207 protein-coding genes, 2 tRNA genes and 4 pseudogenes (2 of these 213 only partly in view) are annotated in these 229,815 nt (G+C 71.1%); 114 read left to right on the top strand and 99 right to left on the bottom strand.

Annotated elements, in window-relative coordinates; all coding sequences use genetic code 11:
• Positions 1-1,530, bottom strand: the 5' portion of a protein-coding gene (locus tag A4E84_RS17440) for an SPFH domain-containing protein (protein ID WP_062927473.1). Its footprint begins 186 nt before the window's first position; only the first 1,530 of its 1,716 coding nucleotides appear in the window; the start codon lies at positions 1,528-1,530; the stop codon falls past the left edge of the window.
• A gap of 234 nt (positions 1,531-1,764) precedes the next feature.
• Positions 1,765-2,934 (bottom strand): thiolase C-terminal domain-containing protein, encoded by a 1,170-nt coding sequence (locus A4E84_RS17435; RefSeq protein WP_062927472.1) that lies wholly within the window; start codon positions 2,932-2,934, stop codon positions 1,765-1,767.
• 116 nt (positions 2,935-3,050) lie between these two features.
• Here A4E84_RS17435 and A4E84_RS17430 point away from each other — a divergent pair, with 116 nt between their 5' ends.
• Both A4E84_RS17430 and A4E84_RS17425 read left to right on the top strand, forming a co-directional pair.
• A complete protein-coding gene (locus A4E84_RS17430; RefSeq protein WP_062927471.1) occupies positions 3,051-4,244 on the top strand; it encodes an acyl-CoA dehydrogenase family protein in 1,194 nt (397 codons plus the stop codon).
• A complete protein-coding gene (locus tag A4E84_RS17425) occupies positions 4,241-4,744 on the top strand; it encodes a nitroreductase family deazaflavin-dependent oxidoreductase (protein ID WP_062927470.1) in 504 nt (167 codons plus the stop codon). The genes A4E84_RS17430 and A4E84_RS17425 overlap by 4 nt, the downstream gene beginning before the upstream one ends.
• Before the next feature lie 51 nt (positions 4,745-4,795).
• Here A4E84_RS17425 and A4E84_RS17420 read toward each other — a convergent pair whose 3' ends face one another.
• The gene (locus tag A4E84_RS17420; protein ID WP_062927469.1) at positions 4,796-5,431 is read right to left on the bottom strand and encodes a TetR family transcriptional regulator; all 636 of its coding nucleotides are present in this window, start codon (positions 5,429-5,431) and stop codon (positions 4,796-4,798) included.
• Between the two features lie 133 nt (positions 5,432-5,564).
• Here A4E84_RS17420 and kbpA point away from each other — a divergent pair, with 133 nt between their 5' ends.
• Positions 5,565-6,287, top strand: coding sequence for an AfsK-binding protein KbpA (kbpA, locus tag A4E84_RS17415; RefSeq protein WP_079129002.1), 723 nt, complete (start codon positions 5,565-5,567; stop codon positions 6,285-6,287).
• 193 nt (positions 6,288-6,480) lie between these two features.
• Positions 6,481-8,892: a protein serine/threonine kinase AfsK gene (gene afsK / locus A4E84_RS17410; RefSeq protein ID WP_062927467.1), complete on the top strand. Its 2,412-nt coding sequence runs from the start codon at positions 6,481-6,483 to the stop codon at positions 8,890-8,892.
• A 154-nt stretch (positions 8,893-9,046) separates the two neighbouring features.
• Here the strand turns inward: afsK and A4E84_RS17405 are convergent, their stop codons facing one another.
• The 4 genes from A4E84_RS17405 to A4E84_RS17390 are packed head-to-tail and all read right to left on the bottom strand — an operon-like array spanning position 9,047 to position 12,404.
• On the bottom strand, positions 9,047-9,997 hold the full coding sequence (locus A4E84_RS17405; protein WP_062927466.1) for an alpha/beta fold hydrolase: 951 nt from the start codon (positions 9,995-9,997) through the stop codon (positions 9,047-9,049).
• 49 nt (positions 9,998-10,046) lie between these two features.
• Complete coding sequence (locus tag A4E84_RS17400; RefSeq protein WP_062927465.1) at positions 10,047-10,823, bottom strand: enoyl-CoA hydratase/isomerase family protein; 777 nt, start codon at positions 10,821-10,823, stop codon at positions 10,047-10,049.
• Positions 10,820-11,233, bottom strand: coding sequence for a Zn-ribbon domain-containing OB-fold protein (locus A4E84_RS17395; protein ID WP_062927464.1), 414 nt, complete (start codon positions 11,231-11,233; stop codon positions 10,820-10,822). The genes A4E84_RS17400 and A4E84_RS17395 overlap by 4 nt, the downstream gene beginning before the upstream one ends.
• Before the next feature lie 10 nt (positions 11,234-11,243).
• On the bottom strand, positions 11,244-12,404 hold the full coding sequence (locus tag A4E84_RS17390) for a lipid-transfer protein (protein ID WP_062927463.1): 1,161 nt from the start codon (positions 12,402-12,404) through the stop codon (positions 11,244-11,246).
• A 98-nt stretch (positions 12,405-12,502) separates the two neighbouring features.
• On the opposite strand from A4E84_RS17390, the gene A4E84_RS17385 reads away from it, so the two are divergent.
• Positions 12,503-14,110: a FadD3 family acyl-CoA ligase gene (locus A4E84_RS17385; RefSeq protein WP_062927462.1), complete on the top strand. Its 1,608-nt coding sequence runs from the start codon at positions 12,503-12,505 to the stop codon at positions 14,108-14,110.
• On the opposite strand, the gene A4E84_RS17380 is transcribed toward A4E84_RS17385, so the two are convergent.
• Entirely contained in the window at positions 14,100-15,026 is a 927-nt protein-coding gene (locus A4E84_RS17380; RefSeq protein ID WP_062927461.1) for an SMP-30/gluconolactonase/LRE family protein, read from the bottom strand. The two genes, A4E84_RS17385 and A4E84_RS17380, sit on opposite strands and share 11 nt — an antisense overlap.
• Positions 15,027-15,143: 117 nt before the next feature.
• Between A4E84_RS17380 and A4E84_RS17375 the strand changes: the two genes are divergently transcribed.
• On the top strand, positions 15,144-15,425 hold the full coding sequence (locus A4E84_RS17375; protein WP_062927460.1) for a hypothetical protein: 282 nt from the start codon (positions 15,144-15,146) through the stop codon (positions 15,423-15,425).
• A complete protein-coding gene (locus A4E84_RS17370; protein WP_062927459.1) occupies positions 15,425-15,820 on the top strand; it encodes a type II toxin-antitoxin system VapC family toxin in 396 nt (131 codons plus the stop codon). Before A4E84_RS17375 ends, A4E84_RS17370 begins: the two co-directional genes overlap by 1 nt.
• An 84-nt stretch (positions 15,821-15,904) precedes the next feature.
• On the opposite strand, the gene A4E84_RS42930 is transcribed toward A4E84_RS17370, so the two are convergent.
• Together A4E84_RS42930 and afsR are read right to left on the bottom strand one after the other, a co-directional pair.
• A complete protein-coding gene (locus tag A4E84_RS42930; protein WP_159029587.1) occupies positions 15,905-16,081 on the bottom strand; it encodes a hypothetical protein in 177 nt (58 codons plus the stop codon).
• A gap of 218 nt (positions 16,082-16,299) precedes the next feature.
• Positions 16,300-19,356, bottom strand: coding sequence for an SARP-family global regulator AfsR (gene afsR, locus A4E84_RS17365; RefSeq protein WP_062927458.1), 3,057 nt, complete (start codon positions 19,354-19,356; stop codon positions 16,300-16,302).
• A gap of 227 nt (positions 19,357-19,583) precedes the next feature.
• On the opposite strand from afsR, the gene A4E84_RS17360 reads away from it, so the two are divergent.
• The 6 genes from A4E84_RS17360 to A4E84_RS17335 all read left to right on the top strand — a co-directional run bounded on the left by A4E84_RS17360 (position 19,584) and on the right by A4E84_RS17335 (position 27,053).
• On the top strand, positions 19,584-20,831 hold the full coding sequence (locus A4E84_RS17360; RefSeq protein WP_062927457.1) for an amidohydrolase family protein: 1,248 nt from the start codon (positions 19,584-19,586) through the stop codon (positions 20,829-20,831).
• Between the two features lie 14 nt (positions 20,832-20,845).
• Positions 20,846-21,748, top strand: coding sequence for a TIGR03619 family F420-dependent LLM class oxidoreductase (locus A4E84_RS17355; RefSeq protein WP_062931492.1), 903 nt, complete (start codon positions 20,846-20,848; stop codon positions 21,746-21,748).
• A 9-nt stretch (positions 21,749-21,757) separates the two neighbouring features.
• The gene (locus tag A4E84_RS17350; RefSeq protein ID WP_062927456.1) at positions 21,758-22,528 is read left to right on the top strand and encodes an SDR family NAD(P)-dependent oxidoreductase; all 771 of its coding nucleotides are present in this window, start codon (positions 21,758-21,760) and stop codon (positions 22,526-22,528) included.
• A gap of 111 nt (positions 22,529-22,639) precedes the next feature.
• On the top strand, positions 22,640-23,758 hold the full coding sequence (locus A4E84_RS17345; RefSeq protein ID WP_062927455.1) for an LLM class flavin-dependent oxidoreductase: 1,119 nt from the start codon (positions 22,640-22,642) through the stop codon (positions 23,756-23,758).
• 116 nt (positions 23,759-23,874) lie between these two features.
• On the top strand, positions 23,875-25,605 hold the full coding sequence (locus A4E84_RS17340; protein ID WP_062931491.1) for an N-acyl-D-amino-acid deacylase family protein: 1,731 nt from the start codon (positions 23,875-23,877) through the stop codon (positions 25,603-25,605).
• Entirely contained in the window at positions 25,602-27,053 is a 1,452-nt protein-coding gene (locus A4E84_RS17335) for an aldehyde dehydrogenase family protein (protein WP_062927454.1), read from the top strand. The genes A4E84_RS17340 and A4E84_RS17335 overlap by 4 nt, the downstream gene beginning before the upstream one ends.
• 6 nt (positions 27,054-27,059) lie before the next feature.
• Here the strand turns inward: A4E84_RS17335 and A4E84_RS17330 are convergent, their stop codons facing one another.
• Both A4E84_RS17330 and A4E84_RS17325 read right to left on the bottom strand, forming a co-directional pair.
• Positions 27,060-27,452 carry a nitroreductase/quinone reductase family protein gene (locus tag A4E84_RS17330; protein WP_062927453.1) on the bottom strand — a complete coding sequence of 131 codons (393 nt, stop codon included), beginning with the start codon at positions 27,450-27,452 and terminating at the stop codon, positions 27,060-27,062.
• Between the two features lie 549 nt (positions 27,453-28,001).
• A complete protein-coding gene (locus tag A4E84_RS17325) occupies positions 28,002-29,510 on the bottom strand; it encodes a CehA/McbA family metallohydrolase (protein ID WP_062927452.1) in 1,509 nt (502 codons plus the stop codon).
• Positions 29,511-29,685: 175 nt separating this feature from the next.
• On the opposite strand from A4E84_RS17325, the gene A4E84_RS17320 reads away from it, so the two are divergent.
• Together A4E84_RS17320 and A4E84_RS17315 are read left to right on the top strand one after the other, a co-directional pair.
• On the top strand, positions 29,686-30,534 hold the full coding sequence (locus A4E84_RS17320; protein WP_062927451.1) for an LLM class F420-dependent oxidoreductase: 849 nt from the start codon (positions 29,686-29,688) through the stop codon (positions 30,532-30,534).
• 235 nt (positions 30,535-30,769) lie between these two features.
• Positions 30,770-33,355: a bifunctional FO biosynthesis protein CofGH gene (locus tag A4E84_RS17315; RefSeq protein WP_062927450.1), complete on the top strand. Its 2,586-nt coding sequence runs from the start codon at positions 30,770-30,772 to the stop codon at positions 33,353-33,355.
• Positions 33,356-33,358: 3 nt separating this feature from the next.
• On the opposite strand, the gene A4E84_RS17310 is transcribed toward A4E84_RS17315, so the two are convergent.
• Together A4E84_RS17310 and A4E84_RS17305 are read right to left on the bottom strand one after the other, a co-directional pair.
• The gene (locus A4E84_RS17310; RefSeq protein WP_062927449.1) at positions 33,359-34,768 is read right to left on the bottom strand and encodes a hypothetical protein; all 1,410 of its coding nucleotides are present in this window, start codon (positions 34,766-34,768) and stop codon (positions 33,359-33,361) included.
• Positions 34,769-34,786: 18 nt separating this feature from the next.
• The gene (locus A4E84_RS17305; RefSeq protein WP_062927448.1) at positions 34,787-35,257 is read right to left on the bottom strand and encodes a GtrA family protein; all 471 of its coding nucleotides are present in this window, start codon (positions 35,255-35,257) and stop codon (positions 34,787-34,789) included.
• A gap of 163 nt (positions 35,258-35,420) precedes the next feature.
• On the opposite strand from A4E84_RS17305, the gene A4E84_RS17300 reads away from it, so the two are divergent.
• Complete coding sequence (locus A4E84_RS17300) at positions 35,421-36,422, top strand: glycosyltransferase family 2 protein (protein WP_062927447.1); 1,002 nt, start codon at positions 35,421-35,423, stop codon at positions 36,420-36,422.
• Positions 36,423-36,501: 79 nt separating this feature from the next.
• Complete coding sequence (locus A4E84_RS17295) at positions 36,502-37,062, top strand: hypothetical protein (protein ID WP_062927446.1); 561 nt, start codon at positions 36,502-36,504, stop codon at positions 37,060-37,062.
• A 24-nt stretch (positions 37,063-37,086) separates the two neighbouring features.
• Here the strand turns inward: A4E84_RS17295 and A4E84_RS17290 are convergent, their stop codons facing one another.
• Complete coding sequence (locus A4E84_RS17290; protein WP_062931490.1) at positions 37,087-37,596, bottom strand: DUF2165 domain-containing protein; 510 nt, start codon at positions 37,594-37,596, stop codon at positions 37,087-37,089.
• An 81-nt stretch (positions 37,597-37,677) separates the two neighbouring features.
• Here A4E84_RS17290 and A4E84_RS17285 point away from each other — a divergent pair, with 81 nt between their 5' ends.
• Positions 37,678-40,179 carry an ATP-binding protein gene (locus A4E84_RS17285; protein WP_079129001.1) on the top strand — a complete coding sequence of 834 codons (2,502 nt, stop codon included), beginning with the start codon at positions 37,678-37,680 and terminating at the stop codon, positions 40,177-40,179.
• A 285-nt stretch (positions 40,180-40,464) separates the two neighbouring features.
• On the top strand, positions 40,465-40,599 hold the full coding sequence (locus A4E84_RS45235) for a hypothetical protein (protein WP_257784340.1): 135 nt from the start codon (positions 40,465-40,467) through the stop codon (positions 40,597-40,599).
• A gap of 3 nt (positions 40,600-40,602) precedes the next feature.
• Here A4E84_RS45235 and A4E84_RS45485 read toward each other — a convergent pair whose 3' ends face one another.
• Together A4E84_RS45485 and A4E84_RS42245 are read right to left on the bottom strand one after the other, a co-directional pair.
• Entirely contained in the window at positions 40,603-40,698 is a 96-nt protein-coding gene (locus A4E84_RS45485) for a DUF397 domain-containing protein (RefSeq protein WP_335340853.1), read from the bottom strand.
• Between the two features lie 59 nt (positions 40,699-40,757).
• A pseudogene (locus A4E84_RS42245) lies at positions 40,758-40,859 on the bottom strand (transcriptional regulator); the annotation flags it as partial.
• 12 nt (positions 40,860-40,871) lie between these two features.
• Between A4E84_RS42245 and A4E84_RS17280 the strand changes: the two are divergent.
• From A4E84_RS17280 to A4E84_RS17270, 3 genes are all read left to right on the top strand, one after another.
• On the top strand, positions 40,872-41,138 hold the full coding sequence (locus tag A4E84_RS17280; protein ID WP_062927445.1) for an ATP-binding protein: 267 nt from the start codon (positions 40,872-40,874) through the stop codon (positions 41,136-41,138).
• Between the two features lie 115 nt (positions 41,139-41,253).
• Positions 41,254-41,847: a hypothetical protein gene (locus A4E84_RS17275; RefSeq protein WP_062927444.1), complete on the top strand. Its 594-nt coding sequence runs from the start codon at positions 41,254-41,256 to the stop codon at positions 41,845-41,847.
• Between the two features lie 118 nt (positions 41,848-41,965).
• Complete coding sequence (locus A4E84_RS17270; protein WP_062931489.1) at positions 41,966-43,081, top strand: ADP-ribosylglycohydrolase family protein; 1,116 nt, start codon at positions 41,966-41,968, stop codon at positions 43,079-43,081.
• A 44-nt stretch (positions 43,082-43,125) separates the two neighbouring features.
• Here A4E84_RS17270 and A4E84_RS17265 read toward each other — a convergent pair whose 3' ends face one another.
• Positions 43,126-44,697 (bottom strand): sodium:solute symporter family protein, encoded by a 1,572-nt coding sequence (locus A4E84_RS17265; protein WP_062927443.1) that lies wholly within the window; start codon positions 44,695-44,697, stop codon positions 43,126-43,128.
• A 185-nt stretch (positions 44,698-44,882) separates the two neighbouring features.
• Positions 44,883-45,668, bottom strand: a complete 786-nt coding sequence (locus A4E84_RS17260; protein WP_062927442.1) for an SDR family oxidoreductase — start codon at positions 45,666-45,668, stop codon at positions 44,883-44,885.
• Between the two features lie 85 nt (positions 45,669-45,753).
• Between A4E84_RS17260 and A4E84_RS17255 the strand changes: the two genes are divergently transcribed.
• Positions 45,754-46,593 (top strand): hypothetical protein, encoded by an 840-nt coding sequence (locus A4E84_RS17255; protein ID WP_062931488.1) that lies wholly within the window; start codon positions 45,754-45,756, stop codon positions 46,591-46,593.
• Positions 46,594-46,596: 3 nt separating this feature from the next.
• Here the strand turns inward: A4E84_RS17255 and A4E84_RS17250 are convergent, their stop codons facing one another.
• Both A4E84_RS17250 and A4E84_RS17245 read right to left on the bottom strand, forming a co-directional pair.
• Entirely contained in the window at positions 46,597-48,462 is a 1,866-nt protein-coding gene (locus tag A4E84_RS17250; RefSeq protein WP_062927441.1) for a DUF2062 domain-containing protein, read from the bottom strand.
• Positions 48,463-48,594: 132 nt separating this feature from the next.
• The gene (locus tag A4E84_RS17245) at positions 48,595-51,168 is read right to left on the bottom strand and encodes a D-alanyl-D-alanine carboxypeptidase (RefSeq protein WP_062927440.1); all 2,574 of its coding nucleotides are present in this window, start codon (positions 51,166-51,168) and stop codon (positions 48,595-48,597) included.
• Positions 51,169-51,403: 235 nt separating this feature from the next.
• Between A4E84_RS17245 and A4E84_RS17240 the strand changes: the two genes are divergently transcribed.
• The 3 genes from A4E84_RS17240 (at position 51,404) to A4E84_RS17230 (ending at position 53,670) form a co-directional block, all read left to right on the top strand.
• Positions 51,404-52,159, top strand: coding sequence for a GOLPH3/VPS74 family protein (locus A4E84_RS17240; RefSeq protein WP_062927439.1), 756 nt, complete (start codon positions 51,404-51,406; stop codon positions 52,157-52,159).
• Between the two features lie 265 nt (positions 52,160-52,424).
• Positions 52,425-53,282 carry a helix-turn-helix domain-containing protein gene (locus A4E84_RS17235; protein ID WP_062927438.1) on the top strand — a complete coding sequence of 286 codons (858 nt, stop codon included), beginning with the start codon at positions 52,425-52,427 and terminating at the stop codon, positions 53,280-53,282.
• Positions 53,283-53,478: 196 nt separating this feature from the next.
• Positions 53,479-53,670, top strand: coding sequence for a DUF397 domain-containing protein (locus A4E84_RS17230; RefSeq protein ID WP_033312893.1), 192 nt, complete (start codon positions 53,479-53,481; stop codon positions 53,668-53,670).
• Positions 53,671-53,787: 117 nt separating this feature from the next.
• On the opposite strand, the gene A4E84_RS17225 is transcribed toward A4E84_RS17230, so the two are convergent.
• The 3 genes from A4E84_RS17225 to A4E84_RS17215 all read right to left on the bottom strand — a co-directional run bounded on the left by A4E84_RS17225 (position 53,788) and on the right by A4E84_RS17215 (position 56,232).
• Positions 53,788-54,651, bottom strand: a complete 864-nt coding sequence (locus tag A4E84_RS17225; RefSeq protein WP_107308338.1) for a MerR family transcriptional regulator — start codon at positions 54,649-54,651, stop codon at positions 53,788-53,790.
• 85 nt (positions 54,652-54,736) lie between these two features.
• A complete protein-coding gene (locus A4E84_RS17220; protein WP_062927437.1) occupies positions 54,737-55,240 on the bottom strand; it encodes a glutathione peroxidase in 504 nt (167 codons plus the stop codon).
• Positions 55,237-56,232: an ArsR/SmtB family transcription factor gene (locus A4E84_RS17215; protein WP_062927436.1), complete on the bottom strand. Its 996-nt coding sequence runs from the start codon at positions 56,230-56,232 to the stop codon at positions 55,237-55,239. The genes A4E84_RS17220 and A4E84_RS17215 overlap by 4 nt, the downstream gene beginning before the upstream one ends.
• Before the next feature lie 79 nt (positions 56,233-56,311).
• Between A4E84_RS17215 and A4E84_RS17210 the strand changes: the two genes are divergently transcribed.
• Positions 56,312-57,490 (top strand): MFS transporter, encoded by a 1,179-nt coding sequence (locus tag A4E84_RS17210; RefSeq protein ID WP_062927435.1) that lies wholly within the window; start codon positions 56,312-56,314, stop codon positions 57,488-57,490.
• Positions 57,491-57,497: 7 nt separating this feature from the next.
• On the opposite strand, the gene A4E84_RS17205 is transcribed toward A4E84_RS17210, so the two are convergent.
• The 6 genes and pseudogenes from A4E84_RS17205 to A4E84_RS17185 all read right to left on the bottom strand — a co-directional run bounded on the left by A4E84_RS17205 (position 57,498) and on the right by A4E84_RS17185 (position 61,783).
• The gene (locus tag A4E84_RS17205) at positions 57,498-57,983 is read right to left on the bottom strand and encodes a MarR family winged helix-turn-helix transcriptional regulator (protein ID WP_079129000.1); all 486 of its coding nucleotides are present in this window, start codon (positions 57,981-57,983) and stop codon (positions 57,498-57,500) included.
• 45 nt (positions 57,984-58,028) lie between these two features.
• Complete coding sequence (locus A4E84_RS17200) at positions 58,029-58,712, bottom strand: hypothetical protein (protein WP_062927433.1); 684 nt, start codon at positions 58,710-58,712, stop codon at positions 58,029-58,031.
• 123 nt (positions 58,713-58,835) lie between these two features.
• Positions 58,836-59,639, bottom strand: a complete 804-nt coding sequence (locus A4E84_RS17195) for an SAM-dependent methyltransferase (RefSeq protein ID WP_062927432.1) — start codon at positions 59,637-59,639, stop codon at positions 58,836-58,838.
• Positions 59,640-59,767: 128 nt separating this feature from the next.
• Positions 59,768-60,121 carry a hypothetical protein gene (locus A4E84_RS17190; protein ID WP_159029586.1) on the bottom strand — a complete coding sequence of 118 codons (354 nt, stop codon included), beginning with the start codon at positions 60,119-60,121 and terminating at the stop codon, positions 59,768-59,770.
• 188 nt (positions 60,122-60,309) lie between these two features.
• Positions 60,310-60,423, bottom strand: a pseudogene (locus A4E84_RS42240) (glycoside hydrolase family 11 protein); the annotation flags it as partial.
• 31 nt (positions 60,424-60,454) lie between these two features.
• Positions 60,455-61,783 carry an FAD-dependent monooxygenase gene (locus tag A4E84_RS17185; protein ID WP_237304941.1) on the bottom strand — a complete coding sequence of 443 codons (1,329 nt, stop codon included), beginning with the start codon at positions 61,781-61,783 and terminating at the stop codon, positions 60,455-60,457.
• A 216-nt stretch (positions 61,784-61,999) separates the two neighbouring features.
• On the opposite strand from A4E84_RS17185, the gene A4E84_RS17180 reads away from it, so the two are divergent.
• Together A4E84_RS17180 and A4E84_RS17175 are read left to right on the top strand one after the other, a co-directional pair.
• The gene (locus A4E84_RS17180; RefSeq protein ID WP_062927430.1) at positions 62,000-62,998 is read left to right on the top strand and encodes an ABC transporter ATP-binding protein; all 999 of its coding nucleotides are present in this window, start codon (positions 62,000-62,002) and stop codon (positions 62,996-62,998) included.
• Positions 62,995-63,828, top strand: a complete 834-nt coding sequence (locus tag A4E84_RS17175) for an ABC transporter permease (RefSeq protein WP_062927429.1) — start codon at positions 62,995-62,997, stop codon at positions 63,826-63,828. The genes A4E84_RS17180 and A4E84_RS17175 overlap by 4 nt, the downstream gene beginning before the upstream one ends.
• 298 nt (positions 63,829-64,126) lie before the next feature.
• Here the strand turns inward: A4E84_RS17175 and A4E84_RS17170 are convergent, their stop codons facing one another.
• Genes A4E84_RS17170 through A4E84_RS17145 form a run of 6 tightly spaced genes read right to left on the bottom strand, consistent with a single transcriptional unit; the run spans position 64,127 to position 74,256 of the window.
• Positions 64,127-65,047 carry a thiopeptide-type bacteriocin biosynthesis protein gene (locus A4E84_RS17170; RefSeq protein ID WP_062927428.1) on the bottom strand — a complete coding sequence of 307 codons (921 nt, stop codon included), beginning with the start codon at positions 65,045-65,047 and terminating at the stop codon, positions 64,127-64,129.
• Positions 65,048-65,087: 40 nt separating this feature from the next.
• Positions 65,088-66,632: a nitroreductase family protein gene (locus A4E84_RS45230; RefSeq protein ID WP_062927427.1), complete on the bottom strand. Its 1,545-nt coding sequence runs from the start codon at positions 66,630-66,632 to the stop codon at positions 65,088-65,090.
• Positions 66,629-68,533 carry a TOMM precursor leader peptide-binding protein gene (locus A4E84_RS17160; protein ID WP_062927426.1) on the bottom strand — a complete coding sequence of 635 codons (1,905 nt, stop codon included), beginning with the start codon at positions 68,531-68,533 and terminating at the stop codon, positions 66,629-66,631. The genes A4E84_RS45230 and A4E84_RS17160 overlap by 4 nt, the downstream gene beginning before the upstream one ends.
• Complete coding sequence (locus tag A4E84_RS17155) at positions 68,520-70,574, bottom strand: hypothetical protein (RefSeq protein ID WP_062927425.1); 2,055 nt, start codon at positions 70,572-70,574, stop codon at positions 68,520-68,522. Before A4E84_RS17155 ends, A4E84_RS17160 begins: the two co-directional genes overlap by 14 nt.
• Entirely contained in the window at positions 70,571-73,183 is a 2,613-nt protein-coding gene (locus A4E84_RS17150) for a lantibiotic dehydratase (protein ID WP_062927424.1), read from the bottom strand. Before A4E84_RS17150 ends, A4E84_RS17155 begins: the two co-directional genes overlap by 4 nt.
• Complete coding sequence (locus A4E84_RS17145; protein WP_174569434.1) at positions 73,180-74,256, bottom strand: hypothetical protein; 1,077 nt, start codon at positions 74,254-74,256, stop codon at positions 73,180-73,182. The genes A4E84_RS17150 and A4E84_RS17145 overlap by 4 nt, the downstream gene beginning before the upstream one ends.
• 306 nt (positions 74,257-74,562) lie before the next feature.
• Here A4E84_RS17145 and A4E84_RS17140 point away from each other — a divergent pair, with 306 nt between their 5' ends.
• Positions 74,563-75,159, top strand: a complete 597-nt coding sequence (locus A4E84_RS17140; RefSeq protein ID WP_237304940.1) for a DUF7010 family protein — start codon at positions 74,563-74,565, stop codon at positions 75,157-75,159.
• Between the two features lie 102 nt (positions 75,160-75,261).
• Here the strand turns inward: A4E84_RS17140 and A4E84_RS40815 are convergent, their stop codons facing one another.
• From A4E84_RS40815 to A4E84_RS17135, 3 genes are all read right to left on the bottom strand, one after another.
• Positions 75,262-75,435 carry a thiazolylpeptide-type bacteriocin gene (locus A4E84_RS40815; protein WP_079128999.1) on the bottom strand — a complete coding sequence of 58 codons (174 nt, stop codon included), beginning with the start codon at positions 75,433-75,435 and terminating at the stop codon, positions 75,262-75,264.
• 34 nt (positions 75,436-75,469) lie between these two features.
• Complete coding sequence (locus tag A4E84_RS40810) at positions 75,470-75,643, bottom strand: thiazolylpeptide-type bacteriocin (protein ID WP_078615318.1); 174 nt, start codon at positions 75,641-75,643, stop codon at positions 75,470-75,472.
• A 165-nt stretch (positions 75,644-75,808) separates the two neighbouring features.
• On the bottom strand, positions 75,809-77,386 hold the full coding sequence (locus A4E84_RS17135; protein WP_062927422.1) for a SagB/ThcOx family dehydrogenase: 1,578 nt from the start codon (positions 77,384-77,386) through the stop codon (positions 75,809-75,811).
• Between the two features lie 241 nt (positions 77,387-77,627).
• On the opposite strand from A4E84_RS17135, the gene A4E84_RS17130 reads away from it, so the two are divergent.
• From A4E84_RS17130 to A4E84_RS17115, 4 genes are read left to right on the top strand one after another with little or no spacing between them, the layout of a single operon-like run.
• A complete protein-coding gene (locus A4E84_RS17130) occupies positions 77,628-79,115 on the top strand; it encodes a multicopper oxidase family protein (RefSeq protein WP_062927421.1) in 1,488 nt (495 codons plus the stop codon).
• A 37-nt stretch (positions 79,116-79,152) separates the two neighbouring features.
• Positions 79,153-81,480: an AMP-binding protein gene (locus A4E84_RS45330; RefSeq protein ID WP_063827501.1), complete on the top strand. Its 2,328-nt coding sequence runs from the start codon at positions 79,153-79,155 to the stop codon at positions 81,478-81,480.
• Positions 81,477-82,457, top strand: a complete 981-nt coding sequence (locus A4E84_RS17120; protein ID WP_062927420.1) for a 2-amino-3,7-dideoxy-D-threo-hept-6-ulosonate synthase — start codon at positions 81,477-81,479, stop codon at positions 82,455-82,457. The genes A4E84_RS45330 and A4E84_RS17120 overlap by 4 nt, the downstream gene beginning before the upstream one ends.
• Positions 82,429-83,544, top strand: a complete 1,116-nt coding sequence (locus A4E84_RS17115) for a 3-dehydroquinate synthase II (protein WP_031104993.1) — start codon at positions 82,429-82,431, stop codon at positions 83,542-83,544. The genes A4E84_RS17120 and A4E84_RS17115 overlap by 29 nt, the downstream gene beginning before the upstream one ends.
• 239 nt (positions 83,545-83,783) lie before the next feature.
• On the opposite strand, the gene A4E84_RS17110 is transcribed toward A4E84_RS17115, so the two are convergent.
• The gene (locus A4E84_RS17110) at positions 83,784-84,389 is read right to left on the bottom strand and encodes a response regulator transcription factor (protein WP_062927419.1); all 606 of its coding nucleotides are present in this window, start codon (positions 84,387-84,389) and stop codon (positions 83,784-83,786) included.
• Positions 84,390-84,451: 62 nt separating this feature from the next.
• Positions 84,452-84,970, bottom strand: coding sequence for a hypothetical protein (locus A4E84_RS17105; RefSeq protein WP_237304939.1), 519 nt, complete (start codon positions 84,968-84,970; stop codon positions 84,452-84,454).
• Positions 84,971-85,130: 160 nt separating this feature from the next.
• Here A4E84_RS17105 and A4E84_RS17100 point away from each other — a divergent pair, with 160 nt between their 5' ends.
• The gene (locus A4E84_RS17100) at positions 85,131-86,114 is read left to right on the top strand and encodes a helix-turn-helix domain-containing protein (protein ID WP_062927417.1); all 984 of its coding nucleotides are present in this window, start codon (positions 85,131-85,133) and stop codon (positions 86,112-86,114) included.
• A 19-nt stretch (positions 86,115-86,133) separates the two neighbouring features.
• On the opposite strand, the gene A4E84_RS17095 is transcribed toward A4E84_RS17100, so the two are convergent.
• From A4E84_RS17095 to A4E84_RS17085, 3 genes are all read right to left on the bottom strand, one after another.
• Positions 86,134-86,466, bottom strand: a complete 333-nt coding sequence (locus tag A4E84_RS17095) for a hypothetical protein (protein WP_062927416.1) — start codon at positions 86,464-86,466, stop codon at positions 86,134-86,136.
• Positions 86,467-86,865: 399 nt separating this feature from the next.
• Complete coding sequence (locus tag A4E84_RS17090) at positions 86,866-87,339, bottom strand: hypothetical protein (RefSeq protein ID WP_062927415.1); 474 nt, start codon at positions 87,337-87,339, stop codon at positions 86,866-86,868.
• A gap of 91 nt (positions 87,340-87,430) precedes the next feature.
• Positions 87,431-87,979: a GNAT family N-acetyltransferase gene (locus A4E84_RS17085; RefSeq protein WP_062927414.1), complete on the bottom strand. Its 549-nt coding sequence runs from the start codon at positions 87,977-87,979 to the stop codon at positions 87,431-87,433.
• Positions 87,980-88,251: 272 nt separating this feature from the next.
• Between A4E84_RS17085 and A4E84_RS17080 the strand changes: the two genes are divergently transcribed.
• The 12 genes from A4E84_RS17080 (at position 88,252) to A4E84_RS17030 (ending at position 102,978) form a co-directional block, all read left to right on the top strand.
• On the top strand, positions 88,252-91,767 hold the full coding sequence (locus A4E84_RS17080; protein ID WP_062927413.1) for a CHAT domain-containing protein: 3,516 nt from the start codon (positions 88,252-88,254) through the stop codon (positions 91,765-91,767).
• Entirely contained in the window at positions 91,764-92,432 is a 669-nt protein-coding gene (locus A4E84_RS17075) for a hypothetical protein (RefSeq protein ID WP_062927412.1), read from the top strand. Before A4E84_RS17080 ends, A4E84_RS17075 begins: the two co-directional genes overlap by 4 nt.
• 108 nt (positions 92,433-92,540) lie before the next feature.
• Positions 92,541-92,948: a hypothetical protein gene (locus A4E84_RS17070; RefSeq protein WP_062927411.1), complete on the top strand. Its 408-nt coding sequence runs from the start codon at positions 92,541-92,543 to the stop codon at positions 92,946-92,948.
• A 1,291-nt stretch (positions 92,949-94,239) separates the two neighbouring features.
• Positions 94,240-95,241 (top strand): ABC transporter substrate-binding protein, encoded by a 1,002-nt coding sequence (locus A4E84_RS17065; RefSeq protein WP_062927410.1) that lies wholly within the window; start codon positions 94,240-94,242, stop codon positions 95,239-95,241.
• A gap of 95 nt (positions 95,242-95,336) precedes the next feature.
• Positions 95,337-96,875 (top strand): sugar ABC transporter ATP-binding protein, encoded by a 1,539-nt coding sequence (locus A4E84_RS17060; RefSeq protein ID WP_062927409.1) that lies wholly within the window; start codon positions 95,337-95,339, stop codon positions 96,873-96,875.
• Positions 96,872-97,966: an ABC transporter permease gene (locus tag A4E84_RS17055; RefSeq protein ID WP_062927408.1), complete on the top strand. Its 1,095-nt coding sequence runs from the start codon at positions 96,872-96,874 to the stop codon at positions 97,964-97,966. The genes A4E84_RS17060 and A4E84_RS17055 overlap by 4 nt, the downstream gene beginning before the upstream one ends.
• A complete protein-coding gene (gene yjfF / locus A4E84_RS17050) occupies positions 97,963-98,988 on the top strand; it encodes a galactofuranose ABC transporter, permease protein YjfF (protein WP_062927407.1) in 1,026 nt (341 codons plus the stop codon). The genes A4E84_RS17055 and yjfF overlap by 4 nt, the downstream gene beginning before the upstream one ends.
• 106 nt (positions 98,989-99,094) lie before the next feature.
• Positions 99,095-100,525 carry a glycoside hydrolase family 43 protein gene (locus A4E84_RS17045; RefSeq protein WP_062931484.1) on the top strand — a complete coding sequence of 477 codons (1,431 nt, stop codon included), beginning with the start codon at positions 99,095-99,097 and terminating at the stop codon, positions 100,523-100,525.
• Positions 100,526-100,862: 337 nt separating this feature from the next.
• Complete coding sequence (locus tag A4E84_RS17040; protein WP_062927406.1) at positions 100,863-101,696, top strand: YhjD/YihY/BrkB family envelope integrity protein; 834 nt, start codon at positions 100,863-100,865, stop codon at positions 101,694-101,696.
• A 307-nt stretch (positions 101,697-102,003) separates the two neighbouring features.
• Entirely contained in the window at positions 102,004-102,282 is a 279-nt protein-coding gene (locus A4E84_RS17035; RefSeq protein WP_062927405.1) for a hypothetical protein, read from the top strand.
• Between the two features lie 83 nt (positions 102,283-102,365).
• Positions 102,366-102,578, top strand: a complete 213-nt coding sequence (locus A4E84_RS44555; RefSeq protein WP_237304938.1) for a hypothetical protein — start codon at positions 102,366-102,368, stop codon at positions 102,576-102,578.
• 40 nt (positions 102,579-102,618) lie between these two features.
• Positions 102,619-102,978, top strand: coding sequence for an ANTAR domain-containing protein (locus A4E84_RS17030; RefSeq protein WP_062927404.1), 360 nt, complete (start codon positions 102,619-102,621; stop codon positions 102,976-102,978).
• A 301-nt stretch (positions 102,979-103,279) separates the two neighbouring features.
• Here the strand turns inward: A4E84_RS17030 and A4E84_RS17025 are convergent, their stop codons facing one another.
• The 6 genes from A4E84_RS17025 to A4E84_RS44540 form a co-directional block, all read right to left on the bottom strand.
• A complete protein-coding gene (locus A4E84_RS17025) occupies positions 103,280-103,996 on the bottom strand; it encodes a GAF and ANTAR domain-containing protein (RefSeq protein WP_062927403.1) in 717 nt (238 codons plus the stop codon).
• A gap of 79 nt (positions 103,997-104,075) precedes the next feature.
• A complete protein-coding gene (locus tag A4E84_RS17020; protein WP_237304937.1) occupies positions 104,076-104,720 on the bottom strand; it encodes an ANTAR domain-containing protein in 645 nt (214 codons plus the stop codon).
• A gap of 91 nt (positions 104,721-104,811) precedes the next feature.
• Entirely contained in the window at positions 104,812-105,423 is a 612-nt protein-coding gene (locus tag A4E84_RS17015; protein ID WP_062927402.1) for a hypothetical protein, read from the bottom strand.
• Between the two features lie 56 nt (positions 105,424-105,479).
• On the bottom strand, positions 105,480-105,905 hold the full coding sequence (locus A4E84_RS17010; protein WP_062927401.1) for an STAS domain-containing protein: 426 nt from the start codon (positions 105,903-105,905) through the stop codon (positions 105,480-105,482).
• A 623-nt stretch (positions 105,906-106,528) separates the two neighbouring features.
• Entirely contained in the window at positions 106,529-106,666 is a 138-nt protein-coding gene (locus A4E84_RS44545) for a hypothetical protein (RefSeq protein ID WP_237304935.1), read from the bottom strand.
• Complete coding sequence (locus tag A4E84_RS44540) at positions 106,663-107,598, bottom strand: RHS repeat domain-containing protein (RefSeq protein ID WP_062927400.1); 936 nt, start codon at positions 107,596-107,598, stop codon at positions 106,663-106,665. Before A4E84_RS44540 ends, A4E84_RS44545 begins: the two co-directional genes overlap by 4 nt.
• 170 nt (positions 107,599-107,768) lie before the next feature.
• Between A4E84_RS44540 and A4E84_RS17000 the strand changes: the two are divergent.
• Positions 107,769-107,990: pseudogene (locus tag A4E84_RS17000) on the top strand (response regulator transcription factor); the annotation flags it as partial.
• A gap of 99 nt (positions 107,991-108,089) precedes the next feature.
• Here A4E84_RS17000 and A4E84_RS16995 read toward each other — a convergent pair.
• Together A4E84_RS16995 and A4E84_RS16990 are read right to left on the bottom strand one after the other, a co-directional pair.
• A complete protein-coding gene (locus A4E84_RS16995) occupies positions 108,090-109,538 on the bottom strand; it encodes a family 43 glycosylhydrolase (RefSeq protein WP_107308337.1) in 1,449 nt (482 codons plus the stop codon).
• 22 nt (positions 109,539-109,560) lie between these two features.
• A complete protein-coding gene (locus tag A4E84_RS16990) occupies positions 109,561-111,102 on the bottom strand; it encodes a family 43 glycosylhydrolase (protein ID WP_062927399.1) in 1,542 nt (513 codons plus the stop codon).
• Positions 111,103-111,988: 886 nt separating this feature from the next.
• Here A4E84_RS16990 and A4E84_RS16985 point away from each other — a divergent pair.
• Positions 111,989-112,462, top strand: a pseudogene (locus A4E84_RS16985) (tyrosine-type recombinase/integrase); the annotation flags it as partial.
• A gap of 1,085 nt (positions 112,463-113,547) precedes the next feature.
• Here A4E84_RS16985 and A4E84_RS44535 read toward each other — a convergent pair.
• Positions 113,548-113,850 carry a hypothetical protein gene (locus A4E84_RS44535; RefSeq protein WP_237304934.1) on the bottom strand — a complete coding sequence of 101 codons (303 nt, stop codon included), beginning with the start codon at positions 113,848-113,850 and terminating at the stop codon, positions 113,548-113,550.
• On the opposite strand from A4E84_RS44535, the gene A4E84_RS16980 reads away from it, so the two are divergent.
• Both A4E84_RS16980 and A4E84_RS42925 read left to right on the top strand, forming a co-directional pair.
• Positions 113,842-114,849, top strand: coding sequence for an SNIPE associated domain-containing protein (locus A4E84_RS16980; RefSeq protein WP_237304933.1), 1,008 nt, complete (start codon positions 113,842-113,844; stop codon positions 114,847-114,849). The genes A4E84_RS44535 and A4E84_RS16980 overlap by 9 nt on opposite strands.
• Positions 114,850-117,411: 2,562 nt before the next feature.
• Positions 117,412-118,770, top strand: a complete 1,359-nt coding sequence (locus A4E84_RS42925) for a hypothetical protein (protein WP_159029585.1) — start codon at positions 117,412-117,414, stop codon at positions 118,768-118,770.
• A 152-nt stretch (positions 118,771-118,922) separates the two neighbouring features.
• Here the strand turns inward: A4E84_RS42925 and A4E84_RS45770 are convergent, their stop codons facing one another.
• The 5 genes from A4E84_RS45770 to A4E84_RS44530 form a co-directional block, all read right to left on the bottom strand.
• Positions 118,923-119,867: an AbiTii domain-containing protein gene (locus tag A4E84_RS45770; protein WP_159029584.1), complete on the bottom strand. Its 945-nt coding sequence runs from the start codon at positions 119,865-119,867 to the stop codon at positions 118,923-118,925.
• A gap of 471 nt (positions 119,868-120,338) precedes the next feature.
• Positions 120,339-120,719: a hypothetical protein gene (locus A4E84_RS16970; RefSeq protein ID WP_062931481.1), complete on the bottom strand. Its 381-nt coding sequence runs from the start codon at positions 120,717-120,719 to the stop codon at positions 120,339-120,341.
• Positions 120,719-121,144 (bottom strand): ATP-binding protein, encoded by a 426-nt coding sequence (locus A4E84_RS16965; protein WP_062927396.1) that lies wholly within the window; start codon positions 121,142-121,144, stop codon positions 120,719-120,721. The genes A4E84_RS16970 and A4E84_RS16965 overlap by 1 nt, the downstream gene beginning before the upstream one ends.
• 46 nt (positions 121,145-121,190) lie before the next feature.
• The gene (locus A4E84_RS16960) at positions 121,191-121,598 is read right to left on the bottom strand and encodes an NUDIX hydrolase (RefSeq protein ID WP_062931480.1); all 408 of its coding nucleotides are present in this window, start codon (positions 121,596-121,598) and stop codon (positions 121,191-121,193) included.
• A 20-nt stretch (positions 121,599-121,618) separates the two neighbouring features.
• Positions 121,619-121,861: a hypothetical protein gene (locus A4E84_RS44530; protein WP_237305171.1), complete on the bottom strand. Its 243-nt coding sequence runs from the start codon at positions 121,859-121,861 to the stop codon at positions 121,619-121,621.
• Between A4E84_RS44530 and A4E84_RS16955 the strand changes: the two genes are divergently transcribed.
• From A4E84_RS16955 to A4E84_RS16905, 11 genes are all read left to right on the top strand, one after another.
• The gene (locus A4E84_RS16955; protein ID WP_233580483.1) at positions 121,775-122,494 is read left to right on the top strand and encodes a GntR family transcriptional regulator; all 720 of its coding nucleotides are present in this window, start codon (positions 121,775-121,777) and stop codon (positions 122,492-122,494) included. The genes A4E84_RS44530 and A4E84_RS16955 overlap by 87 nt on opposite strands.
• A 165-nt stretch (positions 122,495-122,659) precedes the next feature.
• A complete protein-coding gene (locus A4E84_RS16950; protein WP_030851889.1) occupies positions 122,660-123,016 on the top strand; it encodes an SCO3933 family regulatory protein in 357 nt (118 codons plus the stop codon).
• Positions 123,016-124,392 (top strand): FtsK/SpoIIIE domain-containing protein, encoded by a 1,377-nt coding sequence (locus tag A4E84_RS16945; protein ID WP_062927395.1) that lies wholly within the window; start codon positions 123,016-123,018, stop codon positions 124,390-124,392. Before A4E84_RS16950 ends, A4E84_RS16945 begins: the two co-directional genes overlap by 1 nt.
• Positions 124,393-124,475: 83 nt before the next feature.
• Complete coding sequence (locus A4E84_RS16940) at positions 124,476-125,138, top strand: DUF2637 domain-containing protein (RefSeq protein WP_062927394.1); 663 nt, start codon at positions 124,476-124,478, stop codon at positions 125,136-125,138.
• Positions 125,139-125,154: 16 nt separating this feature from the next.
• Positions 125,155-125,340, top strand: coding sequence for a hypothetical protein (locus A4E84_RS16935; RefSeq protein ID WP_062927393.1), 186 nt, complete (start codon positions 125,155-125,157; stop codon positions 125,338-125,340).
• Positions 125,341-125,342: 2 nt separating this feature from the next.
• On the top strand, positions 125,343-125,534 hold the full coding sequence (locus A4E84_RS16930; RefSeq protein WP_062927392.1) for a mobile element transfer protein: 192 nt from the start codon (positions 125,343-125,345) through the stop codon (positions 125,532-125,534).
• 15 nt (positions 125,535-125,549) lie between these two features.
• Positions 125,550-125,744 (top strand): hypothetical protein, encoded by a 195-nt coding sequence (locus tag A4E84_RS16925; protein WP_062927391.1) that lies wholly within the window; start codon positions 125,550-125,552, stop codon positions 125,742-125,744.
• 25 nt (positions 125,745-125,769) lie between these two features.
• Positions 125,770-126,015, top strand: coding sequence for a hypothetical protein (locus A4E84_RS16920; protein ID WP_062927390.1), 246 nt, complete (start codon positions 125,770-125,772; stop codon positions 126,013-126,015).
• 140 nt (positions 126,016-126,155) lie between these two features.
• Entirely contained in the window at positions 126,156-127,457 is a 1,302-nt protein-coding gene (locus A4E84_RS16915) for a replication initiator (protein WP_079128996.1), read from the top strand.
• On the top strand, positions 127,450-127,632 hold the full coding sequence (locus A4E84_RS16910) for a helix-turn-helix domain-containing protein (protein WP_062927388.1): 183 nt from the start codon (positions 127,450-127,452) through the stop codon (positions 127,630-127,632). Before A4E84_RS16915 ends, A4E84_RS16910 begins: the two co-directional genes overlap by 8 nt.
• Positions 127,632-128,783 carry a tyrosine-type recombinase/integrase gene (locus A4E84_RS16905; protein WP_062927387.1) on the top strand — a complete coding sequence of 384 codons (1,152 nt, stop codon included), beginning with the start codon at positions 127,632-127,634 and terminating at the stop codon, positions 128,781-128,783. The genes A4E84_RS16910 and A4E84_RS16905 overlap by 1 nt, the downstream gene beginning before the upstream one ends.
• Before the next feature lie 68 nt (positions 128,784-128,851).
• Here the strand turns inward: A4E84_RS16905 and A4E84_RS16900 are convergent.
• The 3 genes from A4E84_RS16900 to A4E84_RS16890 all read right to left on the bottom strand — a co-directional run bounded on the left by A4E84_RS16900 (position 128,852) and on the right by A4E84_RS16890 (position 133,923).
• A tRNA-Arg gene (locus A4E84_RS16900) sits at positions 128,852-128,927 on the bottom strand.
• 419 nt (positions 128,928-129,346) lie between these two features.
• Complete coding sequence (locus tag A4E84_RS16895) at positions 129,347-130,003, bottom strand: hypothetical protein (RefSeq protein ID WP_062927386.1); 657 nt, start codon at positions 130,001-130,003, stop codon at positions 129,347-129,349.
• Between the two features lie 179 nt (positions 130,004-130,182).
• Positions 130,183-133,923, bottom strand: coding sequence for an nSTAND1 domain-containing NTPase (locus A4E84_RS16890; protein WP_062927385.1), 3,741 nt, complete (start codon positions 133,921-133,923; stop codon positions 130,183-130,185).
• 245 nt (positions 133,924-134,168) lie between these two features.
• Here A4E84_RS16890 and A4E84_RS16885 point away from each other — a divergent pair, with 245 nt between their 5' ends.
• Positions 134,169-135,098, top strand: a complete 930-nt coding sequence (locus A4E84_RS16885; protein ID WP_062927384.1) for a ribosome-inactivating family protein — start codon at positions 134,169-134,171, stop codon at positions 135,096-135,098.
• Between the two features lie 467 nt (positions 135,099-135,565).
• Here A4E84_RS16885 and A4E84_RS16880 read toward each other — a convergent pair whose 3' ends face one another.
• Together A4E84_RS16880 and A4E84_RS16875 are read right to left on the bottom strand one after the other, a co-directional pair.
• Entirely contained in the window at positions 135,566-137,266 is a 1,701-nt protein-coding gene (locus tag A4E84_RS16880; protein ID WP_237304932.1) for an IclR family transcriptional regulator domain-containing protein, read from the bottom strand.
• Positions 137,267-137,529: 263 nt separating this feature from the next.
• A complete protein-coding gene (locus tag A4E84_RS16875; protein WP_062927383.1) occupies positions 137,530-138,885 on the bottom strand; it encodes a M6 family metalloprotease domain-containing protein in 1,356 nt (451 codons plus the stop codon).
• Between the two features lie 272 nt (positions 138,886-139,157).
• Here A4E84_RS16875 and A4E84_RS16870 point away from each other — a divergent pair, with 272 nt between their 5' ends.
• On the top strand, positions 139,158-139,802 hold the full coding sequence (locus tag A4E84_RS16870) for a TetR/AcrR family transcriptional regulator (protein WP_062931478.1): 645 nt from the start codon (positions 139,158-139,160) through the stop codon (positions 139,800-139,802).
• A gap of 336 nt (positions 139,803-140,138) precedes the next feature.
• Entirely contained in the window at positions 140,139-141,680 is a 1,542-nt protein-coding gene (locus tag A4E84_RS16865) for an MFS transporter (protein ID WP_062927382.1), read from the top strand.
• Positions 141,681-141,773: 93 nt separating this feature from the next.
• Here A4E84_RS16865 and A4E84_RS16860 read toward each other — a convergent pair whose 3' ends face one another.
• Positions 141,774-142,316, bottom strand: coding sequence for a MarR family winged helix-turn-helix transcriptional regulator (locus A4E84_RS16860; protein WP_062927381.1), 543 nt, complete (start codon positions 142,314-142,316; stop codon positions 141,774-141,776).
• Between the two features lie 113 nt (positions 142,317-142,429).
• Here A4E84_RS16860 and A4E84_RS16855 point away from each other — a divergent pair, with 113 nt between their 5' ends.
• Positions 142,430-143,191: a dioxygenase family protein gene (locus tag A4E84_RS16855; protein WP_062931477.1), complete on the top strand. Its 762-nt coding sequence runs from the start codon at positions 142,430-142,432 to the stop codon at positions 143,189-143,191.
• Between the two features lie 10 nt (positions 143,192-143,201).
• Here the strand turns inward: A4E84_RS16855 and A4E84_RS16850 are convergent, their stop codons facing one another.
• Positions 143,202-143,723 (bottom strand): GNAT family N-acetyltransferase, encoded by a 522-nt coding sequence (locus A4E84_RS16850; RefSeq protein ID WP_062927380.1) that lies wholly within the window; start codon positions 143,721-143,723, stop codon positions 143,202-143,204.
• Positions 143,724-143,917: 194 nt separating this feature from the next.
• On the opposite strand from A4E84_RS16850, the gene A4E84_RS16845 reads away from it, so the two are divergent.
• Complete coding sequence (locus tag A4E84_RS16845; RefSeq protein ID WP_062927379.1) at positions 143,918-144,916, top strand: sigma-70 family RNA polymerase sigma factor; 999 nt, start codon at positions 143,918-143,920, stop codon at positions 144,914-144,916.
• Between the two features lie 547 nt (positions 144,917-145,463).
• Positions 145,464-146,177, top strand: a complete 714-nt coding sequence (locus A4E84_RS16840) for a TetR/AcrR family transcriptional regulator (RefSeq protein ID WP_237304930.1) — start codon at positions 145,464-145,466, stop codon at positions 146,175-146,177.
• Positions 146,178-146,359: 182 nt separating this feature from the next.
• Here the strand turns inward: A4E84_RS16840 and A4E84_RS16835 are convergent, their stop codons facing one another.
• The gene (locus tag A4E84_RS16835; RefSeq protein ID WP_062927377.1) at positions 146,360-147,343 is read right to left on the bottom strand and encodes a helix-turn-helix transcriptional regulator; all 984 of its coding nucleotides are present in this window, start codon (positions 147,341-147,343) and stop codon (positions 146,360-146,362) included.
• 62 nt (positions 147,344-147,405) lie between these two features.
• Here A4E84_RS16835 and A4E84_RS16830 point away from each other — a divergent pair, with 62 nt between their 5' ends.
• The 5 genes from A4E84_RS16830 to A4E84_RS42915 all read left to right on the top strand — a co-directional run bounded on the left by A4E84_RS16830 (position 147,406) and on the right by A4E84_RS42915 (position 153,300).
• Positions 147,406-148,914, top strand: a complete 1,509-nt coding sequence (locus A4E84_RS16830; protein WP_062927376.1) for an MFS transporter — start codon at positions 147,406-147,408, stop codon at positions 148,912-148,914.
• Positions 148,915-149,073: 159 nt separating this feature from the next.
• Complete coding sequence (locus tag A4E84_RS16825; RefSeq protein ID WP_062927375.1) at positions 149,074-149,835, top strand: DeoR/GlpR family DNA-binding transcription regulator; 762 nt, start codon at positions 149,074-149,076, stop codon at positions 149,833-149,835.
• A complete protein-coding gene (gene pfkB, locus A4E84_RS16820; protein ID WP_062927374.1) occupies positions 149,832-150,779 on the top strand; it encodes a 1-phosphofructokinase in 948 nt (315 codons plus the stop codon). The genes A4E84_RS16825 and pfkB overlap by 4 nt, the downstream gene beginning before the upstream one ends.
• A 154-nt stretch (positions 150,780-150,933) precedes the next feature.
• Complete coding sequence (locus tag A4E84_RS16815; RefSeq protein WP_062927373.1) at positions 150,934-153,024, top strand: PTS fructose transporter subunit IIABC; 2,091 nt, start codon at positions 150,934-150,936, stop codon at positions 153,022-153,024.
• Positions 153,025-153,141: 117 nt separating this feature from the next.
• Positions 153,142-153,300: a hypothetical protein gene (locus A4E84_RS42915; protein ID WP_159029583.1), complete on the top strand. Its 159-nt coding sequence runs from the start codon at positions 153,142-153,144 to the stop codon at positions 153,298-153,300.
• Between the two features lie 16 nt (positions 153,301-153,316).
• On the opposite strand, the gene A4E84_RS16810 is transcribed toward A4E84_RS42915, so the two are convergent.
• The 4 genes from A4E84_RS16810 to A4E84_RS16795 all read right to left on the bottom strand — a co-directional run bounded on the left by A4E84_RS16810 (position 153,317) and on the right by A4E84_RS16795 (position 158,142).
• On the bottom strand, positions 153,317-154,063 hold the full coding sequence (locus A4E84_RS16810; RefSeq protein ID WP_062927372.1) for a DUF6227 family protein: 747 nt from the start codon (positions 154,061-154,063) through the stop codon (positions 153,317-153,319).
• Positions 154,064-154,242: 179 nt separating this feature from the next.
• On the bottom strand, positions 154,243-155,460 hold the full coding sequence (locus A4E84_RS16805; RefSeq protein ID WP_174569433.1) for a L,D-transpeptidase: 1,218 nt from the start codon (positions 155,458-155,460) through the stop codon (positions 154,243-154,245).
• Positions 155,461-155,625: 165 nt separating this feature from the next.
• Complete coding sequence (locus A4E84_RS16800; protein ID WP_062927370.1) at positions 155,626-156,654, bottom strand: P1 family peptidase; 1,029 nt, start codon at positions 156,652-156,654, stop codon at positions 155,626-155,628.
• Between the two features lie 255 nt (positions 156,655-156,909).
• The gene (locus A4E84_RS16795) at positions 156,910-158,142 is read right to left on the bottom strand and encodes a low temperature requirement protein A (protein WP_062927369.1); all 1,233 of its coding nucleotides are present in this window, start codon (positions 158,140-158,142) and stop codon (positions 156,910-156,912) included.
• A 56-nt stretch (positions 158,143-158,198) separates the two neighbouring features.
• On the opposite strand from A4E84_RS16795, the gene A4E84_RS16790 reads away from it, so the two are divergent.
• Positions 158,199-158,378, top strand: a complete 180-nt coding sequence (locus tag A4E84_RS16790; RefSeq protein WP_062927368.1) for a hypothetical protein — start codon at positions 158,199-158,201, stop codon at positions 158,376-158,378.
• Between the two features lie 10 nt (positions 158,379-158,388).
• On the opposite strand, the gene mscL is transcribed toward A4E84_RS16790, so the two are convergent.
• The 6 genes from mscL to A4E84_RS16765 all read right to left on the bottom strand — a co-directional run bounded on the left by mscL (position 158,389) and on the right by A4E84_RS16765 (position 164,315).
• Positions 158,389-158,847, bottom strand: a complete 459-nt coding sequence (mscL, locus tag A4E84_RS16785) for a large conductance mechanosensitive channel protein MscL (protein ID WP_079128994.1) — start codon at positions 158,845-158,847, stop codon at positions 158,389-158,391.
• 135 nt (positions 158,848-158,982) lie between these two features.
• A complete protein-coding gene (locus tag A4E84_RS16780) occupies positions 158,983-159,498 on the bottom strand; it encodes a hypothetical protein (RefSeq protein WP_062931475.1) in 516 nt (171 codons plus the stop codon).
• Between the two features lie 400 nt (positions 159,499-159,898).
• Positions 159,899-160,759, bottom strand: a complete 861-nt coding sequence (locus tag A4E84_RS16775) for an S-methyl-5'-thioadenosine phosphorylase (RefSeq protein ID WP_062927367.1) — start codon at positions 160,757-160,759, stop codon at positions 159,899-159,901.
• A gap of 78 nt (positions 160,760-160,837) precedes the next feature.
• The gene (locus A4E84_RS40780) at positions 160,838-161,158 is read right to left on the bottom strand and encodes an FmdB family zinc ribbon protein (protein ID WP_079128993.1); all 321 of its coding nucleotides are present in this window, start codon (positions 161,156-161,158) and stop codon (positions 160,838-160,840) included.
• A 67-nt stretch (positions 161,159-161,225) separates the two neighbouring features.
• A complete protein-coding gene (locus A4E84_RS16770; RefSeq protein ID WP_062927366.1) occupies positions 161,226-162,518 on the bottom strand; it encodes an MFS transporter in 1,293 nt (430 codons plus the stop codon).
• Between the two features lie 267 nt (positions 162,519-162,785).
• Positions 162,786-164,315: a potassium/proton antiporter gene (locus A4E84_RS16765; RefSeq protein ID WP_062927365.1), complete on the bottom strand. Its 1,530-nt coding sequence runs from the start codon at positions 164,313-164,315 to the stop codon at positions 162,786-162,788.
• A gap of 238 nt (positions 164,316-164,553) precedes the next feature.
• On the opposite strand from A4E84_RS16765, the gene A4E84_RS16760 reads away from it, so the two are divergent.
• Positions 164,554-167,397 carry a penicillin acylase family protein gene (locus tag A4E84_RS16760; RefSeq protein ID WP_062927364.1) on the top strand — a complete coding sequence of 948 codons (2,844 nt, stop codon included), beginning with the start codon at positions 164,554-164,556 and terminating at the stop codon, positions 167,395-167,397.
• Positions 167,398-167,446: 49 nt separating this feature from the next.
• Here the strand turns inward: A4E84_RS16760 and A4E84_RS16755 are convergent, their stop codons facing one another.
• Entirely contained in the window at positions 167,447-167,995 is a 549-nt protein-coding gene (locus A4E84_RS16755) for a 5-formyltetrahydrofolate cyclo-ligase (RefSeq protein ID WP_062927363.1), read from the bottom strand.
• 168 nt (positions 167,996-168,163) lie between these two features.
• Here A4E84_RS16755 and galU point away from each other — a divergent pair, with 168 nt between their 5' ends.
• The 8 genes from galU to A4E84_RS16715 all read left to right on the top strand — a co-directional run bounded on the left by galU (position 168,164) and on the right by A4E84_RS16715 (position 174,314).
• Positions 168,164-169,066, top strand: a complete 903-nt coding sequence (galU, locus tag A4E84_RS16750; protein WP_062927362.1) for a UTP--glucose-1-phosphate uridylyltransferase GalU — start codon at positions 168,164-168,166, stop codon at positions 169,064-169,066.
• Between the two features lie 4 nt (positions 169,067-169,070).
• Positions 169,071-170,411 carry a molybdotransferase-like divisome protein Glp gene (glp, locus tag A4E84_RS16745; protein WP_062927361.1) on the top strand — a complete coding sequence of 447 codons (1,341 nt, stop codon included), beginning with the start codon at positions 169,071-169,073 and terminating at the stop codon, positions 170,409-170,411.
• Between the two features lie 82 nt (positions 170,412-170,493).
• Entirely contained in the window at positions 170,494-171,003 is a 510-nt protein-coding gene (gene moaC / locus A4E84_RS16740) for a cyclic pyranopterin monophosphate synthase MoaC (protein WP_062927360.1), read from the top strand.
• Complete coding sequence (locus tag A4E84_RS16735; protein ID WP_062927359.1) at positions 171,000-171,536, top strand: MogA/MoaB family molybdenum cofactor biosynthesis protein; 537 nt, start codon at positions 171,000-171,002, stop codon at positions 171,534-171,536. Before moaC ends, A4E84_RS16735 begins: the two co-directional genes overlap by 4 nt.
• Positions 171,537-171,553: 17 nt before the next feature.
• A complete protein-coding gene (locus tag A4E84_RS16730; protein ID WP_062927358.1) occupies positions 171,554-172,180 on the top strand; it encodes a GNAT family N-acetyltransferase in 627 nt (208 codons plus the stop codon).
• A gap of 172 nt (positions 172,181-172,352) precedes the next feature.
• Positions 172,353-173,567: a divisome protein SepX/GlpR gene (gene sepX, locus A4E84_RS16725; protein WP_062927357.1), complete on the top strand. Its 1,215-nt coding sequence runs from the start codon at positions 172,353-172,355 to the stop codon at positions 173,565-173,567.
• A gap of 82 nt (positions 173,568-173,649) precedes the next feature.
• Positions 173,650-173,723: transfer RNA gene (locus A4E84_RS16720), tRNA-Ala, on the top strand.
• Positions 173,724-173,876: 153 nt separating this feature from the next.
• Positions 173,877-174,314, top strand: coding sequence for a hypothetical protein (locus A4E84_RS16715; protein ID WP_062927356.1), 438 nt, complete (start codon positions 173,877-173,879; stop codon positions 174,312-174,314).
• A gap of 19 nt (positions 174,315-174,333) precedes the next feature.
• On the opposite strand, the gene A4E84_RS16710 is transcribed toward A4E84_RS16715, so the two are convergent.
• Positions 174,334-174,810, bottom strand: coding sequence for a GNAT family N-acetyltransferase (locus A4E84_RS16710; RefSeq protein WP_062927355.1), 477 nt, complete (start codon positions 174,808-174,810; stop codon positions 174,334-174,336).
• A gap of 127 nt (positions 174,811-174,937) precedes the next feature.
• On the opposite strand from A4E84_RS16710, the gene A4E84_RS16705 reads away from it, so the two are divergent.
• On the top strand, positions 174,938-175,741 hold the full coding sequence (locus A4E84_RS16705; RefSeq protein WP_079128990.1) for an exodeoxyribonuclease III: 804 nt from the start codon (positions 174,938-174,940) through the stop codon (positions 175,739-175,741).
• A 240-nt stretch (positions 175,742-175,981) separates the two neighbouring features.
• Here A4E84_RS16705 and A4E84_RS16700 read toward each other — a convergent pair whose 3' ends face one another.
• On the bottom strand, positions 175,982-176,626 hold the full coding sequence (locus A4E84_RS16700; RefSeq protein WP_062927353.1) for a MerR family transcriptional regulator: 645 nt from the start codon (positions 176,624-176,626) through the stop codon (positions 175,982-175,984).
• Positions 176,627-176,757: 131 nt separating this feature from the next.
• Here A4E84_RS16700 and A4E84_RS16695 point away from each other — a divergent pair, with 131 nt between their 5' ends.
• The 4 genes from A4E84_RS16695 to A4E84_RS16680 all read left to right on the top strand — a co-directional run bounded on the left by A4E84_RS16695 (position 176,758) and on the right by A4E84_RS16680 (position 180,377).
• A complete protein-coding gene (locus A4E84_RS16695; RefSeq protein WP_062927352.1) occupies positions 176,758-178,281 on the top strand; it encodes a flavin-containing monooxygenase in 1,524 nt (507 codons plus the stop codon).
• Entirely contained in the window at positions 178,278-179,201 is a 924-nt protein-coding gene (locus tag A4E84_RS16690; protein WP_062927351.1) for an alpha/beta fold hydrolase, read from the top strand. The genes A4E84_RS16695 and A4E84_RS16690 overlap by 4 nt, the downstream gene beginning before the upstream one ends.
• Positions 179,198-180,082 (top strand): SDR family oxidoreductase, encoded by an 885-nt coding sequence (locus A4E84_RS16685; RefSeq protein WP_062927350.1) that lies wholly within the window; start codon positions 179,198-179,200, stop codon positions 180,080-180,082. Before A4E84_RS16690 ends, A4E84_RS16685 begins: the two co-directional genes overlap by 4 nt.
• 76 nt (positions 180,083-180,158) lie before the next feature.
• Entirely contained in the window at positions 180,159-180,377 is a 219-nt protein-coding gene (locus tag A4E84_RS16680; RefSeq protein ID WP_031138724.1) for a hypothetical protein, read from the top strand.
• A gap of 69 nt (positions 180,378-180,446) precedes the next feature.
• Here the strand turns inward: A4E84_RS16680 and A4E84_RS16675 are convergent, their stop codons facing one another.
• Positions 180,447-183,677 carry a S41 family peptidase gene (locus A4E84_RS16675; protein ID WP_062927349.1) on the bottom strand — a complete coding sequence of 1,077 codons (3,231 nt, stop codon included), beginning with the start codon at positions 183,675-183,677 and terminating at the stop codon, positions 180,447-180,449.
• A 155-nt stretch (positions 183,678-183,832) separates the two neighbouring features.
• On the opposite strand from A4E84_RS16675, the gene A4E84_RS16670 reads away from it, so the two are divergent.
• Together A4E84_RS16670 and A4E84_RS16665 are read left to right on the top strand one after the other, a co-directional pair.
• Entirely contained in the window at positions 183,833-184,432 is a 600-nt protein-coding gene (locus A4E84_RS16670; protein ID WP_062927348.1) for a TetR/AcrR family transcriptional regulator, read from the top strand.
• Positions 184,433-184,529: 97 nt separating this feature from the next.
• Entirely contained in the window at positions 184,530-186,731 is a 2,202-nt protein-coding gene (locus tag A4E84_RS16665; RefSeq protein WP_062927347.1) for an MMPL family transporter, read from the top strand.
• Between the two features lie 60 nt (positions 186,732-186,791).
• On the opposite strand, the gene A4E84_RS16660 is transcribed toward A4E84_RS16665, so the two are convergent.
• Positions 186,792-187,193, bottom strand: a complete 402-nt coding sequence (locus A4E84_RS16660) for an ATP-binding protein (RefSeq protein ID WP_062927346.1) — start codon at positions 187,191-187,193, stop codon at positions 186,792-186,794.
• A gap of 137 nt (positions 187,194-187,330) precedes the next feature.
• Between A4E84_RS16660 and A4E84_RS16655 the strand changes: the two genes are divergently transcribed.
• The gene (locus A4E84_RS16655) at positions 187,331-188,176 is read left to right on the top strand and encodes a helix-turn-helix domain-containing protein (protein ID WP_062927345.1); all 846 of its coding nucleotides are present in this window, start codon (positions 187,331-187,333) and stop codon (positions 188,174-188,176) included.
• The gene (locus A4E84_RS16650; RefSeq protein ID WP_062927344.1) at positions 188,173-188,358 is read left to right on the top strand and encodes a DUF397 domain-containing protein; all 186 of its coding nucleotides are present in this window, start codon (positions 188,173-188,175) and stop codon (positions 188,356-188,358) included. Before A4E84_RS16655 ends, A4E84_RS16650 begins: the two co-directional genes overlap by 4 nt.
• 22 nt (positions 188,359-188,380) lie before the next feature.
• Here the strand turns inward: A4E84_RS16650 and A4E84_RS16645 are convergent, their stop codons facing one another.
• Positions 188,381-189,523 carry a glutathione-independent formaldehyde dehydrogenase gene (locus A4E84_RS16645; RefSeq protein WP_062927343.1) on the bottom strand — a complete coding sequence of 381 codons (1,143 nt, stop codon included), beginning with the start codon at positions 189,521-189,523 and terminating at the stop codon, positions 188,381-188,383.
• A 90-nt stretch (positions 189,524-189,613) separates the two neighbouring features.
• Here A4E84_RS16645 and A4E84_RS16640 point away from each other — a divergent pair, with 90 nt between their 5' ends.
• The 4 genes from A4E84_RS16640 (at position 189,614) to A4E84_RS16625 (ending at position 191,549) form a co-directional block, all read left to right on the top strand.
• The gene (locus tag A4E84_RS16640; protein WP_062927342.1) at positions 189,614-189,799 is read left to right on the top strand and encodes a hypothetical protein; all 186 of its coding nucleotides are present in this window, start codon (positions 189,614-189,616) and stop codon (positions 189,797-189,799) included.
• 44 nt (positions 189,800-189,843) lie between these two features.
• Positions 189,844-190,359: a YbaK/EbsC family protein gene (locus A4E84_RS16635; RefSeq protein WP_062931474.1), complete on the top strand. Its 516-nt coding sequence runs from the start codon at positions 189,844-189,846 to the stop codon at positions 190,357-190,359.
• Positions 190,356-191,201: a DMT family transporter gene (locus A4E84_RS16630; protein WP_062927341.1), complete on the top strand. Its 846-nt coding sequence runs from the start codon at positions 190,356-190,358 to the stop codon at positions 191,199-191,201. Before A4E84_RS16635 ends, A4E84_RS16630 begins: the two co-directional genes overlap by 4 nt.
• Before the next feature lie 72 nt (positions 191,202-191,273).
• The gene (locus tag A4E84_RS16625) at positions 191,274-191,549 is read left to right on the top strand and encodes a DUF1876 domain-containing protein (RefSeq protein ID WP_033312149.1); all 276 of its coding nucleotides are present in this window, start codon (positions 191,274-191,276) and stop codon (positions 191,547-191,549) included.
• A 23-nt stretch (positions 191,550-191,572) separates the two neighbouring features.
• Here A4E84_RS16625 and A4E84_RS16620 read toward each other — a convergent pair whose 3' ends face one another.
• The 6 genes from A4E84_RS16620 to A4E84_RS16595 form a co-directional block, all read right to left on the bottom strand.
• Entirely contained in the window at positions 191,573-192,736 is a 1,164-nt protein-coding gene (locus A4E84_RS16620) for a serine hydrolase domain-containing protein (protein WP_062927340.1), read from the bottom strand.
• A gap of 43 nt (positions 192,737-192,779) precedes the next feature.
• Entirely contained in the window at positions 192,780-193,226 is a 447-nt protein-coding gene (locus A4E84_RS16615; RefSeq protein WP_062927339.1) for an organic hydroperoxide resistance protein, read from the bottom strand.
• A 101-nt stretch (positions 193,227-193,327) separates the two neighbouring features.
• Positions 193,328-193,789, bottom strand: coding sequence for a MarR family winged helix-turn-helix transcriptional regulator (locus A4E84_RS16610; protein ID WP_062927338.1), 462 nt, complete (start codon positions 193,787-193,789; stop codon positions 193,328-193,330).
• A gap of 10 nt (positions 193,790-193,799) precedes the next feature.
• Positions 193,800-194,567, bottom strand: a complete 768-nt coding sequence (locus tag A4E84_RS16605; RefSeq protein ID WP_062927337.1) for an energy-coupling factor ABC transporter ATP-binding protein — start codon at positions 194,565-194,567, stop codon at positions 193,800-193,802.
• Entirely contained in the window at positions 194,555-195,316 is a 762-nt protein-coding gene (cbiQ, locus tag A4E84_RS16600) for a cobalt ECF transporter T component CbiQ (protein ID WP_062927336.1), read from the bottom strand. The genes A4E84_RS16605 and cbiQ overlap by 13 nt, the downstream gene beginning before the upstream one ends.
• A 1-nt stretch (position 195,317) precedes the next feature.
• The gene (locus A4E84_RS16595) at positions 195,318-196,412 is read right to left on the bottom strand and encodes an energy-coupling factor ABC transporter permease (RefSeq protein WP_062927335.1); all 1,095 of its coding nucleotides are present in this window, start codon (positions 196,410-196,412) and stop codon (positions 195,318-195,320) included.
• Positions 196,413-196,580: 168 nt separating this feature from the next.
• Here A4E84_RS16595 and A4E84_RS16590 point away from each other — a divergent pair, with 168 nt between their 5' ends.
• Positions 196,581-196,946 carry an SsgA family sporulation/cell division regulator gene (locus tag A4E84_RS16590; RefSeq protein WP_062927334.1) on the top strand — a complete coding sequence of 122 codons (366 nt, stop codon included), beginning with the start codon at positions 196,581-196,583 and terminating at the stop codon, positions 196,944-196,946.
• 123 nt (positions 196,947-197,069) lie between these two features.
• Here A4E84_RS16590 and A4E84_RS16585 read toward each other — a convergent pair whose 3' ends face one another.
• From A4E84_RS16585 to A4E84_RS16575, 3 genes are all read right to left on the bottom strand, one after another.
• Entirely contained in the window at positions 197,070-198,737 is a 1,668-nt protein-coding gene (locus A4E84_RS16585) for a penicillin-binding transpeptidase domain-containing protein (protein ID WP_062927333.1), read from the bottom strand.
• 103 nt (positions 198,738-198,840) lie between these two features.
• Entirely contained in the window at positions 198,841-200,475 is a 1,635-nt protein-coding gene (locus tag A4E84_RS16580; protein ID WP_062927332.1) for a penicillin-binding transpeptidase domain-containing protein, read from the bottom strand.
• A gap of 130 nt (positions 200,476-200,605) precedes the next feature.
• Complete coding sequence (locus A4E84_RS16575) at positions 200,606-202,354, bottom strand: dolichyl-phosphate-mannose--protein mannosyltransferase (RefSeq protein WP_062927331.1); 1,749 nt, start codon at positions 202,352-202,354, stop codon at positions 200,606-200,608.
• Positions 202,355-202,465: 111 nt separating this feature from the next.
• Here A4E84_RS16575 and rsmI point away from each other — a divergent pair, with 111 nt between their 5' ends.
• The 11 genes from rsmI to A4E84_RS16520 all read left to right on the top strand — a co-directional run bounded on the left by rsmI (position 202,466) and on the right by A4E84_RS16520 (position 216,444).
• Positions 202,466-203,314, top strand: coding sequence for a 16S rRNA (cytidine(1402)-2'-O)-methyltransferase (rsmI, locus tag A4E84_RS16570; RefSeq protein WP_062927330.1), 849 nt, complete (start codon positions 202,466-202,468; stop codon positions 203,312-203,314).
• 311 nt (positions 203,315-203,625) lie between these two features.
• Positions 203,626-204,042 (top strand): hypothetical protein, encoded by a 417-nt coding sequence (locus A4E84_RS16565; protein ID WP_062927329.1) that lies wholly within the window; start codon positions 203,626-203,628, stop codon positions 204,040-204,042.
• 79 nt (positions 204,043-204,121) lie between these two features.
• Complete coding sequence (locus A4E84_RS16560) at positions 204,122-205,012, top strand: TatD family hydrolase (protein WP_062927328.1); 891 nt, start codon at positions 204,122-204,124, stop codon at positions 205,010-205,012.
• 119 nt (positions 205,013-205,131) lie between these two features.
• Positions 205,132-206,580 carry a resuscitation-promoting factor gene (locus A4E84_RS16555; protein WP_062927327.1) on the top strand — a complete coding sequence of 483 codons (1,449 nt, stop codon included), beginning with the start codon at positions 205,132-205,134 and terminating at the stop codon, positions 206,578-206,580.
• Between the two features lie 43 nt (positions 206,581-206,623).
• Positions 206,624-207,514 (top strand): 16S rRNA (adenine(1518)-N(6)/adenine(1519)-N(6))-dimethyltransferase RsmA, encoded by an 891-nt coding sequence (rsmA, locus tag A4E84_RS16550; protein ID WP_062927326.1) that lies wholly within the window; start codon positions 206,624-206,626, stop codon positions 207,512-207,514.
• On the top strand, positions 207,511-208,410 hold the full coding sequence (locus A4E84_RS16545) for a 4-(cytidine 5'-diphospho)-2-C-methyl-D-erythritol kinase (protein WP_062927325.1): 900 nt from the start codon (positions 207,511-207,513) through the stop codon (positions 208,408-208,410). Before rsmA ends, A4E84_RS16545 begins: the two co-directional genes overlap by 4 nt.
• Before the next feature lie 64 nt (positions 208,411-208,474).
• Positions 208,475-209,689: a hypothetical protein gene (locus A4E84_RS16540; protein ID WP_062927324.1), complete on the top strand. Its 1,215-nt coding sequence runs from the start codon at positions 208,475-208,477 to the stop codon at positions 209,687-209,689.
• Between the two features lie 70 nt (positions 209,690-209,759).
• Entirely contained in the window at positions 209,760-211,571 is a 1,812-nt protein-coding gene (locus tag A4E84_RS16535) for an ABC-F family ATP-binding cassette domain-containing protein (RefSeq protein WP_062927323.1), read from the top strand.
• A 191-nt stretch (positions 211,572-211,762) separates the two neighbouring features.
• On the top strand, positions 211,763-213,535 hold the full coding sequence (locus tag A4E84_RS16530; RefSeq protein WP_062927322.1) for an outer membrane protein assembly factor BamB family protein: 1,773 nt from the start codon (positions 211,763-211,765) through the stop codon (positions 213,533-213,535).
• A gap of 70 nt (positions 213,536-213,605) precedes the next feature.
• Positions 213,606-215,537, top strand: a complete 1,932-nt coding sequence (locus A4E84_RS16525; RefSeq protein ID WP_062927321.1) for an outer membrane protein assembly factor BamB family protein — start codon at positions 213,606-213,608, stop codon at positions 215,535-215,537.
• A gap of 226 nt (positions 215,538-215,763) precedes the next feature.
• Entirely contained in the window at positions 215,764-216,444 is a 681-nt protein-coding gene (locus A4E84_RS16520; protein WP_079128989.1) for a helix-turn-helix transcriptional regulator, read from the top strand.
• 335 nt (positions 216,445-216,779) lie between these two features.
• Here A4E84_RS16520 and A4E84_RS16515 read toward each other — a convergent pair whose 3' ends face one another.
• The gene (locus tag A4E84_RS16515) at positions 216,780-217,097 is read right to left on the bottom strand and encodes a hypothetical protein (RefSeq protein ID WP_062927319.1); all 318 of its coding nucleotides are present in this window, start codon (positions 217,095-217,097) and stop codon (positions 216,780-216,782) included.
• 18 nt (positions 217,098-217,115) lie between these two features.
• Positions 217,116-218,795, bottom strand: coding sequence for a sodium:solute symporter family protein (locus A4E84_RS16510; RefSeq protein WP_062927318.1), 1,680 nt, complete (start codon positions 218,793-218,795; stop codon positions 217,116-217,118).
• Positions 218,796-218,959: 164 nt separating this feature from the next.
• On the opposite strand from A4E84_RS16510, the gene galT reads away from it, so the two are divergent.
• The 3 genes from galT to galK are packed head-to-tail and all read left to right on the top strand — an operon-like array spanning position 218,960 to position 222,170.
• Positions 218,960-220,021 (top strand): galactose-1-phosphate uridylyltransferase, encoded by a 1,062-nt coding sequence (gene galT, locus A4E84_RS16505; RefSeq protein WP_062927317.1) that lies wholly within the window; start codon positions 218,960-218,962, stop codon positions 220,019-220,021.
• Positions 220,018-220,980 carry a UDP-glucose 4-epimerase GalE gene (galE, locus tag A4E84_RS16500; protein ID WP_062927316.1) on the top strand — a complete coding sequence of 321 codons (963 nt, stop codon included), beginning with the start codon at positions 220,018-220,020 and terminating at the stop codon, positions 220,978-220,980. Before galT ends, galE begins: the two co-directional genes overlap by 4 nt.
• Before the next feature lie 26 nt (positions 220,981-221,006).
• A complete protein-coding gene (galK, locus tag A4E84_RS16495; protein ID WP_062927315.1) occupies positions 221,007-222,170 on the top strand; it encodes a galactokinase in 1,164 nt (387 codons plus the stop codon).
• A gap of 74 nt (positions 222,171-222,244) precedes the next feature.
• Here the strand turns inward: galK and A4E84_RS16490 are convergent, their stop codons facing one another.
• The 3 genes from A4E84_RS16490 to A4E84_RS16480 form a co-directional block, all read right to left on the bottom strand.
• Positions 222,245-223,270 carry a hypothetical protein gene (locus tag A4E84_RS16490; RefSeq protein WP_062927314.1) on the bottom strand — a complete coding sequence of 342 codons (1,026 nt, stop codon included), beginning with the start codon at positions 223,268-223,270 and terminating at the stop codon, positions 222,245-222,247.
• A complete protein-coding gene (locus tag A4E84_RS16485) occupies positions 223,258-223,917 on the bottom strand; it encodes a hypothetical protein (protein WP_062927313.1) in 660 nt (219 codons plus the stop codon). Before A4E84_RS16485 ends, A4E84_RS16490 begins: the two co-directional genes overlap by 13 nt.
• A 96-nt stretch (positions 223,918-224,013) precedes the next feature.
• On the bottom strand, positions 224,014-224,472 hold the full coding sequence (locus A4E84_RS16480) for a GNAT family N-acetyltransferase (RefSeq protein ID WP_174569432.1): 459 nt from the start codon (positions 224,470-224,472) through the stop codon (positions 224,014-224,016).
• 306 nt (positions 224,473-224,778) lie between these two features.
• Between A4E84_RS16480 and A4E84_RS16475 the strand changes: the two genes are divergently transcribed.
• Positions 224,779-225,546 (top strand): LuxR C-terminal-related transcriptional regulator, encoded by a 768-nt coding sequence (locus tag A4E84_RS16475; protein ID WP_033312082.1) that lies wholly within the window; start codon positions 224,779-224,781, stop codon positions 225,544-225,546.
• On the opposite strand, the gene tamR is transcribed toward A4E84_RS16475, so the two are convergent.
• A complete protein-coding gene (gene tamR / locus A4E84_RS16470) occupies positions 225,505-226,002 on the bottom strand; it encodes a MarR family transcriptional regulator TamR (RefSeq protein ID WP_031104594.1) in 498 nt (165 codons plus the stop codon). The two genes, A4E84_RS16475 and tamR, sit on opposite strands and share 42 nt — an antisense overlap.
• Positions 226,003-226,128: 126 nt before the next feature.
• Between tamR and A4E84_RS16465 the strand changes: the two genes are divergently transcribed.
• On the top strand, positions 226,129-226,959 hold the full coding sequence (locus A4E84_RS16465; protein ID WP_062927312.1) for a trans-aconitate 2-methyltransferase: 831 nt from the start codon (positions 226,129-226,131) through the stop codon (positions 226,957-226,959).
• A 47-nt stretch (positions 226,960-227,006) separates the two neighbouring features.
• On the opposite strand, the gene A4E84_RS16460 is transcribed toward A4E84_RS16465, so the two are convergent.
• Together A4E84_RS16460 and A4E84_RS16455 are read right to left on the bottom strand one after the other, a co-directional pair.
• Positions 227,007-227,684 carry a TetR/AcrR family transcriptional regulator gene (locus A4E84_RS16460; RefSeq protein ID WP_062927311.1) on the bottom strand — a complete coding sequence of 226 codons (678 nt, stop codon included), beginning with the start codon at positions 227,682-227,684 and terminating at the stop codon, positions 227,007-227,009.
• Positions 227,681-228,694: an acyl-CoA desaturase gene (locus A4E84_RS16455; protein ID WP_062927310.1), complete on the bottom strand. Its 1,014-nt coding sequence runs from the start codon at positions 228,692-228,694 to the stop codon at positions 227,681-227,683. The genes A4E84_RS16460 and A4E84_RS16455 overlap by 4 nt, the downstream gene beginning before the upstream one ends.
• 294 nt (positions 228,695-228,988) lie before the next feature.
• Here A4E84_RS16455 and ppc point away from each other — a divergent pair, with 294 nt between their 5' ends.
• On the top strand, positions 228,989-229,815 hold the 5' end (the start) of the coding sequence (gene ppc / locus A4E84_RS16450; protein WP_062927309.1) for a phosphoenolpyruvate carboxylase. The gene runs 1,906 nt beyond the window's last position; only the first 827 of its 2,733 coding nucleotides appear in the window; the start codon lies at positions 228,989-228,991; its stop codon lies off the right edge, out of view.

Below are 229,815 nucleotides of genomic sequence, written 5' to 3'. Positions count from 1 at the left end.
ACGGGCCCGGACGGCCGCCATGTCCTCGTCCGTGAACAGTTCCGCGCCGCGCTCGCCGACCAGTTCCCGGGCCAGTTCGAGGAAGTCGATCCCGGCGCCGCCGACGCCGTCCGCGCCGCCCCCGCCGATGCGCACCAGGCGCGGCAGGTGGTCGGCGACCTGCTCCAAGGTGTCCAGTACCTGCTGCTGGTAGCGGTACTCGAGGATCTCGGGCGCCTCGGCCGCGGTGACCGCGCGGATGTCGAGGGCCTGCGCCTCCAGCAGCGCCGCGTTGGCCTTCGCCTCCGACTCGGCCTGCACGTAACGCTGGCGGGCCGTCGCCTCGGCGCGGTTGGTCTCCCGCTCCACGGCGGTGTCCATCTGGGCCTGGTACTGGGCGATGTCGGCCTGGATCGCCGAGAGGGTCTCGTGACTGGAGGCGAGCTCCCTGGTCAGGTCGCCCTCGTCCTGCTGCTTGCGGAGCTGGAGGGCGTACTCGTGGGTGTACGCCTCCTTGGCCACGCGGACCATCTCGGGTGCGGCCAGGTCCATCCGGTAGCGCCGGTCGGACGGCTCGGCGTGCGTGATGTTGGCGTTGGTCAGCTCCACCGCGGGCCGGAACTGCTGGTTGAGCTGCTCCAGCAGGCGGCCGGTGTCCTCGCCGACCATGTCGTAGATACCGGCGGCCTCCTGCTCGTAGATCAGGCTGCGGATGGTCTCGCTGACGGCGTTGCTCAGCTTCTCCTCGAAGCCGCGCACCGCGCCCAGCGTGTAGACGAACTCCACCGGGTCACTGATCCGGAACTGGATGAACAGGTCGATGGACGCCTTGACGCCGCCCTTGGTGGGGGCCTCGCGCACGGGCGCGTTGAACGGGTACTCGCGGGTGGTGTTGACGATGTACGACACCCGCTTCCAGGGGCTCAGCAGGGTGACGCGGCCGGGGCCGACGACCTTCTCCAGCTTGCCGAACCGGGTGATCAGCGCCTGGCTGCCCTCCGGCACCATCACCAGGCCCTGCCGCCACCACACGAAGAACACGGCGAGCAGCGCGATGATCCAGTAGTGCAGCCCGAACAGCGGGTTGGTGAGCGGTCCGTCGCCCACCGCCGACACGACCGTGGTGCCCACGGCGCCCAGCACCAGCAGCGACAGCACCGGGAGCATGGACAGGAAGGAGCGGCCCTTGGGCATCACCATCGGGCAGATGGCGTGCACCGGTTCGCCCTGCTCGTGCATTTGCTCACTGCGGCCGAGGGCTTCCCCGGCCTCGTCCAGCGGCACCGTCTTCTGCCGCATGACGGTGGCGATGGACCCGCCCTGTTCCCGGGCCGCCGGGAAGTCGGCCGGGTCCATGCCCTCGCTCTCGGTCTCGTACTGCTCGTCGTCGCCGTCCTGGGAGCCCGCGTAACGCGTGTTCCTTTCCTGGCCGCCGGTGCTGCCGAATCCGGTGCGGCGGCGCAATTCCTCCTGCGCCGCGGCTCGCGGATCGGTGCCGGATGCGACGGCCTCGGCGACGTTCCGTAGGCTCTGCGCCCGCGTTCGTGCCACGGCTCCCCCTTCGGTTGTGGTGCTTGTCGTGCTGCTCGGGTGTCCCGTGTGTCCTGTGTGCTTCAGGTCATCCCACACGACGGTTTCCGGCAAGGGTAGGGGGTGCACCCTGCAGGGTTACCGCTTGGTAATTGCCGGGATGCACCCCTTACGCCTGGGGAAAGCGATGTCTTTCAGGCCGGGACCGGCAGGCGCGCCGAGCGGCCGCACGCAAGGGCCCCTCCCCGAGTCCCCTCACCCCGCCCCCAGCACCACCGTCCCCGACGAGCAGAACCAGCCCCCCGTCCCCGACGCCACCGCCAGTCGCGGCGGCGAGCCGTCGCTGCGCCGTACCTGGCGCTCCCCGCAGTCTCCGCGCACCTGCCGCACCGCCTCCACCAGCAGGAACAGCCCCCGCATCCCGGGATGCTGCGCCGACAGCCCGCCCCCGTCCGTGTTGACCGGCAGCTCACCGCCTTCGACCCGCAACCGCCCCTTCTCCACGAACGCCCCGCCCTCGCCCTTCGCGCAGAAGCCGAGGTCCTCCAGCGTCACCAGCGTCATGTAGGTGAACGCGTCGTAGATCTCGGCCACGTCGATCTCCGACGGCCGCACCCCCGCCCGTTCGAATGCCAGCCGCCCGCTCACCGCCGCGGGCGACACCGTGAAGTCCGGCCACTCGGACATCGCCGCGTGCGAGACGCACTCCCCGGACCCCAGGACCCACACCGGTGGCGTACGGCAGTCCCCTACGTACTCCTCCGCCACCAGCAGCACCGCCGCCCCGCCGTCGGACCGCACGCAGCAGTGCAGCTTGGTGAAGGGGTCCGCGATCATGGGCCCGGCCAGGACGTCGTCGACCGTGACCGGGGTGCGGAACATCGCCTCCGGGTTGAGGGCCGCGTTGGCCCGGGCCTGCACCGCCACCTCCGCCAGCTGCTCGATCGTCGTGCCGTACTCGATCATGTGGCGGCGCGCCGCCATGGCGTACTTGGCGATCAGGGTGTGACCGTAGGGGACTTCGAACTGCAGGGGGCCCCGCGTGCCGAACGACAGGGTCCCGGTGCGGCGGCCCGCGCGGACGTCGGCGCGGGCCGTCGAGCCGTAGACGAGCAGCACCGCGCGGGCGTGCCCGGCCGCGATCGCGTCCGCCGCGTGGGCCGCCATGACCTCCCAGGTGGAGCCGCCCACGGAGGTGGAGTCGACCCAGGTGGGGCGCAGGCCCAGGTACGCGGCGACCTCGACGGGCGCCAGGGTGCCGAGGCCCGCCGAGGCGAAGCCGTCGACGAGCGTACGGTCCAGGCCCGCGTCCGCCAGGGCGCGGCGGGCCGCCTGGGCGTGCAGGGCGTACGGCGTCGCGTCGTCCACGCGGCCGCAGTCCGAGAGGGCCGCGCCGACGACGGCCACTTTCCTCCGGGCCACCATGCATCTGACGGTACATCAGATTCGGGTGGGCCCGGCAGGGCTCTGGGCTTCCCTGTTCCGCCGCCCTAATATGACGGACCGTCAGATGCGAAGAGAGGTGCGGAGAGAGGTGCCCCATGGACGCCCGCTTCACCGACGAACAGGACGAGATCCGCCGCACCCTGCGAGGCCTGCTCGACAAGCGGTGCGGTCCACAAGAGCTGCGGGCCGCCGTCGACACCCCGGCCGGACACGACCGGGCCCTGTGGACCGCCCTCGCCGGGCACCTGGGGCTGCCCGGACTGGCGCTCCCCGAGACCTGCGGCGGAGTCGGCGGCACGGTGACCGAACTGGCCCTGGCCTGCGAGGAGACGGGCCGGGCCCTCGCCCCGACCCCCCTGCTGGCCACCGCCGTCCTCACCGCCCCGCTGCTGCTCGCCCTCGGCACCGGAGCCCAGCGCACCGGGCTCCTGCCGCGTATCGCCTCCGGCGGACTCACCGCCACCCTCGCCGTACCGGGGCCCGCACTCGCCACCGCCCTCGCGCTCACCGGCCACGACCGGCGCGGGCAGTGGGCCGGCGGGGGACGGGCCGGGGGCGTACAGGCCCGGCGGACCGGGGCCGGCTGGCAGGTGTACGGGCAGGTCGACCAGGTGCTCGACGGGCACAGTGCCGAGCTGCTCGTGGTCGCCGCGCACACCGGCGGTTTCGCCCGATCGCGCGTGCTGCTCTTCCTCGTGCGCGGGGACGCCGCCGGCCTCACCCGCGTACGGCAGACCGCCCTGGACGCCACCCGCCCGCAGGGGCGGATCCAACTGCGCGACACACCGGCGGAGTTGCTGGGTGACGAAGCCGCCGACGCCCTCCCCGCCCTGGCCCGGCTCGGTGACACCGCCGCCGCCTGCCTCGCCGCCGAGGCCGTGGGGGCCGCCGGCCGGGTGCTGGAGCGGACCGTCGAGTACGTGGGGCAGCGCGAGCAGTTCGGCAGGCCGGTCGGCTCCTTCCAGGCGGTCAAACACCGGCTGGCCGACGCCTACGTCCAGGTCCAGGCGGCCCGGTCGGCGGCGTACTACGCGGCCTGGGCCGCCGCGGCCCCGGCCCCCGGGGCACAGACGGCCGGCCCTCTCGCCCTCGCCCAGGCGCTCGAAGCACTGCGCCGCGCCGCCGCCGAGGGGATCCAGCTGCACGGCGGCATCGGATTCACCTGGGAGCACGAGGCTCACCTGTACTTCAAGCGTGCCGCGGGCGACGAGCTGCTGTTCGGGCCGGTGCACCGGCTGCGGGCACACGCGGCCGACGCGGCACACGTATTCGAGGAGGCCGGCACATGAGGGGTGCGCGTGTGGTGCAGAAGGTGTCGTCGACCAGAGGCTTCGCGCGGGTGGCGCCGCACGTGGTGCCCGCCCTCGACCGGGCCGTCCACCGGCTCACCCGGGGAAAGGTGCTGCTCAGCGCGCACCTGCTCCCCGGTGTGGTGCTGACCTCCACCGGGGCGCGGAGCGGACTGCCCCGTCGTACGCCCCTGGCCTGCATGCCTCAGGACGGCGGGCGCTGCTGGATCCTCGTCGGGTCCAACTTCGGACGGCCGGGGCATCCCGCCTGGAGCCACAACCTGCTCGCGCACCCCGACGCGGAGATCAGCTGGAAGGGCCGGGACGTCGCGGTCACGGCCCGGCTGCTGGCGGGGGAGGAGCGGGCGGCGGCATGGCGGGCGCTGCTGGCGTTCTGGCCGCCGTACGCGGCGTACCAGGCGCGGGTGGAACGGGAGATCCGGGTGTTCCGGCTCGTGCCCAGGCAGAAAAGCGCGACAGGCGGCGGTCCACCTGCGTGAACCACCGCCTGCCAGACAGGACTCGGATGCGTGAGAGGCCGATGCGCCGCGCTATTTCGCCGGCTTCCGGCCGGTGACGCCCAAGTGCACCAACAGGGCGAGGTTCGGTTTCAGTTCGGCCTGCTTCACGCCCCAGGAGGAGAAGCCCTTCTGGTGGGAGGCGACGGCCGCGAGCATCGCGACGAGCGAACCGGCGACGGCCGCCGGGTTCACGTCCTTGTCGACCCTGCCCTTGGCCTGGAGCTCGGCGACGGCGTCCGCGAGGGAGTTGTTCACCGAGTTGAGGATCTTCATGCGGAGTTTGTAGAAACGCTTGTCGCCCTCGGCGGCGCCGAGATCGACGACCCGGAGGATCGCGTCGTTCTTGCGCCAGAACTCCAGGAAGCCGTCGACGAGTTCCTGCGCCGTCTGCCAGCCGGCCTTGCCGGCCCAGGAGCGGCCCTCCAGGAGCTCCGTCAACGCGGCGCCCTCGGTGGCCATTTGCTCGGCGATCTCCAGGACGGCGCCTTCGACGTCCGGGAAGTACTGGTAGAAGGTCGCGGGCGAAGTGCCCGCCTTCCGGGCGACATCGATGACTTTGACGTCCCGGTACGGGGAGGAGCTGAGCATCTCGCTGAGGCAGTCGAGCAGCTTCTGCCGGGTCGCCTGCCCACGCCTGCCGGCCACGCGGCCGTCGACGGTACGCACTTGTCCTGTCATGCCGTCAGCTTACCGAGGCGTGATCGGGGCGCGATTCGGCCGACTGCAAATGGGGTGCGCGGGAGTACGAAGACTGTGTGCCTGGTCTGCGGGTTGCGGCGGTCGCGGTTACGTTGGCGGCATGGCCGAAAACAGGGCATCGGTGTACGGAGAGGGCGTCCCCTGCTGGGTGGACGCGCAGCTTGCCGACGTCGAGGCGGGCAAGCGGTTCTACGGTGAACTTTTCGGGTGGACCTTCGAGGACTGGTTCGGCTCCTTCGCGCAGGCGCTGAAGGACGGCGAACCCGTGGCCGCGCTGGTCCGCAAGGTGGACGGCCGGCTGCCCACCGTCTGGACGGTGTACTTCGCGACCCCGGACGCACCGGCCCTGGCCCGGCGCGTCCGGGACGCGGGCGGGCAGATCGTCTCGGCGCCGGTGCCCGCCGGGGAGCTGGGCGTCACGGCGCTCGTCACCGACCCCGAGGGCGCCGTCTTCGCCCTGTGGCAGCCGGAGGAGCACCCCGGCTTCGGAAGGCGGCACGAGCCGGGCACCTTCGCCTGGGCCGAGCTGTACGCCCGCGACACCGAGGCCGCCAACACCTTCTACGGCGATCTCTTCCGGGAGGCCCTGTTCGGGCCGGACGCCGAGCCCGATTTCGGCCGCGCCCCCGTCTCCGACGTGTTCCCCGCGCAGATGCCGCCCCACTTCCTCGTGCACTTCGCCGTCGAGGACGTACCGGCCGCGCTGGAGGACGTGCGGCGGCTCGGCGGCCGGGTCCAGGCCCCGCCGTTCGAGACCTCGTACGGCGAGGTCGCCGTCGTCACGGACGATCAGGGGGCGTCCTTCGCGCTGCTGCGCCGCTGAGCAGGCATTGTTTGGTCATCGTTTGATCGCTTATCCTCCGAGACATCTCAATTGTCACCGGGTTCGCAACCAGGGCTCCGGCCAGGAAGAATCAGGGTGCGTGCCGCCATGGCGGTGCGGTGGTGAGACGCTGCACGGGGTCGCGTGGAACATGTGGCTTTGGCGCGGCTCGTACGGGGAGGTGGCAGGCAGAGTGGTGGATCAGCTGACGCAGCACGATCCGCGGCGGATCGGGCCGTTCGAGGTGCTGGGACGGCTGGGTGCCGGCGGCATGGGGCTGGTCTATCTCGCGCGTTCGGCGTCCGGCCGGCGCGTGGCGATCAAGACCGTCCGGACGGAGCTGGCCGAGGACCAGCTGTTCCGGGTCCGCTTCACGCGTGAGGTGGAGGCGGCCCGCGCCGTCTCCGGCTTCTACACGGCCGCGGTCGTGGACGCCGACCCGCGCGCCGCCGTGCCGTGGCTGGCCACCGCGTACGTCCCCGCGCCCTCCCTCGAGGAGATAGTGAACGACTGCGGCCCGATGCCGGCCCAGGCGGTGCGCTGGCTGGCGGCGGGCGTGGCCGAGGCGCTCCAGTCCATCCACGGCGCGGGCCTGGTGCACCGGGACCTCAAGCCGTCGAACGTCCTCGTCGTGGAGGACGGACCCCGGGTGATCGACTTCGGCATCGCGTCGGGCGTCTCGAACACGCGTTTGACGATGACGAACGTGGCCGTCGGCACGCCCGCCTACATGTCCCCCGAACAGGCCAAGGACTCCCGCAGCGTCACCGGCGCCAGCGACGTCTTCTCCCTGGGCTCCATGCTGGTCTTCGCCGCCACGGGCCACCCGCCCTTCCACGGCGCCAACCCGGTCGAGACGGTCTTCATGCTCCTCCGGGAGGGCCCGGACCTCGAAGGACTCCCGGACGAGCTGCGGCCGCTCATCGAGTCCTGTATGCAGATGGACCCCACGGCCCGCCCCAACCCGGCCGACCTCCAGGCCCAGCTGGCCCCCCACCTCTTCGGCTCCGGCTCCGACGACAGCGGCACGGCCTCCGCGTGGCTGCCCGAGCGGGCCGTGGGCCTGATCGAGTCCCGCCGCAACGGCCGACCGTCCGGCAAGCCCGCCCCCGGCGCCGGCCGCAGCGGCGGCGGACGCCCCGCGCCGGGCCCGGCGCCCATCCCGCCGCCGCCCGCGCACGACCCGGTCGTCCCGTCGCCCGCTCCCTCCCCCAAGCTCTCGGCTCCGCCCGAGCGGGGAGGTGCCCCCATCGGCCCCGACACCGGCCCCGTCCGCCTCGCCGGCGCCAAGGTGCCCATCGGCCCGGGCCCGCGCGTCGCGGACGTACGCGCCGCCGCCGTGCAGGCGCCGGCACCGGAGGCCGCCCTCGCCGCCTCCTGGTCCAAGCCGCGCCCCGGCGTCAACGGCACGGACCCCGCCGTGGGCCCCGCCGTCGCCGCACCCCCGGCCCCGGCCGCGCCGCCGGAGCAGGCCGGCGGCTGGCGGCCCTGGCGCTTCCGCATGTCCAACGACGTCTGGGGCACGCCCTCGGTCGCCGGCGACCTGGTCTACGTCACCTCCTTCGAGGTGCACGCGCTGGACGTCGCCACCGGCCGCCGCCGCTTCAAGACCCGGGACGTCGCCTGGTCCATGGCGGTCGCGGACGGCCGTATCCACGCCTCCGACGGGCCCACGCTGTTCGCCCTGGACGCCCGTGAGGGCGCCGACCTCTGGCGCCTCCAGACGGACGCCTGGGTGTACTCGCTCAAGGCCGGCCGCGGCACCGTCGTCACCGGCACCCGCGGCGGCGGCGTCCAGGGCTGGGAGGCCTCCAGCGGCCAGAAGCTGTGGGAGGTCACCGGCTGCCAGTCGGACTTCGAGTCCCCCGAGGCAGGACCCGCCCTGCACGACGGCACGGTCTACGTGTGGCAGGACGCCCGGCTGCGCGCCCTGGACGCCCGCACCGGCGACGAGCGCTGGTCGTACCCGATCGGCGACGCGGCCTCGTGCGGCGGCGTCCCCATCCGGCTCACCCCGGCCACCGACGGCTACGTCTACGTCTGCGCCGGTACCCGCGTCCTCGCCCTCGACGTGGCCGCCGGGCACGTGAAGTGGCACTTCGAGGCCCCGGCCGTGTTCCTCTGCCCGCCCACCTTCGTCCCCGGCCCGGCCGTCACCGGCGGCGGCATCTACCTCGCCGACTACCTCGGTACGGTCTACGCCCTCGACGCCACCGACGGCCGCGACCGCTGGCGCATCGCCACCGAGGCCCGCTCCTGTGTCGATCCCGTCCTGGTCGCCGCCGGCCATGTCCACGTGGGCAGCGGCAAGGGCCTCTACACCCTCGACGCGGTCACCGGCACGCCCAAGTGGCGCTTCCAGGCGGGCGGCGACATCGTCGGCGCCCCCTCGGTGGCCGAGGGCCGTATCCACTTCGGCTCCACCGACCACCTGCTCTACACCCTGAAGGCCGACGACGGCCGGCTGCGCTGGAAACTCGCCACCGGCGGCGAGATCACCGGCTCCCCGGTCGTCCGGGACGGAGTGGTGTACGCGTGCAGCAAGGACCGCTGCGTGTACGCACTGGACGCGGAGAAGGGCACGGGCACGGCGCGCACCGCCTGACCCGCCCGGGACGGCCGTCGTCCCGGCGTACGGAAGGGGTGCTCCGGACGGCGGCCGTCGCTCGCCGGGGAGCGGCCCGTGCACCGCTCCCACCCACGACGCTACGCCGGGTACGGGCCGGTCGCCACGCAGCCGGACGACGGCAACCGGGTTGTCAGTCCCGCAGCTCCGTCAGGAAGTCGATCAGCGCCTCGTTCACCTCGGCGGGCCGCTCCTGCTGCGTCCAGTGGCCGCAGCCCGGCAGCACGAGCGGCTTGCGGCGCAGGTCCGGCATCAAGTCCGGCAGCCGCTCGATCAGTTCGGGTGTCCCCGGGAAGGCCGGGACCACGTCGCGGTCGCCGTACACGTACAGGGCGGGCGAAGTGACGACCGCGCCCTGCCAGGGGGCGGTCAGCTCCCAGTTGCGGTCCAGGTTGCGGTACCAGTTGAGCGCGCCGGTGAAGCCCGGCTCGAAGCTCTCGGTGAGCACGTCGAGGTCCTCCTCGGTGAGCCACTCGGGCAGCACCTCGGGGTCCGGCGCGTCCGTGAGCCAGCCGCGCTCCGGGTCGACCAGGGCCTGCTCGGGACGCCCGGCGTCCGGCGCGTCACCGGAGGCGGAGTACAGCAGCTTGCGCAGGGTCGTGCGGGTGTCGGCGGCGAACTCGGCGTCCGCGGCCCCCGGCCGGTTGAAGTGGTTCCAGTAGAAGCGCCCCTCGAACCGCTCCTGCATGGTCTGAAGCGGAGGCCGGCTCCCCCGGAACGGCGGCGGCACGCTCAGCCCCGCCACCCCGCGCACCACGTCCGGCCGCAGCAGCGCGGTGTGCCAGGCCACCGGCGCGCCCCAGTCGTGCCCGACGACGAACGCCCGCTCCTCGCCCAGCGCGTGGACCAGCCCGACCACGTCCCCCACCAGGTGGAGGATGCTGTACGCGGCCACGTCCTCGGGGCGGTCACTGCCGCCGTACCCCCGCTGGTCGGGCGCGACCACCCGGAAACCGGCCTCGGCCAGCGGCCCGAACTGGTGCCGCCAGGAGTGCCAGGACTCCGGGAACCCGTGCAGCAGCACCACGAGCGGGCCCTCACCCTGCTCCGCGATGTGCAGCTGTATGCCATTGACGTCGATCATCCGATGCTCAACCACGCCCCCGAGCATACGGGTGTAGGGGTAAACGACTTCACTCACGCAACCGGTACTCCCTCGACCTCCCGGCGAACAACCGGGCCTGCCGCTCGCCCGCCGCGTTCCCGAGTGCGATGAGATGCGGTGCCTGTGCGAATCCCTGGGCCCGCCCCGCCTCACTCGCGGCCCACAGCGCCCGCACGGTCCCCTGCACGGCCTCGGTCGGATACCCGGCGAGGACGGTGGCGCACGCGGTCGCCGCCCCCAATGCCTCGCCCTCCGGCACGAGTTCCGACACCAGCCCGATCTCGTACGCCCGCCGGGCCGAGATCCGCTCCGCCGCCCCCATCAGCGCCATCCGCGCGACCTCCCCGTAGGGCATGCGCTGCGCCATGAGGACGGACTCGTAGGCGCTGACCATGCCGTAGGTGGTGTGCGGGTCGAAGAAGCAGGCGGTGGTGTCCGCAACGACGAACTCCGCCTCGCCGAGCAGGTAGAAGGCGCCTCCGCAGGCCATGCCGTGCACGGCGGCGACGACCGGTTTCCACAGGTCGTTCGCCTTCGGCCCGATCCCGAGCAGAGGATCGTCCTGCGCGTAGGGCGAGTTCGGCTGCGGCACGACGGCGTCCCGGTCGATGCCGGTGCAGAACGCGCGCTCACCGGCCCCGGTGAGGACGATCGCCCGCACGGCGTCGTCGAACCGCAACTCGTGCCATGCGGAGGCCAGTTCGTCGGCCATGGCGAGGTCGACGGCATTGAGCCGCCCGGGCCGGTCCAGTGTCACGACGGCGACCCCGCTGTCCCGGTCGGCCCGTACGAGCACACCGCTCATGACCGCTCCGGGACCCACTGGGGAAGGCCGTCGTGGAAGACGGCCCGTACCCGGGCGCCGATGCGCAGGTTCTCCGGAGGGAAGGCGCCCAGGGGCTGCCCGGCCCCGGCGACCAGATTGCCCACCAGCCTGATGCGGGGCGCCTCGTCCAGCTCGACGACGACCACGTTGTACGGCGCGTGCGCGGCGTAGTCGGGCAGCAGCGGCGGATGGGCGACGACGTACGACCAGACCCGGCCCCGGCCGGAGACCGGACGCCACTCGCTCGCGAAGGACTGGCAGTGCGGGCAGCAGGGCCGGGGCGGGAAGCGGAGTTCTCCGCAGTCGCCGCAGGCCTGGACGCGGAGTTCGCCCTGGGCGGCGTACTCCCAGAAGGGGGCGCCGTCGGCGTCGGGGACGGGACGCAGCATGGGGTGCTCCTCAACTCCTCAGCAGCAGGGCGGAGGTCGGGACCCCTTCGCCCGCCGTGACCAGACAGGCGGAGGCGTCCGGCACCTGGGCGGTACTGGTGCCGCGCAGCTGTCTGACCCCTTCGTTGATGAGGTTGAAGCCGTGGACGTAGGCCTCGGACAGGCCGCCCCCGCCGGTGTTCAGCGGCAGCAGCCCGCCGGTCTCCAGCGCCCCGCCCTCGGTGAACGCCCCGCCCTCACCACGCCCGCAGAAGCCGTAGCCCTCCAGGGAGAGCAGGACCAGGGGCGTGAAGGCGTCGTAGATCTGGGCGACGTCGACGTCCTCGGGGGTCAGGTCGGAGTGTTTCCACAGGTGCCGGGCGGCACTCCAGGCGGGGCCGGTGAGGGGGTCGTCGTTCCAGTAGTTGACCATGCCGTGGTGCTGGGCGGGGAGGGACTGGGCGGCGGAATGGACGTAGACGGGCCTGCGCCGGCAGTCGCGGGCGCGCTCGGCGGAGACCACGACACAGGCCAGGGCCCCGTCGGTCTCCAGGCAGTTGTCGAAGAGGCAGAGCGGCTCGCTGATCCAGCGGGAGGTCATGTACATCTCGCGGGTGAGGGGCCGTTCGTACATGATCGCGGCGGGGTTCTGGTTGGCCCGGTTGCGGCAGGCCAGGGCGACGTTGAACAGGTGGTCGCGGGTGGCGCCGTACTCGTGCAGGTAGCGGCGGGTGAGCATCGCGATCTCGTCGGCGGGCCTCAGCAGCCCGTACGGCCGGGTCCACTGGGCCGGGGTCGGGAGCTGGACGGTCGTGTCGGTCCAGGGGCGTGGGCCGCTGCCCCGCTTGCGGGACCGCCAGGCCACCCCGACACCGGCCTGCCCGGCGACGATGGCGGCGGCGAGATGGGCGACGGTGGCGCACGAACCTCCGCCCCCGAAGCCGACCTTGCTGAAGAAGGTGATATCGCCGAAGCCGCAGGCCTTCGCCAGCTCCACCTCGTCGGTCTCCTCCATGGTGTAGGAGGCGAGGGCGTCGACCTCGCCGGGCGCGATCCCCGCGTCGTCGAGCGCGGCCAGTACGGCACGGCAGGCGAGGGTGCGTTCGTCCTCCGGGAGCCGTTTGGCGAAGGGCGTCTGGCCTATGCCGACGACAGCGGTCGCGTCCTTGAGGCCTCCCGATCCTGCTGCCATGCTGCGCGCACCTCCGGGCCCGAACCATCGCTGACAGGTCGTCAGATTACAGATAATCTGACGGGTAGTCAGCTCCTACGTCGTTCGGGAGGCGTGCTGTGCGAGCGGATACGGCATGGGGAAGCGTTCCGGGCCTGGTCGAGGCGGCGGCCGAGCGGTACGCGGACGTCGAGGCGGTCGTCGACGGCCGGACCCGCGTCACCTACGCGGAACTGGGCGCACGGGTCGAGCGCGCGGCAGCGGCCTGCATGGCGACCGGCGTCGAACCGGGCGACCGGGTCGGCATCTGGGCCCCGAACTCGCTCGACTGGATCGTCGCGGCCCTGGGCGCCGTCTCGGCGGGCGCGGTGCTCGTGCCGCTGAACACCCGGTTCAAGGGCGCCGAGGCGGCGGACGTGCTGCGCCGCAGCGGCACCCGGCTGCTGTTCGTGACCGGCACGTTCCTCGGCACCTCGTACGTGGCGTCCCTGCGCCGGGCGGCGGGGGACGGCCCGGGCACCGGCCCCCTGCCCGGCCTGCCCGAGCTGCGGCACGCGGTCGTCCTCTCGGACGACACCCCGGCCGGCTTCCTGACCTGGAAGGACTTCCTGGCGAGCGGGGAGGGGACGGGGTCGGCGGAGGTCCGCGGAAGGTCCGCGGCCGTACCGGGGACCCGGCCCTCGGACATCATCTTCACCTCGGGCACGACGGGCCGCCCCAAGGGCGCCGTCATCACCCACGCCCAGACGCTGCGGGCGTACGACATCTGGAGCGACCTGGCGGGCCTCACCCGGGGCGACCGCTACCTGATCGTCAACCCCTTCTTCCACACCTTCGGCTACAAGGCCGGGGTGATCGCCTGCCTCATGCGGGGCGCGACGATGATCCCCCAGCCCGTGTTCAACGTGACCACGGTCCTCGCCAACATCGCCGCCGAGCGGATCTCCGTGCTCCCCGGCCCCCCGACCCTCCTCCAGTCCCTCCTGGACCACCCCGCACGGGACGCCCACGACCTGACGGCCCTGCGCCTGGTCGTGACGGGAGCGGCGGTCGTGCCGCTGCGCCTGGTCGAGCGGCTGCGCGGCGAACTCGGCATCGGCACGGTCCTCACCGCCTACGGCCTCTCCGAAGCGAGCGGTGTCGTCACGATGTGCCGGCGCGGCGACGACCCGACGGTCATCGCGTCCACGTCGGGCCGGGCCATCCCCGGCACGCAGGTGCGGGTCGTGGACCCCGAAGGCCGGCCTCTGGCACCCGGCCTGCCGGGCGAGGTCCTGGTGCGCGGCTTCCACGTCATGAGCGGCTACTACGAGGACGAGCGGGCCACCGCCGAGGTGCTGTCCGAGGACGGCTGGCTGCGCACCGGCGACGTCGGCGTCCTGGACGCCGCGGGCAACCTGCGCATCACGGACCGCCTCAAGGACATGTTCATCGTCGGCGGCTTCAACGCCTACCCCGCCGAGATAGAGCAGCTCCTGGGCCTCCACCCGGACGTGGCGGACGTCGCGGTGATCGGCGTACCGGACGCCCGGCTCGGGGAGGTCGGCAGGGCCTACGTCGTACGGCGCCCGGGCGCCCTGCTGACCGCCGGCGACCTGATCGCCTGGTCCCGCAGGGAGATGGCCAACTACAAGGTCCCGAGAACGGTGGAGTTCGTCGAGCGGCTGCCGCGCAACGCGAGCGGGAAGGTCGTGAAGGGCGCGCTGCGGGACACGGTCACCGGCTGAGCGGCAGGGCCGGGGTGCCGGTGACCGACATCATCAAGGAGTACAGGGTGGTGTCGGCCGCGATGAACAGGCGGTTGCGCCGCGCGCCGCCGAAGCGGACGTTGGCGACGGTGCCGGGCACCAGGATGCGGCCGATCAGCGTGCCGTCGGGGTCGTAGCAGTGCACGCCGCCGGCCATCGCGGCGGCCCAGAGCCGCCCCTGGTCGTCGAACCGGATGTTGTCGAAGTTGCCGTTCCCGCACGCGGCGAAGACATCGCCGCCGGAGAGGGTCGTCCCGTCCTCGCGGACGTCGAAGACGCGGATGTGATTGGCGACGCTGTCCGATACGTACAGCTGCCGCTCGTCCGGCGAGAAGACCAGCCCGTTGGGCCCCTGGAACCCGTCGGCGACCAGCCGCACCTCGCCGGTCGCGGGGTCGACGCGGTAGACGTTCCGGGCGCCGATCTCGCTCTCGGCGCGGTGCCCCTCGTAGTCGGTGGCGATCCCGAACTCGGGGTCGGAGAACCACACCGACCCGTCCGACTTCACGACGGCGTCGTTCGGACTGTTGAGCCGCTTGCCCCGGAACCGCTCGGCGATCACGGTGACCGAGCCGTCGTGCTCGGTCCTGGTCACCCGCCGGTTGCCCTGCTCGCAGGTGATGAGACGGCCCTGGCCGTCCAGGGTGCTGCCGTTCGGGTACCCGGCGGGGGAGCGGAACACCCCGACGGCCCCGGTGGTCTCGTCCCACCGCAGCAGCCGGTCGTTCGGGATGTCGCTCCACACGAGGTACCGCCCGGCGGGCACGTACACGGGCCCCTCGGCCCACCGGCACCCTTCGTAAAGGGCCTCCAGCCGCGAATCCCCCGCCTGACACCGGCCCGTCCGGAACCGCTCGTCGAGGGTCTCGTAGAGGTGGGGCTGCTCGCCGGGCATGGGGGCCGCCTTCATGAGTGGGCCGACGGGTGATCTGCGCGGACCCACTATCGCGCGCGGCGGCCGACGGCGCACCACGCCGGGCCGATCACACCCGGGGTCGGTATGGTAAGTGGTATGGCAACGAAGAAGTACACCGTGACGCTGCCGGAGGAGCTCGCCGAGGAGATCCGGCACGAGGTCGGGCCCGGCGGCTTCAGCGCCTATGTCACACGGGCCATAGAGCGCCAGCGCGAGCAGGACCGGCTGGGAGAACTGGTGACCTGGCTGGAAGATGAGCACGGCCCTGTCACCGAGGATGAGCTCGCCTCGGCGGAGGCCGAGCGCAGGGAGTTCGAGCGCCACTTCACCGAGCAGGGCCCGGGGGCGGCCGGCGAGCGGCACCGGAGGGCGAGCTAGTGGGGCCGACCTGCTACGTGCTGGACTGCGAGGCGTTCTCCCGGACCGTCCTGGGCGACCGGGTGATGCTCGCCCGGCTCAAGGACGCGCACCGTTCCGGCATCCGCGTCGTGACCAGCTCGATGACGCTGATCGAGGCGTACCACGGCCGCGTGAAACGGGCGGCTTGGGCATGGGCGATGTCCCGTGTCGTCGTGGAACCCGTGTCCCGGGAGGTCGCCGAGGCGGCTGTCGCCCTGCTTCAGGACACGGGTCCGCACGGCCACAAGTACGCGATCGACGCGGCCTTGGCCGTGATCGCGAGCCGGCAACGCGGAGGCGTGGTGCTCTTCACGTCCGACGAGGACGACATGGGGAAGCTGTGCGGGCCGGGGGTGCGGGTCGTTCCGCTGTAGCGCGGCGGCACCTGCCGCGGACACACCTCGGCCGCGACGGCTCCCCCTCCGCGCCGCCGCGGCCGAACCCCGTGTAACGGTGGCTTACTTCGTCGGCTTGAAAGGCTCCGACGTGGCGTGCAGGTCCTTCGTCTCCAGCGGCTCGCCGGTGGCGTGCAGGTCCTGCTTCTTGACGGCGCCCTCGTCCGTGGCGTGCAGGTCCTCGGTCTTCAGCGGCTCGTCGGTGGCGTGCAGGTCCTGCGGCTTGAGCTCGTCGCCCATGATCGTCAACTCCCCTTGGCATGGAACAGGCAGTGAGGCCGGCGGGCCCGCCCGGCCACTCCCCCGAGGACGGCCGGGCAGGCCCACCCGGGCCCGCTCCCCGATGGAACACCGGAGCGAGGCCCGTGCAGTGACCCGTCTGCCCCCCGACGCGACGGATCGACTACGTCCATGATGACGTGGGGGGATAAACGATTGATGAACGCCCCGGCCGCTGTTCAGGCCGCCCGCACCGGGGACAGCAGCGCACGCACCTCGGCCGCCTCCGGTGAGCCGAGCTCCTCGTAGATCCCGGCCGCTTCCTGCCAGCAGACCTGGGCCCGGCCCGTCTGGCCGATGCCGCTCAGCGCACGCCCGAGCACCGTGAGGACGTTGCCCCGCCGCCACTCCCCGCCGATTCCGCGCAGCACCGTGAGGGCCATCTCGGCGTTGGCGGCGGCCCGTGCCGCGCGCCGGGCGGCGAGGTCCACCTCGGCCAGCCGGAATAGGCTCATGCCCTCCCACAGGCGCTGCCTGCTGTCGCGGAACACCTCCACCGCCTCCTGGAGCCGGTCGGCCGCCTTGCCCAGCTCCCCGCTCTGGGTAAGGGCGAGCCCGAGGGCGTAGCGGGCGTTCGCCCCGCGCATCGAGTTGCCCATGCCGTCGTAGATGTCGATGCCCTCCTGGGCCAGCCTGACCGCACTCTGGGTCCGCCCGGTCGCCAGATGGATCCGGGAGAGGTTGCAGAGCGCGGCGGCCTCGCCGGGGCGGTCGCCCAGGGCCCGGAAGTGCTCGATGGCCCGGGACAGGTGCTCCTCGCCGTCCGTGTGGCGGTTCTGGTACAGCGCGATGATGCCGCGCGCGTTGCTCGCCCAGCAGACGGGGAGCAGGTCGTCGGACTCCTGCGCGAGCAGGATGGCCCGTTCCGCCTCCTCCTCGGCCCGTTCGAACCGGCCGCTCACGTGGTGGACGTTGACGAGTGTCATCAGCGCCCGTGCCTCCGCCCGGCCGAGCCCGTGCGAGCGGGCCGCGCCGACGAGCGCCTGGGCCGTCGCCTCGTACTCCTTGGAGTTGGCCCCCGACTCGGAGAGGTCGTGCGCGGCCCACAGCATGTCGATCGCCCGGGGGAGGGTCTCCGGCCGCCCCGCGGACTGCCGTACGCACGCGAGGAGGCAGATGGCCTCCGCGTACAGCCAGTCCTGCGCCGCGTGCCGGTCGTCGAACCGCAGCCCCGGGTACGACGTGGGTTCCAGGTGATCCACCAGCCGGTCCCCGGGGCGCTCGATCGCGTACACGCCCGCCGCGGACGCCAGGTAGAAGTCCAGCAGCCGGGACAGCGCCGCCCCCCGTTCGCTCGGGGGCAGTTCGTCCCTTTCGGCGCAGGCACGCGCGTAGAGCCGCACCAGATCGTGGAAGCGGTAGCGGCCGGGGGCCGCCGATTCGAGGAGGGAGGTGTCGACGAGTGACTCCAGCAGGTCCTCCGTGTCCTCGGCCGGAAGATCCAGGACCGCCGCCGCGGCGGCGAGGGAGATGTCGGGGCCGTCCGCGAGGCCCAGCAGGCGGAACGCGCGGGCCTGGGCGGGTTCGAGCTGGCCGTAGCCGAGTTCGAAGGTGGCCTTGACGGCCAGGTCGCCGGCCTGGAGTTCGTCCAGGCGGCGGCGCTCGTCGGCGAGCTTCGCCGCGAGGACCGAAACCGTCCAGGTGCGGCGGGCCGCCAGGCGCGACGCGGCGATCCGGATGGCCAGCGGGAGGAAGCCGCAGGCCGCCACCACGTCCAGGGCGGCCTTCCGCTCGGACGCCACCCGCTCCTCGCCCACGATCTTCGTGAACAGCGCCAGCGCCTCGTCCGGGGACATCACGTCCAGGTCGATCAGGTGGGCGCCCGCGAGGTCCATCATCCGCGTGCGGGAGGTGACCAGCGCGGCGCAGCCGTCCGTGCCGGGCAGCAGGGGGCGGACCTGGGCGGCGTCCCGGGCGTTGTCCAGCAGGACCAGCACCCGCCGCCCGGCCAGGACCGAGCGGTAGAGGGCCGCGCGCTCCTCCAGGGAGTCGGGGAGCGCCGAGTCGGCCGTGCCGAGGGCGCGCAGGAAGGAGCCCAGGACCGTCTCCGGCTCCGCCGCCCGGGCGCCCGCGCCTTGCAGGTCGACGTACAGCTGGCCGTCCGGGAACGCCGCGCGCGCCTGGTGGGCCACGTGCACCGCGAGGGTGGTCTTGCCGACGCCACCGATCCCGGCCAGGGCCGAGACCGCCATGACCCGGCCCTCGGCGGAGGCGAGGATGTCGCCGAGCTCGCGGACGAAGGCAGCGCGGCCGGTGAAGTCCGGGACCGACGCGGGCAGTTGTGCCGGGCGGACCGGGGCGGCGGCCGGCTCGGGCGCCGGGGAGGAGGGCTCCGCGAGCCCCGGGTCCGCCTGGAGGATGCGCTGCTGCAGCTCGCTCAGGCCGGGGCGGGGGTCCACGCCGAGTTCGTCGGCGAGCAGGCGGCGGGTGTCGGCGTAGACGGCAAGTGCCTCCGCCTGGCGGCCGCTGCGGTAGAGCGCCAGCATCAGGAGCTCGCGCAGCCGCTCCCGGAGCGGATGGGCCGCGGTGAGGGCCGTGAGCTCCGAGACGGCCTCGGCGTGGCAGCCCTGCTCCAGGTCCATGTCCAGGCGGGATTCGAGGAGTTGCAGCCGCCACTCCTCCAGACGCACCCGCTGGGCCTCCGCGTAGGGGCCGGGCACTCCCGCCAGGGTCTCCCCGTCCCACAGGGCGAGGGCGCGGCGCAGGGTGTCGCGGGCGTGGCAGAGGTCGCCGGCGGAGCGGGCCTTCTCCGCCTCGGTCGCCAGGTCCTGGGCGACGGCGAGGTCCAGGGCGCCCTCGGCGAGGTCGCGGACCGCGTAGCCGCCGGACTCGCTGACCAGGACGGCGGAAGCGGTGGCCGCGGCGCCGCCCGACCGGCGTGCCTCGCCGCCCGGGTCGAGCACCTTGCGCAGGCGGGAGGCGTACGTCCGTACCGCCGCCAGCGCCTGCGAGGGCGATTCATCGCCCCACAGGGCGTCGATCAGCTCCGCCGCCGTGGCCGTCCGCCCCTCGCGCAGCAGCAGAGCGGCGAGCAGGGCGCGTTGCTGGGGGGATCCGGTGGCGACCTGCTCGTCACCGCGCCAGGCGCGCACGGGGCCGAGCACGCTGAAGCGCAGGCTCGCGGGCTCGGTCGGCCTCTCCGGCTCAGCCGTCGTAGCCGACCCCGGCGATGACGGCGCGGAGTCGAATCGCCGCTGCTCCGGTACGCGCGGTACACCGTTCGGTACACCGTCCATGCAGTCCCCCTAGACATCCTGAGCAACCACGCCAGTTTGCCTTGTTGACGACGGATACGTCAGCCGTGGGAGACACCGATCACAGGGCGGCACACGGGAACCCACAAGGTCTGCACACTCTCTCCGCACCACACTCGGCCGGACCGAGTGGATCACGCCAGTACGTCCGGAAGCAGCCCTTGCCCACATAGCTGACGCTCCGTCAGATCAGCGCTACCGTGAGCGCCATGGACACCCACGACAGCACGTTTCCGCTGATCATCTCCGTGGACGACCACACCGTGGAGCCCGCGGGCGTCTGGCAGGACCGGCTTCCGGGGAAGTATCGGGAGGTCGGACCGCGCATCGTCCGGGCCCCCGTGAAGGAGATGACGTTCCTCGGAGGCCGCTTCAAGCCGGTCATGGGGCAGCCCGGCGACGACGGGCCCGTCGGGGACTGGTGGGTCTACGAGGATCTGCGGCGGCCCCTGACCCGGCTCGACACCGCCGTCGGGTACGGCAGGGACGAAATCCGGCTGGAGGTCATCACCTACGAGCAGATGCGGCCCGGGTCCTACGACGTCACCGAGCGGCTGGCCGACATGGACGTCAACCACGTCCAGTCCGCCCTCTGCTTCCCGACGTTCCCGCGCTTCTGCGGCCAGACCTTCACCGAGGCCGAGGACCACGAGCTGGGCCTGCTCTGCGTGCGCGCCTACAACGACTGGATGGTGGAGGAGTGGTGCGGCCCGGACGCGCGCGGGCGGCTCATCCCCCTGCCCATCGTCCCGCTGTGGGACGCCGGGCTGGCCGCGGAGGAGGTCCGGCGCAACGCCGCCCGCGGGGTCCGGGCCGTCGCCTTCTCCGAGATACCGCCGTTCCTCGGGCTGCCCTCGATCCACACCGACGGCTGGGACCCGTTCCTCCAGGCCTGCGACGAGACCGGCACCGTCATCGCCATGCACATCGGCTCCAGCAGCCGCATGCCCTCCACCTCCGCGGACGCCCCGCCCGCCGTCGGCTCCACCATCACGTACGCCAACTGCTGCTTCTCCATGGTCGACTGGCTGATGAGCGGCAAGTTCGAGCAGTTCCCGAACCTCAAGGTCATGTACGCCGAGGGGCAGATCGGCTGGATCCCCTACATCCTGGAGCGGGCCGACGTGGTGTGGGAGGAGAACCGCGGCTGGGGCGGAGTCGCCGACAAGGTGCACCGGCCACCGTCCGAACTGTTCGCCGAGCACGTCTACGGCTGCTTCTTCGACGATGCCTTCGGTCTGCGCAACCTCGACTCCATCGGCGTCGGCAACGTCCTCTACGAGACCGACTACCCGCACTCCGACTCCACCTGGCCCAAGTCCCGCGAGGTCGGCGAGGCGCAGATGGGGCATCTGGAGCCCCACGTGGTCGAGCGGATCGTGCGCGGCAACGCCATCGAGCTGCTCGGGCTGGCGGAGGACGGCCTGTGGCCGGGCGGCTTCGGTGGTACGCGGTGAGCCTGCGGTACGGGATGCAGCTCCCCGCCCAGTCGCAGAGCACCCTCTACGCCGAGGGGTGGGAGGCGGAGGCCGGGCCGGACGACCTGCTGGAGATCGCCCGCGCCGCCGACCGGGCCGGATTCGACTACCTGGCCGGTTGTGATCACGTCGGCATCCCGCGCCGGCTGGCCGCCGCGATGAGCACCGTCTGGTACGACCCCGTCGCCACCCTCGCCTTCCTCGCCGCCGCCACCGAACGCGTCCGGCTGCTCAGCCACGTCGCGATCGTCGGGCTGCGGCACCCCCTGCTCACCGCCAAGCAGTACGCCACCCTCGACCACCTGTCGAGCGGTCGCCTGATCCTCGGGGTCGGCGCCGGGCACGTCCAGGAGGAGTTCGAGGCCCTGGGCGTCGACTTCCGCGGGCGCGGGGCCGTGCTGGACGAGTGTCTCGACGCCCTGCGCGCCGCCCTGGGGCCCGACGAGTTCCCCGAGCACCACGGCAAGCTGTACGACTTCGAGGGGCTCGGGCAGCGGCCCCGGCCGGCGCAGGAACGGGTCCCCGTCTGGGTGGGTGGCAGTTCGCCCGCCGCCGTACGCCGGGCCGCGCTCAAGGGCGACGGGTGGCTGCCGCAGGGGGACCCGAGGGACCGGTTGCCCGGGCAGATCGCCCGGATCAGGGAACTGCGCGAGAAGGCCGGTGCGCGGGGCCCGTTCACCGTGGGTGCCATCGCCGAGCCGCTGTACGTCGGCACGCCCCGGTGGGAGGTGGGGCGCCGCACCCTCACCGGCGGGCCGCGGGAGCTCGCCGACTCGCTGCGGGCGTACCGGGCGATGGGCGTGCACCAGATCCAGGTGCGGTTCCGCAGCCGGAGCCGCAGCGAACTCACCGACCAGATCTCGGCGTTCGGCGCCGACGTCGCCCCCGAGCTGTGAGGAGACCCCATGGGCAAGCTCGACGGACGGGTCGTCATCGTCACCGGCGCCGCACGCGGCCAGGGCGAGCAGGAGGCCCGGCTGTTCGCGGCCGAGGGGGCCCGGGTGGTCCTCACGGACGTGCTCGACGACCAGGGCGAGGCCGTCGCGAAGGAGATCGGCGCGCGGTACGTCCATCTGGACGTGGGACGGGAGGACGACTGGCAGGCCGCCGTCACCGCCACCAGGGACACGTACGGCCACGTCGACGGGCTCGTCAACAACGCCGGCATCCTGCGCTTCAACTCCCTCCTCGACACACCGCTCGACGAGTTCATGCAGGTCGTGCAGGTCAACCAGGTGGGCTGCTTCCTCGGCATGAAGACGGTCGCCCCTCAGATGGCCGACGGGGGCACGATCGTCAACACCGCCTCCTACACGGGCCTGACCGGGATGGCCGCGGTGGGCGCCTACGCGGCGACCAAGCACGCCGTGGTCGGCCTGACCCGGGTCGCCGCCCTGGAACTGGCCGGGCGCGGGATACGCGTCAACGCCGTCTGCCCGGGGGCCGTCGACACGGCGATGTCCAACCCGGCCCGGCTCGACCCGGACGCCGACCCGGAGGGGACGGCGCAGGGCCTCGACCACCTGTACCGCAGGCTCGTGCCGCTGGGCAGGGTCGGGCGGCCCGAGGAGGTGGCCCGGCTCGCGCTGTTCCTGACCTCGGAGGACTCGTCGTACATCACGGGCCAGCCGTTCGTGATCGACGGCGGGTGGCTGGCCGGCGTCAGCGTCATCTGACCGCGACAGCTGACGGAGCATCAGCTATTGACGGCCCCCGGAGGCCGGTGGAACAGTCGGAGCCATAAATCTGACGGTCCGTCAGAACTGACCGTGGGGCGGTGAACCTCCTTGGAATTCGGCATCTTCGTTCAGGGATACGTCGGCAAACGGGCCGAGACCGACCCGCTCGCCGAGCACAAGGCGCTGATGGAGGAGACCGAGTACGTCATCCAGGCCGACAAGTCCGGCTTCAAGTACGCCTGGGCCTCCGAGCACCACTTCCTGGACGAGTACTCGCACCTGTCCGCCAACGACGTCTTCCTCGGGTACCTGGCGCACGCGACCGAGCGGATCCACCTCGGCTCGGGGATCTTCAACCCGCTCGCCCCGGTCAACCACCCGGTGAAGGTCGCCGAGAAGGTCGCCATGCTCGACCATCTCAGCGGCAACCGCTTCGAGTTCGGCAGCGGGCGGGGCGCCGGGTCCCACGAGATCCTCGGATTCATGCCGGGGGTCACCGACATGAACCACACCAAGGAACTCTGGGAAGAGACCATCGCCGAGTTCCCGAAGATGTGGCTCCAGGACGAGTACCAGGGCTTCCAGGGCAAACACTGGTCGCTGCCGCCGAGGAAGGTCCTGCCGAAACCGTACGGCGGCTCGCACCCGGCCATGTGGTACGCGGCCGGATCACCGCCGTCGTACGCCATGGCCGCGAAGAAGGGGCTCGGCGTGCTCGGCTTCAGCGTGCAGAAGGTCTCCGACATGGAGTGGGTGCTGGAGCAGTACAAGACGGCGATCGTGGACGCGGAACCGGTCGGCGCGTTCGTCAACGACAACGTGATGGTGACGACCACGGCGATCTGCGCGCCGACCCATGCGGAAGCCGTGCGGATCGCGGCGAGCGGTGGGCTGCACTATCTGCCGTCGCTGGTGTTCCGGTACCACGACACGTTCCCCCGGCCCGAGGGCTTCCCGGTGTGGCCGGAGACGCTGCCGGAGTACACCGAGGAGTTCGTGGAGGTCCTCATCGAGGAGGAGCTGCTGATCTGCGGGGATCCGGACGAAGTGCTGCGGCAGTGCAAGCGGTGGGAGCAGGCCGGGGCGGACCAGCTGAGTTTCGGGTTGCCGGTGGGGGTGCCGAAGGAGGAGACGCTGCAGACGATCCGGCTGGTCGGGGAGTACGTGATTCCCAGGATCGATACGGATCCCGTGCATCGGACTTCGCGGTTCCGGCAGGGGGGTTGAGCGTCGTTGGCGGGTGCGGCGGGCGTCGTGGCTTGCCGCGCCCACGCGGCGGAGCCGCAGATCGACACAGCTCCGCGCCCCTCATAGGGCAACGGACTCCAGGGAGTTGAGTGGTCATGCTCGATCACGTGATCAAGGGCGCGTCCGTCGTGGACGGGACGGGCGCCCCGGCATACCCCGCCGACGTCGGCATCCGCGGCGGTCGGATCGCCGTCATCGGGAGCGTCACCGAGGAAGCCCGCACCGCCGAGGACGCCCACGGCCTCGTCCTCACCCCCGGCTTCGTCGACCCCCACACCCACTACGACGCCCAGCTCTTCTGGGATCCGTACGCCACGCCCTCGCTCAACCACGGGGTCACCACCGTCGCGGGCGGGAACTGCGGGTTCACGCTCGCGCCGCTGCATCCGGATCGGCCCGAGGACGCCGACTACACGCGGCGGATGATGTCCAGGGTCGAGGGCATGGCGCTGGTGGCGCTGGAGGAGGGGGCGCCCTGGAACTGGCACACCTTCGGGGAGTACCTGGACGCCCTGGAGGGGCGGATCGCCGTCAACGCCGGGTTCATGGTGGGGCACTGCGCGCTGCGGCGGTACGTGATGGGGCCGCAGGCCGTGGGCGGGCAGCCGAGTCAGGAGCAGCTCGCCGCGATGGTGCGGCTGCTGCGGGAGGCCATGGACGCCGGGGCCTGGGGGCTGTCCACGACCCAGTCGAGCAGCCACTCCGACGGCGACGGGCAGCCCGTCGCCTCACGGCACGCCCAGCCGGCCGAGCTGCTGGCGCTGTCGCGGGCGGTCGGGGAGTGCGAGGGCACGCAGATCGAGGCGATCGTCGCGGGCTGTCTGGACCAGTTCAGCGACGCGGAGATCGACCTGTTCGTGGAGATGAGCGCGGTGGCGGGGCGGCCGCTGAACTGGAACGTGCTGACCATCGACGCGGCCGTCCCCGAGCGCGTGCCCAGGCAGCTGCTCGCGAGCGAGCAGGCGCGGAAGGCCGGCGGCAGGGTCGTGGCGCTCACCATGCCGATCCTCACCCCCATGAACATGTCGCTGGGGACGTTCTGCGCGCTGAACCTCATCCCCGGCTGGGGGCCCGTCCTCGGGCTGCCCGTGCCCGAGCGGATCGAGAAGCTGCGTGACCCGGACGTGCGGGCCGAGCTGCTGCGGCGGGCCCGGTCCAAGGAGGCGGGCGTCTTCCGGCGGCTGTCGAACTTCGGGCGGTACGTCATCGGCGACACCTACAGCGAGGCGAACGCCGGGCTCACCGGGCGCGTGGTGAACGACATCGCCGAGGAGCGCGGGCAGGAGCCCTTCGCGTGCCTGGTGGAGATCTGCGCCAACGACGATCTGCGCACGGTGCTGTGGCCGATGCCGACCGACAACGACCCGGCGTCCTGGGCACTGCGGGCTCAGACCTGGCAGCACGAGGACGTGCTGCTCGGCGGGTCCGACGCGGGCGCCCATCTGGACCGGATGTGCGGGGCGCCGTACACCACCCGGTTCCTCGGGGACTGCCTGCGGGGCCGGAAGCTGGTCGGTCTGGAGCAGGCCGTGAAGATGCTGACCGACGACCCGGCCCGGCTCTTCGGGCTGCGCGAGCGGGGGCAGGTGCGGGAGGGCTGGCACGCCGACCTGGTCCTGCTCGACCCTGAGCGGATCGACGCGGGCCCGGCCACCCTGGTGCACGACCTGCCGGGCGACAGCCCGCGCCTGGACTCCCGGGCGCTGGGCGTGCGGGCCGTGTGGGTCAACGGCGTCGAGGCGATCCGGGACGACGTGGTGACCGGGGCCGTACCGGGCCGGGTGCTCCGCTCCGGACGGGACACGGAGACGGTGAGCACGCGGTGACGGCACGGCAGCCGCTGTTCGTCGGCGGCTCCTGGGTGGAGCCGGACGGCGGGCACTACGAGGTGATCGACCCGGCGAGCGAGGAGAGCGTCGGCTGGGCGCCGGAGGCCTCGCGGGACCAGGTGCTCGCGGCCTGTGCGGCGGCCCGCGAGGCCTTCGGGCCGTGGTCGCGCACCGCACCCGAGGAGCGGGCCGCGGTCCTCGGGCGGGCGGCGAGGATCATCGCCGACCGGCTGAAGGAGTACGCGTCACTGGCCCGGGCGGAGACCGGAGCGACCCTCGGCACGGCACGCGGCATGCAGGTCGGCGTCGCCGCCGCCCGCTTCCGGCGCTACGCGTGCGTTGAGCCCGCCGAGTGGCCGATCCCGCCCCAGATCAACGAGGCCGGGCCGATGGGGAAGGCCGGTGTCATGGGCGCTGTGGCCGTCCGGCAGCCCGTCGGCGTCGTCACCTGCGTCACCTCGTACAACAACCCCTGGGCCAACCCGGCCGGGAAGGTCGCGCCCGCCCTGGCCATGGGCAACACGGTGGTGGTGAAACCGGCCCCGCAGGATCCGCTGTCGGTCTACCGGATGGCGCAGGCGCTGGAGGAGGCGGGTGTCCCGCCGGGCGTGGTGAACGTCGTGTCCGGCCGGTCGACCGGGGTCGGTGAGGCGGCCGTGGCGTCGCCGGACGTCGACATGGTCAGCTTCACCGGCTCCACGGCGGTCGGCCGGCGCATCGCCGAGGTGTGCGGGCGCGACATGAAACGGCAGTTGATGGAGCTGGGCGGGAAGGGCGCCGCGGTCGTCTTCGACGACGCCGACCTCCGCTCGGCCGTCGCCGGGATCGGCACCACCTTCTCCTTCTACAGCGGCCAGATCTGCACGGCACCGACACGCGTCCTGGCGCAACGCGGCATCCACGACCGGCTGGTGGAACAACTGACCGCCTACGCCGACCGGTTGAAGGTCGGGGACCCGCGCGAGCCGGACACCGTGGTCGGTCCGGTGATCTCGGCGGCCCACCGGGACCGGGTGGAGTCGTACGTCGGACTGGGCCGGAAGGAAGGCGCGGTGGTGGTGGCGGGCGGCCAACGCCCGGACCTGCCCCGTGGCTTCTACGTCGCGCCGACCCTCCTTGCGGACTGCACCAACGACATGCGCGTGGTCCGCGAGGAGATCTTCGGGCCGGTGGTGGCCGTCGTCCCCTTCGACGACGAGGAGGAGGGCATCGCGCTCGCCAACGACACCGACTACGGCCTCATCGACTACGTCTGGTCGGGCGACGTGGCCCGGGCCTTCCGGGTGGCCCGGCGGCTGCGGGCCGGCGGAGTGGGCGTGAACACCGTCGGCCGCAATATGGAAGCGCCCTTCGGCGGCTTCAAGAAGAGCGGCGTCGGCCGGGACGTCGGCTCGTACGCGCTGCACGCCTACAGCGAGGTGCAGGCGATCGTCTGGCCGGGCTGACGCCTCTCAGGCGTCCAGGTCCACCCGCACCGTCAGCAGGTTCGTCCCGAGCGCCCGCACCCCCAGGCTGTTGACCCGGGGCAGCCCCCGCAGTCGCGCCACCGGATCGTCCTGCGGCATCAGATGGGCGGTCCCCTCGTACCAGCGCCCGCGGATCCTTACCCGCACCCGCGGATCCGCCGTGATGTTGCGCACGTACTGTGACCGTGCGCCGAACTCCGACACCAGCCAGAAGGAGTCGCCGACACGGCGCCCGCCCACCGGCGTCCGACGGGGCAGTCCGGAGACGCGGCCAGTCGTCTCCAGGACCGTCTGGAGGGGAAGGCGGCGCAGGAGCGGGTTGAGGCGGCGCTGGACGGCGGTGGTCGCGCGGAACCTCAGGTCGGTGCGGCGGGACATCGGCTGCGGGTCTCCTTCGCGCGAAGTTCTCACGGCAATGGCTGCTGCCTCAATGATCCCCTGACACGGCGGGACGGGAACGGGTGCTGTGCATGCGGATCGTGACCTGGAACCTTTGACATCCTCCCCTTTCTGAAAGCGGGGGATTCCAGCCCAGTCGGGTTGAGGTTCACGGGCGCTCGAACGGCTGGTGGCCGCTGTCGCCCCTCCGGCACCGGCTGAGCACCGGGGGCGGGGGATCCCGCCCTGTCCTGCCGCGACGTTGGTTGCTGCGTTGTTGTCCGCGTTGCAGGTGAAGCCGCAGGATACGCACTCGAAGTCAGCGCCCTCGTGCCGGTACTTCCTGCGCCAGGCCGGCTCACCGAACCCGGACGTGAACCTGGCGTTCTCGGCCTTGGCGAAGTCCTTCAGTGCCTGCTGCTGCACGTCCGCGTTCCCCGAGCCCAGCCACTCGTTTGCCTGCCGGCCTCGGTCAGCTGACGGCACTGCTCCGCGAAACCGGGCGCACTCCTACGCCGTGATCCACACAAGGGGGTCCGACACTCGATCTCACTGACGTCCGAGAAAGATCGGGTTGGTGAACGCCGCCAGCGGGCCGGGGAGCGGTCCCGCCGCCGCCTCGTGCCGCAGTTCGGCCCGTACGTACGCCGCGTACGACGGCGTCGTGCGCCACTCGACCACGCCCGAGCCGGCCACCGGCAGCGGGGCGCCGGTGTGGACGACGCCCTGGTCGGTGACGAGGCGGACCGTGCAGCGCGGGGCGCCGGTGACCTCCAGGCGGACGGTGACCGGGGTGTCGCGGCCGACCGTGAGCCGCTCGCCGATGCCCGCGTGCTCGCCGCGTCCGCCGGACGCCCGCAACGACAAAGCGACTCGCGCGGACTCGGCGACGTAGGAGCGCCCCGCCCGGATGCCCTCCTGGATGGCCTCTCGGGTCAGGTCGTCGGCGAGGACGACCGTCTGGGGGCTGCCCACCGCGTCCGGGGAGCGGTGCGCGTCACTGCTGCCCATGGCCGGGATCCAGTCCCGCCCGTCCCGTACGGACGCCACCAGCATGCTGTCCCAGTCGGCCAGTGCCACCTCGTCGTCGGGTGTGCAGGGGCCGTTCCACACCTCCACCGCGTCCGCCTCGCCGAAGCCGAACTTCCAGTTGCAGCCGATGCAGGTGGCGTGCGGGTGGGCCGGTACGACCAGGCCGCCGGCGCGGCGGATCTGCCGGGCGAACCGGCCGAAACGGTTGTCACGGGCCCGGTAGCGCCAGTCGACGAAGGTGCCCGGGTCGGTGCCGAGCGCGACCACGTGCCCGTTGCGGGTGGTGACCTCCTCGCCCAGCATGACGAGCAGGTCGTCCCCGGCCACGTCCGCCCAGTGCGCGTGCGCCGCGTGCGTGTTGTGCTCGGAGGAGTTGATGAAGTCCAGGCCCGCCGCCCGGGCCAGTTCCCCGATCTCGGCGGGGGTGCGGCGGCCGTCGGAGTGCCAGGAGTGCAGATGGCAGTCGCCCCGGTACCAGGCCCGCCCCCGCCCCCTGGCCCGCTCCGGCGGGTACACCGGCTGCACGGCCTCGCCCGCCGCCCCGTACGTCAGCGTGATCGTGATCTCGTACGACAGGCCCTGCGGGGCGACCGTGTACGGGCCGAGCGCGATGTGCCAGGTGCCCTCGCGCACCGGGCCGGGAAGGTAGCCGGGCGTCGCGTCGTCCGCGCGGAGGAAGAACTCCGTACGCGCCCCGCCCGACCAGCCGCGGAAGCCCCGGCCGCCCAGTTCGGTGCCGCGGTCGTCGAAGACGCCGATGTCGAGGGCGTTGCCCAGGGTGCCGGCCGGGACGGACGGCCGGTCGTAGGTGTAGGCGACCTTCAGCTCCCGGACACCGGCCGGGACCTCGACGGGCACGTACACGAAGTCCGGGGAGCCGGGCGGCAGCGTGCCGCGCACGGTCCTGCTCTCCCGGTCCCCGTCGTCCGCTGCAGCGAAGCTCACGCTTCCCAAAGTAAGCGCGGCTGCCGCTCCCGTCACGAACAGGGCGCGCCGGCCGGGCCCGCCGTGGTTGTCCTCGCACATGCTGCTGCTCCCCAGGTGTCGTCGGTGACGTGGCGTGGGTGGTGCGGGGGTGGTGCGTGCAACCCTTGTATGGAGTCGTGAATGTGCGCGCAAGGGAGGGGAACCGGACGACGAACAGTGGATAGTCCGACCGGTCGGTATGGACAGTCGGGCCGCCCTCGGGTAGAGAGAGGTCATGCGCATCGCCGTGACGATCTTCCTCACCGACGAGACGATCACTCCGACCCGGCTCGCCCGGGAGCTGGAGGACCGCGGATTCGCCGGGTTGTACCTGCCCGAGCACACCCACATCCCCGTGGAGCGGACCACGCCGTACCCGGCGGGCGGTGAGCTGCCGCCCGAGTACGGCCGCACCCTCGACCCGTTCGTGGCCCTCGGCCAGGCCGCCGCCGTCACCGAGCGGCTCGGGCTCGGCACGGGCATCACGCTCGTCGCCCAGCACGACCCGATCGACCTGGCCAAGCAGGTCGCGACCCTCGACCATCTCTCCGGTGGCCGGTTCACGCTCGGGCTCGGCTTCGGCTGGAACGTCGAGGAGGCCGCCGACCACGGCGTGCGGTGGAGCAGCCGGCGCGAGCTGGTCCGGGACCGGATGGCGCTGATGCGCGCCCTGTGGTCGGCGGAACCGGTCGCCTACGAGGGGGAGTTCGGCGGCGTCCGGGCCAGTCACGCGTACCCGAAGCCCGTGCAGAAGCCGCGCGGACCGGTCGTGGGCCCGCGCACGCTCGTCGGCGGGGCCGCCGGGCCCAAGCTGTTCTCCCACATCAGCGAGTACGCCGACGGCTGGCTGCCGATCGGCGGCCGTGGCCTCGGCGAGGCGCTGCCGGTCCTGCGCGCCGCCTGGGCCGACGCCGGCCGTGACCCCGAGGCCCTCCAGGTCGTCCCCTACGCCGTCCACCCGACCCCGGGCAAGCTCGCCCACTACGCCGACCTCGGCATCGAGGAGGTCGTGGCGCAGCTGCCTCCGGCGGGGGAGGCGGAGGTGCTGAAGACGCTGGACCAGTACGGGGTGTTGTTGGCGTAGTCGGCGGCTCGTCCGCCGGGCGGGGTGTGCGGACGGGTGCGGATTCGTCGTGGTCGATCGCGCAGTTCCCCGCGCCCCTGAAGCCGGGCTGCGCCCCGCGCCCTCAGGGGCGCGGGGAACTGCGCGAGAAACCACGTACTACCCGCACCCGCCGACGAACCCGCACGTCCGAGCTGAACGCTCGGAGACGCAGGCGCCGCTGCTCGGCTGATCAGCGCACTCGTATGCTCGAAGGATGACGACTTCCGCGACCTCCGGAACCGGACCAACCGAGAACTCCATGCGTCGCGCCCTGAAACGGGCCAGGGACGGCGTCTCGCTCGACGTCGCCGAGGCGGCGGTGCTGCTCCAGGCCCGGGGTGAGCAGCTGGAGGATCTGTCGGCCTCGGCCGCCCGGGTGCGGGACGCGGGCCTGGCGGCGGCCGGGCGGCCGGGCGTCATCACGTACTCCAAGTCCGTCTTCATCCCGCTGACCCGGCTGTGCCGCGACAAGTGCCACTACTGCACGTTCGTCACCGTCCCCGGCAAGCTGCGCCGGGACGGGCACGGGATGTTCATGTCGCCGGACGAAGTGCTGGACATCGCCCGCAAGGGCGCCGCCCTCGGCTGCAAGGAAGCCCTCATCACCCTCGGCGACAAGCCGGAGGAGCGCTGGCCGGAGGCGCGCGAGTGGCTCGACGCGCACGGCTACGACGACACCCTCGCCTACGTCCGTGCCATCTCCGTCCGCATCCTGGAGGAGACGGGCCTGCTCCCGCACCTCAACCCGGGCGTCATGAGCTGGACGGACTTCCAGCGCCTCAAGCCCGTCGCGCCCAGCATGGGCATGATGCTGGAGACCACCGCGACCCGCCTCTGGTCGGAGCCGGGCGGCCCCCACCACGGCTCTCCCGACAAGGAGCCCGCCGTCCGGCTGCGGGTCCTGGAGGACGCCGGGCGTTCGTCCGTGCCCTTCACCTCCGGGGTCCTGATAGGCATCGGCGAGACCTACGAGGAGCGCGCCGAGTCGCTGTTCGCGCTGCGGAAGGTGTCGCGGGCCTACCACGGCATCCAAGAGCTGATCATCCAGAACTTCCGGGCCAAGCCGGACACCGCGATGCGCGGCATGCCCGACGCCGAACTGGACGAACTGGTCGCCACGGTCGCCGTGGCCCGGCTCCTCATGGGCCCGAGCGGCAACATCCAGGCCCCGCCCAACCTCGTCGACGACGAGTACGAGCGGCTGATCGGCGCCGGCATCGACGACTGGGGCGGGGTCTCCCCGCTCACCATCGACCACGTCAACCCCGAGCGCCCCTGGCCGCAGATCGAGCAACTCGCCGAGAAGTCCCGGGCCGCCGGGTTCGAGCTGCGCGAACGCCTCTGCGTCTACCCGGAGTTCGTGCGCCGCGGCGAGCCGTGGCTGGATCCGCGGCTGCGCCCGCACGTGGCCGCCCTGGCCGACCCGGAGACCGGCCTGGCGCGCCCCGAGGCCCTCCCGCAGGGCCTGCCCTGGCAGGAGCCGGAGGAGGTCTTCGTCGCGTCGGGCCGTACCGACCTGCACACCTCCATCGACACGGACGGCCGCAGCTCCGACCGCCGGGACGACTTCGACGAGGTGTACGGCGACTGGGGCGCCCTGCGCGAGGCCGCCGCCCCGGGCATGGCACCCGAGCGCATCGACACCGACGTACGGCAGGCCCTGCGCACGGCGGCCGACGACCCGACGAGGCTCACCGACGACGAGGCGCTGGCCCTGCTGCACGCGGACGGCCCGGCGCTGGACGCGCTCGCCCGGGTCGCCGACGACGTACGGAAGTCGGCCGTCGGCGACGACGTCACCTACATCGTCACGCGGAACATCAACTTCACCAACGTCTGCTACACCGGCTGCCGCTTCTGCGCCTTCGCCCAGCGCCGCACGGACGCCGACGCCTACACCCTCTCCCTGGACCAGGTCGCCGACCGGGCCCAGCAGGCCTGGGAGGTGGGCGCGGTGGAGGTGTGCATGCAGGGCGGCATCCACCCGGACCTGCCGGGCACGGCGTACTTCGACATCGCGCGGGCCGTGAAGGAACGCGTCCCGGGCATGCATGTGCACGCCTTCTCGCCGATGGAGGTCGTCAACGGCGCGACCCGCACCGGCATGTCGATCCGCGAGTGGCTGACCGCCGCCAGGGAGGCCGGCCTGGACACCATCCCCGGGACGGCCGCCGAGATCCTCGACGACGAGGTCCGCTGGATCCTCACCAAGGGCAAGCTGCCCGCGGCCGACTGGATCGACGTCGTGACGACGGCCCACGAGCTGGGCATCCGGTCCTCCTCGACGATGATGTACGGCCATGTCGACCAGCCCCGGCACTGGCTCGGGCACCTGCGCACCCTCGCGGGCATCCAGCAGCGCACGGGCGGCTTCACCGAGTTCGTGACGCTGCCGTTCGTGCACACCAACGCGCCGGTCTACCTGGCGGGGATCGCCCGCCCGGGCCCGACCATGCGCGACAACCGGGCGGTCACGGCCATGGCCCGGCTGCTGCTGCACCCGTACATCCCCAACATCCAGACCAGCTGGGTGAAGCTGGGCACGGAGGGCGCGGCCGAGATGCTCCGCTCCGGCGCGAACGACCTCGGCGGGACGCTGATGGAGGAGACCATCTCCCGCATGGCGGGCTCGTCGTACGGGTCGTACAAGTCGGTGAAGGACCTCATCGCGGTGGCGGACGCCGCGGGCCGTCCGGCCAGGGCCCGCACCACCCTGTACGGGGAGGTCTCCGAGGAGCGGCAGCGGGCGGCGGCCGCGTCGGACGGGCATCTGCCGGAGCTGCTGCCGGTGTTGGACTGACGGTCACTGCCCCCCGGCGTCCGCCGGCTGATGCACCGGCAGGGTGCGGCCGGCCGTGGCGCCGGGGGCCGCAGGAGGCGGTGCGGTCCTGCCGCGGCCCGGCCAGAGCAGCAGCAGGCCGAGGGTGCAGGCGAGCGCGGGCCAGTAGACGTAGCGGAAGTCCGTCGCGGGCATGATCGGCAGATAGCCGAGGATGTAGGCCGCCGAGCTGATGCCCAGCGCCCGGACCGGCATCGCGAAGACGCCCTTGCCGGGCCGGATGGCGAGCACGAGGGCGACCGTGAGCCAGAACCAGCCGCGGAACAGCCAGGGCACGTCCTCGATCATGCCCTTGACGTATGTGCCGAGCGCGTCCTCCAGCCGGGGGTGCGCCACCTCGACGCCCAGGTCGTTGCGGGTGATCCCCGCCTTGTACGCGTAGTCGGTCTCGAACAGCAGGGTCGTGAAGAGCAGCAGGCGGTACTGGAGATAGCCCGGCACATGCCCGCCCATCTCGCGCAGCCACAGCGATGTGATCGCGCCGGAGTCGCCGCGCAGCCCGTCGGCCGGGCGCTGGTAGCAGGCCCAGTAGGCGTCCGAGAGGGCGCCGACCCGCTCGCACTCCCGTGCCGAGGCCACGAGCCGGTCCCGCAGGGCGGGCGGCACATCGGCCGACCGCAGCTCCTGAACGCTCAGCACGTGCACGAGGTCGTCGAGCATGATCTGGGCGCCCTGTTTGGTCTGGAGCGGCGCGGCGAACAGGGAGATGGCGGCGGCGGGCACGGCGAGCCCGGCCACGAGGGCCGCCGTGCACGTCACCCACGTGCGGCGTCCGGGCCTGCCCCACAGGGCGAGGACCAGCATGACGAAGACGGGGATCGCGGCCACGACGGCGTTCTTGCGCACCAGGATCGCGTAGGCGAGGAACAGCACGCCCAGCCAGAGCAGGCCCCAGCGCAGGGCCGGGCGAGGCGCGCTGTCCCGCAGCCGCAGCCCGGTGAAGGCGACCGCGCAGGCGGCGAGCAGCGCGAACGCCGCGTGCACGTCCTTCCACACCACCCCGGCGAAGTTCAGCACGAAGGGCGCGAGGCCCACGCCGAGCACGGCGAGTGACCCGCCCCGGCTCCGGGTCAGCTCCCACACGCACCGGGCCAGCACCCACAGCGCCCCCCAGAGGACGGCCGACTGGAGGACGAGCATCGACGCGATCGACCCGGTCATGGCGATGAGTGCCCGCCACACCAGGCTCAGCACCGGCGGATGCCAGTCGGTCAGGGGGGCCTTGCCCTGGGCCTGCCGGAGCTGGTCGAGGCTGTCGGGACTGAGGAACCCGGGGGAGAAGACGAGGACCGTGGCCAGGCAGCAGAGCGCGGCGATGGCGGCCAGACCCCAGACCCAGCGCTGCGTACGCGCCACCAGTGGCTTTTGTCCCATATGCCGGATGTTAGCGGCTCAGGATGCGACGAAGACGTAGCGCCGGTAGGCGTAGAAGCGGAACAGGGTCGCGAGGATCCAGCCGAAGATGCGGGCGGTGTTGTCGCTGAGCGCCGAGTCCAGTCCGAGCAGGTGCCGGGAGGCGAAGACCGTGCCCGCGGTGATGGCGAGCCCGACCCCGTTCGCCACGAGGAACAGCGCGAGTTCGTGGGTCACCTTGTCGCGGTGCCGGCCGCGGTAGGTCCAGTAGCGGTTTCCGACCCAGCTGAAAAGCGCGGCGGCGGCCGTCGCGATGACGGACGCCTGTACGGGAGCCGTCCGCATCACCCCGCCCGCCGCGCCGCCGGGCAGACCGAAGACGAGCAGGTTGTAGCCACCGTTGTCGACGACGAAGGCCAGGGCCCCGACGACACCGAACTTGGCGGCCTCGCGCCAGATGCCCTTGATGGCGTCACGCGCACGCAGCGTCACAGAGTCGAGGACCGGCACACGGCGAGCCTAACGACCCGGCGTGACCCATCCGGTCAGGCGCGCTCATATCGCATTATGTCCAACTGTATGAGGTGCTGATGTGTGAGGTGCTGACTGTACGAGGTGCTGACGGTTGAGGTGTCGGCCGTGTGAGGAACCGGTCGGGTGAGCCGAGTGAGGAGTGGTCGTGGAACCGACGATCGCGTGTGTCGTGCCGTGCCACAACGAGGAGGCGGCCGTCGGCAAGGTGGTGCGCGACCTGCGCGCGGCCCTCCCCGAGGCCGTCGTCTACGTGTACGACAACGCCTCCACCGACCGCACCGTCGAGGTCGCCCGGGAGGCCGGGGCGATCGTCCGGCAAGAGACCCGCAAGGGCAAGGGCAACGTCATCCGCCGCGCCTTCGCCGACGTCGACGCCGACGCGCTGCTCATCATCGACGGCGACGACACCTACGACGCCTCCCGCGCCCGCGACCTGGTGGACCTGCTCTTCGAGGGACCGTACGACCAGGTCGTCGGCGCCCGCCGGGTGACGGTCGACGGGGCCTACCGGGCCGGGCACGCCGTCGGGAACAAAGTGCTCACCGGGGCGGTGCGGTCCCTGTTCGGCAACGACGTGACCGACATGCTCAGCGGCTACCGGGTCTTCTCGCGGCGCTTCGTGAAGTCCTTCCCGGCGCTCGCCCGCGAGTTCGAGACCGAGACCGAGATGACCATCCACGCGCTGCACCTGCGGCTGCCCACCGCGGAGGTCCTGACGGACTACCGGGTCCGGCCCGCCGGCGGCGAGAGCAAGCTGCGCACCTACCGGGACGGCTGGCGCATCCTGCGGGTCATCCTCGACCTGGCGCGGCGCGAACGCCCCTCGCTGGTCCACACCGTGATCGCGGGCGTCCTCGCCCTGGTCTCCCTCGTCCTCGGCATCCCCGTCATCGCCGACTTCGTCGAGACGGGCACCGTGCCGCGGGTCCCCACGGCGATCCTCGCCGCCGCGATCATGACCATCGCCGCGCTCGTGCTGCTCGTGGGCTACATCCTCGAATCGCTCATGCACATGCGCCAGGAGCAGACCCGCCTGGTGCACCTCTCCTACCCGGCCCCGGTGCGCACCCCGCGCTACGCCGCCCGCGGCGCCGGCACGGGCCCGGTCCCGGTCCGCAAGACCGCCCGGCACACCCCCTGAGGGAGCCGAGGGGCTGCGCGTGCGCAGTACGATGATCGGAACCCCGTTTCGGTGCGGGGTCCCGTGACTGAGGAGATGCGTGCCGGTGCCTGCCCGACTTCCTTCGTGGGCCTGGGTGACCGGGCTGACCGTGGGAGCGATAGCCGCGGTGACGGTCCTGGGCGTACAGGCGGACCGGGGCTCCCACCCCACCGCGACGTCGGCCAAGCCGAGCGGCACGGCCTCGGCGCAGCCCACCCCCACGGCGTCGGCCCCGGCGCGGGTGCCCGACGGCTCCGGCACCGGCCGGCGCGTCGTCTACTCCCTCGGCGAGAAGCGGGTGTGGCTGGTCGACGCGAGCGAGGCGACCCGCCGCACGTTCACCGTCTGGCCGGGCTCGGTCAGCCCCGACCCGGGCACCTACACCGTGTCGTCGCGCAACGCGGCCACGACCGGCTCGGACGGCGTCCAGATCGAGCACATCATGTACTTCGCCGCGAAGGACGGGGTGTCCGTCGCCTTCTCCAACGCGGTCGACGGGGCCTCGCCGCCGCCCGCCGCCTCCGGCACCAAGACGGGCGGAGTCAGGATGCGGAAGGCGGACGGCACGGCACTGTGGGCGTTCGGCACGGTCGGCACGACCGTGACCGTGGTCAAGTAGCGGCAGCGCTCAGGAGGGCAGCGCTCAGGAGGCGGGCGTCTGAGCCCGCGGGGCCGGCAGCTGGTTGACGATCAGCACGACCCCGCTGAACAGGAAGACGCGCGTCGCGGCGTCCAGCCCGTTCCAGTCCTCCGACTGCCACATCGAGAACCACTCGCCGCCGATGCCGATGAACCCGGCCCCGAACAGCAGCATCACCATCAGCAGCCCGTACGTGGACATCCGCCGGGCGCGCGGGTCTTCGCGTCTGGCCCACAGCCAGCTCCCGTATATGAGGACCAGCGCGGCGACGGTCTCCCAGACGATGATCGCGACGTAGGCGGCGTCCTGCAGCCCCCGGCTCGTGACGGCCCGCCACATCAGGTCCTCGTCCTTGAACGTGGTGTCCATGGCCAGCACGTGCCGGACGAACTGCTGGTTGGTCCCGAAGTCGGTGATGTTCCCGAACGCGACGAGCGCCATGTAGAGGGCGACGGAGGCGGTGAGCAGGGTGGCGGCGAGCGACAGTGTGCCGCGTGGTGTGGAGGTGGCCATGCCGATCATTCTCCCCAGCGGCCGGGGCGGACGCGACAGAATGAGCCCGAAGCCGACCGCGTGAGACGAGGGGACGTACGGATGGCCCAGGCGCGACCGTCGATGCAGGAGCTGATCCGGCAGCGCACCCGGGCCGGATTCGTCGGCCGGGGCGCCGAACGGGCCCTGTTCCGGCTGAACTTCGACACCGCCCCGCACGACGAACGCCACCGCTTCCGCTTCCACGTGCAGGGCAACGCCGGCGTCGGAAAGACGTTCCTGCTGCGGGAGTTCGAGCAGATCGCCCGTGAACAGGGCGCGTTGACGGCGTACGTCGACGACAGCACGGGCAGCGTGCCGGAAACGATGGCGGAGATCAGTCGTCAGTTCGCCTCCCAGGGAGCGCGGTTGAAGGAGCTCGACCGGCTGCTCGCCGCCCACCGCGAACGCCGGCAGGAGGCGGAGCTGGCTGCGCTGACGGCGCTGGACACGGAGTCGGAGGCCACCGGACCGTCGGCCGGCGGGCGGGTGGCGGCACGGGCCGGGATGGTGGCCGCCGGGATGGTGCCGGTGGTCGGCCCGCTGGCGGGGATGCTGGACGAGGACCAACTCGCGCGCTCGGCGGACCGACTGCGCGCCGGACTGGCCGCTCGCTTCCGCAGCCACGAGGACCTGCAACTGGTCCTCGCCCCCGAACGGGTGCTCACACCGGTGCTCCTGCGCGAGCTGATGGAAGCCCCGGCCCCGTGGATCGCCCTTTTCCTGGACACGTACGAGCGGACGGGCGCGTACCTGGACGCCTGGCTGCACGAGACGATGACGACCGACCGCCACGGCGCCATGCCCGCCACGACGGTGGTGGTCACGGCGGGCCAGACATCTCTGGAGCGGTCCCGCTGGGGCGGCTTGGCGGACTTCGTGGCCGTCATGCCCCTGGCCCCCTTCACGGAGCCGGAGGCACGCGGCTTGCTGGCCGCCAAGGGCGTGACCGCCGAACCGGTCGTGTCCGAGGTCCTGCGCCTGAGCGGTGGCCTCCCCGTCTTGGTCTCCACCCTCGCCGAGTCCCGCCCCACCGACCCCGGCGACGTGGGCGACCCGAGCGCGACGGCGGTGGAGCGATTCCTGAAGTGGGAGCGCGACCCGGTGCGCCGAGCCGCCGCGCTCTCCTGTGCCCTCCCGAGGTGGCTGGACGGGGACGTGTTCCGGGCGGTGGCCAACTGCCCGGACGAGGACGCTGACACGGTCTACGACTGGCTGCGGTCGCTGCCGTTCGTAGCCGACCGGGACGGCGAACGGTGGCGCTACCACGATGTCGTACGGGCGCCGATGCTGCGGGCGGAGCGGCGCCGCTCCCCGCGCGGATGGGCGGCGCGGCACCGGGGACTGGCGCAGGTGTTCGGGGGCTGGCGGGAGGAGGCCGAACAGGCCGCTGCCGATCCCTGGGCGGACGGGACCTGGCGGGACCTGCGCCTGGCCGAGACGTACCACCTGCTCTGCACGGGCGACAGGGAGGCGGTCCCGGCCGCACTGCGGGACTGCGTACGGGCATGCGCCGTCGACGAGGTGACGGCCCGGCAGTGGGCACAGGCCCTGACGGACGCCGGCCGCGACGCGGAGGCCGAGGGGGCGGCCGACTGGGGCAGCGACCTCACCGCGGCCCTCGCCGACGGCGGCGTCACGACGGCCCTGGCACTGCTCCTGCGACGTGCGGGCTTCGACCCCAGGACCCGTGCCCTGGCGCATACGGCCCGAGGCAGCGCCCTGCGGCACGGCGGCGCGCACGAGGAGGCGCTCGCCGAGTACGACAGGGCGCTGGCGCTGGACCCCGGTCTCGCCCACGCGTATCGCAGCCGCGCCATGACCAAGGGCGAACTGGGGGACTACGAGGGTGCGTTGACGGACCTCGACGAGGCGTTGTCACTGCACCCCGAGGACGCGCGGGGCCGCGCGATCCGCGGCGACTACCTGCGCATCGAGGACCGCTACGACGAGGCTCTGCGGGACCTCGACGAAGCGATCCGGCTCGACCCCGGGACGCACATCGCGTGGGCGTCACGCGGAGCGATCCGTTTCAACAGAGGCGATCCCGAGGCGGCGCTGGCCGACCTGACCCAGGCCCTGGAACTCGAACCGGACTATCCGTGGGCGCTCACCCGCAGGGCCCGGGTGTGGCGGGTACTGGGCCAGCCCGATCGCCAGTTGGCCGACCTCGACCACGCGGTTTCACTGAACCCGGACTGGCCCTGGAGCCGCTGCGAACGGGGCGACGCTCTCCGGACCGCGGGCCGGGACGAGGAGGCGGTGGCCGACCTGGACATCGCGATCGCTCTGGACCCCGCATACGTGTCCGCGTACGCGAGCCGGGGGGAGTCCCTGGCTCGACTGGGCCGCCACGCGGAGGCCCTGGCGGACCTGAGCCGGGCGGTGGGAATGCGTCCGGGATACGTCTGGGCACTGTGCCGCCGGGCTGTGCTGCACGCCGTGACGGGGCGATGGGAAGAGGCCCGTGCGGATGTGGAGCGTGTCAGGGAACTGAATTCCGAGATGCTGGGACGGCTTCCTGATACCGACCGCGCGGTACTGGCTCCGCTTCTCGCCGGGTGAACGGCAGGCGAATTACCTGTGTGCGAACGTAATCGGGCCGTTTCGCAATGCCGACCCGCCGGGTAATATCCGAAGCAAGAGGTCTGTGGTTCGGTCGAGTTGTCTTCTGGGAGGTGTGCGATGGTGCGGCGGACGATCCCTGATGAATCCCGTCACCAGTCGGCACATGCGCTCCCGGGCCACAGCGGTTCCCGGTTCCAGCGCGTCTTGTTCGCCTGACCGGTCCCTCCATTTCCCCCTGGTAGTACCCACCCGCCAACATCCCTGTGTACAAAGGAGGAGTCCGTGTTCGACGAGCGCAAAGAAGCGGAAATGAGGCTGTATTCGGAGAAGCTCGCGCGGGAACTCGCCCTGAAGAAGGAGCGCGAGGAGACCGACGAGCCGACCGATACCCCTGAAACGCCCCTTGTTCAGAACTGAGGGTCAACGCCCCGCCGCGAACTCCACGAACTCGGACCAGGCGTCGCAAGTGAACGCCAACCGGGCGTCGTTCCTGTTCTTGGAGTCGCGGAGGAGGATGGCGGGCTGAGCCGTGGATATGGCGACCTCTACGCAATCGGGTCCGTCGTTTCCGCTGTCGCCGACCCGAACTCCGCCTGCTTCAGCCCAGCTGTCTCGCGCCGCATCTTGATCTGCCGGCCGACCGTCCTGAGCACGGCCGCCGCTTCCTCGTCCTCCACGCCTTCCCCTCCTTGCGTACGACCCGTACGGCCCCGCCCTGCGCCCGGACCGTCACGCTCCGTACCGGGGTCACCGGCGCCCGGGGCGACCGGATCCCACGGCTCCCGGAGCCGGTGGCGGACGACGCCGAGGGAGGCAGGGGCCTGCGCATCGTCGACGCGTACGCGGACTACTGGGGCCTGACGCGGGCACCGGCCGGTGCGAAAACGCTGTGGGCAGAACTCGGCGGTCGCGACCCGGGAGCGGCGGGGGAGGGGCGGGATCGCGGCCTGTCGTGATCCGGGCGGACCTCGGCGTCGAAGAGCCCGGGGCGCCATCGCCGTCATCACACCCTTACATGTCCACGAGGTCGCCTCGGGCCGGAACGGCCCCGCCCTCGACGCAGGAGGCGAGATGTTGGTGCAGACCCAGCTCAAGGCACTGCTGCAGGACGGTGCGCGGGGTGCCGAGCGGCATGACGCCCGCCATCTGCAGCGCTCGTGGCGCAAGTTCGCCGCCTTCGCCTACGTCGTCGAGCAGTACGGCTACCGCTACGACGGGCTGTCGCCCCTGTCGCCCCAGGGCAGTCCGAACCCGTACTTCGCCTTCCGGCGCATGCCGGACGCCGCGGAACGGGCGGCCCGCACCGCCGCCCGGTATCCGGACGCCCTGGACGGCGGACCGCTGCCCGGCATGCGTCCCGGCGGGCATCGCCTGCGTCCGCTGCCCGAGGCGCGGCGCGACGTCGATCTGCTGCACGCCCGGATCATGGTCGACTACAGCTGCACCCACCGGCGGCGGGGACTGATCGCCCTCCTGCTCATCCCCCTGGTGCTGCTGATCCCGCTCTCGCAGACCGGCTTCTCCGGGCCGGCGCTTCTGGTCTGTGCCGCCGTCTGGCTGTTCTTCGCCGGTCTGTGGGCGCTCGGTCTGCTCATCGCCCGGCGCCGCCACCGGAAGTACGGCGAGATGCTGCGAGCCGCGGGGATCACCTGGCCGCGGACCTGAGGCCACCGACCGGGATCTCCTGGCCACACCCCGCACCGTTCCGCCCCCTGAACCCGCCGTTCCCGTTCGATTACAGTGCTGAGCTGTCGTACGTGTGGACGGTCCCTGGGAGGTCAAGGTGGGTGCGACTGCCGGCGCCGTCTGGGGCCGTACAGAGCAGCAGGACTTCCGCAGCCGGGTGCGCGGGACCCTGCTCGGCGTCGCCGTGGGGGACGCGCTGGGGACACCGGTCGACCGGCTGACCATCGACGGGATACGGGAGGCGCACGGGGCGGAGGGCCTGGTGGACCTGGCCCCCGCCTTCGGCAGACGCGGCGCCGTCACGCACCTCACCCAGCTCACCCTGTTCTCCGTCGACGGGCTGATCCGGGCCCAGGTCAGACGGGACACGGGTGCCTGGCATCCGCCGACCGATCTGCACCGGGCGTATCTGCGCTGGGCCGCCACCCAGCGTGACTGGGGCCCCGACGAACGCCGCAAGGAGGACGGGTGGCTGGCGCGGGAGGAGTGGCTGTACGCGCGGCGGGACCCGAGCCGCGCGCTGCTGCTGGGGCTCGGCGACGAGACCATGGGGACGCCGGAGGCGCCAAAGAACCCCGGTGAGGCCGGGCCCGAGGCCGCCGCCCGGTCGGCCCCCTTCGGGCTGCTGGTGGGCTGGGAGCCGCAGCTGGTCGCCCAGCTCGCCGTCGAGTGCGCGGCGCAGACCCACGGCCATCCCACGGCGGCCCTGGCGGCGGGCGCGTACGCCGTGATCGTGCATGCGCTGGCGCTGGGCGAGAGCCTCGACGCGGCCGTGCAGCGGACCTTCGGGCTGCTGGCCGCCCGGCCGGGGCACCAGCCGGTGTCGGACGCGTTGCAGCATGCGCTGGGTGCCGTGCGGCAGGGCATGCCCGGCCCGGAGCGGGTGGCCGAGCTGTGCGGGACCGGTACGGCGGAGAGCCTGGTCGGCGCCTCCGTGTACTGCGCGCTCGTCGCCGCCGACGTCCGGCACGGGCTGTGTCTCGCCGTGAACCACGACGGCCCGTCCGCCGCCACCGGCGCGCTGACCGGCGGCCTGCTCGGCGCCCTGCACGGGGAAACAGCCCTCCCCCCGGCCTGGCTGGCCGAGCTGGAGGGCCGACCCACCGTCCTGGAGCTCGCCGACGACTTCGCCATGGAGATGACCCAGGGGCCCGCCCTGCACGGGCCCGGCGGGTCGTCACCGGGGTGGCTCGCCCGCTATCCGAGAGCGTGACCCGCCCCCACACGGCCCGAGCCGGCGGCAGCGTCATCGGCGGGTCACTCCCTGCTGGTCGTCCGGACCACCTCGTCCGCCGGGCCGGCCGGCACCGGGATCGTGGCCGCCGTCGTGCCGTCCCCGTCCGTGTTGATGCGCTCGATGATCGCCAGCCGTTCCGGGGTGTCCTCCGGCCGGATGTAGCCGACCAGGACGTAGAGGATCAGTGAGACGGCCAGCGGGATCGACACCTGGTACTGGAGCGGCACGCCGCCCTCGACGTTCCAGTTGATCGGGTAGTTCACCAGCCAGAACGCGAGCAGGCCCATCGACCAGCTGACGAGGGCCGCCGTCGGGCCGGAGCGGCGGAACGCGCGCAGCAGGCCGAGCATCATCGGGATCGCCATCGGGCCCATCAGACCGGCCACCCATTTGATGACGACCGTGATGATGTCCTTGAAGGCGGGGGAGTTGACCTGCGTCGCCGCCGCCATGGACAGACCGAGGAAGACGACCGTCGCGATGCGGGCGACCCGCAGGCCCTGGCTCTGGTTCCAGGACCGGGCCCTCGCCCAGATCACCGGCGCGCAGTCCCGGGTGAACACCGCCGCGATGGCGTTGGCGTCGGAGGAGCACATGGCCATCGTGTGCGAGAAGAAGCCGACGATGACCAGGCCCAGCAGGCCGTGCGGCAGGAGCTGTTCGGTCATCAGGGCGTAGGAGTCCGAGCCGTCCGGCTTCTGCGACTCGACCAGCAGCGGCGACATCCACATGGGGAAGAACAGCACCAGCGGCCAGACCAGCCAGAGGATCGCCGAGAGGCGGGCCGACCGCTCGGCCTCCTTGGCGTTCGGCGTGGCCATGTAGCGCTGGGCCTGGTTGAGCATGCCGCCGTTGTACTCGAAGAGCTTGATGAAGAGGAACGCGAGCAGGAACACCGTGCCGTACGGCCCGACCAGCGGTTTCTCGTGGCCCTGCAGCTCGGGCGAGTTCCAGACGCCGAAGAAGCCGCCGTGGTCGTCGAGGCGTACGAAGACCGCCACGAACATCGCGATGCCGGCCAGCAACTGGATGATGAACTGCCCGAGTTCGGTCAGCGCGTCCGCCCAGAGGCCGCCGATCGTGCAGTAGATGGCCGTGATGCTGCCGGTGATGAGGATGCCCTGGTTGAGGCTGATCCCCGTGAAGACGGACAGCAGCGTGGCGATCGCCGCCCACTTCGCGCCCACGTCCACGATCTTCAGCAGCATCCCCGACCAGGCCAGCGCCTGCTGCGTCTTGAGGTCGTAGCGGTTCTTCAGGTACTCCAGCGGGGAGGCCACATGGAGCCGGGAACGCAGCCGGTTGATGCGCGGGGCGAACAGCTTCGACCCGATGGCGATGCCCAGGGCGATGGGGAAGGACCAGGTGACGAAGGACGTGACGCCGTAGGTGTAGGCGATGCCCGCGTACCCGGTGAACATCACCGCGCTGTAGCCCGACATGTGGTGCGAGATGCCGGAGAGCCACCACGGCATCTTGCCGCCGGCGGTGAAGAAGTCGCTGACGTTGTCGACGCGTTTGTGCGACCAGACGCCGATCGCGACCATCACGGCGAAGTAGCCGATGAGCACGGCCCAGTCGAGACCGTTCATGAATCCCCTTCCACGGTGCTGCCGCCAGGGTCAGGCATGTGAACTCTGGGTTCGGTGACGTGCGCACGGCAAGCAAGGGGAAGGTCAAGACACCGTAAAATAGTTCGGTGAGGTGACCTCAGTTTACGTACATGAACGGGATGGTGTGGTCGGAGGGGTGGCCGAAAACCGCCCCCGGATGCGCCTCAGCGCATCAGTTCGCCCGCGTTCACCAACAGCGACTGCCCCGTGATCGCCCGCGCCCGGTCGGACGCGAGGAACACCGCCGCGTCCGCCACGTCCCCGTCCGTCGCCAGCTCCGGCAGCGCCGTCCGGTCCGTCAGCCTGCCCAGCACCGCCGCCTCCGACACACCCTCCGACCGGGCCGCGAACCGCACGTACGCCTGCACCGGCGGCCCCCACATCCAGCCGGGCAGCACGGTGTTGACCCGGATCCGATGGGGCCCGAGCTCGCGCGCGAGCGAGTACATCGCACTCGTCAGCGCCCCCTTCGACGCCGCGTACGCCGCCTGCCGCACCTGCGACGGAGCCGCCACCGCCGACTGCGTCCCGACGAACACCACGGAACCGCCGCCCTGTTTGAGCGACGGCAGACAGGCCCGCGTCATCCGCAGAGTGCCCAGCAGGTTCACCTCCAGCACCGACCGCCAGGACTCGAAGTCGGCGTCCTCCAGCCCGCCGAAGTAGCTGTCCAGCGCGGCCACGTGCACGACCGCGTCGATCCCGCCGAACCGCTCCCGCGCCAGCTCCGCCAGTGCCTCGCACCGCGCCTCGTCGGAGATGTCCGTGGCCCGGTACGCGGTGCACGCCCCGGCGGGGTCGATGTCGGCGGCCGTCTTCGCCAGGCTCGCCTCCGTACGGGCCCCCAGCACGGCACGCCCGCCGTCCCGTACGACGGCCCCCGCGACCTGCCGCCCGAGCCCGGCCCCGACCCCCGACACGACGACCGTCTTCCCCGCGAGCAGTGACATGGCAGGACCTCCCCGGACCCGGACCCTGGCGTTCTATCTGACGGAGCGTCAGAGTATGAACCGGCCTCCGACGAAGGGGAAGGGCATGAGCGAGGACACCCGCAGCGAGCTGTACGCCGAACTGGCCGCCGTCGGCCCCTACGGCACCCACCCCGGGCACGCCCTCATCACCATGGTCGAACCGCATCCCGGCCACGAGTACGCGTACAACCGCTGGTACGAGGACGACCACTACTACGCCGGCGCGATGGCCATGCCCTGGATGCAGGCGGGCCGCCGCTGGGTGGCCACCCGCGACCTCCAGCTCCTGCGCTACCCCGAGAAGTCGGCGATCGCCCAGCCCGTCACCGCCGGCTGCTACCTCTCCACGTACTGGATCACCCACGGCCGCTACGACGACCACATGCGCTGGACCGTCGCCGTCAACAAGCGCCTCAACCGGGACGCCCGCGTCTACCACGACCGCACGCACGTCCTCACGGCGTTCCAGAACCACGAGACGACGGTGTACCGCGACGGGGCGGCCGGCCCCCGGGACGTCCACGCCCTCGACCACCCCTACGCGGGCCTGGTCCTCCAGGTCGTCGAGGCGGACACCCCCGAGCAGCGCGCCCCGCTCCTGGAGTGGCTGCGCACGCGCCACCTCCCCAAGCGCCTGGCGGGCTCCCCGGCCGCCCTGGTGACGGTGTTCAGCCCGACGCCCCTCCCGGGCGACCGCATGACCTACGTGAAACAGGTCGAGGGCGTCGACACCCGCCTGACGCTCCTGTGGTTCCTCCAGACCGACCCGGGGGAGTGCTGGAACCCGTGCTTCACCGGCCTCGACGCGGCGGTGACGGAATCGGGTCTGGGCAGGGTGGAACTGGTGGCCCCGTTCATCCCGACGGTGCCGGGCACGGACCGGTACGTGGACCGGCTGCGCTGAGGCTCAGCGCAGCTCCTCCGGGCACGGCGTCCCCCGGGGGAGCTGGTACGGCGCCGCCAGACGGTACGTGCCGGCCTTCGGGGCCAGCAGCTCCGTCCACTTGTCGCCCTGCGCGTCCTCCTCCGTCTCCGTCAGGCAGCCGTTGACGTTCACGTACGTCTTCGGCTCGCCCTCGGGACGGTTGCTGGACTCCTCCGTCTCCTGCGGCGGCTTCAGGCTCTTGCCCTCCGCGTCGACGATGCTCAGCCACGGCGAGTACGGGATGCGCACCAGGATCCGGCCCGCCTTCTTCACCTGGAGGACCATCTCGCCCTGCTCGGCCCGGTCGACCACGGCGTTCGGCTCGGCCAGCGGGGTCGGGTCGCTCACCTTGAACAGCTGCCAGGTGGCGTCACCCCAGATCTGCGTCAGATACGGCAGCCCGCGCCGCACCAGGGCCCGCTCCCGCTGCCCCCCGTCGCCGTCCGGCTCGCCCTTCGGCAGCACGACGTAGTGCACCGCCCAGCGCTTCAGCCACTCGTGGTAGTTCGCCGAGTTGAGGGTGTCGTCGTAGAAGAGGGGGTTGCGCTCCATGTCGGCCTGGCGGTTCCAGCCGCGGGCCAGATTGACGTACGGGGCGAGCGCGGAGGCCTCACGGTGGGAGCGGGCCGGGACGACTTCCACCCGGCCCTTCTCCGCGCCGACCTCCTGCAGCTCGTTGACGAGCGGCGCCAGCTCACGCGACCAGGACGCCGCCGGGGCCGTGTGCACGACGTCGTCGACCGTCTTGAAGCCGATCCACACGCCGAACCCGCACAGCGCCACGACGGCCGCGTACCACTTGCGGCTGCGCGGCACCGTGAACGGCAGTGCGGCGACCAGCGCGACCCCGGCGAACAACATCGCCAGCCGGGTGATGTTCGAACCGATCTGGGAGCTGATCAGCCACACCAGCACGACCCCCAGGCCGTACACCGCGGCCGTGAGCCGGACCGTCTTCCACTCCTGCGGGACCAGCACGTAGGCGAGGACCGAGAACGCGAGCGGCAGCAGCACCGAGCCGATCATCATCGGCTGCGTGCCCGAGAACGGGAACAGCCACGCCGACACCGCCACCACCGCGCTCGGCGCCAGGCCCAGCGCCCACGCGCCCGGCCGCCGCTTCTGCAGGAACAGCGCCACCGCCACCAGGCCCACGAACAGGCCCGCGACCGGCGACGACATGGTGGCCAGCGCGGCCAGCGGCGCCGCGCTCAGCGCCTTCGCCCAGCGCTTGTAGCGCCACCGGTACGGCCAGCAGAACACGACGGCCACAGCGCCGAGCGCGAACATCATGCCCAGCCCGAACGTCACCCGCCCGGACACCGCGTTGCAGAACAGCCCGAACACGCCGGCCAGCGACGCCCACAGCGGGTTGAGGACGGAGCGGCTGCGCAGGAGGAGCAGCGTCAGCAGACCGGCCGAGACCGTGCCCGCGATCATCATCGTCGTCCGCACGCCGAGCACCGACATCAGATACGGCGACACCATGCTGTACGACACGGGGTGCATCCCGCCGTACCAGGCGAGGTTGTACGCCGAGTCCGGGTGCCGGCCGACGAACTCGGCCCACGCGTCCTGCGCGGCCAGATCGCCACCACTGTTCGCGAACGTGAAGAACCAGAGGATGTGCAGCGCCGCGGCCAGGCCCGTGACGGACAGGACCGGGTGCCGCAGCATGCGCTCACGCAGCGCCAGTACGGGGGCGGGCCACTCGAACCGCGAGCCGCCGTCCTCAGGCGCGCCGCTCCCGGGCGTGCTGTCTTCCGGTGCTTCGGGCAGGCGTATTCGCGGACCTGATACCGAGCCCGGTCCGGTGTCGTCTGCGCGTGTCGGCTCCGCAGTGGCCACTCGAAGGCACTCCCCGTGTCCCGTCTTCTGTTCTCGGCCTGTCCCGGTTCGGGACGCTAGCACGCACCCCGCCGGGCGGCGCCCGTACGGGCCGTTACCGGCGGAGTGCGGTGGTGCGGGTCGCGTCCCGGGTCAGCCGAGGCGCGTGAGCTTGGCCGCGAAGCCCGGCTCCACCAGGTCCTTCTGGAGGGCCACCGGGACCTTCACGGCGCTGGTGGTGCCGTCACCGACGGTGAGCGTGCCCACCTTCGCACCGGCTTTCGCCGTGTGCGGCAGGTCGTCCGCGGCGAACGTCAGCTTGACGGACAGGCCCGCCCAGCCGACGGCCGTGACGTCCTTGGTGACGGCGACCGGCGTACGGCCGCCGAGACCGTCGTCGGCGTACCCGACGACGTCGCCCTTCTTCAGGATCGTCGCCGACTCCAATGCGCCCTGCGCCGCCCGGATCAGCTTGTCGCCCTCGTGCAGCGCGGCGCCCAGGATCGTGTTGTCCGGGCCGCCCGCGGGCTGGCGCACGACCGCGCCGATGATCCGGCGGGTCTCGCCGTTCACGTCCTTCTTGGCCGCGAAGACGAGGTTGCCGAGCGCCGAGGTGGTGGTGCCGGTCTTGATGCCGGTGACGTCGTTGTAACCGACCAGGCGGTTCCAGTTGTCGTGCTTCTTCTGCTTGTAGTCGACGTACGACATCATCGCCGCGACCTCGCGGAACACCGGCTGCTGCATGGCGGCCTTGGCGAGCTTCACCTGGTCCACGGCCGTGGAGACGGTCGTGTTGTTCAGGCCCGACGGGTCGGTGTACGTCGTGTTCTTCATACCGAGGTCCACCGCGGCCTGGTTCATCTTCCGAACGAACGCCTTCTCGGACCCCGCGTCCCAGCGGGCGAGCAGTCGCGCCACGTTGTTCGCGGACGCGATCAGGATGCTCTCCAGGGCCTCCCGCTCGGTGATCCGGTCGTCCTTGGTGACGTCGACGGTGGACTCCTGGCCGGCGTCGGACTGGTCCTGGGCGGCCTGGTCGATGAGGATCTTCGGGCCGTCCGCGCCGCTCTTGAGCGGGTGATCGCGCAGGATGACGTAGGCGGTCATGACCTTGGCGACGCTCGCGATCGGGACGGGCTTCTGCTCGCCGGAGGACCCGAACGTGCCGATGCCCTGGACGTCCAGCGCGGCCTGGCCCTTGGTGGGCCAGGGGATGTCGACCTTGCCGCCCTCGAAGGTGTAGCTGTCCTCGGCGGTGAGCTCCAGAGTGGGCGAGGGGAGCGGGCGCACGCTCTGCACGACCGCGAAGACGACCACCAGCAGCAGCACCAGCGGGGTCCAGATCTTCACCCGCCGGGCCGCCGTCCGCAGCGGGGTCTCCGGGGGCGGCGGGGTGTTCGTCAGCTCGGCCAGCAGATCCAGCGGCGGCCTGGGCGGAAGCGGCTGCTGCGTGGTCCGCTCGGGGCCGACGGTGGGGACGGGCGCGGTGGCGTCGGCCGGGGCGACTGCCGGGGCCGATGCGGGGGCCGATGCCGGGGCGGCCGGCTTCCTGGCCGACGGGTCGTCCAGCGGCTTGAGCGCGACGAACTTGCTGGTCCGCTCGGCGTCCTTCTCCGGGACGTCCTTCTTCGGGACGTCCGTCTTCGGGAGGTCCGTCTTCGGGAGGTCCCTGGCCGCGCCCCCGAGCTTCAGCATGGTGGTGGGCTGATCGACCGGAGGCCGTACGACCTTGAAAACGGCGGTGGGCTGGTCGACGGGGGGTGCGGCGGGTGAGCCGTCGGTGTCGTCGTCCGACTCGCCGGTGACGTGGTCGGCTTTGCCGGGCTTGTTCTCGGCGGCGTCGTCCGTGGAGTCGGAGCCGGTGGCGTCGGAGCCGGTGGCGTCGTCCTCGGTGTCGGTGGCCTTCGAGCCCTTGACGTCGTTGTCGGCAGCGGGCTCCGAGGGCTCGGAGTCCTCGGCGTCGGTCCGCTCGTCCGCCTCGACCTCGGCCTCAGTCTTCGCCTCGGCCGTGTCCTCGGCGTCGGCTTCGACGCCGGCGGAACGGTCCGCCTCGGGCTCGTCGGCGTCATCGTGAGCCGCCCCAGAGCCCTCGGATGCCGTCTCTGCGGCTTCCTGGGCGCCCTCGGCGTCCGTGCCGGCCTCCGCGGGCTCGTTCGCGCGTTCGGGCTCAGCCTCGTCCGTGCCGGCCTCCGCGGGCCCGTCCGCGCGGTCGTCCTCGGCGTCGGCGTCCGCGTCGGCCTTCCCGCCCTTCTCCGCGCCCTCGGCGGCAGCAGGCTCACCCTCGTCCGCAGACGCGACCCACGCGGCGACGGCATCCCGCAGCCGCCCGTCCGTGCCCTCGGACCCTTCGGACCCCTTGGATCCCTTGGATCCCTCGGAGGAGCCGGAAGTGTCCTGCCCCGCGTCAGCCGCCGCGTCCTCGGCGTCCGAGTCGCTCTCGGCTGCCTCGGGGCCCGAGTCGCCGTCGATCCGCTCGGCATCGTCCTCGGTGTCCGAGCCACCCGCGGCGCGCCCCGTGCTCTCCGGCTCCTCCGCCGTCCGCGTGGACAGCACGCGGGTCGCCGTATCGGCACCGCCTCGCGCGGCGGACCTCTCCGGGTCCCGGGCCACCGCGAGCCGCGGGTCGGCGACTTCACTCCTGGCCTCCGGAACCGGACTCGCGCTCCCCGACGTCTCTCGTGCCGACGACTCGCGCTGCTTCGACCTGTCGGGGGACTCGCCCGCCACCGATGCCTCCTCCTCGCGCCGCATGCCCCGCGTGCGCGTACCGAACCGTGAACCGCCGCCCGTGACACCGCTCCGGCGCTGTCCGAACCATGTACCAGTGTCCTGTGTGCGGGCCAAACCCATCCGGTAGACGAGAACGACATACCTACTGGTTCCACTACGAACCGGTCACGCACCCTCGACAGACCAATGTGAGAGGGGTCACCCTGTCTTTCATCCACGCGGGGAGGCATGGATGGGCAGGAGCCGCAGAACACTTCCGGAGGAGCTTCTGCTGCTGGCGTTGGACCCGACCACGGGTACCACCGCACAGCCGCAGTCGCTCGACCTCGGTCTGGCCGGAGCACAGCTAGTGGAGCTGGCGCTGGCCGGACGGATAGCCCCAGACGGGGATCGTATCGCCGTGGTGGCACCACGGCCGACTGGAGATCCAACGTTGGACTGCGCGTTGGAGTTGCTGCGAAGGCGTGGCGCTCCCGTGCGGGCAGTGAACTGGATTGGCGGGCCGCGACTGGGGCTGCGCCAGACTTACCTCTCGCATCTGGAGCGGTGCGGCATGGTGCATGCCGTGGCCGGTCAGATGTGCGGAGTGCTGCCGACGACTCGCTACCAGGCGACGGACACCGAGATCAGCCGGGAGATCAGGGCCCGGCTGGACTCCGCGATCCGCACCGGCGTACCGCCGGACCCGCGGACCGCGGCACTCGCGGCCCTCGCTCACGCGGTCGGTCTCGGCAAGCACCTGTACCCGGGCAACGAGGGACGCTCCTCTCGCTCCCGGCTCAGGGACCTGATCAGGCACGACCCCATGGGCGGTCTCGTCGCGCACGCGGTGATGGACGTCCAGAACGGCGTCGCGGCCCAGCCGCGCCGCAGCCCGGCACCGTCCGGCCGTCAGACGGCCGGTACGGCCAGGCCCGCACCGGAACCCGCCCGCGGCGTTCCGATGCAACCGCGCCACGGAAGCATGGCCCGCGCCGTGGCCCACTGAGCCGCGCCGCACCGGCACGACCCGGTACCAGTACGACCTACGACCGGCACACGCACCACGGGACTCACGACCCGGTCACGGGAGCCGCTGTCCGAGCGGGGCGAAGAGAGCGCACACTCTCTCCGCCCCGCTCGGCGTGCCGTGTCCGAACTGGCGTGTACCCGTCGCATATCCACCGTTTCCCAGCGGTAGTAAGCACCTTGGTGGCAGTCTGCTCAACAGCAGATACGCAAAGTAGAGGCACGCAGCCGGAGGTGCACGTCCCGTGGCGTCCAATGTCAATCCCACCGTCAGGCGGCGCCGGCTGGGCCAGGAGCTCCGCAGGCTCCGTGAGCTCAAGGGCATGACGGCCGAAGAGGTGGCCGAGCGGCTGCTGGTGTCGCAGTCGAAGATCAGCCGCCTGGAGAACGGGCGGCGCAGCATCAGCCAGCGTGACGTGCGCGACCTGTGCGGGGTCTACGAGGTCGAGGACCAGCGGATCGTCGACTCGCTGATGCAGATGGCCAAGGACTCCCGGCAGCAGGGCTGGTGGCACGCCTTCGGGGACATCCCCTACAGCGTCTACATCGGCCTGGAGACGGACGCCGAGTCGCTCCGGGTCTACGAACCCCAGATCATCACCGGCCTGTTGCAGACCCGTGCGTACGCCGAGGCCATCATCCGGGGCGGTTCGCCCGAGGCCTCGGAGGCGGACAACGACAAGCGCGTCGAGGTCCGGCTGCGCCGGCAGGGCCGGATCACCGCCGAAACGGAACCGCTGCGGCTGTGGGTGGTGCTGGACGAGGCGTCCCTGCACCGGATCGTCGGCAGCCGGCCGGTGATGCGCGAGCAGCTGGAGCACCTCGTCGAGATGTCGCAGCTGCCCCACATCACCGTGCAGGTCCTGCCGTTCGAGGTCGGCGCGCACGCCGGCATCAACGGCCAGTACTCGATCCTGGAGTTCGCCGACGCGGCCGACTCCAGCGTCGTCTACATCGAGGGCGTCACCAGCGACCTGTACCTGGAGAAGCCGCTCGACGTGCAGAAGTACACGGTGATGTACGAGCACCTGCGGGCCCAGTCGCTGAACGTGGACCAGTCGCGGCAGCTCATCGAGCGCGTGGCGAAGGAGTACGCGCGCTGAGCCACCGCCGGAGGATGACCTTCCGTCGGGCGAAGCGCGGGATACTACCCCCTGACACGCCCGACTGGAAGTCTCCCCTGGAATATGCCATCCGGTCGAGTGAATGACTGCTCCGAACGATGAAGGTGGCGAGTAGCGTCGATCACGCCAACCACCAGCACGGGTTGGCGTAAACGCAACTGGCAACGGAGCGAACATGGCAATTCGTCTGGGCGCCACGGAAACGTGGACGACGTCCTCCTACACCAACAACAACGGCGCGTGCGTGATGGTCAGGTCGACCGTCGACGAGGCCCTGGAGCTCGGGGACACCAAGATCCCCGAGGGCCCCAAGCTGGCGTTTCCCGCCGCCGCGTGGAACGCCTTCGTGGACTCGGTCAAGGCCTGACCCAGCGCTCGACCGCACCACACGCACCACCGACAGAGCCCTCTCGACCAGCATCGCCGTCCTAGCCGAGAGGGCTCCCTGGTGCCCGCGGGACCTGAGCAGGGCCCGAGGGGGGGATCAGCTCACCGGGAACGCCACGTCACACACCGGGTCCTGAGGTCCCGCCGCCGCCCAGTCCGCGAAGTAGAGCTCCCGGCAGGGGCCGGTCGCCGTCAGCCCCCGCGCCGCCATCCACTCCTCCACCGCCTCGAAAGCAGCCAGGATCTGCGGGTGCGCCACCTGCGCCTTGGTGATCCTGGTGTACGCCAGCCGCCGGGCCGGTTCCACCCTGACCGCCGTCTCCCCCGCCCGGCCCCGCCGCTCGGCCCAGGCCCGGGCCGCCGCCTCGTCGGCCACCGGCACGCACGCCTCCGCGGGGCCGTCGCTCTCCATCGACACCTCCGCGTGATAGGCGACGTACGGCACCCCGGCCACGCCTCCGCACTCCCGGGCCGCCTCCTCCAGCCGGCCCAGCGCCGCCCCGATCCACGCCGGCAGCTCGTCCGCGAGCGTGTGCCGCTTCTCGGAGATCACCACCTGCGGGGGTGCCTCCACCGTCTCGACCGTGAACTTCCCGTACATCTCGGAGCTCCTCCCCGACAGCCGTCCACGGAGGTACTCGGCGAGCGTCCGCTGCCCCGCCACCCGCGCCTCGACATCCGCCCAGTACGCGCCGAGCAGCTCGGCCGCCCCGGCCCCGTCGCCCGCCTCGACCACCTCGGCGATCCGGGCGAGCGGCATGTCCAGCTGCCGCAGCATGGCCACCAGCCGGGCCCGTTCGACCTGCCCGGCCCGGTAGTAGCGGTAACCGGTGGCCTCGTCGACATGCGCCGGGGCCAGCAGGCCCAGCCGGTCGTACAACCGCAGGGCCTTCGCCGACAGGCGGGCGCGCGCGGCGAACGCCCCGATGGTGAGCAAGTCCTGGTTCGGTCCGTCCACCACGGCATCCTCCGTCGTCGGGCGGCTCTTCCGCCCGACGACGAGGACACTCGGGCCTGCCCCAGGGGCAAGGTCAAGCAGCGGGACGTCAGGCCAGCTCGGCCTCGATCGCCGTCACGATCTCCGCCGAGTCCGGCTCGGTCTGCGGCGAGAAGCGGGCCACGACCCGGCCGTCGCGGCCGATGAGGAACTTCTCGAAGTTCCAGCGGATGTCCCCGCTGTGCCCCTCGGCGTCCGCGAAGCCGGTCAGGCGGTCGTACAGCGGATGCCGGTCGTCGCCGTTCACGTCGACCTTCTCGGTCATCGGGAACGTCACGCCGTACGTCGCCGAGCAGAACTCGGCGATCTCGTCGGCGCTGCCGGGCTCCTGCCCGAGGAACTGGTTGCAGGGCACGCCGAGGACGGAGAAGCCGCGCGCGGCGTACTGCTCGTGGAGCTTCTCGAGGCCCGTGTACTGCGGGGTCAGGCCGCACTTGGAGGCGACGTTCACCACGAGCACCGCCTTGCCCGCGTACTGGGACAGGTCGGCCGGACCGCCCTGCAGCGCACCGATCTCGACGTCGAGGGGAGAGGAACCGTTGGTAGTCGTCATGCCTCAGACCCTAGCTCCGGTGAGTTCCGGGCCTCGGTGGCCTCCACCAAAACCTGCCCCGCCGCCGTCCGCGAGTACAGCACCGACCTGCCCGCCCGCCGCCGCTCCACCAGACCGGCGTCCAGCAGCACTCGCAGGTGCCGCCCGACCGAGCCGAGCCCCTGCCCGGTCACGGCGACCAGCTGGCTGGTGCTCAGCGGCGAGCCGAGCCGGACCAGCACACCGGCGCGAGCCGTACCGAGCAGCGCGCCGAGGCTCGCGGGCGCGGGCCTGCCGCCCGAGTCGGCGAGTGCCCCGGCGCACGGGTAGACCAGCGCGTACCGGTCCGTGCCCCCCCAGGCCACCCAGCCGATGCGCTGCGTGGTGATCGGCACGAGCACCAGCTCGGCGCCGGACAGCTCGCGCGGCGGGTATTCGTGCGCGTTCACCTGGAGCCGGTTCTCCCCGAGCCACTGCGTCCCCGGCCGCAGTGTGTCCAGCGCGCTCGCCCAGCCGCCCCGGCTGACCCGCGCGGTGCGTGCGACCACATCGGCTTCGAGGATGTGCCGGCGCTGGGACCAGTACGGCCGCACCGCCGTGGTCCAGACGTACGTCAGCAGGTCCGCGGCGCGCTCCGGGAGGTCGTCCCGGTGCAGCACCGCGGGGACCGGGCCGCGCAGCGAGACGGTGAGGTCGGCGCGGGCCGCTTCCGGGTCGGCCGCCCGCACCCGCGCGACCTCCTGCTCGAAGGGCTCTCCGTCACGCGGGGCGGGGGAGAGGAAGTCCGCCGTCCACTCCCGCCCGATCCCGGCGCGGATCAGCTGCGCGGTCACCGGGTCCCGGGCCAGCCGCCGCCGGTAGGCCGGCAAATGGGCGTCGAGCCACCGCCGCTCGCCGGGGTGCGCCGCGTCGGCCGCGTGCAGCAGCCGCAGGCTCGCGAAGGCCTCGGCGAACGGCGAGATCACGAACCGGCTCCCGGCCAGGGTGTCGGCGCTGATCTGCCACCAGCCCATGGCCCACCCCCTCTTCGCGAGGTTTCGCGTCCGCGCGAAACAATAACCACGCGATCAGAGGGCGTCGAAGACTCCGCCCATGCGCAGCTACCGCGAACTGTTCCGCACGCCCGAGTTCACCCCGTTCTTCCTGGCCGCGTCGGCGCAGACCGTCGCCCAGACCATGGGCGGGCTGGCCCTGGGCACCCTGGTCTACCGGGCGACCGGCTCACCGCTGCTGTCCGCGGTGAGCATGTTCGGCTCCTCGCTGGTGCAGGTGCTGGGCGCGACCCTCCTGCTCTCCGCCGCCGACCGGCTGCCCCCGCGCGCGGCCCTGACGGCCCTGCCGCTGCTCTTCGCCGCGGCCACCGCCGCCCTGGCCCTGCCCGCAATGCCCGTTTGGGGGCTCTTCGTGGTCGTCCTCGCCAAGGGGCTGGTGGAGTCGGTGGGCGGGGGAGTGCGCTGGGGCCTGCTCAACGAGATCCTCTCCAAGGACGGCTATCTGCTCGGCCGCTCGGTGTTCAACATGATGAGCGGCGTCATGCAGATCGCCGGTTACGCGGCCGGCGGCGCCCTCGTGGCCCTGCTGTCCCCGCGGTTGTCGCTGCTGGCCGCCGCCGGGCTGTACGGCGCGGCGGCCGTCGTCGTCCGCCTCGGCCTGACCCGCCGCCCGCCCCGTACGACGGGCCGCCCCTCGGTGGCGGCGACTTGGCGCGCCAACGCGCTGCTCTGGTCCTCCCCGCCCCGCCGCCAGGTCTATCTGGCCCTGTGGATCCCCAACGGCCTGGTCGTCGGCTGCGAATCCCTCTACGTCTCCTACGCCCCCGACTCCGCCGGCACCCTCTTCGCCTGCGCCGCGCTGGGCATGCTCGCCGGGGACGTGCTGGTGGGCCGCGTGCTCCCATCCGGCCTGCGCTCCCGCCTGGGATTCCCGCTCCTGCTGCTCCTGGCGGCCCCGTACGTGGTGTTCCTGCTGCGTCCGGCGCTGCCGCTCGCGGCGGCCGCGGTCGCGCTGGCCTCCGTGGGGTTCGGCGCGAGCCTCGTGCAGCAGGAGCGACTGGTGGCCCTCACCCCCGACGGGCTCACGGGGCATGCCCTGGGTCTGCACTCGGCGGGGATGCTCACGATGCAGGGGGTGGCGGCGGCGCTCGCGGGGTCGGTCGCCCAACTGACGTCCCCCGCCGTGGCGATGGGGGCGATGGCCGTGGCGTCCGCGGGGGTGACGCTGCTGCTGATGGGCGCGGCGAAGCGGGAGGAGCCGAGGGCGGTGAGCCGCTGACGGGCTCTCAGGAGGGTGAGCCGCCGGAAGCGGAGACGGTCGCGGTCTCCACGAACACCTCGGGAACCTCGTTGTCCACGACGACCCTCGACAGCAGACGGGCCAGCCGGTCCCGCTCGGTGCCGCTCAGCCCGGACGGCAGCGCCTCCATACGACGGCAGGTCTCGGCGTAGAACTTCCCGGCCAGCGCGGCTCCTTGGTCCGTCAGTCCCACCCGCACGGCCCGTCCGTCGCGCGGGTCGGCCTCCCGGCGTACCAGCCCTCGCCGCACCGTCCGGTCCACCAGCCCGGTCAGTCCCGACTTCGCCAGCCCCAGCGTCTCGCCGAGTTCGCTCATGCCGTACGGCCGGGACATCAGCACACACAGCAACTGCCCCTGCTGCGGCGTCAGTCCGTACGCCCGGCTGGCCTCCGCGTACACACCGTCGACCAGGAACGCCGCACGCACCAGCGCGGCGACGACCCCCACCTGTCCGGCTGCCCCGTTCCCCATCGGGTCAGGGTACCGACCGGTCTGTCGACGTGCGGGGCGTGTGTGTCACTCCTCGTCCGGGGCCTCGCCCTCGATGAGGCGTTCGGCGATGTCGTCGGCCCACTCCTGGGCCCAGCGGCGCAGCCCGGCGACGGCCGGGGCGTCGAGGCCGGCCACGGTGAACGCCCTGTCGTCGAGCCAGTCCGTGCCGGTCAGCCGGGCGTGGAGGTCGGTGAGGTCGAAGGTGTCGGGGGCGTGGCGGCGGCCGAGTTCTTCGAGCTCGGGGTGGCTCCAGCGGGCCGAGGCGGCGTGTACGTCGACCAGGTCGCGCGCGAGTCCGCGGTCGGCCAGGTCCCGCACCCGGGTGCCGACGAGGTCGTGGAGGGAGAGCGCCGGGCCGAGTTCCGTCTCCACGGGCGGCCGCCACAGCACCTCCTTGTGCAGGGCGACCTCGCACTCCACGCCGCTCGCCGCGTCGGTGACGAGGAACTGGGCGGACAGCGGCCCGGTCTCCAGGGTCTGCACGAGCCAGCCCCGCCCGACCAGCCCGGTCCGCACGGTGTCCGCGACGACCTCCATCGCGGCCGGGTGCTCCGTGGCGGCGTCCACGGCCGGCCCGGCCCGCTCCAGGAGCCCGTGCGCCAGGACCGCGTATCCGCCGGCGAGGACGAGGGAGTAGGCCTCTCCCACCGCCAGCAGATCACCGAGGAGCCGGCCGGCGGGCTCGGGGACGGAGGGAGGGGCGGGCATGTCCTGATTATCGCGTGGGGGCGGGCGGGGGCTGCGGCGACCGGACCGGACGGGTGACGCGCTCAGGGACGCGGGGAACTGCGCGACCAGCCCCACGACGCCGCACCGGACCTGGTGAACGCCCTACGGCTTGCGCCCTACCCCGCAGTACGCGTCCACGGCGCCGTCACCGAAACCGGCGTCACCAAAAGCCCTTGGCCGCCACTCGGGCACCCTCACCACACCGGGCTCCACCAGCTCCAGCCCGTCGAAGAACCCGGCGATCTCGGCGACCGGACGGACGTGGTACGGCACCGCACCACTCGCGTTGTACGCCTCCGACGCGGCGATCATGCCCTCGCTGGTCGCGGTGCTGTCGCTGATCACCAGGTGGCTTCCGGCCGGCAGCCCGGCCATGAGCCGCCGTACCAGCTCGCGGGCCCGCTCGTAGTCGGCGACGTGGCCCAGGGTGTTGAGGATCATCAGGCCGACCGGCCGGGAGAGGTCGAGCGTGCCGGCGGCGGCCTTCAGGACGGCCTCCGGGTCGTACAGGTCGGCGTCCAGGTAGGCGGTCCTGCCCTCGGGGGTGCTGGTGAGGAGGGCGTTGGCGTGGGCCAGCACGATGGGGTCGTTGTCGACGTAGACGATCCGGGAGTCCGGAGCGACGCGCTGGGCCACTTCGTGCGTGTTGTCGGCGGTGGGCAGCCCGGTACCCACGTCCAGGAACTGCCGTACGCCCTGCTCACCGGCCAGGTACTCGACGGCCCGCCCCAGGAAGCGGCGGCTCGTGACCGCCACGTCGACGAGCCCCGGGAAGATCGACTTGATCTGGTCGCCGATCTCGCGGTCGACCTCGTAGTTGTCCTTGCCGCCGACGAAGTAGTTCCAGAAGCGGGCCGAGTGCGGCTTGGAGGTGTCGATGCGATCACGCAGGCTGTCGTCGGACACGGTGGGGCCTCCTGGAGGGCGGGGAAGGGGGACCGGCCCCCAACCTAGGCGAACTTCCCGATGCGATACGGGCGTTGCCCCGCCTGCCGGACGCCTGCCGTGCGGTTTCGGCCACGACCGGCCCGCTGCTACACCCCGCGGGAGGCGATACCGCCCAGGTCACCGCCGCCCTCGTGCCCGTGGCGCTGGGTGACCAGCCAGAACGCCCAGGCCAGGGCCCACAGCAGCAGCCCGGCGGCGACCGGGGTACCGAAGATGATCAGCAGTCCGGCTCCGATGTTGGCCCCGATGCCCCCCGCGGTCAGGATCCGCCACCCCACCCCGACCATGAGACCGAGCACCACCAGCGGCCCGAGCACCCCCCACCACCGCCGGTCCATCGCCCCGCGCAGCGTGCCCCGCACGAGCACCGCCGCACCGGCCACCGCCAGCACCAGCGCGAGCCCCCGGCGACGGCGGCCACGCCGTCCCCGATGTCCCACGGCTGAAACGCGTAGTCGAGCTCACCGGCCGGCAGCCCGTCGTGGTTCTGCTGCCCCATCAGCCCCCAGGCGGCCACAGGCACACCACCGACGAGCGCGGCCCCGGCCGCCACCATTCCCCGATCAGTCATACGACCAGGATCGGGGGATGGCACCGGGCCCGTCATGAGCACGCGTACTCAGGTATGCGGCATTCCGGCCCGGGCCCACGCCTCGAAGTGGTTCCCGGCCGCGATGGTGGCGCCCGTCCGCTTCGACTGCCGCACGCTCCCGCCCTGGTCGAAGGTGCGTATGCCCTCGACGCAGCCGTAATGGGGGAGCACGGTCACCGGGTCAAGCCGGAACCACGCTGCGGCCCGTCTCGTGCGCGTAGAGCGCCGCACGGTCCCGCAGGGCCGCGTGCACCGCCATCTGCGCGTCCCTGCGACGCTGGGCGGGGCCGTCCGGGAGGTGCAGGATGCCCGCGTTGCCACGGGAGCCGCGCTGGACCTCCGCCGTGCGCGGGATGCGCAGCGACTCGTAGCGGGCCAGGCGGTCCGCGATCGCCCCGGCCGGTGCGTCGGCGAGGCAGGCCGCCAGGTCCATCGCGTCCTCGATCGCCTGGTTGGCGCCCTGCGCCATGAACGGGAGCATGGGGTGGGCCGCGTCGCCCAGTAGCGTGATGCGGTCGGTGGACCAGGTGCGCAGCGGCGGCCGGTCGTGCAGCGCCCACTGGTGGGTCGTCTCCACGGCCGCGACGATGTCCGCGACCAGGCCCGTCCAGGAGCCGAAGACCGCCCGCAGCTCGTCGGGGTCACCGGGCCGGGACCAGGACTCGCGGGGCGGCGCGTCGGACGGCAGCGGCACGGTCGCGGCGTAACTGAGGTACGTGCCGGACGCGACCGGGTAGGCGACGAAGTGCCCGCCCGGCCCGAGCCACAGCCGCACCAGGCGCTCGCGGGCCTCGGCCGGAAGCGCGTCCACCGGAACCAGACCCCGGTAGATACCCAGGCCCGAGTAGACCGGCTCGTCGCGGCGCAGCGTCTCACGGACCGTGGAGTGGATGCCGTCCGCGCCGACCACCACGTCCGCCTCGCGCACCGAACCGTCGTCGAATGTGAGCCGTACGCCCGTCCCGTCCGGCCGTTCGCCCGCCGCGCTCAGCCGCTGGCCGAGGCCCAGCCGGTCCCGGTCGACCAGGGAGAGCAGCGCGTCGTGCAGATGCGCCCGGTGGATCGTCAGGTACGGAGCGGCGAACATGCGCTCGCAGTCGGCGCCGAGCGGCGTGCGCGCGATGGGCCGCCCGTTCCAGCCGCGTACCTCCATCGCCTCGATCCGCACCCCGTGCTCCCGCAGCGCCGGACCGAGGCCGAGGCGCAGCAGCGGCCGGATCGCGTTGGGGGAGAGCTGGACGCCGGCGCCCACCTCCGCCAGTTCGCGGGTCTGTTCGTGGATCACGTACGGCGTGCCGTTCGCGCCCAGCGCGCCGGCCAGGGTCAGTCCGCCGATGCCCGCGCCGACGACGGCGACCGTCGGCCGCTCCCCGCCGGACGGCTCCGCGGAGTTCCCGGGCAGCCGCCGCCCTCCTGTGTCTTCGCCCAACAGCACCTCGGGGACCGCCTTCCGGGTCTTGGCGTCACGTCCGTCACCGCCGTGGCGCGGGCGACGTGGACGCACTGTCATCGGTCGTGTCCCCGAGCATGTGGCGCCCGCCCCCGGGCGGCAACGTCATGCCCCCGCCGTGCTGACAACTGTCGCCGCTTGCGTGACGGACGTCATCGAAACCCCCGCCACGCCTGCTGCCGCACCCCCGACCGGCCCTAACTTCCGGAAGGAGAACACCCGTTACTACACCTGGAGGCACGCGGTGACACGCGAACGAGAAGTGGAGCGACCGCGGTGACCGCGGTGGCCGTCGACGGCCTGCTCAAGAGGTACGGGGACCACGAGGCCGTGCGCGGCGTCGGCTTCGCCGTGGAGGAGGGCGAGATCTTCGCCCTCCTCGGACCGAACGGCGCCGGAAAGACCACCACCATGGAGATCCTGGAGGGCTTCCGCCACCGCGACGGCGGCGACGTCCGGGTCCTCGGCCGCGACCCCGGCGACAAGGCCGACGGGCGGTGGCTGCGCGGGCAGATCGGGCTCGTGCTCCAGGACATCGCCGTCGAGCCGTACCTGTCGGTGCGCGAGACCATCGCCCGCAACGCCGGCTACTACCCGGCCCCGCGCGGCGTCGACGAGGTCATCGACCTCGTGGGGCTCGAAGAGAAGCGGGACGCCAAGGTCAAGGACCTCTCCGGCGGCCAGAAGCGGCGGCTCGACCTCGCCCTCGGCGTCATCGGCGACCCGAAGCTGCTGTTCCTCGACGAGCCGACCACCGGCTTCGACCCGGGCGCCCGCCGCGGAGCCTGGGAGGTCGTACGGAGCCTGCGCGACGCCGGCACCACCATCCTGCTGACCACCCACTACATGGACGAGGCGCAGGCCCTGGCCGACTCCGTCGCCGTCATCGCCGGCGGGCGGATCGTCGCCGCGGGCACGCCCGACACCATCGGCGGACGCGACAGCGCCCTCGCCCGCATCCGGTTCGCCCTGCCGGCCGGTGCCGCCATCGACGACGTGCCGATCCCGGTCAGCGACGCCGAGGACGGCCTCGTCACCGCCGAGGCCGAGGAGCCGACCGCCGCCCTGCACCGGCTCACCTCCTGGGCCCTGGACCGGGGCACGCCCCTGGAGCGGCTGACCGTCGAGCAGCCCACCCTGGAGGACGTCTACCTGGGGCTGACCAGTACGTACGCGGAGCAGGACGCCTCGTCCCCGTCCACCGGGCGGGGCAGCACACCGGCCCTGGCGGCGTCCGCCCGCCGAGGGCGCCGACCCGGACGGAGCCGACGATGACCAGCACCCTGCCCCCCACGACCACCGCCACCGCACGAAGGGCCGAACGCGCCGGACGTGAACGGCCCGACGAACGGGGCTCCCTCGCCCTGCTCGCCCACCAGATCCGCTACGAGCAGCTGTCGTTCTGGCGCAACCCGCAGTCGATGGTGTTCACCTTCGTCCTGCCCATCGTGATCATCTCGGTCTTCGGGGCCGTCTTCGCCGGCAGCGAGAGCCAGGACTTCTTCTTCGGCCTGAGCGGACTGCAGTACTACACGCCGGCCATCGCGGCCGTATCCGTCCTGGGCGCCTGCTACGGCCAGTTGGCGATCGTCCTCGCCATGCGCCGCCAGACCGGCGTCCTCAAGCGGCTGCACGCCACCCCGCTGCCCGCCTGGGTGTACTTCGCGGGGCTGCTCGTGCACTGCGTCGTCGTCAGTGTCGTGGACGTGGCCCTGGTCATCGGCATCGGACGGCTGTACGGGGTGCCGTGGCCCGCCGACTGGGCGGCCCTCGCGCTCACCCTGGTGCTCGGCGCGGCCAGCTTCTGCGCCCTCGGCGTGGGCGTGGCCTCGCTGATCCGCAACTCCGAGGCGGCACCCGCGGTCGTGCAGTTCATCCAGTTCCCGCTGGTGTTCATCTCCGGCAGCTACTTCCCCATCCACTCCGACGTCATGAACAACATCGCCGGGCTGCTCCCGGTGAAGCCGTTCAACGACGCCATGCTCGCGCCGTTCGCGCACCAGGGCGGCTTCCAGTGGAAGGAACTGGCCGTGTTGGCGGCCTGGGGTGTCGTCGGCGCCCTGATCGCCGTGCGCAGCTTCCGCTGGGATCCGCGCCCCGAGTAGAGCCGGGCGCGTTCCGACCCCATCGAGGGGGCCTCCCAGGAGGCCCCCTCGGCGCTTGTCGCCCCGGGGAGCGGCGGCCCCCCGGGGGAGCGGCGGCCCGCGGGGGACGGCGGTGCACCGGGTACGGCTGTGCGGGTGCGGGTGCGGGTGCGGGTGCGGGTGCGGGTGCGGGTGCGGGCGCGGGCGCGGGTCGCCGTCGTGCGGGAGGGACGAGCCGTGCGTCGCACACAGCGACGAGGCCCGGCCGGTGAGGGGAATCCGGCCGGGCCTCTGCGCGGGCGCCCACGGGCGCGGGGGATCACCCCGTGGGCGCCAGGCCCGGTGCCGCCGCCGGCACGGGGAAGACGTGGGACAGCCAGGCGTAGGTACGCAGTTCCTCCAGCAGGCTCAGACCGAGGCGGTTGTGGAGCATGTGCGCGTGCGAGAAGAGGATCATGCCGGGGTGGACCGGCGAGTGCCGCCGGATCTCGGCGGCGTGGGCGGTCAGGGCCTCGTGCCAGCCGGTGAACGGGCCGTGTGCGTCCGGGGCGACACCGGCCGTGGCCGGGTCCTGGACGACCGTGGTGATCCGGTCCAGCAGCTCGGCGGAGTGACCCGCGTCGCGCGCCCAGGCCCGCCAGGCGTCCCGGCCGCGCGCGAAGTAGTGGGCGCGTTCGTCCGGGCCGCCGAGGGCGACCGCGGCGGACAGCGTGCCGCGCAGGGCGAGCCGGGCGCGGCGGGCCTCGGAGGTGACGAGCGGGGCGAGACGCAGGACCAGTTCGCTGGAGAGGTGGAAGAGGGACTCGGCCGCCGGCATCAGGGCGCTGCCGCCGTACCGCTCGTACTCCGGGTCGTAGCCGGCGCGGTGCACGCCGGGCGGCAGCAGCGCCCGGACGGTGGTGTTGGCGCCGGTCTCCCCGGCGGCGGCCAGCCGGGACGCGCCCTGCTGGTAGGCCTCCTCCGCCACCGGTTCCTCGCCGGGCGCGAGCCGGCCCGCCTCGGCGAGCCGGTCGCGCAGGGCCCGCTCCACATGCGCGTGCGCGTCCGCGGACAGGTCCGCGACGCGCAGGCGCAGGTGAGGGCCCGACTGCCAGTAGCGGATGAAGAACCAGGGCGTCGCGGGCGGGAGTTCGGCGACGGTGGGGCCGATGACGTCCGTGAGGACGCGGTCGTGGGCGCCGCGGGCGGTGGTGCCGAGGTGCAGGTGCCAGGCGCTCCAGTCGTGCGGTGTGGTGGGCATGCGTGTTCCTTGTCCGGTCGGTGGGCTGTGTTCCAGGGCCTTATGTACGCAGGTCCAGCACGGCACCCCCGGTCTCGCGCGGTACCCCGGCCACCGCCGACAGGACGATCGTCTCGTCCTCGCCCAGACCGAGGACCTCCTTGGTCTGGATCTCCTTGAACGCCCGTACCGGCCGCGCGAAGAGGCCCTCCGCGGCGGCGGCGAGACACAGGCCGTGGACCGCCCAGCCGCAGGCATGCTGGGCGGCGCTCCAGCCGGCGGGGCCGAAGCGGGCGAACAGTTCGCGGGGCCGGACCGAGAAGAAGACGGTGAGGGGGGCGTTGGCGATGCCGCAGCCGTTGACCGGCGTCAGGCCGTAGCCGTAGTTGGCCTCCAGACCGGCGGGGGCGGTGGGGTCCCGCCGGAGCAGGTCTGCGGTGCCGTCGTGGATGCGGTGTATCCCGGGGGTGTGGCCGTCGATGTGCTGGACGACGGCGGTGACGGTGACCGCGTCGAAGGCTTCCGCCAGGAGCGGGTGCGGTGGGGGGACTCCCAGCCAGGCCAGGGCCGTGGTCAGGGTCCGGGCGGGGAGGGGGGTGAGGCACTTGGCCGAGTCCATGCCGTGCAGGGCTCTGGGCATGCGGCCGGAGTGGCGGTGCCAGAGGAGGTCCGACCAGGTGGGGGCGTGGGGGGAGTCGGGCAGGGTGGGGGGCACGGCTGTGGTGACGGGCGCGGGCTGTGTGTGGCTGGTCGCGCGGTTCCCCGCGCCCCCGGGTCCGTGCGGCTGAGCCCGGTTGGCACGGACCACGTCGGTGAGGGAAGGGTCGCCCCCGGGGACCGGAGGCTCCTTGAAGCCGGTCACTTCGCGACCTGCGCCCTGCGGCTCGTCCAGCTCGACCAGCCACGGCAGCGACCACTCCCAGGTGTGCTCCACACCGAGCTCGCGCAGCAGCTCCGGGCCGTCCGCGGTGGGCGGCGTCAGCGTCGCCGGCAGCCCGAAGAGCTCCAGGCCCAGGCTCAGCGCGCGCAGCACCAGGCCCGTCTCGATCGCCACCAGCGAGCCCCGGAACCACTGGTACGCCCGGGGGATCGCGGTGTAGCGGCCGGTCAGGGCGATGCGCCCGGGGGTGCCCGTGCCCGGGCCCGTGAGGGTGTGGCGGGTCGGCTCCAGCAGGCGCCAGTCACGGCCGTCCCCGACGAAGGCGTGCACGGGGAACAGGCAGCGCGGTGAGGCGTAGGAACGGTGTTCGTTGTACGGGTTCTCCGGTTCGCGGCGCAGGGGCGCGAACGTGGCGGTCAGGGCGTGGGCCAGGGCCTCCGGCGACGCCGGGCCGGGGGCCGGGAGCCACGGGTACGGCAGGGCCGCCAGGCGGTCGGTGGTGCCCGGCGGCAGCGGGGTCGCGGGCCCCGGCGGGCGCGGTGGCGGGGGCGGGACGTGGGCATCGGGCGGCGGTGTGGCGGTCCAGGTCCACGGCGGTGGTTCCGGGGCGTCGTCGCCGGCGCCGTAGGCGTACCAGAGGGGCTCGCGGGCGATGCTGCTGTCGCCCTCGGGGCCCGGCAGGTCGACCGGGGCGCGCCGCGTCCAGGGCTCGGCGGGGGCCGTCACGGGAACGGGTGCGGGTCGTAGGGGATCGCCCGGTGCTCCTGGCCCGTGCCGCGCAGGGCGGCGCGCAGCCGGGGCAGTCCGTCCAGACGCTGCTGGGCGTGCCCGAAGCACATCGGCACGATGCCGGGCACGACGGCACGGGCCACCGCGATACCGGCGTCGGCGTGCTCCCGGCTGGTCTGGTCGACGACGACGATCCGGTCCAGGCCGGCGTCGGCGAAGAGGGAGGCCACGTACCGGAGGGTGCCCCGGACGTCACCGCCGGACGCGCGCTCCAGCCGTCCCGGCCAGTCCGGGAACGCCTCCTCCAGGGTGACGGCCGGGCCGCCCAGTCCGGCCAGGGCGCGGTGCCGGGTCTCGGGGATGGAGGAGAACCGCACGTGGTCCTCCAGCTCCTCCACCAGCCACGGATCCTCGACCATCCGCTCGACCTGCTCGCGCGTCCAGTCCACCGGGTTGGTGACCAGCTGTGCGACCTCGCGCAGCGCCCCGCGGATCGCGGACTCGGGTTCGGCGCCCGAACCGGCGGAGGAGAAGGTCGCCGGGAAGGGGTCCTTCTCGTTCACGGCGATCACCCACACCACCGGCAGGCCGATGTCCCGGGTGGCGACCAGGAGATGGACGTCGTAGCCGCGTGCCCGGATCAGCTCGACCATGGCCCGGCTGGTGGGGTCGGTGAGGGTGCCGACCGGGATGTGGGGGAGCGGCTCCGCCCGGTACCAGGACGTCAGGAAGGCGTCCCGCTCGGCCAGTTCGAAGAGGGAGTGCAGGGCGGCCTCTTCGTGGTTGGCGCCGACCGCGCAGCCGCTGGAGCAGTCGAAGAAGTAGTGCCGGCGGTTGGCGGCGCCGGCCACGCGCGCCGCCCGCCGGTCCCGGCGAAAGGCGTACTCGTACTGGTAGAAGGCATGGTCGGCCGGCACCAGCAGGGGGGTGCCGTCGGCCAGATCGTGCCCCCAGGCCCAGTCCATCGGGGTGTCGGCGGTGAACGGCGTCGCCCTGCTGGTCGGGTGGGCGAGCTGCTCGGCGGTGTAGCGGCCGAGACTGCCCGGGTCGACGGCCTGTCCGGCGACCTCGCGGTACGAGCGGCCGGTCAGCAGGGGGATGTCGTAGGGGTAGCCGCCGAGCCGCTCGTACGCCTCCAGGACGGCGACCGGTTCGGTCTCCGCGAACGTACGGGCCCTGCCGTGGCCCATCGCCGGGGCGTCCGCGACGACGGCCATGCTCATCGCGAACGGGGCGTGCGACTCGCGCAGGATCGCGCGGACCGGCCCGAAACGGTCGTCGACGAGCCGGTCCCGCAGGAAGCCGGGCTCGACGAGACGGCTCGCGGCGGTGCGGGTGGCGTCCCCGGGCACGGCGGGCCGGGAGGGGAGCGGGCGGGGCGCGGGGGCCTCGGTGGTCGTCAGGTCCTCGCGGGAGGGGCCGCAGGCCGGGCAGTGGAAGCTGCGGGCGATCCGGTGCCGCCGGGTGCCGCGGACCGTCACCGAGTAGGCCTCGCCCGGCGCGAGGGGGTGAGCGGCCAGGTGGTCCAGGCCGGTGCGCAGGAGTTCGGGCAGGAGCGGTGCGGGGCCCGCCGGGACGCGCATGGCCTGGGTGAGGTCGCCCACGAGCGGGTGGTCGAGGACGGTGCGTTCGCGCACCTCGGCGCAGGCGGCACAGCCGACGGCGGTGTCCGGCACCCACAGGGGGCCCACCATCACCTCGTCGTCGTACACCCGCACGGACAGGTGGGGGCCGCCGGCCCGCGTGACGCGGTCGCGTTCCCAGGTCAGGTCCCAGCCGAGGTTGACGGAGACGGTGGCCCCGGTGGCCCGGGCCAGGGGCGCGAGGGCGGGGAGCCAGTCGTCGTACGCCGTCGGGGGCAGGGCCGGGCCGGCGGTGATCGCATCAGTGGTCTGCATCGCCGGACTCCTCGGCGGTCGTCGGGACGGCGCGGACGGTCACCGGGCCGTGCCAGAAGGGGAGTTCGCCGAGCACCGGATCGGTGCGGCGCGGGTGGCCCGCGTGGACGGCGATCGCCGAGAGCTGCTCGCGCAGCGCCGCCCGGGCGGTGTCGTCCGCCGTCAGCAGGGCGTCGGTGGAGAGCCGGTCGGCCGTGCCGCCGCTCTGTGCGACGGCCAGTGCGGTGCACAGCGCGGCGTACGTCGCGTCGGCGGCGGTCGGGCCCCAGCCGCGGCCGAGCGGCCGCCCGGCGGCGGTGACCTCGGCCAGCGGCCAGCCGACACCGGCGTACCGCGTGACGGCGAGGACGGGTTCGGCCTCGCCGAGCAGCGCACGCACCTCGGCGAGGATGCGGCGGCCTTCCGCGTGCAGCGGGGTGTCCGCGTCGCGGCCGTCCCCGTCCTGGCGGGCGAGGTGGCGCAGGGCGCCGTCCAGCAGCCAGTGCTCGCGGGTGAGACCCGCCGCCGGGATGCCGGAGGCGCGGGTGCCGCGGTCGCGCAGGGCGGCCAGGGCGGCGGCGACGACCGCCGTCTCCTGGTGGGCGGCCCAGGCGGTGACCGTGCCCGTACGGTCCGCCCGGTGCTCGGCCGCGCGCAGGGCCAGGGGCATCTGCGGCAGGTCCTCGCCCTGCGGGGAGGCGAAGAGACCGGTCCAGCGGGCGGTGAGGACCCCGGCGGCGCCGAGCGCGTCCTCGGGGGCGGGGAAGGGCTCGGCGGGGGCGTCGCCGAGCCGGACGGCGACCGCTTCGCTCACGGGGGCGCCCGTGACGGTGACGCGGTCGGCCGTCAGATCCGGTCCGTGCACGACGTGGGCCTCACCGGGCTCCGCGACACCCGTGAGGGTGTCGGTCAGGAGCTGCGCGGCGAGCGCTCCCGCGAGGGAGTGGGCGATCGGCCCGGTCGCGGGCTCGACGCCCTCGGCGTCCGCCCAGGCCCTGACCCGGTCCCGGAAGACCTCCCAGACGCCGGGTGCGACACCGACGGGACCGACCAGCACCGGCCCGGGCCCGAGCAGCACGGGCACGTGCAGCGTGCCGTCCCCCTCGGTCCACGTCCGGTCACCGTCGAGAAACTCGACGACGACCCCGGGCACGCCCTCGCCCATCACAGACGCCGCCACCGCCGGGTCGCCGACGGGGGTTCGCGTGCCGGGTTGGTGCGCCGCCGGGTCGCCGGCGGGGGTTCGTGTGCCGGTGTGGTGCGTCGCCGGGTCGCCGGCGGGGGTTGGGGGGTGGTGCACCGCCGGGTCGCCGACGGGGGTTGGTGTGCCGGGTGCATCCACCGTCGGGTCGCCGACGGGGGTTCGCGTGCCGGGTTGGTTCACCGCCGGGTCGCCGGCGGGAGTCGGAGGGTGGTGCGCCGCCGGGGCGCCGGCGGGGAACAGGGGGCCGGAGTCGCCTGCCGGTCCCGGCCTGCCGGACAGCAGGGCGGGGTCCGCGTACATCGCGGGGTCGCAGACCGGGACCAGGGACGTCGGCGTGAGCGGAACGGCCGTCGCCGTCACGTCGGTCACGCCCGCCCGGCGCAGTCCGCGCAGGGCCGGGGCCGTCGCCGTCGCCGGGCCGTGCAGCCGCACCCGGGCCCGGCGCAGGCGGGCGAACGCCGCGTACGGGTCGTCGAGGCGGGCGGTGAGGCGCGCCAGGGTGCCGGCGTGCCGGGCGGCCAGCTCGGCCGGCGGCTCCGGCTCGGTGAGCGCGGCGGGGTCGAGCAGCAGGCCGTTCTCGCGGAGCTTGCCGAGGAGATGCCGTACGGCGGGCCGGGCCCGCTCGGTGCCGAACTCGGCGACCAGGGCGTCCTCCGTCGTCCCCGCCCGCAGCAGCGGCACACAGCCGTCCGCCACCGCGTACAGCAGCTCCGAGCCGCGCAGCACGAACTGCCCGCGGGTGCCGCTGAAGTAGACGCCCCCCGGCACGGGCGCGTAGTGCAGCCCGGGCCGGGCCATGAGCGGCACGGCATCCGAAGCCGTCCGCGCCGGGGTCCTCTCGACATCGGTGACGGTCATGACCGGACTCCTTCCACTGCCCCGCCGTCGGCCGGGTGGTACTCGAAGTGGCCTCCGGCCGTGCGGCCCACTTCGAGCACCCACTCCGTGGCGTGGGTGCCGTCCGTGACGCCGGGCAGGGCCTCCTCCAGATAGCTCGTGCCGGCCCCGCGGCGCTCCAGCATCCGCGGCAGGACCCGCACCGCCAGGGCGCTGGACAGGTCGACGTACTGCGGCTTCTGCGCCAGCCGCTTGGACTGGACGTCGGGGGCGCCCACCGAGAGCGGGCCCTCGTCCTCCGGCGCCGACTTGATGACGACCTCCTCGGGGACGCCGTGGCGGGAGCGCCAGGCGGTCAGGGCGAGGAGCCGTTCGTGTTCGTCGGGCCCGGCGGCCACGGCCGTGTCCAGTTCGGCACCGCCGTACCAGCGACGGCGTCCGATGAGGACGTCGCCGACGGCCATGCGCGGAGCCACGCGGGTGTGCTTGCCGTCCCACGGGGTCGTCGCGTGCCAGGAGTTGGGCAGGCTGTTGAAGAGCCGGCCGCTGATCACCAGGCCGGAGGCGACCGACAGCGGCGGCGGGAACAGGCCCGGGTGGCCGGTGCCCAGCGGCAGCACCCGCAGCGGGGCGCCGTCGGCGTCCTCGACCCGCAGCGTGTCGGTCTCCGGGTCGTGCGCCAGGCGCAGCGTGAACCAGTCCTCGGCCGTGAGGCCGCCCGGCAGCACCGGGGTGTGCGCGTTGACGTTGAGGCGGTGCAGGCCCAGGTCCTCGGTGATGCGGGTGCCGTCATGGCCGTAGAAGCGCCGCAGGTGCTCGGCCAGGCGGGGCAGGGCGCGGCCGCCCTGGCGGCGGTCGGCCTCCAGGAAGCGTGCGTACAGCATGCCGTGGCCCGGCAGCCCGTCGTTGAGGACGAGCTGGTCGCCGGCCTGCTGGAGCAGCACGCCGTAGATCAGCGGGTCGCTGCGGAAGCGGTCGGGCAGGGCCCGGGTCAGCTCGGCGACGTCCGCCGCGGTGAGCCGCAGGGTGTCCTCACCGGCCTGGGCGGTCTTGGTGAGGAGGGCGTGCACCTCCTCGGACAGCTCGCGGCGCAGCAGGTACATGCGCTCCAGGCAGCCGTCGGCCGGTCCGATCCCGGACAGCGCGGCGGCCTGCCCCGTGCCCCCGGGCCCGTACACGGCGGCCATCGCGGCGGCCCGCCGGGAGACCTCCCCGACGATGAACGCGGCGTGCTCGGCGAGCGGCACGTTCGCCCCGGCCCCGAAGCGCTCCGTGAACGCGGCGGTCATCAGGACCCGCACGTCGTGCAGCCAGTCGAAGACGGTCAGGAGCTCCACCGCCGGGCCGAGGCCGGCCAGCGGGGCGTGCCAGTCGGAGGCCGCCACCTTCAGCGGCGGCATGACGTAGTCCTCCTCGACCGTGATGTGCGCCGGGCGGCCCGCCGCCTGGCTGAACCGGCCGAGGTCCCCGCGCAGCCCGGCCAGCAGCGCGCCCCGCCCGGCGGCCGGGGCCTCGGTCACCCGTGGCAGTCCGGCGCGCACCCGGTTCGCCAACTCCCGTACTCCGGGCGGCTGTTCGACGTCGGGAAGGGTCAGCAGGTCGTCGTAGTCGCCTGCGGCGGTCTCCTCCTCGGGCCGGGTGAACGTGCACAGCACGCCCTGGTGCAGGGCCTGCCGTACGCGCCCCTCGGCCTCCTCGGCTGAGCAGCCGGCCCGGGCGGCGACGTGCTCGACGACGGCCGGGAACCTGCGCGGCCCCATCGACAGCGCGTCGAGCAGATGGGCCACGGGCCCGTCGAGCGGGACCGCGAGGCGGTGCATGCCCTGCTCGGAGAACTTCAGGAAGAACAGCTTGCCCGACTCCGGGTCGGGGGCCGAGGTGGGCGGCATCCCCACCCAGAGCCCGCTCGGGTCGGTGTCGTCGGCGGGCAGGCCGCCGAGGACGTAGTGGAGCATGACCCGGTCCAGGCCCGGCACCGCGTGCGCGCCGGTGAAGGGCACCTCGCCGGGGCGGACGGCGTCCGGGTCGCCGGCCGGGGCCGGTTCGGCGATGCCCACCGCGGTGAACCGGGAGAGTGGGCTGGTGCGCACCATCGCCCGGGTCACGTACTGGATCAGGCCGCGCTCGGACTTGCGGGTCCGGGCGGACACCTTGCCCGGGCCCTCGACCGCGGCCCGGTAGCGCTCGGCCTCCTGGTGCACCTCGGGGGCGATGAGCGCCAGGGAGCGCAGCAGGTCCCCGTCGCCCAGCAGGGCGGCCAGTACGGCGCGTTCGCGGTCGGCCGCGGCCGGGTAGCCCTGCGTGACCGCGGTGCGCAGGCGCTCCCGCCCGGTCCAGGCGGCCAGCCAGCGGGCGACCGACGGGGTCGCTTCGAGGCTCTCGGGCGTCTTCTTGGCGGCGCGGCCGTTGTGGACGGCGCGGCGCAGCGCGATCAGCTCGCGCCGCTCGGCGTCCGAGCCGGCCGCGCCGATCCGCTCGTAGAGCTCCTGCGAGCACACCTCGGCGACCTCGGCCAACTCGGCCTCGGCCCGGGCGAGTTCTGCGAGCAGGCGGCGCTGCTCCGGGTCGGCGAGGCGGGTCCTGCGCAGCGGGTTGACGCGCAGGAACCACTGGGGTTCGGGGCTGGTCATCGCGGGGCTCCCGTCGGTCGCGTGGCGGTGAGGCGCTCCCGCCAGCTGCTGCCGAGCACGTCGTCGACGGTCTCGGCGAGCGCGAAGCACATGTAGTAGCGCTGCATCGGGGAGACCGTGAGCAGGGGCAGCTGCTGGTAGAAGAGGTTCGTCAGCAGGCGGTAGGCGGCGAAGAACGGGGACGGGGTGCTGATCGCCCCCGAGCCGTGCACGGTCCGGTGGAAGTCGGTGTCCGGCTGCTCGCCGCGCGGCACCACCGCCTCCGCCCCGGGCGGGCCCATCCGGCTGCGGTCGACGCCGTCGGTGACGGAGTCGAGCAGGTCCGGCGTGAGGGCGCCCGTGGCGACGGCGTGGTCCAGGACCCCGGCGCCGTAGGCGAACGCGGTGCGCCACTGGGCGGCCGCAGGGGACACCGCACCGCTCAGGCGCTGTTCGACGACCTCGCGGATGCGGGGCGCCTCCTTGGCGAGCCGCTCCCGGAAGACCGGTCGCATGTCCTTGCGGGGAGCCGCCCAGGCGAGGAACGCCTCCACGTGCGAGCGGGGCGAGAACACCCCGTAGGCGGGCCCCAGAGCATGGGTGTCGACGAGGGCGGCGAACGCCTCCGCGAGGCGGACCGTGCCGCTGCCCGGCTCCTCGGCCAGGCCCTCGATCATCGTCAGCACCGGTGCCGCCAGGGCGCCGTGCACGACCGTGCGCAGGGCGTCGAGGCGCGGCTCCCGGGAGCGCAGCGCCGGATCGCCGGGGCCGACGCGCAGAACCGCGCCGTGCTCCCGCAGCGGCAGGTACGGCGGCTCCACCGCCTCCAGCCGGCCGAACTCGCGGGCCTGGTCGAGGTACACCTCCTCGGTCAGCGCCCGGGCCGGGTCGAGGGGGCCGGCGTCCCAGCCGGCCTCGATCGCCGCCCAGTCGACGGCGCCGCCGGGCGGCAGCGCGCCGGCCGGGGCGAGCACGTCGACGTGCGGCCCGTGCAGCCAGCCGCGGCGCACCTGCACGCCGGGCACGCCCCGCTCGCCCAGTCCGCGGGCGACCGGGACGACGTGGCGGGCCAGCCAGGCCGGTGTCACCGGCATCCGAGTATGGAGTCGCACCCCCGTCAGGCCGGCGGAATCCGGCCTCACGGCAATGCGCTCCGGAGCGTGAACCCCCATGTCCTTTCACCTTCCGAGAAGAGCCGCAATGAATTCGAGAACGTGAAACCCATGATTGGCGGCGGGAATTCGAGCCGGAAGGGAAAACGGTCCGGCGCTTACATACGTCATCGTTTCCGTGACGCCCGTCCGAGGGTGCGAGGTCGGAATGTTGCATTCCGCTTCGAGGCGCCGATGGGCTGACCGAAAACCGTCAAGAAGGCCGACCGGCCGGTGTATTCTCCGCGAGTGACATCTACGTCCCCCACGACACCCCCCACCCCGTCCGCCACGGACGCCGAGTGCCTCGCGCTCACCCGCAACCTGCGCCGCCGAGGCGTGCTGGTGCTCTCCCTGTTCGCCCTGATGTGGGCCCTGGCGGCGGCCTCCGGGACCGGCTCGGCGACGGACGCCGTGCCGCTCGGTATCGAGGCGGCGGCGCTGCTGCTCACGGCGTCGGCGATCTACCTGGGGTACCGCAGGGGCGCCGCGCCCTCGCCGCGGATGGTGAACCTGCCGGCCAACTGGGCGCGCGGCGTGGGCATCGTCAACACCGTCGAGCTGGCGGCCATCTTCGCCGTCATCGCCGCGTCCAACGCCGCCGGCCGGCCCGAGGCCATCCCCGCGGGCATCGCCCTCGTCGTGGGCCTGCACTTCTTCCCGCTCGCCCGCCTGTACGACCAGTGGCAGTACCGGTGGACGGCGTCGCTGCTGACCGCCGTCGCGGTCGCCGGGTTCGTGCTCGTCGCGGCCGGCCTCGCGAGCGAGACCGTGCGGATCGTGGTGGGCCTGGGCAGCGCGCTGGTGTTGTGGGCCTCGTCGTACCACCTGGCCCTGCGCGGCTGACGCGCGCCCAGCGCTGAACGCAAGGATGTGCCCGGCCGGCCGGGGCCGGACAGGCGCATCCTTGACGCGTTCACGCTGTGGTGCTGGTGCCGTGACGCCGGTTCAGCAGGCCGAGCAGGTGCTGGACGAAGAGGACGAGGTGCCGATCGAGCCGCTGGAGGCGCCCATCTCCGGCAGGGCGACGCCGTCGGTGACCTCGAGGGTCTCCAGCTCGTCCGCGTCGAAGCCCTCGAACGCCTTGTCCGCGTCCTGGTTCCTGATGTCCTTGGCGGTCATGTCGAAATCCTTCCGAAGATCCGGGATGAGTGGTTCAGCAGGCCGAGCAGGTGCTGGAGGACGAGGAGGAGGTGCCGATCGAGCCGCTGGAGGCGCCCATCTCCGGCAGGGCGACGCCGTCGGTGACCTCGAGGGTCTCCAGCTCGTCCGCGTCGAAGCCCTCGAACGCCTTGTCCGCGTCCTGGTTCTTGATGTCCTTGGCGGTCATGTCGCATTCCTTTCGTCGAGGCCGGGGATATCCGTCACCGGAAAATCCGGCCGTGCATTCCTGGTCGCCTTCCGGGATTTCTTTCCTTTCCCGTCCGGCTCTGACATCCATATTGCTCGGGCCGTCATCCCGGCGCCAGGGTTCGCCGCCGCCGGCTGACATTTATCACGGTGCGAGTGACTTTTCGCCGCCGCCCGGCTCTCCGGGGCCGTCGAGTGGAATTGCCCAGTCGGGGCTGTTCACCATGTGCCATTCCTCGCCCGGGTCGGCGGGCGGCTCGGTGCCGCCGGCCGGCGTACCCAGCAGGAAGTCGCCCACGGAGGACTCCCGCAGGTAGTCCAGGCCCAGCACCCTCGCCGACAGATCGGCGTCGCCGTTGCCCAGTCCGCAGGGCGCCAGGCCCATCGCCGTGGCCACCAGGTACATGGTCTGGTAGAGCACCCCGGTGTGCCGCAGCGTCGTCGCGTAGGCCATCGCCCGGTACTTCCAGGCCATGCGCTGGAACCGCGAGGTCACGGTGAAGAGCACGTCGGGGTGGACGTCGAAGCCCACCGAGCGGGACGCGACGCCCAGCAGGGCCCGCCGGGCCGCCTCCTCGGAGCTGACCAGGACCAGGCGGTGCGCGTAGGAGTCGTAGTGGTAGATGCCCGGCTCCAGCCCGTCGCAGCGCACCACCGTGGCGTACAGCTCCAGTTCGTACAGGGAGCCGCCGCTCGGGTACGGCCGCGAGACGACCTCGTCCTCGCCGGGGGAGTCCGGGCCCGGGGTGCGGTGCACGCGCACGCGCTGCACCCGGTACAGGAACTCGCCCAGCTCGCGTGCCGTCAACGCCCGCTCCCCGAAGGCGCGGTGGGAGCGGCGGGACTCGATCGCGGCGGTCAGTGACGGGTCGGCGGCGTCGAGATCGGCGCGCCGCGGGCGGTACAGCTCGGTCACCGGGCCGGGCGGCGCGGGCTTCACGGCGGGCTCCGGGTCGATCTCGCCCCGGTACGGATAGACGGCGCCGAAGACACCGTCGTAACGCCCCGAGCGGATGCGCGAGTGGAACAGCAGGTCGTGGAAGTCCCACTGGCGCAGCACCGGTTCGGTGTCGGAGGCGAACGTGCCGTCCGGGCCCGCGAGCTCGGCGAAACCGAGACCGACGAGGTGGGACAGCACGTCCAGGGTCTCCGCCTCGCTCAGCCCGGTGACCTCCCCGGCGCTGCCCGCCCGGCCGGGCTGCCCCAGGGCGGCGGCGAGTTCACGCGCGGCCCGGTCGGCCAGCACCGCGCGGAACTTCACCAGCGGTGACTCCAGGACGAGCACGCCGTCACGCGTCCGGCAGAACGCGAACCGGGAGAGCCGGACGCGGTCGCCGGCCGCCACGTCCGCGACCCGGTGCACGGCGTCCCGCGCGGTCGGCTCCAGCCGGACCAACTCCCGCCGCAGCGGCGGCTCGTCGTGCGTCAGCACGCTGTACGCCAGCAGCTGCGCGGCCCGCTCCAGCAGGGCGTCGGCGCGCTTCCGCCCGGCGGCGTCGAGGCCCTCGTACAACTCCTCGCGCGGCAGCGGGCCTTCGGCCAGCCGGAGCAGGACCCCGCGCAGCGGGCCGCGCACCGGGCGCAGGGCGAGAGAGGTGACGGGACCTCGCAGCAGCGCCGTGTCCGTGCCGTCGTCGAACGTCACCCGCACGTCGCCGCGCAGCGCCCGGGCGGCGGACTCGGGGGGTTTCTCGGTGATCGCTTTCGTGCCTGCGGGATTCATCGGGCCTCCGGTACGGACTTGCGTGGGCGGACCTGTCGAAATCCACTCTGCGGCCCGCTACACCGGCTCCCCCCGCACCGGCCGCACCGAATGACAGTCGCCATTCCCGCTCGTGACCGGGGTCATGGAATGCATGACAGATGACAGGGGCGGACTTCGATCGCTCGGACATTCGGCACCCGCAGCGCATGCTCGGAACAGGAATTCTCCCCGCAACTCACCGACAGCGAAGGAAAACCTCGTGTTCAGTCGTCGACATGCGATACGTCTCGGCCTCACCACCGGCGCCGTCGGCGCGGTCGGCGCGGCGGGCGGGGTCTTCCGGACGCTCACCGCCGCAGGGCAGGGCACGGCGGCCGGGAAGGCCGCACCGGCCGGCGCGGCGGCCGCCCCCGTCGAACCCTTCTCCCTGCCCCTGACGATCCCGCCGGTCCTCGCCCCGTACCGCCGCACCAAGACCGCCGACCACTACCGGATCACGATGCGCCGCACCGGCGTGGAGATCCTCCCGGGCACCCGCACCGACGCCCTGACGTACAACGGCACGTTCACGGGCCCCACCATCCGCGCCCGCACCGGCCGGACCACCGTCGTGCAGCAGATCAACGCCCTGGACATGCCGACCTCCGTGCACCTGCACGGCGGCAACAACCCGGTGGCGCACGACGGCGGGATGATGGACACCATCGCGCCGGGCCGCAGACGCACCTACGTGTACGAGAACAAGCAGCCCGGCGCCACCCTGTGGACGCACGACCACGCGCACCACATGGAGTCCGAGCATGTCTACCGGGGCCTGTCCGGCCTCTACCTGCTGCGCGACCCCGCCGAGGACCGGCTCGGCCTGCCTTCCGGGAAGTACGACATCCCGCTGGTCCTGCGCGACGCGCACTTCGACGACAACGACCAACTGGTGTACACGATGGACGACCCGGAGAACCGCACGACCATCCTGGTCAACGGCCGCCCCTGGCCCCGTCTGAAGGTCGAGGCGCGCAAGTACCGCTTCCGGCTGGTCAACTCCTGCAACCTGCGCATCTTCATCCTCGCGCTGTCCGACGGGTCCGCCACCCAGCACCCCGTGCAGCAGATCGGCACGGACGGCGGCCTGCTCGCCGCCCCCGCCGAGACGCCCGTGCTGGTCCTCTCCCCGGGCGAACGCATCGACTTCGTCGTCGACTTCTCGCGGTACGCGCCCGGCACCGAGCTCACCCTCGCCAACATGCTCGGGCCGGGGCCGACCGAACTCGTCGGCCAGGTCATGCGGTTCGACGTCGGCGAACGCACCGCCGACACCAGCAGGGTCCCCGCCACCCTCGCCACGCTGCCGGCCCTGGCGAAACCGACCGTGGAACGCAGCTTCGACCTCTCCATGGACGAGCCCGGCTCCGGTGGCCACCAGGCCTACATCAACGGCAAGACCTTCGACCCGGACCGCATCGACACCCACATCGAGTGGGGCAGCACCGAGGTCTGGACGGTGACCAACAAGAGCGCCACCGTCCCGCACAACTTCCATACGCATCTGGTGCAGTTCCGCATTCTCGAGCGGGACGGGCAGCCGCCTTATCCGGCGGAAACCGGCTGGAAGGACACCGTGCTGCTCTTTCCCGGCCAGACCGCGAAACTCCAGCTCACCTTCGATTCGCACCGCGGTGTTTATCCGTACCACTGTCACATGATCGACCACAGCGCCATGGGAATGATGGCGCAGATGAAGATCGCCTGATTCCCGGAACCGACTTCTTCCTTCGGAAAGGAGGGCCATGACCACCGAAGCCATTCCCCGCCCCTATGCGCGCCGCGTCCTCGCGGCGCTGGGCAGGGACCCGACCCGCATCGTCCTGCACCGGCCGGAACGCACGGTGACGGCAGGCGAGTTGCACGCGTCCGTCCTGGGCAGTGCGGCGCTCCTGCACTCCCACGGCGTCCGCCCCGGCACCACCGTCGCCATCCTGACCGGCCCCAACCACCCGCTGATGCTCAGCGCCCGCTGGGCCGTCCATCTGCTCGGCGCCACCTCCGTCTACGTCCGCTCGATGAACCCGCGCACGGACACCGAGACCTTCTCGGTCGCCACCCAGACCGGGCTGCTGCGTGACCTCGGGGTGTCGCTGCTGCTCGTGGACGACACGGACGAGGAGAGCGCGTCCCGCGGCAGATGGCTGGCGCGGCGACGGCCCGGCCTGACCGTGCGGGCCATCCCGCGCACGGCGGACGGGCACGACACCGTGCCGCCGGCCCCGCCGCCGCACCCCGGCGACCTGGCCGTCGTCGACTTCACCAGCGGCAGCACCGGCCGCCCCAAGATGGTCGCCCAGCGCTACGGCACCCGCGAGCACCTCGTCGGCCGGCTGGCCTCCGGCCTCGACCCCCGGGGCCCGGCGACACTGCTGTCCGTCACACCGGTCAGCCACACGACGGCACCCATGGCCGACGCCGTGCTGTGCTCAGGCGGCACGGTCGTCCTGCACGACGAGTTCGACGCGGGCGCGACCCTGACGGCCATCGCCGAACTGGGTGTGACCGACGTCTACGTGGCGGTGCCACACCTGTACCGCCTGCTCGACCACCCGCTGGTCACGTCGTACGACCTGTCGTCGCTGCGCCGCATCACCTACAGCGGCACCCCGGCCGCCCCCGAGCGGGTCCGGCAGGCGGTCCGCGTCTTCGGCGACGTACTGATCCAGGTCTACGGCACCACCGAAGCAGGCGGCATCAGCAGCCTCACCCCGCTCGACCACCGCGAGCCCGAACTGCTGGGCTCGGCCGGCCGTCCCTTTCCCTGGGTACGCGTGGAGATCCGGGCAGCCGGCTCGGGCACCCCGCTGGGCCGCGGCCGGACCGGCGAGATCTGGGTCAACTCGCCGACGGTGTCAGCCGGTTACCTCGACGACGCGGAGCTCACCGAGGCGACCTACCGGGACGGCTGGCTGCGCACCGGCGACCTCGGGCACTGGGACCACTACGGCTACCTCCGCCTGGACGGCCGGGTCGGCGACGTCATCAAGCACGGCGGCCTCAAGCTCGACCCCGCCGCCATCGAGGCGGCCCTGCTGCGGCACCCGCAGGTCCGGCAGGCGGCGGTGTTCGGCGTCCACGACGAGGATTTGGTGGAGCAGGTCCACGCCGCCGTCGAACTCCACTCCGGCGCCGGCCACACCTCCTGCGACCTGCGCGGCTACGTCGCCGCGACCCTCACCCCGGAACACGCTCCCGTCAGCGTCTCGGTCTGGCCCGAACTGCCGCTCACCCCATCGGGAAAACCGGACCGTGCACGGCTGCGCGGGGTCACGACCCCGGTACGGGCCCGCCCCACGGGAGACGCTCCACCGAAACGGGTCACCGGCTCCTCAGCGGGGCCGGGGTCCGCGACGGGGCGGGTGTCCGATACGGGGCCGGTGTCCAGGATGGGGCCGGTGTCCGGTACGGGGCCGGGGTCCGCGACGGGGCCGGGGTTCGTTGCGGGGCGGGTGTCCGCGACGGGGCCGGTGTCCGATACGGGGCCGGTGTCCACGATGGGGCCGGTGTCCGGTACGGGGCCGGTGTCCGCGACGGGGTCGGTGTCCACGATGGGGCCGGTGTCCGGTACGGGGCCGGTGTCCGGTACGGGGCGGGTGTCCGCGAGGGGGCCGGGGTCCGCGACGGGGCCGGGGTTCGTTGCGGGGCGGGTGTCCGTGACGGGGTCGGTGTCCGATACGGGGTCAGCCGCGACGGAGCCCATCCCCCCGGCCGTAGACCACCCGGCGGGACACCCCCCGGCCGTGGGCCCCCCGGCGCGCCACCCGCTGGCCGAAGGCCCACCGCCGACGCGCCCGGGCGAAGGCGTGCCGTCGATGCGCCCGGCGGACGGTTCGCCGCCGACGCGCCAGGCAGACGGCCTGCCGTCGATGCGCCCGGCGGACGGTTCGCCGCCGACGCGCCAGGCAGACGGCCTGCCGCCGACGCGCCCGGCAGGCGCCCCCGCTCCGCCACCCGCGGAGCGACGCGGCACCGGTCCGCCCGACCCCGGCGGTACCGCCGGACCAGACGCCCGCCGGACCACCGACCGGCGTACGCGTACCGATCCGCGCAACAGAAAGGGCATCCCATGACCGCATTCGGCCACTTCGCCAGGTCACTGAGGCTGCGGCGGCTCTACCGCCACAGCACGGCAGGCCTGATGATCACCCCTCTCGACCACTCGATCAGCGACGGGCCCGTCGCACCCAAGGGCACCAGCCTCGACCACCTCGCCGGGCAGCTCGCCGCCGGCGGCGCGGACGCGGTCGTCGTGCACAAGGGCAGCGTCCGGCACATCAGCCCGGAGCGGTTCGCCGCGATGTCGCTGATCATCCATCTCAACGCGTCCACCAGCCAGGCGCTCGACCCCGACGCCAAGTACGTGGTGACGCAGGTCGAGGAGGCCCTCCGGCTCGGCGCGGACGCGGTGAGCGTCCACGTCAACGTCGGCTCCGACGACGAGCGGCAGCAGATCGGCGACCTCGGACGGATCGCCGACGCCTGCGATCGGTGGAACCTGCCGCTGCTCGCCATGGTGTACCCACGCGGCCCCCGGGTGACCGACCCGCGCGACCCGGACCTGGTGGCGCACGCCGTCACCGTCGCCTCCGACCTGGGCGCCGACCTGGTCAAGACCGTCTTCCTCGGCTCGACCGCGGAGATGCTCGACCTGACCGCCGCCTGCCCGGTGCCCGTACTCGTCGCGGGCGGCCCCGCGATGCCCACCGAGGAGGACGTCCTGGCCTACGTCCGCGACGCCCTGGCCGGCGGCGCGGGCGGGGTGGCGATGGGCCGCAACATCTTCCAGGCCTCCGACCCGCGGCGGCTCGCCGCCAAGGTCGCCCGGCTGATCCACCACTTCCCGGAGCAGCACTTCGCCCCGCTCGCCTTCCCGGCCGACGCACACCGGGCCGAGCGGCTGACCCCCGATCACCTGGACGCCCCGGCCCACCCCGGCGCGCCCGGCTCCCCGCTCGACCACGACACGCACCACCTCTCCGACCCTTCGTACTCCTCACACCCGACAGGAGGTCCGCATCATGACGGACGCAAAACTGTGCTGGCTTGACATCCGAGGCGCCGGCACCGCCACCCAGGCCGTCCTCGAAGAGGCCCTGCACCAGCGCATCGACGGCATCGTCGCCGCCGACCCGGCCGCCTTCGCCGGCCTGCCTCCCACCGTCCGCAAGGTCCTGCTCTTCGAGGACGGCCTCGACGCCGTCCCCGCCGACCTCGGCGCCGCCGACCTGGTCGTCGTCCCCGGCCCCCGTGAGGAGCGGGCGGCGCTCCAGGAGGCCCACCCGGACGTCGAGTTCGGCCGCTACGTGGAGATCGTCGACGCCGACACCCTGGAGGACGCCTGCCTCGCGGCCCGCCTGGAGCCGTGGAGCGTGCTCGACTTCCGCGACCCCACCAAGATCCCGCTGGAGATCGTGATCGCCGCCGCCACCGGCGCCCCCGGCTCCATCATCACCACCGCGTCCAACACCGAGGAGGCCGAGATCATCTACGGCGTCCTGGAATTGGGCTCGGACGGCGTCCTGATGCGGGCCAACACCGTCGGCGACGCCACCGCCCTGCGCACCGCCGCCAGCGCCCGCGGCGGCGAGATCGACCTGGTCGAACTCACCGTCACCCGGACCACGCACATCGGCATGGGGGAGCGGGCCTGCGTCGACACCACGACCCACTTCCGCAAGGACGAGGGCATCCTCGTCGGCTCGCACTCCAAGGGCATGGTGCTGTGCGTCAGCGAGACCCACCCGCTGCCGTACATGCCGACCCGCCCCTTCCGGGTCAACGCCGGCGCCCTGCACTCGTACACCGTCTCGCAGGCCGGCCGCACCCACTACCTCAGCGAACTCCACGCCGGCAGCAAGGTGCTGGCCGTCGACGTCAAGGGCCGCACCCGGCCCGTCAGCGTCGGCCGCGTCAAGATCGAGACCCGTCCGCTGATCTCCATCGACGCGGTCGCCCCGAGCGGGCAGACGGTCAACCTGATCCTCCAGGACGACTGGCACGTGCGCGTCCTCGGCCCGAACGCCGCCGTCCTCAACTCCACGGAGCTGAAGCCCGGCGACACCATCCTCGGGCACCTGCCCACCGCCGACCGCCATGTCGGCTACCCGATCGACGAGTTCTGCCTGGAGAAGTGACCCTGGCACCTCACCGCACATCCACCGCACCAGCCCGACCAGCGCTCGCACGGCACCAACGCCCCGCCCCGGCACCCTCTGTGCCGGGGCCGGCGCACGTTCGCCCACCGCCCGCGCGACCCTCACCGCAGCCCGTTTCCCGCCCGCCCCCCGGGCGGTCCTCACAGCAACCCGTGCTCCGCCCACCATCCGCGCGCCCCTCACAGCAACCCGTGCTCCGCCCACCAACCGCGCGACCCTCACAGCAGCCCGTGTTCCCCGGCGATCCGCGCCGCGTCGAACCGGTTGCGCCCGCCGAGCTTCTTGATCGCGGCGGACGTCAGATTCCGTACCGTCCCCGCCGCCAGATACAGCTCGCCCGCGATCTCCTTCACCGTCGCCCCACCGGCCGTCAGCCGCAGCACGTCCATCTCCCGTGTGCTCAGAGAGAGTTCACCGACGGCGACCGGCCGCAGCAGCGACGGGTCGACGGTCAGACAGCCACCCGCGACGCCCATCAGCGTCGTGACCAGCTGGGGCAGCCGGGCGTTCTTCGGCACGACACCCAGCGCACCGGCCGCCACGGCCCGGTCCACCACCGACGCCGTCGCCGCCCCGACCATCAGCGCCACCCCGCACCGGGGATGCCGGCTCCGCACGTCGGTCGCGACGCGCAACGCCTTCCCGCCCATCGTGGACTCGCCGAGCAGCAGCACCGTCGGCCGGTGCCGCTCCACGGCCGGCTGGACGGAGTCGTACGACGTGGCCAGGCCGACGACCTCCAGCCCGTCGACGCCGTTGAGCGTCTCGGCGAAGGCCTCCAGCACGAGTTGGTGATCACCAGCGAGGACTATGCGTATCGACATGCTCGACCCCCGTACGGCAGGACTAAGGCAAAGACTCGGGAAAACATGACAGGCGCCGGCCGTCACCCGGAGGGGGTGCGCCACTGCTCGTGCAGCCGCACCAGCCGCTCCACCACCGACTGGGCCGCCTCTTCCAGGCTGAAGCCCTGGCCGCTCACGTCGACCTCGATGTGCTCGGCGCCGGCCGGCAGGGAGGCCGCGACCACACCCGACGCGACGCGGAAGGCCTGCACCGGTCCCTCGCCTCCGCTTGCCGACGGCACGACCACGACACTCGCGGTGACCTGACCGAGGTCGGCGGCGATCTGACCGGTCAGCGCGCGGAAGCTCTCAGGCCGTTCCACATCGGCTTGATACGGCAACGCGACCAACCCGATTCCGGCCAGTTCCTTGCACAGGAACGCCGCGTTGGTGGCGGCGTCGTCATCACGCCCCGGGTGCCCGGCACCGACCACGGCGACCGCGGCGCCCAGCGCGCACAGCTGACTCGTGACCCGCCGGCCGACCCCGGTGGTGGCGTCGACGACGAGGACGACACAGCCGTGCAACGGCGGTAGTACATGTGCGACTGTGTGCGACACCGGAACTCCTGAGCGGGTAACGTGGCCAATATGTGAACGATCTACGGGGGTTCTTCGCATACCCTGCGCTGCTCCCCCGAGCCGCGCCGCCGCTCTCCAGCCGGCGCGGCGGTCCGGTCCAGACATGCGGTTCACATGTGGTTCAAGGGGGAGACGCCACGTGGACGACGTATCGCCGCTCGATCAGCAGACCCTCGCGGTGTACCGCGCGATCCTGTTCCACAAGCAACATGATCCGGACAAGCTCGCCGAGCTCCTCGACATCGGCCGCGACGACGTGCACATGGCGCTCACGCGCCTGTCGGACCTGTCGCTGCTCGCTCCCTCGGGAGACTCACCCGGCACGCTGCGCGCGGTGAACCCCTCGCTCGGACTGAAGGTCCTGCTCCAGCGGGAACAGGACGAACTGGCCTGGCGGCAGCAGCGCATCGAGCAGAACCGGGCCGCTCTCGCCGCGCTCGCCGCCGAGTACACGGCCTCGGCCGGGTCCGGCTCGGACGGCACCGAGCAGCTCGACAACGTGGACGAGATCCGCATCCGGCTGGAGGCCCTCGCCGAGTCGTGCCAGCAGGAGTCCCTGGTCTTCCACCCCGTGGGCGGACTGACCAAGGAGGCCATCGAGGCGTCCCGTCCGCTGAACGAACGGGCGCTCGCCCGGGGCGTCCGGTTCCGCTCGATCTACCTCGACAGCGCCGTCAGCGACCGGGTGACCAGAGCCCACGCGCAGTGGATGGCGGAGCACAACAGCGAGGTCCGCACCTCGCCGACCCTGCCCATGCGCCTGCTGATCGTCGACACGACCGCGGCCATCGTGGCCAACCTGCCCGGCCAGACGGGCCCCGCCGCCCTGATGTTCCACAGCCGCCCCGTGGTGCTCGCCATGCGAGCCCTGTTCGAGGCGTACTGGGAACACGCGACGCCGTTCCATCAGCAGTCCCCCGACGAGGACCCGCAGGGCCTCACCCCGCAGGAGCGCAAACTCCTGCAGCTCCTCGCCACCGGCCTCACCGACGAGGCGGTGGCCCGGGCCCTCGGCATCGGGGTCCGCACCGAACGCCGCATCATGGCCGAGCTGATGGAGCGCCTGGGCGCCTCCAGCCGCTTCGAGGCGGGGGTCCAGGCGGCCCGCCGCCAGTGGATCTGACGGCCGGTCACCGACGGGATCACCGCTCGCCCACCGGACCGGGCTGCCAGGTGAAGTCGTCGGGACCCTGGGCCGGCGAGCGGTGCCAGCTGAAGTCGTCACCGCTGTGCAGCGGCCCCGGGTTCCAGGTGAAGTCGTCGCCGCCCAGGGGCAGCGGCGTCCACGTGAAGTCGTCCGGCGAGCCCGGCAGGTGCGGCAGTACGACGCCGACCGGGATCTCGCCCTGTGCGGCGACGGCCGGGCCGGTGCCCTGCTGCCCGGCGGCCTGAGCGGGCGCCGCCCAGGCGAGGGTGGCGAGCACGGCCGAGCCGAGGACGACGGCGGCGGAACAACGCTTGGTGATGCGGATCATTTCTGGTCTCCGTTCCCTGCGTGAGTCAGAACCTTCGCGACGCTGCGCATGGAGCCGGTGGTGCTTCAGCTCCCCCGGACCGTTCCGCGTTCCCCGCGCTTCCCGGCCGCTGAGAAGAGACAACCATCCCGCCGATGCCCCTGTCCGCATCCGGCCCCGCCAGGAAGCTGCCTGGCAGGGAGTTGCACCCCGGTCCCTGAGGGGGGCACGCCACGGCTGCTGTGTCGTGGCGTGTGGTGGTGCGGTTGGTGCCGGTGAGCGGCTTCTCCCGGCTTCTGGTGGGCCAGTGCCGGAGACGTCCGGCGTGTGCGGGACTGGGGCACCTGGCAGCTGGTTGCACGGCTGGAGCGTGCCCTCAGGGACCTGCTCTGACGGTGCCCGGGGACTCTCCGCCAGTGGCTACTCCAAGTGGCCCCGCACGACATCGAGGAACGCCCGCCGACTGGGGCGAATACAGGCCCAGACCTTCTCGTCCTGCGGCTCTTCCGGATCGTCGGGGCCCTTTCTGATCACGTCCTGGACGTCGTACGCCAGTCGACGTGCCGCCTCGTTCACCTCGGACGCGCACAGCATGTGGATCGTCTTCTGCGCCACCCACATCCGGTCGATGGACTGCTTGGCCCGCGCTTCCCACTGCTCGTCGGCCAGACGGTGGTGGTGGCGGTCCACGGCGACCCGTTCGGCTTCCTGCACCGCGGACAGGAAGTCGACGAGGTGGGCGACGCGTTCGTTGCGACGCGCCTCGGCGCGTTCACGAGAGCTCCGCCGCACTTCGGCCCGCTCCGAAGCGCGGCCCAACGAGTACTGGGTCAGGGTCGATACGAGGCCACCGAGCACAACGCCGATGAACGGCAGGAACGTTGTCGAGATCACGGCTCACTGTGGCACCCGCACGGCAGGTGTCGCGGTTCTTCCGGATATGTCGCGCGAGGCGTCTGCGCATGGTGTAGCGCTCCGGACTTGGTTACTTGGCGCCACCTGAACGACGTCGGAGCCGGCGCCCGACGGCCAGGTGCCATCGGAGCTCACCGTCGTGCCATTCGCCGGTGGGGGTGAGCCCGGCGGCGGTGGCGACCGCCGCGGACGCCCGATGCTCAGGGTGGATGTGGGCCAGCACGACGTCCACCGGCTGCCGACCGAGCCAGTCGACGAGTCCCCGGGCCGCTTCGGCGGCGATGCCCCTCCCTTGCCACGGCGCCCCCACCACCCAGGCGACCTCGGCGACGGTTCCGTGGCCGGAGGGGCCGACCGTCGCCTGCACGGTGCCCGCCAGACAGGACTCGGCACGGAGCCGGATCACCCAGTTCAGCCAGGAGACGGCCGGATCGGGAGAGCCCGCGGTGATGCGCTGGTAGCGCGAGCGCAGGGCCTGCGGGGTGTCCGGAGTACCGCCGATGAAGGTGTGCAGGGCCGGATCGGACAGCACGGCGGCCATCTCCTCGGCGTGCTCGACACGCAGCGGGAGGAGGTCCAGCCGCTGGGTCCCGATGGCCTGGGCAGCGAGGGCGCTCACGCCCCGACCCGGCTGTGCAACTCGTCGTCGACCACCGCAAGCACGCGCGTGCCTTCCCGACCGACGCGGCCACGTCGGCCTTGCTCTATGAACCTCTCGGTCGATCCATGGGCAAGGTACGCCTTCTTCGCCTCTCCGAAGGCACCCCATGCGGCTTCGACAGCGCGTACGGCGGCGGGCTCGACACCACGCTGCTCCAGGGCCGCGCGGGGCCGACCAGGGGCGTGCCATTGTTGAATCCCACTGATGACCGGATGGCGCGAGGGGGACGGGTGCGGCTGTCGCGGGACATCACGGGGTGGGCCTTCGTCGTGGAGGCGGAGGGCGTCCGGCAGGCCGGCGTGGCGGTGGGGCCGGCCGCCATCAGCCCGTTCACCTCCGGCGGCGGGTCCGGAGGCAGCCTGTTCACCCGCGCGAACGGCTGGTGGGGCCTCCCGGTACTCCTCTCACTGAACGAACTGCCCTTCGGCCGCCCCGTCGACCACAGATGGTGTGTCACGCGGGATGACGAAGGCATGCTGTCCGTCCTCAGCCCGGACGGCGCGCACTTCGCGCACGACCTCCGCCTGGAAGAGCCGCCCGGCTGGCGGGAGACGGCGACCGCCTCGGGCTCGGTCATGCTGGTCGTCTCCCACGTGCTGCCCGCCACGGACGATCCGATCGGCGCGCTCGACTTCGAAACGCGGCACGGGATGGTGTGTGCCGGCCCGGTGCCTTTCCGCTTCGGCGAGCCGGGCTGCGCACCGCGTGACGAGAAGGACAGCGCGCCGACGGTCAGGTTCCTCATCGACCCGGTCGGCACGCTGATGGAGCTGGCGCACTACGCGTGCGACCGGATCCTGTCGTTGCCCCAGGCGAAGCAACGGGCCCGCGAGCTGGAGCAGACACGACAAGCCCTGGCGGAACCCGCGGAGCAGGCCCTGCCCGCCGAGGCGATGGTGGAACCGCTGTTCCGGGACGAGTTCCTCGACCACCGCGGTCCGGCCGAGTTCATGTACGTCTACTGGAGGCTGGTCGCCGAGGTCGCCGACGCCTGCAGGGCGGAGGCCGCCTGGCGCGACGCCGCGCTCCGTACCGTCGACTTGGCCGTCCACGTGGTGGCGGACCGATGCGATCGCACGGTGTTCGAGGAGGCCGACGCGGTGGCGGCACGGCTGCTCGACAAGCTGAGCGATCCCGCCGAACTGGAATCCGCGTTGCTGGCCGCGGCCCGGTTGCGGATGGCCACCCGGGGAGCGGAGGACCTCGCCGCCGACCACTACGCCCGCGGACTGCGTACCGTCTGGTCCGCTCGGCTGGACGCGGACCTGTACCGCACGTGGTTCACCGACGAGGAGCCCTTCCAGGCCGAGTCCCCCCGGCTGCTGGCGGAGGCGGGACACCTGGTGGTGCGCGCGCTGGAGCTGGACGGCGGGACGCGAAGGCCCCGGCTCCTGGCGTCACTGGCGCAGATCCTCGCGGACGAGGAGGGAGTTCACCGGGACGCCGCGGACGCCGCGCTGTCGGCATGGCTCGACTCGTCCACCGCCGACGATCCGGATGTCGCCCTGTTCCTGCTGAGGGTGGTGGACGGCATTCCCCCCACCTTGGTCGACGGGTTGCCCAGGGCGATCTTCGGGTCGCCCTTGGCTGATTTCGTCACCGCCCACGGCAGCGGCGTCACCGCGAAGGTGATCAGCCAGGGCGTCAACCTGGCCCGGGAGAACGCCGACCGGCCGCTGCTGCGCACTGTGCTGGCCTGGGCTGAGCAGCTCGACGTCCGCTGGGACCCAGCCCACCGCAGGCAGCTGATCGAGGCACGGCTCCACGTGCTGCCCGATGACCCCACCGACTGCCCGGGCCCCGACGGCCCACTCACGGCCCCGTTCCCGCAGTCCCCGCAGCCCTCGCAGTCCACGCGGCCCACGCAGCCCTCGTGGCCCTCGCATTTCCCGCAGTCATGGACCCCGGCGCAGCGGTCGGCGGCGTTGCTGCACACAGCCGCACACGCCCGCGACCTGGGACAGCCGGCGCTGGGGCTGACCCTCCTGAAGCAGGCGGGCGACGTACGGAGTGAAGAAGCCAGGCTGTTGACGGCGGACCTGTACTACCAGTCGGCCCAGGCGGGCGAGCCTGCCGCCGGCCCCGTCCCGTTCCCGTGGGGCTACTACACGTACGCGGCACTCGGCTACGCCTCGCTCGGCTTCGAGCAACTGGCGCGGGCGAGCCTGGTGCCGTTCGTGCAGCAGGTGGGCGACCTCCACGGCGATGAACTCAAGGCGGCGCTGTCCGCGATCCTCGTGGACGTGCCGAACTTCGACACGAGCCGCGCGCCCGAACTCGGCGGGGTACTGCGCGACCTCGTGCATGCGGCGGTCTGGCAGCTCACCGCGGAGTCCGAGACGCTGCCGATGGGCCTGATGCTCGGACTGCACCAGGCGGGCAAGGGGCCGGAGTCGGGGGCGTGGTGGCGGATCGACGGCCCGCTCGCGCTGCCCGCGCACATCCAGCACCTTCTCGGCAGGCTGCGCGACCTGGAGGACCCCGCCACCTCCCCAGGTAGGCCCGGCGGGCCGCCGCCCCTGCTGAGCGCACTGGACTCCGACCGCCGTCCCGGCGGTCACGACACCCGGCAGATCGCCCGGAACGTGCGATGGCGCATCTCGTCGCTCATCGACGATGAGCTGAGCCGCCGCTCGGCACCGCTCATCGACGACCGGCGCCTCTGGGCGAAGGCGCACGAGCTGCTGGACGACCGGACCGTACTGCTGACCTGGTTCCTGCCCGCCGCCGTGAGCGGCGGGGCGGTGCTGCTCGCGGTCACCAGGCAGGGCCGGGACCTCGTCGTGCACCTGGGCGACGGCGCGGACGAGAACGACGACCGGCACCCGGTGGCGGACCGGGTCGAGGCGATCCGGACGGAGGTCGAACGCGACCCGCTGTTCGGCGACGTGACACCGGAAGGCAGCCGACTGCTGCGGCAGCCGGGCGACCTGCCGCTCGGCGGCAGCGGACTGTGGGACAAGTGGCGGGCCCAGGGCAAGGACCGGATCCTGGCCTGGCCGCACGGCGCCCTGCACTACCTGCCGCTGCCGCTGTGCCGCACCGGGGACAGGATGATCGCCGACGACTGGACGGTCACCACCATCGCCGGCCTCGAAGCCCTGGCGCCCGCCGCGGGCCCCGTACGGCCGCGCCGCACGGTAGTACTGGCCTCGGCCGACGGCGGCGTGCCCTACGGACTGCACGCCGAACCGGCGCTGGAGGAGCACGCACGCCAAGTCGCCGCCGCGGTCGGCACGGACGCCGTCACCGGTCCCGCGGCCACGCGCGACAGGCTCCTCGCGGAGCTCTCCACGGCGGATGTGATCCACATCGCCGTACACGGCACGCTGGACCAGGACGCGCCGTGGCTGCACTGCCTCCACCTCACCCCGGACCGTGACGACGACGGCAGGGTCTTCGCCTACGACTTCCTGGAGACCGACCTGCGTGGCGTCCGCCTGGTCACCCTCGCCGCGTGCGAGTCCGCACTGGGCCGGTTCGACCGCGGGGACAACGTCCGGGGCATCCCGTCCGCACTGATCACCGCCGGTGCGCAGGCCGTCGTCGGATGCCTGTGGCCCGTACGCCCGGAGCCGGCGACGTACTTCTACCACCACATGCACCACCGGATCGCGCACGATCTCCTGGACCCGGAGCGTGCCTTCCGCGAGGCCCAGCTCGCCACCCGCACCCGGCATCCCCACTACCGTGACTGGGGAGCGTTCACCTACCTGCACGGTCGGAGCGAAGGAGCCGTGGCATGACCGAGGTCCGGTTGCACGAGGTCGAACTCCTGCCGGAGCGCACACTCGGCGGCCCGGCAGACGACGAACCGCTGCGCGGCAGGCTCACGTTCGGCTGGGACGTGCTGCCCGCCGACCACGAGGGCGCGCCGGCGGAGTGGGCGTCCTACGTCAAGGCAACGCCCGACCGCGAGTTCCGGCAGCTGCTGATGGTGTGCTCGTTCCGTCCGGAGACACCGACGGGCAAAGGCGCGTTCCGCCACGCATCCTTGGGAGTGGCACTGTCCACACCCGACGGCCGGGCACAGCCCGTTGCGCGCCTGATCGACCCCGGGGAGCGCACCCGCCCTGTCGCCGGCTCCGGCATGGGCATGAGCTTCACGGTCAGCGCGGGTGTGCTGGAGGTGGGCGTGGAGAAGCCGCCGGGTGCGGGGCCGGAGAGGGACGAGTGGATCGTCCGCGGTCACGGCTCGTCCCAGCCGAACCCGCAGTGGGAGTTCCGCCGGGTCAAGAGCTACCCGCTGGCGGGCGACCATCCGGTGGCCGCGCTGGTGGAACTCGTGCCCGGGCGGCTGAACACGGCGGAGGTGCTGATGGCGGCAGAGCTGGAGCACCGCAGCTGGGGGATCCGCCGCTACCGGGCACGGCTGGCACCGTCGCCGCACGCCATCGTGCTGGCCGGGTGAAGCGGTCGGCACGCGGGACGCCGAGTGGCGCACACAGGCCAGGAAGCGGACAATCTTCTTGGTCCTGGACGGTCGCGCAGGTGCACGGTGCCAGATACCGGAGGTGGCATGACGGATCCGCGAACCATCCTCACGCAGGCGCGCCAAGGCCCCGTACCGGCGAACTGGCGCGTCTTCACCAAGAAGCGCGGAAAGGTGTCCGGCTTCCTGCGCGGGACATCGGAGGATCCGAACCCGCTGCTGGTCATCACCCCGGAAGGGGCCATCGAGTACAAGGACGAACGCAAGCCGCTGACGATCGTCAACTTCTACGAGCTGGCCGACATCACCCTGAAGGCGACCGCGAGTACCTCCTCCAGCAGTTCCTTCGCGACCCTCAGCGTATGGGTGGACCTCAGCTACAGCGACGGCACGAAGGCGAAGTGGCGATCCACATCCTTCGCCGACAACCAGCAGGCGATCCAGGCATTCATCGAAGCGTACGGCGCTCACAAGGCACTTCAAGGACGCTACTGACCGGGGAAGCACCCCTCCGTGGTTCCCACGTGTTCATGGGGCATCCCGGCCTCATATGTGCTGAATCCGTATCGCGAGGGCGCCCGGCGTCACAGACGGTCGACGTGCCCGTCCGCGCCCGCCGGCACGGCGGATCGCCAGGCATGCGCTGGTCATGGCAGGCGAGACGGCGTCCGGAGCTGAATCGGGATGTGCAGCCTCAGCCTGCGCCCGATGCCCAGCTCCTCAGGTGCGCACCGTGCGATGAGGGGCGCCGCCCCAAGCCGAGCCGTGTCGTGGGCCGGGCGCGAGGCGTCCGGCGTTCGCGATCCCGTCCCGTGGGCGGTAGCAGGCGGGGACGGGGCGCACGCACCGCGGCGCTGCCGGATCTGTCGCCGTCATTAACGGTGCCCCCATTTCGTGGCTCCGACCCGGACCAGCGTGCAAGGAGGGACCGTCAGCAGGGTCGATCGTCCGGGATGTCGTACGCAGTTCGATACTTCGTTCGGCGATCGAAAGTATGGGCATGTCTGCCGAGTGTCAATATTTCTGTCGTAGAAGGCGCTTTCGCGCCGGGGGCCGGCAGGCAGTCCGCCTCGCCCGTTGCCCCGCGTTACCCAAACGTGATGGCCTGCTTCTCGCGCAACCTCTTGACCAGGGGGGACGGCGGGCGCTCATATGACCTCCCCATCACTGACCACTTGAGGGAGGTACGGCCGTGGCACATCCGGCGCGCAGCAGCACCTCTCCGGCGGGTTGCGGCCAACGATTAGATCGCACCTCTCCTTGCGAAAGCCGGGCGAAGTGAGCGCCCGTACTCCCTGCGACGCCGCCGGGTCCGGGTTCGCGCCCCGGAGTCGCAGTTCTCGGCACCTCTGCTGAGCGCGGTCCGCCAGGGCCTCTGCACAGTGGCGGAGCGAAGCCGCGCCCTGCTCCTGGAGCCGTCGAGGAGTGGAACGAGGGCGCGGACCGACCGGAGCACCTCCGGTCGTCAGCGAGCCCGGACCCATCGCCCGCGTCGGCCGGGCGACACCAGCGCCACGACCACCTCGCCGGCCCCTACCTGATCCCCCCTGCCCGCCGATCTGCTCCTCCGGTGCCGACCACCTCGCCGGCTCCCCGCCCTCTGCGTCCGGCCGTCCCGGCCGCACTCCACCCTGACCACCCTCTGACGGCACGCGCCACGCATGTTCAATATTTCGAACGTTGGTCGGCCCGCAGAACGGCATCACCCCCCTGGTTTCCGACGGAACGTCAGAAGCCGCAGCAACCGAGTCCCATCCCCGGGCCGGCTCAACGAAGGAGATCAAGCATGCTCAACAGAAGAAACTTCCTCACCGCCGCGGTCGGTGTGGCGGCTGCGACCGGACTCGCGGCCTGCGCCAAGGAGGACGGCGCCTCTTCCGCCTCCGCAGGCGGCAGCAAGGCGATCACCCTCGGCTTCTCCCAGGTCGGCTCGGAGAGCGGCTGGCGCACCGCCAACAGCGATTCGGTGAAGTCGGCCGCGAAGGAGGCGGGTTACACCCTCAAGTTCTCCGACGCCCAGCAGAAGCAGGAGAACCAGATCTCCGCGATCCGCAACTACATCGCGCAGAAGGTCGACGTCATCGCCTTCTCGCCGGTGGTCGTCACGGGCTGGGACGCGGTGCTCAAGGAGGCCAAGGCCGCGAAGATCCCGGTGGTCCTCACCGACCGCTCCGTCGAGACCTCCGACGACTCCCTGTTCGTGACCCTGGTGGGCTCCGACTTCACGGACGAGGGCCGCCGCGCCGCCAAGATCCTGGAGAAGGTCCTGGAGAAGGCCGGCCACAAGGGCGCCGTGAAGATCGCCCAGCTGGAGGGCACCACCGGCGCCGCCCCCGCGATCGAGCGCGCCAAGGGCTTCAAGGAGGTCATGGAGGCGGACCACGCGGACGACTGGAAGGTCGTCGTCAGCCAGACCGGTGACTTCACCCGGGCCGGCGGCAAGCAGGTCATGGCGGCCTTCCTCCAGTCCAACCCGGACATCAACGTGCTCTTCGCGCACAACGACGACATGGCCATCGGCGCCATCCAGTCCATCGAGGCGGCCGGCAAGAAGCCCGGCAAGGACATCCTCATCGTCTCCATCGACGGCGTGAAGGACGGCTTCGTCGCCATGTCCGAAGGCAAGATCAACGCCATCGTCGAGTGCAACCCGCTGCTCGGCCCGCAGCTGATGGAGGTCGTGAAGAAGGTCAAGGACGGCGAGACGGTCGAACGCTGGATCAAGACCAAGGAGAGCGACTTCATGCAGGACCAGGCCAAGGACGCGCTCCCCACCCGCAAGTACTGACCGACCGTCCCCACCGGCGGGAGCCTCCGGCCGGGCCGACATCCCTCGGCCGGGAGGCTCCCCGCGGACCTGGACCATTCACGAGGAGCGCTGCCATGGCAGAGCCGCGGCCCGTCCTGGAGATGACGGGCATAGTCAAAGAGTTTCCGGGGGTACGGGCTCTGTCGGGCGTCGACTTCCGGCTCTTCCCCGGCGAGATCCACGCCTTGATGGGCGAGAACGGTGCGGGGAAGTCCACCCTCATCAAGGTGCTGACGGGCGTCTACACCCTGGACGGCGGCGCCATCACCCTGGACGGCGAGTCCGTACGGTTCGGCAGCCCGCTCCAGGCGCAACAGGCCGGCATCAGCACGGTCTACCAGGAGGTCAACCTCTGCCCCAACCTGTCGGTGGCGGAGAACATCTTCATCGGACGCGAACCCACCCGCGCCGGCCGCATCCAGTGGAAGCGGATGCGCAAGGAGGCGGCGGAGCTGGTCGACCGGCTCGGACTCGACATCGACGTCTCCGCGCCGCTGTCCTCGTATCCGCTGGCCGTGCAGCAACTGGTCGCGATCGTACGGTCGGTGGGCACCGGGGACCGGGACGGCACGGGACTCGGCACCAAGGTGCTGGTCCTCGACGAGCCGACCTCCAGCCTCGACCGCGACGAGGTCCTCGAACTGTTCCGCCTCATGCGGCAGTTGAGGGACGAGGGCGTCGCGATCCTGTTCGTGTCGCACTTCCTCGACCAGATCTACGAGGTCTGCGACCGCATGACCGTCCTGCGCAACGGCACCCTGGTCGGCGAGCACCTGGTCCGCGACCTCGACCAGGTCGGGCTGATCGAGCTGATGATCGGCAAGGCCCTGGACCAGCTCGAGGAACTGCACGAGCACCAGATGCACACCGACGTCGGCGAAACCCTGGTCAAGGCCGAGGGGCTCGGCCGCACCGGCGGGATCGCCCCCTTCGACCTGCAGATCAACAAGGGCGAGGTGCTCGGCCTCGCCGGCCTGCTGGGATCGGGCCGCACCGAACTCGCCCGGCTGCTGTTCGGAGCCGATACGCCCGACAGCGGCAAGGTGACCATCGGCGGCAAGCAGGTCTCGATGAGCGCCCCGAACGACGCCATCGCGGCCGGTGTGGCGTTCTGCTCGGAGAACCGCAAGAGCGAGGGCCTGGTCCCCGACCTGACGGTGCGCGAGAACATCATCCTCGCCCTCCAGGCGGCCCGCGGCTGGACCCGGCCCATCCCGGCCTCCCAGCGCGACGAACTCGTCGCCAGGTACATCAAGGCGCTGGACATCCGCCCCGCAGACCCGGAGGCCCGCGTGGGCCGGCTCAGCGGCGGCAACCAGCAGAAGGTACTGCTCGCCCGCTGGCTGATCACCCAGCCCAAGCTGCTGATCCTGGACGAGCCGACGCGCGGCATCGACATCGGCGCCAAGACGGAGATCCAGAAACTGGTGGTGTCCCTCTCCGAGGAGGGCATGTCGGTGCTGTACATCGCGGCCGAACTGGAGGAGGTGCTCCGGCTCAGCCACACCATCGGAGTGCTGCGCGACCGCCGGCTGGTGGCGCGCCTGACCAACGGGCCGGAGATCACCACCAGCAGGATCCTCGAAACCATCGCGAGCGGAGAACACCAGTGACCACCACCTCCCGCTGGCGAGCACTGACGCATCACCACCTGTTCTGGCCGGTCGCGGTCCTGATCGCCCTGCTGCTCGTCAACGTCCCCTTCACGCCCGACTTCTTCTCGATCAACATGACGGACGGCCACCTCTACGGCAGCCTCGTCTCCATCGTGCTGTTCGGCTCACCGCTGATCCTGGTCGCGGTCGGCATGACGCTGGTCATCGCCACCGGCGGCATCGACCTCTCCGTCGGTGCCGTGGTCGCCATCACCGGCGCCCTGACCTGTTCGTACATCAGCGACCAGGCCGACCAGAACACCCTGTCCGCGGTGTTCCTGGCGATGGGCATCGGGCTGGTGGCCGCGGTCGTCTGCGGTCTGTGGAACGGCTTCCTGGTGGCCAGGATGGGAATCCAGCCCATCATCGCGACCCTCATCATCATGGTCGCGGGCCGAGGTGTCGCCCAGCTGATCACCGACGGCCAGATCATCACCGTCAACAGCGAGCCGTACAAGCTGATCGGCGGCGGCTACTGGCTGACCCTGCCCTTCTCCGTCTTCGTGGTGGCCGCGGTGGTGGCCGTCACCGTGGCGCTGACCCGCCGCACGGCGCTCGGCCTGCTGGTCGAGTCGGTCGGCGGCAACGCCGAGGCCAGCCGCCTGGTCGGCATCAGGTCCACCCGCATCAAGATCATGGTCTACATGTTCTGCGCGCTGTGCGCGGGCATCGCGGGCCTGATGATCAGCTCCAACACCTCGGCCGCGGACGGCAACAACGCCGGCCTGTGGATCGAACTCGACGCGATCCTCGCCGTGGTGATCGGCGGCACCTCGCTGCTCGGCGGCCGGTTCTCCATCGGCGGCACGGTGGTCGGCGCCCTCGTCATCCAGACCCTGACCACCACGATCTACACCATCGGCGTGCCGACCCAGACCAACCTGGTCTTCAAGGCCGCCGTCGTCATCGTCGTCTGCCTGCTGCAGTCCCCGAAGTTCCGGGCCAAGGTCTTCGGCGCGAAGGGCCCCAAGGGCCCGCGCCGGGACGCCGCCCCGGTGGAGCCCGCTCCGGCGGCCGACGCCGCCCCGAAGATGGAGGTGTCGCGATGAGCGCGACCGCCCAGACCCCCAAGGCGGCTCCGCGCGGCAGCACCGCCTCCCGTGCCACGCGCCTGCTCGGCGACCGGCGTCTGCCCGTCCTGGTCACGGCCGCCCTGTTCATCGCCATGTACGTCGGTGGCCTCAGCCGGTACCAGAACTACGGGTTCGGCGAACCCCAGGTGTTCCTCAACCTGTTCATCGACAACGGCTACCTGCTGGTCGCCGCCATCGGTGCCACCTTCGTCATCATGTCGGGCGGCATCGACCTGTCCGTGGGCTCGATGATCGGCTTCACCACCATGTTCACGGCGTGGCTGGTCGAACGTCAGGGACTGCCGCTGCTCCTGGTCGTTCCCCTCGCACTGGCCGTCGGCGCCTTCGGCGGTTTCCTGATGGGCTACGTGATCCACAACTTCGAGATCCAGCCCTTCATCGTCACCCTCGCCGGGCTCTTCCTCTTCCGCGGGCTGTGCCTGGTCATCAGCAAGGAGTCCATCTCCATCAACGACGCTTCGGTGGGCACCCTGGCCCAGACGCGGGTGTCGCTGGGCGTGGGGGACCTGTCGATCGGCGCCGTCGTGGCCCTGGTCGTCCTCGCCGTCGCCTTCTACGTGCTCCACTACACCCGCTTCGGACGCCGTGTGTACGCCATCGGCGGCAACGAGCAGTCGGCCCTGCTCATGGGCCTTCCGCTGGGCGGCACGAAGATCGCCGTGTACACGGTGAGCGGCTTCTGCTCGGCCCTGGCCGGTCTGCTGTTCATGCTCTACATCCAGTCGGGCGACCCGCTGCACGCCGTCGGCATGGAACTCGACGCCATCGCCGCCGTGGTCATCGGCGGCACCCTGCTGACCGGCGGTTCCGGCTATGTGCTGGGCACGCTCTTCGGTGTCCTGGTGCTGGGCCTGATCAAGAGCGTCATCACGTTCGAGGGCACGCTCAGCTCCTGGTGGACGAAGATCGCCACGGGTGTGCTGCTGTGCGCCTTCATCCTGATCCAGCGGACCATGACGGCACGCCGGAAGACCTGACGGGCACGGCTGAGAGCCGCGACAGCGGCAAGTGAGCCGACGCCGTCGGCGCAGCGACCACGGGTGGCACCGGAAAGCCAGAGAACGAAAGACAGGGGAAATGCACATGCGCGCGCTCCTCTCCAGGCTGTCGGCGATAGCGCTCGCCGCCTGCCTCCTCTTCACAGGCCAGGCCCTGACCACACCTGACCGGGCCGTCGCCGCCGACCCGGGCTACCTGATGACGCACTTCATCGGGGAAGGGTCGACCGGTCAGCAGATCTACTTCTCGCACAGCACGGACGGCCTGAACTGGAGCGACCTCAACGGCGGCGGGATGACCCTGCGTTCCACGGTGGGAACCCGTGGGGTGCGCGACCCCGCACTGGTCAGAGCCCCCGGCGGTGACAAGTACTGGATCATCGCGACCGACCTGTGCATCGGCTGCGGGCAGTCATGGGGCGACTCCATGAACAACGGAAGCCGCAACCTCGTGGTGTGGGAGTCCACGGACCTGGTCACCTGGTCGCAGCCGCGGCTGCTCAACGTCGCCGGCGCGATCCCCGACGGCCGCAACGCCTGGGCACCCGAGGCCATCTGGAACCCCGAGACCAACGACTACGTCCTGTACTGGGCGACGAACGCGACCCGGGGCGGCGTCCTCAAGCACCGCATCTACTACGCCCGCACCACCGACTTCCGCACCATCACCACCCCGCAGCTCTACATCGACCGCCCCGGCACCCAGAACATCATCGACACCCAGATCGTCGAGGTGCCGTCCGGCGTCGGCAGCCACCGCTACGTTCGGGCCTCCGGCGACGGGCAGATCACGCTCGAAGGCAGCAACTCGATCCTCGGTACGTGGACCGACCTCGGCAACCTCTCCGGCATCGGCCTGACCGGCTCACAGGTCGAAGGCCCGATGTGGATGAAGTTCAGGGACCGCAACGAGTGGACCCTGTACCTCGACCAGTACGCCTCCGGACGCGGCTACATGCCGGTCGCGACGACCAACCCCTCCGCGCCCGGCACCTACCGGCTCCCGGCATCGGGGAGCTACAACCTGGGCGGAACGAAGAAGCGCCACGGCGCGATCCTCACCCTCACGGCCGCCGAGGAGAGCCGCGTGCTCGCACGCTGGGCCGACACCCCGGCCAAACGGCTCCAGTCGTTCAACTTCCAGGACCGGTACGTGCGGCACGCCGACTTCGACGTGCGCATCGACCAGAACGTCTCCGGCCCGGACGCCCAGTTCCGGCTGCGGCCCGGCCTGGCGGGCTCGGGCACCGTCTCCTTCGAGTCGGTCAACTTCCCCGGCCACTTCCTGCGGCACTCCAACTACGACTTCCAGCTGGCCTACAACGACGGCACCCCCCGGTTCGCCGCGGACGCCACCTTCCGCCAGGTCGCCGGCCTCGCCGACCCGACATGGTCGTCCTTCCAGTCGTACAGCCACCCCGACCGGTACCTCCGCCACTACGCCTACGAACTCCGCCTCGACCCGATCACCACCACGACGGCCCGCAGCGACGCCACCTTCCGCGTGACGAACTGACTCCCGCCGACAGGCGATCCCATGAAGTGACACGCCCAACGCCTGCGCGAAGTCCCTCGGCCATGGCGGGGCCGCAGGCGATTGTGTCTGCGGCGCCGCTCGGTGTCGGGGCAGGGCGGGTTGCCGTACCGGAGGCCGCGTCCGTTGGTGTGTCCTCGCAGGTCGACGCCGTCCGTCATGATTCTTGATCCCGCTCATGGCGGGCGGTGCTCCGCCGTCCGCTCACCCATCGCTCACGCGGTACGAGCCGCCCGTGCGGGCAGTCGCAGCGGTTATCGGGGAACCTCTGCGTCGCGTCCTCGCGTGGTGAGGGTATCGACCGTGGTAGTCGACAGGCATGCCGATGAAGCCTTCCGACGCCGCGGACCGTCCATCTTGGTTCGGGCGGCTGCGCCGCGTGATGAGCCGTTCACCAGTCGGGCGCGGATGGCGCCGGAGCGAGGACTTCGAGCTGTGGTCCCGTTCGCTGGGCTTCGCGGCACTGGGGTTGCTCACGCTGGTGCCGCTGCTGATCATTGTGTCCTCTGCCGACCCCCGACACGGGCGGGGATTCGCGCAGTGGCTGGGGGAAGGACTCGGCGCGTCGACGGCCTCCAGGCTGCAGGTCGAGCAGTTGTTCACCCGGCCCGGCCAGGCCCTGCGGACCACCACAGCCTTCGGTATCGCCGCCCTTGCCGTGTTCGGCCTGACCTTCGGCGCGGCGGTGCAGACCGGCTACGAGAAGGTCTGGGACCTGCCGTCGGCACACTGGCCGGCCAGGTGGCGGCATGTGGTGTGGCTCGTCGTCCTCACCGGATACCTCTTCGTCTCCGCCACCATCACGCTGCGGCGCGAACCTCTGGCCGGTGGGGCCGTCGCGTCGCTGGGCGCCGTGCTGTTCCTGTGGTGGTCCCAGCGCCTGCTGCTCGGCGGGAGGGTCCGCTGGCGTGCCCTGTTGCCCGGCGCCGTGGCCACGGTGATCGGCTTGCTCGGCTTGAGGGTCTTCTCCAGGTTCGTCTTCTCGCCGTTGATCGTATCCAACACCATCACCTATGGACCCGTCGGGACCGTCCTGGTCATCCAGTCCTGGCTGGTCGGTGTCGGTCTCGTCGTCTTCGGCGGTGCGCTGGTCGGCCGACTGCTGCACGAAGAACTCCCACGCGTGGCGCACGCACTGAAACGGCGCAGATGAGAGCGGCCCCGCAGTCGGTCTGCGCGTGCGGGCACGGCCTCGCTCGTGACGCGGCGGGTTCCAACACTGATGCGCAGGGTGCGCCCTCTGGGGAGCGCGTTGGCGGTGCGACGCCGCCGGGGGCAGGGGCGGCATGTCGCACGCTAGTGCTTGCAGCAGTTCCCCAACAGGCGTCAAGTAGCCATCCTTGCCGGGCAGGACGCGCTGACCTCGCACGGTATCCGCAACCCTTGGGTAGGACTACGCTGTGGGGTGAGGCCCCAGTCCCCGGTTTCGATGCTGTGTTCCGCTCCCGGGGAGGCCCGCCGTGTTCGTCCTGCTCCTCATCCTCATCGTGGCCCTGTTCGGCTTCGGCTTCCTCAATCCCATCTGGTGGGTGGCCGGGGCGGTGCTCGTCTACGGCGTCACCCGCCACGGCCGCGATCGCGGCGGAGGCCGGAGCCGCAACGGCAGCTCCGATCTCGGGGACTACCGGGACTACCAGGAGCTCCGGGACCGTCGGGAACGCTGGGACCGCCGCTACAGCCGTCAGAACCGGGCACGCTGGCGGCGCGAGGACCGTCGGGACCACGAACACCGCAGGTGACCCCTGGAGGGGGTCGGCAGCCACGGGTTCCGGGACGGCTCCAGCCAGGCAGGACATGTCGCGATCGGCAAGAGGTACCTGCCATGCAACGCACAACCCTGACCCCACAGGAGTGGGGGATCTGGGGCCGACTTCCGGAGGCGGCCGCGGCCCTGGTCGCCGTCTGGGAGGGCAAGCCGCTCCCGGAGCGCATGGAGCGGGCGCTGCGTCGTACGCCGCGGCGATTCACGTGGAAAACCAACGGACTGACCTACGAGCCCGGTGCGGCCGGAGAAAGGCAACTGGCGCGTCGCTGATCACCTATGGACGGGATGACTGCCCTGTGAGGTACGGACAATGCACCAGGTGAGCACGCCCCGTGAAGAACAGCGGCTATTGAGAACCGTACCTTCGGCGGAGGACGCGGTTCTGCTCGCCGAGGTCGTCGAACTACGCGCCGAGAACGAGCAGTTGGGGCGAGCGCTGACGAGCCGCGCGGTGATCGACCAGGCGCGCGGCATGATGATGGCCCTGGCGCCGTGTTCCAGTGACCGGGCCTGGGACCTCCTGGTGGACGTGTCGCAGCACTGCAACATCAAGCTCCGCGACGTGGCTGAGGCTCTGGTCGCCACGACGAAGGACCGGACGCTCCCGGAACCGATACAGCGCGAACTGCGCCGAGCACTGAGGCGCCTCCATGCGGAGGACCGGAGATGAGGCACAGCCGTCCACTGACCGACATGCTCGGTCGCCTGGAGCCTGGCTGCGACCTGATCGTCAACCGCGAGGTGCTCCGCCCGCTGCAAGCGCTGCCCGAACGCGAACGGTGAATCCTCTCTGAGGCGGGCAGTGTGACGACGTCCCGGGTGCACGGGCGGCACCGGACTGCCAGGGACCGGGCTCGGCGCTCAGCGGAGAAGCCGGGGTGCCCGCGGTTGCCACAACCGGCAGGCTGCCTTCCAACCGCCGTCTGATCGAGGACGGCGCAGAGCAGTAGCGGGCCCCGCCAGGGCGTGGGTCAGGACTCCAGGCCGGCGAGGGGTTCGGAGTCGTCGATGAGGGCGCGGGCCACATCGGCCAGGCGCCGGTTGTGGGCGCGGGCGTAGCCGCGCAGCGCGGTGAACGCCTGCTCCATGTCGATGCCCTGGCGTTCGGCGAGTTTCCCCTTGGCCTGTTCGATCAGCACGCGGCTGTTCAGCGCCGTCTGCAGTTGTTCGTTGAGCACCGTGCTGCGCTGAGTGGTGCGTTGTTGCAGCAGACTGATGGTGGCGACGTCGGCCAGGGCCTGGGCGACGAGTGTGGCGGCCGGATCGAAGGGGCCGGGCGCGGCGCGGAAAAGGTTCAGGGCGCCCACGGTCTCGTCCCGCAGGCGCATGGGCAGGGCCTGGACGGCCCCGAATCCGCTGCGGTGGGCCACGGTGACGAAGTGCGGCCAGCGATCGACCTCCCGGGTCAGGTCGTGGATGATCACCGGTGCGCCGGTGCGGTAGCAATCGAGGCATGGCCCTTGGTCGTTCTGGAGCTGGAAGAGCTCCAGCAGGCGCACCTGTTCGTCGGATGCGGCCATGACGCGGAGTCTGCCGTCCCGGTCGGCGAGCAGCACCCCGGCGGCGCTCGCGTCGAGCATGCCGACGCAGCGGTCGGTCAGCAGGCGCAGGAAGTCGATGAGGTCGAAGTCGGCGACCAGGTTGTCCGCCAGCTCGACGAAGGTCTTGGCCAGAAGCTGTTGATCCATCGTAGGCACCCTCGATTGAGACTAGTTCCTGCCTGAAGCGGCGGGAAGTACGGCACGTTTCTCGGCCGGCACCAATGCGTCAGGTTCCGTCATCGGCCTGGTCCGGTTCCGTGTCCGGGGAGAAGCGCAGCCGACGGGCCACCACGTCCGCGGCCACGTCGGCGAGCCGGCGCCCCTGCGCGTAGGCGTAGGCACGAAGCCGGACGAAGGCTTCTTCGATGCCGACGCCGAGCTGGACGGTCAGGATGCCGCTGGCTTGGTCGATCTCCGCCCGGTACGCGCCCAGGTCCTCGGCGGGGACGCTGCGCGCCCCGCCCGTCTCGTCGGTTCGCGCGTCGAGCAGCACCAGAGTCGCGAGATCGGCGAACGCCAACGCGTCTGCCAGTTCGTCCGCGTTCAACCGGACCGGAACGCGGGCGTACAGGTCCAGAACTCCCGGGCTGATCGCCCCCATCTGCAGAGGGAGAGCGAACACCGCGCGTGCCCCGGCTTCCAGGGCGGCCTCGGCGAAGACCACCCAACGGTCCTGCAGGTCACGGGTGAGCAGATCGGGTGTCAGGACGGCCGAGCCGTGCAGGAAGGCGTCCACACAGGGTCCTTCGCCCAGCGTGAGCTGGAGCTCTTCCAGTTGCTCGCTGATGTCGTCGGTGCTGCACAGCGGGTGGCTCGGCCCGGTCCGGGACATCGCCGACAGCCCGGCCCCGCTGACCGGCAGCGCAGCCACGGCAGCGGTACACACGTCCACCACACCGACCCGGGCACATCGTCGGGCAGCCTGCTCCGCCACCAGCATCTGTATGCGGACCGACCGGCTGTCAGGGCCCACCCGGGCCACCGCCTCCAGGCATTGTGACAGGTTCCTCCAACCTCGCCGAGGTGCGTTCCCCGACGGGAAGCACCAGCGCGCGGAACGTGGTGGGACCGGCCGGCCTGCGGAACACCCCGATGTCCAGCCACCCCCAGGAGCGGAGCGCAGCGAGAGTTGCACGGTCGGCCCGGTCCACCAAGGTGACGCCGAGTGACGCCTGGTGTTCGGTCAGCAGCCGTTCCTGCAAACGACGGGCGAGGTCCCGGTCCTGCGGGTGCGGCCGAACAAGGGTGTCGTCGAACGCGAAGGCCCTGCCGGATACCGTGAGTTGATCGATGCTGCGTGGCAATGTTCCGTCGAAGCCGACCCACCAGGAGCCGTCGCCGCGTACCGGGAATCCGAAGGCGCATCCCATCAGTCTGTCCATCTCGGCGATCACCATGGCGAATCCCGGCCGGTGCATGTCCGTGGTGAGACGGTCCATGAAGTTCTGGCGGCTGGGACGGCGGTACGCATCACCCGGCGCCGTTACGCGAGACTCCACATACAGATCCGCCAGATCCTCACACAGGTCCTCCACCAGCCAACGGTTCAGTCGACGCAACCGCACCGGAGCCATGGCTGAGGACTCGCCGTCCCCCGGCTTCCGTGACTGCCTCCGCCCGGGTTCGGCCGTCATCGCACATGCCCCGGGAGAACAGGCGCAAGCGGGGCAGACCGGTGCGGCGGGGCCGGAAGGGGCGGGGCCGGGGTGTCGCCGAGAGGAGGCGAAAGGTGGTCGAACGGAAGGCCGACGAGCAGGAACCCGTAGTCGGTGAGGTCGAGAATCCGAAGCAGCGTCGTCGGCGGATGGTGCAGTCGCAGGGTCCCGCCGGCCACGGTGGTCTCTTGCGCAGCGCGGAGGAATGCGTTGAGTCCGCTGCAGTCGCAGAAGGTGACGGGGCTGAGGTCGACGTCGATGGCGCGGATACCGTCCAGCAGGCACCGCTCCAGGGACACGCGCACCAACGGCGCGGATTCGAGGTCGATCTCACCGGCCAGGGTGATCAGCGCCCGTGTACTTCGGTCATGGCGGTCGACGGTGAGTTGTGGCAGGGGCATGACGCCTCGGTTCGGAAGACCATCCGGCAGCGGGCGCGGAGGTGCCGGAGTTCCGGTCCCTGAGCGCGCTCCCGGCAGGGGCGTATGTTCGGCGGAGGCAGAACAACGGCCGGTTCGACAGCCTGTGCAGCAGGACAGCGGACCCACCCGGTTCCCTCCAGGGATGCGCCGGGCGACGGACGAAGAGTCCGCACCCCGCAGCCATCTGCGTTCAGCAACAGCATGCCGCCGGGGTCTGGGACGTCTACGCAACAGCCTAGTCCTCGGGTTGTATTGATGGAGGGTTCGAAGCCGCCCGATCCCAGGATGTGGACAGTGCAAAAGCACGGTGCGCTGGCCCGGGTGATGTCAACGTGGGTGGGTAGCCCGGCGGCGGAGAGGGTGAGCGCGGTCTTGGTGACCGTGGTGGCGGACTTTACGGAGGCGACCGCGGTGAGTCGGCCGGCTCAATCGTAGGTACGGTCCTCGGTTTCGGTGTTGGGCAGCGCCGGCTTGGTGAGGTGGCCCGCGGCGTCCCAGGTGTAGTTGGTGGTGACCCCGTCGGCGGTCATGGACGACGTGCGGCCGTCGTTGTCGTAGGAATAGGTGATGGTGTTGCCGTCGGAGTACTTGCGGGTGAGTATTTACCCGGCGGCGTCGTAGGTGTAGGAGAAGCCGCGGGTCTTGGCGAGGTTGCCCACCGCGTCGTAGCCGAAGTCCTCGGAGATCTTCGCGTTGGCGCGTGCCGTCATACGCCCGGCGGCGTTGTAACCGAAGCTCACGTCCGGCGTCGAGTCCGAGTAGTCGACCTTGGTGGGCAGCCCGCGGGTGTCGAGGCGTAGCTGGTGGAGCCACGCGGGGTGGTCTTCTTGGTGAGGTTGCCCTCCGCGTCGTACGCGTAGGAGGTCACGCGGTCCAGCGGGTCGGTGACCCTCGTCAGGTGGCGTGCCGCGTCGTAGCCGTAGGCGGTCGCGTGGTTGTTGGCGTCGGTGCGCTTGGTGACGTTGCCCGCCGCGTCGTACTCGGTCCTGGCCACCCCTCCGAGCGGGTCGGTGACGGTGAGGAGGTTGCCGGCCGCGTCATAGCCGTTGGTGGTGGTGTACTGGGCCGGATCGGCGCCGGTGACGTTGCCGCGGGGGTCGACGGTGGTGGCCTGGCGGCCGTCGCCGTCGTAGGTCCAGGTCTCCTTGTTGCCCAGCGGGGAGGTGCGGCTGAGGAGATTGCCGTCGGCGTCGTATGCGTGGGTGGTGGTCTTGCCCAGCTGGTTGGTGGTGCTGGCCAGCCGGTTGTTCTTGTCGTACACCGAGGACACGCTCTTGCCGAGGGCGTCGGTGACCTTGGTGACGTTGTCGACCGCGTCGTAGGTGTAGGCGGTCGCCTTGCCCAGCGGGTCGGTGACCTTGACGGGCCGGTTCACGGCGTCGTACTCGGTGCTGACAGCCGCGCCGCTGGGGTCGGTGACCTTGGTGCGGTTTCCTGCGGCGTCGTAGGTGTAGCTCGTGGTGGAGGCGGCCGGATCGGCGCCGGTGACGTTGCCTCGGGCGGAGACTGTGCTCAGCAGTCGGCCGAGCTTGTCGTAGGCGTAGGTCGTCCTGTTGCCCAGCGGGTCTGTCTCGGAAGTGAGACGGCCGCCGGAATCGTAACCACGGGTGACGGACTTGCCCGCCGCGTCGGTGTCGGGAGCCCGATGATCGTGCCGCCCCTTCGTGGGCATGAGACGACCTGGAGTGACCCAGCCAAGGCGACAGAGCGAAGCATCCGATTCCAAACACCCCCAACATGCCCGAACACCCTCGAATAGCTGTGAGGTGTGTCGGTGAGCTGCTGCATACCTCACATGCCTCGCGCCCGCCGGGCACCCGGGACAACTGGTGCCTCACCACCCGCGACCGGCTGACCACCCTCACCACTCGGGAACGCGAGGTGATGTCCCTGGCCGCCGAGGGGCACTCCAACGACGAGATCGCGGAGAAGCTCTATGTCAGCCCCCTGACCGTGCGCACCCACATCCACCGCGCGATGACCAAACCCGGTGCCCGGGACATGGCCCAGCTGGTCGTGATGGCGTACCAGTCGGGTCTGGTCCAGGGCGTGCCGCCGGAATGAGCAGTGCACCGCGCCCTGCGAGGGCACGGTGCACTGGCGCCGCTCGGTCTACGTGGACCCCTGCTCCCTTACTCCTGGGAGAAGGTCGCGTCTACGCCTTCACTCCTTGTAGAAGGTCGCGTCCTGCCGGTCGAGGGTCGTGCTGATCGGCTGGCTGTAGAACAGGTTGTTGAAGTGCCGGATGTAGCGGCCGGGGAAGTTGTACGACTCGTACGAGACGCCGGCCGCGGTATCGGCGAGACCCGCCCGCTGGTAGAACGAGGCGTCGGCGTCGAACAGGGCCGTGCCGTCGTCCTTCTCCACCCACATCTCGTTGTTCTTGTGGCGGAGGTAGTAGCCGGGGAAGTTCGCCGACTCCAGCGAGACGGTGCCGTTGCCGGTGAGACCGGTGACGATCCGGAACTGCGAGTCGGCGAGGTTGGTGACGTCGGCCTCCAGCCTCGCGCGGTACTCCCAGTGGCGGAGGAACTTGTCCGGGAAGTTGTACGAGGAGAGACGGACCGGGGTCACGCCGTCGGCCACCGGGATGCCGAAGTTGGGAGTGCCGTCGGCGTTCCAGTACAGCTTCTGGTAGCGGGTGCGGCGGTTGGGGTCGTTGAGCGGGTCGCCGCTGATGTCCTTGTAGTTGCGGTCGTGGTAGACGAGGACGTCCGACTTGCCGTCCTCGGAGACCGTGAAGGTGTTGTGGCCGGGGCCGTACTGGCCGGTGGCGGCGTTGCTCTTGAAGACCGGGGTGGAGGTCTTCGCCCAGGACGCCGGGTTCATCAGGTCGGCGGTGGCGGAGGCGGTCAGCAGACCGAGGCAGTAGTTGGCGTCGGTGGCGCTGGCCGAGTAGGCCATGAACACCTTGCCGTTCTTCTGGATGACGGCCGGGCCCTCGTTGACGCGGTGGCCGACGGTCTCCCAGGAGTACTCGGGCTTGGAGATCATCACCGGGCTGCCGCTGATGGTCCAGGGGTTGGACATCTTCGCCAGGTACAGGTTGGTGCCGGTGCCGACCGCCGGGTCGTTCTGCGCCCAGCTGAGGTAGCGGGTGCCGTTGTGGGTGAAGGTCGTGGCGTCCAGCGAGAACGTGTCGAGCGGCAGGGCGATCCGGCCCTTCTCGGTCCAGGTGCCGGTCAGCGGGTTGGCCGAGCTGGACTCCAGGACGTACGGGCGGATCTTCCAGATGTCGTTCGAGGCGCCGGCCGCGAAGTAGACGTACCACTTGCCGTCGATGAAGTGGATCTCCGGCGCCCAGATGTGGGCGCCCATGTCACCGCTGGCGTGCTTGGTCCAGATGGTGGTCTCCGTGGCCGTGGCCAGGCCCTGGAGGGTGGTGGCCCGGCGCATCACGATCTTGTCGTACGCGGGGACCGTGGCGGTGAAATAGTAGTAGCCGTCGGTGTGCTTGAAGATGTGCGGGTCGGCCCGCTGCTCGGCTATCGGGTTGGTGAAGGTGACGGCCGGGGACGCGGGGGCGGCGGCCTGGGCGGGGGTGGTCACCGTGGTGAGCATGGCGAACGCTGCCGCCGCTGCCACCAGGACCCGTCTGGCGAGGTGTGTCATGTTCTGCTACGGCCCTTCGGGATCAGGCGGTGGTGGGGACGAGGCGCCACTGCTGGCAGTTGTTGTTCAGCCAGGACCACTGGCGGACGTCGGCGCCGTTGGCCGTGCCGCAGTCGGCGACGTCCATGACCTTGCTGGTGGAGGCGTTGACGATACGGACGTAGTCGCCGCCGAGGTAGACCATGCGGAACTTCTGGCAGTTGTTGTTCAGCCAGGACCACTGGCGGATGTCGGTGCCGTCGGCGGAGCCGCACCCGGCGAGGTCGGCGACCTTGCCGGTGGCGACGTTGACGAGACGGCTGGTGTCGTCGGCCATGTCCTCGATCCGCCACTTCTGGTTGGCACCGCCGTTGCAGCTCCACTGGAAGATGTTGGTGCCGTCGGCGGTGTTGCCGCCGTTGACGTCGAGGCACTTGCCGCTGTTGCGGTTGACGATGGTGTACGCGGTCGGGGTCGTCGCGGTCTCACCGGACGGGCCGGCCAGCGTCGTCCCCGTGGCGACCGGGGTGCCGAGGTTGGGCGTACCGTCCGCGTTCCACGTGAACTTCTGCGCGCGGGTCGTCCGGGCGTTGCCGCAGCCGCCGTTGGCCGCGCTGTTGGCGTGGTAGACGATCCAGTTCTCGGTGCCGTCGGGGGACGTGAAGAAGCCGTTGTGGCCGGGGCCGTAGACGCTCGCCGCGTCGTTGCGCTGGAAGACCGGCGTCTGCTTCTTCGTCCAGGAGGCCGGGCTCAGCGGGTCGCTGCCGGTGAGTTCCAGCTGGCCCAGCTTGTAGTCGGCGGTCTGGCAGCTGCTGGCGGAGTAGGACAGGAAGGTGCGGCCGTTGCGGTACAGCGGCTCGGGGCCCTCGTTGACGGGGCTGCCCTGGGTCTCCCAGCTCAGCGTGGGGCTGGAGATGATCGTGAAGGGGCCGCTGAGCGTGTACGGGTTGCTCATCGGGGCGATGACCAGGCTCTGCGTACTGCCGTTGATCTTGCCACTGCCCACCAGGTAGAGCTTGTTGTCGTGCTTGAGGACGGTGGCGTCGATCAGCCAGCCCTGCGCGGCGGTTGGGCCGGGGGTGAGGCTGGCGTCGGTGAGGATGTTCTTGTAGGTGTACGTGCCCATCGGGTCGGTGCCGGAGCTTTCCAGCACGTGCGTGCGCTGGGTGTCACAGCAGGCGGCGCCGGACTGCGCGGCCGAGTAGTACAGGTACCACTTGCCGTCGAGGAAGTGGATCTCGGGCGCCCAGATGTTGGCGTTGCGCCCGGCAGTGGTGTCCGACCAGACCTCCACGCTGGGGGCGGTGCTCAGGCCCCCGAGGGTGGGGGACTTCCGGATGAGCAGCTTGTTGGTGAAGGTGGTCGTGACCAGGTAGTAGTTGCCGTCGTAGTACTCCAGCCAGGGGTCGGCGCCCTTCTGGGACTTGATCGGGTTGGTGAACGGCTTGCCGTCGGCCGCGACTGCGGACTGCGCGGTGTGGACGGTCTGTACGGACAGGAGCGAGGCAAAGAGGGCCAGCAGGGCTGCCGCCGACGTCAGACTGCGGCGGGGCGTGGACCAGCGACGGGCGCGGGTGGGAAACACGACAAGTCCCTTCCGGGAGAGCGGCTCATTGCCCGGGTTCCTGACCTCCCCGGTGTGTTCGAAATCACGAACATTGTGCGTAACTTCGGCCAGAAGGTAAAGCTGAGGTGGCAGGGACGTCAATGGATTCGACAGGCTTTTGTCGTGCGGAGTAGTCGCGGGGTTTGCGGGTCGGAACGCGAAGAGGGAACAGGGACACGAGCCCCCTGCGCGTCGTGGACGCGCGAGAAGGTCAACGAGCGGCTGACCTGACTCGCGATGTTGCGTATTGGTATTCCAATGAGTTGGTGCCATCGTGATTTCCGCTGCTCAGCGGAGCTGGTGTGACGTTGGGGCGAGGTGCTCGTGCTGGTCGGGGTGGAGATCGGTAGCACGTGATCGTCCGTCACGGGCGGTCTCTGGGTTTCCCGGGCGGGAATCACGGGCCGCTGCGTAGGTTCCGTGGCGGGAGGGGTGTGGATGACGGACGTGCTCACGTGGACGATCGAGCGGCGGGTTCAGCTGACCGAGCGGGCTGAGCTGCTGCGCAAGGAGCTGGCGGAGATTAACGCCGAGCTGGGCCGGCTGGAGGCCGCCGAGGTGGTGTTCGGGCGGTGGGCCGAGGCGACCGACGGCGGACGCCGGTCGTCGGGCATCGTGGAGCCGGAGCCGGAGCCGGAGCCGGAGCCGGAGCCGGAGCCGGTCGTGGTGGGGCCAGGTGCCGGCGGGATGCGTCTGGTGCCGGACCGCGCGGAGGGTATGGGGATAGAGGTCCTCACGCCGGACTATCGGCAGATCATGAAGATCGTGGCCGACGCGGACGGACCGGTGATGGCCAAGGACGTCGCGAGGGCGCTGGGTCGTGAGCTCACGCCGGGCAAGGTCGAGCCGGTCCGGGGGCAGTTGCGTCCTCTACGTCCGCCACCAGGTCCAGCGCCGCCGTGGTGTCCTGTACGACGACGATCCCAAGAGCCGCCGTCGCCGCGCAGTCCCTCTGCCCGCTCTCTGCATCGCACCCCTGCGCTGGCACCGCCTGCGGCAGGCGGACGCTCGCGCCAAGGCGGGGGAGAGGTGGCAGGAGTCGGACTACGTCTTCGCCACCCGCACCGGCCGCCCCGTCGAGCCGCGTAACCTGTACCGCTCCTTCACCCGCGTCGCCCAGTCCGCCGGCCTCCGCGTGATCCGGCTGCACGACGCTCGCCACGGGACGGCCACCTTGCTCACGGCGGCCGGGGTCGCACCCCGCGTTGTCATGGAGATCCTCGGTCACTCTCAGATCAGCATCACCATGGACGTCTACACGCACGTCGTCCAGGACACCCAGCGCGAAGCCATGAGCCACGTGGATCGCCTGCTCAGGAGACGCCCCATTCGCGCGTGACCGCCCGCGTTGATGTCAGATGTGGATGTCAGAAGGCCCCCACCCCCGAAATTTCGAAGGTGGGGGCCTTTGAGCTGGTGCCCCCGGCAGGATTCGAACCTGCGACACCCGCTTTAGGAGTTTTCCCTGATCAAGGTCGTGACCTGGGGAAACTCCGCCATGACCGCGTTTGACCTGGAGAAACATGTCTCGGTGGTTTTTGCAGGTTCCCAGGGTTTCCCGGCCTCATGTGTGCTGAATCCGTTCCGGGCCGACTGCAGGGGGGCGACCTCGTGCCACAGGTCGTGGGCGCGCGCGGCGTGGCCAGAGGGAGGCACAAGACGCGGAGGAGTACGCGCCCGTGTGGTGGATCATCACCCCGTTCACGGGGCCCCAGTTGCCGTGCTGGTCGCGGTTGTGGGTGCGCCAGGATCCGTGTTCGACAACGCCAAGAGGTGCGCTCTTGAGAACGGACAGGAACTTGTCCGCGGACAGAGGGGTGGCCACCTTCGCTTCACCTTCACCCGGTGAGTCAGGGGCAGTCGGCCGTGCCCGGGGGCGCCGGACCGGTCCCTCGGGGACGAAGGGCACTTCGCTGCCGGCGGAGAGCCGTCCTGACAGCGGCCGGAGTCTAACGGCTCCCTGCGGCTTACCCACCTCGTCGGATCTGCTGCCAGGAGGGCCAAAAACAGGAGATGGCAGGACGAAGGTCCACAAGGCCGAGTACGTTCGACTCGGCCCGCTGGCTGCCGGACGGCATCGGGGTTACGCCGGCCGTCTCTCGCCCTCGCGACAGGAGTCGTTGCCGCATGACCTACCGGTTCAACCCGCCGCCCACCTGGCCCGCCCCGCCGGAGGGGTGGAGCCCGCCACCGGACTGGGAACCGGATCCCGCATGGCCCACACCCCCCGGCTGGCAGATCTGGATCCCGGAAGGAGCCGCGCCGCAGCCGAGTGCACCCGTTCCTCAGCAGTCCCCCTACGGTCCCCAGGCGACGGTCCCGGCCACAGGTGGGGGTCTGTTCAGCCGGCGCCGCAAGCAAGCGGAGTCCGAGGCGGCGCGTCTGGCGGGCGAGCTGGCGCTGATGGAAACACAGGTACGCGGACTACAGGAAGACAACCGTCACCTGACGGAGCAATTGAGTCGTCTCATCGGAGCCGACAGCGCTCAGATAGCCGCCGAGCAGCAGCGACTGCGCCGCGCGCATGAGGAGAAGATCCAAGAGATCGGACGGATCGACGCTCTCCTCGACGAGAAAATAGAGCACGCCGCCGAGAGCGCCGCGCAGTCCCTGGTTGACGTGCGCCGCCAAGCCGACGACATGGCTCGCCAGACGGCGGAGGCCGAACAGCGCCTCACGGCCGCGCGCCGGGATCTGGTGCTCACCGATGAGACGCGGATGCTGCAAGAGGCCGGCATTTACGAGTACCGCCATCCGCTCGCCGACGCGCTCGCCTACAAGGACCGGCTCGACAGTCTCAAGGCCCGCTACAAGCAGTTGGCGAGGGACGATCGGGCAGTGCTCGGGAACCAGTACTGGATGGTGGACGGCTCAGCTGCCAAGGGCCGCAAGATGGTCCGTGACTTCTCCAAGCTGATGCTGCGCGCGTACAACGCCGAGGCGGACAACGCAGTGCGCGGCATGAAGCCGCACCGGCTCGACTCGCTGATCGACAGGCTCGCCAAGACGCGGGAGTCGATCGCCCGGCTCGGCGCCACCATGCAGATCCGCATCGGCGATGACTACCACCAGCTGCGGGTCCAGGAGTTGGAGCTGACGGCGGACTACCTGGTGAGGAAGGAGACCGAGCGGGAGGAGCAGCGAGAGCTACGAGCCCAGCAGCGCGAGGAGGAGCGCCTGCAGCGCGAGATCGAGCGCGAGCGGCAGCGGCTGGAGAAGGAACGCAGCCACTACGAGGGCGCCCTGCGCCGCCTGCGCTCCGGCACCGGCGATGAGGCCGCCATCGCCGAACTTGAAGAAAAACTCGCCGAGTTGGGCGCCGAACTGGAGACGGTCGAGGCCCGCGAGGCCAACATCCGGGCCGGATACGTCTACGTCATCTCCAACGTCGGAGCGTTCGGCGAACGCATGGTCAAGATCGGTATGACCCGGCGCCTCGATCCCATGGACCGCGTCATCGAACTCGGGGACGCGTCCGTCCCCTTCCGCTTCGACGTACACGCCCTGATCTTCAGTGAGGACGCCGTCGGCCTGGAACGCCGCCTGCATCAGGAGTTCGAGTCCCGCCGCGTCAACCGGGTCAACCTACGCCGGGAGTTCTTCTACGTCACACCGGCAGACGTACGCGCCGCCCTGCAGCGGCTCGCCGGACAGCACCTCCTGGAGTTCCAGGACACGCCCGAGGCTCCTGAATGGAGGGCCAGCCAGACCGCTGCCGGGCGGTGACGGGCTCGACTCAGTCAACCTCGTCGGGTGCGTCCAGACGGCAGGCGGCGCCATCCAGACTGATCCAGGTGACCTTGGAGGTACTGCCGGCAGAAGGCCTATCGATGGCGTCGCGCAATCTCGGAGCAGCCGGTGGACGCAGAGTGACCTGTGGCGGATTTGGGACGGATGTGGTGGTCGCCCTGAAGTGGTTGCCAGGCGGCGAGCCCTCTGCCGGATGATGTGGCACGCCTGTGGCACGGGGCGGGAAACGAAGAAGGGCCAGCCTGGGAGGAAACCCTCCTGAGCTGGCCCTTTTGCTGTGCCCCCGGCAGGATTCGAACCTGCGACACCCGCTTTAGGAGTTCGATCCGAGCGCGGCCCAGTGGCGCTACTGCACGGTCGGGTCGACAGCGCCGAGCCGTGCAAGGGTGCCCACGTCCGGCGCCGTTGATGTCAGTTGTGGATGTCAGCCGGAGCTAGCGCTTCTTGCGGATCCTGCGCTTCTTCTCCCTGGCTTCCTTCTCCTTGCGCTGGGCCACACCGTACGCGGACCACGGTCCCTGATGAACCGGGCACCGGGAGGTTCCTGTCACCACCTTCCGTTGACACGACCCTCCTGTCTTGGTCGGCGCACCACACTTCGCCACGCGGCTTCCCCCTCCGGTCTCGTCACGCAGTACGTGAGGCTCTGAGCACAGTGGCTCGGGTTCTGCCGGCGGGGAAGGCGCACGCGGGATCTGCCAGGTGCACGCGGGCGCGCATCGCGGCCTCAGCCCGGGAAGCCCGCGTGCTCCGAGTGGCGACTGAGTTGCTGACGCGCGAGACGCTTCGCGGGCAGCCCTGCCTTGGCGTCGCAGCACCCCGAACTGCCCTAGAGGTAGGCAGAGTTGCTGGTCAGAGCATGTGATACAGTGTTTCTGCTCGGTCTCTTCGTGCCTTGAGCTGCGGCATCAGGGGTGGGACACAGTCTCACAGGAGATGAATCAGAGCTCGATAATTTATAAATCCATACCGTGAAATCGCAAGCCTGATTTCTTTTCGCGACGATGGCCAATTAGTGCCGGAGTGATTAGAGATCGGGCTTTTCTTATTTCCCCGCAGGGAAGGTTAGAAGCTCTATTCGGGAGCCACAATGTAATGGAGGGCGCCAATGCGCGAGTTTTTCAAGCAAGTTGGGCGGACGATCCGGTTCGCAATTGCCGACGAGTCCCGGACCGCCCGCCTCAGGTCCCTGATCACGACGACGGCCATCGTCGTGACTGTGGGCCACTACGTCCTGTTCGTTAGGTAGACGCCTCGCAGGACAACTCAAAGAGTACGGCGGGCTGCGTCCTCGTGGCTACAGCCCGCCGCACTCGGCCACGGCCCTGCTCACGCACCGAAGCATTACTCAACGGCATGCCTTACCACCACTTCAACTGGCCGTGGAGAGGGTGCTTCTGATGCCCTGCCGTCCTGGGTATGGCTCGTGCCGCGGCGCTGGGTGGGGCGACATCTGCCCCAGTTCGATCACGAGTCGGTGCCTTCGACAGGATCGGCCTGCTCAGCTAACGACAGTCAGCCACGGCGCTGGGGCGTCGACCGACCAGGGCGCGCGTGTGCCTCGGCCGGCCTTACCGCGCTGTCGGGGCTCGTCGTCAACCACAGCAAGTCGCGACGGCCGGCCCGTGACGGCGACATCTGAGCTCTCAACTTGGGAAGCTGCGAGCGTTTGACATCGAGTTGCGCGCTGACCTGGGAAAACGGTCGAGGCGTGGTGTCGTCGGGCCTGGCTGCTTTCACCGTGGTTCCCCGCTGTTCCCCGCCCGATCTGGTGCGCTTGTGGTGCGGCCGTGGTTCGCGCACCAAGGCCGTAGCTCCACAGAGGCCGATCATTGGAGGTCCTACAGGCTGCGGTACAGCTCGTGAGAGTCAGTGAAAGGTCCTGCCAGTTGCTGGGATTGCTGTACGTTGCTGCTGAACTTCGAGCATGCGCCGGGGGGCCGCGATGGATGAGCGTACATACGCGATCATGGAAACCATGAGGTCTGCGCAAGCGGACACGATGGTGCGCGCCGTCAGGAAAGCTCTCGACGACGAGCCCGGCATCTCCGGGCGTAAGGTCTTGGCCCTACTTGAAGAACTGGCCCACGAGGCTCAGGAGCGCGCCACTGAGGCGATGGCGGACAGTGAGCCCGATCGGGACACATGCGCTAAGTGTGGGCAGCCTATTCAGACGGACTCCCGGGACCGGGAGCGTTGGTTGCACAGCTCTGATCGAAGCCGGGGCTGCCGAGCAGCCACCTTCGACCGAGAGAACGGCTGGAACGACGACATCCCGAGGTCTTGGATGGCTACCCCCCGTCGGCGTCACCCCTGACGGGCAGGTGACTCTACGGCCCGGCGTCCACGGGAGACGGAACAGACTCGTACGCTTTCCAACTGTGTTGGCCGGCCCAAAGGCATCGGACGGGGCCGTTCCCCTGCGCCAGAAGCAGACCATGACTGCACATTTTTACTGTCGGGTAGGCGTAACCGCATCGTGGTGCATCATGTAAGAGCGCCGAGATGTTGCGATGCATCAGGAGGGGGATCGTTAGGGTGTCTAAGGTTGATGACCATTTCGAGTACGAAGTATCGCTAGGCCTAGTACCTGAAGATGAAGAGATCGAGATATCGCTGTCTGAGGAGCAATTGGCGGCGATTGACAAAATCGTCAAGTTCGGCTTCCGCAGAGCAGGTCACTACAGTGACGGTATGCACTTCGTGGACGAGCGTGATGGTTCGTCTTCACGAGGAAAAGGGGGATTCCTCAGGAGCGCCGATATCCGCGTGACTGACCTCCCGGCCGCCGCTTCGGGGTTGGATGTATACAAAGATCACACTGAGTACAGGGGGATAATTTCTCACGATGGGGCTAGCGCTGAGTTTCTGATCGGCAACTCTAGCTCTACCATTCCTGCTGGGAAAATCATCGAGTCATACTCCTGGCAGTATGCTGAACCTGATTGTGAGCACATATTCGAGCCCTATGTAATTAAGCAGAAATCGCGGACACATGAAGTGGGGTTCCACCTCCGCAGCCCCAATTTGAATGCCTGCGTCGAGATTTCCCCCATCAGTCCAATTGCCACACTCCTCGCCTATGATCTCGGATATTACACGGCGGACAACTTCAGTGAGCACACGCTAAAAGTGATGCTGGGATCGTCTAGTGACGTCGCCGCAAAATCCATGCAAGTGCAGCAACTTGCGCACGATCTGCTATTCGAGCTCGATGCTAAATATGGTCTTGTTCTCAGTCTGATACCACGAGAGCGTGGTCGGCTACCATTCTTGTCGAGGAAGCCGCCGAAGGAGTGGCAGTCGATCAGCTTCCCCTCAACGCGCGTGCCTCGCGAGGTTGCGGCGATCTTCTCTTTCGCCGGTGAAGCTCAAGATAATCCGCCCTTTGCCTTCCTCTCCTACTATCAAGTGCTTGAGTACTATCTCCCGTTCGCGGCGCGTCGAGCTGCACTAAAGCGTGTCCGCCGTGAAATAAGGGACTTCGCTTTTGATGTTTCGGATGACGCTTCTGTGCTTCGAGTACTAAACGTCGCCGAGCGAGCGAAGGGTGTGGGTGAAGAAGAAGCTTTGAAAATTCTGGTACGGGACTGCGTCCGAGAGGACAAGCTGATAGAGGTCCTCAAGGGCGACGGATTTATTGAGCACTTTTCCCGTAAAGGGCCTATAAAAGGGGTTCCTGCCATAAATCTCAGTTCCACGTCGGAGACCGTGCAGGTTCAAGTTGCTCGTAGAGTCTACGCACTCCGAAATAGGATTGTGCATGCAAAGGATGATCCGAAATACTCTGAAACGCCGCAGTTGTTGCCGCGCAGTAGTGAGGCGAATCTGCTCGGCCCGGACATCCTCCTAGCCCGCTTCCTGGCGCTTGAGACCATTATTGATGCGCAGGACTAGCTAGCATTCTGTTGGTCAAGCTAACCTCGCGCTTTCACGAGGCTGACTGTCCTTCTGGTGATCTCGGGTGCCATCGTTCGGGAGCGGAGGGCCTCGGACGGCCCAGCGACCGCAACAGCGGCGACCCTCATATCAATCGGATTGCTCTACGTCTACCCTCCCAGGCCGAAGTAGCTAAGAACTAGTTGCGTGACTACTCCCCCTGCGACTCCGGTGCCGACCGCCTCAGACGATCGGGCCCCCAGGGCCAGAACCCTGCCCAGCCACCCCTGCACACGAGGACCAGGCTCTGCCAGTTCTCCCCCCGCCTCGGCGCGGTCCTCGGAAATTGCTACGGTGAGAGATGTCAGCAGCTCTTCATTGACGCCAGCCTGCCTCAATCTGTCAACCAGCTCACTGTCTGTCTTTGGGGGACTAGCGTAAGAATTCTGAGTGAAGTTGCTTGAGTTTAGCGCTACGTTTGCTCCAGGGCCATTAATCACTGTATGAAAAATCTCGTTCCCTTTTTCAGGTGTCACGAGAGACTCCCCTGCTTTCTCCCCAGCCTCCGGGTTTTCTGCCTCAAGTTGAAGTGCGAAGTCGAGGATTCGCGTGCGAACTGCATCGAGAATGGCGCGCAAGAGTGACGGTGAAAGTTGACGCCAAATGCGCGTTGCGCCCATTCCTTCGTACATAGTGAAGTCGCCACGAGTGTGATGGAAGTTGAATTGGGCCACCATGTCTGCGGTCCAAGGAACACCAAGTCCATTTCGAAGATCACCTTTGAGGAGATCTTCGATTTCGGAAACGCTAGAATTTATGCTGGTTTTTCCAAGTCGAGAGGGGTTGAATCTTTCGGGTAGCATGGAGACGGCGACAGGAGCATTGCTCACCCCTGAGCCGAAGGGTCCTGCAAAGTCTCCAAGTGTGTGCACAGGAAATGGCCCGCGATAGGCTGGTACATCCTCGTCGGGGTATCCTGTTAGTTCTCTATCGATCCAGTTCAATGCGTCGGAAATTCGTAGACGTGTTGCCACAATTCGAGCCTGTCGAAGAAGGCTTGCGGTAGAGACTTCCTCGCCAGCCGCATCCCTAATCAGATCTTGCAATAGCGCCACTCGCGTCTCCCGCTGTAATCCCCTGGTGTCTTCGATCTCGCCAAATGTTAGCTACACACTGAGTGACTTGTCCTGGGAAGTTAGGTTTTGGCGGTCACCCAGGGAATGCTGCGATGGTTGGATGCGCGAGGTCGGTGGAGCGGCTTTGGGGTGGCGCTGCTTTGGCGCGAGTGATCATGGCCCCGTAAGCTTCCGGCGCGTCGGGCAGTCTGTGGACCTGCCCGGTAAAGCACGACGTTGGGGCCATGATCTTCGAGGCTCGCGCCAAAGTGGCTCCGTAAAGCCGTGGAGCCGACCGCCCCAGCCCCGACGTACCTCTTCTCTGACATCAGGCGGCTGCATGCTTTGAGCGCGGCCCGGGCGCCGGCAGGGCTGGAGCGGGGCGGAGACAGGAGCGCAGGCCCGGCCGGGGGCCGGGCCGCGCGCGGTGAGCGGAGCGAGCCGCCTTGAACCAGTAGAGAAAGTTGTAACTCAGTCTGTGGTGTGGGGCTTGAAGTCGTATGCGCAGGCTGGGAGTTCGACGTCTTGCCGGTGAGCCATCGGCAGGAAGACCACTGGCCGAATCGTCCATGTGATGCGGGTACTGGCGTGGGTCACAGAGACGGTGCAGGGCTCCATGCGCAAGAGAGCTCGTCGAGTCTCGATGCGGCCGTCATAGAGCCAGGCCCAGGCCTCGTCTGAGGCGTCGGGGTCGAGTGCTGGTGAGATGGTGCGTAAGGCGACCGCGACCCACCTGTCAGCCTGTGGTGCCGAGTACGCGTCGAAGGATGCCCGGAGTGCCGGCCATCCTGTCTCGTCGTTGATGTCCTGCGTCCAGCACTCGCACCAGAAGCCCCGCTGAGGCTTGTCCATCAGCACGGGTGTCCTCCCGGCTGGGTGCCCGTGAAGAGTTCGGCGGTGACGGTGTAGCCGCTGTGGCTGCCGTGGACGACGACCCGGTGTGCGATGACGCTGACCATGCCCAAGCCGCGGCCGTGTACCGCATCCATGCTCGGCTGCTCGACCTTCGGGGCCGTGCCCGTCCCTCCCTCGTCGGTGACCGACAGGGCGACCACCTTGGGGGAGACCGCCAGGGCCAGGTGGAAGCTGCCTGCCCCACCGCTCGCGGTGTGAAGGATCGCGTTCGCGCTCAGCTCGCTCACGATCAGTTCGGCGTCGTCGGCCAGGGGAGATCCGCGCAGGATGTCCCGCGTCCAGCGGCGGGCCCGGCTCACCTCTTCCGGAAATCCTGGGCAAGTGAGTCCCCAGACCCGGGCGGTGCTCGTATACTCGTGCATACAAGTTCCTTCGTGCTGGTAGGCCGCCATGTGCAGCGGGTTCGGGCTAGACGAGTTTCACGCCGTCGTGGGCGCGGATGGCCGGCGGGGACACCGCGTCCAATGCGTCCAGGACGCGGATCGCGTACGCCTCGTCGGCGAGTTCGATGACCTCTTCACGGGTGGCCCAGCGCAGCGCACGGGTCTCGTCCCCGGTGGTGGGCGTGCCGTCGGCGGCCTCACAGCGGAAGACCATGGAGACGATCAAGCCCTTCATGTTCTTGTAGATCCCGGTCAGGGTCGCGGGAAGCGCGATCTTGATGCCGGTCTCTTCGAGAACTTCCCGTTGGAGTGCCTCGGGGATGGTTTCCTCGCGTTCGAGGATTCCGCCCGGGGGTTCCCAGTGGCCGTTGTCGCGGCGTTTGATCAAGAGGGCGCGGTCCTGGTCGTCGACGATGACTCCGGCGACGCTCACGGAGTGCGGACGGTCGGTGCTCACGTTCCTCTGCCCTCTCGGATGGCTAGGCTCTCCACCGTAGCAACAAAGCTCGCCCACTCGTCTAGATACCTAAAGGAGTACACGTGCCCTCTCTTTCCTCCGGCCTCCTCGGCGATCTCGACCCCACGAGCGATCGTGCGGTCTTCCGGCAGATCGCCGACCAGCTGCGCGAGGCCATCGACCGTGGGCGATTCAAGGAGGGTGAAAAGCTGCCCTCCGAGGCCGAACTTGTCGAGCATTACGGGGTTTCCCGTATGACGGTTCGAAACTCCTTCTCCGTCCTCCAGGGTGAGGGCCTGGTGCACGCCGAGCATGGCAAGGGCGTCTTCGTGCGACCACGGCCGCCTGTCAGGCGGCTCGCCTCCGACCGGTTCGCCCGGCGCCATCGCGAGCAGGGGAAGTCCGCGTTCATCGTGGAGGCCGACGCCGCCGGCAGTCACCCGCAGGTGGACAGCCTGGAGGTCAAGGAGGAGAAGGCCAGTCAGGACGTCTCCACCCGGCTCGGGTCCGTGCGTCGGGTGCTGGCCCGGCGTCGCCGGTATCTGCTGGACGGGCGGCCCGTGGAGTTCGCTACCTCGTACCTGCCGCTCGACATCGCGCGCGGTACGCCGATCGCCGAGCCGAACCCCGGGCCCGGTGGTATCTACGCCCGGCTTGAGGAGCTGGGGCACCGCCTCGACCACTTCGAGGAAGAGATTCGTGCCCGGATGCCCTCGCCTGATGAGGTGCGCACGCTGCGGCTGGCCTCCGGCGTGCCGGTCATTCACCTGATCCGGACCGCGTTCGACCAGGAGGGGCGGGCCGTGGAGGTCTGCGACACGGTCATGGCTGCGGACGCGTACGTCCTGTCGTACCAACTTCCGGCGACGTGAGCGCCTGATCGGCGGTGGTGCGCGGGGAGGCTTCTCCGAACTCGTACACCCCAACAGGCCTACTCGTATAGACGAGTGGGCAAGTTGTGTGGCAAGGTGGTTGCCGTTCCCGGAGATCGGGTTCGAGCGCTGCATCTTGTATAGACGAGTAGATGGGAAGAAGTCTTGCGCACCATCCGTGTAGAGACCTCAGCCGCAACGATCCTGCTGACCGAGGCCCCCGAGCCCAAGGTCCGCGACCGGCAGACCGGTGAGATCGCCAAGGACGCCACCAGCGGAGAGGCTCTGATGACGATCGGCGTCGTCTACCTGGAGGACGGCGAGTCGTCGCTGATCAAGGTCACCGTTCCCGAGAGCGGGGTGTCCGAGGGGCTGACGCTCGGGGCTCCGGTCTCGCTTCCGGGTCTGGTGGCCCGGCCGTGGGAGAGCGTCTTCAACGGACAGCAGCGCCACGGCATCGCCTACCGCGCCGCCGCCGTGACACCGGCCGCGTTCCCGGCCGCCACCGGGGCCGCTGCCTGATGAACGACCTGACGACACTCCTGAAAGTGGGTGGTCCTGTCGCCGCACTCGGCGGCGGGGCCGCCTACGCCCGGGCCAACCACCCCGCGGTGTACTGGTCCACAGTCGGCCTGCCGATCTCCACCGCCCGGCTCCTCAGCTCCTACGGCTCGGTCATGGAAGCCTGCGGCCTGACCGTGGCCCCCTCCCGGCTGCGGATGCTGGCGGTCAAGGCCACCACTCGCCGTGAGGTTCGTCCCGTACCGCCGCGCCGGGGCATCATCCGGCCCACCTCGACCGGGCTGCGGCTGCGGCTCCGGCTCGCTCCGGGGCAGGAACCAGCCGACGTCGCCGCCTCGGCCGAACGGCTGCGGCACGCCTGGGGCGTTCACGCCGTGTACGCGACCACGATCAAGCCCGGTGTGGTCGAACTGCGGCTGGTCGGCTTCGACGTGCTGAGGCAGGTGCGGATGCCTCGCAAGGTGGACGCCGGGTTCCTTCAGGTGCCGGTGGCGCTGCGGGAGGACGCCATGCCCTTCGTGCGCGACTACCGGGCCGTGCCCCACCAACTCACCCTTGGCGCCACTCTGTCGGGCAAGTCCATGTATCTGCGGCACCTGATCGCCGGACTCGCTCCTCAGCCGGTCGCCCTGGTCGGCATCGACTGCAAGCGCGGTGTGGAGCTGGCGCCGTTCGCCTCCCGCCTTTCCGCGCTGGCGATCGATCCGGAGCAGGCTGCCGAGTTGCTGCCCGTGCTCGTGAAGGAGATGGAGGACCGATACGACCTGATCAAGGCCCGGCAAGGCATCGCCCCGGACACTCCGGCCGAGGAGATCACCTCGGACGTCTGGGGACTGCCCGAGTCCGAACGCCCGGTCCCGATCGTGCTGTTCGTGGACGAGGTGGCTGAACTCTTCCTCGTCGCCACGAGGAAGGACGAGGAACGCCGGGACGAGATGGTCACCCAGCTCATTCGCCTCGCCCAGCTCGGCCGCGCGGCCGGCATCTACCTGGAGGTCTGCGGGCAGCGCTTCGGCGCTGAGCTGGGCAAGGGCGCCACCATGCTGCGCGCCCAGTTGACCGGCCGCGTCTGCCACCGAGTGAACGACGAAGCCTCCGCGAAGATGGCGCTCGGCGACATCGCACCCGAAGCGGTCACGGCCGCCTGCGCCATCGCCCCCGAACGGCCCGGCCTCGCCGTGGCAGGTGACACCTCCGGCGGCTGGTCACGCATCCGCACGCCGTACCTGTCGCTGGGCGACGCTGCCGAGACCTGCCGCGAGTCGGTCCACCTGGTTCCCGACCTGCCCGCGCTCAAGCCCTTCAGGCCCGACGTGCCCGTACGGCCCGTCGAGACACCGGGCCCGGCCGTGCGGCCCCGGCCGGTGGCCGACTGACCGCGCCCCCAACCTCGGTCGGCGTGACCGCGTCACGCCATGTCCCTACCCCTCCCATGCCCGAATTCGGAAGGAGCCGCAGCATGCGTGCCCACCTGGCCCGTGTCGATGCGGTGCTCGTTCAGGCCGTCATCGCCGCCGCGTTGTCCTTCGCCCACCTGCACGATGTCGCCTCGGCGGCCGGGCAGGACGGGTGGAAGGCGTGGGCCTACCCGATCAGCGTGGACCTGCTGCTCGTCGCCGCCTGGCGCCGACTGCGCTCCGGAGAGGCGAAAGCGGCCGGGTGGTGCTGGTTCCTGATCGCACTCGCCGCGTCCCTGGGCGCGAACGTCGCCACCGCTGGCCTGCTCGACCTGGATCACGTACCGGCCTGGCTGCGCATCCTCGTGGCGGGCTGGCCCGCGGTCGCCTTCCTCGGCGGAACCCTCCTGGTCCACTCGCCTCCGACAGCGCACGGCGCGACCACTGACGCCGTAGACCAACAGGAACTCGACGGCAGCGAGGACCAGGAGAACGTGCCCGATCCCACGCCAGACCCCCCGACTCCACCGGCGGCCGAACCGGCACCGGCCCTACCGTTGGCCCCTCCGCCGGTCGCTGTTCCGGCCGCCCTGGTCGAGCACGCCCGCAAAGTCGCCGCCGACCACCGCACCCGCACTGGAACGGCCATCGACACCCCGACCCTGCGCGCCCGCCTCGGTGTCCCGCCGCCCATGGCCGAAGCCATCGCCGCTCAACTCACCTGACCAGCAAAGGGAGATCATGCCGCTCTTCTGCTTCAACACGGCCGCCGACTACCTCGCGGCGGCCCGCGAGATGGCCGTCAGTGGCCGGTCTGCGCTCGCCCGGCTCCTCGCCGAGGAAGCCGCCGACCGCACGCAGGATCCGGAGGAAGCCGCCCGGATCCTGCGCGACTTCCCCCGCTCCAGCCCGCGACAGGAGGACTGACCATGCCCGCGCCTAAGCGCTTCCGCCACGTCAGCCGTATCGGCCCCGTCCAGGTCGGCACGTCCTACGACGGTCGCGGCCGGGAGAAGCACACCGCCGCCTGTACGGCCCCGCGCTGCGGCTTCTCCGCCGACTACGACAGCCGCGCCGCCGCCGAGCTGGCTGCCCGCACCCACCACTGCCCCGTGCGCTGAAAGGATTCCCGACCCGTGACCGTCAGCCTTCCGCTTGTCGTCGTCCTCGGTTTCTTCGCCTGGGGAGCAGTCAGGTTCCTCGGCGTCCGCGTCTGGATCGTCGTCCTGATCGCTCTCTTCGGCTTCTGGCTCTCCCGCACCTTCCTCGCCCCCGCCATCGAGTCCGGCACGCGCTCTGGCGTGACCGTCATAAACGGCTCATACGCCTAGACGAGTAGATAAGGAGACCTGGCCCGTGTTCCTCCCGAAGTACCCCGACAGCCCGACCCCGCCGCCCGCGCACACCCACACCCCGACCGAGCCGCCGCCCGTACGGCGTTCACTCCCGTCGGTCTCCATCGATCAGAAGACCGTCGTGGCCTTGGTCGTCGGCGGGGTCGTCCTTACCGCGCTCCTGGCGGCCGTCGCCGTCACGGCCATCTCCGTTGCCGTTGCCGCCGTCGTCCTGCGCTCCATGCTCCGCGATCACCACCGCCGCTGAACCGCGCCAGCCTCCGGGGCGGCGGCACACGACCAAGCATTTCGCCGCCCCGGCGCCTGCTCCTCCCGACCCAGCAAGTCAGAAGGGGAATCGCCATCTTCACCCGCACCACTCCGGCCCCACTCCCGGAACTCGCGAACCTGGCCGCTCAGGGCACACTGCCGGGTATCCTCCGCCAACTCTCAGGACTCGGCGGCTGCACCCACCCGATCCGCCTCGACGGCCACCGCACCGAGTACGACGTCGACACCACGACCGGCGAGATCGGCAACGTCCTCCACCGCCTCGACTCGACCAGCCTCCCGGCCGGACAGCTCCTCGTCCGCTGCAACAACCGCCGCACGACCCGCTGCGCGGCCTGCGCCGAGGTCTACCGCCGCGACACCTTCCACCTGATCATCTCCGGCCTGCGCGGCGGCAAGGGCACCCCCGAACACGTCGCCGCCCACCCTCGCGTGTTCGCCACCTTCACCGCGCCGAGCTTCGGCCCGGTCCACAACCGCCCCTCCAGCGGGCGCCCCTGTCGCTGCGGAACCCACCACGACCAGGACGACGACGAACTTGGCACCGCGCTCGACCCGGACACCTACGACTACGAAGCCGCCGTGCTCTGGAACGCCCACGCCGGTCCGCTCTGGCGGCGCTTCTCGACGTACCTGCGCCGGGAGGTTGCCAAGCGCGCCGGCCTGTCTCAGCGGCGCTTTCGCGAGCACGCCCGCGTGTCCTTTGCCAAGGTCGCCGAGTACCAGAAGCGCGGCGCGGTCCACTTCCACGCCGTCATCCGCATCGACGGCCCCAGCGGCGGCGACCCCTCACCCCCTACCTGGGCAACCGCCGACCTGCTCACTGACGCCATCCGCAGCGCCACCGCCAAGGTCCGCGTGGACGGCCCGACCATCGACGGCCGCTCCCACACCTTCACCTTCGGCAGCCAACTCGACGTCCGCACCATCCGCTCGGCGGACTTCAACGATGGCCAGGAGCTAACCGAGCGGGCCGTCGCCGCCTACATCGCCAAGTACGCCACCAAGGGTGCTGAGACTGCGACGGGAGCTCTCGACCGGCCGCTCAAGTTCGCCGCCGAACTCGCCCAGCTCGACATCAGCGACCACGCCCGCCGCCTGATCCGCACCGCTTGGTTCCTCGGCACACGCAAGGACCTCGAACACCTCCGCCTGCGCGCCTGGGCCCACATGCTCGGCTTCCGCGGCCACTTCTCCACCAAATCCCGCCGCTACTCCACCACCCTCGGCGCCCTCCGCGACGCCCGCGCCGAATGGCGCCGTGCGCAAGCCACACCTGCCAACGGCCCCGAGACCGACACGACGTACGTGCTCTCGCACTGGGTCTTCGCCGGAACCGGCCTCTCGGAGGCCGAAGCCTGGCTTGCCGCATCCCTCGAACCCGCCCCCGGAACGGAAGGAGAGCCCACCCATGCATGACGACGAACTGCTGACGGTGCCTGACGTGATGGAGCGGCTGAAGCTCGGTCGCTCCACCGTCTACGACCTCATCCGCTCCCGTCGTCTGCCCTCGATCACCATCGGCCGGTGCCGTCGGATCCCCGCGCGGGCTGTCCGCGAGTACATCACCCACGAACTGGAGGCGGCTGCCTGATGGCCCAGCAACGCAAGCGGAACCCCAACGGCGCCGGCACCATCACCAAGCGCAAGGACGGACGCTTCCAGTGCGCGGTCTACGTCCTCCAGCCGGACGGCACCCGCGCCCGTAAGTTCGCCTACGGCAAGACCTGGGCCGAGTGTGACGCCAAGCGTCGCGAGCTGCTCGACAAGGTCGACCAGGGCGTGCCAGTGCCCACCAAGTCGGCCAAGCTCTCGGACTGGCTCCCGTACTGGCTGGACAACGTCATCAAGCCCCGGCGGAAGCACAGCACGTTCGACAAGTACGAGGCACACGTCCGGCTCTACCTGGTGCCTCTGCTCGGTGCCAAGCGGCTGGAATCCCTCGGCGTCGCCGACGTCCGCCGGTTCCTCGTCCGCCTGGAGAAGGAGACGACCGCCGCAACGGCCAAGGAGTCGCACCGAGTTCTGCGCTCGGCTCTGTCTTCCGCCTGTCGCGAGGAGCTCATCGCGCGCAACGTCGCCAAGCTCGTCGAGCCGCCCCGCACGGACAAGCCCGAGCTGCACCCCTGGACCCTCGACGAGACGCTCGACTTCCTCGCTGCCTCCCGCAAGGACCCGCTCTACGCGGCCTTCGTGCTCGCCATCGCCATGGGGCTCCGCCGAGGAGAGATCGTGGGCCTGCGCTGGTCGGACCTCGACCTCGACAACCGTGTCCTGTACGTCCGCCACCAGGTCCAGCGCCGCCGCGGCGTTCTGTACGACGACGACCCCAAGAGCCGCCGTCGCCGGGCGGTCCCTCTCCCCGCCCTCTGCATTGCGCCCCTGCGCTGGCACCGCCTACGGCAGACGGACGCTCGCGCCAAGGCGGGGGAGAGGTGGCAGGAGTCGGACTACGTCTTCGCCACCCGCACCGGCCGCCCTGTCGAGCCGCGCAACCTGTACCGCTCCTTCACCCGCGTCGCCCAGTCCGCCGGCCTCCGTGTGATCCGGCTGCACGACGCTCGCCATGGAACGGCCACCTTGCTCACGGCGGCCGGAGTCGCTCCCCGAGTCGTGATGGAGATCCTCGGTCACTCCCAGATCAGCATTACGATGGACGTCTACACCCACGTCGTCCAGGACACGCAGCGCGAAGCCATGAGCCACATGGATCGCCTGCTCAGGAGACGCCCCATCCGCGAGTGACCGCCCGCGTTGATGTCAGAAGTAGATGTCAAAGGCCCCGGACCAAGATCGGTCCGGGGCCTTTTGGCTGGTGCCCCCGGCAGGATTCGAACCTGCGACACCCGCTTTAGGAGAGCGGTGCTCTATCCCCTGAGCTACGAAGGCGGGGCTTGATCGAAACCTTGCACGGAACTCGGTGAAGTGCCCGTGGCCAGGTCTGTCTGTCAAGCCCTGAGCGTCCTGGAGGCGACCGCTGTGGCGCGTGGACAGGCTGGGCCTGGTGACATGCCGCAGCGCCCGCCGAGGCGCTCGATCCACAGGGTACCGGATCGGGGCTCGGGCGGGCGCTGGTGTTGGTGGGTGGGCGGTGGGGTGCTCAGGCGGTGGGGCTCAGCAAGGGTGACCTCTCTTCGGGTGAGGACGAAACCGAGGGTGAGGAGCAGGCGGCCGTTCCACAGGGAGGCGTCGAGCTGGGAGCGGTCCGACTCGGCGTCACTGCAGTAGGGGTAGACGAGCCGGTGGACGCGGGCGTACTCGGGGACTGCTGGAGGTGCTCGGGGATGTGAACCACGAAGCCGGCCGGGTCAGCACTTCCAAGTCGCCCAGTACCACTTGCCCTTCATCGAGCCGTCCGAGTTCATCACCGGCGTGGCGATCTGGACACCCGTGGAGCCCTTGCCGGGGTAATACCAGAAGTAGTGGCCGTGCTTGCGCTTGCCGTAGTGGACCTCCACCCACCCCTGGGATTTCCGCCAGTACGGCGCGAACCAGTACCCGCCCGCCATATGGGGCGGTATGACGCCCTTGAGTGTGGTGCCGGCGCTTGTGGTCCTGCCGACCTCCCACTTCTCCGTCTGCGACAGGCTGGCGGACATGCCCCCTTCGAGCACGTCCGAGAATCCGGCCTTGACCTCCACCTTCGTCTCCTGCTGGAAGGAGTACGAGGTGCTGCGGTCGGTCCTGAAGGCGAGGTCGAAGCCCAGGTCCCTGCTGCCCGCGCAGTTGTACACCGGGTTGCCGACCTGACGCCGCTTGCCCAGCTGGGTCCACGCGTTGACCTCGTGGTACTGGCACAGGTCGGTCTTGCCGTTGTTGCAGTCCCAGATCACATCGGGCCTGTCGTCGCCCCAGCCAGGGCTGGTGTTGGCGCTGGCCGTGCCCGTGGAGAGGGGGATCAGTGCCAGGGCGAGGGCCGATGTCAGCACGGCCGTCCGGCGGCGGCCGGTCTTCCGGATCTTCATGGGTCGTTCTCCCGTCGGACTCCTCGACCCGCGGGTCGGGTCGGGCCGCTGCCCCGGCCGAGGGGGGAGTCGGACCGGGGCAGCGACGGGTCGATCGTCAGGGACCGGGGGGTTGATCGGCCAGCCTTTCCATCAGGTCAATCAATCGCCTCTGACCAGGGAAATCAATGCCGGACGGGTCAGTCACCGCACACCTCGCGGTACGGCACGTCACGCACGTACGTCCGCCACTGCGCCCGAGTGAGGTCGCCGCCGCCCGCTCGCGCGCATACCGACTCGACGGCCTCCGACGGGCGGATCGTGTAGCGCTGGAGGGGCACGTGCGCGCTCCCCGCGTACACCGTGGAGCTGTCCTCGGCGAACGCCACCGTGTCGATCGCCTCGCCCGGTGTCGTCAGCGGACCGCCGATCGGCTGCTGCGTGGCGATGTCCCACAGCTGGAGAGTCCCCGCCTCGCCGCCCACCGCCAGCGTGCTGCCGTCAGGACTGACGGCGAGGGCGCTGACGGCCTCCGAGGTGTCGCCGAGGAGTGAGTCGGAGATGCCCTCCGGGAGTGTGGGGAAGACGCTCGGCAGGACTCCCGCCCGCTGCCGCAGCATCCCGTCCCACAGCGCCACCCGGCCCGTCTGGTCCCCCGCCGCCAGCCGCGAACCGTCGGGGGAGAAGGCGAGGGCGCCGAGCTCTTCGCCCTGGACGAGGTCCTGTCCGGCGACCTTGCCGCCGGGCAGGGCCGCCGAACGGTTGTCGCCGGTCAGGAGCCCGCCGTCGGGGCGGACGGCGAGGTGGTGGCTGGACAGCGCCGGGAGGGCCGCCGTCCTGCGATGGTGCGCGGTGTCCCAGACCTCGTTGCTCAGCGTGCCTTCGGCCAGGGTGCGGGCGGCGTAGAGCGTGCGGGCGTCCGGGCCCAGGGCGAGCGTGATCACCGCCCCGTCCGGCCCGCCCGGCGCCAGATCCACCGTCGTGCGGGCCCGCCCCCGCCTGACGTCCCAGATCGTGATGCGCTGCGTGGACGCCTCGCTGCCCGGGGCCGAGACACCGTACGCGAGCGACGTGCCGTCGGGGCCGAAGGCCAGCAGGGCAAGGGTCTGCTCGGCGTCCACCGGCCGGGCGGGGTCGCGGGAGACGGGGAGCGGCGGGGACGGCAGCGTCCGCAGCAGCCGCCCGCCGAGGGTGTCGCGCAGTTCGAAGCCGTAGCGGTCACCGATGCGCCGGGCGGTGACGACGGTACGGCCGTCAGGGCCGATCAGCACCTTGTCCAGTGGCCGGTCCTGCCAGGCGGAGGTCACGGCCGTCGCGACGTCCAGCGAGTGCACCGTGCCGCCCTCCAGATACCGCAGCACCGGGTGAGCCGGGTCCCAGGCCAGAGCGCCGTACAGATGCTGGTTGTTGAGGGAGTGCCGGAACACCGGGGCGTCGACGCCCAGCCGCCACACCCTGAGCTCCTCCCCGTCGGCGGTCGCCAGGAAGTTCCCGTCCTTGCTGAAGGCGGCCAGCTTCACCCCTGCGTCCTGCAGGTCGGCCAGCTGCCGCCCCGTTCGGACGTCGAAGACGCGCACGCCGGTGCCGTTCACGGCGGCGAGCCGCTTCCCGTCGCCGAGCACCAGCTGTGCCCGCTCGTCGCCGCAGACCTCGCCGCCATGCTCCCAGCGCCCGGGCACCGTGCGCCCGCTTCGCAGGTCCCGCACCCGCAGCCCGTCACCGGCATGGCAGAACGCGACCAGTCGGCCGTCCGCGCTGGGGACCACGGTCGCCGACTGCGTCTCGAACAGCAGCCTGCCGTCCGCGTTCGAACGGACCTGCACCCGGAAGTCGTCCACGTCGCTCACGGCGTAGCTGCTTCCGGCGAAGTTCACGCCGGACGACGCCGGAAGCCGGTCACCGCTCCACCGTCCGACGGCCGTGTCCCACAGCCGTACGCCGTCGTCCGCGTGGACCGCCAGCAGCCGGCCGTCCGGACTCGCCCCGAGCACCAGCCCGCCCGCAGGCAACCGTCCCGAGGCGATCCGCCGGTGCCGTGCCACGTCCCAGGTCCGCCAGGTACGGCCCTCGACGCTGAGCAACGTGCGACCCGAGTCCGTCAGGTAGCGGGAGGCGCTGTCGTCCGGCGCGTGATCGCTGAAGGTGTCCAGTTCCGGCTGGCCGAGTGAGCCCAGCAGGGCCCGCCGGGTCTCCGGCAGGCGGGCCACCCGCCACGCGGCGACGCCCAGGAGCTGCGCGACGCGAGGTTCGGTCGTGCGCAGGGCGTCCGCGACGTCGGCGATCCGGCGGGCCACGTCGTCGGTGCGCCGGTGCTGGTTGTCCCGGCGCTGTGTCCAGGCGGCCAGACCGGCGACCAGCGCCACCACGAGGACGGCCGACAGCACGCCCACCGCGGCCCGTGCCCGGCGTGTGGAGCGGGCGGCGGCCCGGGCTTCCGCATCGCGGACGTCGAGCGTGGCGGTGAGGAACGCCCGTTCCGCCGCGGTCAGTGCGGGGTCCCGCTCGTGGTCGGGGAACAACTCCTCCGCGCGGGCCAGCCGGGTGCCCCGGTACAGGGCGCCGGGGTCGCGGTCGTGCTCCAGCCATGTGCGGGCGGCATCGGTCAGCTTCCGGTGGTGGCGCAGCCGCTCGCGGTCTTCCTCGATCCAGCCGTGCAGCCGGGGCCAGGACGTGAGCAGGGCCTCGTGGGTGAGGTGGACGGTTTCCTCGTCGAGGGTCAGCAGGCGGGCGCCGGACAGCCGCTCCACCACCGGCGGCACGTCGGGGTCCCCCCACTCCTCCAGTTCGGACCGGGAGAGCGGGCGGCGGGTGTCGGGGGTGCCCTGCCCGGGCTCGACGAGCCGCAGCAGCAGGCGGCGGGCGGTGTGGGCCTGTGCCGCCGACAACTGCCCGTACACCTCCTCGGCGCTGGCCGCGATCGCACCGCGCACTCCACCGACCGCCTCGTACGCGGTCAGCGTCAGCATCCGGCCCTTGCGGCGGCGCCAGGTCTCCAGCAGGGCGTGCGACAGCATCGGCAGTCCGCCGGGCTCGTCGAGCACCTCCTCGACGAGCCGCGCGGTCAGCTCCCGCTCGACCAGGAGCCCGACCGCCTGCGCGGGCTTGACCACCGCCTCCCGCAGCTCGTCCGCGGTCATCGGGCCGACCAGCAGGCCGGTGCCGCGCAGGCCGTCCGCCAGGTCGCGGTGCTCGGCGCAGCGGGCGTAGAAGTCGGCGCGTACGGCGATGAGCACCCGGAGTCGGTTGTCCGGCTTCCGGGCGGCCAGCAGCAGGTCGATGAACCGTGCCCGCTCCTCCCGGTCCCGGCAGAGGGTGAAGACCTCCTCGAACTGGTCCACCACCACCCAGCTCTCCGGCTCGTCCTGCGCCGGGGCCAGCAGGTGGCCGTACTCGGAGGCGGGCCGCGGCCCCGGGGTGAGGATCCGCAGGACTGCCGGGGAGCCCAGCTCCAGGATCTTCTCCCCCAGGCGGGGGATGAGTCCGGCCCGCAGCAGCGAGGACTTCCCGCTGCCGGACGCGCCGAACACCACCGCGAAACGGTGCTCGCAGACCAGCTCCTGCAACTCCTCCACCAGCCGGTCCCGGCCGAAGAACAGCGCCCGGTCGTCGGGTTCGAACCGTGCCAGTCCGCGATACGGCGGCACCGCGTCCTCGTCGTCCTCGCGCGCGGCGCCGGCGGCCTCCGCCTGAGCGGCCTTCCAACGGGGCTCCCACTCGGCCGGGTCTCCTCCGCAGGCCCGCACATACCCCTGGACGACGGCGAGCGACGGCAGCCGTTCGCCCGCCGCGGCCTGGGACAACGTCGTGGCCGAGAACCCCGCCGTCCTGGCCATGGCCCGGTAGGACGGGCCGCCGGCCGTCCGGCGCAGCTCCCGGAGCTCGTGCGCGAGCCGCGGCACGGGGCCGGCCGTCGGGTCCAGCGGTCTTTCCGGGCGCCCCATGCGCATACCTCCGTACAGCCAGGCGAAAGCGACATCAGGCGTGACGAACACACAAGCCGCCCGACAGCGCCCAGATTGCCCACGGGTGGCGTGCAGGTGTTGCGGCATGTGAAGTCAATCAAACCCCTTTCGCCCACAGGATTGATTGACCTGACAAAAGGGACGTGCCAATCAAGGTTCCGGTTGCGAACGTCGGTGGGGAAAGGCCGGACATCCGGCACACCCAGCACCGGGAGAACAGCACAATGCCCCGATTCCAGGTCCTCCGCAGGCTTCGTACCTCGGCCGTCGTACCGGCGGCACTCGTCGGAGCCCTGGCCGTCACCAGCGTGAGCGGACTCACCGAGACGCACCACACATCGCTCGGGCAGGAGACCCAGCTGGTCAGCGCCACCACGCCGACCGACGGCATAAGCATCGAATTGGACACCGGCGTCCACCGCGATTTCGCCCACCGGTACGACGCCCTCATCAACGACATCCGCGGACGGGTCAGAGGCACCCGGCTCTACGGCAACATCATTCTCGCCCCGAAGAAGGACGACTACTTCGGGGTCACCCTGGCCGTGGGCAACGGGCGCCAGATCACCCTGGTGTTCAACGCGAAGAACCTGTACATCGTCGGCTGGCGCAACCACCAGACGAACACGTACTACCGGCTGGGCCACGGGCCCGAGACCCTCCCCGGGGCCTCCGCGGTGCGCAACCTGAACTGGATCAACTACAACTCCATGGAGAGCGCCGCAGAAGTGGGCCGCGGCAGCCTGGGCATCTCCATGGGCACCATCCAGGGCTCGATCAGCGACCTGGGCAACCCGCACTACGCGGCAGCCGGCCGGGACCAGGCACGAGCCCTGCTGATCCTCACCCAGGCCTTCGCGGAAGGTGCCCGCACCGACTTCATCTCCTACCGCGTCAGCCAGGCGATCAGGGGCGGCCACAGCTACTACAGCGGAGAGTCGTCGTCGATCAGCAGCAACGGGTCGAACTCGGGCGGAAGCATGATCGACGTGACGGGCCTGGACTTCGAGCGGGACTGGAGCGACCTCTCCCTGGCCGTCGAGAGAGCGACCCACAACCACGCCGCCCCCCGTTTCCGCATCGGGGACGGCTACCTCACGACGCTGTCGGCCATCGACGCCCAGCTGGCCGTGGCCCTCTATCACACGCTCTGAGGCCACCGCGACGAGCAACCCCCGGCGGGGCACTTCCCCATCCCGCCGGGGGGCACCAAAGGAAAGTCGCCACCTGCCGATCACTGGCGACAGGCGTGGAGCGGAAGGCTCAACCGTGGCGCCGCTGTGCGGCCAAGAGGCGTGGGCCGGAGGGCGGCTGACGGCCTGTGACCTGCGGCGATGCCGACGGCGTCCTAGAGCACCCGAAGCGCGTTCTGAGTGCGGAGAGGCCGCCCTCTCTGACCTGCGCTCTCAGGGTTTCGATCAAGCCACACGAAGGCAGTGGCATCGGACGCAAGCAGCGGCGTGCCTGTGGTCTGGAGGACCACAGGCGTCAACGTACCGAATACGGATCGGGCGGGTGCGGGTGCGGGTGCGGGTGCGGGTGCGGGTGCGGGGGTCAGGTCAGGGATGCGGGCGGGGCCGGTGTACGCGGGGCAGGTCGGGGACGCGGGTCGGGGTGGGCGTCACGACGCCGGAACGTGAGTGAAGCGCGCTGCCGTGTGGAAGTCCGTCTGGATGCGCGTCGCCGTCGCCGTCAGTTCCGGGAGGAGGTCCGTCACGCACTCCCTCGCGGTGCGGCGGCTGGCGTGGAGTGCTGTGTTCAGGGCCGCCACCACCCGGCCCGACCGGTCGCGGATCGGGACCGCGATCGAGCGGAGGCCCTCTTCCAGCTCCTCGTCCACCAGGGCGTATCCCTGGGAGCGGACCGGGGCCAGGGCCTCTTCATCACGAGTGTCGGCCAAGAGGACCCTGCCCAGTGCCGTCGCGTACGCCGGCAAGCGCGTGCCCACGGTGATGTTCACGCTCATCACCCGGGCCGTGGTCACCCGGGCCGTGAGCTGGATCTCCTCGCCGGAGTCCGACAGCACCGCCAGTGACGTCGACTCGTGGATGCGGGACGTCAGGTCGGCCAGGTGGGGCTGGGCGATCTCGGACAGGGTGGTGCGGGACAGGGGCGGGAAGCCGAGGGAGAGGACCCGGGGGGTCGGTGTGAAGGTGCGGCCGGCCGGGGCCACCAGACCCAGGTGTTCGTAGGTGATCAGGGCCCGGCGGGCCGTCGCCCGGGCCAGGCCCGTCGCCCGGGCCACCTCCGTGAGGGTCAGCTCCTCCCTGCCCTCGCCGAAGGCCGTGAGGACGGTCAGTCCCCGGGCCAGGGATTCGATGAACTCGCGGCCCAGTTGCTGCTTGGACGCGCCCGTCCAGAGCGCCAGGTCCGCGGGGGGTGGGCCGGGCTCGGGGGGCGGGGTGTCGCGCAGTTCGCGTTCCATCGCCTCGACCGTGGACCGCAGCCTCGGGAGGAGGGTCGTGCGCAGGTTGTGCGCGGTGTGGCGGCTCGTGTGGCTGACCACGCTCGCCACGCTTGCGATCCGGCCGTCCGCTCCCGGGAGGCGGACCGGTACCGAGATCGCCACCAGGCCCGGCTCGATCAACTGGTCGTCCAGGGACCAGCCGTTGGCGGACGCCTCTTCCGTGCGGCGGACGAAGGTGTCGTCGTCCCGCGCGTCCGGTCTGTGGGTCCGTGGCGGTACGGCCGTGAAGGACAGGTCCCTCGGGTCCGCCGCCCTGCGGTCCCGCCAGCGCTGCCAGTCCGCGGCCGTCCACTCCGTCGCGAACAGCGGCCCGGGGGCGGTGCGTTCGGCAGGGAGCAGGTCGCCGATGCGGAAGCTGAGGGACATCGCGCGGCGGCGGGTCGCCTGGTGGATGAAGCGGATGCCGTCCTGGTCGGCGACCGCGAGGGATACGGACTCGTCCAGTGCGTCCGCCAGGGCGTCCGCGTGCGGGGAGAGCAGAGCGGGGAGGCGCAGGGCCGCCAGGTAGGCGTTGCCCAGCTCCATCAGGCGGGGGGACAGGTGGACGTCCCGGCCGTCGAAGCGGACGTAACCCATGCGGGCGAGGGTGGCCGTGATGCGGTCGACCGTGGAGCGGGCGAGGCCGGTGGCGCGTTCCAGGCCGCTCAGGCTCAGCGTGCCGTTCGCCTCCGTCAGTTCCCGCAGTACCGCGATGCCGCGGATGAGGGGAGCGACCGCCTCCGCGGGGACGCTCCCACCGGTACCGGAACCGATGAGGGCAGCAGTCCCCTCGGCCGACGGCCCCTTCTCGTCGGCCTCGTCGGCCGTCGGGGCGGACTCCTCCGGAGTCGTCTCGGGCATGGGCTTCGCTGGCATCGGTTCTCCGGTACGGCGGTCGCTACGGCCGCGACAGCCGCCAGGCCGCCACGGCGTTCCGGCCGCGACGACCGCGACGGTCGCGGCAGGCCCACCGTAATCCGGAAACGGTGGACGGGAGGCCGAGGGGCTGGGCGGGCCGGGAGGCCCACGTGCTCCGGAACGGTGGCCGGGAGGCCCACGTAGTCCGGAACCGTGGCCGGGTGGCCGGGCGGTGAACGTCCCCTCTCACCCTTCGCGCGTACCTCACCCACCCCCACCCCCTACCCCCTCGTCACCCGCACCCGGTACCCCCCCTCCGCACCGACCCCCGACGCCTCCGCCGCCCCAGCCTCTCCCGCCCCCACCCCCGTCACCTCGATCGTGATCCCCCTCCCCGCGTCACGGAACGTCTCCCCGGGCGTGAACGGCGCGTCCGACAGTTCCGCGTGGACGTTCGGCGCGCGCGTGCAGCCGCCGCTGTCGCGGCGGGAGTCGATGACGGTGACCGGGCCCATGCCCGTGTCCACCTCCGCGTCGACCCGGTAGATCAGGACGCCCGGGCGGCACACCGCCTCGTCGTTGCCGGCGCGGGTGCGCAGTTCGACGGCGTAGCCGGTTCTGCTGTCCAGGGGGACGAAGACCAGCTTGGAGCCGCCAGGGAGGGCCAGGGGCGTCAGGGTGTATTCCGTGCTGCCGGGGGAGGCCGCGCAGTGGACCTGGGTGGCGTCGAGCCAGCCCAGCTTCCATTTGTGCCAGCCGAGGAAGTCGTTGTTGGCTCCCCAGTCCTCGCTCATGATGTCCCAGTGGCCCACCGCGCCCCCACCCTCCGCGGTGTACAGGTCGGGCAGGCCGAAGACGTGGCCGTTCTCGTGGGGGAGGACGCGGTAGCCGGTGCGGTCGTAGGAGCCGGAGCCGTCGTCCTGGCGGGAGTAGACGAAGGAGGCGTTGGCCACGGGTATGCCGTCGGCCCTGGGTGCCTCCGGGTTGCCGGCGAAGGTGACGGACAGGACCGTGTCCAGGGCGGAGGGGCCGGCGTTCGGTGTGACCAGGACGTTCAGCAGGTCGTACGCGCCGAAGTCCACCTTCGGGTCGGCCGCGGCGACCAGGTCCTCGACCAGGGCGCGGTAACCGGGCTCGAACGGAGCCCCGCGCTCTATGCCGTACGCGCGGAACGACTTCGGCATCCGCAGCCAGCCGGGTATCGGGGTCTCGGGGCGGTAGTCGAGGCGGCCGTAGGAGCTGGTGCGGAACCAGTCGCGGGTCTGCGGGAAGAACTCGTGGAAGCGGTCCTGGGCGTCACCCTCGCCGGGGGCGTCGGAGAAGTCGATCATGAGGGTGAGGGCGCGGACGGTGCCGGTGGAGCGGCTGTAGCCGGTGGAGGTGGGGATGCCCTCGGACATCTGGACCTCGCGGGCGCCGCGGATCATGCAGGGTGCGTGTGCGGAGGTGTGGGACAGGGTGATGGGGCCCGCTCCCGCCGTACTGGCGCCCGGGACGAGTCGGCCCGTGCCCGCCGAGGTGCTGACCGTGAAGGTCAGGGCGGTCACGCACGCCAGGGCGGCCAGCCGGCGCCTGGGTATCCGGTGGCCGGGCGGCCCCGTGCCGTCCGGGCGGGGGCGCCGTGGCCGCGGCTGCATGCAAGGGACCTGCAAGGGACCTCCCGCGCCACGGCAGCCGCCGGTCTCCGGCTGCACCCTTGCGATCACCCTGCGTCGCGGGGTGAAGGGGCGCGCGCTGGAAGAGACCGATCGTGGGTTTCCCGTCGGTAGGGCCGAAGGGGTTTGTGACTCAGGTCACAAACAATTTCCTCGGGAGTGGGAAATACCGGGGACTCACTCCCCGTTTAGCCATGTGTCCGACCGAAACGGGGATGCAGTCCCCGGATCGCCTCACTCACCGGGAGTCCACCGTGCAGACCGCCACCCCCGAAGCGCGCAAGGCGCCCCGGCCCCGCGCCGACGCCCTGCGTAACCGGGAGCGGATCGTCACCGCCGCCCGGGAGATGTTCGTCGAGCACGGCCCCGAGGTGCCGCTCGACGAGATCGCCCGCCGGGCCGGCGTCGGCAACGCCACGGTGTACCGCAACTTCCCGGACCGCGACGCGCTCGTCCGCGAGGTCGTCTGCTCCGTCATGGACCGTACGGCCGCGGCCGCCGAGGCCGCGCTCGCCGAGACCGGCGACGCGTTCGAGGCGCTGGAGCGCTTCGTGCACGCCGCCGCCGACGAGCGGATCAGCGCGCTGTGCCCGATGATCTCCAGCGCGTTCGACCAGCACCACCCGGATCTGGAGGCCGCGCGCGAACGGGTCGAGCGGCTGGTCGCGGAGGTCATGGACCGCGCCAGGTCGGCCGGGCAGCTCCGGTCCGACGTGGACGTGGGGGACGTCATGATCGCCGTGGCCCAGCTCAGCCGGCCCCCGGCCGGCACGGACTGCTTCCGGGCCGACCGGTTCGTCCACCGCCATCTTCAGCTGTTCCTGGACGGGCTGCGGGCTCCCGCCCGCTCCGCCCTCCCGGGCACGGCCGTGACCCTGGAGGACCTGCGCCGGCCCTGACCGATCCGCCCTGAACCGATCCGTCCTGACCGATCCGTTCTGACCGATCCATCCAGCTCGATCCATCCACCTCGACCGGCTCCGCCCGATCATCCTCGCTCGGATCCGTCCGAACCCGTCCGATTGATTTCGTCCGATCGCTTCCGCCCGATGAGTTTCAGGCCGCCCCACCGGTCTGAATCCCACCGGTCTGAAACCCACCAGTCTGAAACCCGCCGGTCCGAACCCCACCGATCCGGACCCTGAACGACAGTCCAAGATCTCAGCGGCCGTCCCCGCGCGAGCCGTCCCTTTCGTCACTCTTTTCCGTCACGAAGTCCCGAAGTGGGTATCCCCATGTCTGAAACAGCCTCGAAGACCCTCGGCACACCGGCCAGAGAACCGGACGCCGGCCGCTGGAAAGCGCTCGTCTTCATCGCGCTCGCCCAGCTGATGGTCGTCCTGGACGCCACCATCGTGAACATCGCCCTGCCCTCCGCCCAGCAGGATCTGGGCATCTCCGACGGCAACCGGCAGTGGGTCGTCACGGCCTACGCGCTCGCCTTCGGCGGTCTGCTCCTGTTCGGTGGCCGGATAGCCGACCTGTGGGGCCGCAAGAAGGCCTTCGTCGTCGGTCTGGGCGGTTTCGCCGCGGCCTCCGCGCTCGGCGGCGCGGCCACCAACGAGGCGATGATGTTCGGCGCCCGTGCCCTCCAGGGCGTCTTCGGGGCCCTGCTCGCGCCCGCCGCGCTCTCCCTGCTCGCCGTGATGTTCACCGACGCCAAGGAGCGCGCCAAGGCGTTCGGCATCTACGGCGCGATCGCCGGTGGTGGCGGTGCCGTCGGTCTGATCCTGGGCGGCTTCCTCACCGAGTACCTGGACTGGCGCTGGACGTTCTTTGTGAACATCCCGTTCGCCATCGTCGCCGCGGCCGGTGCGTACTTCGTCATCCGTGAGCCGGAGGGCGGCCGCAACCGCTCGCCGCTCGACATCCCCGGTGTGCTGCTGTCCACCTTCGGTCTGGTCGCCCTGGTCTACGGCTTCACCCGCGCCGAGTCCGACGGCTGGAGCGACTCCGTGACCGTCGGCATGTTCGTCGCGTCGGCCGTGCTGCTCGCGGCCTTCGTGTTCGTCGAGTCCAAGGTCAAGGCTCCGCTGCTGCCGCTGCGCGTGATCACCGAGCGCAACCGCGGCGGGATCTACCTCTCCCTCGGTCTCGCGATCATCGCGATGTTCGGCCTGTTCCTCTTCCTGACCTACTACCTGCAGATCGTGAAGGGCTACTCGCCGGTCAAGACCGGGTTCGCCTTCCTGCCGATGATCGCGGGCATGATCACCGGCTCCACCCAGATCGGCACCCGCCTGATGACCCGGGTCGCGCCGCGCCTGCTGATGGGCCCCGGCTTCCTGGTCGCCGCGCTCGGCATGCTGCTGCTGACCCAGCTGGAGATCGGTTCCTCGTACGCCGCTCTGCTGCTGCCGGCGATGCTGCTGCTCGGTCTCGGCATGGGTACGGCGTTCATGCCGGCCATGTCGCTGGCCACCCAGGGCGTCGAGCCGCGGGACTCCGGTGTCGCCTCCGCGATGGTCAACACCTCGCAGCAGGTGGGCGGCGCGATCGGCACCGCCCTGCTGAACACCATCGCCGCCTCGGCGACGACGGCGTACGTCGCCGACCACATCGCCGGGGCGACCAGCCGGTCCCAGCAGCAGCTGGTCCAGCTGGAGGCCATGGTGGAGGGTTACACCAGCGCCATCTGGTTCGCCGTCGGCATCCTCGTGGTGGCCGCCGCGATCGCCCTGACCTTCGTCAACGCCGGCCGCCCGGGCGGTACGACGACGGCGTCCTCCGGCGAGGACGCGGCGGACGAGGTGCAGATTCCGGTCGTCGCCCACTGACACCCGCGCACCGCACCCCTTCGGGCCACCCGTAGGGGCGAGGAAGGGGACGCCTCGCACCTGCGGAATCCAGGACCTGCCCCGGCTCGCGCGTCAGCGCAGCCAGGGCAGGTCCGCACCCGCTTCGGCCGGCTGAAGTCCCTCGGCGACGATCCGCATGATCTCGCCGAGGGACTTCTGCTGTTGCGGCGTGAGCCGGTCGAAGACCGCCTGGCGTACGGCCTCCACATGGCCGGGCGCGGTTTGGCGCAGCACGTCGTAGCCCTCGTCCGTGAGGACGGCGAACTGGCCCCGCTTGTCGTCGGGGCAGTCCTCCCGGCGCACCCAGCCGTTCTTCTCCAGCCGCGCGACGGCGTGCGAGAGCCGGGACCGGGTGATCTTCGCCAGCATCGCGAGCTCGGTCATCCGCAGCCGTCGCCGCGGCGCCTCGGCCAGCTTGACCAGAAGGCCGTAATAGACGTGCGGCATGCCCGCGTCGCGCTGCAGCTGACGGTCGAGATGGTCGTCGAGGAGGGTGACGCCCTCCATGAACGAACGCCAGACGTGCTGCTCCTCGTCGGTGAGCCAGCGCGGCTCCTGGGGCTCCTGGGGCTCCTGGGCGGAGCCCGGTGTCGGTACGGATGCGGGTGCCTTCATGCGTTCCACTTTACGTGGCTCCTCCTTGAACTTTAAACAAATGGTCCGTACAGTTTTGTAGGGAACCACGTTTTGGAGGGAGCCGCAGCATGTCCGCCGTCACCCAGGAGCGCATGCCCGCTCTGTACCTCAGCCACGGCGCCCCGCCCCTGGCCGACGACCCGGTCTGGCCCGGTGAGCTGGCCGCCTGGTCCGCCGGACTGCCGCGTCCCAAGGCCGTCCTGATCGTCTCCGCCCACTGGGAGGAGGCCCCGCTCGCCCTCGGCGCCACCGAGCCCGTCCCGCTCGTCTACGACTTCTGGGGCTTCCCGGAGCACTACTACCGGGTGAAGTACGACGCCCCCGGCGCACCGGAGCTCGCCGAGTCCGTACGCAAGCTGCTGCGCGCCCCCGGCATGCCCGTCCAGGACGTCCCCGACCGCGGCCTCGACCACGGCGCGTACGTCCCGCTGGTCGAGATGTACCCGGAGGCCGACCTCCCGGTGCTCCAGGTGTCCATGCCGACGCTCGACCCGGTCCGGCTCATGGAGATCGGCCGCAGGCTCGCCCCCCTGCGGGACGAGGGCGTGCTCATCGTCGGCTCGGGCTTCTTCACGCACAACCTGGCCGCGCTGCGGCAGGGTGGCATCCCCGCCTGGTCGGCGGAGTTCGACGACTGGGGCCGGCAGGCGCTGGAGGCGCGTGACGTGGACGCCCTGCTCGACTTCACCCGCAAGTCCCCCGCGGGCCGGCTGGCCCACCCGCGCACCGAGCACTTCGCCCCGCTCTTCGTGACGATGGGCGCGGCCGACGCGACAGGCGAGCTGGACGCGCAGGAGTCCGTGATCGACGGGTTCTGGATGGGGCTGGCGAAGCGGTCGGTGCAGTTCGGCTGACCGCCTCCGGTTACGGCAGCTCCTTCTCGTACCAGGCCACGTCCCAGTACCGGCCGAACTTGCGGCCCACCTCCCGGTACGTGCCGACGTGCCGGAAGCCGAGGCGCTCGTGCAGCCGGGCCGATGCCTCGTTCGGCAGCGCGATGCCCGCGTAGGCGCGGTGCACGTCCTCGCCGGACAGGGCCTCGAAGAGGGCCGTGTAGAGGAGCGTGCCGACGCCGCGCCGACCGGCGTCCGGAGCGACGTACACGGTCGTCTCCACGGAGGTGGCATAGGCGGGCTTCGTTCGGAAAGGGCTTGATGTGGAGTAGCCCAGAATCTCCTGTGGGTCCGCCGTCGTGGCAACCATCAGGCGGTGCGGCCCGTCTTCAGGGTGGGAGAGCAGCCAAGGTCGGCGCTCCTCCGGAGTGAAAACCGCGGTGTCGAATGTGATCGCCGTCTCACGTACATAGTGGTTGTAGAGGGCCGTGAGGGCTTCGAGGTCCCTCTCGACTCCCGGCCTGACCTGCACCTCTGTACGTTCCGACAGCATCGCGCCTCCCTGCGTGGCCGGACAGGGTACTGCATGATCAGAAAAATCGGAGGCCGGGTTGGGAATTCTGTCCTGATTCCAGTCGTTGTTTCCATCGGATGCAGGGCACCCGAGGAGAGTCCGGAGAGTCCCGGAAGACGGAGTCCAGCGTCCGAAGGACCACCCGCTGACCTCACCATCGCAAGGGAGCTCGCATGGCAACCCGTGCCGTCGCCCGTCGTCAGTCCGCCACCGGCGAGACGGCCGATGCGGCAAGCAGTGTTCGCACCCATGGCGGCGAGATCGCCGACCGCGACCTGGTCGGCATGTACCTCGACGAGATAGCGCGCACACCGCTGCTCGACGCCGCCAAGGAGGTCGAGCTGTCTCAGATCATCGAAGCGGGTGTGTTCGCACAGCAGATCCTCGACGGCCTGGAGGAGAACAAGGCCGGGGCCTCGCCCGAGGAGCTGCAGGCCCTGGTCGACGCGAGTGAGCGTGCCAAGGACGTCTTCATCCGCTCCAACCTGCGCCTGGTCGTCGCGGTCGCCCGCCGCTACCCCCGCAGCGGGCTGCCGCTGCTGGACCTGATCCAGGAGGGCAACGCCGGCCTGGTGCGCGCGGTCGAGAAGTTCGACTACCGCAAGGGCTTCAAGTTCTCCACGTACGCCACGTGGTGGATCCGCCAGGCCATCACCCGGTCCATAGCCGACCAGTCCCGTACGATCCGCCTGCCCGTCCACCTCGTGGAGGAGCTCGGCCGGATCCGCCGTGTGCAGCGCGAGTTCAACCGCGAGCACGGCCGGGACCCGGAGCCCGCGGAGATCGCCGCCGAGCTCGGCTCCAACCCGGAGCGCGTCACCGACGTCCTGGACTGGGCCCGCGACCCGGTCTCGCTGAACATGTCGGTGGACGACGAGGGCGAGACCCAGTTCGGCGACCTCCTGGAGGACACCTCGGCGGTGTCGCCCGAGCAGTCGGTCCTCACCCTGCTGCGCAGCGAGGAGCTCGACGACCTGATCGGCCGCCTCGACCAGCGCACGGCCTCCATCATCAAGATGCGCTACGGCATCGAGGACGGCCGGGAGCGCACGCTGACCGAGGTCGGCAAGGAGCACGGCCTGACCCGCGAGCGCATCCGCCAGATCGAGAAGCACGCGCTGCTGGAGCTGAAGAAGCTGGCTCGCAGCACCGGGTTCGACGCGGCGGCGTGACGCCCGGCCCGCGCGGGTGAGCAACACCCCTGCGCCGGGCGCGCGAAACCGGCGGAACAACGCCTTGGGCAGGGCGGCGCGAAACCGGCGGAGCAACACCCCTTCGCCGGGTGGCGCGAAACCGGCGGAGCAACACCCCTTCGCCAGGTGGCGCGCGAGACTGGTGAACGCGGTGAGCCTCCGGGCGTACGACTCGTTTCCCGCGGCCAGTGGGTGACGGACCGTGTGCGCCCGGCGGGCACCGCGTACGCCGGGTGGCGAAAGACCGCGCAAACATGGCGATGTAACGCCGCTTCAATCGGCGGACTCAGGGAACAAGACTTCTGGGTCCACCAGTTCGAGCCCGGGGCACACCCCCTGACCCCGACAGCCACGTCCCGTCGCACTCCCCCCGGCGCCGGGACATCCCCCGAAGCCGGGCTTCGGCGTCCTTCCCCCCGGACGCCGGGGCCCGGCTCTCTTTCCGGAGGGCGGGGCACCCCGTACCTGAACCACGGGGTGGCCCGCCAGATGGCAGATTGTGTCACATGGGCATAGCCTGCCGGGCGTGAGCAGCACCACCCCGACCCCGCCTTCGCCCTCGCTGACCGAGCGGCGGAAGGCCGAGACACGTATGGAGATCGCCCGGGCGGCGGCCGGCCTCTTCGTACGGCACGGCCTGCGGGCCACCCGTGCGGAGGACATCGCCCAGGCCGCCGGTATCGCCCCGCGCACCTTCTACCGGTACTTCGCCACCAAGGAGGAGGCCGTCGCCCCGCTCTACGCGGCCGGCGCCCAGCGCTGGGTGGAGGCGGTGCGCGCCGCTCCCGCCGACGCCGGGGTCCTGGCCGCCCTGGAGCAGGGGGTGCGCCACTCCCTCACCCCGGGCGTCGGCGTCTCGGCGGCGTCCTGGGAGTGGGTCCGCACGCTGCTGCGCCTGGCCGAGGCGACCCCGTCCCTGCGCAGGGTGTGGGCGGAGACGTGCCAGGCGTCCGAGCGGCTGCTGGGGGAGGTGCTGGCGGAACGGGTGACACGTGCAGGCGCACCCGGGATGTCCGGCGCGACAGGGGTGCCCAGTGGCGGCGACAACGTTGCCGCGACGGGTGAGCCACCCGTGATCATCCCTGAGCCGCGCTTCGCCGCCGCCGTGGCGAGCGCCGCCGTCCGTGCCGCGTTGGAGGCCTGGGCCGCGGGGGACGGGCCCGTGGGGGGTCCGGACGGTCCGGCGGAACTCGCCCTGCGCAATCTCGCCGCCCTGCGGGACTTCCCGTGGGGTCCGTGACGCGGCGGCTCAGGCTCCGCCGGTGTCGCTCTGCGGGAGACTTGTTGCGGGGTCCGTGACGCGGCGGCTCAGGCTCCGCCGGTGTCGCTCTGCGGGAGACTTGTTGCGGGGTCCGTGACGCGGCGGCTCACGCCCCGCCTGCGTCCCTCTGCGGGACTTCTCGTGGGGGACGCGGCCCGGGCTCACCCCCCGCCCGTGCCCCGCCCGCCGGCCGCCCTGCTCAACCGCGCCCCCAACTCCCTGACGGCCGTCACGAGTTCCGCCGGTTCGTGCACCACGAAGTCGCACTCCAGCATCGCCAGCCGGAACGCCACCCACTGCACGGCGTCCCCGGCGGACCCGCGCAGCCGGCAGCTGTCGTCGTCCAGCGGCTCGGGCGTGCCCAGCCAGTGGGGCACCCGGGCGGCGACGAAGTCGGCCGGTGCGGCGAACGTGACCTCGAAGTCGTAGGACTGCTGCTGCCGTTGCATCGAGCGCCGCAGGTACTCGGCCGCGTTTCCCGTCGGCAGTTCGCGCGGTGCGAACCGGGCCCCCGTGGCGAACGGCTCGCTGACCCGGTCGACGCGGAACGTGCGCCAGTCGTCCCGGTCGATGTCGTACGCCACGAGGTACCAGCGGCGGCCCGTCGACACCAGCCGGTACGGCTCCGTCAGGCGCCGCGACTCGGTGCCGTCTGCGGCCCGGTAGGCGAACCGCAGCCGCTCGTGCCCGGCCACCGTCGAGGCCATGACGGTCAGCGTCTCGGGCGCGATGCTCGGCCCGTCCCCGCTGGTCAGTGGGGTGGTAGCGGCCTGGAGGGTGGTCACGCGGTGGCGCAGCCGGCCCGGCAGGACCTGCTCCAGCTTGGCCAGCGCCCGCACCGACGCCTCGTCGAGGCCCTCCACCGCGTGCCCGGCCCCGGCGCGCAGCCCGACAGCGATGGCCACGGCCTCCTCGTCGTCGAGCACGAGCGGCGGCATGGCCTTGCCGGCGACCAGCCGGTAACCGCCGTCGGCGCCCATGGTCGCCTGCACGGGGTAGCCCAGCTCGCGCAGCCGGTCGATGTCCCGCCGGACCGTGCGACGGGAGACCCCGAGCCGCTCGGAGAGCTCGCCGCCGGGCCATTCGCGGGGCGTCTGAAGAAGGGAGAGGAGGGTCAGCAGCCGAGCCGGAGTGTCCGTCGTCATACCGAAGAGGATGCCGCACCACTAGGACACCATCTGACCTAATGGGGGCCTAACTTCGCACCATGAACTCCACCGACACCACCCTCGGCACGGCGGGCGGCGGGACCGACCGCCGGCGCTGGTTCGCCCTCGCGATCGTGATGACCGCGGCCTTCATGGACCTCGTCGACGTGACGATCGTCAACATCGCGATCCCCTCGATCCAGCGGGAGGCGGGCGCCTCCTTCAGCCAGATCCAGTGGATCACCGCTGGTTACGCCCTCGCCTTCGCCGCCGGGCTGATCACCGGCGGACGGCTCGGCGACATCCACGGCCGCAAGCGGGTCTTCCTCGTCGGCATCGGCGGGTTCACGGTCGCCTCCGCGCTGTGCGGTCTCGCGGTGAACCCGGAGATGCTGGTCGCCTCGCGGTTCCTGCAGGGCGGCATGGCGGCGCTGATGGTGCCGCAGGTGCTGTCGATCGTGCACGCGACCTTCCCGGCGCACGAACGGGGCAAGGTCTTCGGCCTGTTCGGGGCGGTCGTCGGCCTCGGGGCCGTGTCCGGTCCGCTGCTGGGCGCGCTGCTGACCGAGTGGAACCTGTTCGGCTGGGAGTGGCGGTCGATCTTCCTGATCAACCTGCCGGTGGGTGTCGCCGGCCTGATCCTCGGCAGCCGCTTCATCAGCGAGTCCAAGGCGCCGCGCGCCCTGAAGCTGGACCTGGTGGGTGTCGCGCTCGTGACGCTGGGCCTGCTGATGCTGCTCTACCCGCTCATCCGTGGCCGCGAGCTGGACTGGCCGGTGTGGGGGTACGTCTCGATGGCCGGGTCGCTCGTCGTCCTCGCGGCTCTGGTGGCGTACGAGAGGCGCAAGGCCGCGCGGGACGGCTCCCCGCTGGTCGAGCTGTCACTGTTCAAGGTCAAGAGCTTCGCGGCCGGGATCGCCGTGCAGACCGTCTTCGGGGTCGCGCTCGGCGTGTTCTTCCTGGTGTGGACGCTGTACATGCAGTTCGGGCTGGGCTGGAGTCCGCTGAAGGCCGGGCTGACCGGGGTGCCGTTCTCGATCGCCGTGTCGGTGGCGGCCGGGATGTCGGTGCAGAAGCTGGTCCCGCGCTTCGGGCGCAAGGTGCTCCAGGCAGGCGCGCTGGTGATGGCGGCCGGGGTGCTGCTCTACATCTGGGAGGCCGGGCACTACGGCCTCGCCATAGCGCCCTGGCAGATGGCCCTCCCGCTCGTCGTGATGGGCGTGGGCATGGGCCTGATCGTCGCGCCGCTGACCGACGCGATCCTCTCGGAGGTGCCGCGCGAGCACGCCGGTTCGGCGTCGGGGCTGATCAACACCGTGCAGCAGATGGGCAACGCGCTGGGGCTCGGTCTGGTGTCGGTGGTGTTCTTCGGCACGATCTCCGACCACCTGCGGCCCGAGCAGATCGGTCCCGCCTTCGCGGACGCCTTCCAGAACGCGCTCTGCTGGGTCGCCGCGGTGATGGGCGCCATCTTCCTGCTGATGTTCGCGCTGCCGAAGCGGCCCGCGCAGCACGTGGAGGGCGAGCAGGTGCCGGTGGGGGAGAAGGAACCGGTGCTGGTCTCCTAGGGCGGCGATCGCAACGCGTCGGGCTCGGCACCTCCGGTGTCGGGCCCGCCTGTGTTTCCGATCATGCCCGATTGGGTCCGAAGCTGTTTACTTTGCGGAAATCTCGGCGTAGCCTCCCGCTGAAACCACACGTTCGGGCATGAGCGGAGGCGAACGGACATGTACGCACCGGAGCGGCAGCAGGAGATCCTCCGGCTCGCCCGTGACGGCGGCCGAGTGGATGTCGTGTCGCTGGCCGAGGAGTTCCAGGTGACGGCGGAGACGATTCGCCGGGATCTGAAGGCCCTCGACCGCGCCGGACTGGTCCGCCGGGTGCACGGCGGGGCCATCCCGGCCGGGCGCCTCGACTTCGAGCCGGACCTCGCCGAGCGCGAGACGACCGCCGCCGACCAGAAGGACGGCATCGCCAAGGCCGCCCTCGCGGAACTGCCCGGTGAGGGCACGGTCATCCTCGACGCCGGGACGACGGTGGCCCGGATGGCCGCCGCCCTCCCGCTGGAGGCCTCCCTCACCGTCGTCACGCACAGCCTCCCCATCGCCGCCCGCCTCGCCGACCACCCCGGCATCCAGCTCCACCTCATCGGAGGGCGCGTACGGCACCGCACCCGCGCCGCCGTGGACGCCTGGGCGCTCAGGGCGTACGGCGAGATCCGCGCCGACGTGCTGTTCGTGGCCGCCAACGGCTTCTCCGCCGAGCACGGTCTGACCACCCCCGACCTCGCCGAGGCCGCGGTCAAGCGCGCGGCCGTGGCCGCCGCCCGCCGCGTGGTGCTGCTCGCCGACTCCTCCAAGCACGGCCAGGAGCACTTCGCCCGCTTCGGCGACCTGAGCGATGTGGACCTGCTGATCACCGACAGCGGGCTGAGCCCCGAAGACGCCGTCGCGATCGAGCGCGGCGGCACGGAAGTAGTGCGCGCATGATCCTCACCGTCACCCCCAACCCGTCCCTGGACCGCACCTACGAGGTGCCGTCCCTCGACCGCGGCGAGGTCATCCGCGCCACCGGCGAGCGGATGGACCCGGGCGGCAAGGGCGTGAACGTCTCGCGCGCCGTCGCCGCGGCGGGGCAGCGCACGGTGGCGGTCCTGCCCCTGGGCGGCGCTCCGGGCGCCCTCGTCGCCGATCTGCTCGACCAGCAGGGCATCGAGGTCGCGCCCGTCCCGGTCGCCGGGGCCACCCGCTCCAACATCGCCCTCGCCGAGTCCGACGGCGTCCTGACGAAGATCAACGCGCCCGGCCCCGAACTCTCCGGCGCCGAGCGGGAACTGCTCCTGGAGACCGTGCGCCGGCAGTCCCGCGACGCCTCCTGGATCGCCTGCTGCGGCAGCCTCCCCCGCGGACTCGCCCCCTCCTGGTACGCCGAGCTGGTCGCCCGCGCGCACGCCGCCGGAGCGCGGATCGCCCTGGACACCTCCGGGCCCGCGCTGCTCGCCGCCCTGCGCGAGCGGCCGGACGTGGTCAAGCCCAACGCCGAGGAGCTCGCCGGAGCCGTCGGCCGTCCCCTCGCCACCGTCGGTGACGCCGTCAAGGCCGCCGAGGAACTGCGCGAGATGGGCGCCCGGGCCGTCCTCGCGAGCCTCGGCGCCGACGGGCAGCTGCTCGTCTCCGACGCGGGCGCCTGGTTCGGCAGCGCCCGTGTGGCCGCCGTCCGCAGCAACGTGGGCGCCGGCGACTCCTCCCTCGCCGGTTTCCTGATCGCCGGCGGCAACGGCCCCGAGGCCCTGGCCTCCGCCGTCGCGCACGGCGCGGCGGCCGTCCAGCTGCCCGGCAGTGTGATGCCGACGCCGGGCGACCTGGACCCGGCGGCGGTGACGGTCACGGCCGAGGTCCCGGCGGACCGTGTGCTGAAGGAGCCGGTGTCATGACGTACGACGAGCAGCGCGGACTGACGCGCGAGCGGCGGGCCTCCTCCCCGTTACTCTCCGGCCCCGCCTCCACCCCCGTCACCCCCCACCGCACCCCCGTCCCCCTCCCGCCCACCTCTCCCACCCGGGCGATACGCGTGCTAAGGAGCCCGCGATGAGCGACATGATCACGGCGGACCTGGTCGATCTCGACCTGTCCGCCGACACCAAGGAAGCGGCGGCGCGTGCCCTCGCCGAGCGCATGGTGGCCCTGGGCCGGGTGACCGACCTGGACGGCTTCCTCGCCGATGTGGCCGCCCGCGAGGCCCAGATGCCGACCGGCCTCGACGGCGGCATCGGCATCCCGCACTGCCGCAGCGCGCACGTCACCGAGCCGACGCTCGCCTTCGGACGCAGCGCCGCGGGCATCGACTTCGGAGCCCCGGACGGCCCCGCCGACCTGATCTTCCTGATCGCCGCGCCGGCCGGTGCGGACGACGCCCATCTGACGATCCTGTCGTCGCTGGCCCGGCAGCTGATGAACAGCGAGTTCACCGACGCCCTGCGCGCGGTGGGCGACGCCTCCGCCGCGGCGGCCCTGATCCGCGGCGACGAGCCGGACGCACCCGCACCGGCGGGTTCCGAAGACACCGTGGCGTCGGCGGGAGCGGCCTCTCCCGCCGCCGCCACGGTCACCGACGAAGCCGGCGGTGCCGCTGAAGCCGTCGACCCGACCCCGGCGGGCGGCACCGCCGGAGGCGAGGAGCGGCCGTTCCGCATCGTCGCCGTCACCTCCTGTCCCACCGGCATCGCCCACACCTACATGGCGGCCGAGTCCCTGGAGAACGCCGGCCGCGAGGCGGGCGTCGAACTCACCGTCGAGCCCCAGGGCTCGGCCGGTTTCACCCGGCTCGACCCGCAGGTCATCGCGGAGGCGGACGCCGTGATCTTCGCCCACGACGTGCCCGTACGGGAGAAGGAGCGGTTCGCCGGCAAGGCCACCGTCGACGTCGGTGTGAAGGCCGGCATCAACCGCCCCGCCGAACTCATCGCCGAGGTCCGCGAGAAGGCCGCGCGCGGCGAGGTCACCTCCGGTTCCGCGCCGGCCTCCCCGGTGGACCGTGCGGGCGACTCCGGTGAGGGCTACGGCACCAAGCTGCGCAAGTGGCTGATGTCCGGCGTCAGTTACATGGTGCCGTTCGTCGCCGCGGGCGGTCTGCTCATCGCCCTCGGGTTCGCGATCGGCGGCTACGAGATCAACAAGGCCCCGTCGGTGATGGACCACTTCCTGTGGACCCAGGCCGACAGCTGGGCCGCGCTGCTCTTCCAGATCGGCGGCGTCGCCTTCGGCTTCCTCGTCCCGGTCCTGGCCGGCTACATCGCCTACGGCATGGCCGACCGGCCCGGCATCGTCCCCGGCTTCGTCGGCGGCATGATCGCGTTCAACATCAACGCCGGCTTCCTCGGCGGCCTGGCGGCCGGTCTGATCGCCGGTGGCGTGGTGATGGCGATCCAGAAGGTGAACGTCCCGGCGGCGCTGCGCGGCATCATGCCCGTGGTCGTGATCCCGCTGATCTCCTCGGCGATCGTCGGGTTCCTGATGTTCGTCGTCATCGGCAAGCCCATCGCCGAGGCCCAGAAGGGCATGACCGACTGGCTGAACGGCCTGTCCGGCAGCAACGCGATCCTGCTCGGTACCCTCCTCGGCCTGATGATGTGCTTCGACCTCGGCGGCCCGGTCAACAAGGTCGCCTACACCTTCGCCACGGCCGGTATCGCGGTGGCCAGCCCCAGCGACTCGGCGATGAAGATCATGGCCGCGGTGATGGCGGCCGGCATGGTCCCGCCGCTGGCCATGGCCCTGGCGACGACCGTGCGCGGCAAGCTCTTCACCCGGACCGAGCGCGAGAACGGCAAGGCCGCCTGGGTGCTCGGCGCCTCCTTCATCTCCGAGGGCGCGATCCCGTTCGCCGCGGCCGACCCGCTGCGCGTCATCCCGGCCTCCATGGCCGGCGGCGCGGTCACCGGCGCCCTGTCGATGGCCTTCGGTGCCACCCTGCGCGCCCCGCACGGCGGCATCTTCGTGGTCCCGCTGATCGGCAACGCCTTCCTCTACCTGATCGCCATCGCCGCGGGTGTCTGCGTCACGACGGCCCTGGTGATCGTCCTCAAGGGCCTGCGCAAGCCGGCCCAGGGTGCCGCACCGGCCTCCGGCGAGGACGGCGCGGCCCGGGCAGCGGAGACGAAGCAGCCCGTCGCGGCGTGAAACGGCTGGAGGTTCGCCCCTTTCGAGGCGTGTGAACCGTTCATGCCACCTGCGAGATAGATCACGAAAGTCACGGCCCGGGACCGAAGTCCCGGGCCGTGGTGTCTACTGGGGCGCATGCCCGAGCACGTCTCCCGATGGCCCGAAGGCCACCCGCTCCCCGCCCTCCCGCAACAGCGGCAGACGGGCCCCCGGTCGGAGTTCGTGGAGCTGACCACCGAGGAGAGAGCCGCCTTCGCCGAGCTGGTGAGCCAACTCGGAGACAGAGGCGTCTAGCAGGCGTCGGTCTGCCTCAGGAGAGTTGCGACGCCCGCCGCTCCATCGCCTCGCGCGCCGCGTCCTCGCTGGCGTACACCTCGCACATGTGCCGACCGTCCGGCGTCGCCGTGTGCTCGACCTCCCAGAGGGAGACCTCCTCGCCGTCGCGCAGCAGGAACGCGTGCTCGTACAGCGAGAAGCCCAGGCCCGCCCGGCCCGCCCGGCACGGGCGGCCGAAGGCCTGGGTGATCTGGTGCCCCGACGCGGTGGCCAGCAGGGCCGCCGTGTCCGCGCCCGGCCGGTCCGCGTTCTCCGCCCGGCGCAGTAAACGGCGCGCGTGGTCCGCGGAGTTCTCCGCGGCGTACGCGTGCCGGGGGGTGGGGACCGGTGACAGCTGTACCGTCGCCGGCAGTTCGAAGTCCGGGGTGTCCGGCGGCAGCGGCAGCCGCAGGGTGGCGGCCCGCAGCTCCTCCTCGTCGACATACACCTCGTGATGCGGTTCGCTGCCCGGCGCGGTGTTGTGGACGAGCTCCCAGAGCGTGAGCGCCGAACCGTCGGCGAGCAGCCACGTGTGCCGGTACGTCTCCCGGTGCAGGCCCGCGCTGTGGTGCGCGGAGTGCAGCGAACCGTCGTGCGCCAGCGCGCAGTCCAGGCGCCTTATCGTCTCGTCCGGGAGCTCGAAGGAGTTCAGGGCGCGGCCGAGGAGTCGCGCGAGGTGCTCCTCCGGAGTCTCGGGCGAGTCGTGGGGTTCGTACGCTGCCGTCTCGTACGGAACGCTCAAGGTTTCTCCCGGCGTTGCTGCATGTCACCTTGTGGGTGCATACGGTAGCCCCTCGGTCGGACATCATGTCCGGGAACCGAGAAAACGTACGTCCGGGAAAACGCGCGGGCCGCGCGAAAAGTTCCCGCGCGGCCCGGTCGGTCCGTCAAAAACCCCAGCTGGGATGGTCCTTCAGGTGGTCAGGAGGCGCTGCCCGCGACCCACTGGCTCCACGCCATGTTCCAGCCGTTGAGCCCGTTGTCCGGTGTCACCGTCTTGTCGGGGGAGTTCTTCACGATCACCACGTCCCCGATGAGGGAGTTGTCGTAGAACCACTTGGCCGACGTGGCTCCGCCCGCGCCCTGGACATCGGCGAGGCCGACGCAGCCGTGGCTGGTGCCCTGGCGGCCGAAGGGCGGGTTGCCCTTGTTGTACCAGTAGTTGCCGTGGATGAACGTGCCCGAAGTCGTCAGACGCATCGCGTGCGGCACGTCCGGGATGTCGTACTCCCCGCCCAGCCCGACCGTCCGGCTGTTCATCCTGGTCTGGACGAACTTCTCGGAGATCACCATCTGCCCGTTGTACGTGGTGTGCTGCGGGCTGCCCGCCGAGATCGGGATCGTCTTGACGGTCTTGCCGTCCCGGACGACCGTCATGGTCTGGGTGTCGGCGTCGACCGTGGAGACCTGCGACCGGCCCACCGTGAAGGTGACCGTCTTCTTCTGCACGCCGTAGACGCCGTTCGCGCCCTCGACCCCGTCCAGGTCGATCTTCATCGTGACCTTGGAGCCGGCCTTCCAGTACTCCTCGGGCCGGAAGTCGAGCCGCTGCCCGTTGAACCAGTGCCCGACGACCTTCTGCCCGCTGCTGGAGGAGACCGTGATGTGCGACTGCACGGCCTTCGGGTCGGTGATGGCCTTGTCGAAGGTGAACGACACCGGCATGCCCACGCCGACCGTCGTGCCGTTGTCCGGCGTGTACGTCCCGATGAAGCTGTTCGACGACGTCACCGTCGTGAAGATGGAGTTGGCCGCGGCCGTCCGGCCGTCCGCGTCCTGGGCGGTCGCCGATATCTGGTACTTCGTCCCGCGCTCCAGCTGCTCCTTCGGCTTCCACACCTTGCCGTCGGCGGAGACCGAACCCGCAACCGTCTGGCCGCTGCCCGCCACCGTCATCTTCACGTCGGTCAGCTTCCCGTCGCTGACCTTCACGCCGGTCGCGTTGATGGACGCGCCGGTCGACCCGTCCTGCGCCGAGATGGCGATCTTCGCGACGGACGTCTTCGGGTCGCCCTTGCCGCCCTTCTCGTCGTCCTTGGCGTTGGCGCTGCCACCGCAGGCGGTGAGCGTCAGGGCGCCGACCATCAGGGCGGCACAGGCCCCCAGAGTGCGCCGCGCTGAAATGTTCGGCGTTGTCACGGGCTGCTCCCAGTTCGTGTGATGTTGCGTGATCCGCTCCAGTACGTGAGGGAAGAGGGGCCGGGGAGCCGGTCGGGTTCCGTCCGTTCCTCATGAGGGCCGTCACGTGACAGAACCGCGACAAATTCCGGCTCAGCTGTGGATCCGCTGTGCCCGCAGGCCCGTTCAGCCCGCCCCGTACAGCTCCCCGTACGACGGCCACGCCCCGCCCGGACCGTCCACCGGGTGCGCCGCCCGCACGGCCCGGACGATCGCGTGCGTCACCATGTCCGCACCCGCCGCGAGGATCTCGTTCAGGGCGAGCGGGTTCGCGGCGTCCAGGGCCCGGTCACCCGTCGCCAGCGCGAACACCGTGTCCCCGTCGTTGAGGAGATGCACCGGGCGCACCGCACGGGCGATGCCGTCGTGTGCCGTGCCGGCCAGCTTCTGTGCCTGCGCCTTGGACAGGTCCGCGTCCGTGGCGACCACCGCGAGCGTCGTGTTGAGCGGGGGCTGCGTATTCCTCGCGGCCGCCTCGGCGAGACGGCGCCGCGCCCGCGCGTGCACCTCCTCCGCCGGGTACTCCACCCGCCCCTGGAACAACTCCCCGTACAGCACCCCCGTTTCCGGATCCACCGCCGATCCCACCGCGTTGGCCACGACCAGCGCGGCCACCGTGATCCCCGAGCCGAGCACCGTGCTCGCGCTGCCGATGCCGCCCTTCACCACCCCGGCCACCGCTCCCGTGCCCGCCCCCACGCACCCCTGGGGCACCGGCGCGCCGGGCTCGCTCGCCGCGGCGGCCTCGACCGCGGCCCGGCCGGTCGCCGCGTCCGGACGAGCCCGGAAGTCACCGCCCCGCCCCAGGTCGAAGACGCAGGCGGCGGGCACCACCGGCACGACCTGCCCCGCTTCCGGCCCGACGCGGATCCCGCGCCCCCGCTCCTCCAGCCAGGCCATGACCCCCGACGCGGCGTCGAGCCCGTACGCGCTGCCGCCGGTCAGCACGACCGCCTCCACCTTCCACACCACGTTGCGCGGATCCAGCGCGTCCGTCTCCTTGGTGCCGGGCCCGCCGCCCCGCACGTCCACGGCGGCCACGGCCCCGCCCTCCGGGGCGAGCACGACCGTGGTGCCGGTGAGCCAACCGTCGCCGGTGCGCGTCGCGTGTCCCACACGCAGGCCGGAGACATCCGTCAGTGCGTCAACTGTCATGGGGCACAGTCTCGTCCACCGCCGGCCCCGGCGGGCGTACCGAGCCGGTGGCTGTCGCGTCAGCCGGTTGACCTACGCCCGGACCGGATCACGGGCCGGATCGCGGACCCGATCGCGGACCCGGTCGCGGGCACGATCGCGGGCCGGACTGCGGACCCGGTCGCGGACCCGGTCGCGGGCCGGACTGCGGACCCGATCGGGGACCGGACCGCGGGCCCGATCGGGGACCGGACTGCGGACCCGATCGCGAAGTCCTCACCCGGCCCGCGTCGCCGGCCCGCTCTCCCGTGCGGTCAGGCGCGTGGCCAGGATCTCTCCGACCGCCACCGACAGCGCGCAGACCACTCCCGCCGCGAACACCGCCCAGTGACCCAGGAACGTGCAGCAGATCACCAGCAGGGCCGTCGTCGGCAGCACCAGCTGCTGGGTGATGCCCCGCTTGAAGTGGCGCGAGTGCAGGGCCCACACCGTGAGCAGGTACAGGGCTGTGGGCAGCGTCACGGCAGCCGACGCCGCCAGCGTGGAGATGTGCGCCTTGCCGACCGTCTGCTCCACCGCCACCTCCAGCCCGGCCCCGATCGCCGCCGCCGAGGCGAAGACCAGGTAGTGGCCGTAGCCCCACAGGAACGCCTGACGGTTGGTTCGCAGATGGCCGTGGATGGGCACGACGAAGTAGATCCACCACGCGGCGAAGATGACCAGCAGCCCGCCCGCCGCGATGGGGAGGAGCTCGCCCAGTGCGTCGTTCTCGTCGATGCCGGACTTCACCGCGATCGTGGCCGCCGCGATCGTCTCGCCGAGCACGATGATGGTGAACAGCCCGTACCGCTCCGCGATGTGGCGGGGGTGCCAGGACGTGGAGTAGTCCCTCTCCGCGAAGGGAGGCACGCACATCTCCAGCAGCGCCATCACCAGGAACCACCAGGGCCTGGCCCCCTCGGGCAGGAACAGCAGCCCCAGCCAGCCGACCTGGCACGCCAGCACGCCGCCGGCGTAACGCAGGGCAGTCGTGCGCTCCGGGCCCTCGGCGGCGCGGGCCGCCCGCAGCCACTGCGCCGCCATGGCCACCCGCATGATCGCGTAGCCGAGCCAGACCACGAGGTACTCGTGGTCCTCGAACGCCCGCGAGACCCCCGCCGCGAGGACCAGCACACCGGCGATCTGCACCAGCGTGACGACCCGGTAGAGGGCGTCGTCGTTGTCGTACGCCGAGGCGAACCAGGTGAAGTTCATCCACGCCCACCACAGGGCGAAGAACACCATCGCGTAGTCGAGGATGCCCTGGCCCGCGTGCCCCTCGGCGACGGAGTGCACCAGCTCGATGCCCGCCTGGGCGACGGCCACGACGAAGCACAGGTCGAAGAAGAGCTCCAGCGGCGAGGCCGACCGGTGCGCCTCGTCGCGGCCACGGGCCCGAAGCCTGCGCAGCGCCCCCCTGGTGCCGGGCGGGCGCGAGGGGACAGGCGGGGGAGTGGGGCTGGACGTCATGCGTCCCAGCAGAGCAGAAGGCACGGGGATTTTCTCCGCGACCGTACCCTGGTTGCATGAGTACCGTCCCCGGCCCCGAGCCGCGCGAGCCGAAGCCCGCGCTGGTCTTCGACGACCCGCTCGACCAGCAGTCCTCCGACGACACCGACAGCGGCTGGGGCGAGCGCACCGACTCCGGCGGCAGTGCGGCGGACCTCAAGCGCTTCCTGGACGAGAAGCCGCCCCACCACCTCTGAAGCCGTCGCGCTACTCCCGGTCGTGCCCCGAGCCGCGCTGGGCGACCAGGGCGTCCCGGATCTCCTTCAGGACCTCCAGCTCGGTGACCTCGAGGACCTGATGCGCGCCCTCCTTCGCCTTCCGGCGTGCTTCCTGCCGGGCGAGGTACTTCGCCATGGGCAGGACCATCAGGAAGTAGACGACCGCCGCGGTGATCACGAAGCTCAGGGCGGCGCCGAGGACGGAACCCCACAGGATCTGGATGCCCTGCTCGCCCTCGCAGGTCGAGCTCAGGCACGAGCTGTAGTGGTCGAGGTTCTTGGTCCCGATGGCGCCGACGACCGGGTTGATGATCCCCTTCACCACGGCGTTGACGATGTTGGTGAAGGCGGCACCGATCACCACCGCCACCGCCAGATCGACGACGTTCCCGCGCATCAGGAAGGCCTTGAAGCCCTCCCAGAGACTCGGCTCCTTCTTCTCGCTCACCTGGGGGCCTCTCCTCGTACGAGCAGCTTGTAGAGCCGCTTGTGGAACAAAACGCTCCGCAACCTACGTCACCGTTGGGCCGAACCGGGCAACCAGGTCCCTCGAACGAGGGCCTTGACGAGACCATGCACACAATCACCACAGCGTGACCGCCAGCCGCCCTGTGGCACTCGCGCCGGCCAGCCGGGCGGCGGTGGCCCGCGGCACCGACAGCACGACCAGCGCCCCGCTGTCGCCCGCGCCTTCGACCGGCTCCGGCACCTTCGTCACCCTGGCTCCGCGCGCGACGACCCGGGCGTCGCCGCCCGGCACCGCCCCCTCGGCGGCGATGACGTCGACCCGGTCGCCGGGCCGCAGCAGCCGTACCGTGGCCGCGTCGGCGATCCGGACCGGGGCCGTCACCGACCCCGCGGCGCGGCGCGTGTGCGCGGGATGCCCCCCGGACACCGAGGCCGTCTGCGCGGGAGGCCGAGCCCGGGGATGGCCGCGGGCCCCGTCGGTCTCGCGCGGGCCCGCCGCCACGAGTGCCGTGGCGGTGACCGCGAGCCCCACGGCCACGGCCCGCCGCCGGTGCCGGACGAGCCGGCCGGACCGGTGCCCGCCGCGCACCCGTACCGGATCGAATCGCGGCACCTCACGGGTCGCGGGCACCTCCGCCCCGGGCGGGCACGAGGCGAGCGACCAGGAGGGAGACGAGGACACGACCGAGGAACGAGCGAGGGACACGGAGACCACCACCTGCGACGAGGGACCGGCTTGCGCTCCCCACGATGAGGCCGCTTGCCCCCGCCCGCTCAGGCCTGTGGACCCACCGCCGACGTGTGGACAACTCCCTCACCCGAACGGCAACTTCCGGGATCCCCACAAGGCAAGTCGCCCCCCGGCGACCCCCTGCACAGGCGACCCCTCCACAGGCTGCCCCCTGCACAGGCTGCCCCCTGCACAGGCTGCCCCCTGCACAGGCTGCCCCCTGCACAGGCTGCCCCCTTCACAGGCCGACCCTTGCATAGGCCGCCCCTTGCACAGGCCGACCCCTACACAGCCCGGCCCTCTACGGCAGTACGACCCCCGGATCCATCCCACCCAGCGCACTCACACACAAACAGTCCCGCTCGCCCTCCGCGGGCAGCCCGGCCACCGCGTCGAACAGCACCCCCCGCAGCCGGTCCACATTCGCCGCGAACACCCGCAGCACCTCGTCGTGCGAGACGCCCTCGCCCGTCTCGGCGCCCGCGTCGAGATCGGTGACGAGGGCCAGCGAGGTGTAGCAGAGCTCCAGCTCGCGGGCGAGCGCCGCCTCGGGGTGGCCGGTCATGCCCACCACCGACCAGCCCTGCGCCTGGTGCCACAACGATTCCGCACGGGTCGAGAAGCGCGGCCCCTCGACCACGACCAGCGTGCCGCCGTCCACCGGCTCCCAGTCCCGGCCGCGCGCCGCCTTCAGCGCGACGGCCCGCCCAGCGGGGCAGTAGGGGTCGGCCAGCGACACGTGCACCACGTTCGGTACGGAGCCGTCGGGCAGCGGCTGCCCGTCGAAGTAGCTGCTGGCGCGGGACTTCGTGCGGTCGACCAGCTGGTCCGGCACCAGCAGCGTGCCCGGCCCGTACTCGGGGCGCAGCCCGCCCACGGCGCATGGGGCCAGGACCTGGCGCACGCCGACCGAGCGTAGCGCCCACAGGTTGGCCCGGTAGTTGATCCGGTGCGGCGGCAGGTGGTGGCCCCGTCCGTGCCGGGGCAGGAAGGCGACCCGCCGGCCGGCGACGTCACCGAGGAAGAGGGAGTCGCTGGGCGGCCCGTACGGGGTGTCGACCTGGATCTCGGTCACGTCGTCGAGGAAGGAGTAGAACCCCGAGCCGCCGATGACGCCGATCCCGGCGCCTTCCTGGTCCGCCACGTTCGCCTTGTTCGCCATGCTCGCACCTTAATCGCATGCGGAAACGCCGAGGACCCCGTCGCCCAGAGGGCGACAGGGTTCCGTAAGAATCAGGCCTTACGCGGCGGTGGTGCTGCTGGAGGAGGAGCTGCTGGCGCTCGACGACGTGCTCGAACCGGAGCTCGACGAGCCGGAGTCCGAGGACGACGAGCCGGAAGATCCGCCGCTCGACGACTTCGCCGGGGAGCTGCTCGACGAGGAGCCGCGGCTGTCGTTCCGGTAGAAGCCGGAGCCCTTGAAGACAATGCCGACCGCCGAGAACACCTTCTTCAGGCGGCCCTTGCATGCGGGGCACTCGGTGAGGGCGTCGTCGGTGAACTTCTGCACCGCCTCGAGGCCTTCGCCGCACTCGGTGCACTGGTACTGGTAGGTCGGCACTGTCTTCCTCCTGGCACTCTCACTCGATGAGTGCTAACGACGATCCATAGTGACGTATTCCGGCCGCTCAGTCCACTGCCACCGGCACGCGGTGACCCACGCCACGTGCGACGGTCCGGCCGTTGCCCCGCGCCGCAAGCCGGGAGCGCAGCGCCAGGAGGGTCGCCAGGGCCAGCACCGTGCCGCCCATCGGCACCAGGAAACCGGCGCCCGACCAGAAGCGGTCCTCCAGCTGTCCGGCGGCCGTGACGGCTGCGGCCTGGCCGAGCGCCACCGCTCCGGTCAGCCAGGTGAAGGCCTCGGTGCGGGCACCGGCCGGGACCAGGCTGTCGACCAGCGTGTAGCCGGTGATCAGGGCGGGCGCGATGCACATGCCGACGAGCAGACCGAGGCCGGCGAGGACCGGCACGGAGTGGGCGGCCCACAGGCCGGACGCGGCCAGGGCGAGCGCCGCGTAGCCGATGACCAGGCGCCGCTGCGGGGCCACCTTCCAGGCGATCGCGCCGCAGACCACGCCGGAGAGCATGTTGCCCGCGGCGAAGACGCCGTAGAGGACGCCGTTCAGGCCCGGTTCGCCGATCGACTCGGTGAACGCGGCCAGGGAGACCTGCATGCCGCCGAAGACCGTGCCGATGCCCAGGAAGGTCACGATCAGCACGCGCACCCCGGGGACGCGCAGCGCCGAAGCGTGCTCCACGCGCGCGTGCCCGCCGGTGGCGACCGAGGGCTGCGTGCCCTTCTGCGCGGCGAACAGCAGGCCCCCGATCAGGGTCAGTGAGGCCTCCGTGACGAGTCCGGCGGCCGGGTCGACGGCCGTGCACAGGGCGGTGGCCAGCAGCGGTCCGACCACGAAGGTCAGCTCGTCGGTGACGGACTCGAAGGCCGCCGCGGTGGTCATCAGGGGCGAGTCCTTGAGCTTCACGCCCCAGCGGGCCCGCACCATCGGGCCGACCTGTGGCACCGAGGCACCGGTCGGGACGGCCGCCGCGAACACCGCCCACAGGGGCGCGTCCAGCAGCGCGAGCGCGGTCAGTGTCAGACCGGACAGCGCGTGCAGCAGCACTCCGGGGACCAGCACGGCGCGCTGCCCGTAGCGGTCGGCGAGACGGCCGCTGTAGGGCGCGAACAGGGCCATGGAGACACCGGTGACGGCAGCGACGGCGCCCGCCGCCCCGTACGAGCCGGTGGTGTGCTGCACCAGCAGCACGATGGAGATGGTAAGCATCGCGAATGGCTGGCGTGCCGCGAAGCCGGGGAGCAGGAACGTCCAGGCGCCGCGGGTGCGCAGCAGCCGGCCGTATCCCGGGCGGGCGGAAGCCGTCGGGTTCTCCGACGTCTTCGAGGTGACCGTGGACGCCACGGCCCGTGCCTTTCTGCCGCCTGGTAGCGCGGCCCCGTAGCGGGCGGCGCCGAGAGCTGTCCTCTTGCGCGGAACTGCGGTAGATGCCGGGGCCCGGTGAGGAGGGGTGTCCCGACCGCCATACGGTCGCGCCAGCTCTGCGTCAGGCAGAGTTGGTTCGATCTTGGGTAACGCCTTCATCGTACAGGGATCAAGGGGGTGTGTGCCTGTGAAAGTGAGCACCATGACCCCGCACGCCCTGCAAATTCCAAACCGGGCAAAACGGCCTCAACGGGTGGCCCCGTCCGTACCCAGCCAGCCGGCCAGCTTGCCGCCGCGCCCCACGGCCCGCAGCCGGCCCTCGGCCGCGTCCCGGACGGGGTCCGTGGCGACCACGAGGAGCTCGTCGCCGCGCTGCAATATCGTCGTCGGCAGCGGGACGAACGATTCGCCGCCGCGCACGATGAGCGTCACGGCCGCGCCGTGCGGCAGCCGCAGCTCGGCCACCTCCACGCCGTGCATCTTCGATTCGCCGGGGATCGCCACGGACAGCAGATGGCCGCGCAGCCGCTCCAGCGGGGCGGACTCGATGCCGAGGTCGGCGGCCTCCGAGCCGTCCCCCAGGTGCAGCTTGCGGCCCAGCCAGGGCAGCGTCGGGCCCTGGACCAGGGTGTAGACGACGACCAGCACGAAGACGATGTTGAAGATCCGGCGGCTGGCGTCGACGCCCTCCACCATGGGGATGGTCGCCAGGATGATGGGCACGGCTCCGCGCAGCCCCGCCCAGGACATCAGGGCCTGCTCCTGCCACGGCACCCGGAACGGCGACAGGCACAGGATCACGCTCAGCGGCCGCGCCACCATGGTCAGCACCAGCCCGATCACGAGGGCGGGCACGATGGTGTCGCCCAGCTCGTGCGGGGTGACCAGCAGGCCGAGCAGGACGAACATGCCGATCTGGGCCATCCAGCCGAGGCCGTCGGCGAAGCCGCGGGTGGCCGGCCAGTGCGGCAGCCGGGCGTTGCCCATCACCATCGCGGCGAGGTACACCGCGAGGAAGCCGCTGCCGTGGGCCAGCGCGCCCGCCGCGTACGCCACCACGGCGATCGCCATGACGGCGATCGGGTAGAGGCCGGAGGCGGGCAGCGCCACGTGCCTGAGCCCCAGGGAGCCCAGCCAGCCCACCGCGAGCCCGATGGCCGCGCCGATGGCCAGCTCCAGCAGGATCACGCCCAGCAGCACGTACCACTGCTCGACCGGGCCCGCCGTGGACAGGGACACCACGAGGATGACCACCGGGGCGTCGTTGAAGCCGGACTCCGCCTCCAGCGTGCCCGTCACGCGCGCGGGCAGGGGGATCTTGCGCAGCACGGAGAACACGGCCGCCGCGTCGGTCGAGGAGACGACCGCCCCGATGATCAGCGCCTGCCGCCACTCCAGCCCGATCAGATAGTGCGCGGCCGACGCCGTGACCCCGACGCTCACCGCGACACCGGCCAGCGCCAGCACGGAGGCCGATGGCAGGACCGGCTTGATCTCCTTCCACTTCGTGCCCAGACCGCCCTCGGCCAGGATCACGACCAGGGCCGCGTATCCGATGACCTGGGTCAGTTCGGCGTTGTCGAAGTGGATGTCGCCCACGCCGTCCTGGCCCATGGCGACGCCGATCCCCAGGTACACGAGCAGGCTGGGGAGCCCGCTGCGCGAGGAGATCCGTACCGCTGCGACGGCGACGAGCAGGACGAGCGAGCAGACGAGCAGGAGCTGGTTGAGGTGGTGAACAGTCAGCGGCCGAATCCTTCCCTGGCCCGCACACACGCGCGCGTGGGCTCACGTACATCGCACATGAAGCTGTGGCGCACCGCGCCAACTACTTCGTTACCTTACCTAACTCTTGACGATTTCTTGACACTTCTTGAGGCAAGATCGAACATCCGTCCGTGCCGGTTCCCGACTCCGCGTCAAGGGGCGCAAGGCCCTGCGCCTATCGTTGCTCCAGCGCTCAGTTAAAAGCACAGCCGAACCTGCCGCTCGCGTTAGGACAGCAAGGACAGCGATGCCCCCCAACACCACCGCCTCCACGGGTCAGCAGCCCGGCAAGTCCGGCAGGAGAAAGGGGCGCAAAGCCCGACTTTTCGTGCTCGTCCTGGTGCTGTCCCTCATCGGGGGCGTGGCCTACGGGTCGTACTGGTCCATCAGTACCGTCCGGGCCTCCTTCCCCCAGACCAAGGGCACCCTCACACTGAAGGGCCTGTCGGGCCCCGTCGAGGTCAAGCGCGACAATTACGGCATCCCCCAGATCTACGCCTCCTCCGACGCGGACCTGTTCATGGCACAGGGCTACGTCCAGGCGCAGGACCGGTTCTACGAGATGGACGTCCGCCGCCACATGGCCTCCGGGCGCCTGTCGGAGATGTTCGGCAAGAGCCAGGTCGACAACGACGAGTTCCTGCGCACCCTCGGCTGGGACCGGGTCGCCAAGCAGGAGTACGACACCAAGCTGTCGGCCGCCACGAAGAAGTACCTCCAGGCCTACGCCGAGGGAGTCAACTCCTACCTCCAGGGCAAGGACGGCGAGGACATCTCCCTGGAGTACGCGGCGCTGGGCTTCACCAACGACTACAAGCCGCAGAAGTGGACCCCGGTCGACTCGATCTCCTGGCTGAAGGCGATGGCCTGGGACCTGCGCGGCAACATGCAGGACGAGATCGACCGCGCCCTGCTCACCAGCCGCCTCGGCCCGAAGCAGATCGCCGACCTGTACCCGCAGTACCCGTACAGCCGGAACAAGGCGATCGTCCAGGAGGGCCAGTACGACGAGCTGACGGGGGCGTTCGAGCAGGGCGGCACGAACGGCACGTCCGGCACGAGCGGTACATCCGGCACGAACGGCGCCGGCGGCACCGCGGGAGCCGGTGCCGGAACCGCAGGCACCCAGGGCACCGCCTCGGGCACGTCCGGCGCGAGCGGCACCGCCTCCGGCGCCTCGGGCACCGCGGGCCTGGACAGCCAGCTCGGCGGTCTCACCAACGTCCTGGACGACCTCCCGCCGGCCGTCGGCGTGAACGGCGACGGCATCGGCTCCAACTCCTGGGTCGTCGGCGGGGAGCACACCATCACCGGCAAGCCGCTGCTGGCCAACGACCCGCACCTGTCGCCCTCCCTGCCGTCCGTCTGGTACCAGATGGGCCTGCACTGCCGCAGCGTCTCCAGCACGTGCCAGTACGACGTCAGCGGCTACACCTTCGCCGGCATGCCGGGCGTGATAATCGGCCACAACCAGAACATCTCCTGGGGCATGACCAACTCCGGCGCCGACGTCACGGACCTCTACCTGGAGAAGATCACCGGCAACGGCTACCTGTACGACGGCAAGGTCAAGCCCTTCGAGACCCGCGAGGAGACCATCAAGGTCGCCGGCGGCTCGCCGAAGAAGATCGTCGTCCGCGAGACCAACAACGGGCCCCTGCTGTCCGACCGCGACGAGGAGCTCGTGAAGGTCGGCAGGAAGGCCACCGTCGACACCGCCGCACCCGACAGAGGGGACGGCTACGGCGTCGCGCTGCGCTGGACCGCCCTGCAGCCCGGCACCACCATGGACGCCGTCTTCGCCATGAACAAGGCGAAGAACTGGACCGACTTCCGCAAGGCCGCCGCGCAGTTCGAGGTGCCCTCGCAGAACCTGATCTACGCCGACACCGAGAACAACATCGGCTACACGCTGCCGGGGAAGATCCCGCTGCGCGAGAAGGGTGACGACGGCTCCGTCCCGGCGCCCGGCTGGGACCCGAAGTACCGCTGGACCGGCTACATCCCGCAGGACGCGCTGCCCTACGAGTACAACCCGGACCGCGGCTACATCGTCACCGCCAACCAGGCCGTGATCGACCCGGACAAGTACCCCTACACGCTCACCGCGGACTGGGGCTACGGCGCGCGCAGCCAGCGGATCACCGACCTGATCCAGTCGAAGATCAAGGACGGCGGCAAGATCTCCACGGACGACATGCGCCAGATGCAGCTGGACAACAGCAGCGAGATCGCGCGGCTGCTGGTGCCCACGCTGCTGAAGCTCGACCCCGGGAACAAGGACGTCCGTGAGGCGCAGAAGCTCCTGGAGGGCTGGGACTACACCCAGGACGCCGACTCCGCGGCGGCGGCCTACTTCAACGCGGTGTGGCGCAACATCCTCAAGCTCGCCTTCGGCAACAAGCTGCCCAAGGAACTGCGTCCCAAGGGCCAGTGCCTGTGGGTCGAGCCGGTCAACACCACCGGCCCCGCCGACGAGGCCGAGAAGGTCCGCGAGTGCGGCCAGCGCAACCCCGACAAGGCACAGCCCGACGGCGGCGACCGCTGGTTCGAGGTGGTCCGGGGGCTCATGAACCAGCCGGACAGCGACTGGTGGAAGACGCCCAAGGTGAGGAACATCCGCCCGGGCGCCGTCAACCGCGACCAGCTGTTCGAGCGGGCCATGATCGACGCCCGCTGGGAGCTGACCGCCAAGCTCGGCAAGGACATCGACTCCTGGAGCTGGGGCCGGCTGCACCGTCTGTTCCTGAAGAACCAGACCCTCGGCACCGCGGGCCCCGCTTTCGTCCGGTACGCCCTCAACCGAGGCCCCTGGGAGCTCGGCGGCGGCGAGGGCACCGTCAACGCGACCGGCTGGAACGCGGCCGGCGGCTACGGGGTGGTGTGGGTGCCGTCCATGCGGATGGTGGTGAACCTCGGCGACCTCGACAAGTCGAAGTGGATCAACCTCACCGGCGCCTCCGGGCACGCCTACAGCGCGCACTACGTCGACCAGACCGACAAGTGGGCCGAGGGCGAACTGCTGCCGTGGTCCTTCTCGGACCAGGCGGTCGAGAAGAGCACGGCCGACAAGCTGGTGCTCAGACCGTGAGCCGGTGAACGAAGGGCCCTCCACGCGCGCGTGGAGGGCCCTTCGGCGTTCAGGACGCCGGCCGGAACCGACGCACCCCCGCCGGTGTCACCACCGCGTCCACCGGCCGGTCGTGGGGCTCGGCGGGGACGCGCCCGACGACCTCGGAGTCGTACAGCAGCACCACCAGGGCGGGATGCGCCCCCGCCCGCTCCAGTCGCGCCAGGACCCGGTCGTAGGAGCCGCCGCCCCGGCCGAGCCGCATCCCGCGCGCGTCCACCGCGAGGCCGGGCAGCAGCACGGCGTCCGCGGTGGTCACGGCGCCGGGTCCGAGACGCTCGCCCGCGGGTTCGAAGAGGGCCATCCTGCCGCCGTGTTGCACGCGCGCCAGGGAGCCCTCGCCCTCGTACGCGCCCCAGTCCAGGTCGTTGTCGGGCAGCAGGGCCGGCAGCAGCACGCGCACGCCCCGGGCGTGCAGCGCGTCCAGGAGCGCGAGCGTCCCCGGCTCGCTCCCCACCGAGACGTACGCGGCCACCGTCCCGGCCCGCGCCAACTCGGGCAGCTCCAGCGCCCGCCCGGCCAGCTCGGCCGACGTTTCCCGCAGGTCATCCGCCGTCAACCTGTTCCTCACCGCGAGAATCTCGCGCCGCAAACTCCGCTTGTCAGGCTCGCCCGGACGTGCGATAGGCCTCAATGGTTGCTCCCGTACCGTCGCAATACGCTCATATGAGCGCCTATGAACCGGAGCCGCAGATTCCATGCAAAGGCACCGGATAAGGTGGCCGACATGACTCAGTTGCACCCTCGGATCAGCAAGGCTGTCATTCCCGCAGCAGGCCTCGGCACCCGGTTCCTGCCGGCCACCAAAGCCACTCCCAAGGAGATGCTGCCGGTCGTGGACAAGCCCGCGATCCAGTACGTGGTCGAGGAGGCCGTCGCCGCGGGTCTCGACGACGTCCTCATGGTGACGGGCCGCAACAAGCGCCCCCTGGAGGACCACTTCGACCGCAACTACGAGCTGGAGTCGGCCCTCCAGAAGAAGGGCGACGCCGGCCGTCTCGCCAAGGTGCAGGAGTCCAGCGACCTCGCGACCATGCACTACGTCCGCCAGGGCGACCCCAAGGGCCTCGGCCACGCCGTCCTGTGCGCCGCCCCGCACGTGGGTGACGAGCCCTTCGCCGTCCTCCTCGGCGACGACCTGATCGACCCCCGCGACCCGCTGCTGCAGCGCATGGTCGAGGTCCAGGAGCAGCGCGGCGGCAGCGTCATCGCGCTCATGGAGGTCGCCCCCGAGCAGATCCACCTCTACGGCTGCGCGGCCGTGGAGACCACCGAGGACAGCGACGTCGTCCGGATCAGCGGCCTCGTCGAGAAGCCCGACCCGGCCGACGCCCCGTCCAACTACGCCATCATCGGCCGCTACGTCCTCGACCCGCACATCTTCGACATACTGCGCCGGACGGAGCCGGGCCGCGGCGGCGAGATCCAGCTCACCGACGCCCTCCAGCAGCTCGCCGAGGACGAGAAGATCGGCGGCCCGGTGCACGGCGTCGTCTTCAAGGGCCGCCGCTATGACACCGGCGACCGCGGTGACTACCTGCGTGCCATTGTCCGACTCGCATGCGAACGTGAAGACCTGGGCCCGGACTTCCGGACCTGGCTTCGCAGTTACGTAGCCGAGGAGATGTAGCACGTTGAGCAGCGCCGCGCCCCACGTCACCGGCCAGGACCACGTAGGCCCCGACCACCTGTGGTCGGTGGACGAGCACCTGGAGGACATCCTCGCCACCGTCCGCCCCCTGGAACCCATCGAGCTGCACCTGCTCGACGCCCAGGGCTGCGTCCTCATCGAGGACATCACGGTGCCGGTGTCCCTGCCGCCCTTCGACAACAGCTCGATGGACGGCTACGCGGTACGGGTCGCGGACGTCGCGGGCGCGAGCGAGGAGTTCCCGGCGGCCCTGGAGGTCGTCGGGGACGTCGCCGCGGGCCAGGCCGAACTGCTCCACGTGGGTCCCGGCCAGGCCGCCCGCATCATGACCGGCGCCCCGCTGCCGCCCGGCGCCGAGACGGTCGTGCCCGTCGAGTGGACCGACGGCGGGCTCGGCGAGGGCCCGGTGCGCGGCATGCGCGCGCGCAGCCTCGGCCCCGAGGGCGCCACCGGGCACGTGCACGTGTACCGCTCTGCCGAGGCACGCGCGCACGTGCGCGCCAAGGGCAGCGACGTGAAGGCCGGCGACCGCGCCCTGGAGGCCGGGACCGTCCTCGGCCCGCCCCAGATCTCCCTGCTCGCGGCGATCGGCCGCGGCACCGTCCGGGTCCGCCCGCGCCCGCGCGTGGTGGTGCTCTCCACCGGCAGCGAACTCGTCCCGCCGGGCACGGAACTGGGCACCGGTCAGATCTACGACTCCAACAGCTTCGCCCTCACCGCCGCCGCCCGCGACGCCGGCGCCATCGCCTACCGCGTGGGCGCCGTCGCCGACGACGCCGAGACCCTGCGCTCCACCATCGAGGACCAGCTGGTCCGCGCCGACCTGATGGTCACCACGGGCGGCGTGAGCGTCGGCGCGTACGACGTGGTCAAGGAAGCCCTGTCCCACGTCGGCGACGAGGACGAGGCCGGCAGCGGCATCGACTTCCGCAAGCTCGCCATGCAGCCCGGCAAGCCCCAGGGCTTCGGCTCGATCGGCCCCGACCACACCCCGCTGCTGGCCCTGCCCGGCAACCCGGTGTCGTCGTACGTCTCCTTCGAACTCTTCGTCCGCCCCGCGATCCGCACCCTCATGGGCCTCCAGGACGTCCACCGTCCCACGACCCGGGCGACCCTGGCCGCGGACAAGGCGCTGACCTCCCCGAAGGGCCGCCGCCAGTTCCTGCGTGCCACCTACGCCGACGGCAAGGTCACCCCGGTCGGCGGCGCCGGATCCCACCTGGTCGCCGCCCTCGCCCACGCGGACGCCCTGATCGCCGTCCCCGAGGACACCGAGTCCGTCGAGCCGGGCACCGAGGTCGAGGTGGTCCTGCTCGGCCGATAGCCGCTGGTTGGGGGTACCGTGTCGCGCACAACAGGCCCATGCGCCGCATCGCGACGGGCCCGGACCGGGAGCGCCACACAGCATGAGCACGCAGGACCCACCCCCGCAGGACGGCCCCACGCAGGACCGGCTGACGCACATCGACGCGGCGGGCGCCGCCCGCATGGTCGACGTGTCTCAGAAGGACGTGACCGCGCGCACCGCCCGCGCCAGCGGACGTGTCCTCGTCTCGCCCCGCGTGATCGAGCTGCTGCGCGGCGAGGGCGTCCCCAAGGGCGACGCCCTCGCGACCGCGCGGATCGCCGGGATCATGGGCGCCAAACGCACCCCTGATCTGATCCCGCTCTGTCACCCGTTGTCGGTCTCCGGTGTGAAACTGGACCTGTCGGTCGCGGACGACGCCGTGGAGATCCTGGCCACCGTGAAGACGACGGACCGCACGGGAGTCGAGATGGAGGCCCTCACCGCGGTCTCCGTCGCCGCGCTCACCGTGATCGACATGGTCAAGGCGGTCGACAAGGGAGCGGTCATCACGGACGTACGGGTGGAGGAGAAGACGGGCGGCAAGTCGGGCGACTGGAGCCGGGCATGACACTGGACGCTTCGATCGGCGGGGCGCTCCGCGCGCCGTACGCCGCTCTCGTCATCACGGCCTCGAACAGGGCCGCCGCCGGGATCTACGAGGACAAGGGCGGCCCGATGGTCTCCGACGGCCTGAAGCGCTTCGGCTTCGAGGTCGACGGCCCCCAGGTCGTCCCCGACGGCGACCCGGTCGAGGCCGCCCTGCGCGCCGGTGTCGACGCCGGCTACGACGTCATCGTCACCACCGGCGGCACGGGCATCTCGCCCACCGACCGCACCCCCGAGGCGACCCGCCGCGTGATCGACCACGAGGTGCCGGGCATCGCCGAGGCCATCCGGGCGTTCGGCCGCGAGAAGGTGCCGACCGCGGCCCTCTCCCGGGGCCTGGCCGGAGTGGCGGGCGGCACCCTGATCGTCAACCTGCCCGGCTCCAGCGGCGGCGTGAAGGACGGCCTCGCCGTCCTGGAGCCGCTGCTCGTCCACGCCGTCGAGCAGCTCCGGGGCGGCGACCACCCCAGACCCGGCAGCGGGGGTGCGAGCTGAACAGCCCATCCTGGCCCGTGGAGCTGGTGGACGGCGACATCGTCCTCAGGCCGATAAAGCTGCGCGACCAGCGGGCATGGCGCGAGGTCAACCGGCGCAACCGCGACTGGCTGCGCCCCTGGGAGGCGACGATCCCGCCGCCCACGCCCGGCGGGCCGATGACGCACCGCCCGACCTTCCGCCAGATGGTCCGCCATCTGCGGTCGGAGGCGAACGCGGGCCGGATGCTGCCCTTCGTCATCGAGTACCAGGGGCGGCTGGTGGGGCAGTTGACGGTCGCCGGGATCACCTGGGGCTCGATGTGCTCGGGCCACGTCGGTTACTGGGTGGACGAGGCGGTGGCCGGCCGCGGCGTGATGCCGACGGCGGTGGCGCTCGTCACCGACCACTGTTTCCGCACCGTCGGACTGCACCGCATCGAGGTCTGCATTCGCCCCGAGAACGGGCCCAGCCGCCGGGTCGTGCAGAAACTCGGATTCCGCGAGGAGGGTCTGCGGCCGCGTTATCTCCACATCGACGGGGCCTGGCGCGACCATCTCGTGTTCGCCCTCACCGCGGAAGAGGTGCCGGACGGGTTGCTGAGGCGCTGGCAGCGGGCACGATCGCAGAGTAATCCGGGAATGCGGCACCACCCCGGAAATTGAATAAGTGTTCGAAATTGATCGACCGGTGACCATCTCAGGCCAAGGAATTCCGGGCCTGGGCGGTCTGCTGATCGCATCGATCACAAGAAAAGTTCGAAATATCAGCCAGATCGTGCGACACACCGGCTCAATTGGCAGATGGCCTCACGCAAACCCCTCTACGGTGTGAGGCGTGAGCAGCAGCGGCCTCATCTACGCAGTCATTGTCGGGGCCTGGGCCGCCTACTTGGTGCCGATGTGGCTCCGTAGGCAGGACGAGCTGAACGAGGCCCGTCCGACGGAACGCTTCAGCACCGCCATCCGGCTGCTGTCCGGACGGGCGGGGATGGAGCGCCGGTACGCCAAGGACCTGCGGGCGCGCTCCACCGACGAGGGGGAGCAGGACGCCGACGACCTGGACGCCGTCACCGACTCGGTGGACGTCCGGGCCTTCGCCGTGTCCAAGACCCGTCCCCAGACCCAGGCACCCGTACCCTCGCCCGGCCCCGAACAGCCGGCCCGCCCGGCCCCCGAATCCCCGGCCCGCCAGTCGCCCGCACCGCACGCGGCGACGTCCGGACGCCCCCGGGAACGGGTCCCCGCCGCCCGGCGCAGCGCCTCGGCGCAGGCGAACCAGGCGGCCGCGGCACGAGCCCGGCGCTCGAAGGTGCTCGCGCGCCGCCGGCGCACCACCACCATGCTGTTCCTCGCCTTCACCCTCGGCGCGATCGTCGCCGCGGTCGGAGGGCTCGCCTTCCTGTGGGCGCCCGGCGTGCCCGCGGTCATGCTCAGCGTCTACATCGCGTACCTGCGCTCCCAGGAGCGCCGCCGCTTCGCCTACCAGATGGACCGCCGCATGGCCGAGGTCGCGGCGCAGCGCCTGCGGGAGCGGCAGCGCCAGCCCCGCCGGCGCACCCTCGCCGACGAGGAGAGCGACGAACCGGAGGAGGGACCCGAGCCGGTGACCGACCCCGGCCTGTCGGCCCTCGCCGCGGACCGGCGCGCCCTCGTCGAGCAGACCGACCACGCGGAGTGGGTCGACCAGCAGCGCGAGCGGCAGCGGCGGCCCGGGCAGGGCGGCGACAGCTGGGAGCCGGTACCGGTGCCCCTGCCGACGTACGTGACCGCCCCGGTCGCCCCGCGGGCCACCAGTGACGTGGATCTCGGCGCCCCCGACACCTGGAGCTCGGCCCGGTCGAGCACGGTCGCCCCGAACGCGGACAACGACTCCGGCGCAGACCACCCGGGCGAGCCGGACCACTCCGCCCAGGACGCGGGCGACGGCGACGGCGACGGCCGCTCCGACGCCCGGAGGGCGGCCTCCGCACGGCGTGCCCGGGAGCGCGGGCGCACACCCCTGTTCGACCAGTACGAGGACGGGGATCGGCCTCGTGCCGCCAACGAGTAGGCCGCGAAGCCGCAGGTGACCGCCCCTGGGGAACGGATTTCCAAGCAGGCCGATCGGGGTGCTAAAGTTTCACTCGTTGCAAGGGCCTGTGGCGCAGTCCGGTAGCGCACCTCGTTCGCATCGAGGGGGCCAGGGGTTCAAATCCCCTCAGGTCCACGCAGCTCAGAGCCCCGGTCGGGAAACCGACCGGGGCTCTGACGTGTGTTCAGCGCCACAACGTTGCCCAAGCTTGGCCGGGCCATGGATCTCCTTCGCGATCTCACCGTGGACACGGGGGCGTCCAGCCGATGCGCTCACCGCGGAGGTGCCGTGGCACACCTCGTCCCCGTCGCCCTCGCCGCCGTCCTCGCGGGCGGGGTGGACCTGTTCCCGGTCCGGGCGGCGTGGCTGCACTGGACCGGCTCCGACCGGGCGCCCGACATCATGTACGGGTACTCGTGGAACCCGTCGGCCGTACGCGGGCACGAGCGCGGCATCGTCACCCTGGCCGCCTCGGCGGTCTGCCTCAAGGCCGGTGTCGCCACCGCGGCCGCTGCCGAAGGCGTCGCGGGGATCGCACCGGTGCATGTCGGTGCGATCTTCATCCTTGGCTCGCTCCCTTGGACGGCGCTGCATCTGACGATCGCCTGGTTCAACTGGCCGAAGGCGCTGGTGCCGCCGCACCGGCGGGGCGAGAGCGGCTCGGTGACCGAGTGGTGGCGGCAGCGCGCGGCGCGTGACAAGGGCCGTGGCCCGGACGGTCGCTGAGCCCTCGTCAGCCGTGTGATCAGAGTCGCTTCGCGAAGCAGCGACTCGAGTCGTAGAGGCGGTAGTAGCCGAACTTGGCGCACGGCTCGTAGCCGCTGGATGTGTACAGGGCTATGGCCTCCGGCTGCTTGGTGCCGGTCTCCAGGACCATGCGGACGCGGCCGGCCGCGCGGGCGTCCTCCTCCAGGGCGGCCAGGATGCGCCGGGCCAGGCCCCGGCCGCGCATGCCGTCGACCACGTACATGCGCTTCAGCTCGGCGTCGCCGTCGAGGTTGCCCTCGTCGTTGGTGTCCTGGGCGCGCCAGCCGCCCGAGGCGACGGGGGTGCCGTGCTCGTCGTACGCGATCAGGTAGGTGCCGTTGGGCGGGTCGAAGTCCGTGGCGGCCATGGGCGTGGCGTCGCCGTCGTCGCCGTAGCGGACCGCGTACTCGGCCTGGACCTGGTCGTTCAGCTTCATGGCGTCGGGGTGGTCGAAGGAGACCCGGCGTATGTGCATGGCCGCTACGGTATTCGATCCGGAACTGGACCTCGTCCAGCGTGCCGGTATCGTGCCCTGGTGCTCACTGTGACCTCCGACAACGGGTCCTGCCGATGGGGTCGCCTGTGATGTCGAGGAGAGTGTTTTGCTGACAGTGACCTCTGTGAATGTGAACGGTCTGCGTGCCGCCGCGAAGAAGGGCTTCGTGGAGTGGCTCGCGGACACCGAGGCCGATGTGCTGTGCCTGCAGGAGGTGCGCGCCGAGCCGGAGCAGCTGCCCGGGTCCGTCCGCGCGCCGGAGGGGTGGCATGTCGTGCACGCGCCGGCCGCCGCCAAGGGGCGGGCCGGGGTGTCCCTCTACAGCCGCCGCGAGCCCGACCGGGTCCAGGTCGGGTTCGGCTCGGAAGAGTTCGACGGCAGCGGGCGGTACGTGGAGACCGACCTGCCGGGGGTCACCGTCGCGTCCCTCTACCTGCCCTCCGGCGAGGTCGGCACCGAGCGGCAGGACGAGAAGGAACGCTTCATGGGCGAGTTCCTCGCCTATCTGAAGGGGCTGCGGGAGCGTGCCGCCGCCGAGGGGCGTGAGGTGCTCGTCTGCGGCGACTGGAACATCGCCCACGAGCAGGCCGACCTGAAGAACTGGCGCGGCAACCAGAAGAACTCCGGGTTCCTCCCCGAGGAGCGGGAGTGGCTGACCCGGGTCCTCACTGCCGAGGACGGCGGCTACGTCGACGTGGTCCGCGCGCTCCACCCGGACACCGAGGGTCCGTACTCGTGGTGGTCGTACCGGGGGCGGGCTTTCGAGAACGATTCAGGTTGGAGGATCGACCTCCACGTGGCCACCCCCGGGCTCGCCGGGCGGGCGGTAAAGGGGTTCGTGGAGCGGGCGGCCAGCCACGACGAACGGTGGTCGGATCATGCTCCGGTGACGGTCGTCTTCGATATGTGACATGGGGGGGCGGCATCTGGCCCCCCCCACGTGTCGCAGGGCGGATCAAGTACGCGACCCGATGGTGAAGGTCAGGCGTGAGGTATCGGGTCCGGCCGGTCGCTCCGGTCCGCCGCCCGACCGTCCCTTGGCGACTGTGACGCCAACTCCGTCTCCGAGGAGCCGCCCCCGAGTCATCTCGCCTCGACCGGGTGAATCTCTCCGCATGGCTGGACGGTTGGGCGGGATCCTCATCGACTGCTAGTCCTGTCCGCGCATCCTGCGGTCCAGCGCCAGTGACAGTTCCGCCTCCACCACGCTGCGGGCCAGTGGACGCAGGCGGGGCAGGTCCTCCGGGGAGGCGTGGCGGAGGACCAGGGTGGTGAAGAGTTCGGCGAGGGCGTCCGCGTGGGTGCGGACCTGTTGGGCCGCGCCGAGGACCTCCGCGAGGGGGATGCCCTCGTGGACCAGGGCCGAGGAGACGTCCAGGAGGCGGCGGCTGACGTGGACGATCTCCCCGCCGTCGGTGCCGAGGTAGCCGAGTTCCATCGCGGCGGCGAGGTTCTCCGGGGTGGCCTCGCCGGCGAAGTGGTCGGCCAGTTCCTCGGGGGTGAGGTGGACCGGCTCCTCCTCGGTGGGGCCGCCGACGCCGAGCAGGTCGCCGACGTCGCGGCCGTGGTCGAAGGCCTCCGCCAGTTCGGCGATGCCGCTGAGGGTGTGGCCACGCTCCAGCAGGGCCGTGATCGTGCGCAGCCGGGCCAGGTGCTGGTCGTCGTACCAGGCGATGCGGCCCTCGCGGCGGGGTGGCGGGATCAGTTTGCGTTCGCGGTAGAAGCGCAGGGTGCGCACCGTGATCCCGGCGAGGCGGGCCAGCTCTTCCATGCGGTATTCACGCTTCTCGGCCACCTGGGCACCTTAAGGCGTACCAGGGGTAACTTTCCTCGTCCCGCCCCCTACCCATCAGTACGCCGCTGCCCTACGCTCCCATTGCGCCAGTGTTCACTGGCATGGTTCTCCTGGTGTGTGGAGGTGTCGGCATGGGCGAGCGCGAACACGAGCATGTGCGGGTCGCGGTGATCGGGTCCGGGTTCGGCGGGCTGGGGGCCGCCGTGCGGCTGCGCCGCGAGGGCGTCACCGACTTCGTCGTCCTGGAGCGGGCGAGCAGTGTCGGCGGCACCTGGCGGGACAACAGCTACCCGGGATGCCGGTGTGACGTGCCCTCCCATCTGTACTCGTTCTCCTTCGCGCCCAACCCCGACTGGCCGCGCGCCTTCTCGGGGCAGGAGCACATCCGCGCCTACCTGGAGCACGTGACGGACGTGTTCCGGCTGCGCCCGCACATCCGCTTCGACTCGGAGGTGAAGCGGATGAGCTGGAACGCCGAACGGCTGTGCTGGGACATCGAGACCAGCAGCGGGAGCCTGTCGGCGGACATGGTCGTGTCGGCGACCGGGCCGCTGTCGGACCCCAAGATCCCGGACGTCCCGGGTCTGGACTCCTTCCCGGGCAAGGTCTTCCACTCGGCCCGCTGGGACCACGACTGCGACCTGCGCGGCAAGCGCGTCGCCATGGTGGGGACCGGGGCCTCGGCCGCCCAGATCGTGCCCGCCATCCAGCCCGAGGTCTCACGCCTGACCCTGTTCCAGCGCACGCCGCCCTGGGTCATGCCCCGCGTCGACCGGAACATCAGCGGTGCCGAGCGGTGGCTGCACCGGCAGCTGCCCTTCACCTCGCAGCTCAGGCGCGGACTGCTGTGGGGTATCCGGGAGTTGCAGGTCCAGGCGTTCACCAAGCATCCGAAGCAGCTCGGCCTGGTCGAGGAGCTGGCGCGGCGCAACATGGCCCGTTCCGTCAAGGACCCGGTGCTGCGGGCGAAACTGACCCCGGACTACCGCATCGGCTGCAAGCGGATCCTGCTGTCCAGCGACTACTACCCCGCGCTCGCGCAGCCCAACGTGGACGTGGTCGCGAGCGGGCTCGCCGAGGTCCGCGGGTCCACCCTGGTCGCCGCCGACGGCAGCGAGGCCGAGGTGGACGCGATCGTCTTCGGTACCGGCTTCCACGTCACCGACATGCCCATCGCCGAGCGGGTCGTGGGCGCCGACGGGCGGACCCTCGCCGAGACCTGGAAGGGCGGCATGGAGGCGCTGCGCGGCGCCTCCGCGGCCGGCTTCCCCAACTGGATGACGATCATCGGGCCCAACACCGGCCTCGGGAACTCCTCGATGATCCTGATGATCGAGTCCCAGCTGAACTACCTGGCCGACTACGTCCGTCAACTCGACGTGCTCGGTGGCCGGGTGGCCCTCGACGCCCGCCCGGACGCCGTGCGCTCCTGGAACCACCGGGTGCAGGAGCGTATGAAGCGCACCGTGTGGAACACCGGCGGCTGCACCAGTTGGTACCTCGACGCGAGCGGCCGCAACACCACCATCTGGCCCGGCACGACCGGCGAGTTCCGGCGGGCCACGCGGGGTGTCGACCTCGCGGAGTACGACGTCCTGCGGGCTCCCGCGGCGAGGAAGGCCACCGCGCAGGAGAAGGCCGGGGTGGAAGCGTGAGCCGCCTCCTGCACGTCGACTCCGGCCCCTACGCCCCGCCCGCCCCGGCGCGCGAACTGACCGCCGTCTCCGCCGACGGCGCCCGGCTGCACGTCGAGGTCCACGGGCCCGAGGGCGCCCCCGCCGTCGTCCTCGCCCACGGCTGGACGTGCTCCACCGCCTTCTGGGCCGCGCAGATCCGCGACCTGGCCGCCGACCACCGGGTCATCGCCTACGACCAGCGCGGCCACGGGCGCAGCCCCGCGAGCCCGGCGTGCAGCGCGGACGCGCTCGCCGACGATCTGGAGGCCGTCCTCGAAGCCGCCCTCGCGCCCGGCGAACAGGCCGTGGTCGCAGGGCACTCCATGGGCGGGATGACCATCATGGCGGCCTCCAAGAAGGCCGCCTTCCGGGCGCACGCCGCCGCCGTCCTGCTGTGCAGCACGGGCAGTTCGCAGCTGGTCGCGGCCTCCACCGTCGTCCCGCTGCGGGCGGGGCGGGTGCGGACCTGGCTGACCCGGCGGATCCTCGGCACCCGCGCCCCGCTCGGGCCGGTCACGCCGCTGGCCCGCCGGATCCTCAAGTACGGCACCATGGGGCCCGCTTCGGCCCCGCACATGATCGAGGCGTGTGCCCGGATCGTCCACGCCTGCCCCCGCGAGGTCCGTCACGCCTGGTCGCAGGTGCTGGATCTGCTGGACCTCGACCACGGCGTGCGCGAACTGGACGTGCCCACGGCCGTGATCGTCGGGACGGCGGACCGGCTGACGCCGCCGGTGCAGGCCCGGGCCCTGGCCGCCGCGCTGCCGCACTGCACCGGCATCGTCGAACTGCCCGGCATCGGTCACATGACGCCCGTCGAGGCGCCCGAGCTGGTCAACGGCACCATCCGGGACCTCGTCCGCACACACATCCAGGTCGTATCCGAGGAGAGCGCATGAGCAGGGTGAGCCTTGAGGGCAAGGTCGCCGTGGTGACCGGGGCGGCCCGCGGCGTCGGGGAGTTGCTGGCCCGCAAGCTGTCCGCGCGCGGGGTGAAGGTGGCACTCGTCGGCCTGGAGCCGGACGCGCTCAAGCAGGTCTCCGGGCGGCTGCACGGCGACAGCGACCACTGGCACGCCGACGTCACCGACCACGAGGCGATGGCCCGGGTCGCGGGCGAGGTCGAGGAACGCTTCGGGAGGGTCGACATCGTCGTCGCCAACGCCGGTGTCGCGACCGGTGGGCCCTTCGTCGATTCCGACCCGGAGTCCTGGCGGCGGGTGATCGAGGTCAACCTGATCGGCTCGGCGGTGACCGGCCGCGCCTTCCTGCCGCCGCTGCTTCAGAGCCGGGGGTATCTGCTGCAGATCGCGTCCCTCGCCGCGATCACCCCGGCGCCGATGATGACCGCGTACTGCGCGTCCAAGTCGGGTGTGGAGGCGTACGCGCACAGCCTGCGGGCCGAGGTCGGGCACCGGGGTGTGAAGGTGGGCGTCGGGTATCTGTCGTGGACCGACACCGACATGGTGCGCGGGGCCGATCAGGACGACGTCATGCGGGAGTTGAGGCAGCGGCTGCCCTGGCCGTCGAACAAGACGTATCCGCTGGGGCCGGCCGTGGACCGGCTGGTGGAGGGGATCGAGCGCAGGTCGAGCCATGTGTACGGGCAGTGGTGGCTGCGCGGGATGCAGGGCGTGCGCGGCTACCTGCCCGCGGTCATCGGGACGGTGGGCCAGCGCGAGATGCGGCGGTTCGCGGACCGGCTGACGGGCATGCGCACGGGCCTGGTCGGGGCCGGTGGTGCGGCCGATGAGCAGCAGCGGACTACGCTCCGTGAGTGATCGACATGCGCAGCGTCACGGCCCGTGTGAATCTGATCGAGCCAGATCCCCTCACCCCCAACGGGAGTGAACCCACATGGGTATGAAGGACCAGTTCCAGGAGAAGTCCGAGCAGTGGCAGAACCAGGCTCGCCAGAAGGCGGAGCAGGCCCGTGAGCAGGTGCCGGGCCGCAACCGCCGGCGCGACGAGGACATGGACCCCTCGCAGCCGCAGCGCGACCGTGAGCGCACGGAGCCGCAGCGCGACCGTGAGCGCGAGCAGGAGGACCGCTTCGACCAGGACTTCGACGCCTGACGTTGCGTGCTGAGCGGACTGGGGCGTCCCCGTGCGGGGCGCCCCTTTCCCGTGTACGAGCCAGGGCGTTCACGTCCTGGGCGGCAGCTTCGGACGGGAGCGGTCCGGGACGTCGCCGTAGGTCGGCGGCATCGCCGGCGGGTTGCTCTCCAGCAGTCCGAGCGCCAGCTCCACCGCGTCGGTCAGCTGGGCGTGCCGTCCCTCGGCCCAGTCCAGCGGGGTGCGCAGGACGTCGATGTCGGGGGAGACGCCCTTGTTCTCCACCGACCAGCCGTAGGCGTCGAACCAGGCCGCGTTCATCGGCACCGTGATCACCGTGCCGTCGCCCAGCTCGTGGCGGCCGGTCATGCCGACCACCCCGCCCCAGGTGCGCTGCCCCACGACCGGGCCGAGTTTCAGCAGCTTGAACGCGGCGGTGATCATGTCGCCGTCGGAGGAGGTCGCCTCGTCGGCCAGGGCCACCACCGGGCCGCGCGGAGCGTTCGCGGTGTACGACACCGGCTGGGCGTCGCGGGTCAGGTCCCAGCCCAGGATGGTCCGGCTCAGCGTCTCGATGACGAGCTCGCTGATGTGACCGCCGGCGTTGCCGCGCACGTCCACGATCAGGGCCGGGCGGGACACCTCCATGCGCAGGTCACGGTTGAACTGTGCCCAGCCCGAGCCGCCCAGGTCGGGGATGTGCAGGTAGCCGCAGCGCCCGCCGCTCAACTCGCGCACCACGGAACGGCGTTTGGTCACCCAGTCCTGGTAGCGCAGCGGCCGCTCGTCGACGAGCGGGACGACGGCGACCCGCCGGGAGGGGCCCGTGCCCTCCGCCGGGTCGAAGGTCAGCTCCACCGTCGTACCGCCCGCGCCGGCCAGCAGCGGGTAGGGGCCCGCGTCCGGATCCACCGGGCGGCCGTCCACATGGGTGAGGACCGCGCCCTCCCGGATGCCCGAACCGGCCAGCGGGGAGCGGGCCTTGGAGTCGGAGGAGTCTCCGGGCAGGATCCGTTTCACGGCCCAGCCGCCGTTCCTGCGGACGAAGTTGGCGCCCAGCAGGCCTTGCCGGCGCTGGTAGTGCGGGGGGCCCTCGTTGCGCCGGGCGGCGGTGACGTAGGCGTGGGACGTGCCCAGTTCGCCGAGGACCTCGCGGAGCAGGTCGGCGAACTCGTCGGGGGAGGCGACCCGTTCGACCAGCGGGCGGTACTGGTCGAGCACCCCGTCCCAGTCGATGCCGCACATGCCCGGGTCCCAGAAGTGGGCCCGGATCAGCCGCCCGGCCTCCTCGTACGACTGCCGCCACTCCGCCGCCGGGTCGACCGTGTGCAGGATGCGGCGCGCGTCGATCCACACGGTGGAGTCGCTGTCGCCCTGCTCGACCGCCGGGACCGCGCGCAGCTCGCCCTCGTCGACGATGACCAGCCGGCTGCCGTCGCCGCTGACGGCGAACCAGTCGAGGTGCTGGGCGAGTTCGGTCTTCCTGGCCTTGGTGATGCCGAAGTGCTCCAGGGTCGGCCGGCCGGTGGTGTCGTCGGGGTTGGCGAACGTCTCGCCGAGGGCGCCCGAGATCGGCCAGCGCAGCCAGACCAGCCCGCCGCCCGCCACCGGGTGCAGCGCGGAGTACTTGGAGGCGGCAACCGGGAACGGCGTGACGCGGCTTTCCAGCCCCTCGACCTCGACGGTCACGGCCCCGTTGTCGCCGTTGTCGTCGTCCTCCACCGGGTCCAGGCCCCCGGCGGCCGGGCGGCCCTCCGGGTTCACCGCGAACGGGGACGGCGTCGCGGAGGACAGCGGCACGAGGTAGGGGCGGCAGCCCAGCGGGAAGGACAGGTCGCCGGTGTGCACGTCGTAGACGGGGTCGAAGCCGCGCCAGGACAGGAAGGCGAGGTAGCGGCCGTCGCGGGTGAAGACCGGGTTCTCGTCCTCGAAGCGGCCGTTGGTCACGTCGACGATCAGCCGGTCGGCGAGCCGGGCCATCTTGATCTGCCGCAGGGTCCGCCCGATGCCCGGGTGGGACCAGGTCAGCCACGCCCCGTCCGGGGAGAACGCGAGGTCGCGCACGGGCCCGTTGACCGACCGGATCAGCTCGGTGACCTCGCCGTCGGAGTCCTCCGTGACGTCGACGAGGAGGAGCCGGCCGTCGTGTGAGGCGACCGCCAGCCGCTCGCCGTCGGGGTCGGAGACCAGTTCGCGTACCCGGCCCAGTGCGGCCGGGGCAGGCCGCCGGGGTGCCCGTTCGCCGCTCGCCCGGGGCAGGGAGGCGATCTCGATCGCGTCCTCGCCCTCCGCGTCCGTCACGTACGCCACGCGCCCGCTCGCGCCGAGCATCTCGGGCAGCCGCACCCGGACGCCGGGGATGTCGGTGAGGGTGCGGGCGGGGCCGTCCCGGTGGGTGAGCCAGTAGAGGCTGCCGCGTACCACGACGGCACTGGCCCGCCCGGTCTCGTCGACGGAGAGCCCGTCGACGTGCCGGGACGCCGCCACCTGGTAGGGGCGCCGCCCCGCCCGCGGCCCGCTGAGGCGTACGTCCAGCCGCCGCGGTCCGGAGTCCGGGGACAGGTCGTCGACGATCCACAGGTCGCCCGCGCACTGGTAGACGACCCGGGTGCCGTCGCTCGCGGCGTGCCGGGCGTAGAAGGCGTCGTGGTCGGAGTGCCGGCGCAGGTCCGAGCCGTCGTGGGCGATGGAGTAGAGGTTGCCGACGCCCTCGTGGTCGGAGAGGAACGCGATGCGGCCGCCGACGAACATCGGGGAGTGCAGATGGCCGCCGAGGCCTTCGAGCAGCCGTTCGCCGTGCAGCCAGAGCCGGCCGGTGGCCCCGCCGCGGTAGCGCTTCCAGGAGGCCGGTTCGTGCGGCGGGGTGCCGGTGAGGAGCAGGGATTTGCGCTCCCCGTCCACGTCGGCGACCTGGATGTCCGCGACCGGTCCCCAGGGCAGCTTGCGGCCCGGGTCGCCGGCGGGGGAGATCTTGTAGGCCCAGGTGAAGAAGGAGAAGGGCTCGCCGTGCGAGGCCACGGCCAGGATCTCGCCCTCCGGGGTCCAGCCGCAGACCCGGGTGTCGGCGCTGCCCCAGTGGCTCACCTGGCGGCCCGGGCCGCCGTCCACCGGGACGACGTGGACCTCGGGCACCAGGCTGCGCCAGCTCGTGCAGGCGAGCCGGCGGCCGTCGGGCGAGAAGCGGGGGTGGCCCAGCTTGGTGCGGTCGACGGTGAGCCGCCAGGCCCGGCCGGGGGCGTCGAGCGGGGCGAGCCAGAGGTCGTCCTCGGCCACGAAGCACAGCAGATCGTCATGGAGGTGCGGCAGACGCAGATAGGTCACGTCCTCATGCTTGGCCGGGGGGCGGACCAGGGCAACTCAAGGCAAGAGCCCGCTCGTGACCCAGTACACGTACGAAACGGTTTCGTTTCTATGAGGGGTGCGCTACCTTCGTGACGTACGAAACCGTGTCGTTCGGAGTCAGGAAGGTGAGAGAGATGGCTGAGGCCGCCACCGTGCGTCGCAGTCGGATCACCCCCGAGCGTGAGGCCGAGCTCTACACGGCCGTGCTCGACCTGCTCCGCGAAGTCGGCTACGACGCCCTCACCATGGACGCCGTGGCCGCGCGCACCCGGTCCAGCAAGGCCACCCTCTACCGCCAGTGGGGCGGCAAGCCCGAGCTGGTGGCGAAGGCGATCCGGCACAACAAGCGGGGCAACATCTCCGACATCGACACCGGGTCCCTCCGGGGGGACCTGCACGCCCTCACCTCCCGTGAGGACGACTGCACCATGCAGCAGAACGCCGCGCTGATGCGGGGTCTGTTCATGGCGGTGCACGCCAATCCGGACCTCCTCCAGGCGTTCAAGGAACTCCTCGTGGAGCCGGAGATGGAGGAGTTCCGCCGGGTGGTGCAGCGGGCCGTCGACCGAGGCGAGGTCCGCGCCGACTGCCCGGCGCTGGAGTACCTCATGCACATGCTCACCGGCGCTTTCGCGACGCGCACGCTGATCGACGACCAGCCGCCGACACAACAGTTCCTCATCTCGTACATCGACGCCGTGGTCCTCCCCGCCCTCGGCGCGCCCACCGAGTAGTCCCCCTCAGCTAGCCCCTACCTGACGTCTCCGCTCACGTCGTCGGGCTGATCACCCCTGCCCTGAAGACCCCACGACTGACCGGGAGTACGCCCTCGTGGCCACTTTCCTCTACAAACTCGGCCGGCTCTCGTTCCGGCGGCGGCACTTCGTCGCCCTGATATGGGTGGCCCTGCTGACCCTCGCCGGTGTCGGCGCGGCCAGCGCCCCCGCCGCGGGCAACAGCTCGTTCTCCATCCCCGGCACCGAGGCCCAGAAGGCCTTCGACCTGCTGGAGCAGCGCTTCCCCGGCACCAGTGCCGACGGAGCCACCGCACGCGTGGTCTTCAAGGCGCCGAGCGGCGAGAAGATGACCGACCCCGGCAACAAGGCGACGGTCCAGGAGACGGTGAAGGAGCTGTCCGACGGCTCCGAAGTCGTCCGCGTCACCGACCCGTACCAGGCGAAGGCCGTCAGCGAGGACGGCACGGTCGCGTACGCGCAGGTGTCGTACAAGGTCTCCGGCATGGAGCTGGACGACGCGGCGAAGGACGCCCTCAAGGACAGCGCGCAGGACGCGCGCAAGGCCGGGCTGACCGTCGAGATCGGCGGTGACGCGCTCCAGGCCGTGCCGCACACCGGCTCCAGCGAGATCATCGGCATCGCGGTCGCCGCGGTCGTCCTGGTCATCACCTTCGGCTCGCTGGTCGCGGCCGGACTGCCGCTGCTGACGGCGCTCATCGGCGTGGGCATCGGCGTCTCCGCGATCACGGGCCTGGCCAGTGCGCTGGACCTCGGCTCGACCACCTCCACCCTCGCGATGATGATCGGCCTGGCCGTCGGCATCGACTACGCCCTGTTCATCGTCTCCCGCTACCGTGCCGAACTGGCCGAGGGCCGCGAGCGCGAGGAGGCGGCGGGCCGGGCCGTCGGCACGGCGGGCTCCGCGGTGGTCTTCGCGGGTCTGACCGTGGTCATCGCACTGGTGGGCCTGTCCGTCGTCAACATCCCGATGCTGACGAAGATGGGCATCGCGGCGGCGGGCACGGTGGCCATCGCGGTGCTGATCGCCCTGACGATGGTCCCGGCCCTGCTCGGATACGCGGGCCGCAAGGTGAAGCCGATGGGGGAGAAGGGCAAGCTCCTCGGCCGCGCGAAGAAGAAGGACCAGCCGGCCAAGCCGAACCTGGGCACGCGCTGGGCGAGCTTCGTCGTACGCCGCCCGGTCGCGGTCCTGCTGCTCGGCGTCATCGGCCTCGGCGCGGCCGCCGTCCCGGCGGCCTCCCTCGAACTGGGCCTGCCCGACGACGGCTCCCAGCCGACCTCCACCACTCAGCGCCGCGCCTACGACCTGCTGTCCGAGGGCTTCGGGCCGGGCTTCAACGGCCCACTGGTGGTCGTCGTCGACGCGAAGGACAGCGACGACCCCAAGGCGGTCTTCGCCGAGACCGGCGACGCGATCAAGGGCCTGAAGGACGTCGTCACGGTCACGCCGGCGCAGCCCAACAAGGCCGGTGACACCGCCACCATCACCGTGATCCCCGGCTCCGAGCCGTCCTCCGTCACGACGGAGAACCTGGTGCACGGCATCCGGGACGCGGGCGCGGACCTCAAGGCCGACACGGACGCGAACGTCCTGGTCACCGGCAGCACGGCGATGAACATCGACGTCAGCGAGAAACTCAACGACGCGCTGGTGCCGTATCTCGTGCTGGTCGTCGGCCTGGCCTTCCTCCTGCTGATCGTGGTCTTCCGCTCGATCCTGGTCCCGCTGAAGGCGGCCCTCGGCTTCCTGCTGTCGGTGATGGCGGCCCTCGGCGCGGTCGTCGCGGTCTTCCAGTGGGGCTGGCTGTCCGGCCTGATGGGCGTGGAGCAGACCGGTCCGGTCATGTCGATGATGCCGATCTTCATGGTCGGCGTGGTCTTCGGCCTCGCGATGGACTACGAGGTGTTCCTCGTGACCCGGATGAGGGAGGCCTACGTGCACGGAGAGAAGCCCGCGCAGGCCGTGGTCACCGGGTTCCGGCACGGCGCCCGGGTCGTCACGGCCGCCGCGGTCATCATGATGGCCGTCTTCGCCGGCTTCATCGGCTCGTCCGAGTCCATGGTCAAGATGATCGGCTTCGGCCTCGCGATCGCGGTGTTCTTCGACGCGTTCGTCGTCCGCATGGCCATCGTCCCGGCCGTCCTGGCCCTCCTCGGCCGCAAGGCCTGGTGGCTGCCCAAGTGGCTCGACCGCGCGCTGCCCAACGTGGACGTGGAGGGCGAGGGCCTGCGCACCGCCTCCGGCGACGACGACAGGGAACTGGTCCGCGTCTGACACCTCGTGAGAGACCGGCCGGTGAGGGCACTGTGGGGACGGTGCGCCCTCACCGGCCTTTCACCCGGGCACGTCGACCTCGGCCCACACCGTCTTGCGCGGGTGCGGACCGGGCGTCACACCCCACCGGCCGGCGAGGGCGGCAACGACGAGGAGACCCCGGCCGCTGGTGGCGTCCGGGACCGGCCGGGTGAGGTGGGGAAGCCGGTCACCGCGCGTGTCCGTGACCTCGATACGGAGGGTGCCGCCGATGACGTAGAGCGTCAGCCGGAAGTCCCGGCCGGGGACGCGCCCGTGGGTGGCGGCATTGGTCGCGAGCTCGGCGACGATGTGCTCGGCAGGGTCCAAGGGCAGTCCCCACGCGCGGAGTTGCTCCGTGGCGAGGAGCCGGGCGAGCCGGGCTCCCCGGGGTGTCGGGGAGAGCAGAAGGCTGAGGTTGCGGATGGCGGTCTCCTGGTTCATGTGACTCAGCGTGGCGGAGTTCGCGCCCAGTGATCAGCGGCAGTGCGTGTGCGTACCGCTACTGTCCGGGACTTGTCCCGTGCTGTCTCGGCTGTCCCGGGCGTTGTACGGGTACGGCTGCGCGATGGAGGTGGGGCATGAACGAGGCTGTCGACGAGGCCGGCTGGGATGTCGAGCCGGGGGACGAGATCGAGCCGCTGGTCCAGGCGGTGGGGAAGCTGCTGAAGGTGTGCCGGGAGGCGGCGGGGATGCGGGTCGCCGAGTTGGGTGAGGTGCTCGGCTACGGCGAGGACATGATCCGCAAGATGGAACGGGGAGCGCGGATTCCCCGGCCGGAGTACCTGGACAGGGCGGACCAGGTGCTGAACGCCCAGGGGCATCTGAGGGCGTTCACGAAGGACATGGAGAGGGCTCGGTATCCGAAGAAGGTGCGGGAGCTGGCGCAGTTGGAGGAGCGGGCGGTGGAGATGTTGCTCTACAGCAACCACAACGTCCACGGGCTGCTGCAGACGCCGGAGTATGCGAGGGCGCTGTTCGAGATGCGCCAGCCTGCCCTTTCGGCCGACGTGATCGAGCGGGAGTGCGCCGCACTCATGGCTCGCAAGTCTGTCTTCGAGCGGGATCCTGCCCCGGATCTCAGTTTTGTCCAGGAACAGGTGACGCTCGAACGCCCCCTCGGGGGCAAGATGGTGTTGCGCCGACAACTCGAACATCTGCTGGAGATGGCCAAGTTGCGGAATGTGTCGCTCCAAGTCATGCCGACCGATCGGGAGGAGCACGCGGGTACGCAGGGCTTGATCGAGGTGCTGAAGTTCGCTGACGGCACGGCCATCGGCCGGTCCGAGGGCGCGTTCAACGGTCGCCCGGTCTCAAGCCCCCGTGATCTGCGGGTCCTTGAACTGCGCTATGGCATGATCCGGGCGCAGGCTCTCCCGCCAAGGGAGTCGCAGACCTTTATCGAGCAAGTGCTGGGGAGACTATGAGCACGCCGGAACTCCACTGGTTCAAGAGCAGCTACAGCAGCAGCAGCGAACCCGGCGACTGCGTAGAGGTCGCCCACGCCCCTGCCATGATCCACATCCGGGACTCCAAGACCCCGGGGACTCCCCACGTGGCGGTCGCCTCCGCCACGTGGGTGTCGTTCCTCGCGTACGTCACCGACTGACTGTCGGCCCGGCCCGGGCTGCCTACGCTGCCTGCGGGTGGAGCACCACCTTCGTGTAGCCCTCGACGCGCTTGTCGAACTTCTCGTACGCCGACGATGCCTCGTCGAGCGGCAGCTCGTGCGAGACCACGAAGCTGGGCTTCGCACGGTCCTCGATGATCATGTCCCGCAGGTGGCGGTTGTACCGCTTGACGTTGCACTGCCCGGTGCCCAAGCGGAGCCCCTTCTCGAAGAGGCGCCCGACGGAAACCATCAGCATGCCCTTCTTGGACTGCTCGTCGGGACCGCCCGGGTCACTCGGGACGTACAAACCGGGGATGCCGAGCGCGCCCGTCGGGCGGACCGTTTCGACCAGGGAGTTCAGAACGACCGCCGGTTCCTCCCGGTCCTCGCCCTGCGCCTGGGCCTGGTAGCCCACCGCGTCGATGCCCTTGTCGGTCCCCTGGCCGCCGGTCTGCTCCTTGATCTGCTCCGCCGGGTTGCCCTGGGAGAAGTCGATCGGGATCGTGCCGATCTCCTCGGCCTTCTGGAGACGTTCCGCCACCCGGTCGACCACGAACACCTTGCTCGCACCGCGCAGCATCGCGGAGTAGGCGGCCATCAGCCCGACCGGACCGGCGCCGTACACGGCGACCGTGTCACCGGGGCGCACGTCGGCCAGTTCGTTGCCGTGGTAGCCCGTCGGGAAGATGTCCGCGAGCAGGACGAAATCCGTCTCTTTCTCGGTGCCCTCCGGGAGCTTCAGGCAGTTGAAGTCGGCGTACGGGACCCGTACGTACTCCGCCTGACCTCCGACATAGGGCCCCATCGCGACATAGCCGTAGGCGCCGCCGGCGAAGCCCGGATTCACCGTCAGGCAGAAGCCCGTGAAGCCGGCCGAACAGTTCTTGCAGAAGCCGCAGGCGACATTGAACGGCATGACCACCCGGTCGCCCTTGCTGAGCGTGGTGACCCCCTCTCCTGTCTCCTCGACGACCCCGAGGTTCTCGTGGCCGAACACGATGCCCGGCTCCGCAGCCGTACGGCCCTCGTACATGTGCAGGTCGGAGCCGCAGATGGCTGTTGACGTGACCCGGACGAGCACATCGTTCGGGTGCTGAATGCGTGGATCCTCCACTTGCTCTATCGCTACCTCGAAGGGGCCTTTGTATACGACAGCCCTCATCGTCAAGCACCTCCATTTGTGCCGTGGCTCATATACCAGGCTGGTGCATGATGAGACGATTTGCACCCAGAGGAGAAAGGAAGTAGCGCTTTGTCTCGTCGTACAGGCACCCTTCTCGTGGCGGTCTCCGGACTGTCCGGCACCACCTACCCGGTCGGGACCCGGGTGGCCATCCAGGGCACCGGCGGATCCGTCGACGGCTTCGTCGACGGCGACTGGCTGCCGCTCGCCTGGTGGGAGTTCGCGGACGTCCGGCCGGAGGACACCACCGGCTGAAACGGTCTCGCCTGCCCTCTACACGTACCGCTAGCGTGCAGGGCATGACGACGACAGCCGCCACTGACGCCGAAGGTTCCGGAGCTCATCCCCGTTTCGCCGAGGCCCTGCGGGAGCTCGGGCTCGGGGATCTCGTGAGCCGCGTACGCCGCTTCCCCGACGCCACCCGTACGGCAGCCGAGGCCGCCGCCGCGATCGGGTGTGAGCTGAGCCAGATCTGCAAGTCACTGATCTTCGCCGCGGACGGAGTGCCGGTTCTGGTGCTCATGGACGGGGCCTCCCGGGTCGATCTCGACCTCGTCCGCAAGGAACTCGGCGCCGACAAGGTCACCCGGGCCAAGGTGGACGTCGTGCGGGAGACCACCGGGTACGCCATCGGCGGCGTGCCGCCCTTCGGGCACCGGACCAGGACCCGGGTGCTCGCCGACCGGTCCCTGCTGGAGCACGACGTCGTCTGGGCCGCGGCCGGGACGCCGTACACCGTGTTCCCCATGGCCCCCGAGGACCTCGTCACCCACGCCGACGGAACCCTGGTGGACGTGCGCGAGCGCACCGCGTGACCCCCCTGGTCACCGCCGCGGTCCTGCTCGCCGCCGTCACCCACGCCAGCTGGAACGCCATCGCCCACAAGATCACCGACAAGCTGGCCGGGTTCGCGCTGATCTCGGGCGGGGGCGTCCTGATCGGGCTGGCCCTCGCGCCCTTCGTGGCCTTTCCGGCGGCCGCGGCATGGCCGTACCTGCTCGCCTCCGCGGCCGTCCACATCGCCTACTACGCCCTGCTGATGAAGTCCTTCCGGCTGGGCGACTTCGGGCAGGCCTATCCCATCGCCCGGGGCACCGCGCCGCTGGTCGTGACCCTGCTCGCCGCCCTCTTCGCCCACGAGGTACCCGACGGGTGGGCCGCCGCCGGGATCGCCCTGTCCTGCGCGGGGCTGACCGGCGTCGCCCTGTGGGGACTGCGCGGGCGGCGGCCCGACTGGGCGGCGATCGGAGCGGCCCTGGCGACCGGGCTGACCATAGCGGTGTACACCGTCCTCGACGGTCTTGGCGTGCGGGCCTCCGGGTCCTCCCTCGGCTACATCGCCTGGCTGATGGCGGTGCAGGGGGTCGTCGTCCCGGCGTATGCCGTGTGGCACTGGCGCGGGGAGACCCTCGCCCTGCTCCGGCCCTTCGCCGGGGTCGGGCTGCTCGGCGCCGCGCTGTCCGTCGCCGCCTACGCCCTCGTCCTGTGGGCCCAGACCAGGGCCGAACTCGCCCCCATCGCGGCCCTGCGCGAGTCGTCGATCATCGTGGGCGCGGCGATCGGGGCCGTGTTCTTCAAGGAGAGATTCGGCGCGCCGAGGGTCGCGGCGGCCGGGCTGCTGGTCGTCGGCATAGGGCTGATGCTGCACGCCGGATAGGGGTCCGTCAGGCGGGTGCGTCCGGCCCGGGCGAGGAGCACCCTGGAAATAAGTGTTCCGGAGGTGATCGTCATGATGCACACCACCGTGGGGTGGCACGTCGAGATGGAGTTCACGGAGGACGACCAGCACACGCGAGCGGCCGCGATGGTCCGTCTGCCCGACGGCACCGAGGTACGGGCGCACGGCCACGCGAGTCGGCACCGGACCGACGCCAATCAGCCGCGGGTCGGGGAGGAGATCGCCGGTGCGAGGGCGCTCAACGAACTCGCCATGCAGTTGCTGACCAAAGCCCACGAGGAGATCGACCAGGCCTCCGGGCGGACCTCGCACCCCATCCACGTATAGACGCTTCCAGAGGTCAGACGCTTCTAGAGGTCCAGCACTCCCCGTACCGCCCGCACCAGCCCCTGCGCCCGGGGGTCCGCCGTCACGGTCTTGCGGAAGCCGTTGGTGACGTAGCCGAAGGCGATGCCCGTCTCCGGGTCGGCGAAGCCCAGTGCACCGCCGCGCCCCGGGTGGCCGAAGGAGCCCGGGGTGAGGAACGGCGACGCGCTGCCGTGCAGCATGTAGCCGAGGCCGAAGCGGGTGCCGACCACCAGGACCCGGTCGGGGCCCGCCGACTCCTCGGCCCGGGCCAGTTCCACCGTCTCCGGTGTGAACAGGCGCGTGGCGTCGGCCGTGTCGCCGATCAGGGTCGCGTAGAAGCGGGCCAGTCCGTCCGCCGTCGCCGTCGCGTTCGTCGCGGGCAGGGCTGCCGCGCGGTAGGCGGGGGCGTTCTGGTCCGGGAACGGGGAGATCGCGGCGAACGCCCGGCGGGTGAGGGAGGCCGGGTCCTCGTAGGCCTCGGTGACCGACCGCTTCGGGCGGGCCCGCAGACCACCGGTGGGCTCGGCTCCCTCGACGCGGCCCACCCGCCCGGCCCGGCCGGCCTCCGACTCCGGCAGGCCGAGCCAGAGGTCCAGGCCCAGCGGGCCGGTGACCTGGGAGGCGAGCCACTCCCCGGCGCCCTGCCCGGTCACGCGCCGCACCAGCTCGTCGAGCAGCCAGCCGTAGGTGAGGGCGTGGTAGCCGTGGTCGGTGCCGGGCTCCCAGACGGGGGCCTGCGCGGCGACGGCCTCCGGGCCCTTCAGCGGGTCGAGCGCCTCCTGCGGGGTGAGCGGCCGGTCGAGGACCGGCAGGCCGGCGCGGTGGTTCAGCACGTGCCGGACCAGCACCCGCTCCTTGCCCCGCGCCTTGAACTCGGGCCAGTAGTGCCCCACCGGCGCGTCCAGGTCCAGCTCTCCGCGCTGGTGCAACAGCAGGAGTACGGCGGCGGCGACCCCCTTGGTCGCCGAGCGCACGACCTGGGCGGTGCCGCGCTCCCAGGGGGCCGTGCCGTCGACGTCCTTGGTGCCGCCCCACAGGTCGACGACCTTCCGCCCGTCCCGGTAGACGGCGACCGCGGCGCCCCGGTCCCCGAGCGCCTCGAAGTTCCGTACGAACGCGTCCCTCACCGGCTCGAAGCCCTCGGCCACTGTGCCGTGCACGTCCACGCCCGTACTCCTCGTCTCGCCGCTGCGCTCGTGGTGCTCCCCTCTAGCCAAGCAGGATGGTCACGTCGATGTTCCCGCGGGTCGCGTTCGAGTACGGGCAGACCTCGTGGGCCGCGTCCACCAGCCTGGTCGCGAGGTCGGCGTCGACGACCGGCAGCGAGACGCTGAGGGCGACGGCGAGGCCGTAACCGCGCTGCCGGTTGGGGCCGATGCCGACCTTCGCGGCGACCGTGGAGCCGGTCAGGTCGTAGCCCTCGCGGTTGCCGACGAGGATCAGGGCGTTGTGGAAGCAGGCGCTGTAGCCGGCCGCGAAGAGCTGTTCCGGGTTGGTGCCGTTGCCGTCGCCGCCGAGCTGCGGGGGCATGGCGACCTTGAGGTCGAGCTGTCCGTCCTGGCTGGTGACATAGCCTTCGCGACCACCGTGGGCGGTGGCCTCCGCCACGAACATGATCTTCGTCGGGCGGGTGTCGACGGCGGGGCCGTCAGTCATGCTGTCCTCCCCCGGAACCAAGTGCGCACAAATACATCGTGCACAAGGTACTGGCCGGTAACCAGCCTGTCATGCCAGGGGGTCACAACCGGGGGTAACCCTCAGCGGGCCCGGTCCGCCGCCGACTCCGCCCGCTCGGCCAGCCGCCACAGCTCCGCACGCAGCCGCCCGGCCTCCGTGCCGTCGAGCCCGGTCGCCGCGATCAGCGCGCCGGGCACCCGCCCCGCCCGCTCCCGGAGTTCCTCCCCGCGCCCCGTCACGGCCACGAGCACCGACCGTTCGTCCCGCGCCGACCGCTCACGCCGGACCAGACCGGCGGCCTCCAGCCGCTTCAGCAGCGGCGAGACCGTGCCGTAGTCGAGGCGCAGGGCCGCGGCCAGCTCCTTCACCGTCGTCTCACCGCGCTCCCAGAGGACCAGCAGCACCAGGTACTGGGGGTAGGTGAGGCCCAGTTCGTCGAGGAGCGGGCGGTACGCCGCCGTCACCGCGCGCTGGGCGGCGTACAGCGCGAAGCACAGCTGGTCGTCCAGCAGCGGTGATCCGTCGCTCTCCTCGTTCGTCACGCGGTCATTGTCACGGACGGCCCTGAGCCGCCGGGACGGAACGCGGATCGAAACCGAACGGCAGCTCCAGACGGTGGGCCCGCATCAGCTCCTCGTCGGAGAGCAGCTCGCCGGTCGGCCCGTCGGCCGCGATCACCCCGTCGCTGAGGATCAGGGAGCGCGGGCACAGCTCCAGGGCGTAGGGCAGGTCGTGCGTGACCATCAGCACGGTCACGTCCAGGGAGCGCAGGATGTCCGCCAGTTCGCGGCGCGAGGCCGGGTCGAGGTTGGAGGACGGCTCGTCCAGCACGAGGATCTCCGGCTCCATCGCCAGCACGGTCGCGACGGCCACCCGGCGGCGCTGCCCGAAGGAGAGGTGGTGCGGGGGCCGGTCCTTGAACTCCGCCATGCCGACCCGCTCCAGCGCCCGCTGCACGCGCTCCTCCAGCTCCGGCCCCTTCAGCCCGGCCGCCGCGGGCCCGAACGCCACGTCCTCCCGGACCGTCGGCATGAACAGCTGGTCGTCCGGGTCCTGGAAGACGATGCCGACCCGGCGCCGGACCTCGGCCATGTTCCGCTTGTCCACGGGCAGCCCGGCGACCTGCACCGTGCCGGCGCCGCCGGTCAGGATGCCGTTGAGGTGCAGTACGAGGGTCGTCTTGCCGGCGCCGTTCGGCCCGAGCAGCGCGACCCGCTCACCGCGCGCGACCGAGAAGTCGACGCCGAAGAGGGCCTGGTGCCCGTCGGGGTAGGCGAAAGCGAGGCCCGAGACCTCCAGAGAAGCAGTCACAAGGTCCATCCCAGCAGACAGACGAGCAGCGCGGCGCAGGGGAGGGCGAGGGCGTACGACCACTGCGCCCGGGACGCGGTCACCTCGTCGATGACCGGCATGGAGCCGGCGTATCCACGGCTGACCATGGCCAGGTGCACCCGCTCGCCGCGCTCGTAGGAGCGGATGAACAGCGCGCCGGCCGACTTGGCGAGCACGCCCCAGTGCTTGACGCCTTTCGCCTCGAAGCCGCGTGACTCCCGGGCGATCCGCATGCGCCGCATCTCGTCCGTGATGACGTCGCCGTAGCGGATCATGAAGGACGCGATCTGCACGAGGAGCGGCGGGAGCTTGAGGCGCTGCAGGCCGAGCAGCAGTTCGCGCAGTTCGGTCGTGGCGGCCAGCAACACCGAGGCCGCGACACCCAGGGTGCCTTTCGCCAGCACGTTCCAGGCGCCCCACAGGCCGTTCACGCTCAGGGACAGGCCGAGGACGTCGACCCGCTCGCCCTCCGCCACGAACGGCATGAGCACCGCGAACGCGACGAACGGCACCTCGATCAGCAGCCGCCGGAGCAGGAAGCCGGCGGGCACGCGCGCGACCCACGCGACGGCCCCGAGCAGCACGGCGTACAGCCCGAACGCCCACATCGCCTCGCGCGGCGTCGACACCACGACGACCACGAAGGCGAAGACGGCGGCGAGCTTGGTGTGCGGCGGCAGGCCGTGCACGGGCGAGTGCCCGTGCCGGTACAGCTTGTGCGCGTGCCCTGCTCCCATGTCAGACGCTCGTGCCCGTCGTGCTCGTGTTCGTCGTATCCGGCGTGTTCGTCGTGTCCGACGGGGAGGTGTCGTCGGTGCGGCGGCGGCGCACGGCCCAGAACACGCCGGTGCCGGCGACGACCGTGACGCCCACGCCGATGACGCCCGCCAGCCCCCCGGACAGGCGAGCGTCGGCGACGTCCTTGACGCCGTAGTCGGCGAGCGGGGAGTCGGCCACCGCGTGGTCCTCGGCCTTCTTGTCGATGCCGTGGTCGGCGGCGACCTTCTCCAGGCCGTCGGGGTTCGCCGAGGCGTAGAAGCTGACGAACCCGGCCAGCACGAGGGAGGCGACCAGGCCGGCCGCCCACACCTTGCGGTGCGAAGTGCGGGCGGCGGCGGGCACGGGCTCGGGCTCGGCGTCGGGGGCGTCGACCAGTTCGCCGTTCACCCGCAGCTTCAGCTTCTGCGTGAGGCCGCGCGCCCCGTACACCAGGTCCGGGCGTACGGCGATGACCGAGCCGACGGTCAGCGCGGTGATCACGGCCTCGCCGATGCCGATCAGGACGTGCACGCCGATCATGGCGGTGGCGACCTTGCCGATCGACACGTCGGTGGTGCCGCCGATCGCGTACATCAGCGTGAAGGCGAGCGCGGCGGCCGGGACGGAGACCAGGGCCGCGACGAAGGCGGCCGCGGTGACCGATCGGCGGGTGCGGGGCAGCACCTTCACCAGGCCGCGGAAGAGGGCGTAGGCCACGACCGTCGTGACGATCGCCATGTTGGTGATGTTCACGCCCAGCGCGGTCAGACCGCCGTCCGCGAACAGGATGCCCTGCATCAGCAGGACGACGGAGACGCACAGGACCCCGGTGTAGGGACCGACGAGTATCGCCGCCAGCGCACCGCCGAGGAGATGGCCGCTGGTCCCCGCCGCTACGGGGAAGTTCAGCATCTGCACCGCGAAGATGAACGCCGCCACGAGCCCGGCCAGCGGCGCCGTGCGCTCGTCGAGTTCGCGGCGTGCGCCGCGCAGGCTCACGGCGATGGCGCCCGCGGCGATCACACCGGTGGCGGCGGAGGTGGGCGCGTTGATGAATCCGTCAGGTACATGCACCGTTCGATGATGTGGCTTGATGCGAACGGTTTGCAAGAGCGTGATGCTCGTTTTATCTCACCCGTGATATATCCGGCTCCAGGAGCGCAATCCGGAAAATATGCGACATTGGAGAGGGAGTGGACGCACGGTTTCCACTCGGATTGCGCACGGTGAAGGGGCCGTCCGATGTCCGTAGTCGAGCAGTACGCGCGAGCCCACATCGTCTCGGACGCGGCCGTGCCGCTGGTCGACGAGCTGGAGGCGGTTCCGGTCACCCTGCGGTACGACCCCGACCACGATCCCCGGAAGGTGCGCATGACGCTGCCGGGAGCCGGGGGACGCGAGTGGGTGTTCAGCCGCGAGCTGCTGGAGGAAGGTCTGCGGGCTCCTGCCGGGAGCGGCGAGGTGCGGGTGTGGCCGTGCGGCCGGGTGCAGGTCGTGGTGGAGTTCCACTCCGCGCAAGGGGTGTCGGTGGTGCAGTTCGAGCGCCAGGCGCTGCTGCGGTTCCTGCGGCGGACGTACATGGCCGCCGCGGAACCCGTGACGCATTGATCCGCATCACGCGCTGAACTCCGTCAGCACTGAACTCCTTCAGCGCTCAAGTCCGTCAGCGCTCAACTCCGTCAGCACTGAACTCCGTCAGCGCTGAACCCCGTTACGCGCTGAACCCGGGGCTCAGCCGCCCGCCTTCAGCAGGGCCGCCACGATCGGGCCGGCCGTCGAGCCACCGTGCCCGCCCTGCTGGACCACGCCCGCGGCGGCCAGGTCGCCCCGGTAGGCCGTGAACCAGCCGTTCGGCTTCTTCTGCCCGTCGACCTCGGCGGACCCGGTCTTCGCACCGACGTCGCCGCCGACCCCGGACATCGCCTCCGCGGCCGTGCCGTACGCGGCGGTGTACGCCATCAGCTCACGCAACTGGGACAGGGTGCTCGCCGGCATCGTGCGCGCGGCCTTCGCCAGCTCCCGCCCGTCCACGTCCGGGGAGACCAGGTACGGCTGGTGGAAGGTGCCGGCCTTGACCGTCGCCGACACCGACGCCATGTTCAGCGGGTTCATCCGGACCCCGCCCTGCCCGATCAGCGAGGCACCCATCTGGGCGGCCGACTGCACCGGCACCGCGCCGTCGAAGGACGGCACTCCGATGGCCCAGTTGTTCAGCCCCAGGCCGTAGACCTGCTGGGCCTCCTTGGTCAGGTCGTCGTTCTTCAGCTTCGGGGCCTGGCTGATGAAGGCCGTGTTGCAGGAGCGGGCGAAGCTCGCCTTGAACGTGCCGTTCTTGATCTGGAACTTGTCGTCGTTCTGGAACTTCCAGTGCCCGTACGTGAAGTACTTCGGGCACGGGTGCTTCTTGTCCGCCGAGGCCAGGCCCTTCTCGATCAGCAGCGACGAGGTGATGACCTTCATCGTGGAGCCGGGGGCCAGGGAGCCCTGGAAGGCGGTGTTGAAGCCGGGGGAGGCGTTGGCGGCGGCCAGGATCTCGCCGGTCGACACCCGCAGCAGGGCCACGGACGACTTGGCCTTCTTCGCGACCTGCTTCTCGGCGGCCGCCTGGAGGGCCGGGTCCAGCGTGGTCTTCACCGTGCCGGGCGTGCCCTCGCTCAGCTCCAGCAGGGTCTTGTCGGAGAGGTCCTTCGCCTCCGCGGACTTCCCGCGCACCACCCGCAGTTCGATGCCGGCCTTGCCGCCGGCCTCCTTGCCGTACTTCTCGCGCAGGCCGTCCAGGATCGGGCCGATCGAGGCGTACTTCTTGGTGGTCAGTTCGCCGCCGTCCCGGTCGAGCGCCTTGACCGGGGGCGTGCCCGCCGCGCCGGTGACCAGGGTGTCGCCGTCCCGCAGATCCGGGTGGACGACGGCCGCGTGCCAGTCGACCAGCGGCTTTCCGTCGGCGGCGCGGCGCACGACGGTCAGGGCGCTGTCGTACGCCAGCGGCTTGTCGGTGCCCTTGTAGGACACCGTGCCCTTGACGGAGAACGGCACCTTGTCGCCGGTGGGCCGGCCCGGGGTGAGGGTGACGTCCTTGATGTGGGCGTCCTTGGTGTAGCCCGTGAGCAGTGACCGGGCCGCGGAGGTGTCGTCGGTGGCCGCGGCGGCCCGGTCGACCTTCTGGGACTGCCAGGCGGTGAGGAAGGCGCGGGCGGTGGTGGTGACTTCGGCCGGGGACAGCGGGCCCGTCTTCACCTCGGCCTTCTGGTCCGAGGCCCGTGTCCCGTCGTCCGCGGCGGCGCCACCGCCGTACAGCGCGTAGGCACCGGCCCCGGCGCCCACCACGACCACGGCGATCATCCCGCCGATCACGGCGGGTCTGGTCTTCCGTCGCTCGGCGACGCGCCTTCTGTTGCCCACTGCTGTCCGTTCCTCCGAGATTCCCCAGGGCTCCCGTCGCCCTCAGCCGTCCCATGTCCCAACGACGGCCACCACCCTAGGGTCCCGTGGCGCGGAGGTGAGATCAGCCACCTGTTCGTAGCACGGCTGCGACAATCGGCCCGGCCGCGTCACCGCCGTGGCCGCCCTCCTCGGTCATGGCCGCCGCCGCGATGTCGCCCCGGAATCCGGTGAACCAGCTGTTGGACTTGGCGTTGCCGTCGACCTCGGCGGAACCGGTCTTGGCGCCGATGTCACCGCCCAGTCCGGCCATGGCCGGCGCGGCGGTGCCCTGCGTGGCCGTGAGCCGCATCATCTGCTTGAGCTGGGCGGCGGTGCTCGCCCGCAGGCCCTGGGCCCGGGCCAGCTCCCGGCCGTCCAGCTCCGGCGAGACCAGGTAGGGCTGGCGGAAGGCGCCGGTGATGGCGGTCGCGGTCACCGAGGCCATGTTCAGCGGGCTCATCTGCACCTGCCCCTGCCCGATGGCGCCCGCCGCCCGGTCCGGCCCGTCGACGGCGGGGACGCTGCCGTCGAAGGAGGCGATGCCGGTCGTCCAGTTGTCCTGCCCCAGGCCGAAGCGCTCCTCGGCCTCCTGGGTCAGCGAGGCGTCCGTGAGCGGCTTCTCGTCGATGAGCTTGATGAAGGCGGTGTTGCAGGACCGCATGAAGCTGTTGGCGAGCGTGGCGTTCTCGTTGGCCTTCATGCCCGTCAGGTTCTTGAACGACTGGCTCTGCCACACGGCGGTGTCCGGGCAGGGTGCCGGGCCGTTCATGGAGGTCACACCGTTGTCGATGAGCATCGCGGCGGTGATGATCTTCATGGTGGAGCCGGGTGCCGCCTCGCCCTGGAAAGCGGCGTTGAAGCCGTCCGTGCGGTGGTTGGCCACGGCCAGCACCTCGCCGGTGCTGGGCTTGACGGCCACCACCGACGACTGGGCGAACCGCTTGACCGCCTTCTCGGCCGCTGCCTGCGCGCCCGGGCTGATCGTGGTGGTGAGCTTGCCCGGCTTGCCCTCGGCGAGGGTGAGCAGCGGAGTGTCGGGAGCGCCGTTGCCGGTGTGCCGGATGACCAGTTCGACGCCGGGGGTGCCGCCGGCCTGCTCGCCGTACTTGTCGCGCAGGGCGTCCAGGATCGGTCCGAGGGAGGGGTACTTCTCCTTCGTCAGCTCGGCGCCGTCGCGGCCCACGGCCTCGATGGGCGGCGTGGCCGACTCCTCGGTGACGAGGGTGTCGTCCTTCTTCAGCTCGGGGTGCACGACGGACGGCTGCCAGTCGACCAGCGCCCGCCCGGTGGTCAGCCCGCGCACGACCTTCAGCTCGCTCTCGTAGCTCAGCGGCTTGGACTTCCCGCCGTAGGCCACCTTCGCCTTCACCGCGTACGGGACTGTGGTGCCCCGGGCCGCGCCCGGCGTGATCTTCACGCCGGTGATGTGCGCGTCGTCGCCGAAGGCGGTGAGCAGCTGCTCGGCGGCGCCGTCGTTGTTCGTGTACGAGGCCGCCGTGGCGGCAGCGCCCTTCTCCCAGGCCGTGAAGAACTTGGCCGTGGTCTCCTTGACCTCGTCCTTGCCGGGCGGCCCCGACTTCTTCTCCGCGGCCACCCCGCCCGTGCCGCCCCCGTCACCGTTCAGCGCGTTCACGATGTTGTAGGTGCCGTACCCGGCCCCGCCCAGCATCACCGCGAACACCCCGCCTATGACGGCGGTTTTGACCCCCTTGCCCATGGGTGGACCCCTCCCCGTTGAGCCCCACACGCTCCTTTGAACGCGTTCAGAAAGCTCGGTGCCGGGGGGACTCTATGCGTAAGCGGTTACTAACCGGGGCGGGAGTTTTCGGATTGTGACCGAACGTAGATCACACCCACGTGTCCAGCCACATCCGCGACCGCCAGTCGTCGATGGGGATGGCGGTGCCCGTGTACAGCGGCCAGAAATAGATGAAGTTCCAGGTGATCAGGAGGACCAGGACGCCCGCGGCCGTGGCGCCCGCGACGCGGCGGGTGTCGCTGGAGCGGGGTGGGCCGATGATCGCGCCGAGGAGCATCGCCACCGCCAGGCACAGGAACGGCAGGAAAACGACGGCGTAGAAGAAGAAGATCGTGCGCTCCTGGTACATGAACCAGGGCAGGTAGCCGGCCGCGATGCCGCAGGCGATGGCACCCGCGCGCCAGTCACGGCGGAAGAACCAGCGCCACAGCACGTAGAGGACCGCGAGACAGGCGACCCACCACAGCAGCGGCGTGCCGAGGGCGAGGACCTCGCGGGCGCACTTCTCGCCGGCGTCGGCGGGGCAGCCGTCCTTGCCGGGGGCCGGGGACTCGTAGAAGTACGACACCGGGCGGCCGAGGACGAGCCAGCTCCACGGGTTGGACTGGTACGTGTGCGGCGAGGACAGGCCGACGTGGAACTCGTACACCTGGTGCTCGTAGTGCCACAGGCTGCGCAGCCAGTCGGGCAGGAACGTCCAGCTGCCGCCCTTGCCGCTGGTCGCGGCCCAGTTGCGGTAGTAGCCGCCGGAGCCGTTCGTGGCGGAGAGGATCCAGCCGGTCCAGGACAGCAGGTAGGTGACCAGGGCGACCGGGACCGTGGCGACGAACGCGAGGCCGGTGTCGCGCTTGAGGACCGCCGCGTACGGGTGCCGGGCACCGGCGACCCGCCGCGAAGCGACGTCCCACAACACCGCCATCAGGCAGAACGCGGCCAGGATGTAGAGGCCGTTCCACTTCGTGCCGATGGCCAGGCCCAGCATCAGGCCCGCCGCCCAGCGCCAGGGGCGCCGTCCCAGGCGGGCCGTCTCGGCCGTGTGCCGGTCGGGCCGGGCCCGGCCGTCCTCGTCCAGCGGCAGCGCGGCGGCGAGTTTCGCGCGGGCCCTGTCCCGGTCCACGAGCAGACAGCCGAACGCGGCCAGCACGAAGAACATCAGCACACCGTCGAGCAGCGCCGTGCGGCTCATCACGAAGTGCAGGCCGTCCACCGCCATCAGCGCGCCCGCCAGACACCCCAGGAAGGTGGAGCGGAACAGGCGGCGGCCGATCCGGCACAGCAGCAGCACGGACAGCGTGCCGAGCACCGCCGTCATGAAGCGCCAGCCGAAGGGATCGAACCCGAACATCAGCTCGCCGAGCCCGATGACGTACTTCCCGATCGGCGGGTGCACGACGTACGCGGCGTCCGCCGGGAGCGGGACCTGCCCGCCCGACGACAGCACCAGGTCGTTGGCCTTCTTGTCCCAGTTGAGCTCGAACCCGCGGTGGATCAGCGCCCACGCGTCCTTGGCGTAGTACGTCTCGTCGAATATCACCGCCCTGGGGCTGCCCAGGTTCCAGAACCGCAGCACCCCCGCCAGCAGCGTGACGAGCAGCGGGCCGATCCAGCCCGACCAGCGCACCAGCCGGCCCGCGAGCTGGTGCGGGACGCCGAGTGCCGCCCACAGGCGCGGGGAGGGCTCGGTGTACGGCGGCACCAGGCGGTCACGGACGTCGCGGGCGTCGCTTCTGGGCTGCCCCTGGTAGCCGAAGCGGCGCAGCCGCTGCTGCCAGGACGGCCGCTGGTCGAGCGGCGCCTGGCCCTGCCGGGTGTCCGTGGAGGACGCGGTACTGGTCACCGCGCCATCGTAGGGAACCGTTCTGTGTGAGTCCCGTGCATGGCCGGTATGCGTCCGCATCCTCCGCCCCTGGGAGGAGTCCGGGCCCGCCGCCCCTGGGAGGATGGGAGCGTGATCGGAACCCTCGTACTCGCAGGCACCCCCATCGGCGACATCGCGGACGCCCCGCCCCGGCTCGCCGAGGAACTGGCCGGAGCCGATGTCGTCGCCGCCGAGGACACGCGGCGGCTGCGCCGGCTGACCCAGGCGCTCGGCGTCACGCCCAAGGGGCGGGTCGTGTCGTACTTCGAGGGCAACGAGGCCGCCCGGACGCCGGAGCTGGTCGAGGAGCTGGTGGGCGGGGCGCGGGTGCTGCTCGTCACGGACGCGGGGATGCCGTCCGTGTCCGACCCGGGGTACCGGCTGGTCGCCGCCGCGGTCGAGCGGGACGTACGGGTCACCGCCGTGCCCGGGCCGTCCGCGGTGCTCACCGCGCTCGCGCTGTCCGGACTGCCGGTCGACCGGTTCTGCTTCGAGGGGTTCCTGCCGCGCAAGGCGGGGGAGCGGCTGGGGCGGCTGCGGGAGGTCGCCGAGGAGCGGCGGACGCTCGTCTACTTCGAGGCCCCCCACCGGCTCGACGACACGCTGGCGGCGATGTCCGAGGTGTTCGGGGCCGAGCGGCGGGCCGCGGTGTGCCGGGAGCTGACCAAGACGTACGAGGAGGTGCGGCGGGGCGGGCTCGGGGAGCTGGCCGCGTGGGCCGCGGAAGGGGTGCGCGGCGAGATCACGGTCGTCGTGGAGGGCGCGCCGGAGAAGGGGCCCGAGGAGGTCGGGCCCGAGGAGCTGGTCCGGCGGGTCCGGGTGCGGGAGGAAGCGGGGGAGCGGCGCAAGGAGGCGATCGCTGCGGTGGCGGTGGAGGCCGGTGTGCCGAAGCGGGTGGTTTTCGATGCGGTGGTCGCCGCGAAGAACGCTGCGGGGTGACCGGGTTCGGGGTGGGGCTCGCTCCAGGTGCTTTGCGGGGCGCGGGTGGTGTGGGGTTGATCGCGCCACGCGGCGGAGCCGCACATGGATACGGCCCCGCGCCCCTCAGGGGGCGCTAAGCATCCCCTGAGCAGGGCGCATGTCGGATGAGCGTGCGCCCCATGGGTGGGCAAAGCGCAAGGGGTGCAACGGCAAGGGACGCCCAAATCGGGGCCAACAGTCGACAGGTCTGCTGCCATCGGTCCGGCCGAGGAGTCCACTGGGTCGCGGGGACGGAATCGTCCTCACGCCACAGCGGAACAGGAGCTGGCATGAGTGAGATCGCAGGGCAGACCGGGCTCCGCGCCGGTGCGACCGCAGTCGTCAACGAGTCCTACTCGTTCGCCTGCATGCGGTGCGGACACGGCTGGGAGCAGTCGTACGAGATAGAGCACCACACGGACGCCGCGGGTCACGAGTTCGTCCTCTATGTCGCGGACGGCAAGGTGGTGCCCTCCCCGTTGAGCAAGCCCGAGTGCCACCACTGCGACAGCCATGTCGTGCGCATCATGCGGCCCGGGCGGGTCGCGTCGGCGCGCGACGCGGCGCACCGGCCCTCCCGCGTGCCGCCGCCCGCCGGGCCCGTGGAAGCGCCCGCGGCACAGGCCGGGGCCGACGGCGAGGAGCGCGAGCACCACCACTGGCACCTGTCCGACCTGCTGCACCCCTTCCAGCGCAAGGCGAGCTGACCCGTCCGGCTTCCCTTGTAGACGCCCTCCCCGACCCTCCTCCATCGGGGAGGGCGTGCCCCTTTCGTAGGATCGGGGCATGCCTTCGAACGACTCCGGCCGCCAGGACAAGAACGCGGCACCGCCCCTCCCGGAGCCCCTCCGGGTCCCGGTCGCCGACTCCCACACCCATCTGGACATGCAGTCCGGCACGGTCGAGGAGGCCTTGGCGAAGGCGGCTTCGGTCGGAGTGACGACGGTCGTGCAGGTCGGCTGCGACCTCAAGGGCTCCCGGTGGGCGGCGGAGACGGCGGCGGCCCACGACGCCGTCCACGCCACGGTCGCCCTGCACCCGAACGAGGCACCCCGGATCGTGCACGGTGACCCCGACGGATGGTCGCGGCAGGGCGCACGCGAAGCCGGCGGCCGGGCCGCGCTCGACGAAGCGCTCGCCGAGATCGACCGGTTGGCGGCGCTGGAGCAGGTCAAGGGCGTCGGCGAGACCGGCCTCGACTACTTCCGCACCGGGCCCGAGGGCAAGGACGCGCAGGAGCTGTCCTTCCGCGCCCACATCGAGATCGCGAAGCGCCACGGCAAGGCCCTGGTCATCCACGACCGCGAGGCCCACGCCGACGTCCTGCGCGTGCTGAAGGAGGAGGGCGCCCCCGAGCGGACCGTCTTCCACTGTTACTCCGGCGACGCCGAGATGGCGGAGATCTGCGCGAGCGCGGGCTACTTCATGTCCTTCGCCGGCAACGTCACCTTCAAGAACGCCCAGAACCTGCGGGACGCGGTGGCCGTGGCCCCGCTGGAGCTCCTCCTCGTCGAGACGGACGCGCCCTTCCTCACCCCGGCGCCCTACCGCGGGCGGCCCAACGCCCCGTACCTCGTGCCGGTCACCGTGCGGGCCATGGCCGGGGTGCGCGGCATCGACGAGGACACCCTCGCCACGGCGCTCGGCGCCAACACCGCGCGCGCCTTCGGATACTGACGCCGGCCGCACTACTGTGCGTAGCCGCGTCGCTTTGGAGAGTGACGAACGCTCCGCTAGGTTCTGGGGGCCCGATCCGGACCCCTCTGGACCCCCTCCGGCCCCTGGAGCGTGTCGGCGTGAGCAACTCCCGATACGAGACATACGAGACCCACGAGACGTACGAGACGTATGGCCCGGCCTATGCCGGCCCGGTGTACGGCGGCTTCGACGCGCCGCCGGCTGACCTGCACAGCGCCGAGACGCTCGGCCATGGGACGCCCGGCGCCTACGCCGACACCTACCGGCCCGCCTACGAGGGGCCGACCCTGCCCGGGCTGCCCCGGCAGGGAGCTCCGGACGACGGTCCGGCGCCCGGGTCCGCCGAGCAGCCGGGCCGGGGCCCGGGTGCGCACGCCGGATCGCGTGCCGCGGCGCGCACCGGCGCTCACCGAAGATCCGCACGTCGGCGCAAGGCGCGCTACGCCGAGCGCCCGGACAGCCCGATGCGGCGGCTCCTCCCGCAGGCCCTGGTCGTCGCCTTCCTGGCGGGCGGCACCACGGCGTTCGTCGCCAAGGACAAGGCGATCGAGCTGAACGTCGACGGCAAGGCGCGCACCCTGCATACCTTCGCCGACGACGTCACCGAGCTGCTCGCGGAGGAGGGCGTAGAGGTGGGCGCCCATGACGTGGTCGCGCCCGGGCCCGGCACGGAGATCAGCAGCGGCGACGAGGTCGCCGTGCACTTCGCCCGGCCCGTGCGGCTCACCCTCGACGGGCACCGGCGCGAGATCTGGACGACCGCCCACACGGTGGAGGGAGCACTGCGGCAGCTGGGTGTGCGACAGGAGGGCGCGTACGTGTCCGCGTCGCGCTCCCGGCGCATCGGGCGCGAAGGGCTCGCCCTGGACGTTCGGACCGAACGCACGGTCACGATCATGGCGGACGGCCGCGCCCGCACGGTGCGCACCAACGCCGCGACCGTACGGGAGGCCGTCGAGGAGGCCGGGATCACCCTGCACGGCCAGGACACCACGTCGGTCCCGCAGGGGAGCTTCCCGCGCGACGGGCAGACCGTGACCGTGCTGCGGATCACCGGCGGCAAGGAGGTCCGCGAGGAGCCGATCCCGTTCCAGGTGCGGCGCACGGAGGACCCGGACCTGTTCCGGGGCACGGAGGTCGTGGAGCGCGCGGGCGAGCCGGGCCTGCGCCGGGTCACCTTCTCCCTGCGCTCGGTCAACGGCGTCCGGCAGAAACCGCGCCGGATCAGGTCCGAGGTGGTGCGCGAGCCACGCCCGCAGGTGGTCAAGGTCGGCACGAAACCGCGTCCCGCCTCCGTGCGGGGGGCCGACCACCTCGACTGGCAGGGCCTCGCGGCCTGCGAGTCCGGCGGCCGGCCCGACGCGGTCGACTCCTCGGGCACCTACGGCGGCCTCTACCAGTTCGACACCCGCACCTGGCAGGCCCTCGGCGGCAACGGACGCCCCCAGGACGCCCCGGCGGCGGAGCAGACGTACCGGGCGAAGAAGCTGTATGTGCGGCGGGGGGCAAGCCCCTGGCCGCACTGCGGGGCACGGCTGGGCGGATGAGCGGGCGGACAAGGGGGGAACCGAACCCCCGTACCCTTGTCCCGTGACCAGCAGCCCCACCCCCGACGCCCTCCTGGGCCCCGCCGACGTCCGCGAGCTCGCGGCAGCCCTCGGCGTACGCCCCACCAAGCAACGCGGACAGAACTTCGTGATCGACGCGAACACCGTCCGCCGTATCGTCCGCACCGCACAGGTCCGCCCCGACGACGTGGTCGTCGAGGTCGGCCCGGGGCTCGGGTCGCTCACCCTCGCGCTGCTGGAGGTCGCCGACCGGGTCACGGCCGTGGAGATCGACGACGTGCTCGCCGGTGCGCTGCCCGCGACCGTCACGGCCCGCATGCCCGAGCGCGCCGACCGGTTCGCCCTGGTCCACTCGGACGCCATGCACGTCACCGAGCTGCCGGGCCCCGCCCCGACCGCGCTGGTCGCCAACCTGCCCTACAACGTGGCCGTCCCGGTCCTGCTGCACATGCTCGACACCTTCCCGACCATCGAGCGCACCCTCGTCATGGTCCAGGCGGAGGTCGCCGACCGGCTCGCCGCGCCGCCCGGTTCGAAGGTCTACGGCGTCCCCTCGGTCAAGGCCAACTGGTACGCCGAGGTCAAGCGCGCCGGTGCCATCGGGCGGACCGTGTTCTGGCCGGCGCCCAACGTCGACAGCGGCCTGGTCTCGCTGGTCCGCCGGAGCGAGCCGCTGAAGACGACGGCCTCCAGGCGCGAGGTGTTCGCCGTCGTCGACGCGGCGTTCGCCCAGCGCCGCAAGACGCTGCGGGCCGCGCTCTCCGGCTGGGCCGGATCCGCCGCCGCGGCCGAGGAGGCACTGGTCGCCGCCGGGGTCTCGCCGCAGGCCCGGGGCGAGTCGCTGACCGTGGAAGAGTTCGCGCGGATCGCCGAGCACAAGGCGAACCGGCACCAGGAGAAGGAGTCCGCGTGAGCGTCACGGTCCGCGTCCCGGCCAAGGTCAACGTCCAGCTGGCGGTCGGCGCCGCCCGCCCCGACGGCTTCCACGACCTCGCCAACGTCTTCCTCGCGGTCGGCCTCTACGACGAGATCACCGTCACCCCGGCCGACGAGCTCCGCGTCACCTGCGACGGCCCGGACGCCGACCAGGTCCCCCTGGACCGTACGAACCTGGCGGCGCGGGCCGCCGTGGCGCTCGCGGAACGGTACGGCCGCAGCCCCGGCGTCCACATCCACATCGCCAAGGACATCCCCGTCGCCGGCGGCATGGCGGGCGGCAGCGCGGACGGCGCCGGCGCCCTGGTGGCCTGCGACGCGCTGTGGGAGACCGGCGCCCCCCGCGAGGAACTCCTGGAAATCTGCGCCGAGCTGGGCAGCGACGTGCCGTTCAGCCTGGTCGGCGGGGCGGCCCTCGGTATCGGGCGGGGCGAGCAGCTGACGCCCCTGGAGACCGGCGGCACCTTCCACTGGGTGTTCGCGATGGCCGGGCGGGGCCTGTCCACCCCGGCGGTCTTCCGCGAGTTCGACCGGCTCGGCGAGGGCAGGGACATCCCCGAGCCCGTCGCCTCCGCAGAACTCCTCGCCGCCCTCGCCAAGGGCGACCCGGACGCGCTCGCCGCCGCCGTCTCCAACGACCTCCAGCCCGCGGCGCTGTCCCTCTTCCCCGAACTCGCCGGCACCCTGGCCGCGGGGCGGGCCGCCGGTGCCCTGACCGCGCTCGTCTCGGGCTCCGGCCCGACCACGGCCTTCCTGGTCCGCGACCCGGAGTCGGCTGCCGCGGTGGCACAGGCCCTGCTCGCGTCCGGGACGTGCCGCACGGTGCGCACGGCCTCGGGCCCGGCGCCCGGCGCGACGATCGCCGGGCGTTAATCACGTGCCCCGGCCGGTGCCGGGCGTCTAGGCTCCCCCGGTTGTTTCACGAGGGGGCACAGGCGTGCGGGAACTGGTCGCGGCGGTACGGCGCGGGGACGCGGACGAGGTCACGGCACTGCTGGGCGACGGGGCCGACCCCGACACCCTCGCCGACGGCCTGCCGGTCCTCTGCCTGGCCGTGGCGGCGTACGACACGGACGTCGCCGACGCGCTGCTGCAAGCCGGTGCCGACCCCCTGCGCCCGCTGCCCGACGGGAGCACGCCTCTGACGCGCGCGGTGGACGGCGGGTCACACCTGCTGACCCGAGCGCTCGCCACCGGCCGGAAACCGCTCACGGTACCGGCGCGCGCAGACATGCTGGCCCGGGCCCGGCGGTGGGCCGAGGCGGACGCGGAGACCGAGCTGCGCCGCATCACCGGCCTCACCGGGCCCGTCGAGCGGATCCGGGTCGTGGACGACGAGATCGGCTGGTGGTGCGAGCAGCTCACGCTCGGTCCCGTGACCGTGCGCGACGAGCACCGGGCCGTCCTCACGTCCATGGAGGTGCTGTACGGCGTCCGCACCCCCTTCGACGAACTGGTGGACCGGGCCCTCGCCCACCCCGACCGGGACCACGTGGTGTGGTGCGACGTCGTGTTCACGCTCGGCCGGCGGACCGACGAGGAGACCTGGCTATGGAGCCGGGACCTGCTCGACCACCCCGACCGGACGCACCGACTGCTCGCCGCCGACCTCCTGCTGTCCCTGATCCTCGGAGACGTCGTCAAGGGCCCCCAACCGTTCTGGGAACGGGGGCGGGAGCTCGTGCCCTGGGCGGAGCAGGAGGAGGACCCGGAGGTGCTGGCGGTGCTCCTGCACGCGATGACCCATGACAGCGCGCCCGAGATCGAGGCCGTAGGACTCTCGCACCTCACGCACCCGGACCCGCGGGTGCGCGCCTTGGTGCCGGAGACCGTGCACCGTTCCGAGAGCCTCACCGCCGTGCTCACCCTGGCCCGCGACGAGGATTCCGGCGTACGCGAGGCCGCGTGCCGCCGGCTCGGGCACCACCGGGGGAGCGAGCCCGAGATCGGGGACGCGCTGGTCGCGCTCACCCATGACGAGCGGCAGCAGATCCGCATATGCGCCGTGTCCGGCCTGGCCTACCGCGACGATCCCCGCTGCGTGGAGGCCGAGCACCGGATCGGGCCCGTCGACCCGGAGCTGCCGTTCGACGAGCGGCTGCTGGACGTATGGCGCTACCAGCGCCGCCGGGAGGCCGCGGACGGCGGCTGACCGCCCCGGCCGGAGCACCCCCGCGCGCGACTACCCTGGGGGTCGATCCATCCCCCTTGGCAGGAGAGTAATGGCCGTCAATCTGGTCAATGTCGAGAACGTCAGCAAGGTGTACGGCACCCGTGCCCTGCTCGACGGCGTCTCCCTCGGCGTCTCCGAAGGGGACCGCGTCGGTGTCGTGGGCCGCAACGGCGACGGCAAGACCACGCTCATCCGCATGCTCGCCAAGCAGGAGAGCGCCGACACCGGGCGGGTCACGCACTCCGGCGGGCTCCGCCTCGGCGTGCTCACCCAGCACGACTCCCTCGACCCCGGGGCCACCGTCCGCCACGAGGTCATCGGCGACATGGCCGACCACGAGTGGGCGGGGAACTCCAAGGTCAGGGACGTGCTGACCGGCCTGTTCGGCGGGCTCGACCTGCCGGGGTTCCCCAAGGGGCTGGACACCGTCATCGGCCCGCTGTCCGGTGGTGAGCGGCGCCGGATCGCCCTGGCCAAGCTCCTCATCGAGGAGCAGGACCTGCTCGTCCTGGACGAGCCCACCAACCACCTCGACGTCGAGGGCATCGCCTGGCTCGCCCGGCATCTGCAGAACCGCAGGTCGGCCCTCGTCTGCGTGACCCACGACCGGTGGTTCCTCGACCAGGTGTGCACCCGCATGTGGGACGTCCAGCGCGGCGCCGTCTACGAGTACGAGGGCGGCTACTCCGACTACGTCTTCGCCCGGGCCGAGCGCGAGCGCATCGCCGCCACCGAGGAGGTCAAGCGGCAGAACCTCGTCCGCAAGGAGCTGGCCTGGCTGCGCCGCGGCGCGCCCGCCCGGACGTCCAAGCCGCGGTTCCGCGTCGAGGCCGCCAACGAGCTCATCGCCGACGTGCCGCCGCCCCGCGACAGCAGCGAGCTGATGAAGTTCGCCTCCACCCGGCTGGGCAAGACCGTGTTCGACCTGGAGGACATCACCGTCCAGGCGGGCCCCAAGGTCCTCCTCAAGCACGTCACCTGGCAGCTCGGACCCGGTGACCGGATCGGCCTCGTCGGGGTCAACGGCGCCGGGAAGACGTCCCTGCTGCGGGCCATGGCCGAGGCCGCCCGGTCCGACGGCGAGACCCAGCCCGTCGGCGGACGCGTCCGCGTCGGCAGGACGGTGAAGCTGGCCTACCTCTCCCAGGAGGTCGCCGAACTCGACCCGGCCACGCGGGTGCTGGAGGCCGTGCAGCAGGTGCGCGAGCGCGTCGACCTCGGCAAGGGGCGCGAGATGACCGCGGGGCAGCTGTGCGAGACGTTCGGCTTCGGCAAGGAGAAGCAGTGGACGCCCGTCGGGGACCTGTCCGGCGGTGAGCGCCGCCGGCTCCAGCTGCTGCGCCTGCTCATGGACGAGCCCAACGTCCTCTTCCTCGACGAGCCCACCAACGACCTCGACATCGAGACGCTGACGCAGCTGGAGGACGTCCTCGATGGCTGGCCCGGCTCGATGATCGTCATCTCCCACGACCGGTTCTTCATCGAGCGCACCACCGACCGGGTGTTCGCGCTGCTCGGCGACGGCGCCCTGCGGATGCTGCCGCGCGGCATCGACGAGTACCTGGAGCGCAGGCAGCGCATGGAGGAGGCCGCGGCCGCCTCGGTCCCCGCCGCCGCACAGCAGCAGTCCGCCGCCCCGGAGAAGAGCGCCGCCGACCAGCGTGCCGCCAAGAAGGAGCTCCAGAAGATCGAGCGGCAGCTCGACAAGGTCTCCGAGAAGGAGACCAAGCTCCACACCCAAATCGCCGAAAACGCCACGGACTTCGCGAAGGTGGCTGAACTGGACGCCGAGCTGCGGGAGTTGGCCGGTCAGCGCGAGGAGCTGGAGATGCGCTGGCTGGAACTGGCCGAGGGCGCGTGAAGGGTGCGTGAAGGCGCATAACGAGGGCATCACGGGCCGGTCCTCCCTTGGGAACAGGGGGTGATCGGCCCGGTGTGCTGTCGGAACCTGGTGATAGAAAGAGTCGTCTTAGAACTTCATGAAGCGACTCTGAGCCCATCGCGTACCTCAGGGCGTGGCTAAAAATCAGTGATCGAACGGGGGAGCCGCTGATGACTCAGCCGCCCAGTCAGCCACCGCACGGTGGCTTCGGAGCACCGCAGAACCAGCCGCCGCAGGGCGGTGGTTACGGGGCACCGCAGACCCCGCCGCCCCCCCAGGGCCCGCCCCAGACGCCGCCGCCCCCGCGGGGCCCGCCGCAGCCGGGGTACGGCTACCCGCAGCAGGCCCCGCAGCAGCCCGGTCCGTACGGGCAGCCGGGACAGCCGGGGCCGTACAACCCGGGCCCCTACGGTCCGCCGCAGCAGCCGGGGCCGTACGGCCAGCCCGGCTACGGCTACCCGCAGCAGCCGCAGTACCCCGGTGCGCCCGGCACCCCGCCCGCGGGCGGCTCGAACAACCCCTTCAAGGGCAAGCCCGCCCTGATCATCGGCGCCGCGGTCGCCGCGCTGCTCGTGGTCGGCGGCACCGTGTGGGCCGTCACCGGCGGCGACGACGGCAAGGGCAAGAAGAAGCCGGTCGCCCAGAAGACCGACGACGCCAAGCCCGGCTCCTCCGCCCCGGTCAACCCCGGTGACGGCAGCGGCGACGGCGGCGAGGACCCGGAGAACCTCAACGAGGGCCGCCAGGCCGGCGAGGCCAAGGTCCTCTGGTACAAGGAGGCGCCCGACGCGCCCGGCTCCGGCGCCGACGCCGACGGCATGTGGATCACCGGCAAGACGGCGGTGAAGGCCGCGTACAAGCAGCTCTTCGCCTACAACGCCGGTGACGGCAAACCCGCCTGGGACGCGATCACCTTCCCGCAGAAGATCTGCGCGACGACTCCGCAGAAGACGTCCGACGACAAGATCGTCGTCGCGTACATGAGCGGCAGCAGCGACCGCGCCAAGTGCAACCAGCTCCAGGAGATCGACCTCAACACCGGCGAGAAGGGCTGGAAGGAAGAGGTCGCCGACGGCGCCCTGTTCGACTCCGTGCTCTCCGTCGAACTGTCCATCACCGGCAAGACACTGATGGTGGGCCGCTCCCAGTCCGGCACGGCGTACGACGTCACCAACGGCGACAAGCTCTTCGACAAGAAGAAGTACGGCAACGCCTGCTTCCCCGCCGCGTTCGCCGGCGGCGAGAAGCTGATCGCCGTCTCCTCCTGCGGCGCCGGAACCGACAAGGAGCACGACGAGGTCCAGGAGCTCGACCCCAAGACCGGCAAGGCCAAGTGGACCCAGCCGTTCGACAAGGGGTGGCGGGTCGCGCGCACCTACTCGGTCAGCCCGCTGGTCGTCTACAGCACCAACGAGGACAAGAAGGCCTGGAACATCTCCACCTTCACCTCCGGCGGCAAGTTCCGCTCGCAGGTCGGCTTCGACGAGGACTTCGCCCCCGAGTGCGGCTGGGCCATCCTCGAACGCGACCTCACGGGCTGCGAAGGCGTCGCCGTCGACGACACCACGCTGTACCTGCCGACCGAGGCCACCTCCGGCGCCAACGAGATCGTCGCGGTCAACCTCGCCGACGGCAAGGAGAAGTGGCGCGTGAAGTCCCCCTCCGACGAGTCGATGCTGCCGATCAAGACCGAGGGCGGCAAGCTCATCGCCTATGTGCAGCCGTCGTACGACGCGGGCGGGCAGATCGTGTCCATCCCGACCGGCGGCGGCAGCCACAAGCCGTCCAAGCTGCTGCAGAACCCGCAGGGTGCCGCGGACATCGAGGACGGTTTCTTCTCCAAGGACATCGACTGGGCCGACGGGCGCTTCTACATCTCGACGACCCGGCTGAGCGGAAACGACGACACGAAGGAGAAGTTGATGCTCGCCTACGGCAAGTGACTCTTCCTCTTCCGCATCCTCCTTCCCCACTCCGCCAGTCGTCCGTCCCCTTCTCCGAGGTACCCACGCCATGACCCAGCCGCCGCCCCCGCCGCCCCAGCAGCCCCCGCAGGGGGGCGGCTTCGGGCCGCCCCAGGACCAGCCGCCCCAGGACCAGCCGCCGCAGACCCCGCCGCCCGCGGCCGGTCCGGACCTCGGCCAGGCCCCGCAGCCGGGATACGGCTATCCCCAGGCACCCTCAGCGCCGCAGACACCGCAGACGCCTCCGTCGGCCGCCCCGCAGAACCCGCCCCAGCCTCCGGCGGGTTACGGGTATCCGCAGGGGGCTCCGGCGCCCCAGCCTCCGCAGGCCCCGCAGACCCCGCCCGGCTACGGCTACCCCGGTCAGCAGCCGGGCCCGTACGGGCAGCCGCAGCAAGCGCCTTACGGACAGCCGGGGTACGGACAGCCGGGGTACGGGCAGCCGGGCTTCGGGCAGCCGGGGTACGGGCAGCAGCCCGGCTACGGCTATCCGCAGCAGACCATGCCGCACCCGCCGCAGGCCGGACAGCCGGGCGGCGGCAAGAAGTTCAACGCGCAAATGCTGATCATCGTCGCCGCGGTCGTGGCGATCGCCCTGATCATCGGTGGCGGTGTCTGGTACGCCTCGTCCGGCAAGGACGACGGCAAGAAGGACGACACCGCCTCCTCCAGCGGCGGCACCGGCGGCACGGACGACGACAACGGCGGCACCACCTCCGGCAAGGAGAAGGCGCCGTCCGACCCCAGCGCCAAGGTCCTCTTCCAGGTCCCGGCGCCCGAGGTGAAGAACGACAGCACGGTCGTCGTCTCCGGCTCGTGGCTCACCGACAAGGCGTACGTCAAGAGCGGCATCGCCAGGATCGTCGGGTACGACCGCGACAAGGGCGGCGAGCTGTGGAAGATCCCGCTGGCCGGCCCGGTCTGCCAGGCCAGCCGTCACGTCACGGACGACAACCTCACGGCGGTCCTCTACCAGCCGGCGATGCCCACCAAGGCCGACCCCTCGCACGGGTGCAGCCAGATCGCGCTCATCGACCTCGACGCCGGCAAGAGGCTGTGGACCAAGACGGTCAAGACCGGTGACCAGCTGATCAACTTCGACAACATCACCCTCAGCGGGAAGACCGTCGCCGTCGGCAGCACCAGTGGCGGCGCCGCCTTCGACGTCTCCGGCAAGCTCCTGTGGAGCCCGAAGCCGGCCGACTCCTGCTACGACGCCGGGTACGGCGGCGGCGACAAGCTGGTCGCGGTGCGCAAGTGCGGCTCCTACGACCAGCGGCAGCTGCACGTCCAGACCATCGACCCGAAGTCCGGGAAGGTGATCTCGGAGTACAAGATGACCGAGGGCATCGAGTACGCGAGCATCGTGTCGACGAACCCGCTGGTCGTGGCCGCCGACGTCGGCGACTCCGCGGGCGACGGCAGCGGCATCTCCGACTTCTTCTCCATCGACAGCAAGACCGGCAAGCTGCGCACGCGCATCTCCGCGCCGGGCGAGCAGTTCGCGGCCCGCTGCGAGGGCATCACCCGCGTCGAGGCCTGCAACCTGCTGGCCGTCGGCAACGACCGGCTCTACCTGCCGACCGAGGAGCACGACGGCACCGGCAAGTACAGCCGGACCAACGAGATCGTCGCCTTCGACCTCGCCACCGGCAAGCAGACCGGGCAGCGGGCCGACGCGGGCGACGGCTACACGATCTCGCCGCTGCGCATGGACGGCGGCAACCTGATCGCGTACAAGCGTCCCCCGTACGACAAGGGCGGACAGGTCGTGAGCATCTCCGGCACCGGCTTCAAGGAGACGACGCTGCTGCAGAACCCCGCCACGGACGCCGTGCGCGACGTGGAGACCAGCATGTCGCCGGAGTACTCCGAGTTCCTGTACGCCGAGGGGCACCTCTTCATGTCCAAGGTGTACGCGAGCAAGCGGTCGACGGTGCGGGACAAGGAGTACCTGGCGGTCGGTTTCGGAACGAGCTGATCGTCTGGTGATCGACTGAGGTTCGCTTCGGTCCCGTCCCTGTTCAGGGGCGGGACCGTTCGTGTTTGGCGCGGTCAACCTGGAATGAGAGGAATTTCGGCGATCCGGGGCGATTCTCGCGGGTAGGGGGAGCGCAACGTCGAACAAGCGTGTAGCTTCCGGGGGCATGAAGGCGGGGGAGCCGGGGGGCTTCCATGGGGGGCTGGGGTGACTGGGGGGTTGCTCGATGGGAGTGCGGCTCATGGTGGTCGACGACCACCGATTGCTGGCCGAGGCGCTGGCTTCGGCGCTGAAGCTGCGGGGGCACCGGGTGCTCGCCGCGGCAGCGCCGGCCGCGGGGGCGGCGGAGCTGGTGATCACGCGGGCGCCGGAGGTGTGCCTGCTGGGGACGGCGGCGCCGGCGGAGCCGGGGATCTTCGACCCGGTGGTGCGGATCAAGCGGGAGCGGCCGCAGGTCGCGGTGCTGGTGCTGGGGCCGGTGCCGAGCCCGCGGGGCATCGCGGCGGCGTTCGCGGCGGGGGCCTCCGGCTATGTCCGGCACGATGAGCGCATAGAGGGTGTCGAGCGGGCGATCATGAAGGCGCGGGCGGGAGAGGCGGCGGTGGCGCCGCAGCTGCTGCAGGGAGCGTTCAGCGAGTTGCTCAACCCGGCGGCCCAGCCGGACGACGAGGGCCAGCGGTTGCTGTCCATGCTCACGCCGAGGGAGGTCGAGGTCCTGGTCCGCGTCGCGGACGGCGAGGACACCCGCCTGATCGCGGCGGGCATGGGCATCGCACCGTCGACGGCGCGTACGCACGTCCAGCGGGTCCTGATGAAACTGGGCGTGGGCTCACGCCTGGAGGCGGCGGCACTGGCGGCACGGACGGGGTTGCTGGACAGGGCGGGTCCGGTGTCCCGGGAGCCGTGAGCCGTCTGATCGGTGGTGGGCGTGCGCGCCTTCGCCTTCTCGCCGGTGGTGGGTCGGGGCCGCGCCGGGGGGTCCGTCCTCGGAACGGCGCGATGGGGTGTCATACCGACTGACTGGCGTTGCCGCGCCAACCGCTGCGGGCGGACACCCCCCGACACGTCCCCTTGCGTACGACGGCGGGTGCGGCCCGCCCTAGCTGCGGGCATGCGTGCCGCTGAGGGCGCTGGGGGTCCCCCTGCCCGAGCGAAGCCGAGAGCTTGGGGGAGGGTGGGCGCAGCGGCCCCCCGCCACGCCGGGTTGTGGACCCACCCGGCCTCAGCGGCATCGCGGCCGGGTCACTCCACCCGCTCGTCGTCCTCCGGCTCAACCCCTGGCGGCGGCGGAGCCACCGGCCTCAGCTTCAGCCACACCAGGAAGAACAAACCCAGCAGCAGCATTCCCAGCCCGGTCCACAGGTTGATGTTCACCCCCTCCGCCTTGTCGATGTCCGCGTCGGACGCCGTGAACCCCGCGATCGTGACGATGACGCCGTAGACCACGAACAGCCCGCCGATGATCCGCCGGATGTCGAACAGCCGTGCCGCGGTCGCCGACTTGCCCTGCAGCTCGGTGACTTCCCGCTGCACGTCCTTGTCGGAGTGGAACTCGGACATCTGTCAATCCTCCCTCGGTCAGAACGAGAACGGGATGTAGCAGGCCGCGGCCAGGACGACCGCGCTCCAGCCCAGCAGCGCCGGCTTGCGGTACCAGGCCTCGTCCCCGGGCGCCGGCGGCTCCGCCAAGCCGGGCGAGGTCGTGCCGTAGACCAGCCCCTGCAGCTCCTCCGCCGGCTTCGGCGCGGTGAACAGCGACACCGCCACCATCACCACCGCGCCCGCGACGAAGCCCGCGATCGCGGAGACGAAGTTGGCCCCCTGGTCGGAGGGGATGTCGACGATGTCCTGCTTGTAGAGGACGAAGTAGTTGACCATCGCCGCGGTGGTGCCCGCGAGCAGCCCCCAGAAGCCGGACTTCATGGACGCCCGCTTCCAGAACATGCCGATGATGAACACGACGAACATCGGCACGTTGAAGAAGGAGAACAGCGTCTGCAGGTAGGCCATGATGTTCGAGAACGACCGCGCGAGGAACGCCGTGCCGATGGAGGCCAGGACACCGATCGCCGTGATGAGCCGGCCGAAGCGCACGTAGTACTCGTCCTCGCGGCCCCCGACGACGTACTTCGCCCAGATGTCCGTCGTGAACACGGTGTTGAAGGACGACACGTTCGCCGCCATGCCCGCCATGAACGCCGCGAGCAGGCCGGTGACGGCGATGCCCAGCACGCCGTTGGGCAGCAGCTGTTCCATCAGGTAGGGGATGGCGTCGTTGTACTGGAGGTCGGAGCCGGGGGTACCGATCTTCGGGACCAGGACCGCGGCGACCAGGCCCGGGATCATCACCAGGAACACGATGAAGATCTTCGGGAACGCGGCGATCAGCGGGGTGCGCTGGGCCGCCGAGAGGTTCTTCGCGGACAGCGCGCGCTGCACCTCGGCGAAGTTCGTCGTCCAGTAGCCGAAGGAGAGGACGAAGCCGAGACCCAGCACGATCGTCAGCCAGTTGGCGCCCAGCGGGTTGTCGCTGCCGATGCCCGTACCGCCCCAGGACGTCATGAAGTCCGCGCCGCGGCTCTCGGTGAGGGAGTCCGACAGGCCGCCCCAGCCGCCGACCTTCTTCAGGCCGAGGACCGCGATCGGGATGAGCGCGGCGAGGATGACGAAGAACTGCAGGACCTCGTTGTAGATCGCCGAGGACAGGCCGCCGAGCGTGATGTACGCCAGCACGAAGAACCCGGCGACCACGATCGCCACCCACTCCGGCCAGCCCAGCAGCGCCTCGACGACGATGGCCAGGGCGTAGAGGTTGACGCCGGCGATGAGGATCGCGGCGAAGGCGAAGAGGACCGAGCTGAGCAGGTGGGCCGCCCTGTCGAAGCGCAGCAGCAGGAACTCCGGGACCGAGCGCACCTTGGAGCCGTAGTAGAAGGGCATCATCACCAGGCCGAGGAAGACCATGGCAGGGATGGCGCCGATCCAGTACCAATGCGTCGTGTAGACGCCGTACTGGGCGCTGTTGGCGGCCATGCCGAGGATCTCGGTGGCGCCCAGGTTGGCCGCGATGAACGCGAGACCGGTGACCCAGGCGGGCAGGGAACGGCCGGAGAGGAAGAAGTCGAGGCTGGTCTTCACCGAGCGGCGGGCGGCGAAGCCGATACCGAGGACGACGACGAAGTAGATGCCGAGGATCGTGTAGTCGAGCCAGTTCGTGGGGAGTCGCAGCTCGGCTGACAGATAGGTGGGGGTTTGCATGAGCCCTCGCTCTGTTGCGGGAACTGACACCTCGCGGAATCCACTTCTCCGCATTCAGTCGTTGAACCCGCCCTCTGATGTTCTTTGTTTGATTGTGATGTTGACGATTGTGGTGACTTGTGTTTTGGTATGTTGGGTTCTGTTTGAAGGACAAGGAGTCCGGCGTGAAGAAGACCTCGACCCGGCTGGCCGACGGTCGCGAGCTCATCTACTACGACCTGCGTGACGACAGCGTGCGGGACGCGGCCGACCGACGCCCGCTGGACCGCACCGTCACGACGTCGGAGATCCGCCGCGACCCCCTCCTCGGCGACAGCGTCGCCATCGCCTCGCACCGCCAGGGCCGCACCTACCACCCCCCGGCCGACGAGTGCCCCCTGTGTCCCTCCGAGGGCGATCGCCTGAGCGAGATCCCGGACTCGTCGTACGACGTCGTCGTCTTCGAGAACCGCTTCCCCTCGCTCGCCGGCGACTCGGGCCGCTGCGAGGTCGTCTGCTTCACCTCCGACCACAACGCGTCCTTCGGCGAGCTCACCGAGGAGCAGGCGGGCCTGGTGCTGGAGGCCTGGACGGACCGCACGTCGGAGCTGTCCCATCTCCCCGCCGTCGAGCAGGTGTTCTGCTTCGAGAACCGGGGCGCCGAGATCGGCGTCACCCTCCAGCACTCCCACGGGCAGATCTACGCCTACCCCTTCACCACGCCCCGCACCGCGCTGATGCTCCGGTCGGCCGCGACGCACAAGGAGATGACCGGCGGGGAGAACCTCTTCGACGCCGTCCTGGAGCGTGAACTCGCCGGTGAGCGTGTCGTCCTGGAGGGTGAACACTGGGTGGCCTTCGTGCCGTACGCGGCGCACTGGCCGTACGAGGTCCACCTGTACCCCAAGCGCCGCGTGCCCGACCTGCTCGGGCTGGACGAAGGCGCGCGCACAGAGTTTCCCAAGGTCTATCTGGAACTCTTGAGGCGCTTCGACCGGATCTTCGGTGAGGGTGAACCCCCGACGCCGTACATCGCGGCCTGGCACCAGGCCCCGTTCGGCGCGCTGGAGGAGTTCGACGGGGTGGTGCGTGAGGACTTCGCGCTGCACCTCGAGCTTTTCACCATCCGCCGCACTTCCGGCAAGCTGAAGTTCCTCGCGGGTTCCGAGTCCGGCATGAACGTGTTCATCAACGACGTGCCGCCGGAGCGCGCGGCCGAGCGACTGCGAGAGGTAGCGAGTTCATGAGCGGGAAGTACCTGGTGACGGGCGGTGCGGGATACGTCGGCAGCGTGGTCGCACAGCACCTGCTGGAGGCCGGTCACGAGGTCGTCGTCCTCGACAACCTCTCCACGGGTTTCCGCGAGGGCGTTCCCGCGGGCGCGACGTTCGTCGAGGGCGACATCCGCGACGCCGCCAAGTGGCTGGACTCCTCCTTCGACGGCGTGCTCCACTTCGCGGCGTTCTCGCAGGTCGGCGAGTCGGTCGTGAAGCCCGAGAAGTACTGGGACAACAACGTCGGCGGCACCATGGCGCTGCTGGCCGCAATGCGCGAGGCGGGCGTCCGCACGCTGGTCTTCTCCTCCACGGCGGCGACGTACGGCGAGCCGGAGCAGGTCCCCATCGTCGAGTCGGCGCCCACGTCCCCGACGAATCCCTACGGCGCCTCCAAGCTCGCGGTCGACCACATGATCACGGGCGAGGCCGCCGCGCACGGCCTGGGCGCGGTCTCCCTGCGCTACTTCAACGTCGCGGGGGCGTACGGCGCGTACGGCGAGCGCCACGACCCCGAGTCCCACCTGATCCCGCTGGTCCTCCAGGTCGCGCAGGGCAGGCGCGAGGCGATCTCCGTCTTCGGCGACGACTACCCGACGCCGGACGGCACCTGCGTGCGCGACTACATCCACGTCGCGGACCTGGCCGAGGCCCACCTGCTGGCCCTGACGGCCGCCACCCCCGGTGAACACCTGATCTGCAACCTCGGCAACGGCAACGGCTTCTCGGTCCGCGAGGTCATCGAAACGGTCCGCACGGTCACCGGCCACCCGATCCCGGAGGTGGTCGCCCCACGCCGGGGCGGCGACCCGGCGGTCCTGGTGGCCTCGGCGGCCACGGCCCGCGAGAAGCTGGGCTGGAACCCGTCCCGCGCGGACCTCGCGGGAATCGTCGCGGACGCGTGGGACTTCGCGCAGCGGCGCGGCAACTAAAACGTACGGAAGGTCAGGGGTCAGGCATGAGCGAGGCTGTGGCGCAGACGGTCGCCTCCCGTTTCAGCGAGCTGTACGGAGCCGAACCGGACGGTGTGTGGGCGGCGCCGGGTCGCGTCAACCTCATCGGCGAGCACACGGACTACAACGACGGCTTCGTCATGCCGTTCGCCCTGCCGCACACGGCGGTGGCGGCGGTGGCACGCCGTGCGGACGGCGTGCTGCGCCTGCACTCGGCGGACGTGGAGGGAGGAGTGACCGAACTCCGCCTCGACGACCTGTCCCCCGAGTCGGACAAGAACTGGACGGCGTACCCGGCGGGCGTGGTCTGGGCCCTGCGCGAGGCAGGCCACGCCGTCACGGGCGCGGACATCCACCTCGCCTCCACGGTCCCGTCGGGCGCGGGCCTGTCGTCGTCGGCGGCCCTGGAAGTCGTCGTCGCCCTGGCCCTGAACGACCTGTTCTCCCTCGGCCTGCGCGGCTGGCAGCTGGCCCGCCTGTGCCAGCGCGCGGAGAACGTCTACGTCGGCGCCCCCGTCGGCATCATGGACCAGACGGCGTCGGCCTGCTGCGAGGCCGGCCACGCCCTGTTCCTCGACACGCGTGACCTCTCCCAGAAGCAGATCCCCTTCGACCTGGCGGCCGAGGGCATGCGCCTCCTCGTGGTGGACACCCAGGTCAAGCACTCCCACAGCGAAGGCGAGTACGGCAAGCGCCGGGCCGGCTGCGAGAAGGGCGCGGACCTGCTGGGCGTCAACGCGCTCCGGGACGTCCCCTACGCCGACCTGGACGCGGCGCTCGCCCGCCTGGGCGACGAGGAGGAGGTCCGCCGCCTGGTCCGCCACATCGTCACGGAGAACGCACGCGTCGAACAGGTCGTCTCCCTCCTGGAGACGGGCGAGACCCGCGCGATCGGCCCGGTCCTCATCGAGGGCCACGCCTCCCTCCGCGACGACTTCCGCATCTCCTGCCCCGAACTCGACCTGGTCGTCGACACGGCCCTGGCCTCCGGCGCCCTGGGCTCGCGCATGACGGGCGGCGGCTTCGGCGGCTCGGCGATCGTCCTCGCGGAGGAGCCGGACGTGGACGCCATCACCAAGGCGGTGACAGAGGCGTTCGCGGCGGCGGGCTTCACGGCTCCGCGCGTCTTCGAAGCGGTCCCGTCGGCGGGAGCCCGCCGTCTGCGCTGACAGACCCGACGACGGCGGCACCCTCGTCCCCATGAGGGCGCCGCTTTCATCACCCCCTCGCCCCTCGTGCCGGGTCAGCGGTTGACGGACTGAATCTCCTGGACCGGCACCTGAGTGGTGGTGGCGAACGTTCCGTCGGGCAGGTCCCCGCCCGTGCCGCCCGCGCCTTCCCAGGTGATCTCCCAGGTGAGAGTCGCCTCCAGGCCGTAGGTGCCGTCTCCCGACGAGCGCAGGTACCGCACGCCACACGGAGGCGTCAGCTCCCCCTTGCCCCGGGCGTACGGCTCTCCGATGGAGCCGTCCTCGTTGATCAGGCACTCACCGGACGCGGGCAGGGTTTCCGCGTCCGCCGTTCCCGGTTCGAGGTGCAGGCTCACCGGCTTGGCCGTCGTCGTCGCCCACAGCCCGGTGCCGGGCAGACTCGCCGTGACGGACACGGGCTTGAAGGCGCCCTTGTCCAGCCAGACCCAGGTGGGCGCGTTCACCGTCGACCGGGCGTTCGGCGCCAGGGAGATCCTGGTCGGCGGAACGACGGTGCGCTGGTGCGCGAGCCCGGCGAGGGTCTCGGTGTCGATGGCCTGGGGGACGCCGGGGTTCTCACCGGTGTCGACCCAGAAGGGGTCGCGCTTACAGTTTCCGGCGGCGGGCTCATCCACCATCTTCGGATTCTTGACGGCGACCCACCACATGCCCTCATCGTTCTTGTCGACGTTGAAGTTCTTGTAGGGGCGGCCCTCCCTGTAGCGCGCCTTGTCGTCCGCGACGCCCGCAGGCGCACCACCGACCGAGTCGTAGATCGACCAGTTGGCCTCGGTGTAGGTCTTGAAGTCCTTGGCCTTCCAGTAGGGCTCGTACCAGCAGGCCGGCGGTTCCCAGTCCACGGCGGCGGACGTGATCGGGCCACTGTCTTTCGAGGGGACGCCGCCCTTCACGTTGAAGCTGACGCGCGACTCCAGCATGGGGCCTGAGGAGTCACCAGACGTTTCCTCGGCTTGCTCTCCGTTGCTGCCGATACCTCCAGCGACGGCTGTGTCCACGCCGAGGAAGAGCATCGCGGCGGTCAGGGCAACCAGCGCCACGCGTTGGGTCACGGCTGGCACCTTTGGGAACCGCGGTCCTCGTGCAGGCTCCAGATTTGCCAGACGCCTTGCTTGTCCTTCTTCACGCTGGCGTTGTAGTACACGTAGCTGTCAGGCGAGGTCTCGACCACCTTCACCTTCTTCGTCTTCAGGTCCTTGACGTTCGCCTTGCTCTCGTCGACGCAGTACGTCAATGCCGCCGACGTCTTGTCGAACACCGTCACCTGGCGATCGAAGTAGCGCAGGGTGCCGGCCCAGCTGGTCTTCCTGGCGTTGTTGTCCTTCGCGTAGTTGTAAACGCCCCTCAGTGCGGTGTCCGTGTAGTAGAAGCCCATGCCCGACTTCTTCAGATCGCCGGAGGCCACGGCTTGCCAAACGGTGCTGACGGCACGTTCGTTGTCCGCCAGGATCGCGTCCTTGACGGCGTCGCCGGTCTGCTGCCCCTCGAAGACAAGCTTCATGTCATCAGGCAGCTTGATCTCCGGCCGGTCGATCCCGTCCGCAGACGCCGAAGCCGAAGGCGGAGCAGAGGCCTTGTCACCCGGATCCGCTCCGGCGATCTTGTCGGACGATGACGAACCGTCACCTCCCCCCGAGCCGCAGGCGGTCAGCAGCAGGGCCGCGGATGCGGTGAGCGCGGCTGTCACGAGCCGGGCGGGGCGGTTCACTGTGTCTCCCGTTGATCATGTGGGGGGATAGCTCAAGCGAACCAACGCTATCGGTGGATGACGGTGGCACGTCATCGAGGGCTTCGCACTCGCAGATCAGCCCAGCCTCTTCGTCAACGCGTACTCCGTGATCCCCGGCGGATAGTCCGGGATCACGCTCACCACCTCGTACCCCTGCTTCTCGTAGAACCTCGGGGCCTGGAAGTCCCAGGTTTCCAGGCGGGCCGCGCGGCAGCCGCGGGACGTTGTCGCGATGTGTTCCGCCTGCGCGAGCAACCGCGCACCCAGGCCCCTGCCGCGATGGCGTTCGGCGACCCAGAGGTACGTCACGTGGAGCCAGGTCGCCCAGGTGTGGCCGACCAGGCCGCCGGCGAGATCGTCGTCGCCGTCGTTCACAGCCCACACATGCAAGGGGGCGTCCCTTTCGTCCGGAGTCCCGCGCAGAGCGCGCAGGACCGGAGAGGCGGCCGTGTTCGTCTCCCGCAGGCGTGTGCGGAGCAGATCACGTCGGGCCTTGTCGACTTCTGTCTCAAGACGGAACATGCGGCACACCATAAACGCGTCGGACAGTCAGTTCTGCAAATAACCTTCCGCTCCGGGCCCCCGTCCGTACTCTGATGAACAGCACCGGTGGGGGCCGGTGCCGATCAGGGGGCGAGACAGCCGGGTACGACGCCCGGGGTGGGGTAGCGGTTACTGCACGGCGGCGGCCGTGCGGCTGCGGCGACCCGAACAGGCTGCTGCGGCAACGACCGACGGTCGGCGCGGCAGATCCGGACACTCCGGCGTCGTACCCGCGCGGTGTCATCCTCCGGTGATGGGGTAGCCCCTGCTCTTCGGGAGCTCGGGGAAGGGGGTTTCGTGGTTCGCATCCGAGTGTTGGTCGTCGACGACCATCGCATCTTCGCGGAGTCACTCGCGGCGGCTCTGGCAGCCGAGCCCGACGTCGACGTCTCGGCGGCCGGCAGCGGTCCGGCCGCGCTGCGCAGCCTGGAGCGCGCGGTCGCCGAGGGGCGGCGGTTCGACGTGCTGCTCGTGGACGCCGATCTGGGCGGCAAGGTGCCGGGCGCCCGCCCGGCCGTCCCCGTGCAGGAGGGCAACGAGGACGGGCTCGTCGACGGGATCTCCCTGGTCACAGGAGTGCGCTCGGCGCAGCCGAACGTACGGATCGTCGTGCTCGCGGAGAAGGACGATCCGCGGCGGGCCGCGCTCGCCCTGCAGGCCGGTGCCTCGGGGTGGGTCGCCAAGGACTGCTCGCTGTCCCGGCTGCTCACGGTCATCCGGGGCGTGCTGCGGGAGGAGACCCATCTGCCTCCCGCCCTGCTGACGGGCGTACTGCGGGAGCTCACCGCGGCCCGCAAGCACCGCACCGAGAGCGAGCGGCTCGTCGAGTCCCTCACTCCGCGTGAGCGGGAAGTGCTGCGGTGCATGGTGGCGGGGCTGGGGCGCAAGGCGGTCGCCGAGCGCTTGTACCTGTCGCCGCACACCGTACGGACCCATATGCAGAACGTCCTCGGCAAGCTCGGCGTCCACTCCACCCTCGCCGCGGTCGCGCTGGCGCGGCGGGCCGGGGTCGGGCCCGTGGACCTAGCCGGGGATGTTGTCGAACGGGGCGGTCAGCTGGCGTAGCAGCCCCGCCAGTTCGCCGCGCTGGGCTCGGGAGAGCTCCGCGAGGATCGCCCGCTCCTGGGCCAGCAGACCCGCCAGGGCCTGGTCCGCGCGGTCCCGTCCCTCGTCCGTCAGCCGGACCAGGACGCCGCGGCGGTCACTGGGGTCGGGGAGCCGCTCCACCAGGCCTTTCTTGGCCAGGCGGTCGATGCGGTTCGTCATCGTGCCCGAGGTGACCAGGGTCTGGGTGAGGAGCTGTCCCGGCGAGAGCTGGTACGGCGTGCCCGCGCGGCGCAGGGCCGTCAGGACGTCGAACTCCCACGGCTCCAGGTTGTGCTCCGAGAACGCCAGCCGCCGGGCCCGGTCCAGATGGCGGGCCAGTCTGCTCACACGGCTGAGTACCTCGAGCGGTTCCACGTCGAGGTCCGGGCGCTCCCGGCGCCACGCTGCGACCAGCCGATCGACCTCGTCCTCCATGACGATCAGTGTAGTGGTTGTGTCGACGTAGAGTCTCTTGATGTCTAGTTTCTTGACATCGAGATAGATTCTCGATCACGCTGGGTGTGCGTCCCGTACGGCACCACCAGGACACCAGGAGGACCCATGCCCGCAGCCGTCCCCGCCTGGGACCCCGCCCAGTACCTCCGGCACGTCGGCCACCGCGCGCGCCCCTTCGCCGACCTCCTCGCCCGCGTCCCCGACCTGCCCACGCAGCCGCCCGCAGACCGTCCCCGCATCGCCGACCTCGGCTGCGGCCCCGGCAACGTCACCGCACTGCTCGCCGCCCGCTGGCCCACCGCCCTGATCACCGGCTACGACAACTCGCCCGAGATGCTCGACAAGGCCCACGTCGATCACGAGGGGCCGACCTCGGGCGGCGGGCGTCTCGACTTCGGCCACGCCGACGTACGGACGTGGACGCCGGGCGAGCCGTTCGACCTGATCGTCAGCAACGCCACGCTGCAGTGGGTGCCCGGGCACGCCGAACGGTTCGCCGACTGGACGGCCGGGCTGAAGCCGGGCGGCACCCTCGCCTTCCAGGTGCCGGGCAACTTCGACGCCCCCAGCCACCGGCTCATGCGCGAACTCGCCGCCTCCCCGCGCTGGCGGGACCGGCTCGACGGCATCCTGCGCCACGCCGACGCCGTCCTCGATCCCGGGGCCTACCTGGAGCGGCTGACGCCCCTCGGCTGCGCGGCCGACGTGTGGGAGACGACGTACATCCATCTGCTCCAGGGCGAGGACCCGGTGCTCGACTGGGTGAAGGGGACCGGACTGCGGCCCGTGCTGACCGCCCTCGCCGACGAGCCCGAGGCGCGGGAGGCCTTCGTCGCCGAGTACCGGGCGGCCCTGTGCGAGGCGTATCCGGCCGGCCCGCACGGCACACCGTTCCCGTTCCGCCGGGTGTTCGCCGTCGCCCGCAGGCAGGACTGATCACCGCCCCGGTCACGTCGGCCGGGACGGTGCGCCATCGTCCCGGATCAGGCCTTGCGGCGCCCTATCAGGTGCGGCTTGGCCTCTATCCCGTCCAAGCCGTGCCACGCCAGGTTCACCAGGTGCGCGGCCACCTCGGCCTTCTTCGGCCTGCGCACGTCCAGCCACCACTGGCCGGTCAGGGCGACCATGCCGACCAGGGCCTGGGCGTACAGCGGCGCCAGCTTGGGGTCGAAGCCGCGGCTCTTGAACTCGCGGCCCAGGATGTCCTCCACCTGGGTGGCGATGTCCGAGATCAGCGAGGCGAAGGAACCCGTCGACTGGGGGATGGGGGAGTCACGGACCAGGATGCGGAACCCGTCCGTGTACTCCTCGATGTAGTCCAGCAGGGCGAACGCCGCCTGTTCGCACAGTTCGCGAGGGTGACCGGCCGTGAGCGAGCTGGTCACCATGTCCAGCAGACGCCGCATCTCACGGTCCACGACGACCGCGTACAGTCCTTCCTTGCCGCCGAAGTGCTCGTACACCACCGGCTTCGAGACCCCGGCCTTCGCCGCGATCTCCTCCACCGACGTGCCCTCGAACCCCTTCGCAGCGAAGAGCGTGCGACCGATCTCCAGCAGCTGCTGACGGCGCTCGGCACCGGTCATCCGGGTGCGACGCGCTCGCCGCGGCTTGTCATTGCCTGGGGTGCTGCTCGAGTCGGTCGCCACAGCGACCATCATGCCGCCTCGACGGGCTCCTTCCCGCGCGGGGAGCCGCCTTCCCCGGTGTTACGGCGCGAATCGATACGGGAGCGTGACGGCCAGCGCACGTCGTACGCCCAACCCGCCATCTCGAACCAGCGGATCAGCCGGGCGGACGAATCCAGCTGGCCGCGCATCACGCCGTGCCGCGCCGAGGTCGGGTCGGCGTGGTGCAGGTTGTGCCAGGACTCACCGCAGGACAGGACCGCCAGCCACCACACGTTGCCCGAACGGTCACGCGACTTGAAGGGCCGCTTGCCCACCGCGTGGCAGATCGAGTTGATCGACCAGGTCACATGGTGCAGCAGGGCCACCCGGACGAGCGAACCCCAGAAGAACCCGGTGAACGCGCCCCACCAGGACATCGTGACCAGACCGCCGATCAGCGGCGGCAGCGCCAGCGACACCACCGTCCACAGCGCGAACTGGCGGGAGATGTTCCGGAGCGTCTTGTCCTTGATCAGGTCCGGCGCGTACTTCTCCTGCGACGTCTGCTCCTCGTCGAACATCCATCCGATGTGTGCCCACCACAGGCCCTTCATCAGCGCCGGGAGGGTCTCCCCGAACCGCCACGGCGAATGCGGGTCACCCTCCGCGTCGGAGAACTTGTGGTGCTTGCGGTGATCGGCCACCCAGCGCACCAGCGGACCCTCGACCGCCATCGACCCCGCGATCGCCAGCGCGATCTTCAGCGGCCGCTTGGCCTTGAAGGACCCATGGGTGAAGTGACGGTGGAAGCCGATCGTGATGCCGTGACACCCGAGGTAGTAGAAGAAGACCAGCAGACCGAGGTCCAGCCAGCTCACCCCCCATCCCCACGCCAGCGGAACCGCCGCCAGCAGCGCGACGAACGGGACGGTGATGAAGAGGAGCAGGGCGATCTGCTCGATGGACCGCTTCTTCTCGCCGCCCAGCGTGGCGGATGCGGCGTCGGTGGCCTGACCGGGCGCCTCAGAGGCGGTGTCGATCACGTCGGAGCTACTGGTCATACGCGTCCCCTGGGGGGTATGTGGATGGAGAGGGAGTGGCCGGAGCACGGGAACCGTGACGTGCTTCCTACGGGTCCGTAACCTACGGCATCGTAAGTATGGCAGTGCGTCGCCCGGCGGCAAGAGCCCACGAGCCTGCGCGTCACGGCCGACACCTATCCTGGAGTCGGTCGGACAGCGCGGTCCGCTCTGATTTCCTCCCGGATGTCCGGACCGTATGCGGCGCCCCGCCGCGCGAGACGCCGTCCGGGTTCCCCTCCCAGACGAGCTTCAACACTGCAAGGAGCCGCACCTGTGAGCAGTGCCGACGACCAGACCACGACGACGAGCAGTGAGCTGCGTGCCGACATCCGCCGTTTGGGCGACCTCCTCGGCGAGACCCTCGTCCGCCAAGAGGGCCCCGAGCTGCTGGAACTCGTCGAAAAGGTCCGCCGCCTCACCCGAGAGGACGGCGAGGCCGCCGCCGAGCTGCTGCGCGGCACCGAACTCGACACCGCGGCCAAGCTGGTCCGCGCCTTCTCCACCTACTTCCACCTCGCCAACGTCACCGAGCAGGTCCACCGCGGCCGCGAGCTGCGCGCCCGCCGCGCCGCCGAGGGCGGACTCCTCGCCCGTACGGCCGACCGGCTCAAGGACGCCGACCCCGAGCACCTGCGCGAGACGGTCGCCAACCTCAACGTCCGTCCCGTCTTCACGGCCCACCCCACCGAGGCCGCCCGCCGCTCCGTCCTCAACAAGCTCCGGCGCATCGCCGCGCTCCTGGAGACCCCGGTCATCGCATCCGACCGCCGCCGCCTGGACACCCGCCTCGCCGAGAACATCGACCTCGTCTGGCAGACCGACGAACTGCGCGTGGTCCGCCCCGAGCCCGCCGACGAGGCCCGCAACGCCATCTACTACCTCGACGAGCTGCACGCCAACGCCGTCGGCGACGTCCTGGAGGACCTCACCGCCGAACTGGAGCGCGCCGGTGTCAAGCTCCCCGACGACACCCGCCCCCTCACCTTCGGCACCTGGATCGGCGGCGACCGCGACGGCAACCCCAACGTCACCCCCCAGGTCACCTGGGACGTCCTGATCCTCCAGCACGAGCACGGCATCAACGACGCCCTGGAGACCAT

Source organism: Streptomyces qaidamensis, assembly GCF_001611795.1.
GTDB lineage: Bacteria > Actinomycetota > Actinomycetes > Streptomycetales > Streptomycetaceae > Streptomyces > Streptomyces qaidamensis.
Note: the sequence above shows the minus strand (reverse complement) of the source record. Positions and strands in the feature narration are given on the sequence as shown.

Coding starts and splice junctions, on each gene's coding strand:
- A4E84_RS17065 (WP_062927410.1), top strand. CDS start 94,240: ATGCTCAACAGAAGAAACTTCCTCACCGCCGCGGTCGGTGTGGCGGCT.
- A4E84_RS17285 (WP_079129001.1), top strand. CDS start 37,678: ATGGCCCAGGCGCGACCGTCGATGCAGGAGCTGATCCGGCAGCGCACC.
- A4E84_RS17150 (WP_062927424.1), bottom strand. CDS start 73,183: ATGACCAGCCCCGAACCCCAGTGGTTCCTGCGCGTCAACCCGCTGCGC.
- A4E84_RS16905 (WP_062927387.1), top strand. CDS start 127,632: ATGGCCCAGCAACGCAAGCGGAACCCCAACGGCGCCGGCACCATCACC.
- A4E84_RS17320 (WP_062927451.1), top strand. CDS start 29,686: ATGCGCATCGCCGTGACGATCTTCCTCACCGACGAGACGATCACTCCG.
- A4E84_RS16695 (WP_062927352.1), top strand. CDS start 176,758: ATGGGCGAGCGCGAACACGAGCATGTGCGGGTCGCGGTGATCGGGTCC.
- A4E84_RS16650 (WP_062927344.1), top strand. CDS start 188,173: ATGAGCACGCCGGAACTCCACTGGTTCAAGAGCAGCTACAGCAGCAGC.
- A4E84_RS16795 (WP_062927369.1), bottom strand. CDS start 158,142: ATGACGTCCAGCCCCACTCCCCCGCCTGTCCCCTCGCGCCCGCCCGGC.
- A4E84_RS16965 (WP_062927396.1), bottom strand. CDS start 121,144: ATGCACGAGTATACGAGCACCGCCCGGGTCTGGGGACTCACTTGCCCA.
- A4E84_RS17380 (WP_062927461.1), bottom strand. CDS start 15,026: ATGCCCGGCGAGCAGCCCCACCTCTACGAGACCCTCGACGAGCGGTTC.
- A4E84_RS17290 (WP_062931490.1), bottom strand. CDS start 37,596: ATGGCCACCTCCACACCACGCGGCACACTGTCGCTCGCCGCCACCCTG.
- moaC (WP_062927360.1), top strand. CDS start 170,494: ATGAGCACGCAGGACCCACCCCCGCAGGACGGCCCCACGCAGGACCGG.
- A4E84_RS40810 (WP_078615318.1), bottom strand. CDS start 75,643: ATGACCGCCAAGGACATCAAGAACCAGGACGCGGACAAGGCGTTCGAG.
- A4E84_RS16565 (WP_062927329.1), top strand. CDS start 203,626: ATGAGTGAGATCGCAGGGCAGACCGGGCTCCGCGCCGGTGCGACCGCA.
- A4E84_RS17390 (WP_062927463.1), bottom strand. CDS start 12,404: ATGGCAGCAGGATCGGGAGGCCTCAAGGACGCGACCGCTGTCGTCGGC.
- pfkB (WP_062927374.1), top strand. CDS start 149,832: ATGATCCTCACCGTCACCCCCAACCCGTCCCTGGACCGCACCTACGAG.
- A4E84_RS16930 (WP_062927392.1), top strand. CDS start 125,343: ATGCCCGCGCCTAAGCGCTTCCGCCACGTCAGCCGTATCGGCCCCGTC.
- A4E84_RS17310 (WP_062927449.1), bottom strand. CDS start 34,768: ATGGGACAAAAGCCACTGGTGGCGCGTACGCAGCGCTGGGTCTGGGGT.
- A4E84_RS40815 (WP_079128999.1), bottom strand. CDS start 75,435: ATGACCGCCAAGGACATCAGGAACCAGGACGCGGACAAGGCGTTCGAG.
- A4E84_RS16635 (WP_062931474.1), top strand. CDS start 189,844: ATGACGACGACAGCCGCCACTGACGCCGAAGGTTCCGGAGCTCATCCC.
- galE (WP_062927316.1), top strand. CDS start 220,018: ATGAGCGGGAAGTACCTGGTGACGGGCGGTGCGGGATACGTCGGCAGC.
- A4E84_RS42930 (WP_159029587.1), bottom strand. CDS start 16,081: ATGGGCGACGAGCTCAAGCCGCAGGACCTGCACGCCACCGACGAGCCG.
- A4E84_RS16460 (WP_062927311.1), bottom strand. CDS start 227,684: ATGATGGTCGCTGTGGCGACCGACTCGAGCAGCACCCCAGGCAATGAC.
- A4E84_RS17325 (WP_062927452.1), bottom strand. CDS start 29,510: ATGTGCGAGGACAACCACGGCGGGCCCGGCCGGCGCGCCCTGTTCGTG.
- tamR (WP_031104594.1), bottom strand. CDS start 226,002: ATGGAGGACGAGGTCGATCGGCTGGTCGCAGCGTGGCGCCGGGAGCGC.
- A4E84_RS16970 (WP_062931481.1), bottom strand. CDS start 120,719: ATGGACAAGCCTCAGCGGGGCTTCTGGTGCGAGTGCTGGACGCAGGAC.
- A4E84_RS16855 (WP_062931477.1), top strand. CDS start 142,430: ATGCCCGCTCTGTACCTCAGCCACGGCGCCCCGCCCCTGGCCGACGAC.
- A4E84_RS17315 (WP_062927450.1), top strand. CDS start 30,770: ATGACGACTTCCGCGACCTCCGGAACCGGACCAACCGAGAACTCCATG.
- A4E84_RS16835 (WP_062927377.1), bottom strand. CDS start 147,343: ATGACGACGGACACTCCGGCTCGGCTGCTGACCCTCCTCTCCCTTCTT.
- A4E84_RS16735 (WP_062927359.1), top strand. CDS start 171,000: ATGACACTGGACGCTTCGATCGGCGGGGCGCTCCGCGCGCCGTACGCC.
- A4E84_RS17330 (WP_062927453.1), bottom strand. CDS start 27,452: ATGTCCCGCCGCACCGACCTGAGGTTCCGCGCGACCACCGCCGTCCAG.
- A4E84_RS16910 (WP_062927388.1), top strand. CDS start 127,450: ATGCATGACGACGAACTGCTGACGGTGCCTGACGTGATGGAGCGGCTG.
- A4E84_RS16520 (WP_079128989.1), top strand. CDS start 215,764: ATGGGAGTGCGGCTCATGGTGGTCGACGACCACCGATTGCTGGCCGAG.
- A4E84_RS16935 (WP_062927393.1), top strand. CDS start 125,155: ATGCCGCTCTTCTGCTTCAACACGGCCGCCGACTACCTCGCGGCGGCC.
- A4E84_RS16590 (WP_062927334.1), top strand. CDS start 196,581: ATGTCCGTAGTCGAGCAGTACGCGCGAGCCCACATCGTCTCGGACGCG.
- A4E84_RS17040 (WP_062927406.1), top strand. CDS start 100,863: ATGCCGATGAAGCCTTCCGACGCCGCGGACCGTCCATCTTGGTTCGGG.
- A4E84_RS17030 (WP_062927404.1), top strand. CDS start 102,619: ATGCACCAGGTGAGCACGCCCCGTGAAGAACAGCGGCTATTGAGAACC.
- A4E84_RS17060 (WP_062927409.1), top strand. CDS start 95,337: ATGGCAGAGCCGCGGCCCGTCCTGGAGATGACGGGCATAGTCAAAGAG.
- A4E84_RS17215 (WP_062927436.1), bottom strand. CDS start 56,232: ATGGGCTGGTGGCAGATCAGCGCCGACACCCTGGCCGGGAGCCGGTTC.
- A4E84_RS16875 (WP_062927383.1), bottom strand. CDS start 138,885: ATGCAGCCGCGGCCACGGCGCCCCCGCCCGGACGGCACGGGGCCGCCC.
- A4E84_RS16885 (WP_062927384.1), top strand. CDS start 134,169: ATGCCCCGATTCCAGGTCCTCCGCAGGCTTCGTACCTCGGCCGTCGTA.
- A4E84_RS16515 (WP_062927319.1), bottom strand. CDS start 217,097: ATGTCCGAGTTCCACTCCGACAAGGACGTGCAGCGGGAAGTCACCGAG.
- A4E84_RS17230 (WP_033312893.1), top strand. CDS start 53,479: ATGGCAATTCGTCTGGGCGCCACGGAAACGTGGACGACGTCCTCCTAC.
- A4E84_RS16830 (WP_062927376.1), top strand. CDS start 147,406: ATGAACTCCACCGACACCACCCTCGGCACGGCGGGCGGCGGGACCGAC.
- galK (WP_062927315.1), top strand. CDS start 221,007: ATGAGCGAGGCTGTGGCGCAGACGGTCGCCTCCCGTTTCAGCGAGCTG.
- A4E84_RS44540 (WP_062927400.1), bottom strand. CDS start 107,598: ATGCCCACGAAGGGGCGGCACGATCATCGGGCTCCCGACACCGACGCG.
- A4E84_RS16815 (WP_062927373.1), top strand. CDS start 150,934: ATGAGCGACATGATCACGGCGGACCTGGTCGATCTCGACCTGTCCGCC.
- A4E84_RS17395 (WP_062927464.1), bottom strand. CDS start 11,233: ATGCTGCGTCCCGTCCCCGACGCCGACGGCGCCCCCTTCTGGGAGTAC.
- A4E84_RS17400 (WP_062927465.1), bottom strand. CDS start 10,823: ATGAGCGGTGTGCTCGTACGGGCCGACCGGGACAGCGGGGTCGCCGTC.
- A4E84_RS17255 (WP_062931488.1), top strand. CDS start 45,754: ATGAGCGAGGACACCCGCAGCGAGCTGTACGCCGAACTGGCCGCCGTC.
- A4E84_RS16580 (WP_062927332.1), bottom strand. CDS start 200,475: ATGGGCAAGGGGGTCAAAACCGCCGTCATAGGCGGGGTGTTCGCGGTG.
- A4E84_RS17275 (WP_062927444.1), top strand. CDS start 41,254: ATGTTGGTGCAGACCCAGCTCAAGGCACTGCTGCAGGACGGTGCGCGG.
- A4E84_RS17375 (WP_062927460.1), top strand. CDS start 15,144: ATGGCAACGAAGAAGTACACCGTGACGCTGCCGGAGGAGCTCGCCGAG.
- A4E84_RS17175 (WP_062927429.1), top strand. CDS start 62,995: ATGACCAGCACCCTGCCCCCCACGACCACCGCCACCGCACGAAGGGCC.
- A4E84_RS16510 (WP_062927318.1), bottom strand. CDS start 218,795: ATGCAAACCCCCACCTATCTGTCAGCCGAGCTGCGACTCCCCACGAAC.
- A4E84_RS44530 (WP_237305171.1), bottom strand. CDS start 121,861: ATGCTCGACAAGTTCGGCCTCGGAGGGCAGCTTTTCACCCTCCTTGAA.
- A4E84_RS17170 (WP_062927428.1), bottom strand. CDS start 65,047: ATGCCCACCACACCGCACGACTGGAGCGCCTGGCACCTGCACCTCGGC.
- afsR (WP_062927458.1), bottom strand. CDS start 19,356: ATGGACGGTGTACCGAACGGTGTACCGCGCGTACCGGAGCAGCGGCGA.
- A4E84_RS16850 (WP_062927380.1), bottom strand. CDS start 143,723: ATGCTGTCGGAACGTACAGAGGTGCAGGTCAGGCCGGGAGTCGAGAGG.
- A4E84_RS17025 (WP_062927403.1), bottom strand. CDS start 103,996: ATGGATCAACAGCTTCTGGCCAAGACCTTCGTCGAGCTGGCGGACAAC.
- A4E84_RS16615 (WP_062927339.1), bottom strand. CDS start 193,226: ATGACTGACGGCCCCGCCGTCGACACCCGCCCGACGAAGATCATGTTC.
- A4E84_RS16605 (WP_062927337.1), bottom strand. CDS start 194,567: ATGGACCTTGTGACTGCTTCTCTGGAGGTCTCGGGCCTCGCTTTCGCC.
- A4E84_RS16775 (WP_062927367.1), bottom strand. CDS start 160,759: ATGGCGAACAAGGCGAACGTGGCGGACCAGGAAGGCGCCGGGATCGGC.
- A4E84_RS16825 (WP_062927375.1), top strand. CDS start 149,074: ATGTACGCACCGGAGCGGCAGCAGGAGATCCTCCGGCTCGCCCGTGAC.
- A4E84_RS17115 (WP_031104993.1), top strand. CDS start 82,429: ATGACGGACGCAAAACTGTGCTGGCTTGACATCCGAGGCGCCGGCACC.
- A4E84_RS17160 (WP_062927426.1), bottom strand. CDS start 68,533: ATGCAGACCACTGATGCGATCACCGCCGGCCCGGCCCTGCCCCCGACG.
- A4E84_RS17185 (WP_237304941.1), bottom strand. CDS start 61,783: ATGACAGTGCGTCCACGTCGCCCGCGCCACGGCGGTGACGGACGTGAC.
- A4E84_RS17210 (WP_062927435.1), top strand. CDS start 56,312: ATGCGCAGCTACCGCGAACTGTTCCGCACGCCCGAGTTCACCCCGTTC.
- A4E84_RS16625 (WP_033312149.1), top strand. CDS start 191,274: ATGATGCACACCACCGTGGGGTGGCACGTCGAGATGGAGTTCACGGAG.
- A4E84_RS17010 (WP_062927401.1), bottom strand. CDS start 105,905: ATGCCCCTGCCACAACTCACCGTCGACCGCCATGACCGAAGTACACGG.
- A4E84_RS17145 (WP_174569434.1), bottom strand. CDS start 74,256: ATGCCGGTGACACCGGCCTGGCTGGCCCGCCACGTCGTCCCGGTCGCC.
- A4E84_RS16525 (WP_062927321.1), top strand. CDS start 213,606: ATGACCCAGCCGCCGCCCCCGCCGCCCCAGCAGCCCCCGCAGGGGGGC.
- A4E84_RS16865 (WP_062927382.1), top strand. CDS start 140,139: ATGTCTGAAACAGCCTCGAAGACCCTCGGCACACCGGCCAGAGAACCG.
- A4E84_RS42915 (WP_159029583.1), top strand. CDS start 153,142: ATGCCCGAGCACGTCTCCCGATGGCCCGAAGGCCACCCGCTCCCCGCC.
- A4E84_RS17045 (WP_062931484.1), top strand. CDS start 99,095: ATGCGCGCGCTCCTCTCCAGGCTGTCGGCGATAGCGCTCGCCGCCTGC.
- A4E84_RS17205 (WP_079129000.1), bottom strand. CDS start 57,983: ATGGGGAACGGGGCAGCCGGACAGGTGGGGGTCGTCGCCGCGCTGGTG.
- A4E84_RS16685 (WP_062927350.1), top strand. CDS start 179,198: ATGAGCAGGGTGAGCCTTGAGGGCAAGGTCGCCGTGGTGACCGGGGCG.
- A4E84_RS17430 (WP_062927471.1), top strand. CDS start 3,051: ATGGACGCCCGCTTCACCGACGAACAGGACGAGATCCGCCGCACCCTG.
- galU (WP_062927362.1), top strand. CDS start 168,164: ATGACTCAGTTGCACCCTCGGATCAGCAAGGCTGTCATTCCCGCAGCA.
- A4E84_RS17095 (WP_062927416.1), bottom strand. CDS start 86,466: ATGATCCGCATCACCAAGCGTTGTTCCGCCGCCGTCGTCCTCGGCTCG.
- A4E84_RS17340 (WP_062931491.1), top strand. CDS start 23,875: ATGCTCGATCACGTGATCAAGGGCGCGTCCGTCGTGGACGGGACGGGC.
- A4E84_RS17350 (WP_062927456.1), top strand. CDS start 21,758: ATGGGCAAGCTCGACGGACGGGTCGTCATCGTCACCGGCGCCGCACGC.
- A4E84_RS16680 (WP_031138724.1), top strand. CDS start 180,159: ATGGGTATGAAGGACCAGTTCCAGGAGAAGTCCGAGCAGTGGCAGAAC.
- A4E84_RS17135 (WP_062927422.1), bottom strand. CDS start 77,386: ATGAATCCCGCAGGCACGAAAGCGATCACCGAGAAACCCCCCGAGTCC.
- A4E84_RS16455 (WP_062927310.1), bottom strand. CDS start 228,694: ATGACCAGTAGCTCCGACGTGATCGACACCGCCTCTGAGGCGCCCGGT.
- A4E84_RS16670 (WP_062927348.1), top strand. CDS start 183,833: ATGGCTGAGGCCGCCACCGTGCGTCGCAGTCGGATCACCCCCGAGCGT.
- A4E84_RS17265 (WP_062927443.1), bottom strand. CDS start 44,697: ATGAACGGTCTCGACTGGGCCGTGCTCATCGGCTACTTCGCCGTGATG.
- A4E84_RS16645 (WP_062927343.1), bottom strand. CDS start 189,523: ATGAGGGCTGTCGTATACAAAGGCCCCTTCGAGGTAGCGATAGAGCAA.
- A4E84_RS16465 (WP_062927312.1), top strand. CDS start 226,129: ATGCCCGCAGCCGTCCCCGCCTGGGACCCCGCCCAGTACCTCCGGCAC.
- A4E84_RS16535 (WP_062927323.1), top strand. CDS start 209,760: ATGGCCGTCAATCTGGTCAATGTCGAGAACGTCAGCAAGGTGTACGGC.
- A4E84_RS17155 (WP_062927425.1), bottom strand. CDS start 70,574: ATGACCGTCACCGATGTCGAGAGGACCCCGGCGCGGACGGCTTCGGAT.
- kbpA (WP_079129002.1), top strand. CDS start 5,565: ATGGCCGAAAACAGGGCATCGGTGTACGGAGAGGGCGTCCCCTGCTGG.
- A4E84_RS16880 (WP_237304932.1), bottom strand. CDS start 137,266: ATGCCAGCGAAGCCCATGCCCGAGACGACTCCGGAGGAGTCCGCCCCG.
- A4E84_RS16760 (WP_062927364.1), top strand. CDS start 164,554: ATGCCCCCCAACACCACCGCCTCCACGGGTCAGCAGCCCGGCAAGTCC.
- A4E84_RS16560 (WP_062927328.1), top strand. CDS start 204,122: ATGCCTTCGAACGACTCCGGCCGCCAGGACAAGAACGCGGCACCGCCC.
- A4E84_RS16710 (WP_062927355.1), bottom strand. CDS start 174,810: ATGCACATACGCCGGGTCTCCTTCGACCACCCCGACGCCATGAAGCTG.
- A4E84_RS16845 (WP_062927379.1), top strand. CDS start 143,918: ATGGCAACCCGTGCCGTCGCCCGTCGTCAGTCCGCCACCGGCGAGACG.
- A4E84_RS17075 (WP_062927412.1), top strand. CDS start 91,764: ATGACCGAGGTCCGGTTGCACGAGGTCGAACTCCTGCCGGAGCGCACA.
- A4E84_RS16995 (WP_107308337.1), bottom strand. CDS start 109,538: ATGACACACCTCGCCAGACGGGTCCTGGTGGCAGCGGCGGCAGCGTTC.
- A4E84_RS17360 (WP_062927457.1), top strand. CDS start 19,584: ATGGACACCCACGACAGCACGTTTCCGCTGATCATCTCCGTGGACGAC.
- A4E84_RS16530 (WP_062927322.1), top strand. CDS start 211,763: ATGACTCAGCCGCCCAGTCAGCCACCGCACGGTGGCTTCGGAGCACCG.
- A4E84_RS44555 (WP_237304938.1), top strand. CDS start 102,366: ATGCAACGCACAACCCTGACCCCACAGGAGTGGGGGATCTGGGGCCGA.
- A4E84_RS45330 (WP_063827501.1), top strand. CDS start 79,153: ATGACCACCGAAGCCATTCCCCGCCCCTATGCGCGCCGCGTCCTCGCG.
- A4E84_RS17435 (WP_062927472.1), bottom strand. CDS start 2,934: ATGGTGGCCCGGAGGAAAGTGGCCGTCGTCGGCGCGGCCCTCTCGGAC.
- A4E84_RS16790 (WP_062927368.1), top strand. CDS start 158,199: ATGAGTACCGTCCCCGGCCCCGAGCCGCGCGAGCCGAAGCCCGCGCTG.
- A4E84_RS16860 (WP_062927381.1), bottom strand. CDS start 142,316: ATGAAGGCACCCGCATCCGTACCGACACCGGGCTCCGCCCAGGAGCCC.
- A4E84_RS17355 (WP_062931492.1), top strand. CDS start 20,846: ATGCAGCTCCCCGCCCAGTCGCAGAGCACCCTCTACGCCGAGGGGTGG.
- A4E84_RS17405 (WP_062927466.1), bottom strand. CDS start 9,997: ATGATCGACGTCAATGGCATACAGCTGCACATCGCGGAGCAGGGTGAG.
- A4E84_RS17200 (WP_062927433.1), bottom strand. CDS start 58,712: ATGCCCGCCCCTCCCTCCGTCCCCGAGCCCGCCGGCCGGCTCCTCGGT.
- A4E84_RS16655 (WP_062927345.1), top strand. CDS start 187,331: ATGAACGAGGCTGTCGACGAGGCCGGCTGGGATGTCGAGCCGGGGGAC.
- A4E84_RS16895 (WP_062927386.1), bottom strand. CDS start 130,003: ATGAAGATCCGGAAGACCGGCCGCCGCCGGACGGCCGTGCTGACATCG.
- A4E84_RS17425 (WP_062927470.1), top strand. CDS start 4,241: ATGAGGGGTGCGCGTGTGGTGCAGAAGGTGTCGTCGACCAGAGGCTTC.
- A4E84_RS16660 (WP_062927346.1), bottom strand. CDS start 187,193: ATGAACCAGGAGACCGCCATCCGCAACCTCAGCCTTCTGCTCTCCCCG.
- A4E84_RS16480 (WP_174569432.1), bottom strand. CDS start 224,472: ATGGTGTGCCGCATGTTCCGTCTTGAGACAGAAGTCGACAAGGCCCGA.
- cbiQ (WP_062927336.1), bottom strand. CDS start 195,316: ATGGGAGCAGGGCACGCGCACAAGCTGTACCGGCACGGGCACTCGCCC.
- A4E84_RS17070 (WP_062927411.1), top strand. CDS start 92,541: ATGACGGATCCGCGAACCATCCTCACGCAGGCGCGCCAAGGCCCCGTA.
- yjfF (WP_062927407.1), top strand. CDS start 97,963: ATGAGCGCGACCGCCCAGACCCCCAAGGCGGCTCCGCGCGGCAGCACC.
- A4E84_RS16980 (WP_237304933.1), top strand. CDS start 113,842: ATGCTGCAAGAGGCCGGCATTTACGAGTACCGCCATCCGCTCGCCGAC.
- A4E84_RS16940 (WP_062927394.1), top strand. CDS start 124,476: ATGCGTGCCCACCTGGCCCGTGTCGATGCGGTGCTCGTTCAGGCCGTC.
- A4E84_RS17240 (WP_062927439.1), top strand. CDS start 51,404: ATGGGCAGGAGCCGCAGAACACTTCCGGAGGAGCTTCTGCTGCTGGCG.
- A4E84_RS16890 (WP_062927385.1), bottom strand. CDS start 133,923: ATGGGGCGCCCGGAAAGACCGCTGGACCCGACGGCCGGCCCCGTGCCG.
- A4E84_RS17260 (WP_062927442.1), bottom strand. CDS start 45,668: ATGTCACTGCTCGCGGGGAAGACGGTCGTCGTGTCGGGGGTCGGGGCC.
- A4E84_RS17110 (WP_062927419.1), bottom strand. CDS start 84,389: ATGTCGATACGCATAGTCCTCGCTGGTGATCACCAACTCGTGCTGGAG.
- A4E84_RS17015 (WP_062927402.1), bottom strand. CDS start 105,423: ATGGCTCCGGTGCGGTTGCGTCGACTGAACCGTTGGCTGGTGGAGGAC.
- A4E84_RS16945 (WP_062927395.1), top strand. CDS start 123,016: ATGAACGACCTGACGACACTCCTGAAAGTGGGTGGTCCTGTCGCCGCA.
- A4E84_RS16800 (WP_062927370.1), bottom strand. CDS start 156,654: ATGACAGTTGACGCACTGACGGATGTCTCCGGCCTGCGTGTGGGACAC.
- A4E84_RS17220 (WP_062927437.1), bottom strand. CDS start 55,240: ATGACGACTACCAACGGTTCCTCTCCCCTCGACGTCGAGATCGGTGCG.
- A4E84_RS17120 (WP_062927420.1), top strand. CDS start 81,477: ATGACCGCATTCGGCCACTTCGCCAGGTCACTGAGGCTGCGGCGGCTC.